This window comes from Paraburkholderia fungorum (genome assembly GCF_046026025.1).
GTDB lineage: Bacteria > Pseudomonadota > Gammaproteobacteria > Burkholderiales > Burkholderiaceae > Paraburkholderia > Paraburkholderia fungorum_E.
The window spans coordinates 1-176,879 of sequence record NZ_JAQQFL010000015.1 but is presented as its reverse complement, the minus strand read 5'-3'; the positions used below and the strand labels follow the sequence as shown (position 1 = coordinate 176,879).

General features: G+C 61.8%; 160 protein-coding genes, 1 tRNA gene and 4 pseudogenes. 81 read left to right on the top strand and 84 right to left on the bottom strand.

All coding sequences use genetic code 11. The features are described from left to right. Positions 1-79: 79 nt before the first annotated feature. The 3 genes from PQR67_RS18530 to PQR67_RS18520 all read right to left on the bottom strand — a co-directional run bounded on the left by PQR67_RS18530 (position 80) and on the right by PQR67_RS18520 (position 3,109). Complete coding sequence (locus PQR67_RS18530; protein WP_408462151.1) at positions 80-2,362, bottom strand: LPS-assembly protein LptD; 2,283 nt, start codon at positions 2,360-2,362, stop codon at positions 80-82. A 164-nt stretch (positions 2,363-2,526) separates the two neighbouring features. Then, a complete protein-coding gene (locus PQR67_RS18525; RefSeq protein ID WP_408462149.1) occupies positions 2,527-2,925 on the bottom strand; it encodes a hypothetical protein in 399 nt (132 codons plus the stop codon). After that, a complete protein-coding gene (locus PQR67_RS18520; RefSeq protein ID WP_408462146.1) occupies positions 2,918-3,109 on the bottom strand; it encodes a hypothetical protein in 192 nt (63 codons plus the stop codon). Before PQR67_RS18520 ends, PQR67_RS18525 begins: the two co-directional genes overlap by 8 nt. A 337-nt stretch (positions 3,110-3,446) precedes the next feature. Here PQR67_RS18520 and bamA point away from each other — a divergent pair, with 337 nt between their 5' ends. Together bamA and PQR67_RS18510 are read left to right on the top strand one after the other, a co-directional pair. Next, on the top strand, positions 3,447-5,756 hold the full coding sequence (gene bamA / locus PQR67_RS18515; RefSeq protein WP_408462144.1) for an outer membrane protein assembly factor BamA: 2,310 nt from the start codon (positions 3,447-3,449) through the stop codon (positions 5,754-5,756). 331 nt (positions 5,757-6,087) lie between these two features. Further along, complete coding sequence (locus tag PQR67_RS18510) at positions 6,088-6,855, top strand: winged helix-turn-helix domain-containing protein (RefSeq protein ID WP_408462142.1); 768 nt, start codon at positions 6,088-6,090, stop codon at positions 6,853-6,855. Here the strand turns inward: PQR67_RS18510 and PQR67_RS18505 are convergent. Beyond that, positions 6,829-7,167, bottom strand: a complete 339-nt coding sequence (locus PQR67_RS18505) for a hypothetical protein (RefSeq protein ID WP_408462139.1) — start codon at positions 7,165-7,167, stop codon at positions 6,829-6,831. The genes PQR67_RS18510 and PQR67_RS18505 overlap by 27 nt on opposite strands. A gap of 143 nt (positions 7,168-7,310) precedes the next feature. After that, positions 7,311-7,682, bottom strand: a complete 372-nt coding sequence (locus tag PQR67_RS18500; RefSeq protein ID WP_408462136.1) for a DUF2866 domain-containing protein — start codon at positions 7,680-7,682, stop codon at positions 7,311-7,313. 259 nt (positions 7,683-7,941) lie between these two features. Here PQR67_RS18500 and PQR67_RS18495 point away from each other — a divergent pair, with 259 nt between their 5' ends. Then, the gene (locus PQR67_RS18495) at positions 7,942-9,612 is read left to right on the top strand and encodes an ATP-binding protein (RefSeq protein WP_408462133.1); all 1,671 of its coding nucleotides are present in this window, start codon (positions 7,942-7,944) and stop codon (positions 9,610-9,612) included. A gap of 4 nt (positions 9,613-9,616) precedes the next feature. Beyond that, positions 9,617-10,330, top strand: coding sequence for a response regulator (locus PQR67_RS18490; RefSeq protein ID WP_408462130.1), 714 nt, complete (start codon positions 9,617-9,619; stop codon positions 10,328-10,330). A 55-nt stretch (positions 10,331-10,385) separates the two neighbouring features. Here PQR67_RS18490 and PQR67_RS18485 read toward each other — a convergent pair whose 3' ends face one another. Further along, entirely contained in the window at positions 10,386-11,336 is a 951-nt protein-coding gene (locus PQR67_RS18485) for a LysR substrate-binding domain-containing protein (protein ID WP_408462127.1), read from the bottom strand. Positions 11,337-11,460: 124 nt separating this feature from the next. Between PQR67_RS18485 and PQR67_RS18480 the strand changes: the two genes are divergently transcribed. The 6 genes and pseudogenes from PQR67_RS18480 to PQR67_RS18455 all read left to right on the top strand — a co-directional run bounded on the left by PQR67_RS18480 (position 11,461) and on the right by PQR67_RS18455 (position 16,284). Next, positions 11,461-12,543 carry a tartrate dehydrogenase gene (locus PQR67_RS18480; RefSeq protein WP_408462124.1) on the top strand — a complete coding sequence of 361 codons (1,083 nt, stop codon included), beginning with the start codon at positions 11,461-11,463 and terminating at the stop codon, positions 12,541-12,543. A gap of 41 nt (positions 12,544-12,584) precedes the next feature. Next, the gene (locus tag PQR67_RS18475) at positions 12,585-13,586 is read left to right on the top strand and encodes a M14 family metallopeptidase (RefSeq protein WP_408462121.1); all 1,002 of its coding nucleotides are present in this window, start codon (positions 12,585-12,587) and stop codon (positions 13,584-13,586) included. A 34-nt stretch (positions 13,587-13,620) separates the two neighbouring features. Next, positions 13,621-13,965 (top strand): cupin domain-containing protein, encoded by a 345-nt coding sequence (locus PQR67_RS18470; RefSeq protein ID WP_408462118.1) that lies wholly within the window; start codon positions 13,621-13,623, stop codon positions 13,963-13,965. Positions 13,966-14,234: 269 nt separating this feature from the next. Then, a pseudogene (locus PQR67_RS18465) lies at positions 14,235-14,354 on the top strand (porin); the annotation flags it as partial. A gap of 100 nt (positions 14,355-14,454) precedes the next feature. Further along, complete coding sequence (locus PQR67_RS18460; RefSeq protein WP_408462115.1) at positions 14,455-15,813, top strand: MFS transporter; 1,359 nt, start codon at positions 14,455-14,457, stop codon at positions 15,811-15,813. A 141-nt stretch (positions 15,814-15,954) separates the two neighbouring features. Next, positions 15,955-16,284 carry a hypothetical protein gene (locus PQR67_RS18455; RefSeq protein WP_408462112.1) on the top strand — a complete coding sequence of 110 codons (330 nt, stop codon included), beginning with the start codon at positions 15,955-15,957 and terminating at the stop codon, positions 16,282-16,284. Positions 16,285-16,349: 65 nt separating this feature from the next. Here the strand turns inward: PQR67_RS18455 and PQR67_RS18450 are convergent, their stop codons facing one another. The 5 genes from PQR67_RS18450 to PQR67_RS18430 form a co-directional block, all read right to left on the bottom strand. Beyond that, positions 16,350-18,314 carry a beta-galactosidase gene (locus PQR67_RS18450; protein WP_408462109.1) on the bottom strand — a complete coding sequence of 655 codons (1,965 nt, stop codon included), beginning with the start codon at positions 18,312-18,314 and terminating at the stop codon, positions 16,350-16,352. A gap of 42 nt (positions 18,315-18,356) precedes the next feature. Beyond that, complete coding sequence (locus tag PQR67_RS18445) at positions 18,357-19,208, bottom strand: carbohydrate ABC transporter permease (protein WP_408462106.1); 852 nt, start codon at positions 19,206-19,208, stop codon at positions 18,357-18,359. Between the two features lie 19 nt (positions 19,209-19,227). Continuing rightward, on the bottom strand, positions 19,228-20,133 hold the full coding sequence (locus PQR67_RS18440; RefSeq protein ID WP_408462103.1) for a carbohydrate ABC transporter permease: 906 nt from the start codon (positions 20,131-20,133) through the stop codon (positions 19,228-19,230). A gap of 65 nt (positions 20,134-20,198) precedes the next feature. Then, the gene (locus PQR67_RS18435) at positions 20,199-21,452 is read right to left on the bottom strand and encodes an ABC transporter substrate-binding protein (RefSeq protein WP_408462100.1); all 1,254 of its coding nucleotides are present in this window, start codon (positions 21,450-21,452) and stop codon (positions 20,199-20,201) included. Positions 21,453-21,538: 86 nt separating this feature from the next. Beyond that, positions 21,539-22,678, bottom strand: coding sequence for an ABC transporter ATP-binding protein (locus tag PQR67_RS18430; protein WP_408462097.1), 1,140 nt, complete (start codon positions 22,676-22,678; stop codon positions 21,539-21,541). Positions 22,679-22,883: 205 nt separating this feature from the next. Here PQR67_RS18430 and PQR67_RS18425 point away from each other — a divergent pair, with 205 nt between their 5' ends. The 13 genes and pseudogenes from PQR67_RS18425 (at position 22,884) to PQR67_RS18365 (ending at position 38,263) form a co-directional block, all read left to right on the top strand. Beyond that, positions 22,884-23,900, top strand: coding sequence for a LacI family DNA-binding transcriptional regulator (locus PQR67_RS18425; RefSeq protein ID WP_408462094.1), 1,017 nt, complete (start codon positions 22,884-22,886; stop codon positions 23,898-23,900). A gap of 184 nt (positions 23,901-24,084) precedes the next feature. After that, a complete protein-coding gene (locus PQR67_RS18420) occupies positions 24,085-26,505 on the top strand; it encodes a penicillin acylase family protein (RefSeq protein WP_408462091.1) in 2,421 nt (806 codons plus the stop codon). A 238-nt stretch (positions 26,506-26,743) separates the two neighbouring features. Continuing rightward, complete coding sequence (locus PQR67_RS18415) at positions 26,744-28,216, top strand: NAD-dependent succinate-semialdehyde dehydrogenase (RefSeq protein WP_408462088.1); 1,473 nt, start codon at positions 26,744-26,746, stop codon at positions 28,214-28,216. Positions 28,217-28,595: 379 nt separating this feature from the next. Further along, positions 28,596-29,945 carry an MFS transporter gene (locus tag PQR67_RS18410; protein ID WP_408462085.1) on the top strand — a complete coding sequence of 450 codons (1,350 nt, stop codon included), beginning with the start codon at positions 28,596-28,598 and terminating at the stop codon, positions 29,943-29,945. A gap of 54 nt (positions 29,946-29,999) precedes the next feature. Then, on the top strand, positions 30,000-31,217 hold the full coding sequence (locus tag PQR67_RS18405) for an acyl-CoA dehydrogenase family protein (protein ID WP_408462082.1): 1,218 nt from the start codon (positions 30,000-30,002) through the stop codon (positions 31,215-31,217). A gap of 8 nt (positions 31,218-31,225) precedes the next feature. After that, a complete protein-coding gene (gene hpaC, locus PQR67_RS18400; protein ID WP_408462079.1) occupies positions 31,226-31,798 on the top strand; it encodes a 4-hydroxyphenylacetate 3-monooxygenase, reductase component in 573 nt (190 codons plus the stop codon). A 2-nt stretch (positions 31,799-31,800) separates the two neighbouring features. Continuing rightward, positions 31,801-32,517, top strand: a complete 717-nt coding sequence (locus tag PQR67_RS18395) for an EthD family reductase (RefSeq protein ID WP_408462076.1) — start codon at positions 31,801-31,803, stop codon at positions 32,515-32,517. Between the two features lie 29 nt (positions 32,518-32,546). After that, positions 32,547-33,488, top strand: a complete 942-nt coding sequence (locus tag PQR67_RS18390) for a LysR family transcriptional regulator (RefSeq protein ID WP_408462073.1) — start codon at positions 32,547-32,549, stop codon at positions 33,486-33,488. Continuing rightward, positions 33,485-34,384 carry a LysR family transcriptional regulator gene (locus tag PQR67_RS18385; protein WP_408462070.1) on the top strand — a complete coding sequence of 300 codons (900 nt, stop codon included), beginning with the start codon at positions 33,485-33,487 and terminating at the stop codon, positions 34,382-34,384. Before PQR67_RS18390 ends, PQR67_RS18385 begins: the two co-directional genes overlap by 4 nt. 239 nt (positions 34,385-34,623) lie before the next feature. Continuing rightward, a pseudogene (locus tag PQR67_RS18380) lies at positions 34,624-35,945 on the top strand (MFS transporter). Between the two features lie 40 nt (positions 35,946-35,985). After that, complete coding sequence (locus tag PQR67_RS18375; RefSeq protein WP_408462067.1) at positions 35,986-37,026, top strand: amidohydrolase family protein; 1,041 nt, start codon at positions 35,986-35,988, stop codon at positions 37,024-37,026. Next, entirely contained in the window at positions 37,023-37,703 is a 681-nt protein-coding gene (locus tag PQR67_RS18370; protein WP_408462064.1) for an RraA family protein, read from the top strand. Before PQR67_RS18375 ends, PQR67_RS18370 begins: the two co-directional genes overlap by 4 nt. A 161-nt stretch (positions 37,704-37,864) precedes the next feature. Further along, a complete protein-coding gene (locus PQR67_RS18365; RefSeq protein WP_408462178.1) occupies positions 37,865-38,263 on the top strand; it encodes a hypothetical protein in 399 nt (132 codons plus the stop codon). A 45-nt stretch (positions 38,264-38,308) separates the two neighbouring features. On the opposite strand, the gene PQR67_RS18360 is transcribed toward PQR67_RS18365, so the two are convergent. The 3 genes from PQR67_RS18360 to PQR67_RS18350 form a co-directional block, all read right to left on the bottom strand. Continuing rightward, positions 38,309-39,913: a hypothetical protein gene (locus tag PQR67_RS18360; RefSeq protein WP_408462061.1), complete on the bottom strand. Its 1,605-nt coding sequence runs from the start codon at positions 39,911-39,913 to the stop codon at positions 38,309-38,311. Between the two features lie 291 nt (positions 39,914-40,204). Further along, on the bottom strand, positions 40,205-41,059 hold the full coding sequence (locus PQR67_RS18355) for an AraC family transcriptional regulator (protein ID WP_408462058.1): 855 nt from the start codon (positions 41,057-41,059) through the stop codon (positions 40,205-40,207). Between the two features lie 29 nt (positions 41,060-41,088). Beyond that, complete coding sequence (locus PQR67_RS18350; RefSeq protein ID WP_408462055.1) at positions 41,089-41,802, bottom strand: alanyl-tRNA editing protein; 714 nt, start codon at positions 41,800-41,802, stop codon at positions 41,089-41,091. Positions 41,803-42,121: 319 nt separating this feature from the next. Here PQR67_RS18350 and PQR67_RS18345 point away from each other — a divergent pair, with 319 nt between their 5' ends. Next, entirely contained in the window at positions 42,122-42,688 is a 567-nt protein-coding gene (locus PQR67_RS18345) for a chromate transporter (protein ID WP_408462052.1), read from the top strand. A 2-nt stretch (positions 42,689-42,690) separates the two neighbouring features. Further along, the gene (locus PQR67_RS18340) at positions 42,691-43,263 is read left to right on the top strand and encodes a chromate transporter (protein WP_408462049.1); all 573 of its coding nucleotides are present in this window, start codon (positions 42,691-42,693) and stop codon (positions 43,261-43,263) included. Positions 43,264-43,283: 20 nt separating this feature from the next. Here PQR67_RS18340 and PQR67_RS18335 read toward each other — a convergent pair whose 3' ends face one another. From PQR67_RS18335 to PQR67_RS18320, 4 genes are all read right to left on the bottom strand, one after another. Then, positions 43,284-44,291 carry an ABC transporter substrate-binding protein gene (locus PQR67_RS18335; protein ID WP_408462046.1) on the bottom strand — a complete coding sequence of 336 codons (1,008 nt, stop codon included), beginning with the start codon at positions 44,289-44,291 and terminating at the stop codon, positions 43,284-43,286. 123 nt (positions 44,292-44,414) lie between these two features. Beyond that, positions 44,415-45,224, bottom strand: coding sequence for a BPSS1780 family membrane protein (locus tag PQR67_RS18330; RefSeq protein WP_408462043.1), 810 nt, complete (start codon positions 45,222-45,224; stop codon positions 44,415-44,417). A 67-nt stretch (positions 45,225-45,291) separates the two neighbouring features. Then, entirely contained in the window at positions 45,292-46,482 is a 1,191-nt protein-coding gene (locus tag PQR67_RS18325; RefSeq protein WP_408462040.1) for a DUF1700 domain-containing protein, read from the bottom strand. Then, complete coding sequence (locus tag PQR67_RS18320; RefSeq protein WP_408462037.1) at positions 46,479-46,820, bottom strand: PadR family transcriptional regulator; 342 nt, start codon at positions 46,818-46,820, stop codon at positions 46,479-46,481. The genes PQR67_RS18325 and PQR67_RS18320 overlap by 4 nt, the downstream gene beginning before the upstream one ends. Before the next feature lie 297 nt (positions 46,821-47,117). On the opposite strand from PQR67_RS18320, the gene PQR67_RS18315 reads away from it, so the two are divergent. The 4 genes from PQR67_RS18315 (at position 47,118) to PQR67_RS18300 (ending at position 51,008) form a co-directional block, all read left to right on the top strand. Then, the gene (locus tag PQR67_RS18315) at positions 47,118-48,470 is read left to right on the top strand and encodes an MFS transporter (protein ID WP_408462034.1); all 1,353 of its coding nucleotides are present in this window, start codon (positions 47,118-47,120) and stop codon (positions 48,468-48,470) included. A 33-nt stretch (positions 48,471-48,503) separates the two neighbouring features. Further along, entirely contained in the window at positions 48,504-49,163 is a 660-nt protein-coding gene (locus tag PQR67_RS18310; protein ID WP_408462032.1) for an RraA family protein, read from the top strand. 92 nt (positions 49,164-49,255) lie between these two features. Further along, on the top strand, positions 49,256-50,059 hold the full coding sequence (locus PQR67_RS18305; protein ID WP_408462029.1) for a class II aldolase/adducin family protein: 804 nt from the start codon (positions 49,256-49,258) through the stop codon (positions 50,057-50,059). Positions 50,060-50,081: 22 nt separating this feature from the next. After that, a complete protein-coding gene (locus PQR67_RS18300) occupies positions 50,082-51,008 on the top strand; it encodes a 2-hydroxyacid dehydrogenase (protein ID WP_408462026.1) in 927 nt (308 codons plus the stop codon). 60 nt (positions 51,009-51,068) lie between these two features. Here the strand turns inward: PQR67_RS18300 and PQR67_RS18295 are convergent, their stop codons facing one another. Further along, positions 51,069-52,022, bottom strand: a complete 954-nt coding sequence (locus PQR67_RS18295) for a LysR family transcriptional regulator (protein ID WP_408462023.1) — start codon at positions 52,020-52,022, stop codon at positions 51,069-51,071. A 141-nt stretch (positions 52,023-52,163) separates the two neighbouring features. Between PQR67_RS18295 and PQR67_RS18290 the strand changes: the two genes are divergently transcribed. The 3 genes and pseudogenes from PQR67_RS18290 to PQR67_RS18280 all read left to right on the top strand — a co-directional run bounded on the left by PQR67_RS18290 (position 52,164) and on the right by PQR67_RS18280 (position 55,753). Beyond that, positions 52,164-53,396: a Zn-dependent hydrolase gene (locus tag PQR67_RS18290; protein ID WP_408462020.1), complete on the top strand. Its 1,233-nt coding sequence runs from the start codon at positions 52,164-52,166 to the stop codon at positions 53,394-53,396. Continuing rightward, on the top strand, positions 53,393-54,298 hold the full coding sequence (locus PQR67_RS18285) for an HpcH/HpaI aldolase/citrate lyase family protein (protein ID WP_408462017.1): 906 nt from the start codon (positions 53,393-53,395) through the stop codon (positions 54,296-54,298). The genes PQR67_RS18290 and PQR67_RS18285 overlap by 4 nt, the downstream gene beginning before the upstream one ends. A 144-nt stretch (positions 54,299-54,442) precedes the next feature. Next, positions 54,443-55,753, top strand: a pseudogene (locus PQR67_RS18280) (MFS transporter). Between the two features lie 77 nt (positions 55,754-55,830). Here PQR67_RS18280 and PQR67_RS18275 read toward each other — a convergent pair. From PQR67_RS18275 to PQR67_RS18240, 8 genes are all read right to left on the bottom strand, one after another. Next, positions 55,831-56,526, bottom strand: a complete 696-nt coding sequence (locus PQR67_RS18275; RefSeq protein ID WP_408462014.1) for an SDR family NAD(P)-dependent oxidoreductase — start codon at positions 56,524-56,526, stop codon at positions 55,831-55,833. A gap of 45 nt (positions 56,527-56,571) precedes the next feature. Beyond that, positions 56,572-57,339, bottom strand: a complete 768-nt coding sequence (locus PQR67_RS18270) for a DeoR/GlpR family DNA-binding transcription regulator (RefSeq protein WP_408462011.1) — start codon at positions 57,337-57,339, stop codon at positions 56,572-56,574. Positions 57,340-57,489: 150 nt separating this feature from the next. Beyond that, on the bottom strand, positions 57,490-58,677 hold the full coding sequence (locus PQR67_RS18265; RefSeq protein ID WP_408462008.1) for a sialidase family protein: 1,188 nt from the start codon (positions 58,675-58,677) through the stop codon (positions 57,490-57,492). A gap of 25 nt (positions 58,678-58,702) precedes the next feature. Then, positions 58,703-60,127: a sodium:solute symporter family protein gene (locus PQR67_RS18260; protein WP_408462005.1), complete on the bottom strand. Its 1,425-nt coding sequence runs from the start codon at positions 60,125-60,127 to the stop codon at positions 58,703-58,705. Between the two features lie 136 nt (positions 60,128-60,263). Then, complete coding sequence (pdxA, locus tag PQR67_RS18255) at positions 60,264-62,627, bottom strand: 4-hydroxythreonine-4-phosphate dehydrogenase PdxA (RefSeq protein ID WP_408462002.1); 2,364 nt, start codon at positions 62,625-62,627, stop codon at positions 60,264-60,266. Beyond that, the gene (locus tag PQR67_RS18250; RefSeq protein WP_408461999.1) at positions 62,624-63,793 is read right to left on the bottom strand and encodes an iron-containing alcohol dehydrogenase; all 1,170 of its coding nucleotides are present in this window, start codon (positions 63,791-63,793) and stop codon (positions 62,624-62,626) included. The genes pdxA and PQR67_RS18250 overlap by 4 nt, the downstream gene beginning before the upstream one ends. A gap of 52 nt (positions 63,794-63,845) precedes the next feature. Next, entirely contained in the window at positions 63,846-64,736 is an 891-nt protein-coding gene (gene dapA, locus PQR67_RS18245) for a 4-hydroxy-tetrahydrodipicolinate synthase (RefSeq protein WP_408461996.1), read from the bottom strand. Positions 64,737-64,813: 77 nt separating this feature from the next. Next, a complete protein-coding gene (locus PQR67_RS18240; protein ID WP_408461993.1) occupies positions 64,814-65,977 on the bottom strand; it encodes a porin in 1,164 nt (387 codons plus the stop codon). A gap of 338 nt (positions 65,978-66,315) precedes the next feature. On the opposite strand from PQR67_RS18240, the gene PQR67_RS18235 reads away from it, so the two are divergent. Next, the gene (locus PQR67_RS18235; RefSeq protein WP_408461990.1) at positions 66,316-66,609 is read left to right on the top strand and encodes a DUF1330 domain-containing protein; all 294 of its coding nucleotides are present in this window, start codon (positions 66,316-66,318) and stop codon (positions 66,607-66,609) included. A gap of 9 nt (positions 66,610-66,618) precedes the next feature. Here the strand turns inward: PQR67_RS18235 and PQR67_RS18230 are convergent, their stop codons facing one another. Next, on the bottom strand, positions 66,619-67,032 hold the full coding sequence (locus PQR67_RS18230) for a DUF302 domain-containing protein (protein WP_408461987.1): 414 nt from the start codon (positions 67,030-67,032) through the stop codon (positions 66,619-66,621). A 103-nt stretch (positions 67,033-67,135) separates the two neighbouring features. Here PQR67_RS18230 and PQR67_RS18225 point away from each other — a divergent pair, with 103 nt between their 5' ends. Continuing rightward, positions 67,136-67,849 (top strand): phosphonate utilization associated transcriptional regulator, encoded by a 714-nt coding sequence (locus tag PQR67_RS18225; RefSeq protein WP_408461984.1) that lies wholly within the window; start codon positions 67,136-67,138, stop codon positions 67,847-67,849. Positions 67,850-67,908: 59 nt separating this feature from the next. Here the strand turns inward: PQR67_RS18225 and PQR67_RS18220 are convergent, their stop codons facing one another. The 5 genes from PQR67_RS18220 to PQR67_RS18200 form a co-directional block, all read right to left on the bottom strand. Then, a complete protein-coding gene (locus PQR67_RS18220) occupies positions 67,909-69,297 on the bottom strand; it encodes an FAD-dependent oxidoreductase (RefSeq protein WP_408461981.1) in 1,389 nt (462 codons plus the stop codon). 106 nt (positions 69,298-69,403) lie between these two features. Continuing rightward, positions 69,404-70,534: a 2-aminoethylphosphonate--pyruvate transaminase gene (locus tag PQR67_RS18215; protein WP_408461979.1), complete on the bottom strand. Its 1,131-nt coding sequence runs from the start codon at positions 70,532-70,534 to the stop codon at positions 69,404-69,406. A gap of 34 nt (positions 70,535-70,568) precedes the next feature. After that, positions 70,569-72,296 carry a putative 2-aminoethylphosphonate ABC transporter permease subunit gene (locus PQR67_RS18210; protein WP_408461976.1) on the bottom strand — a complete coding sequence of 576 codons (1,728 nt, stop codon included), beginning with the start codon at positions 72,294-72,296 and terminating at the stop codon, positions 70,569-70,571. Then, positions 72,293-73,384, bottom strand: coding sequence for a putative 2-aminoethylphosphonate ABC transporter ATP-binding protein (locus tag PQR67_RS18205; protein ID WP_408461974.1), 1,092 nt, complete (start codon positions 73,382-73,384; stop codon positions 72,293-72,295). The genes PQR67_RS18210 and PQR67_RS18205 overlap by 4 nt, the downstream gene beginning before the upstream one ends. Positions 73,385-73,503: 119 nt before the next feature. Then, positions 73,504-74,559 carry a putative 2-aminoethylphosphonate ABC transporter substrate-binding protein gene (locus PQR67_RS18200; protein ID WP_408461971.1) on the bottom strand — a complete coding sequence of 352 codons (1,056 nt, stop codon included), beginning with the start codon at positions 74,557-74,559 and terminating at the stop codon, positions 73,504-73,506. A gap of 251 nt (positions 74,560-74,810) precedes the next feature. Here PQR67_RS18200 and phnA point away from each other — a divergent pair, with 251 nt between their 5' ends. The 4 genes from phnA to PQR67_RS18180 all read left to right on the top strand — a co-directional run bounded on the left by phnA (position 74,811) and on the right by PQR67_RS18180 (position 78,914). After that, complete coding sequence (gene phnA / locus PQR67_RS18195; RefSeq protein ID WP_408461968.1) at positions 74,811-76,046, top strand: phosphonoacetate hydrolase; 1,236 nt, start codon at positions 74,811-74,813, stop codon at positions 76,044-76,046. A gap of 13 nt (positions 76,047-76,059) precedes the next feature. Beyond that, a complete protein-coding gene (phnY, locus tag PQR67_RS18190) occupies positions 76,060-77,514 on the top strand; it encodes a phosphonoacetaldehyde dehydrogenase (RefSeq protein ID WP_408461965.1) in 1,455 nt (484 codons plus the stop codon). 190 nt (positions 77,515-77,704) lie between these two features. Further along, complete coding sequence (locus PQR67_RS18185) at positions 77,705-78,022, top strand: hypothetical protein (RefSeq protein ID WP_408461963.1); 318 nt, start codon at positions 77,705-77,707, stop codon at positions 78,020-78,022. Between the two features lie 52 nt (positions 78,023-78,074). Continuing rightward, the gene (locus PQR67_RS18180; RefSeq protein ID WP_408461960.1) at positions 78,075-78,914 is read left to right on the top strand and encodes a DUF6566 family protein; all 840 of its coding nucleotides are present in this window, start codon (positions 78,075-78,077) and stop codon (positions 78,912-78,914) included. Positions 78,915-78,968: 54 nt separating this feature from the next. Here the strand turns inward: PQR67_RS18180 and PQR67_RS18175 are convergent, their stop codons facing one another. The 8 genes from PQR67_RS18175 to PQR67_RS18140 form a co-directional block, all read right to left on the bottom strand. Further along, positions 78,969-79,841: a transporter substrate-binding domain-containing protein gene (locus tag PQR67_RS18175; RefSeq protein ID WP_408461958.1), complete on the bottom strand. Its 873-nt coding sequence runs from the start codon at positions 79,839-79,841 to the stop codon at positions 78,969-78,971. A 166-nt stretch (positions 79,842-80,007) separates the two neighbouring features. Continuing rightward, the gene (locus PQR67_RS18170) at positions 80,008-80,217 is read right to left on the bottom strand and encodes a hypothetical protein (protein ID WP_408461956.1); all 210 of its coding nucleotides are present in this window, start codon (positions 80,215-80,217) and stop codon (positions 80,008-80,010) included. 31 nt (positions 80,218-80,248) lie between these two features. Beyond that, positions 80,249-80,494, bottom strand: coding sequence for a hypothetical protein (locus tag PQR67_RS18165; protein WP_408461953.1), 246 nt, complete (start codon positions 80,492-80,494; stop codon positions 80,249-80,251). 134 nt (positions 80,495-80,628) lie between these two features. After that, positions 80,629-81,261, bottom strand: a complete 633-nt coding sequence (locus PQR67_RS18160; RefSeq protein ID WP_408461950.1) for a response regulator — start codon at positions 81,259-81,261, stop codon at positions 80,629-80,631. Then, positions 81,258-82,898: a response regulator gene (locus PQR67_RS18155; protein WP_408461948.1), complete on the bottom strand. Its 1,641-nt coding sequence runs from the start codon at positions 82,896-82,898 to the stop codon at positions 81,258-81,260. Before PQR67_RS18155 ends, PQR67_RS18160 begins: the two co-directional genes overlap by 4 nt. Next, a complete protein-coding gene (locus PQR67_RS18150; protein WP_408461945.1) occupies positions 82,895-85,060 on the bottom strand; it encodes an ATP-binding protein in 2,166 nt (721 codons plus the stop codon). The genes PQR67_RS18155 and PQR67_RS18150 overlap by 4 nt, the downstream gene beginning before the upstream one ends. 212 nt (positions 85,061-85,272) lie before the next feature. Continuing rightward, positions 85,273-85,614 carry a hypothetical protein gene (locus PQR67_RS18145; protein ID WP_408461942.1) on the bottom strand — a complete coding sequence of 114 codons (342 nt, stop codon included), beginning with the start codon at positions 85,612-85,614 and terminating at the stop codon, positions 85,273-85,275. Between the two features lie 200 nt (positions 85,615-85,814). Continuing rightward, entirely contained in the window at positions 85,815-86,666 is an 852-nt protein-coding gene (locus tag PQR67_RS18140) for a transporter substrate-binding domain-containing protein (protein ID WP_408461939.1), read from the bottom strand. A 502-nt stretch (positions 86,667-87,168) separates the two neighbouring features. Here PQR67_RS18140 and bamE point away from each other — a divergent pair. Together bamE and PQR67_RS18130 are read left to right on the top strand one after the other, a co-directional pair. Next, positions 87,169-87,549 (top strand): outer membrane protein assembly factor BamE domain-containing protein, encoded by a 381-nt coding sequence (bamE, locus tag PQR67_RS18135; protein WP_408461936.1) that lies wholly within the window; start codon positions 87,169-87,171, stop codon positions 87,547-87,549. A gap of 326 nt (positions 87,550-87,875) precedes the next feature. Further along, positions 87,876-89,600, top strand: coding sequence for a methyl-accepting chemotaxis protein (locus tag PQR67_RS18130; protein WP_408461933.1), 1,725 nt, complete (start codon positions 87,876-87,878; stop codon positions 89,598-89,600). Between the two features lie 19 nt (positions 89,601-89,619). On the opposite strand, the gene PQR67_RS18125 is transcribed toward PQR67_RS18130, so the two are convergent. From PQR67_RS18125 to PQR67_RS18115, 3 genes are read right to left on the bottom strand one after another with little or no spacing between them, the layout of a single operon-like run. Then, positions 89,620-91,089 carry an efflux transporter outer membrane subunit gene (locus PQR67_RS18125; RefSeq protein ID WP_408462175.1) on the bottom strand — a complete coding sequence of 490 codons (1,470 nt, stop codon included), beginning with the start codon at positions 91,087-91,089 and terminating at the stop codon, positions 89,620-89,622. Between the two features lie 17 nt (positions 91,090-91,106). Then, positions 91,107-92,747 carry an MDR family MFS transporter gene (locus PQR67_RS18120; protein WP_408462172.1) on the bottom strand — a complete coding sequence of 547 codons (1,641 nt, stop codon included), beginning with the start codon at positions 92,745-92,747 and terminating at the stop codon, positions 91,107-91,109. Then, positions 92,725-93,867, bottom strand: coding sequence for an HlyD family secretion protein (locus PQR67_RS18115; RefSeq protein WP_408461930.1), 1,143 nt, complete (start codon positions 93,865-93,867; stop codon positions 92,725-92,727). Before PQR67_RS18115 ends, PQR67_RS18120 begins: the two co-directional genes overlap by 23 nt. A 160-nt stretch (positions 93,868-94,027) precedes the next feature. Between PQR67_RS18115 and PQR67_RS18110 the strand changes: the two genes are divergently transcribed. Further along, positions 94,028-94,789 carry a CerR family C-terminal domain-containing protein gene (locus PQR67_RS18110; protein ID WP_408462169.1) on the top strand — a complete coding sequence of 254 codons (762 nt, stop codon included), beginning with the start codon at positions 94,028-94,030 and terminating at the stop codon, positions 94,787-94,789. 229 nt (positions 94,790-95,018) lie between these two features. Continuing rightward, a complete protein-coding gene (locus tag PQR67_RS18105) occupies positions 95,019-95,609 on the top strand; it encodes a TetR/AcrR family transcriptional regulator (RefSeq protein ID WP_408461927.1) in 591 nt (196 codons plus the stop codon). Positions 95,610-95,681: 72 nt separating this feature from the next. On the opposite strand, the pseudogene PQR67_RS18100 reads toward PQR67_RS18105, so the two are convergent. Next, positions 95,682-95,834 (bottom strand): annotated as a pseudogene (locus PQR67_RS18100) (DL-methionine transporter permease subunit); the annotation flags it as partial. 161 nt (positions 95,835-95,995) lie between these two features. Here PQR67_RS18100 and PQR67_RS18095 point away from each other — a divergent pair. The 3 genes from PQR67_RS18095 (at position 95,996) to PQR67_RS18085 (ending at position 98,118) form a co-directional block, all read left to right on the top strand. Beyond that, complete coding sequence (locus PQR67_RS18095; RefSeq protein WP_408461924.1) at positions 95,996-96,706, top strand: SDR family NAD(P)-dependent oxidoreductase; 711 nt, start codon at positions 95,996-95,998, stop codon at positions 96,704-96,706. A 72-nt stretch (positions 96,707-96,778) separates the two neighbouring features. After that, positions 96,779-97,015 (top strand): tautomerase family protein, encoded by a 237-nt coding sequence (locus PQR67_RS18090; protein ID WP_408461921.1) that lies wholly within the window; start codon positions 96,779-96,781, stop codon positions 97,013-97,015. 191 nt (positions 97,016-97,206) lie between these two features. After that, a complete protein-coding gene (locus PQR67_RS18085; RefSeq protein ID WP_408461918.1) occupies positions 97,207-98,118 on the top strand; it encodes a LysR family transcriptional regulator in 912 nt (303 codons plus the stop codon). A 93-nt stretch (positions 98,119-98,211) separates the two neighbouring features. On the opposite strand, the gene PQR67_RS18080 is transcribed toward PQR67_RS18085, so the two are convergent. Both PQR67_RS18080 and PQR67_RS18075 read right to left on the bottom strand, forming a co-directional pair. Then, positions 98,212-99,468, bottom strand: a complete 1,257-nt coding sequence (locus PQR67_RS18080) for an MFS transporter (RefSeq protein WP_408461916.1) — start codon at positions 99,466-99,468, stop codon at positions 98,212-98,214. 119 nt (positions 99,469-99,587) lie between these two features. Next, on the bottom strand, positions 99,588-100,514 hold the full coding sequence (locus PQR67_RS18075) for a LysR family transcriptional regulator (RefSeq protein WP_408461913.1): 927 nt from the start codon (positions 100,512-100,514) through the stop codon (positions 99,588-99,590). Between the two features lie 171 nt (positions 100,515-100,685). Between PQR67_RS18075 and mug the strand changes: the two genes are divergently transcribed. Further along, positions 100,686-101,264 (top strand): G/U mismatch-specific DNA glycosylase, encoded by a 579-nt coding sequence (gene mug / locus PQR67_RS18070; protein WP_408462166.1) that lies wholly within the window; start codon positions 100,686-100,688, stop codon positions 101,262-101,264. 41 nt (positions 101,265-101,305) lie between these two features. Here mug and PQR67_RS18065 read toward each other — a convergent pair whose 3' ends face one another. Further along, entirely contained in the window at positions 101,306-102,580 is a 1,275-nt protein-coding gene (locus PQR67_RS18065) for an MFS transporter (RefSeq protein ID WP_408461911.1), read from the bottom strand. A gap of 95 nt (positions 102,581-102,675) precedes the next feature. On the opposite strand from PQR67_RS18065, the gene PQR67_RS18060 reads away from it, so the two are divergent. Next, positions 102,676-103,605 (top strand): LysR family transcriptional regulator, encoded by a 930-nt coding sequence (locus PQR67_RS18060; RefSeq protein ID WP_408461909.1) that lies wholly within the window; start codon positions 102,676-102,678, stop codon positions 103,603-103,605. Here PQR67_RS18060 and PQR67_RS18055 read toward each other — a convergent pair. Then, positions 103,594-103,992 carry a carboxymuconolactone decarboxylase family protein gene (locus tag PQR67_RS18055; protein ID WP_408461907.1) on the bottom strand — a complete coding sequence of 133 codons (399 nt, stop codon included), beginning with the start codon at positions 103,990-103,992 and terminating at the stop codon, positions 103,594-103,596. The two genes, PQR67_RS18060 and PQR67_RS18055, sit on opposite strands and share 12 nt — an antisense overlap. A 127-nt stretch (positions 103,993-104,119) precedes the next feature. Here PQR67_RS18055 and PQR67_RS18050 point away from each other — a divergent pair, with 127 nt between their 5' ends. Next, positions 104,120-105,052 carry a LysR family transcriptional regulator gene (locus tag PQR67_RS18050; protein WP_408461906.1) on the top strand — a complete coding sequence of 311 codons (933 nt, stop codon included), beginning with the start codon at positions 104,120-104,122 and terminating at the stop codon, positions 105,050-105,052. 12 nt (positions 105,053-105,064) lie between these two features. Here PQR67_RS18050 and PQR67_RS18045 read toward each other — a convergent pair whose 3' ends face one another. Further along, on the bottom strand, positions 105,065-105,385 hold the full coding sequence (locus PQR67_RS18045; protein ID WP_408461904.1) for an H-NS histone family protein: 321 nt from the start codon (positions 105,383-105,385) through the stop codon (positions 105,065-105,067). Positions 105,386-105,601: 216 nt separating this feature from the next. Here PQR67_RS18045 and PQR67_RS18040 point away from each other — a divergent pair, with 216 nt between their 5' ends. Further along, a complete protein-coding gene (locus PQR67_RS18040; RefSeq protein WP_408461901.1) occupies positions 105,602-106,228 on the top strand; it encodes a TetR/AcrR family transcriptional regulator in 627 nt (208 codons plus the stop codon). Between the two features lie 99 nt (positions 106,229-106,327). Here PQR67_RS18040 and PQR67_RS18035 read toward each other — a convergent pair whose 3' ends face one another. Then, on the bottom strand, positions 106,328-107,572 hold the full coding sequence (locus tag PQR67_RS18035) for a DUF1479 domain-containing protein (RefSeq protein ID WP_408461899.1): 1,245 nt from the start codon (positions 107,570-107,572) through the stop codon (positions 106,328-106,330). Between the two features lie 93 nt (positions 107,573-107,665). On the opposite strand from PQR67_RS18035, the gene PQR67_RS18030 reads away from it, so the two are divergent. After that, positions 107,666-108,634, top strand: coding sequence for a helix-turn-helix domain-containing protein (locus tag PQR67_RS18030; RefSeq protein ID WP_408461896.1), 969 nt, complete (start codon positions 107,666-107,668; stop codon positions 108,632-108,634). 153 nt (positions 108,635-108,787) lie between these two features. Here the strand turns inward: PQR67_RS18030 and PQR67_RS18025 are convergent, their stop codons facing one another. Genes PQR67_RS18025 through PQR67_RS18000 form a run of 6 tightly spaced genes read right to left on the bottom strand, consistent with a single transcriptional unit; the run spans position 108,788 to position 113,722 of the window. Further along, on the bottom strand, positions 108,788-109,516 hold the full coding sequence (locus tag PQR67_RS18025) for an amino acid ABC transporter ATP-binding protein (protein ID WP_408461893.1): 729 nt from the start codon (positions 109,514-109,516) through the stop codon (positions 108,788-108,790). Then, positions 109,509-110,252, bottom strand: a complete 744-nt coding sequence (locus tag PQR67_RS18020; protein WP_408461890.1) for an amino acid ABC transporter permease — start codon at positions 110,250-110,252, stop codon at positions 109,509-109,511. Before PQR67_RS18020 ends, PQR67_RS18025 begins: the two co-directional genes overlap by 8 nt. After that, a complete protein-coding gene (locus tag PQR67_RS18015) occupies positions 110,249-110,953 on the bottom strand; it encodes an amino acid ABC transporter permease (RefSeq protein ID WP_408461887.1) in 705 nt (234 codons plus the stop codon). Before PQR67_RS18015 ends, PQR67_RS18020 begins: the two co-directional genes overlap by 4 nt. 27 nt (positions 110,954-110,980) lie before the next feature. Continuing rightward, positions 110,981-111,796: an ABC transporter substrate-binding protein gene (locus tag PQR67_RS18010; protein WP_408461884.1), complete on the bottom strand. Its 816-nt coding sequence runs from the start codon at positions 111,794-111,796 to the stop codon at positions 110,981-110,983. 37 nt (positions 111,797-111,833) lie between these two features. Beyond that, the gene (locus PQR67_RS18005; protein WP_408462163.1) at positions 111,834-113,036 is read right to left on the bottom strand and encodes an aminotransferase class I/II-fold pyridoxal phosphate-dependent enzyme; all 1,203 of its coding nucleotides are present in this window, start codon (positions 113,034-113,036) and stop codon (positions 111,834-111,836) included. Between the two features lie 8 nt (positions 113,037-113,044). Beyond that, entirely contained in the window at positions 113,045-113,722 is a 678-nt protein-coding gene (locus tag PQR67_RS18000; RefSeq protein WP_408461881.1) for an RraA family protein, read from the bottom strand. A 117-nt stretch (positions 113,723-113,839) separates the two neighbouring features. Between PQR67_RS18000 and PQR67_RS17995 the strand changes: the two genes are divergently transcribed. Beyond that, positions 113,840-114,787, top strand: coding sequence for a LysR family transcriptional regulator (locus PQR67_RS17995; RefSeq protein ID WP_408461878.1), 948 nt, complete (start codon positions 113,840-113,842; stop codon positions 114,785-114,787). Between the two features lie 66 nt (positions 114,788-114,853). On the opposite strand, the gene PQR67_RS17990 is transcribed toward PQR67_RS17995, so the two are convergent. The 6 genes from PQR67_RS17990 to PQR67_RS17965 form a co-directional block, all read right to left on the bottom strand. Next, a complete protein-coding gene (locus tag PQR67_RS17990) occupies positions 114,854-116,686 on the bottom strand; it encodes an amino acid ABC transporter permease/ATP-binding protein (protein ID WP_408461876.1) in 1,833 nt (610 codons plus the stop codon). A 40-nt stretch (positions 116,687-116,726) separates the two neighbouring features. Beyond that, entirely contained in the window at positions 116,727-118,049 is a 1,323-nt protein-coding gene (locus tag PQR67_RS17985) for an LLM class flavin-dependent oxidoreductase (RefSeq protein WP_408461873.1), read from the bottom strand. Between the two features lie 55 nt (positions 118,050-118,104). Continuing rightward, positions 118,105-119,046 carry an ABC transporter substrate-binding protein gene (locus tag PQR67_RS17980; protein WP_408462160.1) on the bottom strand — a complete coding sequence of 314 codons (942 nt, stop codon included), beginning with the start codon at positions 119,044-119,046 and terminating at the stop codon, positions 118,105-118,107. 44 nt (positions 119,047-119,090) lie between these two features. Further along, complete coding sequence (locus PQR67_RS17975) at positions 119,091-119,642, bottom strand: GNAT family N-acetyltransferase (protein ID WP_408461870.1); 552 nt, start codon at positions 119,640-119,642, stop codon at positions 119,091-119,093. Positions 119,643-119,828: 186 nt separating this feature from the next. Further along, positions 119,829-120,854: a succinylglutamate desuccinylase/aspartoacylase family protein gene (locus PQR67_RS17970; protein ID WP_408461868.1), complete on the bottom strand. Its 1,026-nt coding sequence runs from the start codon at positions 120,852-120,854 to the stop codon at positions 119,829-119,831. Positions 120,855-121,030: 176 nt separating this feature from the next. Beyond that, the gene (locus PQR67_RS17965) at positions 121,031-122,113 is read right to left on the bottom strand and encodes a TauD/TfdA family dioxygenase (protein ID WP_408461865.1); all 1,083 of its coding nucleotides are present in this window, start codon (positions 122,111-122,113) and stop codon (positions 121,031-121,033) included. A 318-nt stretch (positions 122,114-122,431) separates the two neighbouring features. Here PQR67_RS17965 and PQR67_RS17960 point away from each other — a divergent pair, with 318 nt between their 5' ends. From PQR67_RS17960 to PQR67_RS17935, 6 genes are read left to right on the top strand one after another with little or no spacing between them, the layout of a single operon-like run. Then, positions 122,432-123,841 (top strand): MFS transporter, encoded by a 1,410-nt coding sequence (locus tag PQR67_RS17960; protein WP_408461862.1) that lies wholly within the window; start codon positions 122,432-122,434, stop codon positions 123,839-123,841. Further along, positions 123,838-125,043 carry an ATP-grasp domain-containing protein gene (locus PQR67_RS17955; protein WP_408461860.1) on the top strand — a complete coding sequence of 402 codons (1,206 nt, stop codon included), beginning with the start codon at positions 123,838-123,840 and terminating at the stop codon, positions 125,041-125,043. Before PQR67_RS17960 ends, PQR67_RS17955 begins: the two co-directional genes overlap by 4 nt. Then, entirely contained in the window at positions 125,040-126,305 is a 1,266-nt protein-coding gene (locus tag PQR67_RS17950) for an ATP-grasp domain-containing protein (RefSeq protein WP_408461857.1), read from the top strand. Before PQR67_RS17955 ends, PQR67_RS17950 begins: the two co-directional genes overlap by 4 nt. Positions 126,306-126,362: 57 nt before the next feature. After that, entirely contained in the window at positions 126,363-127,391 is a 1,029-nt protein-coding gene (locus tag PQR67_RS17945; protein WP_408461854.1) for an ABC transporter substrate-binding protein, read from the top strand. Beyond that, a complete protein-coding gene (locus PQR67_RS17940; protein ID WP_408461851.1) occupies positions 127,388-128,248 on the top strand; it encodes an ABC transporter permease subunit in 861 nt (286 codons plus the stop codon). The genes PQR67_RS17945 and PQR67_RS17940 overlap by 4 nt, the downstream gene beginning before the upstream one ends. Further along, on the top strand, positions 128,221-129,048 hold the full coding sequence (locus PQR67_RS17935) for an ABC transporter ATP-binding protein (RefSeq protein WP_408461849.1): 828 nt from the start codon (positions 128,221-128,223) through the stop codon (positions 129,046-129,048). Before PQR67_RS17940 ends, PQR67_RS17935 begins: the two co-directional genes overlap by 28 nt. A 54-nt stretch (positions 129,049-129,102) precedes the next feature. On the opposite strand, the gene PQR67_RS17930 is transcribed toward PQR67_RS17935, so the two are convergent. Beyond that, positions 129,103-129,993: a LysR family transcriptional regulator gene (locus PQR67_RS17930; protein ID WP_408461846.1), complete on the bottom strand. Its 891-nt coding sequence runs from the start codon at positions 129,991-129,993 to the stop codon at positions 129,103-129,105. A 95-nt stretch (positions 129,994-130,088) separates the two neighbouring features. Between PQR67_RS17930 and PQR67_RS17925 the strand changes: the two genes are divergently transcribed. After that, the gene (locus PQR67_RS17925; protein ID WP_408461843.1) at positions 130,089-131,042 is read left to right on the top strand and encodes a hypothetical protein; all 954 of its coding nucleotides are present in this window, start codon (positions 130,089-130,091) and stop codon (positions 131,040-131,042) included. A 29-nt stretch (positions 131,043-131,071) separates the two neighbouring features. Beyond that, positions 131,072-132,748, top strand: a complete 1,677-nt coding sequence (locus PQR67_RS17920; protein ID WP_408461841.1) for a M14 family metallopeptidase — start codon at positions 131,072-131,074, stop codon at positions 132,746-132,748. Between the two features lie 133 nt (positions 132,749-132,881). Here PQR67_RS17920 and PQR67_RS17915 read toward each other — a convergent pair whose 3' ends face one another. The 4 genes from PQR67_RS17915 to metC are packed head-to-tail and all read right to left on the bottom strand — an operon-like array spanning position 132,882 to position 136,345. Continuing rightward, positions 132,882-133,652 (bottom strand): amino acid ABC transporter ATP-binding protein, encoded by a 771-nt coding sequence (locus PQR67_RS17915; RefSeq protein WP_408461839.1) that lies wholly within the window; start codon positions 133,650-133,652, stop codon positions 132,882-132,884. Beyond that, positions 133,649-134,299: an amino acid ABC transporter permease gene (locus tag PQR67_RS17910; RefSeq protein ID WP_408461836.1), complete on the bottom strand. Its 651-nt coding sequence runs from the start codon at positions 134,297-134,299 to the stop codon at positions 133,649-133,651. The genes PQR67_RS17915 and PQR67_RS17910 overlap by 4 nt, the downstream gene beginning before the upstream one ends. A 2-nt stretch (positions 134,300-134,301) precedes the next feature. Next, positions 134,302-135,141, bottom strand: a complete 840-nt coding sequence (locus PQR67_RS17905; RefSeq protein WP_408461833.1) for a transporter substrate-binding domain-containing protein — start codon at positions 135,139-135,141, stop codon at positions 134,302-134,304. 40 nt (positions 135,142-135,181) lie between these two features. Then, entirely contained in the window at positions 135,182-136,345 is a 1,164-nt protein-coding gene (gene metC, locus PQR67_RS17900) for a cystathionine beta-lyase (RefSeq protein ID WP_408462157.1), read from the bottom strand. A gap of 101 nt (positions 136,346-136,446) precedes the next feature. On the opposite strand from metC, the gene PQR67_RS17895 reads away from it, so the two are divergent. Beyond that, the gene (locus PQR67_RS17895) at positions 136,447-137,439 is read left to right on the top strand and encodes a LysR substrate-binding domain-containing protein (RefSeq protein ID WP_408461830.1); all 993 of its coding nucleotides are present in this window, start codon (positions 136,447-136,449) and stop codon (positions 137,437-137,439) included. Positions 137,440-137,482: 43 nt separating this feature from the next. Here the strand turns inward: PQR67_RS17895 and PQR67_RS17890 are convergent, their stop codons facing one another. Then, positions 137,483-138,673, bottom strand: a complete 1,191-nt coding sequence (locus PQR67_RS17890) for an NAD(P)/FAD-dependent oxidoreductase (RefSeq protein WP_408461827.1) — start codon at positions 138,671-138,673, stop codon at positions 137,483-137,485. A gap of 249 nt (positions 138,674-138,922) precedes the next feature. Further along, positions 138,923-140,140 (bottom strand): alpha/beta hydrolase family protein, encoded by a 1,218-nt coding sequence (locus PQR67_RS17885; RefSeq protein ID WP_408461824.1) that lies wholly within the window; start codon positions 140,138-140,140, stop codon positions 138,923-138,925. Between the two features lie 340 nt (positions 140,141-140,480). Here PQR67_RS17885 and PQR67_RS17880 point away from each other — a divergent pair, with 340 nt between their 5' ends. After that, the gene (locus PQR67_RS17880; protein ID WP_408461821.1) at positions 140,481-141,131 is read left to right on the top strand and encodes a helix-turn-helix domain-containing protein; all 651 of its coding nucleotides are present in this window, start codon (positions 140,481-140,483) and stop codon (positions 141,129-141,131) included. Between the two features lie 134 nt (positions 141,132-141,265). Here the strand turns inward: PQR67_RS17880 and PQR67_RS17875 are convergent, their stop codons facing one another. After that, entirely contained in the window at positions 141,266-142,495 is a 1,230-nt protein-coding gene (locus PQR67_RS17875; RefSeq protein ID WP_408461818.1) for a serine hydrolase domain-containing protein, read from the bottom strand. Positions 142,496-142,706: 211 nt separating this feature from the next. On the opposite strand from PQR67_RS17875, the gene PQR67_RS17870 reads away from it, so the two are divergent. From PQR67_RS17870 to PQR67_RS17855, 4 genes are all read left to right on the top strand, one after another. Next, entirely contained in the window at positions 142,707-143,624 is a 918-nt protein-coding gene (locus PQR67_RS17870; RefSeq protein WP_408461816.1) for a LysR family transcriptional regulator, read from the top strand. A 79-nt stretch (positions 143,625-143,703) separates the two neighbouring features. After that, positions 143,704-144,381 carry a GntR family transcriptional regulator gene (locus PQR67_RS17865; RefSeq protein ID WP_408461813.1) on the top strand — a complete coding sequence of 226 codons (678 nt, stop codon included), beginning with the start codon at positions 143,704-143,706 and terminating at the stop codon, positions 144,379-144,381. A 53-nt stretch (positions 144,382-144,434) separates the two neighbouring features. Further along, positions 144,435-145,718: a dicarboxylate/amino acid:cation symporter gene (locus PQR67_RS17860; RefSeq protein WP_408461810.1), complete on the top strand. Its 1,284-nt coding sequence runs from the start codon at positions 144,435-144,437 to the stop codon at positions 145,716-145,718. Continuing rightward, on the top strand, positions 145,715-146,731 hold the full coding sequence (locus tag PQR67_RS17855) for a threonine aldolase family protein (RefSeq protein ID WP_408461807.1): 1,017 nt from the start codon (positions 145,715-145,717) through the stop codon (positions 146,729-146,731). The genes PQR67_RS17860 and PQR67_RS17855 overlap by 4 nt, the downstream gene beginning before the upstream one ends. A 16-nt stretch (positions 146,732-146,747) precedes the next feature. On the opposite strand, the gene PQR67_RS17850 is transcribed toward PQR67_RS17855, so the two are convergent. Continuing rightward, complete coding sequence (locus PQR67_RS17850) at positions 146,748-147,671, bottom strand: class I SAM-dependent methyltransferase (RefSeq protein WP_408461804.1); 924 nt, start codon at positions 147,669-147,671, stop codon at positions 146,748-146,750. A gap of 363 nt (positions 147,672-148,034) precedes the next feature. Here PQR67_RS17850 and PQR67_RS17845 point away from each other — a divergent pair, with 363 nt between their 5' ends. The 5 genes from PQR67_RS17845 (at position 148,035) to PQR67_RS17825 (ending at position 153,266) form a co-directional block, all read left to right on the top strand. Beyond that, a complete protein-coding gene (locus tag PQR67_RS17845; RefSeq protein ID WP_408461801.1) occupies positions 148,035-149,594 on the top strand; it encodes a methyltransferase regulatory domain-containing protein in 1,560 nt (519 codons plus the stop codon). A 161-nt stretch (positions 149,595-149,755) separates the two neighbouring features. After that, positions 149,756-150,820, top strand: coding sequence for a selenide, water dikinase SelD (gene selD / locus PQR67_RS17840; RefSeq protein WP_408461798.1), 1,065 nt, complete (start codon positions 149,756-149,758; stop codon positions 150,818-150,820). 156 nt (positions 150,821-150,976) lie between these two features. Next, positions 150,977-152,044 (top strand): tRNA 2-selenouridine(34) synthase MnmH, encoded by a 1,068-nt coding sequence (mnmH, locus tag PQR67_RS17835; RefSeq protein ID WP_408461796.1) that lies wholly within the window; start codon positions 150,977-150,979, stop codon positions 152,042-152,044. Positions 152,045-152,072: 28 nt separating this feature from the next. Beyond that, positions 152,073-153,128: a permease gene (locus PQR67_RS17830; RefSeq protein ID WP_408461793.1), complete on the top strand. Its 1,056-nt coding sequence runs from the start codon at positions 152,073-152,075 to the stop codon at positions 153,126-153,128. A gap of 3 nt (positions 153,129-153,131) precedes the next feature. Continuing rightward, entirely contained in the window at positions 153,132-153,266 is a 135-nt protein-coding gene (locus tag PQR67_RS17825) for a hypothetical protein (protein ID WP_408461790.1), read from the top strand. A gap of 54 nt (positions 153,267-153,320) precedes the next feature. Here the strand turns inward: PQR67_RS17825 and PQR67_RS17820 are convergent, their stop codons facing one another. After that, a complete protein-coding gene (locus PQR67_RS17820) occupies positions 153,321-154,631 on the bottom strand; it encodes an MFS transporter (RefSeq protein ID WP_408461787.1) in 1,311 nt (436 codons plus the stop codon). Between the two features lie 194 nt (positions 154,632-154,825). Further along, positions 154,826-155,569, bottom strand: a complete 744-nt coding sequence (locus PQR67_RS17815) for a GntR family transcriptional regulator (RefSeq protein ID WP_408462154.1) — start codon at positions 155,567-155,569, stop codon at positions 154,826-154,828. Positions 155,570-155,724: 155 nt separating this feature from the next. Between PQR67_RS17815 and PQR67_RS17810 the strand changes: the two genes are divergently transcribed. Then, positions 155,725-157,023: an MFS transporter gene (locus PQR67_RS17810; RefSeq protein WP_408461785.1), complete on the top strand. Its 1,299-nt coding sequence runs from the start codon at positions 155,725-155,727 to the stop codon at positions 157,021-157,023. 2 nt (positions 157,024-157,025) lie between these two features. Beyond that, positions 157,026-157,925 carry an amidohydrolase family protein gene (locus tag PQR67_RS17805; RefSeq protein WP_408461782.1) on the top strand — a complete coding sequence of 300 codons (900 nt, stop codon included), beginning with the start codon at positions 157,026-157,028 and terminating at the stop codon, positions 157,923-157,925. A 93-nt stretch (positions 157,926-158,018) separates the two neighbouring features. Here the strand turns inward: PQR67_RS17805 and PQR67_RS17800 are convergent, their stop codons facing one another. Continuing rightward, positions 158,019-159,341, bottom strand: coding sequence for an MFS transporter (locus PQR67_RS17800; RefSeq protein ID WP_408461781.1), 1,323 nt, complete (start codon positions 159,339-159,341; stop codon positions 158,019-158,021). Positions 159,342-159,581: 240 nt separating this feature from the next. Between PQR67_RS17800 and PQR67_RS17795 the strand changes: the two genes are divergently transcribed. From PQR67_RS17795 to PQR67_RS17765, 7 genes are all read left to right on the top strand, one after another. Beyond that, complete coding sequence (locus PQR67_RS17795) at positions 159,582-160,325, top strand: IclR family transcriptional regulator (protein ID WP_408461778.1); 744 nt, start codon at positions 159,582-159,584, stop codon at positions 160,323-160,325. Positions 160,326-160,400: 75 nt separating this feature from the next. Next, complete coding sequence (locus PQR67_RS17790; protein ID WP_408461775.1) at positions 160,401-161,453, top strand: cyclase family protein; 1,053 nt, start codon at positions 160,401-160,403, stop codon at positions 161,451-161,453. A gap of 33 nt (positions 161,454-161,486) precedes the next feature. Then, entirely contained in the window at positions 161,487-162,188 is a 702-nt protein-coding gene (locus tag PQR67_RS17785; RefSeq protein WP_408461773.1) for an SDR family oxidoreductase, read from the top strand. A 2-nt stretch (positions 162,189-162,190) separates the two neighbouring features. Further along, positions 162,191-163,150, top strand: coding sequence for a 3-hydroxyacyl-CoA dehydrogenase (locus tag PQR67_RS17780; protein ID WP_408461770.1), 960 nt, complete (start codon positions 162,191-162,193; stop codon positions 163,148-163,150). Positions 163,151-163,216: 66 nt separating this feature from the next. Further along, positions 163,217-164,545 carry a short-chain fatty acid transporter gene (locus tag PQR67_RS17775; RefSeq protein WP_408461767.1) on the top strand — a complete coding sequence of 443 codons (1,329 nt, stop codon included), beginning with the start codon at positions 163,217-163,219 and terminating at the stop codon, positions 164,543-164,545. 49 nt (positions 164,546-164,594) lie between these two features. Beyond that, positions 164,595-164,879 carry a muconolactone Delta-isomerase gene (gene catC / locus PQR67_RS17770; RefSeq protein ID WP_408461764.1) on the top strand — a complete coding sequence of 95 codons (285 nt, stop codon included), beginning with the start codon at positions 164,595-164,597 and terminating at the stop codon, positions 164,877-164,879. 11 nt (positions 164,880-164,890) lie between these two features. Then, entirely contained in the window at positions 164,891-165,187 is a 297-nt protein-coding gene (locus PQR67_RS17765; RefSeq protein WP_408461761.1) for a YciI family protein, read from the top strand. Between the two features lie 78 nt (positions 165,188-165,265). Here PQR67_RS17765 and dhaK read toward each other — a convergent pair whose 3' ends face one another. The 9 genes from dhaK to PQR67_RS17720 all read right to left on the bottom strand — a co-directional run bounded on the left by dhaK (position 165,266) and on the right by PQR67_RS17720 (position 174,922). Next, positions 165,266-166,972 (bottom strand): dihydroxyacetone kinase subunit DhaK, encoded by a 1,707-nt coding sequence (gene dhaK / locus PQR67_RS17760; protein WP_408461758.1) that lies wholly within the window; start codon positions 166,970-166,972, stop codon positions 165,266-165,268. Between the two features lie 289 nt (positions 166,973-167,261). Further along, positions 167,262-167,338: transfer RNA gene (locus PQR67_RS17755), tRNA-Val, on the bottom strand. 112 nt (positions 167,339-167,450) lie between these two features. Next, a complete protein-coding gene (locus tag PQR67_RS17750; protein ID WP_408461755.1) occupies positions 167,451-168,941 on the bottom strand; it encodes a M81 family metallopeptidase in 1,491 nt (496 codons plus the stop codon). Next, positions 168,938-170,218: a Zn-dependent hydrolase gene (locus tag PQR67_RS17745; protein WP_408461752.1), complete on the bottom strand. Its 1,281-nt coding sequence runs from the start codon at positions 170,216-170,218 to the stop codon at positions 168,938-168,940. The genes PQR67_RS17750 and PQR67_RS17745 overlap by 4 nt, the downstream gene beginning before the upstream one ends. 33 nt (positions 170,219-170,251) lie before the next feature. Beyond that, a complete protein-coding gene (locus PQR67_RS17740) occupies positions 170,252-170,953 on the bottom strand; it encodes an ABC transporter ATP-binding protein (protein WP_408461750.1) in 702 nt (233 codons plus the stop codon). Continuing rightward, positions 170,950-171,717, bottom strand: coding sequence for an ABC transporter ATP-binding protein (locus PQR67_RS17735; RefSeq protein WP_408461748.1), 768 nt, complete (start codon positions 171,715-171,717; stop codon positions 170,950-170,952). The genes PQR67_RS17740 and PQR67_RS17735 overlap by 4 nt, the downstream gene beginning before the upstream one ends. Continuing rightward, positions 171,714-172,784 carry a branched-chain amino acid ABC transporter permease gene (locus PQR67_RS17730; protein ID WP_408461746.1) on the bottom strand — a complete coding sequence of 357 codons (1,071 nt, stop codon included), beginning with the start codon at positions 172,782-172,784 and terminating at the stop codon, positions 171,714-171,716. The genes PQR67_RS17735 and PQR67_RS17730 overlap by 4 nt, the downstream gene beginning before the upstream one ends. Next, complete coding sequence (locus PQR67_RS17725) at positions 172,781-173,641, bottom strand: branched-chain amino acid ABC transporter permease (RefSeq protein WP_408240199.1); 861 nt, start codon at positions 173,639-173,641, stop codon at positions 172,781-172,783. The genes PQR67_RS17730 and PQR67_RS17725 overlap by 4 nt, the downstream gene beginning before the upstream one ends. A 72-nt stretch (positions 173,642-173,713) precedes the next feature. Further along, positions 173,714-174,922 (bottom strand): ABC transporter substrate-binding protein, encoded by a 1,209-nt coding sequence (locus PQR67_RS17720; RefSeq protein WP_408461741.1) that lies wholly within the window; start codon positions 174,920-174,922, stop codon positions 173,714-173,716. A 275-nt stretch (positions 174,923-175,197) separates the two neighbouring features. On the opposite strand from PQR67_RS17720, the gene PQR67_RS17715 reads away from it, so the two are divergent. Together PQR67_RS17715 and PQR67_RS17710 are read left to right on the top strand one after the other, a co-directional pair. Next, positions 175,198-176,043: a FadR/GntR family transcriptional regulator gene (locus tag PQR67_RS17715; protein ID WP_408461739.1), complete on the top strand. Its 846-nt coding sequence runs from the start codon at positions 175,198-175,200 to the stop codon at positions 176,041-176,043. 304 nt (positions 176,044-176,347) lie between these two features. Beyond that, on the top strand, positions 176,348-176,812 hold the full coding sequence (locus tag PQR67_RS17710) for a hypothetical protein (RefSeq protein WP_408461736.1): 465 nt from the start codon (positions 176,348-176,350) through the stop codon (positions 176,810-176,812). The last annotated feature ends 67 nt before the right edge of the window (positions 176,813-176,879 follow it).

Here is a 176,879-nt window from a genome sequence, read left to right as displayed (position 1 = left end):
CCGCCCCCGCCACGCGGGGCCGCCGCCCCCCCCCCGCGGGGGGGGGGGCCCCCCCCCCCCCCCCCCCCCCCCACGCCCGTTACGGATAGTCGCTAAAACGGGAAGTCGGCTCGCTTTCCGTCGTCGCCGGGGTATAACCCGGTACATTCGCGCGGAACTGATTGAGCAAGCCGTTATCAACCTGCGAAAAACCCTTGAGCTGGAGTTGCATCAGCACACGCGTGCCGGTGCTGGGCTCCGTGGTCGAGGTGGCGTTGGTGTACTTCTCGAACGCCACGCCGAGCGACCAGCAGTCCGCATCGTACTGAAGCCCCAGCAAGCCTGCGATCAGCCGATGCGCGCTCATGTCGTAATTGACCCGCGCCACACTGACCACATTGTGCATGAGCGGCCATTGCTTGGAGACGATGAACTGATTGACCGGCTGATAGTCGAGCGTGCTGTTGGCGCGCGTATAGCGATACGCGACATTCAACACCTGCCGCGCAGCAGGCGACCAGCCAAAACCAAGCTCCGCATTCGAGAGATAGTGATTGGCCTGGCTGTACTCCACGGCCTGTTCCGCTGAAAAACCCTGGCCCAGTTTGTACGACGCGCCGCCAATCACACTCGTGCGCGCAACGGTGCCAATCGGATCGCCGGGGTTGAGGGTCACCTGTGGCGTGCGAAAGTCGTACTGCTCCGCAAGAACAAAACGGGCCCGCTCATCACCGCTCGCAGGATCGATGAAGCGCGTTGTGAGCGCCGCCGTGAGGCGGTTGGCATCGGACACCCGGTCGTTGCCCACAAAGCTGTTGGGCATGAACAGTTCCGCCAGCCCGAAATCGGCCGTCGCCGTATCGAACAACGGCGCGAACGACTGATTGCGATAAGGCGTGTACACATAGAACAGCCGCGGTTCGAGCGTCTGGATGTACGACTGCCCGAAGAGCCGCACGTTGCGTTCGAAGCGCATGCCCGAATCGAGACTGAAGGTCGGCACGTTGATGTCGAATGTTTTCGGCTGACCGGCAGGCGCATCCGATCCTATCGTCGTCAGGTCATACGCGGCGAAATGCCATGCGAGCTTCGGCGTGATGAACCAGCCAGGGCGTTCAATCGGATAGCTGACGTAAGGGTTGAAAACGAAGCGGCTGCCTTGCGTCGCATCCGCCGTCGAAATCGTGAAGCGTGTCGCATCCGTTTCGGCACCGAAGTCGAAACCCCCTACGTTATAGCGCGCGTACTTGACATTGACTTGCGGTTCGCGGTTATAGGTCGAGTCGCTCGTGAAAGCCTGCCAGCGTTGCTCGCGGGCCAGCACGCTCCACGGCCCGTTGGAGTAAGTCAAACCCGCTTCCTGCTGATACAGCGTGGTGGAGCCCGTCGGAAACGCGACGCCCGAGGAAAGATCGGTGACCACCGCCGAGTCCGACACCCGGTTGTAGTTGACGTAGGCGCCAAAGCCCGAGCCGAGGTTCCAGTTCTGATTCAGCGCAATCGAATAGCGGTCGGTTTTGGTGATCTCATCGTGCGGCAGCCACGCGAGCGAGATCGACCCCGAATCGTTGGGTTGCAGGTAGCGATAGTCCGCCGTCAACATCTCGCCTCGTTTCGACATGATGCGCGGCGTCAGCGTGAGATCGTAGTTCGGCGCGAGGTTGAAGTAATACGGCAACTCGACGTCGACGCCGTTGGTCGAACTGATCGAGAACGTGGGCGGCAGGAAACCGCTGCGCCGCGCGCCGGACAACGGAAACGATAACCACGGGCTCGCCAGCAGCGGCACGCCCTGGAAAAACAGCACGCCGTTGTGTGCGATCCCTTCGTCGTTGCCGGTATCCATATCGAACTCCGAGGCCTTCAGATACCACGCAGGGTCCGACTCGCATTGGCAGGTGCTGTACGTCCCGTGATGAACAACCGTGCGCTCGTTGTCGAGCAGATCCGCACGCTCAGCGCTACCCCAGCCGCCTGTCAGATGAAACCGGTATTTGGGCACGCTGATGGTGCCTTCATTCGCGTCGACGTAAAAATGCGCGTCCGGACCTTTGAACACATTACCGTCGTCGACCAGTTGCACGTGCCCATACGCATCGACCTTATCGGTGTCGACGTCGTAGTGCAGCGCATCGCCTGCGACGCTCGACGCGTCACGCCGCAATTGCGCGTGTCCTTTCAGCGAGACGTCCGTGCCGGTCGTAGTGGTGATCGAATCGGCGATAGCGGAAGTAGCGGGCTTATCGCCCGCCCGTAAGGGATGTTCCGTCAGTTGCGGATCGAGCCGCAAGCCCCAGACGCCGTCGAGCGGTTCCGGAATCGCGGATACGCCGGCCAGTTGTGCATATCCGGCAAGCGGCACGCATCCAGCCGCACCCAGCATGAACGAAACGAGAGGCCTGAAGCGTAGGCGTCGAAATACACCGCGTAGTATCAAAACAGGTAAGGATCGGAAAGGATGACGGACGCATCAAGGCGAACAGAAGCCCTGACCTGAGGCAGGATGAACCGCGGCTGGTGCGCGTGGTGCGCGTGGCGAGCGCGGCGCTATTGGAGCGTGACGTCGTGAGAGTGAGGACTCGCCGCGCTTGCCGCGTTCGCTGCGCCGCCCAGCGCCTGCAGCAGATGCGGAATCTGCTCCGCGGGCAAGGAAAACGAAAGCCCCGCACTGCCGGATAAGCGGAAACGGATCACCACCATTTCCATGCCGTGCAATCTGCCGACTTCCCAGCCCTGGCAGTGCAGCGCGAAGCCCATCTCCTGATTGTTATGAATCACGCGGTCGGCGTGCTCGATTGCATTGGGGAGCGCCACCAGCAGGTCATTGAGCACCGAACGGTGAAGCGCCGCGGTGGGTTGATTGCCGTGTATCAGCAGATATTGCCCATCTGCGGTGAGCTGCATATCGGTGATCGAATTCAGCATGAAGGTCGACGGATCAGACACGGCGTGCGCCCTCCTGTGAGTTTGCGGCGTAGGTCACGGGCCGCCCCTGCGCGGTACTGGCCGTGTTGCCGGGCACGTCGCGCAGCATGCGCTTCGACGCCATGGCGAGGCGTGCCGAGAAGATCGGCGAAGAGCTGACGCGCAAGACAGCCTCAAGAATCGCTGGTGAAAGAAATTCGATCATGACCCGTTCTCCAAATGGTGCTACGCAGGTAGCAAAAGCCGACCATTTGACGATAGCAGCGCAAGAATCGCGTCAGGTTACGCGCGCCCTACGCTTCCTTTGGATCTGTAACGCATTATTTCCACCCTTGCATGTTAATCCGCGCCAGCCTGAGCAACCGGCGCGATACACACGTTAGCAACCCTAATGGGCGGAAAGTTTTCCGTAACAGATAGCAGGGAAACACGCTCCTATACTTCGCGCTTTCCAGAGCCACGGAACGTCGTTTCGAATGCATCGCTCGCTGTCGAGCGTTCTTGTTTGCGCTTCGCGCGCTGCATCAGGACAGAACCCCAAGATGAATCTTCAAGCATTAACGAGCCGTATCGCGGGTGCGCTCTCGCTCGCCGGCATCACGCTGACAGCCGGGACGGCTCACGCGGCACAACCGTTCATCGTGCAGGACATCCGGATCGAAGGGCTCAAACGCATCGAACCCGGCACCCTGTTTGCCTATCTGCCCATCAAGCAGGGCAGCACGTTTAGCGACGACAAGGCTTCCGAGGCCATTCGTGCGCTCTATGCCACGGGTTTCTTCAACGACGTCAGGATCTCGACCGAAGGCAGTACCGTCGTCGTTCAGGTTCAGGAACGTCCGGCAGTGGGCACGATCGACTTCGCCGGCATTCATGAATTCGACAAGGAGAACCTGACCAAGGCGCTCAATTCGGTCGGGCTTTCGCAAGGCCGCTATTACGACAAGGAACTGGTCGACAAGGCCGAGCAGGAACTGAAGCGCCAGTACCTGACGCGCGGCTACTACGCCGCCGAAGTCACCACCACGATCACGCCGATCGATCGCAACCGGGTGGCCATTCTGTTCTCGGTCGCGGAAGGCCCGAGTGCGAAGATTCGCCAGATCAACTTCATCGGCAATACGGTATTCAGCACGGACATCCTGCGCGACGAAATGGAGATGTCCACGCCGAACTGGTTCTCCTGGTACACGAAAAACGACCTGTACGCGAAAGACAAGCTCACCGGGGACCTGGAGCACATTCGCTCGTACTACCTGAATCGTGGCTACCTGGAGTTCAACATCGAGTCGACTCAGGTCTCGCTTACGCCGGACAAGAAGGAGATGTATCTGACGCTCACGCTGCATGAAGGCGAGCCGTACACGGTTTCGTCGATCAAGCTCGCGGGCAATCTGCTCGATCGCGAGCCGGAGCTGGCGAAACTGGTGAATATCAAACCTGGCGAACGCTTCTCCGCTGAAAAGCTTCAGGCCACCACGAAGGCCATCGTCGACAGACTCGGCGAGTACGGCTATGCGTTCGCCACCGTCAACGCACAGCCGCAGATCGATCAGGAACACCACAAGGTCGACCTGACGCTGCAGGTGGACCCGAGCCGCCGCGTGTACGTGCGTCATATCAACGTGGTCGGCAATACGCGCACCCGTGACGAGGTGATTCGCCGCGAAATGCGCCAGCTCGAAAGTTCGTGGTTCGACTCGAACCGCCTCGCGCTGTCGAAAGACCGCGTCAACCGTCTGGGCTACTTTACCGATGTCGACGTGACGACGGTGCCGGTTGAAGGCACCCCGGACCAGGTCGATATCGACGTCAAGGTGTCTGAAAAGCCGACCGGTGCGATTACGCTCGGCGCGGGTTTTTCGTCAACGGACAAAGTGGTGCTCTCGGCGGGCATATCGCAGGACAACGTATTTGGCTCGGGCACCAGCCTCGCGTTGAACGTGAACACCGCGAGTACCTACCGCACGTTGACGGTGACGCAAACCGATCCCTACTTCACCGTGGACGGCATCAAAAGGATCACCGATGTCTACTACCGCACCACGTACCCTCTCTACAACTTTAGCGACACGAGTTTCCGGATCATCACGGTCGGCGCGGATCTGAAATTCGGCATTCCGTTCTCCGAAGCCGACACCGTCTATTTCGGCGTCGGCCTGGAACAGAACCGGCTGGACATCGATTCCTCCACGCCGCAAAGCTATCAGGATTACGTGGCCGAATTCGGCCACGTGGTCAACAACGTGCCGCTCACCGTGGGCTGGGCGCGTGACGATCGCGACAGTGCATTGGTGCCGAGCCGGGGCTATTTCCTGCAAACCAATGGCGAGGTGGGCACGCCGCTTGGCGGCACCCAGTACTACAAGGGCGACGTGCAGGCGCAGTATTACTATTCGTTCGCGCGCGGCTTCATTCTCGGCCTGAATCTTCAAGGTGGCTACGGCAATGGTTTTGCCGGAAAAGCGTATCCGATCTTCAAGAATTACTACGCGGGGGGTATCGGCTCGGTGCGCGGCTACGAAGCGGGGTCGCTCGGACCGACCGACCAGACGACCGGCGACCCGATCGGCGGCTCGCGCATGGTGGTCGCCAATGTCGAGATGACGGTCCCGCTGCCGGGCACCGGCTGGGACCGGACGCTGCGTGTCTTCACCTTCCTGGATGCGGGCAACGTCTGGGGCAGCGAAGGCAACAGCACAGGCGCCAACGGATTGCGCTACAGCTACGGCGCGGGTCTCGAGTGGATCTCGCCGATCGGCCCACTCAAGCTGTCGCTTGGCTTCCCGGTGGTGAGACACGCCACCGACAAGTACCAGGTATTCCAGTTCCAGATCGGCACATCGTTCTAGTCAGGAACAACGCTCGCGGTTGCTGCATGAGGACCGCGGGCATCTCAACGGCCGGTCAATCGCGCCGGGCATCCAGCCGAGTTGAACCGGTTCGCGGCCCGCTTCAACGCGCCGCAGCCTCCCCCGCTCCGTTTTCACAAAGTCTCCTCAATTTCACCATCGTTGCTCCGACATTGATCCCTATGATTCGCTGATCATCAGGGCGATCGCGTACGGCGGTCCGCTTCTGAGTTCGATAGGTCGGTCCGAAGCAGCGGATGGTTGAAATGGCTGAACGTGAACGTCGCGCGGATTTCAAGCGTCGATTCCGGTTGGGAGGTAATGCAGATTGATGACGATCAGCCTTCTCGTAGTCGAACCGGATCAGGCGATCCGGGATCAGTTGCGCTTTCACCTTCATAAGAACGAGATCGCGCTTTCAGTGCTGTACAGCGCCGCTCAGCTTGTCAGCCGGGTGGAACGGGAGTGTCCGTCAGCGATTCTATTGCGCGCCGAAGCGCCCATGACCGAAGCGCGCGAAGCGCTCCGGCAATTGCGCCTCGCGGGCTACGACATGCCTGTCTTCATTCTGAGCAGCTCCGGCGAGATCGTCGACAAGGTGGTCGCTTTCGAATTGGGCGCGGACGACTATATCGTCGACCCGGTCGATCCGCACGAGTTGACCGCGAGGATCAAGCGCGCCGTGCAACGCTGTAATCGCTCGCTTTGCGACGCGCCGGAGATTCGCGAGAAGGTCTCGTTCGGGAGTTACCAGATCGATTTCGCTACGCGGCGCCTGGTGAAGGACGGTTGCGAAATCCCGCTGCGCTCCGGCGAGTTTGCGTTACTCAAACTGTTCGCCAGCAATCCGATGCGTATATTGACGCGCTCGATGGTCAACAGCCAGCTAGGCCGGGCGGAAACTCAGAAGGCGAGTCTCGATGTTGCGGTTTGCCGCTTGCGCAGCGTGATAGAAGCCGATCCGTCCGCCCCCAGGTTCATTCAAACCTTGCGCGGACGAGGCTATATGTTCGTCCCCTCGCCGGAGCCGCTACCCGCGCGTGGGCTGCGAGAAAGTGCGAACCATGCCGCGCTATTTACGGCCCTGCGCCACGGCTAGCTTCATGATGGGCAAGGTCATCGCGGCGTCGATCACGTCGACCAGGTCGATATCGCCGAAATAGTCGGCGTACAGGTCACCGGTCGCCACCAGCAGGCCGCCGAATCCGTAGTGGAAATCCGCAGGAACAATGGGCCTGAACCCCGAGGCATAGTGGACAGGTGGGGAGCACCCGCCCAGATCATCCGTATCGGCCGTGAGTGCGCTGCCGTTGCCGCCGGCGAAAGCGTTGACGCTCTCCAGGTGCAAACCATGGCGGATCGAAAAGCAGCAGATCGATACCACAGCCAGAACGAGTATGAGAATGCGCATAGAGGAAACGCTCAAAGTTGATTCTGGTAATCAGACAGCCATAGGACACCGAAGTTTTTCGGCTAAATTACAATCCCTTTCTGCTGTACCAAGCCGCCTTCGGCAACGCGGCCAACAGTCAGCACCATGCGGCCAGGCCGCGCTCAACCGCGCCGCAGACGCACGCGATTTGCAGGCGTGCCGGGGTCGTCAGTCAGGGTGTGACGCTGACCGTTGCGATGCTCGCGCACGCGCTCCCTGATTTCAGCCACGGTCGCGGCGCCTCGCACGGCGATGCAGGAGTACTCGCCGTTCCGGTTGATCCACTCGACGATCCGGCAGCACTCGCCCCACGGCTGCATGAGCGGCTCGGAAACACGGCAACCGCGGATCTTCACGACGTCTGGAATCCGTGATGCACCAGCACCGCTTGCAGCCTTGCCATGGGCGCCGGCAGCCGCGGCTGTCGCGGCTGCCTTGCGGCCAGGTTGGAATCCTCGCGGCTCGACGCGGTTCACAGATGAGGACACTTGCATGAAATTGCTCCATTGACGGAACTGACCACCGGACATGGCCTCTTTTTCAGGCCACCTTAAAAGTGCCGTACCATCATATTCAGACAACACGCAGATACAACGAAGAAAGGATGGAGAAGTTGTGGAGATTCGCCGCCCACTGCGGATTGACATAGCATTCATCTAGAATTCAGCCATGCAAAGTGAAACCATCCGAATCCGTTCAAGCCGCCCTTTCGGGACCCTTCTCTCGCGCGTGCGGCAGCAGCAGCGGATAAAGATGCGCTTTGGCATCACCTGGAAGATGTTCCTCGCGGTATTGGTCGCATGCCTCGCGATTTCCCTGACGATGGGTTACGCCCTGCGCGTGAGCTTTGAAAACGGTTTCCTCCACTATGTGCGGGAGCGCAACGCCGGGCGCATCAAAGCGGTCATGGCGAAAGTCACGAGCGAATACGCCGCGCACGGCAACTGGAATTTCCTGCGGGACCATCCCGATGTGTGGGTCGCGCTGCTGGACACCGCCGCGCACGACGCCCTGCGCGAAGAACTCGCCACGGCGCAGTTGGGCAAGCTGCCCGGCTGGCGAACCTTTCCGGGAAGCGGCAGCGTGCAGCAACTGCTCGGGCCGCTCTCCGGGCCGTCCGAAGGACCGCATTGGGGCATGCGCCTGCCGTCGGCGCCACCGTCCGGTCCGGACATCGCCATGGAGCGTGATCGTGTATCGGCGAGCGGTGTCGTGAGCGGCGACAGTCGTTTTGACCGGGCGCCACCTTCGGCCGCCTTGCCGCCTTTACCCTCCTTGCCGCCGCCCTCCGCCTCAGCCCAGCATGACGGTATGGCGCGCGACACGCCGCCCGAGGGGCCGCCTGTCACGCTCTACGACGCCAGCCATGAACTGGTGGCAAGCACCGGCCAGCCGCCGCCCCCGGGCAGCACGATGAGACCGGTTGTCTACACCGGCAAGGTCGTGGGCTGGCTCGCCGTGAACGGACCGGACACCCTTTCGGACGCGGCCGACATCGCATTCCAGGCGCAGCAGAAGCGCTCGACCTGGCAGATCGCGGGCGTTGCCGTCGTGCTCGCGGCGCTGGTCGCGCTGATCCTCGCGCGCATCGTTCTCGCGCCCGTCAAGCGCTTGATGAACGCAACCCACCGCCTCGCCGGCGGCGACTATACGACCCGGGTGCCGGCCGGCCGGCGCGACGAGCTTGGCCGGCTGGCGGGCGACTTCAATGTATTGGCCGATTCGCTGCAAAAAGCCGAGCGCTCGCGGCGCGATTTCATCGCGGATATTTCACACGAACTGCGCACGCCGCTCGCGGTGCTGCGCGGCGAACTGGAAGCGATCGAAGACGGTGTGCATGTGTTCAACCGCGATTCGCTCACTTCACTGCAAACCGAAGTGAACATGCTCAACAAGCTCATCGAAGATCTATACGAGCTTTCGTTGAGCGACGTCGGCGCGCTCAGCTATCGCAAGACGCCGACCCATGTCGGGCAGTTGGCGCGAGCGTCGATCGAGGCCATGCGGGAATCGTTCAAGACGAAACGAATCGCACTCGAACTGACCTGCACGCCGGAAATCGCCGACACGACATTCGCGGTCGACCCCGCGCGTTTCGTACAACTGCTGAAAAACCTGCTGCTGAATTCATTGCGTTATACCGATCCGGACGGTCACGTGCACGTGTCGCTTTCGCAGAGCGCCAGCGGTTGGCAACTCGACGTGCAGGACTCGCTGCCCGGCGTGCCCGAGGCCGCGCTCGATCATCTGTTTGACCGCTTCTATCGCGTGGACGAATCGCGCAGCCGTCAGAACGGTGGCGCGGGCCTCGGCCTCTCGCTGTGCCACGCGATTGTGACGGCGCATGGCGGTACGATCGGCGCCCAGGCCTCGCCGCTCGGCGGTGTCTGGATCACGGCCCGTTTTCCGCCGGAAGGAGACTGACAACATGACTGAAGGGCGTCCCGCGCACATCCTGATCGTCGAGGATGAACCCAAGCTCGCCGCCGTGCTGGAAGCGTATTTGCAACTCGACGGTTTCGTGACCACGGTCCTCGACGACGGCCATCAGGTGATGCCGTTCATTCGCTCGACGCCGCCGGCGCTGATGCTGCTCGACCTCATGCTGCCCGGGCGCAACGGCATGGATATCTGCCGCGAGCTACGGCAATTTTCCGCATTGCCGGTGATCATTCTGACCGCGCGTATTGATGAGATCGACCGTCTGCTGGGTCTTGAGATCGGTGCCGACGACTACGTCTGCAAACCGTTCAGTCCACGCGAAGTGGTGGCGCGCGTCAAGGCGATCCTGCGCCGGGCCACGCCTGCCGCTCCGGTTGCGACTGCGGACGGTTCGCATCAAGTGCCTCAGGCGCCTCAGGGTCTCGAAGTCGACGAGCAGTTTCATCTTGCCCTACTCGACGGCAAGGAACTCAAACTCACGCCGCTCGAGTTGCGGCTTCTTGCGCTGCTGATGAAATCGCCGGGGCGCATTTTTTCGCGCGACTACCTGCTGAGCCACCTCTATGCGGATCACCGGGTGGTCACCGACCGCACCATCGACAGCCACATCAAGAACCTGCGCCGCAAGCTGCAGGGCGCACGGCCGGACAGCGAGCCGATCGCGTCCGTGTACGGCGTGGGCTACCGTCTGGAACTCTGACCGATAGAACCGGGGCCTCAATGCAGTCCTCGCCGGGCGCACGCCACGATCGGACTCAACCCGCCTGATCCGCCGCCGTTGTGTCAGGCGGCGGACTCCATTGCGCGAATTCCTCGCTCAGAAAATCGACGCACACCCGCACTTTCGCCGACTGAGCGAGCCGCGCCGGGTACACCGCCCACAGGTTCGCGGGTTGCGTGACCTCGGGAAGAATCTGCTGCAACTGGCCGCTGTCGAGCAACGGCCGCACGTCCCACATCGAACGCAGCACGATCCCACGCCCGGCGAGCGCCCATTGCACCGCCACTTCGCCGTGATTGGTCGACAGCGGTCCCGTGACCTTGATCGACGCCGCTTCGCCGCGCACCGTCAAGCGCCACAGACCAAACGGATGGTCGCGCTCCTTGATCGCGAGGCACGCGTGCGAGGACAGATCGGCGACTTGCCGCGGCGTGCCGTGCCGCGCGAGATAACCGGGCGACGCGCACAGCACGCGGTGATTCGACGCGAGCCGCTTGGCGATCAGATGCGGGGCGATTTCGTCGCCGATGCGGATATCGAGGTCGAAGCCTTCGCCGCCCACGTCGACCAGACGGTCGAACAGATCGAGCCGCACGCTCAGTTGCGGATACCGCTCGGAGAAGCGGGCCAGCGCGGGCGCCACGAAGCGGCGACCAAAGCCGAAGCTGCTGGAAATGCGCAGCTTGCCGCCGGGAATGCGACGCGTGGTGGAGACGTCTTCCACCAGTTGGTCGACGTCGTCGAGAATCTTTTCGGCCCATGTGTAGACGCGTTCACCGGCCTCGGTAATCGCCACGCGCCGGGTGGATCGATGCAATAAACGCGTACCGAGCGTAGTCTCGAGCACATTGATGCGTTTGCTGACGTACGCCGGGGAGACCGACAGCGCCTCCGCCGCCGCGCTGAAACTCGATTTGCGCGCCACCTCGCAAAACACGCGCAAATCGTCAAGATCGGGGGACGGGGCAGCAGGGACGGCATTCATAGGTCGCTGGTTTGTACACGATTCGTGCACAGTGGCTTAACTAAAGCAGTCATTTTAATCGTAAACAGCAGGAATAAAATAACCGCTATCGAAACATCAAACGTCCCAATGGAGGAGCACCAACATGACGAAGACCTATCGGATTGCGGTCATACCCGGCGACGGCATCGGTGTCGAAGTGATGCCGGAAGCCATTCGCGTGCTGGAGACGGTGAAAAAGCGCTTCGGCATCGAACTGGAATACCAGCACGTCGAATGGGCCAGCTGCGATTACTACGCCAAGCACGGCAAGATGATGCCGGACGACTGGAAAGCCCAATTGCAATCCGCCGACGCGATTCTGTTCGGCGCGGTCGGCTGGCCCGATACCGTGCCCGACCATATCTCGCTGTGGGGCTCGCTTCTGAAGTTCCGGCGCGAATTCGATCAGTACATCAACCTGCGCCCTGCGCGCCTCTTCGCCGGCGTGCCTTCGCCACTCGCGGGCCGCAAGGCGGGCGACATCGATTTCTGGATCGTGCGCGAAAACACCGAGGGCGAATATTCGTCGGTGGGCGGCGTGATGTTCGAAGGCACCGAGCGTGAGTTCGTGCTGCAGGAATCCGTGTTCACGCGGCACGGCAGCGAGCGCGTGCTGAAGTTCGCGTTCGATCTCGCGCAACGGCGTGAGCGCAAGAAGATCACTGTGGCGACCAAGAGCAACGGCATCGCGATCAGCATGCCGTGGTGGGACAAATGCGCGGCCGGCATCGCGGCGCAGTATCCGGATGTGGCGTGGGACAAGCAGCATATCGACATTCTCTGCGCGCGCTTCGTGCTGAACCCGGACCGCTTCGACGTGGTGGTCGCCACCAATCTGTTCGGCGACATCCTCTCCGATCTCGGCCCTGCCTGCACGGGCACGATCGGCCTCGCGCCGTCGGCCAATCTGAATCCGGACCGCAGGTTTCCGTCGCTGTTCGAACCGGTGCACGGTTCGGCGCCCGACATCGCCGGCAAGAACATCGCCAATCCGATTGCAATGATCTGGTCGGCCGCGATGATGCTCGACTTCCTCGGCAATCATGAAGGCAAGGAGCGCGAGGCGCATGACGCGATTCTCGCCGCGATCGAAGCGACGCTGATCGAGGGTCCGCATACCGGCGACCTCGGCGGCAAGGCGAACACCACGGAAGTCGGCCAGGCTATCGCGGCTAAACTCGCTTAAGCCTGTCGCCCCCCCCCAACTCTTTGCGAGGACCGTTTCGAATGAGCACGCAAGCCTATCCCATCGAAGTCGAATTCCCCGATATTTCGGTTCACGAACAATCGTCGTCGGGCATTGCCTACGTTCATACGTTCGACTCGGGCGAACCGGGACCGCATGTGATGATCAACGCGCTCACGCACGGCAACGAAGTGTGCGGCGCGATCGTCGTCGACGAACTATTGCGCCGCGCGCTCAGGCCGCGCCGTGGACGCCTCACGCTCGCCTTTGCGAACGTCGCCGCCTATCGGCGCTTCGATCCCGCGAAGCCCGACGCGGCCCGTTTCGTCGATCAGGATTTCAATCGCGTATGGACCGCCACGGTGCTCGACGATACGTCGCGCACGTCGAGCGAATTGGCCCGGGCCCGCGAGATTCGCCCGGTGGTCGACACGGTCGACGCACTGCTCGATCTGCATTCGATGCATGAAAAATGCAAGCCGCTGATCGTGGCGGGACCGCTGCAGAAAGGTATCGACCTCGCGGTGCGTCTCGGCACACCCGCCACCGTGATCTGCGACGAAGGCCATCCCGAAGGCCGCCGCATGCGCGACTATGAAGGCTTCGGCGCGGCGGACAGCGCGAAGCACGCGTTGCTGATCGAATGCGGCCAGCACTGGGAACAAAGCGCGGTTGCCGTGGCGCGCGACACGACCGCACGCTTCCTGCTGCTGGCCGGCGTGATCGACGAAGCCGATCTGCCGGATGGCTGGCTTGCACCGCTGCCGCCCGCCCAGCACATCGTCCGCGTGACGCAGCCGGTGGTGGCGACCAGTATGGATTTTCGTTTCGCGGCGCCCTATACCGGTCTGGAGATCTTTCCGGATGCCGGCGCGGTGATCGGCTGGTCGAACGGCGAAGCGGTGCTCACGCCTTACGACAATTGCATGCTGGTGATGCCGTCGCTGCGGCAATTGCGGCCGGGGGTCACGGTGGTACGGCTCGGCAAGATCGAACGCACCGTGCCGAACGCCGAAGCCAATACCAACACACCTGGCCGGTGAGCCGGCTCAAGCACATTCAGAAGGTAACGTGACGATGAAGGTACAAAGCATCAAGCAAAGCGTGAATCTGCAAAATCTCGAAGACTGGGGTACGGCGGGGCTACCCGGTACAACGCCGCTTCAGGTGTCGGGCGTGCAGCGCGTCATCAAGGGCAGCGAAGCCATCGACACCGGTATTTTCGAGTGCACGCCGGGCACCTACCGCCGCTCGGTCAAACAGGCCGAGGTGATGCATTTTCTCGCGGGGCGCGGGCGTTTCACACCCGACAACGAAGAGACCGTCCATTTCGAAAGCGGCGACACGCTCTTTTTCGAAGCCAACACAGAGGGGCTTTGGGAAGTCGAGGAAACCATGCGAAAGGTTTACGTGATCTTCTGAGCAGCACCTGAAGGACTGTCCCGAGCGCCGCTTCCCGGCGCTCGTCGCCCCACTCCCATCACGCTCCATTCCCCGCGCACCTTGCGTTGCGGTATCCAGCGCTGTTCATGGCTGTCTCCGTTGCCCATTCCCGCTCTCCATCCGCTCCGCCCGATTCGATTCGCATCTGCACCATAGTCGGGTAATCCCGCGTTGCCCCTCCTTGTCAGACTGCTTACAGTGCCGCATGTTCGAATTATGAATCACAGTTCTTTATACGAACAAACGACCACAGCGACACGCGCGCCACGAAAGCCAACGGCATCACGAGTTCGGCGCAGTACCAGCAGGTCAACCTGTCCGGGTACTATGCACTGTCGAAGCGCACCGGCCTCTATGCGCTGCCGGCGTAGGCATCGTGCACCGCTTCTAACCGGCGTACGATCGTAAAAGAAAGGAAGGCTTGCCGTCACGGCAAGCCTTTGCGCATTCCGCAGTCAGGAGACCAACATGAGCCGCAGCACCGCCGTGAACGTTCAAACGTTTATCAACGAGCATCCCTTCTCGCCGTTCCAGTGGCTCATCTTTTTCATGTGTTTCATCATCGTCCTGCTGGACGGTTTTGACACGGCCGCGATCGGTTTCATTGCGCCGTCGCTGATCGCCGAATGGGGCATCACCCGGCCTGCGCTCGCGCCGGTGCTCAGCGCGGCGCTGTTTGGCCTCGCGTGCGGCGCGCTCATCTCAGGGCCGCTGTCGGATCGGCTCGGGCGGCGCTCGATGCTGCTCGGCTCAGTGCTGCTGTTCGGCGTGGCCTGCTTCGCTTCGTCGTTCTCGAACAGCATCGAACACCTGACCCTCTTGCGCTTCGTCACCGGCGTCGGCCTCGGCGCGGCCATGCCGAACGCGGTGACCATGATGGGCGAGTACTGCCCGGATCGCCGCCGTGCGACCGTGATCAATCTGATGTTCTGCGGCTTTCCGCTGGGTGCGGCCTTCGGCGGCTTTCTCGCTGCGTGGATGATTCCGCACTTCGGCTGGCGCAGTGTGCTGCTGCTCGGCGGCGTCGCACCGCTGTTGCTGCTGATCCTGCTGGTGCTGAAGATGCCGGAATCGGTCCGCTACATGGTGGCCAACAGCCAGCCGGTCGAACGGATCCGTGCGGCGCTCGCGCGCATTTCGAGCGCCGCGGCGCAGGCCGGCAGCTTCGTCATGACGGAAACCGCGCCGCAAACCGGCGGCAAAGGCATGAGCGTGGTGCTCTCGCGCTCGTACATCGTCGGCTCGGTGATGCTGTGGATTGCCTATTTCATGGGCCTCGTGATCTTCTACGCGTCGATCAACTGGATGCCGATTCTGCTGAAGGACGCCGGGCTCACGCCGCAACGCGCGACGCTGATTTCCGCGCTGTTCCCGCTCGGCGGCGTGGGCGCCGTGCTGTGCGGCGTGCTGATGGATCGCTTCAACGCGAACCGCATCATCGCGGCCTGCTACGCGCTGACCGCGGTGAGCGTGTACTTTATCGGCCAGGCGGTCGGCAATGTCGGTGCGCTGGTGTTCATCGTGTTCGTGGCCGGGGTATTGATGAATACCGCGCAATCGTCGATGCCGGCGCTGGCCGCCGCGTTTTACCCGACTCAAGGTCGTGGCACGGGCGTGGCGTGGATGCTGGGGATCGGCCGCTTTGGCGGGATCGCGGGTTCGTTCCTCGTGGCTGAACTGACGCGCCGCCACTTCACGTTTGGCGGCATCTTCGCGATGGTCGCGGTGGCGGGTCTGCTTGCGTGCGTGGCCTTGCTGATCAAGCAGGCCGCACGGCCGCATGTGGCGGCGGAGACGGGCGCGAAGGCCGAGTCGTTTGGGCATTGAAGGGGGCGCGTCGGCGCGTGTAAAAAAGCGTTGCGCCCCACTTCCCGATACACTACGCCGTTATTTGATTGCTTCGGTTGCCGCGATGGCGCAATACCATCGCTTTGGCACCGTCGCCCATTTAACGACAGGATTCCGGTAATGAAACGCGTAGTGGTATCGGCCGTGCTCGCACTGTGCCTCGTTCAGCCTGCAGTTGAAGCGGTTGCACAAACCGTCAGCGATCAATGTTTTGCAATCGGCGATATCGCCGGTCAGGTGGCGTCGTGGCGCGCGCACAAGAAGACCAAAGCGCAAGCGCTCGATCAGGCGGCCAAGTACTACACAAATGAGGCCGACCGGCAAGCGGTCTCCGGCATTATCGAGAAGATCTACAGCCCTGGCGCGCCGCGTATGACACCCGATCAGGCCAGCATGGCGTTCACCTCGGACTGTGCAAAACAGCACAAAGCGCAGGCACCCGCACAGTAGTGCCTGCCGCCGACAACACCCTCTTCTCGCTGCCTACTGACTCAAGCCTGTCGAGATGCGACGGGCTACGTATTCTTCCACGCGCAGACGTCGCCGGTTTTCAACCGTGACGACCCCAGCACAAACGTCGCATTAGCCGGTGCGGGCGCCTGCACGTCTTCAGGGCCGAAGTTGAACGCAAAGGTCAGATCGCCACGCCGGCGAAGACGCAAGCCGTCAGGCAGCCGCTGGGTCCCGATGTCCGCATCCTTCGCGGCCTGCTGCACCACCGCGCGATGCAACGCATGCGACAACCACCCCGCCACGTAGCGGACCCTTCCGTGGGTGAGAATTGCCGGCCACGCGTCGTCGAATTGCGCGTCGACGGTCGTCTCGCCATTGGCGCGCACGTGCTCGCGCCAATGCAGCGCGACGCCTTGCGTGTCGCCGATCGAAAGCGCGGGCGTCAACGTCGGGCGCAGCGTTTCGACTTCGAGCACCTGCATCGGCAGAACACGTTGCAACGCGCCGGGCGGCAAGCTCGACGGAATCGCAAAGCCTGGGGTCTTCGAGCCGCTTCTCGGACCGAAGACCCATTGCGCCGAACTCCGCTCGATCTGGCTGACGAGCGCATCGTCTATCACCGCGATACTCGGCACCACCACCAGCCGGTACGGCGAAAGATCGGCCTTGCTCGACACGATATCGACGTCGAGGCCAAGCTCGCGCAACGCCTCGTAGTAGTCGAACGCCAGCGTCTGATAGTCGAAAGTCTTGCCGTGACGCTGAATCTCGAACATCCACTGCGTCTCGTAGTCGAACACGATCGCGGTAGCCGCGCGCGCCGGTGCACCGAGTCCGGACAGCACCGCGGACGAAGCAATTTCACGCGCCGCCTGTTGCACTTCGAGGCCGCCTGGCGACAGTTCGTTATTCGGCAGATTGAGGCCGGAATGCATCTGTTCCTGCGCATACGGACACTGCCGCCAACGGAAATACGACACCAGTTCCGCGCCGTGCGCGAACGCCTCGTAAGCCCACAGCCTGACCATGCCCTTAGCGGGCACCGGATTCCACGGCGCCCAGTTGACCGGTCCGGCCTGTTGCTCCATCACCCAGAAGCGGCCGGCGCCGATCGCACGATAACGGTCATGATCGAACGCGGAGACATCTGGGTGCGCGGTGCGTGCATAACGCGCTTTCTGCTCGTCAGGCAGCGCGATCGACTCAGTGCGCGCAATCGGATAGCTGTCCCATGCGGCCACGTCGATCGTGTTGCCTTCGGCAAAGCGGTAGTGATCGAAAGTCGTGAAGAAGCCCATGAAGTTGTGCAGCAGGTCCGCCTCGGGAGCATGCTCGCGCAACACGTCGATCTGCTCGCGGTGGAAGCTCGCCACCTCGTCGGACATGAAGCGGCGAAAATCGAGCAGATGGATCGGATTGGCGTCCGTGGGCGTGAGTGTAGGCAGCCCGATCGCCTCGATCGAGGGATACTCCATGCTCCAGAACACGTTGCCCCATGCATCGTTCAACGCTTCGACGCGCTCATAGCGACGCTTTAGCCATGTCTGAAAGCGTGTCAACGCAGCACGCGAATAGCTCGGCACGGTCTCGTGGCAGCCGAGTTCGTTATCGGTCTGCCACGCAACGATAGACGGATGCCGGCCGTAGCGCTCCGCCATCGCAGCAACAATGCGCACGCACTCGCGCCGATATATTTCGCTGGAAATATCGTAGTGACGACGCGAGCCGAAATTCCAGCGCACGCCGTCCGCACGCACCGGCAACACGTCCGGGTGCGCGTCGATCAACCACTTCGGCGGCGACGCGGTGGGTGTACCCAGCACCAGTTTCAATCCCGCCGCGGCCAGCGTTTCGACGGCTTCGTCAAGCCATGCCCACTCGAATTCGCCGGCGCGCGGCTCCATCCGGCTCCACGCGAATTCGGCGATCCGCACATGCGTGATGCCGAGCTCGACCATACGTTTTGCGTCGTCGGCCCACATCGAACGCGGCCATTGTTCCGGGTAATAGCAAACACCAAGTTGCATGAGAAAGTCTCTTTAATAGATGACGCCAAACGGGCAATCCGATCAGCCCTTGCTTGCACCAAAAGTCAGGCCGGCGACGAAATGTTTCTGCATCAGGAAGAACATCAACACCGAGGGCAACGCAGCGAGTACCGAGCCGGCGGCAACGAGATTCCATGCCGTCGTCCATTGGCCTTTGAGCGCGGCGACGCCCACCGTAATCGGCGCGGCCTCGTCGCCTTGCGTGAGGCACAGCGCCCAGAAGTAGTCGTTCCAGACAAACGTGAAGACGAGGATGCCGAGTGCGGCGAGCGCGGGGCGGATCAGCGGCAGCACGATGCGGCAATAGATCGTCCATTCGCTGGCCCCTTCCACACGCGCTGCCTCGATCATCTCGAACGGCAACTGCTTGATGAAGTTGCGCAGAAACAGCGTGCAAAAACCGGTCTGAAACGACACATGAAAGATCACCAGTGCCCACACGCTATTGAAGAGCCCCACTTTCAGCGCCATGTCGCGCACCGGGATCATCAGAATCTGGATCGGCACAAAATTGCCGGCCACGAATGCGAACAGCACGGCGGTGTTGCCCGGGAAGCGGTAGGTCGCGAGAGCAAACCCCGCCATTGACGCCAGCACGATCGCGCCGATCACCGACGGCACCGTAATCAGCACGCTATTGGCGAAGTAGTGGAGCATCGGCGTTTGCGTGAGCGCCGTGCCGTAGTTTTCGATCAGCGCGAAATGCTGGGGCCAGCCCCAATAGTCGCCTTGCGACAACTCGTCCGACGAGCGAATCGACGTGACGAGCACCGCCAGCATCGGCAGCAGCCAGATCAGCAACGCGAGCGGCAACGAGGCTTTATATAACGCACGATTGAGCGGTTTCCAGCGTTCGACGGGAAGCGGATACATGACACGTGACTCCTGGAAATCAGTGTTCTTCGCGCAGCATGCGGCGCAGATGGAACACGATGTAGACGAGCATGATGGCGAACAGCACGACGGCAATCGCCGCGGAATAGCCTTCGCGGTAGTACTTGATCGCCTGGTCGTACATGTAATAGGCGAGCACGGTTGAACTATCGAATGGACCACCGCCGCTCATCACCGCGATCAGGTCGAAGCTGCGCAGCGCGCCGATCACCGTGAGCACGACGGCCATGAACGTGGCGGGACGCAGTTGCGGAAGAATCACGTGCCATAGCAGGCGTACGCCTTTCGCACCCTCCATGCGCGCCGCCTCGACCACCTCCGGATTGATGCCGGTCAGCCCGGTGAGATAAAGCACCATGCAGAACGGCGTCTGCGGCCAGAGCGCGGCGAAGATGATGCCGAAGGTGACGGTGTGCGGATCGCCGAGCACTGGAATGCCATGACCCACAATCAGGCGCAGCAAGCCGAAAGCGGGGTCGTAGAACCAGCTGAACACCAAGCCGACCACCACGCCCGAGAGCACGAATGGCGCGAAGAACAGCGACTTCACGACCCGCATGCCACGGATATGCTGGTTCAGATAGAGCGCGAACAGCAGCCCGAGCGGAGGCGCCAACAGAAATAGCGCGAGCCAGATCAGGTTGTTCTGGAGCGCCGTATAGAAGGTGTCCGCATGGAACAGTTCGATGTAGTTGTCGAAGCCCGCGAACGTCTTCGGCGTCATGCCGTCCCAGTTGTAAAAACTGAGCGAGATACTGTTGATGATCGGGTACACCACGCACAGGCAAAACAGCGCGCACCCAGGCAACAGGAACAAAAGCGCCGCGCGATGCTGATGACGGCGCGTCGTAGAGACGTGCCGGTGCCGCGCCGCGGGTAGGCGGCGCGCTGCGGAATGAGACATGATCGGGCCTCGTCGGAGATCGAAAGCGAGCGCCAGCGGTTGCTACTGCGCTGGCGCTCCGTGGCTTACTTCTTGTAGATACGCTTGCGGATCGCTTCAAGGCGGACCAGCAGGGCGTCGAGTTGCGACGGATCGCTGTAGAACTGCTGCATCGCCTTCATGCCTTCGTCGGCCATTTCCTTCTGCATGTCGCGATCGTAGAACTGCGCAATGCCGCCCTTGGTGTTGGCGAGCGTCTGGAAACCGACCTTCGAGATTTCATCTTCCGGTTCCGCCGCCTGACTGTTCGACGGCAACGTCCCCCAACCCTTCGCCAGATCGGCGTTGATCTGCGGCTGTTCCATGAAGGCCAGCAGTCTGCGGGCATCGGCCTTGTTCTTCGCCTTCGCCGGAATCAGCAACACGTTGACCGGACCGTCTTCGGCCATCGGCACGTTCGCGTCGATCACCGGGAAGCGGAAGAAACCGGTCTGCGGTTTGATCGATGCCGGAATGCTCGCCGAGAAGAACGTGCCCATCAGCATCATCGACGCCTTGCCATTCACGAGAAACGGCGCGATCGAATCGAGATCGTAGGAGAGCGCGTTGTCGATGAAGTAGTGATCGTCGATCAGCGTTTTCCACGCGGTATAGACCTTTTTGACGCGCGAATCGGTGTACGGAATTTCACCGGCCATCAACTGCTGGTGAAATGCGTTGCCGTTGATGCGCAAGTCCAGATAATCGAACCACGCGGCAAGCGTCCAGCTATCGCGCGCGGCGACGGCAATCGGTGCAACGCCGCTTGCCTTCAGCTTCTTGCAGGCGTCGAGAAACTCATCCCACGTTTTCGGTTCGCCTTTGATGCCGGCCTTCTCGAACAGATCCCTGCGATAGAAGAAGCCATAGGCGTCGTAACCGAGCGGTGCGGCGTACTGCTTGCCCTTATACGTCGAAGGGTCCTTCACCGACGCGTACTGCTGCGACCAGCCGTTCTTGCTCCAGTCCGACGACAGGTCTTCCAGCAAGCCGCGTTGCGCGTAATACGCCATGCGCTCGCCGTCATGCCACGACACGACATCAGGCGGATCGGTGGCGAGCCAGCCGCCCATCTGCACCTTGTACGCTTCCTCGCTGACGTAGGTCACCTTGAGGTCGACGTCGGGATTGGCTTGTCTGAACTTGTCGAACGCGTCCTGCCAGGTCGAGCGCTGATTGCCGCGCGCCGATACGTTGACGCTCAGCGTGGCCGCGTCGGCCGTGGCGCAACTGAGTGCGCCGGCCACCACAGCGGCCGCGATCGACGCGTGTGCCAGACGGCGAAGGCGAAGAGAAATCATCTTGTGTCTCCTTGACTACCTTGTTGGCTGACAGCAAGCCGCTGTCAGACGATGTACCCGCTCTGTGGCGGAATAGGGTTTTCCGATCAAGCGGCAACGCGCTCGGGTTCGAACGCGCTGCGTCGCAATGCAACACCTTCGGCATCGAACAGATGACACGCGAAAGGTGGCACATGAATGCGGATGCGCTCGCCCGAACCAATCGGCGTATCGCCCGCAGCCTTGGCGATCAGCGTGCCGCCCGCGTGATCCGCGTGAATGTAGCTGTGCTCGCCGAGCCGTTCCGATAGCACCGTGACGCACTGAATGGATTGCTCGTCGCCAACGAGCCGCAGATGTTCCGGGCGCACGCCGAGCGTGACGGGCTGGCCCCGCTCAAGACGCTCACCCTCGACGTGCGCGATCAGCCGCTCGCCGCTTTCCTTAAGCGTGACGGTCACCTTGCCCGCTTCGATCGAATCGACCACTGCGTCGATAAAATTCATGCGCGGCGAACCGATGAAGCCCGCCACAAAGCGCGACTTCGGATGGTGATACAACTCGAGCGGCGCGCCGGTCTGCGCAATACTGCCGAAGCGCTCCGCGTCCGCGCCTGCGTGCAGCAGCACGATTCTGTCGGCCAGCGTCATCGCTTCGACCTGATCGTGGGTCACATAGACCACGCTCGCGTTCGCGAAACGTTGGTGCAGACGGGCGATTTCGACACGCGTCTGGCCGCGCAACGCGGCGTCGAGATTCGACAGCGGTTCGTCGAACAGGAACACGCCCGGTTCGCGCACGATCGCCCGGCCGATCGCAACACGTTGCCGCTGCCCACCCGAGAGCGCTTTCGGATAACGGTCCAGGAATGCGTCCAGTTGCAGAACGTGCGCGGCTTCGCGCACCTTCCGCTCGATGACGTCTTTGGGTTGTTTCGCGAGTTTCAGGCCGAACGCCATGTTGTCGAACACGGTCATGTGCGGAAACAGCGCGTAGCTCTGGAACACCATCGCGACGCCGCGCGCGGCAGCGGGCACGTCATTCACGAGGCGGCCGCCAATGTGCAACTCGCCTTCGCTCAGGTCTTCGAGACCGGCGATCATTCTTAGCAGGGTCGACTTGCCGCAACCCGAAGGCCCCAGAAACACGCAGAACTCGTGCTGCGCGATCTCGAGATTCACGCGCCGGATCACCGGCGGATGGTCACCGTACGACTTCTGCACGTTCGTAAGACGAATCGTAGCCATGCTGCTGCCTCCTGGATTTAACCGCTTAAATTTTTGTGAAAAATAAACGGCCGGCTCTTGTGCAGCAGGCATTTAATCGCTTAAATTCGATCTCGAGGGAAAAAGTCATGGTGGGTGTCTCCGCTGTGTTTTCCAGAAACTTATCAACGTCGCCGGTTGCTTGCAACATTTGAATCGCGCTCCCTGAATATGGGATAAATAGAACATGGTCACCCTTTCCGAAGTAGCAAAGCGTGCACACGTCACCGCCGCTACCGTTTCCAACGTGCTGCGCAACCGCGAGAAGGTCCGCCCGGAGACGGCCGAACGCGTGCTGAAAGCGATCGCCGAGCTCGGCTACCGCCCCAATCTGAACGCGCGCGCGCTGGCGGAGGGCCACTCGTCGACCTTGGCCTTAATGTTGTCGAACATCTCGAACCCGTTCTATCCCGAGTTCGTGTTGGCCGCCGAGCGGGCGGCACGCAAAGCGGGATACTTCCTGATGGTTTGCAATACTGACGATGATGCGGAGGTCGGCCGTGCGTATCTGAACCAGATCGCCGGCACACTCGCGGACGGTGTCCTCGTGATGAACACGGACATCAAGTTCAACGAATTGTGCGCGTCGGCCACGCACAGCGCGCCGATCTTGCTGGCGATGTGGGAACACCCTGAAGCGCCGCCCGCACTGCCCTGCATCGCCGTGGATTTTGCCCATGCGGGCGCGCTGGCCGCGCGGCATCTGCTCGAACTGGGTCATCGCGAGATCGGTCTGCTGATCGGCGACGGGTGCGGCGGCTTGCAGGATGCGCGCTCCAACGGATTTCGCGCGGTGGTGCACGAGGCAGGGATCGAAACAGACGCCGCCGCGATATTGCAGATCCGCGACTCGATCGACGCCGGCTACGCAGCGTGCATGCAGTTGATGGCGAACCGCCCTCACCTCACCGCGATTTTCGCGACCAACGATCTGCTCGCGATCGGCGCGGCCCAGGCGTTGATCACGCTCGGCCGGTCGGTGCCGAACGACGTGTCGGTGATTGGCATTACAGACATTCAACTGGCGCATCAGGTGCATCCTGCGTTGACGACCGTGGCAATCCAGACGGCGACCGTCGCGGAGCTGTCGATCGAGAGTCTGATCCGTTTGATCCAGACGCCTGAACAGCAACCGCCAATGGTGCTCGCGCCGCCGCCACAACTCATCGTGCGGGCATCGACCGGGCCGCGGCGCATGAGTTGACACGGCGTTTTAACCGCGCCCGCAGGCTCAAACCCAACAAATCTGCTTCATTCCGTTTACAGTTTGCGGCAAGCACTTAAAATAAGTCACACGAAACACCGGCGTCTGAATGGATCCCGAGGTTGATGGCGATTCCACGGACCGCCTTCGATGCACACCGCGTCGACAATCAACCGGAGGAGACATGCAGACAGGACGCAAGCTCGCAGCAGCCATCGCGTGGGCCGGATTGACCGCACTCACATGCCATGCCGCCAGCGCCGACGAAGTGCCGGTGCAGACCATCACACTCGCAGGCCTTGCGCACCCCACCGACATTCTCATCGACCACTGGGGCGTGCCGCACATCTTCGCGGCGAATGAAGCCGACGCCTTTTTCGTTCAGGGTTTCAACGCGGCACGCGACCGTCTCTTTCAGATCGATTTATGGCGCCGCCGCGGCCTCGGCGAACTCGCCGAGGTATTCGGTCCCGCGTATGTCGAGCAGGACAAAGCCACGCGACTCTTTCTCTACCGTGGCGACATGAACGCCGAATGGAAACGTTACGGCCCGGACGCCAGGCCCGTGGCCACGCGTTTCGCCGCCGGCGTGAATGCGTACATCGACTGGCTTGCGGCGCATCCGGACCAGATGCCCTATGAGTTTCGCAAAGTCGGCTACTGGCCGGCGAGGTGGTCGGCCGACGACGTCGTGCGCATTCGCAGCCACGGCCTCACGCGTAACCTGACGAGCGAGGTTGCGCGCGCGAAGGTGGCCTGCAATGGCTCGCTCGACGCCGACTCGGTCCGCTTCGGCTTGCAGCCGGCGTGGAAGCCGCAGATGCCCGAAGGGCTCGATCCCTGCTTGCCGGACGACGTGCTGAAAGTCTTCACACTCGCCACGCAGAACGTTCGCGTAACCCGCGAGTCGTTGAAGAGCGCGGACGCCTCGACCACCGTCATTGCCGCCGCCGACAATCCCGAGGAAGCCACCGAAGGCAGCAACAACTGGGTCATCGCGCCGGACAAATCGGCCACCGGCCGCGCGATCATGGCGAACGATCCGCACCGCGCGTACGCGGCACCGAGCCTGCGCTATATCCAGCAGATCAGCACGCCGACGCTCGACATCATCGGCGGTGGCGAGCCCTCGGCGCCTGGCGTGTCGATCGGGCACAACGGCGCGATCGCGTTCGGCCTGACGATCTTCAACATCGATCAGGAGGACCTCTACGTCTATGAATTGAACCCGGCCAATCCGCATGAGTATCGCTACCGGGGTCACTGGGAGCCGATGCATATCGTGCGCGAGACCATCGCCGTGCGCGGCGGCGCACCCGTTGTTGCCGATCTGGCGTTCACCCGGCACGGTCCGGTGATCTACACCGAAGACACGAAGCACCGCGCGTTCGCCGTACGCACGGCATGGCTCGCACCCGGCATGTCGCCGTATTTCGATTCGGTACGCTATATGCGCGCCAAAAATTTCGCGCAGTTCAAGGATGCGCTATCGACGTGGGGCGCGCCAACCGTCAATCAGGTGTATGCGGATACGCAGGGCGACATCGGCTGGGTGCCGAGTGGTCTCGCACCGAAGCGTCCGAACTGGGACGGCCTGATGCCCGTGCCAGGCGACGGCCGTTACGAATGGGCCGGCTTCTGGCCACGCGACGACATGCCTTCGGCCTACAACCCGAAAGCCGGTTATGTCACAACCTCCAACGAGATGAACCTGCCTGCGGACTATCCCAATGCCGAGCGCAAACTCGGCTTCGAATGGACCAACGATTCGCGGCATCAGCGTATCGACGAGGTGCTCAAGGCGCTGCCCAAGGTGTCGATTGAGGACTCCGAGCGCTTGCAGAACGATATTGAATCGATCCCGGCCCGGCGCCTCGTCGCGCTCCTCACGCCGCTCACGAGCGACGACCCGGACACGCGCGCTGCCCTCACCATGCTGAAGGGCTGGGATGCGCAGATGCGGGCCGATTCCGCGCAGGCCGCGCTCGAAGAGGTGTGGCTCAGCCGGCATCTCGGCAGCGCGTTCAAGAACGCGGTCTTGACGAAGGCTGCCGCGGCGTCGTTCGGCGCACCGGATACCGCCGTGATGCTGGATTCCCTCGAACATCCCCAGGCACGTTTTGGCGAGAACGCCGAGGCGAAACGCGACGCCGTGATGCTGGCGAGCCTGCATGACGCCTACCGCGAAATGGTGCAACTGCAAGGCGCGGACGCGAGCCGCTGGCAGTGGGGCAAACTGCAAACCAACCTGAACGCGCATCCGTTTGCCGATCTCGTCGATGCCGGCATGCGCGCCAAGCTGAACGTCGGACCGCTCGGTAAAGGCGGAAGCGCCTACACGCCGAATCAGTCGACCTATCGCGCGAGCGACTTCCGGCAGACCAACGGGCCGTCTTTCCGGGTCATCGTCGACGTCGGCAACTGGGACAACTCGCGCGCCGTGAACCTGCCGGGCGAATCCGGCGATCCGGACAGCCCGCACTATCGCGATCTTGCGCAGATGTGGCTCGACGGCCAGTACTTCCCGTTGCTTTATTCGCGTGCGGCCGTCGAGGCCGCCACCGAAAAACGCATTCATCTCGTGCCGGGCGCGCAGACGAATTGACCCGCGCCACCGTTGCCACAGCAGAAAATGCTGTGGCAGCCTGAAAAAAACGCTTCCCGCACCGTCCATGCACCCATGGGATGATTTCATCGACTGCGGCGTGCGCGTAGCATCAATCTACCCGTCGAACGGGATCGACCCGAATCGCCCCGAATCGACCGTATGTGTGCGCGGCCGCGCCGCCGCATCGACGACCCGCCCTCGCCTCTTGGAGGGGCACCCCGAAGGAGCAGCCCCAATGTCTCTCGCCTTGACTCGCCACGATCTGATTCGCCCGCAAAACCTGATCGACGGCAAGTGGACCGACGCCGCCGAGCGCGCCCGCTTTCCCGTCACCAACCCGGCCACCGGCGCATTGATCGTCGAAGTCGCGAATAGTAACGCCTCGGACGCGCGCGCCGCCACCGACGCCGCGGCCCGTGCTTTCCCCGCATGGCGCGATAAGCTGCCGCGCGAACGCGCCGAGATTCTGCGCCGCTGGCACGCGCTGATCGTCGCCAATACGGACGACCTCGCGAGACTGATGTCGATGGAACAAGGCAAGCCGCTCGCGGAAAGCCGTGGCGAAGTCGCCTACGGTGCGTCGTACGTCGCCTGGTTCGCCGACGAGGCGACGCGCATTTACGGCGATCTGATCCCGCAGCAACAGCGCGGCAAACGCATGAGCGCGGTGAAGGAACCGGTCGGCGTGGTCGCGGCAATCACGCCGTGGAATTTCCCGCTGGCGATGATTGCGCGCAAGATCGCGCCCGCGCTCGCCGCCGGATGCACGGTCGTGGCCAAGCCCGCGGAAGACACGCCGCTCACCGCGCTCGCGCTGGCAGCGCTCGCCCAGGAGGCCGGTTTGCCGGACGGCGTGCTGAACATGCTGTCGGCTTCGCGTGAAGCGGGGATTGCGGCGGTCGCCGATTGGCTCGCCGACGCGCGCGTGCGCAAGATCACGTTCACGGGCTCCACGCCGGTCGGCAAGCATCTTGCCCGCGAATCGGCCGGCACGCTGAAGAAGTTGTCACTGGAATTGGGCGGCAACGCGCCCTTCATCGTGTTCGACGACGCGGATCTCGACGCCGCGGTCACCGGTCTGATGGCCGCCAAATTCCGCAACGGCGGCCAGACCTGCGTGTGCCCGAACCGGGTTTATGTGCAATCCGGCGTGTACGCGCGTTTCGCCGATCTGCTCGCGAAACGTGTCGCCGCGCTGAAGGTTGCGCCCGCAACCGACCCGGATGCGCAGATCGGCCCGATGATCAACGAACGCGCGATCGACAAGATCGCCCGGCACGTAGAAGACGCCGTCAAACACGGCGCAACAGTGCTGACCGGCGGCAAGCGCTTGACCGAACTCGGCCCGAACTACTATGCGCCGACCGTGCTGATCGATACGCAGGACAACATGCTCGTGTGCTGCGAAGAAACCTTTGGGCCGGTCGCGCCGCTGTTCCGCTTCGATGAAGAAGCCGACGTGATTCGCCTCGCGAACGACACGCCGTTCGGCCTCGCTGCGTACTTCTACACGCAGGACGTGCGGCGCATTCACCGCGTCGCGGCTCAGCTCGAAGCGGGCGTGATCGGCATCAACGAGGGTGCCGTGTCGAGCGAAGCCGCACCGTTCGGCGGCGTGAAGGAATCGGGTTATGGCCGCGAAGGTTCGAAGTACGGGCTCGACGATTACATGTCGATCAAGTACATGTGTCAGGGCGGTCTGGATTGATGGGTTTCTGATACCGCTTCACGAGATCGGCCATGCTGGTAAGGCGGAAGTCGATCTCCCCCATCTCCCTCCTCCAGTCGATCAACGTCCCGTAGCAGTCGAATGTCGGCGCATCGAAACCGGTGAGCGGCACACCAATCTCCCTCAGTTGTCCCAAGCAGGGTCCGTGTACGGGTCGTGATTGCCGCCCCAGTACGCCACCTCCCGCGCATCCTCCCTCGTCATGCATCCCATTCATGACGCTCATTTTTGTCCCTAATTTGACCGGGTTTTCTCGCGGCCCTATGGTTCGGCCATGCCTGCCGGATTCGTAGCGCCGCCCCCGTCGATCAGCATAGTTGGGACGCGGAACCCTCAACCTCGTGACCTTGCCCATGCCATGAACGCCGACGCGACCGCCGCTCTCTCTCCTCTGCCCGCTGCTATTCCGACCAGCAAGGTTCGTCGCGCGGTGACGACCGCTGTGCTCGGCCAGATCCTCGAATGGTATGACTTCTTTCTCTATGGAACCGCCGCCGCCCTGGTGTTCGGCAAGCTGTTCTTTCCGGTCGGCAGCGATCCGCTGACGGGCACGATCGCGGCGTTCGGCGGCTTTACCGTGGGCTTCATCGCGCGGCCCATCGGTGGCGTGCTGTGCGGCCATATCGGCGATCGCTACGGTCGCAAGACCGTCATGATGCTGACGCTGCTGGTAATGGGCACCGCCACCGTCTGCATGGGCCTTCTGCCGACCTACCAGCAAATCGGCATCGCGGCGCCCGTCCTGCTCGTGCTGCTGCGCATCCTGCAAGGTCTCGCGGCGGGTGGGGAATGGAGCGGCAGCATCCTGCTGATTCACGAAAACGCGCCGGCCTCGAAACGCGGCGCGCTGGCGGCATGGAGCCCGTGCGGCGCAGCGTTCGGCTTCGTGCTGTCCACCGCTGCATTCCTGTTCGCGCAGACGCTGTCGCCTGCCGATTTCCACAGTTGGGGCTGGCGCGTGCCATTCCTGTGCAGCGCCGTGCTGGTGGCGCTCGGTCTATGGATGCGCCGCTCCGTCGACGAAAGCGCGGAGTTCGCCGAAGTGAAGGCCACGCGCCGCGACAGCCGCATGCCGGTCGTCGAGGTGCTGCGTGAATGTCCGCGCGAAGTGCTGACGGTGTTCGGTCTGCGCTTCGGCGAAGGCGCCGCGTCCTACATTTTCTTCGCGTTCTCGATCGCCTACAGCCAGTTCGTCGGCATCAAATCAAGCTGGGTGCTCGGTGGCCTGACCGTATCGATGCTGCTGATGATCCCCGTTTCGCTGCTGATGGGACGTCTCACCGACAAAATCGGCCGCAAGCCGGTCTATCTCGCCGGCGCGATTGCGATGGTGCTGGTCGCGTATCCGTACTTCACCTTGCTCGGCTCCGGCGTGCTGTGGAAGGTCATCGCGGCACTCGTGCTCGCCAACAGCATCACGCTCGGCATTCTGGAAGGCGCGCAGCCCGCCTTCATCAGCGAACTACTGCCAGTCCATCTGCGCTTCTCGGGCCTCGGTATCGGCCGCGAGATTTCGTCGGTACTCGGCGGCGGACTCTCGCCGATGGTCGCGACTGCCCTGCTCGCCCATTACCGCAGCGCCGCGCCTGTCGCCATCTACCTCGTCGTACTTGGCCTGATTACCGTGCTCGCGACGTGTCTCGCACCTGAAACCTTTCCCAAAGCGTTGCGGCTTCAGGCGCAACGCAAAGAGCAGGACAACGCCTGACGCGCGGCCGACGTCACGTCCTCAACCCCTCATTCATTTCCCTACGCTGTCATCATGCAAAGCCTTCAAAGCAACAGTCTTTCGACGTACGCCTACGAACCTCGCGCGATCGATCACGCGGATCCTTACCCTGAGTACGCAGGTCCCCTTCCGCTCGACGCGCTGATCGTCGAGATCGAGCGCCGCCGCGACGAATTCGATCAGGTGTCGCATGTTCCGCGCGACATGGTTGCAAAGATGAAACGCGCGGGGATTTTCCGCGCGAGCACGCCGCAGCGTTTCGGTGGCGACGCATTGCCGCCGTCGCAATTCCTGCGCATCCTCGAACGCATTGCCATCGCGGACGGCTCGACCGCCTGGGTTGCCGCGTTCGGCTCGGCGAACACGTATCTCGCCTCGCTGCCGATCGAAACGCAGCAGCACATTTACGCCACCGGCCCGGACCAGGTCTTCTCCGGCGGCCTCTATCCGCTGCAACCGGCCACCAGGGTATCCGGCGGTTTCACGGTCAGCGGCCAATGGCACTTTGCCAGCGGCTGCAAAGGTGCGGACTGGATCGGTGTGGGGATCGGTGGCACACCTGCCAATTCGGGCGATGCGGACGCCGGCAAGCCCTTCACCGCCGTATTTCCCGCTCATGAGGTGGAGATTGTCGAGAGCTGGAACGTGGTCGGCATGCAGGGCACCGGCAGCCACGACTTGCGGCTGCACGACAAATTCGTCGACGCGCAATGGACGTTTGTGCGCGGCGGCAAGCCGTTGATCGATGAACCGCTCTACCGCTATCCTGCCGTCGCCTATCAGGCGCAAGTGCACGCCGCCGTCAATGTCGGCCTCGCGCGCGCAGCGCTCGATCAGTTGACCGGCATGTCCGGCTCAACCCGAACCACCACCGGCGCGCCGCGTCTCGCGGACCGCGCCTACTACCGCGCAGGTCTTGCGAAAGCCGAGGCCAACTGGCGCAGCGCCCGCGCGTTTTTCTACGAATCCGCGGAAGCCGCATGGCAAACGATCGTCGCCGGCGACCCCGTCACGCAGGAACAGGCCAACCTGCTGCGTCTGAGCGCGACGCACGCCGCGCAAGTCTGCGCCGAGGTCGTGATGCAGGCTTACCAGATGGCGGGTATCGCAGCGATCTATCGCGAGAACCGGTTGCAGCGTCTGGTGCGGGATTCGATTGTCGTGACCCAGCACGCGTTTCTTGGCGAAGGCACTTACGACGCATCCGGCGCGCTGTTCGCAGGCGTGCCGCCGGTCACGCCTTATCCCTGATCCCCCTGATGCAACCCGCACTCCACCACCGCGAGGCAGACACCGTGACGATCGAAGACACCAGAAAGCGTTTCCGCGACGCCATGGCGTGCCTGCCGGCCGCCGTCAACGTCATCACCACGGACGGCCCAGGCGGCCGCTGCGGCATCACCGCGAGCGCCGTGTGTTCGGTGACCGACGCGCCGCCGACCATGCTCGTCTGTATCAATCAGGCCAGCTACGCGCACGACATCCTTCATCGCAACCGCAACGTGTGCATCAATGTGCTCGCCGCCGAGTACCAGGCGCTCGCGCAGGATTTCGCCGGCATGACAGCGGGTTCGATGGACGAGCGGTTCGAACGTCACGCATGGACGAGCGGACAGACTTCGGTGCCCGTTCTCTCGGATGCGATTGCCAGTCTGGAAGGCGAAATCGTCGACATCAAGACGGTTGGCTCGCACTCCGTGATGTTCGTGCAGATCCGGCACATTGCGCTGCGATCCGACGGTGACGGGCTGATTTATTTCGGGCGGCAGTTTCATCGCCTGGTGCGACCGCCAGCGGCAACCCCATGCGCTCACGCGCATAGCGCGAGGTAAGCGTGGAAGTCTGCTTCTTTCTTCTGGCCCACTGCGACGACACGGGCAAAGCGCGGCGGCCTACCGACACGTCGTGGCTCGAAACGGCATCGCGGGAAATACAGGGGTTGACGCGTTTTGTGATCCATCTGCCCACAGAATCGCCACATGTCGATCCGCAATCGAAGACCCACGCGTCAGGCCCACAGTGCGTGTTGCAATGGTATTTCGACGATCTCGGTCTACTCGAAACAGCGCTTCAAACTACCGGCGCGATGCACGGAATCGTGGATCGCCTAAAAAACGTTACCGAACACGACCTCACGTTCGCACAGCAGGTCATGGCCGTCAGGCCATTCGCCACACCGGATTCTGGCGACGCCAACCCTCGCGCCGAACGATGCACCTACCTCGTCAGCTACGAAGGCGAAGCGGAAGATTTCAACGCATGGCTGACGCACTACCTCATCCACCATCCCCCGTTAATGGCGCAACTGCCCGGGATTCGCGAGCTGGAAATCTACACGCGGCTCGATTTCCGCTCCGGTCTGACGATTGCGCACGCCACCGCCATGCAGCGTAACAAGGTCGTCTTCGACGATTCCGAAGCGCTCGCCGCGGCATTGGCGTCGCCGATCCGCGCCCACATGAAGCAGGATTTCAACGCATTTCCGCCGTACAGCGGGCCCACCCCGCATTTCCCTATGCACAGCATTTACGGTAATCTGAAGCCGACATAAACACCCCTCATTGCCGCGCTCGGAACGTCATGACAAAGTCGCATCCCGGCATTACGGATTTGAACTTGCTGCGCGTGTTTCTGGCCATCTCCGATCTGCGCAGCCTGACCGCCGCGGGCGAGCGACTCAACCTGACGCAACCGGCGGTCAGCCATGCGCTGCGCCGATTGCGTATCCTGTTCGATGACCCGCTGTTCGTTCGAACGCCCACCGGCATGGTGCCGACCGACGCCGCCTTGCGCTTGCACGCGCCGCTCACGCAGGCGTTCGGGATCATCAACGAGGCGGTGCAGCAACTCGCGAAATTCGACCCCGCCACCGCACAACGTGTATTTCACGTTTCCATGTCGGACATGTCGGAGTTCTATTTTCTGCCGCCGCTACTCACCATGCTCGAGCAGAACGCGCGTGGCATCCGCATCGAGATCGCGAACTTCCCGGTGGACTCGGTCAGCGCCGCCATGCGCAGCGGCAAGGTCGATCTGGCACTCGGCTATGTGCCGGGCCTCGATCCGGGCTGCGTGAGCAAAACCCTGTTCGTCGACGAACATGTCTGCGTGGTGCGGGCAGGCCACCCGCTACGCAAGCAGAAACCGACCAAGGAAGACCTCGCGGGCTTGCGCTACGTCTACGCCAGCACCAATGCAACCGGGCACAGGATGGTGGAGCAATGGCTGGAAGAGTTGAATTTGCGCCGCGATATCGTCTTGCGCCTGCCGCATTTTGTGGTGGCGCCCGAGATCGTTCAGCATACCGATCTCGCGGTCATTTTCCCGAGGAGCATTGCGCAACGCTTTAACCGCAACAAGGCGTTTCGCATTCTGCCCTTGCCGTTCTCCCTGCCGCCTATCGAGATTCAGGTCCATTCGCACTCGCAGTTCTCGGCGGACCCGGGCATTGCATGGCTCCTCGATGTGATTTACACCCTATTTCATCGGCCGTCGGCCGACAGCGGGACGACACCTGTATGAATCTTCGGGCTTTACAGTGCTTTGTGATTCTGGCGGAAGAGCTCAATTTCAGCCGCGCAGCCGAGCGGCTGCATATCGCACAGCCGGCGCTGAGCCAGCAGATCCGCTCGCTTGAAGAACGGCTCGGTACACAACTGGTCGATCGGGCACGACGCCCGCTGAGTCTGACCGAGGCCGGCCACTATCTCTGCACGGAAGCGCGTCAGATACTGGGTTCGCTGGAACAGGCGACCCTTGCCACGCAGGAGATCGGTGTCGGCCGGCGCGGCTGGCTCGGCATCGGCTTCACGCGCTCGTCGATGTACAGCATCCTGCCGCCCGCGCTCAAGGCGTTTCACAAGGCATTCCCGCAGGTCGAACTCAAACTCTTCGAGTTGCTTACCGAGGAACAGACCGATGCGTTGCGCGACATGCGTATTCACATCGGCATCGGGCGGCAGCCGTTGGCGGTTGACGGCTGCACCTCCTATCCGCTGCTGCGCGAGCGTGTCATGGTCGCGCTCGAACCGGGCCATCCGCTTGCCGCGCACAAGACCGTGCGGATTGCCGATCTCGCCGATACGCCATTGATTCTGTATCCGAAGCATCAGAACGCGCAGTTCAAACGCTCGGTGCAGACGCTCTATCGCGATGCGGGCGTGACCCCGCTCGTCGCTCACCAGGCCTATGAAATACAGACCGCGATCGCACTCGTGGCAGCCGGTCTCGGCGTGACGTTCATCGGCGAATCGGTGGCGCGGCACGGACGCACCGACGTCGTGTTCCGCCACCTGTCCGGTCCCGGTTCGGCGTACCGATCGACGCTCGCGGCCACGTTTCGCACCGACGACGCGTCGCCCCATCTGCGTGCTTTCCTCACCTGCCTTCCCGCCCCGCTTGCTGATGCCGCACTATAAGCAAAAACCTATACAAGCATAAGCAAGCAATCTTGGACTCGCGCTCCGAGCGTTCTTATCATGAAGTTCCTGCTCCAGCCGCCGCCCGTTCCTGGTCGCATCGACCCATAAAGACACGAGCAGCGGCCTCGGCAGTCCGCCGTCAAACGCGCGGCCAACGGGACACGGCCGGCGTTCGATCCGGCCGGCCATAAGAACGCTGCCACGGCCCAGGCCGTCGCAGCACGGTAGGAGACAGCATGACCTCATTCAACGAAGCCGCGACCATGCGCAAAGTGTACGGGCGATTAATGCCCCTGCTCTTCGCGATGATGTTCTTCAATTACCTGGACCGGATCAACATCGGTTTTGCCGCGCTGGACATGAACAAGCAGTTGGGGTTCAGTCCGGCGGTGTTCGGTTTCGCGGGCAGCATTTTCTTTTTTGGCTACATGCTGCTGGAGGTGCCGAGCAACCTGTTGCTGCATCGGGTCGGCGCGCGCCGCTGGATCGCGCGCATTCTGCTGACGTGGGGCGCGGTCGCGGCCGCCACCGCGTTCGTCTTCAACGATTCGAGTTTCTATGTCCTGCGCTTTCTGCTGGGCGTGATGGAAGAGGGCTTTTGCCGGGCGTGGCGGTCTATCTGACCAAATGGTTTCCGCAGCGTTACCGGGCTCGCGCGGTGGGCGGCTACATCATCGCCGGGTCGTTTTCGGCGGTGCTGGGCGGCCCGATCTCGACGACGTTGATGACCTACGCCAACGGCGTTCTCGGTTTGCAGGGCTGGCAATGGATGTTCATCCTCGAAGGCATCCCGGCAATGGCGCTCGGTCTACTGACGCTGCGCATCATGACCGAACGTCCGGCCGACGCCAGCTGGCTTTCCGACGACGAAAAACACTGGCTCGAATCGACGCTCGCCGCCGAACGCGAGACCGTTGGCGGCAACACGCATTTCCCGCTGCTGCGCGTGGCGAGCGACATCCGCGTATGGAGTCTCGCGTGTCTGTTCGGCTGCGCGCTGGTCGGCATTTACGGCCTGTTCCTGTGGCTGCCGCAGATCGTCAAGAGTCTCGGCCATCTGAGCAACATCGAGGTCGGCTTTCTGTCCGCCGCGCCGCCGCTGCTCGGCGTATTGGGCACCTTCCTGATCAGCCGCAGTTCCGACCGCACCGGCGACCGCAAGAAGCACCTCGCGTTCGTGTACGGCATGAGCGCGCTGGCGATTGCCGGCAGTGCGTACGCGCCGAACCCCGTGATCGCCTACGCGCTGCTGTGCCTCACCGGTTTGTTCATCTATGCGGGCAACCCGCTGTTCTGGAGTCTCGCGTCGTCGTTCAGAACCGGCGCCGCGGGCGCCGCGACGATTGCGCTGATCAACACCATCGCGCAGTTCGGCGGCCTGGTCGGTCCATGGAGCATCGGGCTGGTACGCAATGCGACCGGCAACTTCAAGCTGGCCTTGCTGACCATCGCGGCGTTTCTGGTGGTCGCGACGATCATCGCACTCGTGATGCGCGTCACGCCGGCCGAAGACGAAACCGCCTCGCTCGCGGCAGGCGACCCCGCCCGGCGCGCCTGATGGAAGCATTCACAAGGACACCCAACGGGTTTTTCACATCATGATTATCGATTGCCACGGTCACTACACCACCTCGCCGCCGCAGCACGAGGCCTGGCGCGCGCAGCAGATCGCCGCGCTGAAAGACGGCGGCTCGCCGCCACCGCGCCCCGTGATTACCGACGACGAAATTCGCGAGAGCATCGAAAACGGCCAGATCCGCATCCAGCGCGAACGCGGCACCGACCTCACGATCTTTTCGCCGCGCGCCGCCGGCATGGGACACCACCTCGCCACGGCCGAGGCCAACGCGGTCTGGTCGAGTGAATCCAACAACCTGATTCATCGCGTGGTTGCGCTGTTTCCGCGCAACTTCGTCGGGGTGTGCCAGTTGCCGCAGGCGCCGGGCGTGGCCCCGGCCAATTGCATCGCCGAATTGCGGCGCTGCGTGGAGGAGTTGGGCTTCGTCGGCTGCAATCTGAATCCGGACCCGTCCGGCGGACACTGGTCGGGGCTGCCGCTGACGGATCGCTCGTGGTATCCGCTCTATGAAGCAATGGTGGAGCTCGACGTGCCGGCGATGATTCACGTGTCGTCGTCGTGCAATCCGAATTTTCATGCGACGGGCGCGCATTACATCAACGGCGACACGTCCGCGTTCATGCAGTTGCTGCAGGGCGATCTGTTCGCCGACTTCCCGAGTCTGCGCCTCATCATTCCGCACGGCGGTGGCGCGGTGCCCTATCACTGGGGTCGCTATCGCGGGCTCGCCCAGGACATGAAGCGGCCGCTGCTCAGCGAGTATCTGATGAAGAACGTGTTCTTCGATACTTGCGTGTACCACCAGCCCGGCGCCGAACTGCTCGCGAAAGTCATTCCGGTCGGGAACATTCTGTTCGCCTCGGAAACCATCGGCGCGGTTCAGGGTATCGATCCGGAAACCGGCCACTACTACGACGACACGCGGCGCTACATCGACGCAATCGAATGGCTCAGCGCCGCGGATCGTCAACGTATCTACGAAGACAACGCCCGCACGGTGTACCCGCGGCTGTCCCATCAACTCGAGCAGCAATTGCGCATGCAGGGAGCAACAGTATGAATTCCGCAACCAACCCCATCGGCTGGCGCGAATATGAATCCGCGCCTCAGGCAAACCCGGCAACGCTCGACGCCTTGCGTGAACTGGCGGTTTCGCTGCTCAGCGACAACATGGCGCGCGCGAGCGGCATGGTCGGCTTGCGGCCGTATCATCAACCTCGGCCGATGGCCGGCACCGCGGTCACGGTTCATACCCGCCCCGGCGACAACCTCGCGATCCATCGCGCGTTCGACTTTTGCCGGCCGGGCGATGTGCTGGTGATCGATGGCGCCGGTGAACTGACCCAGGCGCTAATGGGCGAGATCATGGCCAGCTTCGCCGAGAGCCTGGGCGTGCAAGGCCTCGTGATCGACGGCGCGATTCGCGACGTCGGCGCGCTGCGTCAGCGCGATTTCCCCGTGTACGCGCGTGGTGTGACGCATCGGGGACCGTACAAGAACGGCCCGGGTGAGATTAACGTGCCGGTCACGGTCGGCGGAATGGTGGTTCATCCGGGCGATATCATCGTGGGCGATGAAGACGGTTTGCTCGCGATCTCGCCCGCCGACGTGGAAGCGGTGATCGAAGGCGCACGGCGGCAACATGCGAAGGAAACGGCGGCGTTGACGTCGATCGCCAATGGATCTTTCGACCGTTCATGGGTCGTGCCGCAGCGCGACCGGATGATGAACAACTGACTTCACGCGCGGCGCCGGAGCGGGCATGATGCGGATGGTTCGCCGCGTCTCACGAGTCGCGGCCGGATCATCGGCTCAACCCTGCAGGAATCGTGTGCCTGATGGCGCGATTGACGGCACAGCTCACGGCTCAGTTCACGGCGCAACTCACGGCGAAATTCATGGCGGAATATCTGAACGCTGCAACGCTCCTCGAACTCGCGCAACGTGCGGAGCAGCGCACGGCCGCACCCTGCGCGTGTACCAGAACACCGCTGGACGGCTGGCAATCGCAGCCGCTTTCACTCGACGAAACGCAGTTCAAGGAAATCGGCACGCTCGCGCCGGAGAACGATCCGGAACCCACGTTCAGCGAGTATCTGCCGGGCAAAACGAATTACTGGTCGGACGATGCCCCTATCGCGCCGCGCTACTTCCCGTATAACCGTTGTGCGCTCTGGCAGTGCACGTTGTGCAGCCGGCTTTATCTGCGCTACACGGAAGGCGGCGGTTACTTCGTCGATCGCAGGATTCGCGCTGTACAGTCGGCGCTGATCGAGGACGTTGCGCTTCCTGAGTGATGCGTATGGCCGTTCGCCCGGGATTGCGCACGGCGGGGGTTCGGGTCATTGCAATGGCGACTTGAACACCAGGTTATCGATAAGATTGGTGATCGTCCAATCCGCCGGTTGATCGATCTTCCATAGAACGGGGATTGCGGCTTCGAACACCGCCCGCCGGGCAGCAACGGACAGGATTGTCTGAACCAGCGTTTGTAGCGTCTTATTGTCGCCAATCGAAAGCTTGCCCAGAACGATGGGCAAGCCGATGTTCGCGCCACCTGCCGAACCTAGTATGAGCCCAGACTCGCCCGCGGCCCACGTTGCCGCTTTGCCGGACAGATAACCCAGTGCGTCGGCCTTCAATCTGGTCATGCCGCAGCCATACGGCACCAGCAGCGCCTGCCCACCGCCGGCTACATGATTGCTGGCAGCGTACACAGCAAAACTGGGTTCATTCGCGGTGCCCCCCGGATAGTAGGTATTGCCTGACACGGTTTCGAAAACCGTGTCTTCATGTTTAAAAGGAGTGAGGCCGGTCCCCGGTAACCCCAGTGTTATCGTATCGACTTGAGCTGCCTTTTTATTCCCGCTGCTACCGTCGTCATTCTTTGTCGTTACCGTGTCGACAATTGTTTCATTTTCGCCCTCCTGACCAAGAACCGCGGCACCGATAAATCCGGTACCCGCCTTGGTCGACGTCAATGTGAAACTCGTGCCGCTTACGCTTCCAATCGTAATTCCGGCGGGAGCGCTGCTGGCGATCGCATCCTGGAGACCCGCCGCCATGGTGGCAGCGTCAACCGGCGTTGCTTTATTATTTTTGAATGAATAGGTTGTGCCGACCCATACCGGTGTCGTGCTGAAAAGCTCATCGGCGATTGCTTCGAGAAACGCAGTGAGCGCCCCGCTCATTTCCTGGTCGGATACCGTTAAAGACAACGTTGGCTTCTGCAATTTCGTACCAAACCTGTCAACGAAATTCCCGTTGTAGTAGTACGACTCATATTCCACTACGCGCTGTTGCCCTGTTCCGTTGGGAGAAGCCAACGCATCAAGAAATTCCTTGAAGTCGCTCTTACCGGTCAGGCTACTGGTCGTTAATTTGTCCGGTTTCGTTTTATTCAACGCGTCAAGGATAAAGGCATGTGCCTGCACTTCGTCGGCCTGAACGAGGTAGGTCGGCGAATCCTGAAACTCCGGCGAAAGAAGCTTCCCAACCTGCGTCTCAAGCGGCGGGGCCTTAGTAACAAAGTCATCGGTTGTGAGCAGGGACTGATAGACCATTAATTGCGCAACGTTATGCACGACCCTGTTAGTCTTAAGCGCCGCAGGTAGAGACTTGTCCAGATTGGCAAGTTTGTCTTGCGTAGTTTGAACATTGGCCTTTAGCGCATTCAGATGCATTAGAGAAATTGATTTAACCTGATCGATGCTTAGCGCGTGAGTCTTGTCCAATACATTCAGCGCATTTCTCTGCTCGGATCCGGCGGGAATTCCCATTATGCTGAATGAAGGTGCGGTGCAGGTTTTCGCGCCTGCCTCCGTCGGGAGGACTTGCGGAACTTTAGTTAGCGGGTCGATGCTGCAGCCACTGAGAAAGCCTGTGCCAATCAGTATGGCAAGGATCGGCCTGACACCCAATTTTAGCCTGCAGTTTTCGTATATCATGGCATCCCCATAGCTACCGAATTAGCAAGTAAAAATCCGCCAATATCTCGCCTTAAATTACTTTCAAATAATTGACGTTCGAATGACACTCACCGGCAAGGCGGTGATCAGGAATCGGGCATTAAGCGGAAGTCTAAATCTCAATCACTGGACTATCTGATGAATCGAGATTAAACGAGCATAGTTACGGAGATGTTTTTTCATATCAGAGCTTACCCGATGGTGTGCCCGACACCCGGGTTTCTCCTCTTGAGCAACACTTGAAACGCAGCGTGCCGGCAACGCGCGGCCCTAATGCCCGGGCTTCAGCGCCGCATACGTCCCTGGTGTGATCCCATAGGCACGCTTGAAAAGCCGGTTGAGATGGCTCTGATCGTAAAACCCCACGGCCGCGGCAGCCGCTGCCGCGCCATGCCCCGCCGCCAGCATGCGTTTAGCCGCGAGCAGCCGCACCTGGGTCGCATAAGCGTGGGGTGGCAGTCCAAACTCCTTGCAGAAGGCACGCGTGAGGTAATAGCGACTGAGCCCCACCAGTTCAGCGAGTTCGTCGACCGGGATATCGCGCTCATAGTTGGCGGCGACATACTCACGCACTTGCGCCATCTTGCGCGCTTCGCGGCGTACCTCGCCGAGTTCATGCCGTGATTGTCCATAGCGCCCGACCAGCATCCCCATCGCGGCCCACCAGTTCGCCTGCCGCTCCATCATCGGGACCGAGCCGTGTTCGTCGAGGCTCGCATGCGCCTTGGTCAGCAGACCGGCAAGGTGTGCATCCTGATAGAGCCCAGGCGGAATCAGAAGCGGTGTGTCGTCACGCGAGTCGGGAGAAAACACCGCGCCCAGCGCCCCCAGTCCTTCCATGTCGAGATAGATGGCGCGATAGTTCCATTCGCGTCCTTCCCACACCTCGCCGCTGTGATACTCGCCCGGTCCGAACACGAGCACGCTGCCAGGTCCGGCGACGTCGGTGCCGGTGCGCGTATGACATTGACCCGCACCGGTTTGCGTCATGACGATAACGAGTTCGTCGTGCAGATGCCGGTCGAATTTGTGATCGCCGTAGCGGGCGATCGCGAGACAGGCGCCGTCGAGCGCGCCGTCTCGCCAGCACACCACCTCCGGTTCGCCTTTATCCGCTGTGTCCATGGACTGCTCTCCGCTCTCCGGGATGCCTGTTAAACCAATTCTATTCTGACCCGGCGATTGCGGCGGCCCTTGTTCTCGATCTTCACGATCCGGATCGGTCTCGATTGCGCCGTATTGGTGAGGTGCGTGCCGCCGCAAGCCTGCCGGTCCAGGTCGCCGATCTCGACGATCCGCACCGCGCCGTCGGAGGTCGGCGGCGGCGCCACCGAGAGGCTGCGAATCAGGCCCTGCGTCGACTTCGCCTCCGTTTCGCTGACGTAGTAGGTCCGCACGTCCATGGCGCTGCGAATCACCTCGTTGGCGGGTTCCTCCAGCAGGCGCAGCGCGTCGTTATCCGCGTCGGGCAAGTCGAAGTCCATGCGGGCGGTGCCGTCGGCATTGATCTGCGCACCGGTCACGAGCGCACCGGCGAAGCGCTGATAGACGAGCGCGTTGAGAATATGCGTGGCGGTGTGAAGCTGGGCGACGGTGGCACGCCGGGCCGCGTCGACGGCCACGTGCACGTCGCCATCCAGTTCGAGCGGCTCATCGAGCAGATGCCACAGCATGCCGCCTTCCGGCGCGACGCCGGTAATGTGGACCACGCCGTGCGCGTGCGTCAGCGTCGCCGCATCCGACACCTGGCCGCCGCCGCCCGGGTGCAAGGCGGAGCGGCCCAGCACGACTGCGCCGGGCCGGGAGGCGATCACGCTCGTGTCGAATTCGAGTAGGTCCGGCTGCTCATGGCAAAGATAGTGCGCCACCTTGAAGTCCCCGCATGAAATGACTGATGACGTCTAGCATACTCAGTCTCGCGGGAGGCCGTCTTGGTCAAAAATGCCCTGTGCGACCGGGGTAAAACCGAGGTCCAACCCGGATCTAACCGGGGCAATGGGGCCGAACCTTGACCGGCATGAAGTCACCCCAGTCGATCCGCCGCCATCCGCGTGACGATATCGAAGGCCTTCTGGGTCCGGAAAGAAACTAGCCGTTGATATAATTTTTCAAGGCGTACGGGATCGGGCATGCGTTGCCAAAACGTCCATTTTCGCCCGTCAACCGTCAATCTGACTGGAAGATTCGATGTCCCAACAAATTGCTAACACGAGTCGGCCGCCCACCCTCAGCGGGCTTTTCCTTATATTCAGCCGTATCGGACTCACCAGTTTCGGTGGCGGCCTGAGCGGCTGGCTGCTGCGGGAATTCGTCCAGGATCGCGGCTGGATCAGTGAAGAAGACTTTCTGAACGGCCTGGCCATTTCGCAGGCACTGCCGGGCATCAACGTCAAAAACATGGCGATCTGGATCGGCCACCGTCTGCTCGGCTGGCGCGGCGCGCTGCTGGCAGTCACCGGCATCATCGTTCCGCCCGCCATTCTGATTATTATTCTCGGCACGGTTTTCGAGCATCTGCTGCACTTCCCGCTCGCTCACATCCTGCTCGCGGGCGCGGCCGCGGCGGCCACCGGGTTGTCGTTGTCGATGGGCGTGACGACCGCACTCCGGGTGCCACGCAGACTCCTCCCTTTGCTCTTTCTCGCGGGCACCTTCGTCGCGGTCGGCATATTGCGCCTGCCGCTGGTGTGGGTCGTAATCGGCGCGGGCAGCTCGAGCGTGCTGCTTGAATACCTCAAACTCCGCAAAGCCTAGCCATGTCGAATCGCGTTCTTCTACAGCTTGCTGCGGTTTTTGCGCCCTTGTCGTTGGTAACAATAGGCGGCGGGCAGGCCATCATCGCCGATATCCAGCGGCAGGTTGTCGACGTGCATGGATGGATGACACATGCCCAGTTTAGTGTCGATTTCGCGATTTCACGCATGGCGCCGGGCCCTGGCTCGCTGCTGGCCACCTTGATCGGATGGCAAATCGCCGGGTTCTGGGGCGCGGTGGTGGCCACGCTGGCCTTGCTCGCGCCAACCGGCATCCTGATCTACGGCGTGACCCACATCTGGGCACGCTATCAGGGCGCGGCGTGGCAATTGGCGCTCGAGCGCGGGCTGCGCCCCGTGGCCTCCGGCATGATTCTCGCCGCGGGATGGGTTTTGCTGAAGTCGCTCGACGGCGGGCTTCCGGCCAAAGCGATTGCCATCGTTTCTGTCGCGACGTTGCTCAGCACCCGACTCAATCCGCTGCTTCTATTGCTGTGCGGCGCGTTGTTGTTGCTCGGCATGTCGGAGCTCAGCGCCAGCCTGCCGGCCATGCTCCAGGTGCACATGGCAAGCTAGGCTCTGTTTGCATGCCCGCTTCAGACCCGCGCGATGTGCGTCTCGGCGATCGAACGGACGTCGATGCGGCGCGGCAGGATCGCGTCGCGATCCGCGCTATCGGCCACTTTCTGGAGTGCGGCGATATCCGCGTCGGTCACGAAGTGCTGCTTCAATGACGCGCGCTGGGTGATTTGCTTCGCGGCGTCGAGCGGTGAGCGCGTCAATGTCGCGTAGATCTGCGCGTAGGCATCGGGATTCGCAAGCGCCCAATCCCCCGCGCGTTGCAACCGGAGCAGAACGTCGGCAATCGCCACGCGTTTGCGCGCATCCGCAAGCGCGGCGCCCGAAGCAGTGATGAAACCGAGACCGCTATTGATGCCGGACCCGTCGCGCAAAACGCGCGCGCCGCGCTGGATCGCGATGCCGTAGTACGGATCGAAGGTCGCCCACACGTCGATCGATCCGGACGCGAATGCAGCAAACGCATCGACTGGCAGGATGAAGCGAACCTTGACATCGTCTTTCGAGAGTCCGGCCTCGGCGAGCGCGCCATACAACTGGAATTGCGAAATACTGCCGCGCGCCGACGACACGAACACGTCGCGCCCCTTCAGATCCGCCACCTTGCGAATCGGCGAATCGCGTGCAACCAGAATGCCGAGTTGCGCGCCCGAACCCACGCGCGTCGCGACGATCTTCAGGCTCGGATCACCAACCGCCGCGGCAAGCACCGGCAAGTCGCCTGCCGGAGCAAGATCGACGGCGCCCGCGCGTTGCGCCTCGAAAAGCGGCGCCGCGCCCTGGAAGTTGGCCCAGCGAAATGCGTACGGCGTGCCGTCGAGCACCTTCGCCGCTTCGGCCAGCGCCCGCGTACCGCCGGCCTGGTCGCCGAGCACGAGCGTGATCGAGGCCAGATCGGCGGCCTGCACGTTGCGCGCATGAAATGCGCCGGTTGCGGCCAGCGCCGGCACTGCGCTGAGCAGTTTCAGCGCGCGTCGCCGCGTGGAGAAAGACGTGGAAGCAGACGTGGAAACAGAAGCAGCCATAGGCCCTCGCATGCAATATGTCTGCAAGCGTAGCGATCAGGACGTGCCGGGAGAATGATTCAATTCCGATATCCTTATCTCGAACGGGCCGCTATGTTTTTCAGCCCGACGCGAGGCCGGCTCTTATGCTTGCCCAAATATGCCGCGATAAGCGCCGTACCTCGACAGAACGATCAACGCGCTGAGTAGCGGCATCGCCACCAACCCACGCACGAGCATCGCCGCCGGGTTGGGCAGCAAGGCGGTGCCCGCAAGCACCCCCGCGATCACGATTCCGTAAAGGAGCGCGATCCGCCAGTTGCGCACGACAGCACGCAAACTTGCCGCCATCGCGTTCAGCGGCGAAACGTTGTTCAGAACAACCAGCGTCGGCGCAAACCAGACAAGCGAAGCCGCGAGCGCATAGCCGAGAAAATTGAGTAGCGGTTCCAGCGCATTGCCCGAGCCGTTGTGCGCGCCGTAGACGATCGTCAGATCATGCATGCCATTGGGCGTAATAGACGCCTTCATGGATACGTTGAACATCGCGAACGAAATCAACTGGCCCGCACAAGCAGCGGCGGCGCCGCACACCCCGATCGCAATCAACGCATTGCGATGCACGTTGACGGCCTCCACCGTCTCGCGAATCGCCCAAGGGCGCGCATTGCTCGAGCGTTCCTGCATCAGCACCAGACCCGCGGCAAGGATCGGCCCGACGAGCACCGCGAGCACCCGCAACGGCGGCACCCGTTCGAACAGCGTCGCGAAATCGGCGCAACCAGGAATCGCCCCGAGCCATAGCACCGGATTCGCACGAGCGATACGAAACCCTTGCGCGAGCCAGCCTGCCACGCTCCGTAAGCGGACCACGCGGCTGTCCGGGCAGCGCAGCCCGGACGCAGTTTGCGAGCGCGTGGAGACTGCCGTACCGCCTGAATAGTGCAGGTTCATGGCCGCTTCCTTTCTATCGGATGAGCATGGATTGAGGATTGAAACGTCAGCCAATCCGCGCTGCAGTTCAGGCAGAGTGCCCTTCGTCGAGCCGGGTGGTAATCAGATCGAGTTGCCGCTGAACATATCGGACCAGGCCGCGCCATGTAACGCGCGTCAACCACAAGCACAACCACAAGCCGACGATGCCGGCGACCAGCATCGCGAATCCGTAGATCATCGCGCCGATACCCGAGCCGTGCGAACCGACCATGACGGCGCTTTGCGAACCGCCCCGGATCACAACATGGTCGCGATCGATCACGACCGATTCCGACCCGCGGCGGACCACCAGGCCTTTACCGCCGTCATCCGTACCTTGTACGAAGGACAGGTGTTCGCCGTGATTCCTGATGTCCCACGCCATCGATTTCGCACCGGTTCCAATGCGTGCGACCGAAACTTTATCCCCTTCGCCATCCTTAAGATCGAGCGCGATGATATCGGCGGAGGCGATCGACCATGTACCGTCCGGGTCGACCTTGAACAGATCGCGCGCGCCGCCGACGGAATTGATCTTGAGATTGCCGTCGTCATTCTTGATATCGATGGGTCCGGCTAGCGTCACGATGGAAATCCGTCTGGCTGCATCCGGCCGCAGCAGGAAACGGTCGCCGTCCACCCGGAATGCTTTCATGTTGATGGCTGCGAGTCGCGCGTCGGCCTGCGCGGATGCGTGATCCGCATCGCTATCGTCTTGCGACGCGCTGCTGCTGCCGTTGCTGTTCCCGTTGCCGTTTCCGCCACCGCCCGCCTGCTGGTCCATCTTCACGTCACTGCTCTCGAAGCTGAACGGCACCGAATGGAACGGCGGCCACCCGAACAGATGATGACTCCCGAGCGCGACCACCATCACGAACCCGGCAACCGTGAGCGCCCCCGAGACCGCGTAGCAGATCGTCAGTATCAGCAGGTAGAACATGAACGGAATCAGCAGCAGCAATTGCAACAGGCCGAGCCCCGCGATCGACACGATCACCCGCATCAGGTTGCCGAACGAGCGCCGCGTTTCCCACTGGCGGAAGCTCGCCTGCGCCTTCAGTTCGCGTGCGAGCTTGACCGGGTCGCCGAGCGCTGCCACCACCTCCGCCTCGCTGCGGCCCGCTGCGAGCGCGTCGCCGAAGTACTCGCGATAGTCGGCGACGATTTCGTCGACCACGTGCTTCGGCAGACTCTGCAGTTCGTGGCGCAATTGCTGGATGAATGCGTCCTGCGTCATTGCTTTTCCCCTGTTCCTGAGGACGTACCGGACAAGGCCAGCACGCCATTGACTTCATCGACAAAACTGCGCCATTCGCCGCGCATTTCCGCCAGACTGTTGCGGCCTGCCGCCGTCAGCGAGTAGTACTTGCGCGGCGGCCCCGAGCTGGATTCCACGAAATAGGTCGACACCCACGCTTCGGCCTGCAAGCGGCGCATCAGCGGGTAGATCGTGCCCTCGCTGATCTCCATGGTTTCCGAAAGCGTCGAGACGAGCTCGTAGGCGTAGCTGTCGCCACCGGCGAGTACAGCCAACACGCACATGTCGAGCGTTCCCTTCTTGAGCTGCGTTTTCATTCAGTTCCATTACATTAGTGTGCATAGCACGGTACCTTGCTATGCACTGGTGAAGAATGCGCCTGTCCACCAAACGATGAACGAACTCTAGCACCCAGTATTGTTTAATGCAAGGTACCGTTTTATGCACAGGACAGGATGCCTCGCCGGACCGGCCGTCGATCATTCGCGACATTAATACAAAGGATTAGAAAACAGACTTGTACTTATTGTTTTTGGCTTCCGATAAAGGCACCAGGCCATGCGCGCAATGGCTGCGTTCATCCACTGAAACCGCCATGCCTCAAGGAGAAAACCATGACGTCCCAGCGCCCCGCGGACATGCCGCCGTCATCAGACGGCACCCCGGCCAACATGAACAGGATCGCGGTAGCGAGTGTGATCGGCACGACCGTCGAATGGTATGACCTGTTCGTTTTCGCCACCGCCTCGGCACTCGTTTTCAACAAGGTGTTCTTTCCCGGCTTTGTGCCATTAGTCGGCACCTTGCTGGCATTCGGCACGTTCGCCTCCGCCTATCTCGCGCGCATTGTGGGCGCCGCGCTGTTCGGCCATTTCGGCGACCGCCTGGGGCGCAAGGCCATGCTGCTGGTCTCGCTCATCATCATGGGCATCGCGACGTTCTCGATCGGCCTGCTGCCAAACTACGCGTCGATCGGAATCTGGGCGCCCATTCTGCTGCTCACCTTGCGCCTCATCCAGGGGCTCGCGCTCGGCGGCGAGTGGGGCGGCGCCGTGCTGATGGCGGTGGAACACGCCCCTGCCAACAAGCGTGGACTGTATGGGTCGTGGGTGCAGATCGGCGTGCCCGCCGGCACCTTGATCGCCAATCTGGCGTTTCTGGTCAGCAATGCCATGCTGTCAAACGAAGCACTGCTCTCGTGGGGCTGGCGCATTCCGTTCCTGGCGAGCGCACTGCTCGTGGGCGTTGGGCTCTATATCCGGTTGAATACATCGGAAACGCCGTCGTTTCGCAAGGTCAAGGAAGCCGACGCCCAGGTCAAGCTGCCGATCGCCGAGGTGCTCACGCGCTACTGGAAGCAGGTTCTGCTCGGCGGCATTGCGACCATGTCGACGGGCACCTCGTTCAATCTGATCGTCGCCTTCGGGCTCACTTATGGCACGCAGACGCTGGGTTTTTCGCGTAACGCCATGCTCTCCATTGCCTTGATTGCGTGCGCGCTTTGCATCGTGTTGCTGCCGGCCTTCGGCAAGCTTTCCGATATCGTGGGTCGCAAACCGGTGATTATCGGCGGCATCGTCGCGGAGGCCCTGCTTGCTTTTCCGCTGTTCTGGCTACTGGATACGCGCGAGTTTTCGTTCGCCCTGCTCGGCTATCTGCTGATGATGACCGCCTTCGCCGCGAACTACGGCCCCATCGCCACCTTCCTCGCGGAGTTGTTCGGTACCGAGGTTCGCTACTCCGGTCTCTCGGTGAGCTATATGTTGTCAGGGCTGCTCGGCAGTGCGGCCACGCCGATCGTCACCACCGCGCTGTTGTCCGCGACGGGCCGCGGTTCGTCGGTAGCGTGGTACATGATGGGCTCGGCCGCGGTGTCGGTACTCGCGCTCGTGCTGCTCGCGGAAACGCTGCGCCGCGATATCTCGTCCACGGCGCGCGCCAGTGCCGCCACCGCGAGCCTTTCGTGAAGGCCTGATATGAAAACGGAAAACACTTCACTTATGGCCGCCACCGCACAATCATCTTTACTGCGCAGCCTTGAGGCCGTCAGTTTCCCGACCCTCGGACACTTTCTGGAGGACGGCTTCGCGGACCATCGCGTTCGCGCGATGGTCCCCAACGTGAAGGTGATCGGGCGCGCGGTGACGCTCAAGCTGCTGTCGCCCGACGCCATTCCCGTGAACCGCGCGCTGTCGCAACTCAAACCCGGCGACGTGCTGGTGATCGACATGAACGGTGACCACACGCATGCGCCGGTCGGAGCGGTCACGGCATGCGCCGCGCTCAACGCCGGCGCGAGAGGTGTGATCGTCGACGGCATGGTGACCGATCTCATCGAACTCCGCAGCACGGGGTTGCCGGTGTTCGCGCGCGGCACGTCTTTGCTGACGACCAAGAAACGCGACACGGCGTCGAGTCTGTTCAACGAGCCGGTGATGTGCGGCGGGATCGTGGTCCGCCCAGGCGACATCGTGCTGGCCGACGACAACGGCGTACTGTTCGCTCAAGCGCCGGCCCTCGCTGCCGTAATCGATCCGGCGCTCGCGTCCGATCGCGCGGAGCCTGCCATACTGGCTCGGCTCAGTGCCAAAGAACCGATTCACGAGGTTCTGCAATGCTTCATGCCGTCAACTATTCGCGCCGCTAATGATCAGCATTAAAACAATGAAATTGACGGATACTGACCCGCTAACGAACACTACGCGCACTACAGTGACCGCTACAGCACGTGAAAAACAGGGAGACTTCTGAAATGCAATCCACGGCAACACCCGATCGCATCAGCGACAAACCGGCGCCGTTGGGCGCCGAACAGCAGGTACGGGAGGAACTGGCGGCGCTCTACCGGCTGGCCGCTCACTTCCGCATGACCGACATGATCGACACGCACATCACCGCGCGCCTGCCCGGCTCACCGGGCGAGCCGCCGGCGTTTCTGATCAACCGCTATGGCGTGCTGTTTCACGAGATGCGCGCGTCGGACCTCGTGAAGATCGATCATCTCGGCAACGTGATCGACGAACGGGCGCACAGCGAGCCCACACTGTTTCGTGTGAACGCGGCCGGGTTCACGATTCATTCCGCCATTCACGCGGCACGCGACGACCTGCATTTCGTGATCCATACGCATACGGCCGCCGGCACCGCGGTATCGGCCCAGGAACAAGGACTGCTGCCGATCAGTCAGCATGCGTTGAAGTTCTACGGCAAGCTCGCCTATCACGATTACGAAGGCATCGCGCTCGAACTCGGCGAGCGCGAGCGTCTGGTGCGCGACCTCGGTTCCTGCAAGGCGATGATTCTGCGCAATCACGGGCTGCTTGCGGCAGGCGCCACGGCAGCCGAAGCCTTCCATGAAATCTATTTCCTCGAGCGGGCCTGTCAGGCGCAAATCCAGGCGCTGGCTGGCGGCAGCACGCTGCGCATTCCGTCGCGAGAAGTGTGCGAGCTGACCGCGAGCCAGTTCGCCCGCGAAGACTCCGCGGAAATTGCGGAGCTGGCGTGGCGCGCGGCGTTACGGCTGATCGACGACCCGCAATCCGACTACCGCAACTAGACCCGCTTTCCGATTCGATGCAATGACCAAACTCGTTCTGATGAGCCGTGACTTCGACATGTCACACCTGGTGCAGCCGATTCAGCGCGCCGCCCCTGACCTCGACGTCGTGCTGCACGGCGAGCAATCCGCCGGCGATGCGGAAATCGCCGTGTGCTGGAATCCGCCGGCCGGCGCGCTGGCGGCGCTGCCGAAACTGCGGCTCGTGCATAGCATCGCCGCGGGCGTCGACAACATTCTGTCCGATCCCGCGCTACCCGCCGTGCCGCTGTGCCGGGTCGTCGATCCGCAACATGCACGTGGAATGGGCGAATTCGTCACGTGGGGAGTGCTGCACTTTCATCGTCAACTCGACCGCGTGCTCGCCAATCAGCGTCTCGACCGCTGGTTCCGCCACGCTCAACGCGATGCATCCGAATGTGCCGTCGGCATCATGGGACTGGGAGAAATCGGCAGCCGCGTCGCGACGGACCTGCAGCGCTTCGGCTTCGCGGTGCGCGGCTGGGCGCGCCAGCCCCGTGAACTGCCGGGCGTAAGCACCTTCGCCGGTCCCGAGCAATTCAAGTCATTTCTTCAGGGGACCGACATTCTCGTGTGCCTCCTGCCGCTCACGCACGAAACCCGCTGGATTCTCAACGAGACCACCTTCGAACACTTGCGGCCCGGCGCGAAACTGATTCACGTTGGCCGTGGCGAGCATCTGGTCCCCGCGGATCTGATCGCGGCGCTCACGAGCGGACAGATCGGCGGTGCGATCGTCGATGTGTTTCCGACCGAACCGTTACCGCCCGAAGATCACTTATGGCGGGCGCCGAATCTGATCGTGACGCCCCACATGGCGTCGGTCGCAAGCTCGGAGACGATCGGCACGCAAGTGGCGCACAACGCACGCAGGCTGATCCGCGGCGAACCGCTGCTGAATGTGGTCGACGTCACGCGCGGTTATTGAACGAAGTTAATGAACGAGGTTGTTAAGCGCACTTATTGAACGCGACTGCCGGGCGAGGCGCTAAGGTTCGGCGCCCGCCGCCTGGCCGTCGATGAACACATTCAGCGCATCGATAAACGCGGCTTCAGCGGCGCTCAACTTGCGGTCCTGTGACCACAGCATGTAGATATCGAGGTCGGCCACACCGTCGTCGGGCGGCAACCGCTGAAGGCGGCCTTGAGCGATGTCGTCGCGCACCACGTGTTCCGGCAGACAGCCAATGCCGAACCCCGCGAAGATGAATCGCCGCACCTCGGTCATGCTCGACGACGAGCCGACCACGCGCCCCGTGAAGCCCATCTCGTCACGAAAGAACGTGAGCGGCGACATGTGATCGCCCACCTTGTCGCCGGTGAAGGAGACAAACTTCTCGCCGGCCAGGTCGGCGACCCGAATGTCGCTGCGTCCAAACAAAGGATGGTGACGCCCGCAGAAAAGTGCATACCGTTGCCGCAAAAACACACGGCTGTCGACCCGTTTGGGTAATGCGCGCCGCGGTGTCAGTCCGAGCGTCGCGGACTTTTGCTGAAGGCTGTTCACTACGTCGGCGCTGCGCATTTCCTGGCTTTCGAGTTCGATACGCGGATACGTGCGATGAAATTCGGCAAGAAACGTGTCGTAGGCCGGAAAGTCGATACCGCTGACGGTACTCACGCGCACCATGCCGGAGATATCGTGATCGCGATCCACCTCGGCAAGCGACAGGCGCGAGATCGTGCCATACACGTCCTCAGCAATCTGTTTTACTTCGATACCCGCCTGCGTGACCTCGATACGTGGACCGTGACGGTCTACGAGGCGCAGTCCCAACTGCTCCTCCAGACGGCGCAGCGCCTGGCTCACGGCCGGCTGCGTCAGATGCAGCCTGGTCGCCGCGCGGCTCACGCTGCCCTCTTTCGCAATCGCGAGAAAAGTGCGCAGCAGATTCCAGTCAAGGCGGTCGTTCAGGTACGTGTCCGGGCGGTCTTTGCTCACGATGAGCCTCACTGTTTACATCATCCACGAAAATTATACTGAGGATTAGAATTAGAAATTAGACTTATCATTTTTGATTACCGATAAAGGCATCACGACGAACCCGACGCGGCGATTGCGCCGCGGCTTCAGGAGTAGGTGATGCTAAAAATCAACGGTGAGCGGCTCTGGACGAGCCTGATGAACATGGCCGCCGTCGGCGCCACGCCCGCAGGCGGCGTGCGGCGCCTCGCACTGACCCCGCAGGACGCGGCAGGCCGGGCACTTTTTTCGCAGTGGTGCGTCGAGGCCGGGCTCACGTTGTCGGTCGATCAGGTGGGCAATCTCTTCGCGCGCCGCGCCGGCAAACGGAACGACGCAGCGCCCGTCGCGAGCGGGAGTCACCTCGACACCCAGCCCGAGGGCGGCCGCTTCGACGGGGTCTACGGCGTGCTCGCCGCGCTCGAAGTCGTGCGCACCCTGAACGACGCGAACATTGAAACCGACAAGCCCATCGAGATCGTCGTATGGACCAATGAGGAAGGCGCGCGCTTCACGCCGGCCATGCTCGGATCGGCGGCCTTCACCGGCGTCATGCCGCTCGCTCAGGCGTTGAACACGCGCGATGCCGACGGCACCTCGGTCGAAGAGGCGCTGCAAACCACCGGCTATGCCGGCGCGCGCGCCGTGCCCGGTATTGTCTTCGACGCGTACTTCGAGGCGCACATTGAACAGGGTCCCGTTCTCGAGGAAAGCGGCGTGCCGATCGGCGTGGTGACAGGTGGCCAGGCGATTCGCTGGCTCGATGTGCACGTGCGTGGGCAAGCCGCGCACGCGGGCACGACGCCGATGCAGTACCGCCGCGATGCACTGTTCGCAAGCGCGGAAATGGCCGCGGAACTGGAGCGCATCGCAGCGGAGTTTTTCCCGCAAGGTCTCGCCACCATTGGTGAGCTGCACATCCGTAATGCGTCGCGCAACACCATCGCGGCGGACCTGACGTTCACGGTGGACCTGCGTCACCCGGACGACGCGCTGATCGGCAACATGGAAACAGCGCTGCGCGAGCGTTTCGACGTGATTGCAAAGCGCCGCCGCCTGACGCTCGAGATAACACAGCACTGGGTCAGTCCTGCCACGCCGTTCGATCCGCATTGCATTGCCGCGGTCAGCAACGCGGTGGAGGCGCTGGACTATCCGCATCAACGCATCATCAGCGGCGCCGGACACGACGCGATCCACCTCGCCAAACATTGTCCGACGGCGATGATCTTCATTCCCTGCGTCGACGGTCTGAGCCATAACGAAGCCGAAGACGCGTTGCCGGAAGACGTCACGCGAGGTACCGACGTGCTGCTTCACGCGATGCTGACGCGCGCCGGGCAAGCCGCATGAACACCCATCAAGCGGTGCGTGCGCCAGGTGTCAGGCGCACGTGGCTCTTCGTACCCGGCAACAATGCCGTGGCCCGCGCAGCGGCCCTGCAGAGCGGCGCCGACGCCGTCGTCGCCGACCTGGAAGAGATGACCGCGCCACAAGACCGGCCGCAGGCACGCGAGCGCATTGTCACGCTATTGCGCGACGCGGCTGCAGCCGGCACGTTCGGCTCGGTCCGGATCAACACCCTGGAGCACGACGGCCATGCCGATCTCGAAGGCGTCATGCCCGGCCACCCACGGGCAATTTTTCTGCCGCACGCGCAAAGCGCGGCCCAACTGGCCGCGCTCGACGATGCGCTCGCCGCCATCGAGCGCAAGCTGGGCATCCCGGCGGGCTCGACGGAGGTGGTTCCAGTTATCGAATCCGCGCAGGGTCTGGTCAATCTGGGCGCGCTACTTCACGTGGGAGCACGCATAAAGTGCTGCATGCTCGCGGTCGAAGACCTGGCGGCGAATCTCGGCGCGCGCCGCACGCCTGACGGCAACGAACTGCTATACGCACGCAGCCGCTTTCTGATCGAGTGCGTTGCCGCCGGCTGTGTGCCGATCGATCTTCCGTGTACGTATCGCGCGGCGCAGGTGCTCGAGCACGACCTGAAGCTCTCCACGCAACTCGGATTCGCCTCAAAAAGCGTCGTGTTTGCAGAGCACGTGCCGGCGATTCACCGTGCGCTGACGCCATCTTCGGAAGACGTGCGGGCGGCGCACGCGCTCATCGACGCGCACGCGGCACAGCAGGCAAATCCGGCCGCCGCCGATGGATCGGCATGGATCGACTACCCGGAGCGTAATAACGCGCAACGGTTGATCGCCCGCGATGCCCTGCTGCGCGCCTTTGACGACAGCCGCAACGCGTAGACCTGGCGAACGATCCGGCAACCGTCCGGCAACCATTAGCCATCCTGATAGTGAAGATAAAAAATCCGAATTTGGCAGGCGCATTTCGGCGACCGATAAAAACGCTAATCAAACCAACGCTGCCGTCCATCAACAGGATTCCCCATGTCCCATTCTGAACCGACGCATCAGCCCGTGCGCGCCGCCACCGCCGCTTTGATCGGCACGGCCGTCGAGTATTACGACTACTACACCTATGCGACCGCCGCCGCGCTCGTGCTTGGCGAGGTGTTCTTCCCAAGCAGCAATCACTTTCTCAGTACGATGGCCTCGTTCGGCACGTTCTTTGTCGGCTTCGTTGCGCGCCCGTTGAGCGGTGCGGTCTTCGGGCATCTCGGCGACAAGCTCGGCCGCAAGAAGATGCTGCTGCTGACCATGTTCCTGATGGGGATCGCCACGACCGGCATCGGCCTGCTGCCCGGCTATAGCAGCATAGGCATCTGGGCGCCGGTTTTGCTGGTGCTGCTGCGGATTTTGCAAGGTATTGCCGTGGGGGGCGAATGGGGCGGCGCGGTGCTGATGGCGAGCGAGCACGCGCCAGCCGGCCGTAAAACGTTCTTCGCGTCCCTGCCGCAGATGGGTAGCCCGATCGGCCTGATTCTTTCGCTGGTGTCATTCAGGCTCGTCACCTCCCTCGATCACGACAGCTTCGTGGCGTGGGGCTGGCGCCTGCCGTTTCTGGCCAGCTTCGTACTGCTGTTGATCGGCATGGCGATCCGTCTCGGTGTCAAGGAGTCGCCCGAGTTCGAGCAGCTTCGCAAGAATCGCGAGGTGCTGAAGTCGCCCGTCAAGGAAGTGCTGCGTACCGCGTGGTATCCGATCGTGATGGCGGCGATGGCCACGACGATCGGCTCCGCCGGATTCTTCTTCACCAACACGTTCATGATTTCGTATGTCACGGGTTATCTCGGCATGTCGAAATCGTTCATTCTCGATTGCCTGTTTGTCGTCACCCTCATCCAGTTGGCGTCGCAGCCAATTTCGGCACTGCTGGCCCAACGCGTCGGCGAGACCCGCTTTCTGACCTAGGCCGCGCTGGTGTCGATGTTCACGCCCTACCCGATGTTCCTGCTCGTCAAGACGCAAAGCCCCGTCGCGATCGTGGCAGGCATCTCACTTGCGGTGGTAGTGCTGTCCGCCACCTACGCTGTCATTGCCGGTTTCATGACGCCGGCATTTCCAACCCAGGTTCGCTACTCCGGCATTTCGATCGCCTATCAACTGTGCGCGACCATCGCCGGTGGAACGACGCCGTTGATCGGTACGATGCTCGCGCAGCAATACAAGGGCGAGTGGCTGCCGCTGGCGATGTTCTTCACCCTGCTCTCAGCCGTGTCGCTGATTGGTATCGTGGGGCTCGGGCGGTATCGCAAGGGGATACGGGCGGAGGAACCCACGGCAGTGCTTGCCAGTTAGGGCCGGCCGACAGGTGGGGTGACCAGACGCGGTGCGAATCCGGCTGGCAAAGCGCCTGTGATCGAAATCACGCCGGCCTAGAGCGACGCGCCCCCGCACATCACAATCTGCTGTCCGGTAACCGCGCCCGCATCGGCGCCAAGCAGGAAGGCGGTCAGCGCGGCCACTTCCGACGGTTTGACGAAGCGGCCGATCGGCGGCAATTTAGGCGGCGTACCCGCGCGGGCGGGATGGCTGAGTAGCGGCGTATCGGTGGCGCCTGGCGCCACCACATTGACGGTGATGCCGCGCGGCGCAAGTTCGGCGGCCCACGATCGGGCCATGCCGACCAGCGCCGCTTTGGTCGCCGCGTATTGGCTGCGGGTGGGAGCGCCATTCGCCGTCCGGCTGCCGATCAGCACGATCCGGCCGCCCGCTGACAGGTTCGGCAGCAACGCATTGACGAGAAACGCGGCTGCGTCGACATGGATTCGCCACATCGCCGCACCGTCTTCGGCGACCAGTTCGCCGAGCGGCGCCGTGCGCATGAAGCCGGCCGCATGCACGAACGCATCGCACGCGCCGATGGCATCGACCACCGGTTCCAGCGCGGCAAAATCCGTCACGTCGACGGGGACGATCTTCAGGTGTTCGATGTCGTGCTTCGCCGGTGTCCGGCACAAGCCCGTCACGCGCCACCCCTCCGCCAGCAGGCGCTGGACGATCGCCTCGCCGATTCCCGACGACGCCCCCGTCACCACGACATGCCTTTGCCCAACAGATTTCGCTGTCACTCCGTTTCCCCTTGAATTTCGGTTACGGAGGACCGGCACGAACGCTTATCGGGCCGCCACGGTCTCCACCGTCACCTCGCCTCGCTCGTCGAACAAGGCCAGTTCCTGCGGCTCTGCCGCGTCATCGGTAATCAACGTCCAGTCCCGCTCGAGCGGCGTCCAGTGTTGCTGGCTGGCACGGCCGAGCTTGTCGGCGGTAACCAGCACGAACACGCTCGCCGCCTGGCGGATCACGCATTCCTTCAGATATGCCTGCTCGGCCGTCGCCTCACACAGGCCGCGTGTCGCCGTCACGCCGTCGGCACCGAGAAACGCCTTGTCGAAACTCAGGCGGCTCAGCGCAAGCTGCGCCAGCGGCCCCAGCGTACTCATACTCGACGAGCGGATATCGCCGCCGATCAACGTCACCCGCACCGTGCTGGCCGCGAGCGCGCCGACCACCAGCAGGTTGTTCGTCACGACATGAATCGAGCGATACCCGATCAATTGCCGGGCAAGCGCCGCGGTGGTCGTCCCGCCGTCGAGAAACAGCGTGTCGTCTTCCTGGACATGCGCGAGCGCCGCGCGCGCAATCGCATCCTTCTGCTCGCGAAAGCTCTCGCTGCGCTCGTCGAGCGACGCTTCCGGTTCGTGCGCGCTGACCGCGGCCGCGCCGCCATAGGTGCGCAGAATCTGGCGATCTTCAGCGAGCGCGCGCAAATCGCGCCGCACGGTCGCCTCGGACATGCCGAAGTGCTCGCACAGCGTACCGACATCTGTCATCCCGCCCAGCACAGCGTGAAGCATCGCCTCGCGGCGTTTCGCAACTTTCATGATCTTGGATCGGAGGAACCGGTTAAGCGACAGCGCGCCATGAGCGCGCGAAAAAGTGTGCCTAGTGTAGCGAATTTCCATTCGTACGCCGTGTCCCTTGCCGGCCTGCTCAAAACCGGTTTGTCCGTCCCTGCCGCTTCACTTACCGCATTAGCCGCGCACCCAGGCTTCGTCGACGCTCACGTATTTGATCCGTTGCCGGAAGTACGTGAAAGCAATATGCAATGCGCCGTCGGCCGATTGCACGATCGACGGGTACGAATACTCGCGATTGCGCTGCTCGGCCGAGTTGTTCGTCATGCAGTAGCCGTCGCCGATTTCCAGATTGCGCCGGCGCGCCCAGGTATGGCCGCCGTCTTCGGAAACAGCCAGTGACATCGGGCTGCGCGGTGCGCCCCAGAAAGCGCTGCCGTGCGCCGATGCGCCTTGATCGCGCAACGCGCCGCTGTCTTCCGAATCTTCGATATCGTCGTACAGCGAGGCGCGCCGCCCGGTGCTATGCGACGCGTCGCTCTCGTTGAACACCAGCGCGAGATGGCCGTTTTTCAGCCGCACGAACTGGATCGACGAGTTGTTGTTCGGCAGCATGGTCGCTTGCGGCGCGCTCCACGCGCGGCCGTCTTTCGAGCGGCTCGCGTAGATAAAATCCGCCCAGCGGCTGCGAAACAGTGCGAGCAACGAGCCGTCGGCGAGTACCTGCACGTTCATATGCACGCAGCCCACGCTATCGGGCACTTCATGCTCGCGCCACGAGCGTCCTTCGTCTTCGGAGATCAGCACGGCGCTGATGTCGTTGTTGCCGACCCAGCGCTCGCCGGGTTCGGTGCGGCAGAGGAACACCGGGCACAACCATGCGCCATCCGGCAGCACGACGATCGGCTGACGCACGAAGGTGCCCGCGCGATCGAACAACGTTTCGATCGTCCCCCAGGTTACGCCGCCGTCGGACGAGATGCGCCGCCGCACGATCGCCGTGTTCTGATGGCCGGACAACTGCGCGGTATAAGTCAGCCACAAACGGCCATCGGGCGCGGTGAACAGCACGGGGTTCTGCTCGGAGCGCGTCGGGTCGTTCGACAGCTTCTCGGGCTCGGACCAGACGCCGCTACCCGCAGTCAAGCGCGACAGGTAGATCGACACGTCGGGAATCCCTTCCTGCGTGCCGCCGAACCAGACACACAGCAGGTCGCCATTGGGCAGCGCATGCAGATTGGCCGCGTGGTTCTGCACGCACGGGGATGGCAACCAGGCGTCGCGGCGCTGCGCATCGGCATAGGCCACGCGTACATGGCCGTCCCACGCTGCCGGGGTCGGGGCTTCTGTGAGGATGGAAGTCATCCGGGGTTCTCCTGAATACGTCAATTCAATGTGATTCACGATGCTGGAGCCGCTCGCCGCTCGCGCCGACCGGCTTGGAATCCGAGGGAAACAGCAGTTTTTCCAGCACGATAACGACAGCCGGCGTCACCAGCGACACATACATGTTGTCGATACCGAACGGATTGCCGAGCAGATACCACACCGTGGTCGAGATCGTCGCGATGATCAGCGCGGCCATCGCCCCACGGCTGCTGTTGAAGAAAGGCAGATAGATGCCGATCAAGGCCACCACGGAGACCGTCAGCCGCAGCGCGCGCGTGAAGAACGACAGCGCGAGAATCTGCGGCACGAACAGCACGAACAGGAGGGGCACGAGTCCGACCACGAGCGAAATCCAGCGCGTCATGCGCAGTTCGACATCCGGCGCGGGGTTGTAGCGCGGCACATAGAAATCCTTCACCACCAGCGAGGCGATCGCCAGCGCCACCGTGCACACGCTGACGAAAATCGACGCGACGAGCGAGGTCGTCACGACGCCAGCCAGCAGCGGATTCATGTGTTGCAGAAACACCGGCAGCGCATAGAGGCTCTTGATGTGGGGAAACAGAAACTTGGCGGCCACGCCGAGGAAACCCAGCGCGATCGAGATCGGCACGCACAATGCCGCGGCCAGCAGCGAGGCATTGCGCGCCGCCTCGGGTGAACGGGTCGCGGAAATCGCCTGAATGATGAACTGCGTCGAGAAGATCGCGCCTGCCGTGCCGATGATCCACGCGCCGATCGTACCGTTGCTGAGCGAGCCGTTCCATGTGAAGTAATGCTCGGGCATCTGCGCCATCATGGGCTTGATGCCACCGGTCATTTGCCACGCCACGATCACCAGAATCGCAATGCCGATCAGCTTGACCGCGCTATGCACGATGGTCAGATACGCGACGCTCTTCAAGCCGCCCCACGCAAAATACACCGTACTCACGATCGCCGTGATCACCGCGGCGGTCGGCAGATTGATACGCATCACCGTCGAAATCGCCGCCGCGCCGCTCACATAGTTGCCCACGTTCACGAGGAACAGCGCATAGATCATGATCGCCGAGACGACCAGCTTGGCGCGTTTGCCGTACTTCATGGCAATGAAGCCGGAGATCGTGAATTCACCCGAACTGTAGAGACGTTTGGCCATGAAGAGGCCAAAGAACAGAAAGCCGATCGAAGCGGCGATCACCGACCACGACGCCGCGACCCCCGCACTGAACGCTTCCTGCGAGGTGCCGACCGTCGACTTCGCGCCGATGAATTCCGACATCAGCAATACCGCGACGACCACGGCCGGCATCGAGCGCGACGCCACCATGAACTGTTCGGAATTGCGGCTGCGCAGTTTGACGCTGAACCAGCTGGTCAGAAGAATGTAGAGCACGACCATCCCGATGATGATCGCTGTGTCCCAGTAGCTAAAAGTTGCCATGGTGTCTCCAATGTATTTTGACGACGTCTTCGCATCGAAAAATCCGGCCGCCGGGCGTGTCCCCGCCTTCTCGGCGGCCGAGAATCTGTTTTCGCCGCACGAGCGCGGCCTGGTGTTGCCGACTTGCGATCCGCGCTCAGGCTTCCAGTTCGGAGTGCCGCGTCGCGAGATCGAGTGCCTGTTTCAACGCCTCGAGCATGCTGCCTTCGTCGGCGACACCCTTGCCGGCGATGTCGAACGCCGTACCGTGATCGACCGAGGTACGAATCACCGGCAGACCGACGGTCACGTTGACGCCGGCCTCGAGGCCCATCACCTTGACCGGGCCGTGTCCCTGGTCGTGATACATCGCGACCACCACGTCGAAATCGCCGCGGCCGGCGCGGAAAAACAGCGTGTCGGCAGGCAACGGGCCTTCCACATCCCAGCCGCGTGCCTGCAGCACCTGCACGGCCGGAATGATCTTTTCCTCTTCCTCGCCGTAGCCGAACAGCCCGTTCTCGCCCGCATGCGGATTGATCCCGCAGACGCCGATACGCGGGTTGTCGATACCGGCGCGCACGAGCGTTTCATGCGCGCGCTCGATGGTCCGTTGCACGAGACCCGGTTCGATCCGGCGAATCGCATCGAGCAGGCCGATGTGCGTCGTGACGTGAATCACGCGCAGCTTCGGCGCGACGAGCATCATCGACACTTCGTCGATGCCGGTGAGATGCGCGAGCATCTCCGTATGTCCGGGAAAAATGTGGCCGCCGGCGTGCAGTGCTTCCTTGTTCAGCGGCGCCGTGCAGATCGCGTCCAGTTCGCCAGCCGAAGTCAGTTTGACGGTGCGCGCAATGTACTGATACGCCGCATCGCCCGCGATCGCCGAGAGTTTGCCGTACGGCAGATCAGCGGGAATCAGGCCGAGATCGATGCAATCGACCACGCCGCATTCGAAGCCGGCCTCCGCGGGACTGCCGATCGAGCGCACCTCGAGCGCGAGGCCCGCGCATTTGCCCGCATCGCGCAAACGTGCGGTGTCGCCGATCACTAGCGGGCGGCACTGTTCGTAGACGGAGGCATGCGCCAGCGCCTTCATGACGATTTCCGGGCCGACGCCGGCAGCATCGCCCATGGTGATGCCGATAACTGGACGATAGGTCATTGTGGGGAGTCCTTTGAGGGTGGCCTCGTAAGGCCGGGCAATGCGTTGAACGCCGACGAGTTTCCGCCAGGCAAGATGAAGCGTGCCGGGATGGCCGAAGCCGCCCGCCTTGGTGACGACGCACAGGCGGCGCCCGTTGTGATCCGCGTGCAGCAGCGGCACACCGCTTTCGATTTCTTCGACGATCCGCAACTGGCCGATGCCGGCAGCGGACAACAACGCGCGCGCGGTCTCGCCGCCGGTGGCGATGACGCTGCCGGCGAACGGCAATGCCGGGGTGAGCAGCGCTGCAAGACGCTGGCAAAACAACAGGCCGTCGGCGACGCTGCTGCGATCGGACTGACTCAGCGAGACGACAACGTGCCGCCCCTGTTGCAGCGCTGCGCTAACCTTGCGGGTGAGATTCGCATGCGCCTCCGTAAGCGGCTCGGCAAGCAGCGTCCGCGTGTCGACTTCGAACGGGATCAGCGTGCTGCCCGCTTCTGCTTTCAACCGCTCGATCTGGGCATGCGAGACGCTCGACATGCTGCCGACAACGGTCAGTACCGGCTGATTCGGTGCGTGATGTGCGGGTGCCGTGAGCGGTGTGGCAGGCGGTGTGGCAGGCGCCGTTGCGTCGGTCAAATTCAGCGTGCTCATCAGATCGCCCGCCAGCCCTGCTGAACCCACCCAGAATACGCCGCGTAAGGGGGCGGACGCGCGGGCAACCCGCCGCAAGTCGTCGTCCGTTTCGCTGTCGCACACCACAGCCTGAATACCCGCCTCGCGCAGCGTGTCGAGTTGGTTCGTCAACACGGCGGGGTCTGCGCGAACCTCGGTCAACGTCAGTGCAACCGTGCGCACACCGTATTGCTCGAGCATCGCCAGAAGATTGGCCTCGCCGCTGAATCCTTCATTGCGCCACACTTCGGTTTCTTCCACCGCCACGCCGTTCAGCCATTGGCGTGCGTCGCGTGTCGTGCGGCCGGCGGCCGGAAATGCGGGCGCCACGATCGCCATGCCGGCGAGCGGCACCAGTGCCGCCACTTCCGCGGCGAAGTTGCCGCGCAGCGTCGAATCGACTTTCTTGTAGAGCTTCGTCTCCGCGTGGCCGAGTTCGTCCCACACCTCCACATGACGGCGTGCCGCTGACGTCGCATCGAGCCGGCGCGAATCGGCATCGACGGCGAGCACGTCGATCATGTCGGGTTCTTTGCTCGCTGCGCGCATCGCCGACGCTGAGGACGCGTTTGCATCCAGCGTCACGACACTGCGCAAGCCGAGGCGCGCGCCTGTCACGGCGCAGTCGGCCGTGCCCGACAGGTCGTCGCCGATGATCAGGAGCCGCAAGCGGCGTTCGCGTGCGAGGCTCATGGCAGCAGGCGGCGATAGATCGTTTTCATGTCGTCGAGCGACAGCGGCTTCGGGTTGTTGCCGAGCAGCCGTTTGACTTTCGCCGCCGCCACCGCGAGCGCGTCGAGATCGTTTTCGCTGACGCCGAACTTGCGCAGATCCTGCGGAATATCCACGGCCGCCGTCCATTCGTCGATGCGTGCGATCAGCTTGCGCGCGGCGGTCTCTTCATTATCGCCATGCGCGCAGAGCGACAACGCATGCGCGACGTCCGCGAGGCGGCCCGCGCAGGCATCCATATTGAAGGCCATCACATGCGGCAACAGCATCGCGTTCGCCACGCCGTGCGTGATGTTGAACATGCCGCCAAGCGGATACGCGAGCGCGTGCACCGCGGCCGTGCCGGCTGCCGTCAACGCGAGACCGCCGTACATCGAGCCGAGCATCATGGCTTCGCGCGCCTTGATCGATTCGCCATGCTCGTACGCTTCGATGATGTTCGCGCCGATCCGCCTCATCGATTCCATCGCGAACATATCGCTGATCGGATTCGCCTTGGTCGAGATATACGATTCGAGCGAATGCACGAACGCATCCATGCCGGTCGCCGCGGTGATCGCCTTCGGCAATTTCAGCGTCAGGGCGGCATCGAGAATGACAAGCTGCGGCAACAGATGGCGGCTCACGATGCCGACCTTCAGCGCCTCGTCCGGCAACGTGACGATCGCATTGGGCGTCACTTCCGAGCCGGTGCCGGCGGTGGTCGGCACGAGGATCAACGGCACCCCCGGCTTCTTTATCAGATCGATGCCGAGCCATTCGCGCAGCGGCTGTTCATTGGTCAGGCGCACGGCAAACAGTTTGGCTGCGTCGAGCACGCTGCCGCCGCCGATCGACAGGATCGCGTGCGGCGCGAACGGGGCGATCTGTTCGCTGAACACGCTTTCCACATTGCCGATGGTGGGCTCGGGTTCGACATCGCGCACGATCAGCACTTCGACGTCTTTTTCGGCAAGCGCGGCCGTCACGCGATCGATCACACCGAGCGCCTCCATCGCGGGCTGGGTGATCAAGGCGATGCGTTTGACCGGCGTATCGAGCAAGGCAAGTTTGTCCGCTAGCAGATCGAGGCTGTGGGCGCCGTGCACGATGTGCTTGACGGTCTGGAAGTGATAGGTCGTGGTCATGACAGTGTGTCGTTGGCGATAGAGTGGCGTGGCCGATGCGCAGCAAGGTGCTTCAACGTGAGGCGTCGCGGTACACCGCGAGCGCCTGTTCAAGACGGGCGCGCGCGTTGGCATCGAGCGGCTGGGCGGGTGAACGCGCCGGACCCGCCGGCATGCCGAGCATTTCCGCCGCGGTCTTCAGCACCACCGGCATGGTGCCGAGCGCGAAGGCGTCGCGCAGCGCGCGCAGCGATTCCTGGGCCTTGCGTGCGGCCGCGATATCGCCGGCCTGAAAGTGCTTCCAGATCGACGTGACGACACCCGGCACCGCGTTCGTGGTGGCGGCCACCGCGCCGTCGCCGCCCGCGATCAGCGTCCACAGAATCATCGAGTCGGTGCCGGTGAACACCGCGAAGTCGTCGCGGCGCAGATTGATCAGTTGCAACAGACGATCGAAGTCGCCGCCACTGTCCTTGATGCCGCGAATGTTGGGAATCTCAGCGAGGCGGCGTACCGTGTCGACAGTCAACGTGACGCCGGCCTTCGCGGGAATCGTGTAGAGCATCACCGGCAGCGTGGTGGCGTGCGCAATCCGCTCATAGTGCGTGAACAGTTCCTGCTGCGTCGCGCCGTTGAAATACGGCGTGATCACCGATACCGCATCCACGCCCACGTCGAGCATCTTGCTGTTCAGATCGATCACGTCACGCGTGGCATACGCGCCGGTGCCGGCAATCACCGGCACGCGCGAGCGCGCCTGGTCGACCGCGATCTTCGCGATCCGCAGCTTCTCCGCTTCGTTCAAGGCGATGAATTCGCCATTGGTGCCGAGCACGAACAGCGCATGCACGCCGGCCTCGATCAGGCGTTCGATCAGTGTGCGCAAACCCGCTTCATCGACCTCTTCCGACGCCGTCATCGGCGTGATGAGGGCGGGAATGATTCCTTTGAACAAGACTGTCATGCTCGACTCCACTTCTACGAAAGAAGGCTTGAGGTTTTCCTCTGAGCCTTCCTGTTTGATCAAATTGCCCGAACCGTTCAGAACTTGTGACGCAAACCGACCGCCGCAACGAGCTGGTGCGAGGTGCTCGACGCCGTGATCGGCCACAATGCCGCCGTTGCCGCGTGCCCCGTCGAATCGATCCCGCTCGCCGCTTGCCAGCCGGCGGTGAGATACACGTCGGTGCGCTTCGACAGGAAATAATCGGCGCCGGCGTTAACCTGGTTGTAGTGCGCGTCGCCCGCTCCGTGCGTACGGGTGTAGTTGTACGCCACGCCAAGCAGCGTGGCCGGCGTCAGTTGATAGCGGAAATTGGCTTCGAGGTTGTCGAAGGTCGCGGTATCGCCGACAAAACGCGCGATCGGTGCGGCAGCCGCGCCCGAACCCAGATCCTTGAACTTCGAATTCGAATAGATCACCCCGAACGTGGCCGCGCCGAAGGTGTAGGCACCGCCCACTGCCGCGATCTGAAGCGTGCGCGCGGACGCGTAGCCGGAATAGATCGGCGTGTTGTTCGGCGAGATCGCCGCCGCGCCGGCGGTACCGTCGAACAGTCCGGTGTTCGGCGTGGTTGCGTTCACGTACGAGGCCGCGACCACGAACGGGCCGTTCGCGTAGGTCGCGCCGAGCCCCCAGACGCGATTGGTCGAGAAGTCGCCCGCCGTGCCGCCGAAACTGAACAGGCCGCTAAAGCGAAAGCCCGCGTAGTCGTTGCTGGTGAACTTCACGCTATTGCTGATCCGCTCGTTCACGTAGAGGTTGTCCGTATTACCCGGATGCGCGCCAAGACCGCCCGCCCACTGATTCGCCGCCGTGAGCGCGCCGAGAAAATCCGCGGAGGTGTCGTTCTGCCGCCCCGCGGTCACCTTGCCGAAACCGCCGCTCAAACCCACATAAGCGGCACGCCCGAACTCACGGCCGTTCTGACCAAGCGTGCCGGCCGTGCTGCTGAAACCATTCTCAAGGACGAACAGCGCGCTCAGGCCGCCGCCCAGATCTTCCTGACCACGCAGTCCCCACCGGCTGCCAGCCAGCGTGCCGCTCGACATCTGGACGTTCGAGTGGCCTTTCTGGCTGTTCGAATAGACGAGCGAAGTGTCGATCAATCCATACAGGGTAACGCTGCTTTGCGCGTGCGCGCCGGTCGTAGCCGCGCCGAGTACGCCCAATGTGGCCAGAACCTGGAAAGAACGCTTTTTCAATGGTGTCTCCGTGATTTTTCTTGATGGCAGGCCATGGCGCTACGGCCATTTGCAGACGGTCGGGGCCTGCTGACGTGAGCGTTTCGCTCAATATAAACGACCGATTCGGTCAATATAGTGATCGAATCGGTCATTTGCAAGCATTTTTTTCGATTCGATTACAAAAACGATTGAATCGATCAAAACCATGATGGCCTGCAAGAGAAGCGGTACGGAGGGAGGCAAACGGGCTGGCGAGACGCGGCGCTTGCGTGCGAGGTTTCTCGAAGTGACATAATCCCCGCGTCGTTGCTTTGCAACGCGACCACGACTTTCACGCCGCAAACAAGGAGATTCAGATGAGCAAGGGATATTGGGTGACCGCATACCGCGCGATCAAGGACCCGTCGAAGCTGGCCGCATACGCGCAGTTGGCAGCACCCGCAGTGGCCGCCGCCAACGGCAGATTCATCGTGCGCGGCGCGGCCGAGGAAGTGCGTGAGCAAGGCTTGAAGGAACGGACCGTCGTGATCGAGTTTCCGAGCTACGAAGAGGCCGTGGCTGCTTATGAAAGCGACGCCTACAAGAAAGCGCTCGACGCCTTGAGCGACGGCGCCGAGCGCGACCTGCGCATCCTTCGCGGCGCTGAGTGACGCGTACGCTCAGCCGGCCGCGGCGGCCTGCACGAGCGCGCCGATGCCGTCGATAGCTTTCATCAACTCTGCAGGCGCGCCATGCCGCGCCTGCAGATAGCTCGTTGCGTTATACGAGAGCCACACCAGTCCGTCACCGTCCTGCCACACCAGCACCTTGAGCGGCAGATCGAGCGCCGCGCCCGGCACGGCCAGCATCAGCGGCGTCCCTGCCCGCGGATTACCGAACACCAGCAACTGCGACGGCGGCATCGCAAGCCCCGCACGCTGCGCATCCGCCGCGAAATCGATGCGGGCAAACAGGGTGATCTGTTTCGCTTCGATCAGCGAGGCAAGCGCGTCGGCCGCCTGTTCGACCGTGTGTTGCGTGGGTACGGTGACGATGCCGTTGTCGGCGGTAAGAGTGGCCAGTGAAGCGGACATGGATTCCTCCGGTATTGACGATTGTTGACAATAGACAAGCTGCCACGCTATGGTCAAAGAAGCCGACCGTCTGTTGTTCAATCCTTTGTTCTAATCGCCGATCATGACCACGTCAACCACGTCTAGCGCCATCGAACTGCTGCAACGGCATTCCCTTGCGACGCTAGTGCAGGAAATGCTCGAACGCAGCATCGTCTCGGGGGAATTCGCTCCGGGAGAGAAGTTGAACGAAGTCGAAGTCTCCACGCGCTTGAATGTCTCTCGCGGGCCACTGCGCGAGGCGTTCCGTGCGCTGGAACAAGCCGGTTTGCTGAAGACGGAGAAGAACCGCGGGGTCACCGTGCGCGCGCTGTCGCTGCGCGAGGCCGAAGAAATATATGAAGTCCGCGCCATGCTGGACGAATCGGTCGCCCGCGCACTCGCCGACCGGATGACGCCTGAAACGCTCGCAACGCTCAAAGGCATCATCACGTCGATGAAAGCCGCGAAGAAGGACCACGATCTCACGCGCTATACGGCATTGAACGTGCAATTGCACGACGCGATGGTGACGGGTGTCGGCAACCAGCACCTGATCGAAACCTATCGGCATCTCGTTCGTCAGCTTGGATTGCTGCGTCAGGCCGCAATCGAATCGGAGAAAAGCGCACTCGCGACCTCGGTCGCGGAACACGAGAAAATCGTCAACGCGCTAGCCAAGGGCGACGCGCAGAGCGCCGTCACGCTCGTGCGCGAACACGTCGCGCATGGCCTCGCGAGAATGCGGCGCGCTCACGAACACTGGGCAGCGTCCGCCGGCAATACCGGCGGCAACTGAAGCAAAGCCCGACAGTTGCGCGCACGACCCCGCGCTCAGCGCTGCGGGGCCGCCGTCACTTAAGCTTTATCCGACTTCCCCGCGGCATTGGCGAGCTTGCTGAGCAAGCGGTCGACCAGCCACGGCTGCCGGTCTTCGTCTTCCGCTCGTTCCTTGCGCCGAATCGCGTCGCGCACGGTAATCGAACCCACGAAGCGGATCGGTTCGGGCGGGAAATAACCCAACGGTCCGTTCGTCAATGGGCTGCGCGTCCATTCGTTGTCGAGATCGAGCAACAGCGAAGACAGGATCTGGCCGCCCATATAGGTCGGCCCCACGCCGTTGCCGGAATAACCGAATCCATAGAGCACGTTCGGCGCGTCATCGAGTCTGCCGAAAAATGGAAAGCCCGTGACCGAACGATCCGACGGACCGTTCCAGCTCGCCGTCACCGGCACGTCGCGCAAGGCCGGGAAGAAATCGTGCAGGCTGCGCGTCAGATCGGCTTCGTACGGCGAGCGCTGATCGAACACGGGCGCGATCCGGCCGCGCCAGGCAAACGTATTGCCGCCCTTGCCGAGCATCAGCCGGCCGTCCGCGGTGCTGCGATAGTAGTAAACAAAGATGCGTGAGTCGAGCACCGACACGCCATCTTTCAGGCCGATTTGCTGCAGTAATTCCGGGCATTTCTCGGTGACGATCATGTCGCTGGAGACAACCGCAAGCGTGCGCTCGAACTGCCGGAAGCGGCTCGCCATCCACGCGTTGATTGCGAGCACCAGTTTGGGTGCGCTCACGCTGCCGGCCGGTGTACGCACGCTCACGCGCTCGCCGGAAGTGAAATCGAGCATCGGCGTGCGCTCGTAAATACGAATGCCCATTTCGAGCGCGACACGCCGCAATCCGCGCACGAGCTTGCCGGGATGAACCGTTGCCGCAACCGGCGAATACACGCCGCCGAGGTTGCGCGCCGAACCGGAACGGCTCGCCACTTCGGCGGGCGCGAGATGTTGATACGAGTTGATGCCATGCTCGCTCAGTGCGGCGATCACCGGATCGAGCAAACCGATCTGCGCGCGCGAGGTCGCGGTGAAGAGCGTGCCGTCGAGCCGAAGCTCGGCATCGACATTGTGCTCGACGCAGAAGTCGCGAATCTGCCCAACCGCTGCTTCGGATGCTTTCACGAGGCGGATTGCTTCGGCTTCGCCAAACAGACGCCGCAGCGTGAAAAACTTCGTCGACCACGTCAGCAGGCAGCCACCGTTGCGGCCGCTTGCACCCGCGCCGCACAGGTCGCTCTCGATGATCACGATGTCGAGATCGGGTTTCTTCTGCTTCGCCTGGATGGCGGTCCACAAACCGGTGAAACCACCACCGACGATGCAGACATCGGCTGTGGTCGCGCCTTGCAGTGCGGGCGCCAATGAACCGTCGGCGAAGAGTGCTTGTTCAATCCAGAACGGACGCATGAATTGCTCACATTGATACAACGGTTTAACGCCACGCGGCGAAAAGCAGGGCTTCTTTCCGCCCCCTGAGAAAGAAGCCTTCGCACGTGGACAGGGTCAGGCCAACCTAGGCCAGCGCTTGCGCCGATACCCGCTTGATCCCCATCGCCTTCAACGTATCGGCGATCGCGGCAACTGCGCCGGGAATACCTGATTCGCCAAAGTGCCCGATACAGCCGACACGAAATGTTTCCATCTGGGTCAGCTTGCCCGGATACAGGATGTAGCCGCGCTTTTTCACTTCGGTATAGAAGGTCTTGAAGTCGTAGTTGGGATCGTCAGGCGCATGGAACGTGACGATGATCGGCGCCTGAATCGCCGGGTCGAGAAAGGTTCGAAAACCGAGTGCGGCCATGCCTTCGATCAACGCCCGGCAATTGCTCGCATAGCGGGCGCCACGTGCTTCCAGACCGCCCTCTTCCATGTATTGCGCGATCGCCTGATCGAGTGCCGCGACGACGTGAGTGGGCGGCGTGAAGCGCCACTGCGTCGTGCGGTTCATGTAGACCCACTGATCGTACAGATCCATCGCAAGCGACGGGCTGTTGCCCTCGCATTGCTCCAGCGTGCTGCGTCGAATGATCACGAAGCCCATTCCCGGCACGCCTTCAAGACATTTTCCGGAGGCGGCCACGACGGCATCGAATGGCGTTTCGCGCGCGTCGATGTCGATGGCGCCGAATGAACTCATTGCGTCAATGATCAGACGGCGCCCGTGCCGCGCGACAACCACGGCAATCTCATGCAGCGGATTGAGCACCCCGGCGCCGGTTTCGCAATGCACGAGCGCCACGTGCGTGATGCTTGAATCAGCCGCTAGCGCGCGATCGACGTCGGCCGCCTTGACCTGCGTGTCTTCGGAGTAGTCGAGGGTCTGATGACGGCGGCCGAGCGCCCGGCAGATCTTCGCGATGCGTTGGCAATACGCGCCGTTGTTCGGTATCAGCACATGTCCATCGCGTGGCACCAGTGTGCCGATTGCCGCTTCGACCGAGAACGTGCCGCTGCCCTGCAACGGTACGCATTCGTGCGTGTCTTCGCCATGCACGATGCGCAGCGTCTGCTGGCGGATACGGGCAGTGATCTGATTGAAATCGCCGTCCCACGATCCCCAGTCGCGCAGCATCGCCTGACGCGTGCGTTCTGAGGTCGTGAGCGGACCGGGAGTGAGCAGAATGGGCTGGGCGGGCAGGTTCACGGTAGCTCCTTATAGATCTTGATGAAGATGGTTTTCAGCCATGACGCGTCGTGCGCCACGCCTGGGTTCTGCGCAATACGCCATGCGACACACAGGCAAACAGGACGCAGGCGAAGGCGGCCGTCACGAGGACCAGCGTGGCCATTGCCGCGGCCGGTCCAATCTGGCCGGCGTCGTCGAGATTAAGAATCGCGACGGAGGCCGGCTGCGTGTCGGGTGAATAAAGAAACGCGACCGCCGACACCGTCGTCATCCCGTTGACAAACAGATAACGCGCGATCTGCAGGATCGACGGCAGACACACAGGCACGGTGACGCGCAAAAACGTCTTGTAGAAAGGCACTTTCAACGAAGCCGAGACGGCTTCGAATTCGTTGTCGATCTGCCGGAGCGCGGTAACCGCGGTCAATTGGCTCGACGAGTAGTAGTGCACCACCGTAACGATCGCGAGCAGCGCGAGCGTCCCGTAAAGACCGTTCAAAGGATTGGCGGGCGAGTTGAACAGAAAAATGTAGCTGATGCCGAGCACGAGACCTGGCACGCCCATCGGCAGGATCGCGCACAGATTGATGAAACCGCGCAACCAGCGCGGCCCGCGTGTCTTCTCCACCAGATACGCGCCGCCGAACACGATGATCGTGCCGCCGACCGCCACGCATGCAGCCATTTTCAGGCTGTTTTTGTACGAATCGAAAATCCCTGCGCCAATCAGGCCCATCTTGTAGTGCTGCAAGCCGAGGCTCATCTGATACGGCCAGAACTTCACGAACGAAGCGAACACCGATATGCCGACCACCGCCACAAGCAGCATGCAGATCAGTCCGCAGTAGCCGAGCATGGCCATGTCGAAACCACGCGCGGGTTTCGGCTGGTAAGGCGTCGAACGCGCGCCGAGTTGCGATTGCTGTTTGCGGCGAATGAAAAAGTCGACGGCGAACGCAACCAGTGCGGGACAGAGCAGCAGCAGGCTGACTACCGCGCTGCGGTTGAAGTCCTGCAAACCGATGATGAGTTTGTAGATGTCGGTGGAGAGCACCGAATAAGGTCCGCCGATCACGACCGGCACGCCGAAGTCGTTGATGCAGATCGTGAACGACACCATGGTCGCGCTGATCAGCCCATACTTCGCGCCCGGCAGCGTGATCGTGAAGAATTTGCGCGCACGGCGGGTGCCCATCGCATCGGCCGCTTCGTACAAGCGCCCGTCGGACAGCGACAGCGCGGTCACGAGAATCATCAGCACATGCGGAAACGCGGCGTAGACCAGACTGCATACGATGCCCGGCAAGCCATAGATCGAATGACCGTGAAGCAAGGGCTTGAGGATGCCCGAGTTGCCGAACCAGTAAATGAACGACACCGCGGACAGCAGCGTCGGCGCGAGCAGCGGCAGCAGTGCGACCGTGCGAACGGCGTTCTTCATCGGCATGCAGGAGCGCGTCAGTGCGTACGCAAACGTAAATGCCATCGGAATCACGATCGCCGTCACCAGGCAGGCCACCGTGACCGAATGCAGTGTCGACGTCCACACGCCGGAATCCACCAGATAGCCGGTGAAATTGGCGAGTCCGACAAAGTGACCATCCGCGTCGACGAAACATTTGCCGATCACGAGCGCCAGCGGCAACAGCAAGAACATGCCGAGAAACGCGGACATCAGCAGGAGGGCCAACTGCGCGATCCGGTCGTGCCAATGGCTCTTCTGGCGCACCTCGGCGTGAGCTTCGTCGCCGCTGCGGCGCTCGATCAGAACGGCGCTCATTGAAGTCGCTCCTTCGCGGCGGAGAAGACGCATACGTGTTCGCGATTGATCGCCAGATTGAAGCGCGACCCCGGCTGCAGACGGTTACGGTGCATGTCATGAAAGGACAGATCGGCGACGACCTCCTGCTCGCCGAGCCCGTCCACCTTGAAACTGACCCGGCAGAACGCACCGAGGAATTCCAGCTTCTCGACTGAAGCGGGCAGCAGGTTGTCCGCCTCGCTGCCAGGCGCACTGAGGTGAATGTCTTCCGGGCGCACGAACGCCGACACTTTCGACCCCAGCACCGCACGCTCCGATCCGCACCCGTAGCGCAGCGCGATGGCGCCCGCCTTGAGACTGCCGTCAGGCGCGACCTCGGCCGGAATCAGATTGACCTTGCCGATGAAATCCGCAACGAACGGCGACGCCGGCTCGCGATAGATTTCGTGCGGCGTGCCGATCTGCTCGATCACGCCTTGATTCATCACCACGATCCGGTCGGCCATTGAAAGCGCCTCTTCCTGGTCGTGCGTCACCATGATCGTGGTCACGCCGAGGCGCTGCTGCAACTGGCGGATTTCCTGACGCAGCCGCACACGCACACGCGCATCGAGGGCCGAGAGCGGCTCATCGAGCAACAGCAGACCCGGTGACGTGGCCAGTGCGCGCGCCAACGCGATGCGCTGCTGCTGACCGCCCGACAACTGGTTCGGGTGCTTCTTCTGCGCATCCGGCAAGCCGACCAGGGCGAGCAGTTCGTTCACACGATCGGCGATTGCCGCGCGCTTCATCCTGCGATTCACGAGGCCATAGGCCACGTTGTCGAAGATGGTCAGATTCGGAAACAGTGCGTACGACTGAAACACGATGCCGTAATCGCGAAGCTGCGGCGGCAACCGCGAAATATCGCGGCCGTCCTGCATGATCTGGCCGGCGCTCTGTGTTTCCAGCCCGGCAATGATGCGCAGCAAGGTGGTCTTGCCGCATCCCGACGGTCCGAGGAAGCAGAGCATCTCGCCCTTCTTCACGCCAAGATTGATGTCCTCCAGAACCGGCGTGTCGTTGAACCGCTTATAGACCTGCTGCACGCTCAAATACGCTGTCATCTGCTCCTCCGCTTTTCTCTTGCCTGCATGGCGCAGCGCACTGCCGCTGCGTCGTCGCACTGTTGGGGGCCGCGTAGCGCGCGGCCCCGGCGCTCGTCAAGACCCGGCTGAACCGGGCCTTACTTCTGCTCCTTGTTGCCGTAGCGCTTTTGCCAGTCGTCGAGAATTGCGTCGCGGTTTTTTGCGGACCAGGTGAAATCGTTCTTCACGAGCAGTTCTGAATAGTTATCGGGGATGCCCGAGAGTTTCTTCGCGACGCCCGGGTACGCAACGATCGCCCACCATTGCGCGGTGATTTCATTGGCCTCCTTGCTCGCCATGAAGTCCGCGAGTTTCCTCGCCGCCTCCGGCTGTTTGGTCGTTTTCATGATGCCGGTTGCTTCCATGTCCCAGCCGAGCCCCTCTTTCGGGAAGATCAGGTCGATGGGGGCGCCTTGCGCCTGCAACTCATGCCCGCGGAACTCGAACGAGATACCGATCGGAAATTCGCCGGTGCCCGCCAGCGTGCAAGGCTTCGAGCCCGAGTGCACGTATTGCGCGACGTTCTTGTCCAGCGCGTCCATGTACTGCCAGCCCTTGTCTTTGCCAAAGGTTTGCAGCCAGGACGTCACATCCAGATAGCCCGTGCCGGACGACACCGGACTCGGCATCACGATCATGCCTTTGTAGACCGGCTTGGTGAGGTCTTCCCATGAGGTCGGCTTAGGCAGATGACGCTTCTCCGCTTCGACGCGGTTGTAGCAGACCGTCGCGCCCCAAACGTCCATGCCGACCCAGTGCGGCGGCGTGTTCGCGTCGCTGTACTTGCGCGTCAGACTGTCGAAACCCTTCGGCGAGTAAGGCATCAGCATGCCCTGCAGATCGAGCAGCGTCAGGCTCGATGCCGCGAGCCCGAGCACCACGTCGGCACGCGGATTGTTCTTTTCGGCCAGCAGTTTGGCCGTGACCGCGCCGGTCGAATCGCGCACCCAGCGAATTTCGATATCCGGGTTGGCTTTTTCGAAGGCGTCTTTATAGGGCTTCATCGCCTCGTCTTCGAGCGCCGTGTAGACGAGCAACTGTGTTTTCGCCTGCGCGAACTGGACTGCGCCGAACGTGACGGTGGCAGCCACCAGACAGCGCAACGCCAGATTCAGACGACCTCTGCAACTTTTAAACCCCGACTTTTCCTTCATTTCCAGACCCCTTGAGAAAGTGGCGTCGCGGCCAGCGACGAAAACGACCGGTGCTACGGGACCACAACGTGTTGCAACCCTGTGTTGCAACCCTATTAATCAACTCTGCTGACGACTGCGTTCGACTTGTTGAATTTGTTGTCTGTTGTTGACAATCTACAAAGCATCAATTTTAATGTCAAGTATTGCCTCACTTTGCCACACAATGCCACATCGCCATTCCCCGGCTTACCTACCCAAAAGGACATGTCATGAGCGCAACACCGGTTTCCATTGAAGTGAACGGCCGCAGCTACAACTGGATGCGCAGGCCTGTCGTCGTGGTTTGCGTGGACGGCTGCGCCTATGAATATCTGGAACTGGCGGCAGCAGCCGGGGTCGCGCCCTTTATTGGCAAGCTGCTGCGTCCCGGTACGTCGCTCAAGGGCGACTGCGTGGTGCCGAGTTTCACGAACCCGAACAACCTGTCGATCGTGACCGGCGTGCCGCCGGCCGTGCATGGCATTAGCGGCAACTACTTTTTCGATCGCGACAGCGGCACCGAGGTGCTGATGAACGATCCGAAGTACCTGGTCGCCCCGACCGTACTTGCCGGTTTCGCCGAACAGGGTGCGAGCGTTGCGGTGGTCACCGCAAAAGACAAACTGCGCCGCTTGCTCGGCAAAGGTCTGAAGGGGGTCTGCTTCTCAGCGGAGAAAGCCGACGAAGCCACGCTCGAGGAAAACGGCATCGACAACCTGCTCGAACTGGTCGGCAAGCCGGTGCCGAGCGTCTATAGCGCGGATCTGTCCGAGTTCGTGTTCGCGGCCGGCGTGCGCCTGCTCGAAACCCGCGAGATCGACCTGATGTACCTGTCGACCACCGATTACGTGCAGCACAAGTGCGCCCCCGGCACACCCGGCGCCAACGCGTTCTATCAGATGATGGACGGCTATCTGCAGCGGCTCGACGAGTTGGGTGCGATCGTCGCGCTCACCGCCGATCACGGCATGAATGCGAAGCACAACGAAGATGGCGAGCCCAACGTGATCTATCTGCAGGAGCGCTTCGACGAGTGGCTCGGCGAAGACGCTGCCCGCGTGATCCTGCCGATCACGGATCCCTACGTGGTGCATCACGGAGCGCTCGGGTCGTTCGCGACGGTCTATCTGCCTGCCTCAGCCGATCTCGAAACGATGCGCCGCCGGCTCGCCGCCGAGCCCGGTATCGAACTGGTGCTGACCGGCGCTGAAGGCTGCGCGCGCTTCGAACTTCCGCCGGCGCGTATGGGCGACCTCATCGTGATCTCGACGCGCGACGTGGTGCTCGGCACGCGCCGTATCAAGCACGATTTGTCCGGCCTCGACGTGCCGCTGCGCTCGCATGGCGGCCTGTCCGAACAGATCGTGCCGCTGCTGTTCAATCAGCCGGTCGCGAAATCCGTCAGCGAGCGGGCGCGGCTGCGCAATTTCGACATCATCGACATCGCACTCAACCATCTTCAATGACCGGGGACTAGAAATGAATGCTGTTGCTGAATTGAAGACTCAATTGCAGGTACGTCATGAAGCGCTACGCATTGGTGGCGAAAAAATCTTTCGCGACGAAGTGATCGAAGTGCGCAACCCTTACGACGGCAGTCTCGTCGGCACCGTGCCGAAAGCGACGCTTGAAGACGTGCGCCACGCATTCGAATTCGCGCGCGCGTATCGTCCTTCGCTGACCCGCTATGAACGCGCCGCCATCCTGCGTCGTGCAGCCGATGCAGTGCGTGCACGCACCGAAGAAATCGCCGCCGTCATTACGGCGGAGGCCGGCTTGTGCAAAAAGGACTCGATCTACGAAGCCGGCCGCGTGGCGGACGTGCTGGTGTTCGGCGCGGGCGAAGTGCTGAAAGACGACGGTCAGATCTTTTCGTGCGACCTCACGCCCCACGGCAAGAAACGGCGCGTCTATACGCAACGCGATCCGCTGCTGGGCGTGATCTCCGCGATTACGCCGTTCAATCATCCGATGAATCAGGTCGCGCACAAGATCGTACCGTCGATTGCAACGAACAATCGCATCGTTGTGAAGCCGTCGGAGAAGGTGCCGCTGTCATGCTATCTGCTTGCCGACATTCTCTATGAGGCAGGCCTGCCCGTGCAGATGCTCCAGGTGTTGACGGGCGACCCGAGCGTGATTGCCGACGAACTGATCACGAACCCCGCCATCGATCTCATCACGTTTACCGGCGGTGTTTCGATCGGCAAATCGATCGCCTCGCGCATGGGCTACCGGCGCGCCGTGCTCGAACTGGGCGGAAACGACCCGATCATCGTGATGGAAGATGCCGATCTCGACGAGGCCAGCTCGCTCGCCGTATCGGGCTCGTACAAGAATTCAGGCCAGCGTTGCACGGCGATCAAACGCATGCTGGTGCACGAGGCGGTTGCCGACCGCTTCACGGATCTGGTCGTGGAGAAGACACTCGCGTGGAAGTATGGCAATCCGGCGGACGGCTCGGTCGACATGGGCACGGTGATCGATGAGGCTGCCGCGCAATTCTGCGAACGCCAGGTCAACGACGCCTTGTCGCGCGGCGCCCGTCTGCTTGCGGGCAATGTTCGCGAAGGCGCGCTTTACTCGCCGACGGTGGTCGACCGGGTCACGCCCGACATGCCGCTCGTCAAGTACGAAACCTTCGGACCGGTGTCGCCGATCATGCGCTTTGCCAACATCGACGAAGCGATCCGCATGTCGAACTGCACGGACTACGCGTTGTCTTCGTCGGTCTGCACGAACCGCTTCGACTACATCACGCGCTTCATTACCGAACTGGAAGTGGGCAGCGTGAATGTGCGCGAAGTGCCCGGCTACCGGCTCGAACTCACACCGTTCGGCGGCGTGAAAGACTCGGGGCTCGGTTACAAGGAAGGCGTGCAGGAGGCCATGAAGAGCTTTACCAATACGAAGACTTACTCGCTGCCGTGGTGAGTGACGGAAGCGAATGACCGAAGTGAGTACGGAAAGTGATTGTCAGATCTGACCCCTGGCAATCCATAAGGATTTCCTGACCCGAAGTTCAGCATCGACTGTCCGTTTTTTCTCGATGTCCCGACAGCCCCGGAACAATTGTCCGCATAGCATGAATGCGTCATCTATTGTCATTTGCCCGGGTGCTGTCATGTTCCCCTACTTGTCCGAGCGCGAGAATTCCGTCGAGCACATCAACGCGATGTGCCTGAACTTGTTCGACGTGTGGTGCGAAAGCAGAAGCGTCGTGCCATTGAGGCATCTGCTGAGCGGCTGGCCACTGACGAATAGCGACCCCGAGGCCCTCCGGCGTCTCGCCACCGCGCTGCGCGATCTCAGACGACACGATCTGTACGACACCAGGGGTGCCTCGTTTGAGGATATCTGCGAACTGTCGGACTGCGTCGAGGATCTGCTTGCCCTGTCGTCGCTGTCGTCCCTGTCAACGTGGGCGATGGGCACCGCGTAGCGCAAGCGGAGAAGCCTGGCCCGCGCAATGCAACGAGTAGGGGGAGGACAGCGTGCATTTCAACGAAATCACCGACGAAGAATGGCGGCAGTTGGCGCCCATCCTGGCGGATGCTGTCATCGCTCATGGGCAACGCGGCCGGCCCCGCGCGCGGGTTCGGCTGGTGGCCAACGCCGTGCTGTGGATCCTCACCACCGGAGAGCCGTGGTCCCGGTTGCCCGGCACCTTCCCGTCGGTGCCGACCTGCCGGCGAAGCCTCGAGAAATGGCGCTCGTCCGGCGCCCTCGCGCAAATGCACCGGCTCCTCTCGAACGCCGGACGCAGTTTTCGCTGCGGCCCGAACGGGCTGCTGGAACTCCATCACGCCGCGCCACGAATCATTGAGCGTCAACCCAGGGACGAGGGCCTTAGGAAGGTGTTCTGGAAAGACCAGGCATCGTGGCAGACACCGCAGGGCACACGGCGGCCACGTCTTACGATGGATACGTTCACCCAGATTGCACGGCAACTGCCGACTGCTTCGTCTGCCACGCCTGAACACGTCCCAACCCGCGAGCCGGTCGCACGCCCTCGCTGCATCCATCAGGCTGTCTCGCCCTGGATGGGCCTTGCGTCGAATGGCAGATGCGAACTCGATCCGCGCGGCTATGTTGTCTACCTTGCCGCCGATCCGGTAGCCAACGGCCGCTTCCGCGGATGGGCCGAGATCGTGCGGGATGCCCGGCGGATCGCCCGCTCCGGGCTGATTGGCCCGAGCTTCAGGAACACCGAGGCGGCGCAGCAGTATGCATTCGAATGGGCGCGACGCTGGATCGACGACGCACTCGGTAGCAACAGCGACGACGCCGAAGTCGAGAACGATATCTGGCAGCGAAAACTCCGATCCGGGTAAGCGGTGCATCGCGGTCCATTGCGGTCCACTAAATGCACGCCCGTACGACTCGCCTCAGAGCATCCAGTACTCGTCTGGAATTTTGCGGTCCGCTTCGGAGAGATAGGGATTGTCCAGTTGAAAGGTCTTGCGCAACGCAGGTCTTGCGAGCGCCAGCGCATTCTGAATGTAGGGATGCGAATTGAACAGTTTCATGTAAGTACCGTCGCGATACGCCTGCACGAGGCCCTTCTCAATCGTCCGCGCGAGCGCTTCGTGGCCCGTCGCGACGTAGAAAATAAAATCGGACCGGTACTTCAGCATCAGCCGCTTCTCCACCACCAGATCCGGATCGAGGCGCCGGCGAGCCTCCAGCTCGGCGAACGCTTCAACCACGCCTCTCGGGTAGTAGTCGACTCGCCCGCTCTGGGTCATTTCGAACAGCGACTCGTAAGTCGACGTCTGAACGTTCAGGCCTGCTGTCTTCAGGATATCGGTATCGATCCAGCCTAGTCCCTGACAACACGTGAATGCCTTCAGATCCGAAAAACGCTCGACTCTGTCGAAATCCCGTTGCCGGTCTTTTCTTATGATGAATACCCGATAGCCGATCAGTCCGCGATGGATCGGAATGCGCACCACGTTCAGGCCGCGTTCAGACGTAGCCTCCATGCTGGTCCAGTGCAGATTGATCGTATTGCTGCCGTTCGCCAGTTCGGCCAGCGCGCGGCCACGCTCCATGACGATGTCGGTCTGCCGCGCCGTATAGGGAGCATTCGCCGTTTTCATCGCCAGATCGAGGACGGCAAGTGCAAACGCAGCATGCACATCCGCACCGGGACGGATGCGTGGATAAATGATGTTGAAGGGCTCGGCCGGCGCCGCAGGCGTGCCAAGCGTCACGCCTGCGGCGCCCAGTGCAGCCAGTACAAAACGCCTGCGATGCATGAATGGAGCGGCTTCTAAACACGGGATGGTGCGCCCGGATAGGCGCATCCCCGGGCAGGCACACGCCTGAACGGTGTTTCATCGTGCCATGCGTGGCGCATACAGGCAAACCGTGCTTTCCCGCTGACGCAGTAGTTGCAGTAGACGCCTCAGTGAGCCGGAGCGGTCAATGAACCCTGCCGAACATCGCGCTGACACCCTCCGCGGGCGTCAGCCCTACGCTGAAATAGCCTTCCAGCCTCAAGGCGGTCACGTCGTCGAGTATGTAAGGCGGCCGGATGAAGCCGATCAAAAACGCGTGGTCATACCATTCGCTCATCCACACACGCAATTCCGTCTCGCGCGCCGACAATTCCACCGAGTACTCCGCGCTCATTCACGTTTCTCCCTTGTCCGGACCCGTCAGGTCACGCCACGAGCCGCTCGAAGCCCATCCTGCCCAGGTTGTCCACGGGCGGAAATACGTGCCAGGTACCGTCGGCGTGCCGGTAAAAAAACAGCTCGACCGGACCCTCAGGCCGCCTGATTTCAATGCAAACCCGGCAGGTCACACCGTCCTGCGAACCATGCAGCGCGAGCAAACGGGCGGGCATCGCGCCCGCGGTCGCCTGCAATTTTTCGCGCAAGCCGCGCAGTGAACTTTTCGTCGCCATCGCTTCTGTCCCTCGCACTACGCGTTCCTGTACACCAATCGTGAGGTAACGGGACATTTTTTTCCGTCAGCAGCGATGGATTGTGCATTCAGGAAACGCTGGTTCCAGGCTCAGGATTTCCTTAATGGCGCGGCTTACTCCTTGACCAAACCGTGTCTGATTGCATATCGGATCAGTTCGGCGTTGTTGTTGAGGCCGAGCTTCTGCATGAGACGCATCTTGTGAGTGCTGATGGTCTTGGCACTGAGCGAGCACGAATCGGCAATCTCATTGATCGCCTGGCCGGCAGCCAGCATTCGCAACACCTGGAATTCACGGTCGGACAACACCTCGTGTGGCGGCGCATCGCCGGAATGAGTCTCGAAGACCATGGCATCGACCAGCTTCGGATCGATGAAGCGTCCACCGCCGGCCAGCTTGCGAATCGCCGCGAGCAGCACGTCGGGATCGCTGTCCTTCGTAACATAACCGGTTGCGCCGGCTCGCAGCGCGCGCGAAACGACCTGCGCCTCGTTATGAATACTCAGCACGAGTATGGGCAACGCGGGCTGCTCGGCGCGTACACGCCGGATCAGATCGACGCCGCTGATGCCGGGCATCGTCATGTCCAGCAGCACCAGATCGAAGCTCCTCGCGCGCAGCCGCTCGAGCACTTCTGAACCCTGCGCGGCCTCAGCCGCGACGACGATGTCCGTCGTCGTGGCGATAATCTGTTTCAGGCCTCCACGCACAACAGCGTGGTCGTCAGCAATTAGAACGTTGATCATTTTTTATCCCCGCCGGTTAGCGGAATGTGAATGGAAATGGCGGTGCCCATGCCTGGCGCGCTGTCGATTGTCATCACCCCGCCGATCAGGCGGGCACGCTCCTGCATGCCGAGAAGACCGTACGAATAACCGGTACGCGCCACGACCGGGTCGAAACCGCAGCCGTCGTCGCTTACATGGAGGTCGAGCGTTGCCGCGGTGCTGGTCAACGTCACGTCGACGCGCGCCGCATTCGCATGGCGGCCAACGTTGGTGAGCGATGCCTGAACAATGCGAAACACGGCGGTAGCGCAGGCCTCCGGCAACACCGGCTCGCCACCGTTGATATGCAACTGGCACGGAACGCCGTTGCGGCGGACAAAATCTTCGACCAGCCACTCCAGCGCCGACACGACCCCGAAGTTCAGCGCCACCGGCCGCAGATGGTTCGCGACATTGCGGACCATCCAGATCGTTTTCTCGACGAGCTCACGCATATCGTCGGCTTTGCGCATCACATCGGAATCGTGGTCGAGACGCATTTTCAGCAGCGAAACGTCCATCTTCAAGGCGGTCAACAGTTGGCCCAGTTCATCGTGGATTTCCATCGCGATACGCTTGCGCTCTTCCTCGCGAATCGCCTCCATGTACGCGGACAATTCGCGCAACTGATTGCGCGATTCGAACAACTCCTGCTCGATACGCTTGCGCGCCGTGATGTCGCTCAGGCCGACGTAGATCGCCGGCGCATCGTCGAATGTCGCCACGCGCGCGGTCGCCATGGCCCAGAATGCCGAACCGTCCGCTCGCCGCATGTGGACTTCGCTGTTATTGAAGCTGCCTTCATTGCGAAGATGGGACACCAGCCGGTCGCGATCGTCGGCATCCACATAGAGATCGACGATGTTGGTCAGCATGCCCGCGCGCGCATCGAGGCCGAACAGTTCGCGCAGCGGCTCATTCGCGTACAGAATGACGCCTTCGGGCATCGACGTAATGCACAGCGGGACGGGACTGGTTTCGACAATCGTGCGAAAACGCGCTTCGCTTGCCTGCAATTTCGCTTCCGCCCGGCGGCGCTCGTCGACCTGGGCGGAAAGCCTCGCGTTCGACTCCGCCAATTGCCTCGTGCGCTGCTCGACCTGCTGTTCGAGGACATCGCGCGCGAGCGACAATTCGGTCTCTGCCTGCTGGCGCACGGCCACCTCTTTCAGCAGTTGGCGGTTCTGCGAGACAAGCCGCCGGTGCATCACGCGCAGCGCGAGATGCGTCTCGATCCGCGCCATCATTTCATTGACGCGCACGGGCTTCGCCACATAATCGACGCCGCCAGCCGAGAAACCCTCGACCATATCGTCGCCGCCCGTCAACGAGGTCATGAAGATCACCGCGATATCGCGCGTGCGTTCATTCGCCTTGAGCCGCCGGCAGGTCTCGAAGCCATTGATACCCGGCATCTTCACGTCGAGCAGGATCAGGTCCGGTTGCGAAAACAGCGCCCGTTCGAGCGCCTCTTCGCCGTCGAGTGCAACGAGTACCCGAAACCCGCGCTCTGTCAGGCTATCGACAACCACCCCAAAATTCGCGGGCGTATCGTCCGCGATGAGGATCGTCGGCCGCTCGCCGGCATCGATGTCCGTATCGTTGGGATCGCTCATGGCTTGGGCTCGACATTCAAGTATCGTTCGACCAACTGAAGGATGGCTTTCGACTCGTAGCCCCGGGCGAGCGCGCGCAGCGGCGCCGTGAACGCGTGATAACGCGGATCGCGCGCCGCCATTCGCTCGGCCCAGACAATGATTTCTTGCATGTCGCCGAGGCGGGCAAGATGATGCAGTTCTTCCATCTGTTGCTGAGGCACCGCCGCCAGACTTATCTCGGGCATGCTGGCGCGCGCGGACGGTGGCGACGCCGCGTGAACCCACGTCACGCCAAGCAACGTGGCGATCTGGATCAGCAACGCGTCGAGATCGAGCGGTTTGGAAAGGAATGCGTTCACACCTGCGTCCATGCTCACAGCCCGGTTGATTCCGGAGGGACTGGCAGACATGGCAATGATCGGAACCTGTGCAAAGGCCTCCAATCGGCGTAGCTTGCGCGTCAACTCCAGTCCGTTCATTTCGGGCATCACAATGTCCGTGAGAATGAGTGCGGGGAGTTCGTGCTGCGCCTTCTCGAACCCCTCGCGACCGTTTTCCGCTTCGACCATGGCAAAGCCGAGGCGGCTCAGCAGATCCACCGCAATCGCGCGATTGATCTCGACGTCATCGACCACCAGCACCTTCCTGCGCGGCCCCTCATAACCCAGCAACGTATCCGGCCACGGCGCGGCGGGTGGGGCCGTGCGCAGCACCGGCGGCAGGTTCGCCGCCGGCAAGTCGAAGCGGAAGATACTGCCCTGCCCAACACGGCTTTCGACCTCGATCTGGCCGCCCATCGCACCCACAAACTCCCGGCTGATGGCCAGACCGAGGCCGGCCCCGCCGGCCCGCCGCTCGGCCGCGCCCAATTGCTCGAAGGGCTCGAAGATCGCACTCAGTTGATCCGGACCGATGCCGATCCCGGTATCGCGCACTTCGAAACGAACGTGGTTCGACCCGGACCTCGAGATATGCAGGCCGACACAACCAGAATCGGTGAACTTCACGGCGTTTGCAAGCAGGTTGAGCACCACCTGCCGCAAGCGCCGCTCGTCGGCACGCACGCCGGTGGGCGCATCCACGGTGATTTCACAGACGAAGCCAAGACGCTTCTGCTCGGCCTTCACGCTGATGATTTCCCGAATCACATCGACAAACCCCGCCAGACGCACATCGCAGATTTCGACCCGCAGCTTGCCCGCTTCGATTCTCGCGAAATCGAGCGTGTCTTCGATCAGTGTCAGCAGATGTTCGCCGCTTTTACGGATCGCCTCGACGCGTTCGCGCTGCCGCTCACTCAGCATGACATCGCGCGCGAGGATCTGGGCATAGCCAAGAATACCGTTCAGCGGCGTGCGTAGTTCATGACTCATATTCGCCAGGAACTCGCCTTTGGCACGGTTGGCCGCTTCCGCCAGATTGCGGGCTTCGCGCTCAGCCGCCGCGTCCCGCTCGTCGCGATACGCGTAATACAAGCGCGCGCTCATCGTATTGAATGCGGCCGCCACTCGGTCAAGCTCGTCCGGATCACGCGGTTTGCGACGCTGAAGCGTGAATGGTTGCGGCGTCTTACGGAAATCGTAGCCTTCCACCGTGCGCGCAATGGCAGCGACGTGCCGCATCACGAGACGGGACAGAATATAGACGATGAACAGCGAGACGAGGAAGGTGTTAGCGGCCTGCGTGACCAGAATCATCGCGGCGGTTCGGGTCAGCTCGTGGTACAGATCGAGCAGTGTCGCCTCGACGTAGAGCTCGCCGATCTGCCGCTCTTTGCCCTGTACTTTGTAGACAAGCGGAAACGTGCGGGCGACGACCGGGCCGGCCGAGTGCTGACCGGCGCTCATGTAGGCCGACTGCCCTTTGTCCCCCACCTCGCGAATTTCCACGGCACGGATGTCGGCGAGACGCAGAATGCCGTTCAGTTCCAGTTGCAACTGGGCGTGGTCCAATCGCCAGAGCGCCTCCGCGAGACTGTCGCGATTGCTGCGATCGATGTCCGCCAGGCGACTTTCAATCTGCTCGACCCCGCGGTGGTAGTCGCGGTAAAGCTGCAACCCGGTCAACAGCACGGTGACGACACCACTGACGAGCAACACCGTCACGAGCAGCCGCAACACGAGGCTACCCCGGAAGCGGTTAATCAAACTCCACCATGTGTCGAACAGATTGTGCTTCATACATCCCCGCGAGTGCTACGGTTCTAGTTTCGTCTATTCTGCACTCGTTGCCGCAGCGAAATACTGACACGTCGGCCGTCGCGTCGGCAGGGTGGCGATTCGATGTTTGCGCCTGCCTGGCCAGTTGATTGTTAGCCGGTTCGGGGTTTTCCCGGGCCCGACCGGCGCTCACACGGAGTGGAACGCGCCCTGACTCATCTGAAGATGAGCGTTCATTTCCCGTACAGGACCCGCACCACAGGCGGTTCATCGGCTACGGCCTTCTGTAGATAGATCCGGGGATACAGCACAATTTCATCGATACATGAAACCAGCTCGCACAGGATCGGCCAGATGCGACCGCCGAGTGCGTCGGGATCCGATCTGCCCAGTTCGCGCATTCCGTCCGCCAACCGCTTCACGGATGCATGCCCCTTATCCGGCAACGGCCAGCTATGTAACAGGTAGCCGAGCGGGACGACGCTTCTGCTTTCACACCACGTCTCGAACAGGTGCTGACACGCTGTGTTCAGGCGTTCAAACACGTGTTCGTGGTTTTCTGAATGACCGCTCATCACGAGCCCGTTGACAAAGACGACGATAATTCATCCTAGGTAGGCCGGCCGCGCTACGCAGTCAGGAAGCCCGGAAAAATGCACTTCCGGTCTGCTGAATATGCTGTCAGGAAATCCTGAATGCCGGCGCAGGTTGGCCGGCCCGCCCCGGCAAGCCAGTCGTCACCACCGCAAGGATGCCGGACGAACACGCACGCGTATCAGCTCATCCAGTACTTGTCCGGAATCTGGCGATCCCCTTCGGAAAGATACGGATTGTCGAGAAGGAACACCTTGCGATTCGCGAGATCGGCGCGGGACAGCGCGTCCTGAATGTAGGGGTGGGTGTTGAACAGCTTCATATACGAGCCGTCGAGATAAGCTTTTAGCAGCCCGCTATTGATGGTCCGGGCCAGGTTTTCCTGCTCGGCGGCGACATAGAAGATGAAGTCCGACCGGTATTTCAGAAGCAGGCGCTTCTCGACGACCAGGTTCCGCTCGCGGTGCCGCGGTTCGTCCAGTTCCGCGAAAGCCTCAACCACGCCGCGCGGAAAATAATCGAGCCGGCCGCCCTGGATCATGTCGAACACCGTTTCATAGGGAACCGTGTTGATGCTCAGGCGCGCGGCTCTCATGATCTCCGTATCGACCCAGCCAAGCCCCTGGCCACCCGTCAAGGACTTCAGATCGGACAGGCTCTGAATCCGGTCGAAGTCCGCCTGGCGATCTTTTCGTATGACAAATATCCGGTAGCCGATCAGGCCGCGATTGATCGGAATCCGTACCACGGGCAAGCCTCGTTCTGCCGCTGAGTCCGTGCTGGTCCAAAGCAGATTGATGGCATCGCCGCGGCCGGCCAGTTCTGTCAGCGCACGTCCCCGTTCCATCAGGACGTCGGCCTGCCGCGCCACGTATTCGGCACCGGCCGCTTTCATGGCGAGATCGAGCACCGCCAGCGGGAAGACCGCACGTGCCCGGTCTTCGGGCTGGTAATGTGGGTAAACGATTTCAAATCGGTCAGCAGGAGCCGCATGCGCACGAAGCGTCACGCCTGCCGCACTCAGTGCAGCCAATACAAAACGCCTGCGTTGCATAGATAGTTTCGACGCATGAGCGATATGCCCTTACTGCCGCGGATCGCCCAGAATCACACCGTGTCAAAAAACCATCGTGCCACGATTCGTATAAGCATACAAAGGCGTTTTTTCTCTCAAAGCAATTGATCGAGTGATCGGCTGGTCATGGACGGACACTGTTTGTTCTACTGAAAGAACGTGCGCCGACGGGGATGTCCTCGCGATGGCCGGCTCCCACACCGGCACCCTTGCATGCTGCATGAAACACGGAGTGAGTCCCGCTCGCGGACGGCAAGCCTGATACGGTTCCGAGGCTGAGAACAAAAATTGAACCGTCCGGGCAGTTCGTCATGCTAGCATCAGGCCCGGATTGGCAAGGGTAACGCGCCACCCCACTATGCGAAGGGCACACGTCGAGCGTGACGGGCGGGCTTTGCGCGCTCACTCGCTCTGTAATGGGCATCAGATTGAACCAGATATTCGGTGAAGGAGAGATGGTATGAAAGGCTTGCGAACCACGATGACCCTGTCGATCGTATGCGCGTGCTTTCTGGTCGGCTGCGCCTCGACAGTGACCGGGATCAAACCCGAGGATGTATCGGACTTCAGGCCCGGCGTGACGACAAAGCAGCAGGTGCTTGCCAGACTGGGTACGCCATCGTCAGCCTCCACGCTGCCAAATGGATCGACGTTCCTGGTTTATGCGTCCACCGAATCACGGCCGTTCTCGGCGCTATTCATTTCAAACATGAATCCAATGGGCGGTAACAATGCCGCCCCTACCTCTACGATCAGCTTCGAGTTCGGACCGGACGGCGTACTGAATGCCTCGAACACCGTTTCTTCGGGCTTCGCTCCGCAAACGCCTCGACAGCCGTAGACACACTGGTGCGGGGAGTTCACTTCTTCACCTCTCCCCCGCCCTGAAGCACTGAGGATCACACCCGCCAGAGTACGGAGGCGTACTCACGTGATGGGCGAGAAGGCGGACGCCATGACATTGCGCTCGTTCCATCAGATCATTACATCCAATCCCCGGCTTCCTTACATTTACACTCCCTGCCCCATCTTCAAGAAATCCATACGCGGTTTTACTGAAGAAATCGAAGCGCTTTGCCGTATACGCATACGTCGCCAGCGATATCGGCACTCTCCCTTTGGGTTTCACCCAGCCCAACCCCGGCACTACTTTTCAACGAGCGCGAGATGGATAACTTCTTACAAACAATCAGGTTCAAGATCATTCTCGCGTTTGGGGTGTGCGTGATACTCATGGCCGCGATCGGCCTGTTTGGAATACTGAAGCTCTCGACACTCAACGCGAACGTGGCCGACGGATACAACGGCAACACGGTCCCGATTTCCGATTTGTCGGAAGTACGCCAGGCTAGTGCAGATATTCGCCTTCAGTTGAGACGAATCCAGGTGTATCGCGACCAGGGAAAAACGAGCGCGGCGATTGAAAAAATCCGCAGTGACGAGGCGAGCCTCAACAAAGCATGGAACCACTACTATCCAAGCGGCGTTTCCAGTGACAAGGAGCGCGAAATCGCGGACAGGATCAAGAATGCCCTGCAGGAAACGCTCGCGACAGTCGACCAGGCGGTGCTTGCGTTCGGTTCCGGCAACTACGACGCGGCCACCCCGTTCATCGACAAGACAAATGTGGTCGGTGATACCCTGGCAGCGGCGCTAAACGAAGACGCAGCGCTAAATCTGGCTCAGGCCCAGCAGTTTGTTGTCGACAGTGACGCGACGTTCAGGACAACTCTCTGGATCAGCATCGCCTTTCTTTTCGCCGGCATTGTGGTTGCTGTCGGCATGTCGGCTTACCTGCTGCGTGCGATCTCGCAGCCGCTCAACAAGGCCGTCGATCTGGCGAACCACATCGCAGACGGCAAGCTTGAAAATCGCGTCGTCGTCGATTCGCGCGGTGAGTTCGGTCAGCTTCTCGAAGCACTGGGCAAAATGGACGGGCGGCTTGCCGATACGGTTCGCGGCATCAAAACGTCGACCGATTCCGTCACGGTCGCGTCGCGCGAAATCGCCAGCGGCAACCTGGACCTGTCAGCCCGCACCGAGGAACAGGCGGCATCGCTCGAGGAAACCGCGGCCAGCATGACGCAGTTGACGGAAACGGTGAAGCAGAACGCCGACAATGCACGCCAGGCGAACGCTCTCGCAACCAATGCCACGAACATGGCCGATTCAGGCAACGACTCGGTTCAGGTCATGGTCGGCACCATCGGCCAGATCAGCAGCAGTTCAAGCAAGATTTCCGAAATCACCAGCGTGATTGAAGGCATTGCTTTCCAGACCAACATCCTGGCGCTAAACGCAGCCGTCGAAGCCGCTCGCGCGGGCGAACAGGGGCGAGGCTTTGCCGTGGTGGCGAGCGAGGTGCGCAGTCTGGCCCAGCGCTCTGCTGCCGCTGCCAAGGAGATCAAGGAACTGATCAGCTCGTCGGTCACCATGATTCACGACGGCGCGCAGCAGGCAACCGAAGTCAGCGCGACCATGGGGCAGGTCAAGCAGGCCATCAAGCAGGTCTCCGACATCGTCGGTGAGATTGCTGCCGCGTCTGAAGAACAGAGCCGTGGCATCGAGCAGGTGAATCAGGCCGTGGGCCAGATGGACGAAGTGACCCAGCAGAATGCGGCCCTGGTTGAGGAGGCGGCAGCAGCGGCGCAGTCGCTTGAAGAACAGGCGACCCGGCTGAAGGAAGCCGTCTCCGTGTTCAAGCTCGCCGATACGGCGCAATCCACGGCACACATGGCGATTCCGCACAACAAGCCTCGCTTGCCGGCTTCCACGATTGCCGCCGCGCGTCGCGTTGAGCCGACCCGACCGAAGCTTGCTCCAACCATCGCGGCTGACAAATCTCCAGCACTCGTAGCCGATGCGGCGAAAGCGGACTGGGAAACTTTCTGATCCCTCAACGGCAGGCGCACTAACCTTGCTGCGCCTGCCAGCCTAAGCCGAGGCTTTTCTGCAGCGACACAAAGTTCTTGAGCAGTTCGGCCTGTCCCGCAACGACATTCTGCTGCGCGGTGAATTCCTGGCGCTGCGTATCGAGCAGATCGATCAGTGTGGCGACGCCCGCGGAATAGCGCTGCCGCATCAGCGTGGCCGAGTGGCTTGCGGATGCCTCCACCTTCTGCAACGTGACAACATGCTCTCGCTGATGCCCATAGCGCGAGAGCGATGAATTCGCGTCCTGCAGCGCGCCGAGCACGGCCTTCGTATAACGGGCTTCGGCCTCGTCACGCGATGCCTCGGCCGCATGCACGCTGCCCAGCGTGCGCCCGAAATCGAACGCGTCCCATTGCAGATACGGCACGCCGAGCCAACTGAAGTTGTTCTTGCGCAGGAGATGCCCCGGATCGGCCGCGCTGAAGCTGAGACTGCCCAGCAGCGTCACCTTCGGGAAAAAATCCGCAACGTGTTCGCCAATCTGCGCATTGCTCGACGCGAGCCGCCGCTCCGCTGCGCGAATGTCGGGGCGCTGCTGCAACATCACGGAGGGATCGCCGATTGCAACCGTCTCAGGCAACGCCGGCAGCGGCCGTTTGGTGGCGAGCTGGTCGTCCAGCGCGCCGGGCTCACGACCGGTCAACACGGCGAGGCGGTCGAGCGAATCGGTCAGTTGCGCGTCGAGCGGAATCAAGGTCGCGCGCGTGTTCTCGACCTGCGTGGTCAGGCGTTCGACATCGATGTCCGCCGCCGTGCCGCGCTGCCGGCGCTGCTCCGTAAGCGTCAACATTTTCTGTTCGGTCTCGGCCTGATGCCGCGCGAGCTCAAGCCGCGTCTGCTGATCGCGCAGATCGACGTAGGTCTGCGCAACCTCGGCCGCGAGCGACACCTGCGTGTCGGCAAGATCGGCGTCGACCGCTTGCGCATCCGCCGACGCCGCTTCGACGGCGCGCCGCGTGCTGCCAAACAGGTCGATTTCCCACGACGCGTCAAAACCCGCGGTATAGAGCTGCAACGGACCGCGACCCGCCGACGATCCACTGCCGCCCGACGAGTTTCCCGAACTGAGCGAACCCAGATCGGGCTCGCGCATGCGCAGCGCGGCGGCAGCGCCTGACACCTTCGGCAACTCGTTCGCACGTTGCACCTGCAATTGCGAGCGCGATTCCCGCAGCCGCGCCTGCGCAATATGCACATCGGGACTGTGCGCAAAGGCGGCGGCAATCAGATCGTTCAGTTGCGGGTCGTTGAATGCGAGCCACCACTGGTTCGGCGCGGGCGTCGCGGTCATGCCGGCGGCCGGCGAACGCACGAAGGTCGCGCTGCTGCGGGCGTCCTGCGCAACCGGGGGCGCGCCGTGATAATCGGGGCCGACCGTGCAACCCGATAAAGCGGACAGAAGCGCGGCGGCGGCCAGTGCGAAACACGAGGGGCGGATGAACATCATGACGGGATAAGAAGACATTAGTGACCGGCGGACGAAGGCGGCGGCGCATTCCGGCGCGGCGTTTTCAGAAGCAACGCAAGCGGAATACAGAGGATCATCGCGATGCCGAGCAGATAGAAGGTTTCCGAATAGGTCATCACGACGGCCTGCTGCTGGATCTGCACCCCGAGTTGCCCCAGCGCGCGCATCTGCGAATACGCCATGTCACCGGTATGAGCAAACCAGTTCGCCGCACTCCCTGCCAGGCTCTCCTGGCCGATCAGAGAATTGGCGCTGACGGACTCGCGGATCATCGCGGTGTGAAACGTGGTGCGCCGGTCGATCACGGTGCCGATGATTGCGAGGCCGATCGACCCGCCGAGGTTGCGCGCCATGTTGTACAGACCGGCGGCGTCGCCAGAATCTTCGCGCGCCACGGCCGCCATCGACGCCTGATTGAGCGGCATCATGGCGAGCATCTGGGCAGTGCCGCGTATCAGTTGCGACCAGACGAAATCGTGCCCGACGCTCTGCGCCGTCAGGTCGATGTCGATCATGCAGCTGATCGCGTACAACACCAGCCCGGTGATCACCAGCACGCGGAAGTCGACTTTGCCCAGCAGCCGCGGCAGGATCGGCATGATCATGAAAGCGGGCAGCCCGGAAAGCAGCATGATCGCGCCAGACTGTTCCGCGTTGTAGCCTGCAACCACGCCGAGAAACTGCGGCACCAGATACGACACACCATAAAGCGCCGCGCCGACCGCTGACACAATCACAATCACGCTGGCGTAGTTTGGATTGCGCATCAGGCTCAGACGCACGATCGGTTTCTTCGCGGTCAGTTGCGAGGCGACGATCAGGAGCATGCCCAAGACCGACACGCAGGTGAGCGTGACGATCGTCGACGATTCGAACCAGCGCTCGCGTTGACCTTCCTCGAGCACCACCGTTAGCGAACTGAGGCCGATCGCGAGGCCGACGATGCCGAGCCAGTCCGCTTTGAGAAACGCCTCCCAGTGGGGCCGGTCTGACGGCAGACCGACAATCAACAGCGTCATGAGCGCGAGGCAGATCGGCAGATTCATGAAGAAGCACCAGCTCCAGCTGATGTTCTCCGCGAGCCAGCCGCCCACGACCGGCCCAAGCAACGGCCCGAGCAACACGATCAGGCCGAACATGGTCATGCCGACCGGCAACTGCGAAAGCGGCAGGCGCGTGCGGATGATGGTCTGCGCCGTTGGGATCAGCGCGCCGCCCGTGAAGCCCTGGCCGATGCGCCCGGCAATCATCATGGGCAAGGTGTGCGACCAGCCGCACATCATCGAGAATGCGATGAACAGCGCTGAATTGGTCAGCAGGAAATTGCGCAGGCCGAACACGCGCGTGAGCCACGCCGCGAGCGGAATCATCACGATTTCCGACATCAGATAGCCTGTCGAGATCCAGGTGCCCTCGGTACCGGTGGCGCCGATTTCGCCCTGGATCTGCGGCAGCGCGGAGTTCGTGATCGAGATGTCGAGCGTCGCCATCAAGGCGCCGAGCGCACCTGCGGCGACGGCGATCCAGTCGCCGACGCTGGCGCGCTCCTCAGCGTGCGGCGCGGCCGGCGTTGCGGCGGCCGGCGCTCCGGCGGCCGGCGTTCCGGTTCCCGGCTCAGCCACGATGGTTCTCGGCATCGATACGCGCGTCGCGATCGCGCGCGGAACGCGTGTCGACATCCACGTTCACCGACAACCCCGGCAAGAGCACGCTACGCGTCTCCACACCCGTGTCGATACGAATCCGCACGGGCACCCGCTGCACGATCTTCGTGAAGTTGCCGGTGGCATTTTCCGGCGGCAGCAGCGCGAATTGCGAGCCCGTGCCAGGCGAGAAACTGTCGATCACGCCGCGCAGCGTATGACCGGGCAACGCGTCGACGTGCATTTCCACCGGCTGACCGACGCGCATCCGGCCCACCTGCGTTTCCTTGAAATTGGCCAGCAGATAGGTGCTCTGCACCGGCACGACGGTCAGCATCCGCGTGCCGGGTTGCACGTACTGACCGACGCGCACGGTGCGATCGCCGACCTGGCCGCCGAGGACACTGCGCACCACGGTGTTGTCGAGATCGAGTTGCGATTGCTGCGCGCTTGCCTCAGCCGCTTCGAGTTGCGCGCGTGCCTGCGCGAGCTGCGCGGTGGCCGACCCGATCTGCGAGCGCGCGGCGGTGACCGCCGCGGCGTTCGCCGTGAGCGTGGCGTTGGCCTGATCACGGCTGCTGGTCAATTCCGCCAGCCGTTCGCTCGTTTCGGCGCCGGTTGCGACGAGCGGTGCGTAGCGCCGCACTTCGTCGCTCGCATGGTGCGCGTTCACCTGTGCCACCTGCTGCTGCGCCTGGGCCTGGGCGATATTGGACTGCTGCTGCTTGATGTCCGCCTGGGCACGTTCGATGTCGGCCTTGCGCGCGTCGATCGTGGCCCGCGCCTGGTCGAGCGCGACCTGATACTGGCGGGCGTCGAGATGGACAAGCGGGTCGCCGGGTTTCACAACCTGGTTGTCCGCGACGTAAACTTCCGTGACGTAGCCGGCGATCTTGGGCGCAACCGTGACGCTGTCAGCCCGCAGATAGGCGTCGTCGGTGCTTTCGATAAAGCGCCCAACCGTCCACCAGCGGGCGAGCCAGACCGCCGCGACAATCAGCGCGACGACGCCGAGCGCGATCAGCACCGTTCGCCGGCTGGGGCGCCTGGCGGTTGATGCCGGCTGGTCTTCGGCAGGGAGCGGGCGGGAGGGAGAGCCTGCGGTCGTTGACATCTCGGTAGTCCAATTGTTTCCAGTTGGCAAAATTATTCCACTCGATACAATTGTGTCAAGTGATATATTTCGGAAGAAATCTCCCCACAGGATTGGCTTCGGGTGTCACCCGCTGGAACGTCCTCCGGGGCGCAATGGAAAGAAACGCGGAGAGCAATACATGAACACCGCAAAGAAGCTGCGCCGTTCGCCGGAAGGCGGCTATGCGCGCGGCGACGAGACGCGTCAGCGGATCATCGAGGCGGCGATCGAACTGTTTGGCGAATACGGTTTCGATGGCGCCTCGACGCGCGATATCGCAGCCCACGCGGGCGTCAACGCGCCCGCGCTGCAGTATTACTTCGAGAATAAGGAAGGCGTGTATCGCGCGTGTGTCGAAGCGCTCGCCGACGACGCATGGAAGACCTTCGGGCCGGCCATCGCGGATGCACAAGAAGCGTTGCGTGAAAACGCCGGCACTGCGGCGCTGATCGATGCCTACATCCGTATTCAGGGAACCGTGGCGGATGGCGTCTTCGCGAAAAGGAATAATCGCGGCCGGCGGCTTTTCTTCGCCCGCGAGCAGGCCGGCCAGGAACCCAAAAGTGCGACGCAGATTCTGGCCAGCCGAATCCGCCAGCCGCTCTCCAATGCAACCGCAGCACTCGTGGCGCGAATTTCCGGGCGTGCCGCCGACGATCCGGTCACCCTGATCCGCAACTTCAGCCTGCATGGGCAAATGGTGATTTTTCACGTCGCGCAAAGCTCCACGCTGTCGATGCTCGGCTGGAAAAGCATCGATGCAGAGAAGATCGAACTGCTCAAGTCGACCATAAGCGACCAGACGCGAATACTGCTTGAACAATGGAGCCGGGAGCGTGACGAGGGGCATGCCGCCGCCGTGCAGACCACGGGTAAAGGAAAGCCACGCAAGCAGTCGTAAGCCCGTCACGGCTGCACAACGAACACAGAGATGGACGCTCGTCTACCGCGACGCCAAAGGGCTCCGCCCCATCACCCAGCCGGGTTTGGTGCAACGATGAGCCGGTGAACCCTTGTTAGAATGGCAGGTCACGCATGGGCGACACCTGCTTTGGCAATCTGACGGCGTTTCGCGCGGAGGTTGTCCGAACTACGGTTCGTACAGTGGCCCTCACATCTCATAGGAAGACATGGATAATCCTAGCCGTTCGGAGCGATCCCGAAACACCGCCATCAAGGCGGCATTCGTAATCCTGACGAGAGATGGTCCAGGCGGGCTTACCTTCGACGCACTGTCTCGCGAAAGCGGGATCAGCAAAGGTGGGCTACTCCATCAATTCCGTACGAAGGCCGATATCCTCAAGGCGTTACTCGCCTATCAGCAGGATCACTACAGGTCGTTCGCAGATAATTTCCTGGCTGCCAAGGGAGATTCTCTGCGTGAACCCACGCTTTCGTGTCAGATCGCGGTCGTTCGGGAATCGATTAATCAACCGCACTCCGTGGCCAGAGCGATTCTGGCCACACTCGTGGAAGACCCAACGCTGCTCAGCGAAATCCGCGATGAAGACGCGGCGCAGACGCGCAAGATACGCAGCGAGGCCGACGATCCGGACATGGCGCTCTTGCGTCTGGTTGCCGCGCGCGGTTTGGCTTACACCACGCTCCTCGGCCTTTCGCCCATTTCAGACCGGCAACGGGACCGGCTCTTCAAGCTGTTGCTGGATGAAGATCGATGGACGTCCGAGCCTCCTTCCGATTCTGAACAGACCACGGCGTAGACGTTCGCACGTGGCAGATGGCGGCGTTTCATGCAAATTACGTCGCAGATACACAGCCAGCGAACCGAACCCTCAACGCCGGTGAGCCAGCGAACGCACCAGCCGGTCGCCCGTCACCTGCACCGCCTGCACCAACACGATCAACACCGCCACCGTGGCGGCCATGACCTGATTGTTGAAGCGTTGATACCCGTAGCGGATCGCCAGGTCGCCGAGACCGCCACCCAGCAGCGTCACGCCAACAGGACGCATTTGTTCCTCGCAAGCACGACTGTTTGTCCATGGCGGGTATTCGAACTCAGCGGCAATGCGCCTACATTTGAAACCTATCGGAGCCAGTGGCCCGATCAGCATCCGATCCCAGGTATCTCATCAGGAGTTCAATCATGAGCACGTCACAAAAAGTCGTTGTCGTTACCGGTGCATCGCAAGGCATTGGCGCCGAACTGGTCAGCGCATTCCGCAAGCTCGACTACCGCGTTGTCGCAACCGCACGATCGATTCGCCCGACGGACGACCCCAATATCGTGACCGTCGCGGGCGATATTGCCGACCCGGCTACCGCGCGTCGCGTGATTTCCGAAGGCGTCGCCCGCTTTGGCCGCATCGACACGCTGGTCAACAATGCCGGCATCTTCCTCGCCAAGCCCTTCACCAGCTACACCGCGGAAGACTACGCAGCCGCCATCGGCGTGAACGTCTCCGGTTTCTTCTACATCACGCAACTGGCTGTCGCCGAGATGGAAAAGCATGCCAGCGGTCACGTGGTTACGATCACGACCAGTCTGACCGACCAGGCAATCGCGGGTGTCCCGTCCGTGCTGGCCTCGCTCACCAAGGGTGGACTGAACGCAGCCACCAAGTCGCTCGCGATCGAATATGCGAAAAAGGGTATCCGCGCCAACGCCGTCTCGCCGGGTATCATCAAGTCGCCGATGCACGCGGAAGATACCCATGCGGCGCTCGGTGCATTGCATCCGATGGGTCATATGGGCGAGATGAGCGATGTCGTAGGCGCTGTCCTGTATCTGGATGGCGCGTCGTTCGTGACCGGCGAAATCCTGCACGTGGACGGCGGCCAGAGCGCCGGCCACTGATGACTCGTCACTGATCTCCCGGGCGCCGCAGGCCGGCGCCCTTCAAATCAACCGCCGATCACGGAGGGCGACATGCCTATCGTCACGATTCAGGTTACCCGCGAGGGATCCAAACCCGGCAACGATTCCGTCACTGCCGACGAAAAAGCGCGGCTCATTGCAGGCGTCAGTCAGGTGCTGTTAGACGTGCTCAACAAGCCGCTCGAAGCAACCTTTGTTGTCATCGAGGAAGTGAACACCGAGAACTGGGGCTGGGGCGGCTTGCCGGTCGAGCTCTATCGCAAACAGCAAGGCCTCAAACCGGCCTGAACCTCAGGACGTGTCCGGTGGATCATGGCACGTCCTTCTCCGATGACCTTCGCGCTATATCCTGATACTCTGTACGGTCCCCTGTTTCGCACCGAAGGCGATTGCGCCGCCCGTTGCGTTGACTTTGCGGCCGTACCGGGCGCCTTTCTGCCCGATCAAAAAAGCGCGCTACCGAAGGTCGTCGAGAGTCCATGCAGCGTCAATTTGAAGATGTCCTTCTGGGCAGTATCGAACTGTTCTGTCTTGCGGCCGAACTCGAGAGTTTTACGCTTGCCGCGACCGCGGCGAGTGTGACGCCCGCGGCCGTCAGCCGATCAGTCTCGCGCCTGGAAACACGCCTGAATGTGCGCCTGTTTGTGCGGACAACCAGACAGATCCGGCTGACGGATGCTGGAAGGCGGTACTTCGAACAATGCCGCCAGGCGTTGAACCTGCTCACCGACGCCGAACGTGAAGCAACCGGGCAGCAAACCACGCCGAGCGGCGTGTTGCGCATCAGCATGCCGACCCCGTATGGGCACTATCGGGTGCTTCCCCTGCTTGCGGAGTTTCGCGCGCGCTATCCGGGCGTCATGGTCGAAGCACACCTCAGCAACCGCAATATCGACTTTGCGGACGAAGGCTTCGACCTTGCCATTCGCGGACGCGCACCGAGCGATTCCGGTCTGATCGCGCGAAAGATCGAGGATGCGGAACTGGTGGTAGTCGCCTCGCCCGCTTATCTGCGCAGCGCCGCCAAACTGGAAACACCGGATGATCTGATCAATCACGATTGCATCCAGTATGCCCGGCCAAGTACCGGCCGCAATCTCCTGTGGGTGTTCAACCAGGACCGTAAGGAGACCGAGATGATGACGCACGGCGGTTACGGATCGTCGGGCGACGTGCTTTCCGGGGTCACCCTGGCGCGCCATGGGGCGGGCATCTTTCAGACCTATCGCTTCATCGTCGACAAAGACATCGCCGAAGGCACACTCAAGGAATTGCTCGTCCCATATGGCGGTTGTTCGCGCCCGTTCGTGCTGATCTATCCGCACGCGCGGCATCTATCGTCGCGCGTACGGAGCTTTGTCGACTTCCTGATGGAAAAACTGGGCCTGTAGCGGGTCAGTACGAGTCCGAGTGAGAGTGCGAATACGCGCAGGCCACGCGCGCGTTGTGCGTGACCCACTCGTCCGATTCGACACTCGGGCCGGCTAACGCATGCGTGCCCATTGAGCGAGTCCGGCACAGATCACCAGCAGTGCGCCGGTGACGAAAAACACCGAGTGCAGTCCAAACAGGACGCCGATCTGGCCACCGATCACAGGGCCGATGACCTGGCCGCTGAACTGGGCCGATTGCAGATAGCCGAGCATTTGCCCAGTCCTGCTCTCATCGACCGATTGTCTCGCGAGCTTGGCGATAGCAGGCAGCAGGCCGGCGAGCGACATCCCCATCAAGACGCGTAATCCGGCGAGTTGCCACCACTCGGTAACGAACGCTTGCGGCACCATCACCAGACCGGTGACAACCAGACAACCGATGATGACGTTCCAGCTACCGATGCGGTCAGCCAGCGCACCAAGCCGGGCCGCCGTCAGGACGCTGCCCAACGCGGAGCAGGCCATGACCACCCCGGCGATACGCGCGAGATGATCCGCCTGAACATTCAGGCTTCCGATATAAACAGTGATGATCGGCTCGATCGACATATTGGCGAGCAGGACCATCATCGCCGTCACCAGGATCGTTGCGACGACTACGTAATCCGTGCGGCGAGCCGGCACGCCGGTCGTATTGATGCCCCGTCCCCTCGCGTCGGTGGCCGGATGAAAGTCTTCCTTCACGACGAAGACGGTCAGCAGGGCGGCAACGGCGATCATCGCGCCACCGGCGAAAAACGTGCCGCGGATGCCGATCCATCCCGGCAACAATCCCCCGATCAACGGTCCGACCAGGTTGCCCGCGAGTGCGCCAGTCGACAGAATCCCCAGTGCCCAGCCGGCCCGCTCGCGCGGCGCCTGTGTGCCGACCATGACCGTGGAGGCCGACGCGTAACCGCCAACGAGCCCGGCAATCAGACGCAACGCGACCAGTTCATAGACGTTATGGGCCAGGCCGATCAGCGACATCACGATCGCCATGCCCACGGCCGCGCGAATCAGCATCGGCTTGCGGCCGTAGCGATCGGCAAGACGCCCCCAGAGCGGCGCGGTCACAGCGGTGCCGAGAAACGTCGCACCGAACGCAACCCCGGACCACTGGATGACCGCCGACTGGGATTCGACGCCGAGCTGGCGCACGTACAAGGGCAGGAACGGCAACAGCATGCTCAGACTGACGAGCGTCGTGAACGACCCGATCACGCAGACGGCGAGATTGCGTCGCCAGTAAGTCTCGTTGCGCTCGGTGTAACCGCGCAACGCCCCCTGGAAAGGGTTTGATGGGGATTGAGCGACTGCCGGTTCCATAACTTCCTCCCGAAGACGGGCGCGCGCTGCGTACCCTGCCGATAACGGGAATCAGTCTAGATTAAATCGAATCTCGGGAGAATCGCCGTCATAAGGAAGACATTCTTCCGTCGAGAGATTCAATCCACCTCGGTAAACCGTTGAAGCTGCTCGAAATGCTCGCGCAGACGCGGTGCCGCGAAGTCGACGAAAGCACGCACCTTGGGGACCGACAGGCGGCCGTGCGGCGTCAGGAGGTGCACCGGCAGAGGGGAGTGCTCGCTATCGCTCAGCACGATTTTCAGCGACCCGTTCCTGACCTGTTCGGCGATGTGATACGAAAACATCCGGGTCACGCCGTGGCCGGCAACGGTCGAAGCGATCGCCGCCCGGATCGTGTTGACGATAAAACGCGGGGCCAACTGCACGACCTGAGGAATCGTCGAACGGCCGGAAGGCGGAAAGCTCCACGAGTCCAACCCAAAATGCGTCATCGCAACGATTTGATGATGGGCGAGATCGGCCGGTTCGTTGATGGCGGGATGGGTGGCCAGGTATTTCGGTGAAGCCGCGACAACGCGGCGGACTTCGCCGACCGGTATCGCGATCAGCGTCGAGTCCGCCAGATGCGCGATGCGCAGCGCCACGTCGATTCCTTCGTCGATCAGGCTGACTGGACGATCGAGCAGTTGCAGGCGTATCGGGACCGCGGGATGCTGGTCGATGAAGTCGTCGAGTATGGGACGCAGCACATCCTCACCCGCGGCAACCGGTGCGGTTACTGTCAGCAGACCCCGCGGCGCCGAGCGCTCGTCTGCCACCAGCAAATCGGCTTCCTCGAGATCAGTCAGAATGCGTCGGCAGGCCGACGCATAGCGTTCGCCCGCCGTGCTCAGTCTGATCGTCCGTGTGGTCCGGTGCAGCAGGGCCGTTCCGGTGTGCTCCTCGAGGAACGCGATGGCGCGGCTCACCGCGGCCGGGGATCGGCCGAGCCGCCGCCCGGCGCCCGCCAGGCTGCCTTCGTCCAGCGTGGCCACGAACACCTTCATTGCGTCGATTCGATCCATATTTTTAGCGCAGGCTTCTCAATGTCCGTTGCACGTCCAGACCGCTACAAACGCGGTTGTGCAGCGTGAGCGTCGAGTATAAAGGTGCTCCGCCGCGCGCAATCGGAAGACCCGGAAGACGGTATCGTTGAGGTAGCCTGTTGTCCCCACCCGACGGCTCGAATGCACTTCATGAAAAGACTTACACCATCCGTGACTCACTCCGAATCGCTTCAAGGTCTTCCAGATATCCTTGAGCCGGGTTTATCAGTCGTATTTTGTGGCATCAATCCGGGGGTCCGTGCGGCATCGACCGGCCACCACTTCGCCGGCAGAGGCAATCGGTTCTGGCGGGTGATTCATCTGGCGGGTTTTACGCCCGAACAGATGCGTCCTGAAGACGACCGCACATTCCTCCAATATGGCTGTGGCCTGACAACCGCGGTCTCGCGTCCGACCGCACGAGCGGACGAACTATCGCAGTGGGAATTCAAAGCTGCCGCGACGGAATTCGAGCAGAAAATTGAACGGTATCGGCCGCAATGTGTTGCCTTCCTCGGAAAGATGGCGATCTCCGCCATGTCCGGCGAACGCGACATCGACTGGGGCCCGCAACCGGCAGCGTTCGGCGGCGCCCGCGCATGGGTGCTGCCCAATCCCAGCGGACTGAACCGGACATTCAGTCTCGACGCGCTGGTGAGCGCCTACCAGGAACTTCGTCTGGCAATCGCGCCGGTCAAAGTAAGCCCTCGCGATACGTCATATCAGTGAGATTTGCTTTGCTCACCAAACGGAAGATGATCGTCTCCTGATCAACGCGTACGCCGGTCATAGAATCCGCATAGCAGCGCGGCAATCGTGAAGGCCAGTACAACTGAGCAAACACCGCTCCACCCGGCCCATGCCCACGCCGCCCCCGACAGCAAGGCACCCACCGCGCCGCCGATAAAGAAAATTCCCACGAAGAGCGCATTCAACCGGCCGCGCGCCGCCGGGTTGATGAGATTGATCGCGCGCCGTCCGAGCGTTTGATCCGTGATGAGGCCCGCGTCGAGCGTTGCCGCGCCGGCAACCAGCAGCGCGAGCGCGAGACCCGGATGCGTCGTTACCGGGAAGCCGCCCCAGCCCGCCCCCGCCACGCCCATGAGGAGCACGGCTGCGATCATCGACAGATGCGCGATCAGTTGTGTCGTGCGCTGCGCACCGCGATCGCCGAGATAACCCGCGAGCGGCGTGACGATCGCCCCGCTCGCGCCGGCCAACGCAAACGCGGCGATGCCGTGCATGCCGAGCGAGAACGGCGGCTGCGCCAGCAGCAAGGCAATGGCGGTCCAGAACGCGCTGAATGCGCCAAGCCCGAGCGCCGCCAGCGTGGCGCGGCGCTGCAGAACGGGTTCCGTGCGCAGCAGGGTCCACAGGGAACGCAGCAATGCCGGATAACGCGCCGTCGCGAGCGGCCGGTGGATGGGCAACTGGGTATACAGCACCACGGCAAGCAGCGCGTCGGCGCACGCCTCAATGCCGAAAAACGCGCGCCAGCCGAACGATCCGGCGATCACGCTGGCGAGCGGGCGCGACAACAGAATCCCGACCATCAGCCCGCTCATCACGTTGCCGACCGCCCTCCCGCGCCGGTGTTCCGGCGCCATCGAGGCCGCCATCGGCACGAGCATCTGGATCACGCTCGAGGTCGCGCCGGCAAGCGACACCGAGACGAGAAATAGCCAGCCCGACCGCGCGAATGCCGCGACGCCGAGGAACACGGCACAGCACATCAGCGTCCGGAAAATGAGCTTGCGGTTCTCGAACAGATCGCACAACGGCACGAGCAGAAGCAAGCCGGCCGCGTATCCCAACTGCGGCAGCATGGCGATCAGTCCGGCAAGTTCGGGCGGCAGATTCAGCGCGCGGCTGACGGGCCCCGTCAATGGCTGCGCGGCCGAGAGGTTCACGACGATCACGCCGACCGCCGCGGCGAAAAACAAGGTGAGCTGCGCAGTCAGCCCAGCACTCGGCGCCGCTGCAACTGCGGGCGTCGAAGGCAAGGGAGGCAGCGGCCGCGCGGACGTATCGGCGGGTTGATTCATCGTTCCACTCCGGTTGATTTAGCTCCGGCTTATCGTACGGACGGCGATGTTATGCGACAATTGAAATATCTCGATAATGTTTATGCGAGTTTGTTATGAATACGCGTGACTTGCAGGCCTTCGTGGCGGTGGTGGAAAGCGGATCGATGGTGCGGGCGGCGGAGAAGCTATTTCTCACGCAGCCTGGACTCACACGCCGCGTGCAAAACCTGGAGACGATGCTCGGCGCCGAGTTGCTGGACCGGCAGAGCAAACCGCTCAAGCCGACCGCGGCGGGCAACGAGGTGTACGGCCTGGCGCGCACCGTGTTGCGCGCTGTCGACGACCTGATGGCCGTCGGGTCGCCCGACAGCGAATCGACGGGCGAGTTGCGAATCGGCGTCCCGCCGTTTCTATCCGAACTCGCGCTCGCGCGGCCCGTCGACCGTTTGCGCAGCGCCTTTCCCAAGCTGACGCTGCGTGTGACGGCGGGCTGGTCGCCGGGTCTGCTGCAGAACGTCGAGCGCGGCGCCGTGGATGCATCCGTCGTGCTGATGCCCACCGGCATTCCGCTGCCCGAGACAATGACGGCGACGCTGCTCGGCGACAAGCGGGCCGTCGTGGTGGCGCCGCGTTCGTTCGGCTTGACTGGCGAACCGACGACACTCACCGCGCTCTCGCGTCACCCGTGGGTGTTGAACCAGGACGGGTGCGGGATGCGTTCGGCGCTGAGTCGCGCGATGTCGGCGGCCGGCTTGCAGTTCAACGTCGCGGTCGAGGCGTTTGGGTCGGAGTTGCAGCTTTCGCTGGTGGCCCGGGGCATGGGCATCGGGCTCGCGGTGCCGGAAATGCTGGCGCGCAGCACCTACCGCGAGTCACTGCAGCTCATCGAGGTAACGGACTTCAACAACGTGCTGAACGTCTGGCTCGTGCATGGCATGCTGCCCGGTCGTCTGGTGCGGCCTGTCGCGTTGATGCGCGATGCGCTTGTCGAGACAATGGAAAGCGCTTCGGCCGTGCCATCCACGGCGGACTCAGGTCGCTGAACCGGTTTGAATAACCAGCAGATCGCGGCAATGCACAAGCGCATTGCGCACCGACGCGCCACCGGCATAGAACATCAGCTGCAGGATTGACTCAATGACCTGCTCGCGGGTCGCGCCCGCTGCGAGCGCGGCATGGACGTGCGCGCGCAACTGGGTAACCGGATGACCGAGCGTCACGCACGACGCGATGACCACGAGTTCGCGGGTGATCAGGTCGAGCCCCGGGCGTGCCATGACGCCACCCAGCGCCCACTCGATGGACATCTCGACGAAGTCCGGGCACAGCCCTTCCATATCGGCCTTCAGCGCCTGAGCGGAGCCGGAGCCGTGAAGGTGTTCGAGCAGCGCGGCGCCGCGTTCGCGAAGTGTCGGTTGCGATAGCATCATGCATCTCCCTCAGTAGTCTGCGAGTTTCGTACGTGGCCAGTTCCACATCCCTGTCGAGATTGTTGCCGCGTTGAGGTGGCGAAAAAAGACGGCTGCGCTTCGAACATAACCAAAGGACACTTCGCAATTGGACAGACTGGAAAGCATGACGATCTTCGTGCGGGTCGTGGAGCGAGGCAGTTTCGCGGCCGCTGCGGAGGAGTTCCGGCTGACGGGAACCATGGTCGGGCATCACATCCGGGCACTCGAAACGCTGCTGGGCGGCCGGCTGCTGAACCGCACCACGCGCCGGCAAAGTCTCACAGAACTCGGGCAGCACTACTACGAGCGATGCCGGCGCATTCTCGCCGACGTGGCCGACGCCGAGGCGATCGGCGCCGAACTGCAGGGGGAAGCGCGCGGGCGGTTGCGCGTGCTCACGCCCGTTTCGTTCGGTGTCCATGCGCTTGCTCCGGCCTGCGCCGACTACCGTGCGGCGCATCCCGACGTCGCGATCGATCTCGTGGTCAGCGATCGGAGCATCGATTTCGTCGATGAGGGGTTCGACGTGGCGGTGCGTATCGGCGAGCTTGCAAACTCGTCGCTGGTCGCGCGTGCGTTGCGGCCGTACCGATCGGTGGTGTGCGCCGCGCCCGTCTACCTCGAACAGCACGGTGTGCCCATGGCGCCCAACGATCTCGCGCAGCACAGTTGCCTCGGATTCGCGCATCCGGTAGCGGGGCGCAACTGGCGGCTACAAGGACCCGAAGGCGAAGTCGTCGTGCCGGTGTCGCTGAGCCTGACCGCGAACAATGGCGAAGCACTGCGAATGGCCGCGCTCAGCGGACTCGGCATCATCATGCAGCCCGAGATCCTGCTCGACGACGACCTCCGCGCCGGCCGGCTGGTGCCAGTCTTGCCCGACTACGTTCCGCATGCACGGCCGATGCATGTGCTGACGGTCGCGGACCGCAGGCCGCCGCCGAAGATTCGCACGTTCGTGGACTTCATGGTGGAGCGCTTTGGCGGGCGCGCTTCGCTGCCGAGGAAGCGGCGCAGCACGGCTGTTGAGATGGATTGAGCAGCGTGAATATCAACGATCGTGGTCCGATCCGGCCTCGTCGGGCTGCTTGACCAGAAAATCGTTGTAGCTCCGGTTCCGGATCCACGACGGCGCGCGTCCACGGCCGCTCCAGGTCGCACCGGTGACGGGGTCCTGATACTTCATCTCAATCGCTTTGGTGTTGTAGGTGCCTCGCCGGTCGACGCGTAACTGGTTAGGCACAAGGTTGAAGAAGTTCATGACCTGCCGGACGTGTTCAATAGCGGCTTTCTGCTCCTGCTGCCAGGCGATCAATAGCCGCTCATCGAGTTGCGCGAGTTGCTGCTTCAACATCTTTACCCTGCTGCTCATGTTCTCTTTCCGTAGTACATGACCGGGTTGTTGCATCTCGCTCCCGGTCTTAGCGGTTGGCCCCCGCATTGACTTCGCCGGCACGCCCTCGCCCTGTTCCGTAGGACTTTCAGAGGCTTAGCCCGCGCCCACACTCCTGCATATCAAGTGATATATGAAATGCAATCGTAATAATATCCAGTTGAATTTTAAATATCAACTGATATCCTTCCGGCCATGAACACGGCGGCCAAACCCCCGCGGCTGAGCCGCGAAGAAAGTCGATTGCAGACCCGGGCACATTTGCTTGCTGCAGCGAAGTGGCTGTTTGTCGAGCGGGGTTTCGGCGCCACCTCGCTCAGGGATATTGCGGCCGAGGCAGGTTATACGCAGGGTGCGTTCTATTCGAATTTCGCAAGCAAAGAAGAGTTGTTTGTGGAACTGATGCGGGAGCGCTCAAAGGCGCAAATGGCCGACATTGGCCGGACGCTGAGTGACCCTTCCGCATCGGCGGACGGCATTTTGAGCGCGTTGGAGATCTGGGCGCAGACACTTGATGCCGAGCCTGAGTGGTCCGTGCTGGGCGTTGAATTCAAGCTTCAGGGGCGCCGCAACCCCGTTTTTGCAACCGCCTCACAGGCGTTGCTGGACGCCCACCGTGATGGTCTTGCCTATTGCATCGGGCAGATTTTCGCCAAGCTGGAAAGAGTGCCGCCGGAATCACCGATGGTATTGGCCGCGTCCTTCATGGGGCTCTCACAAGGCCTCGCACTGCAACGCTCGATGCTGTCCGAGGTGCCCATTGGACACATGATCATGGTGTTCCTGCGCAGCTTGTTGGCCGCGGCACCGCCTGTGCGCTGATCCGCGGCGTACTTGCCCATCCTTGCATACGCGCTCGAGAATCATTGTCCTCATTCACGGCACCTTCCTCGCGCAACTTCAGCAAGCCTCTCTTTCGCTCTACAGATCAAACCCGAGTTGCGCCTTGCCGAGCGGTGTCAGGTCGTCAGCCGTCGCGCGTCCGATGAAATCCACTTCGAAATGATCGGTCGGGAAATCAGGCGGGCTTTCGCCCTTGAGGAAGCTCGGCAGTTGGCGCTTCAGATAAGCGTCGTTTTTGGCGCACGCGGGCGCCGAGGCGATGTACATCACGTTGCTGTAACCCGCGCCCTTATGCTCATCCTCGACCGCATGGATGACGTCGCTGTGCCAGAAGACGGTGTCGCCCGCTTCCATGTTGGGAATCGACGACAGCGCCTCGAACAATGGCGCATGAAATTCCGGCTTGATCGACAGCGCCCGTCCAGGCATTGCACCGCATAGATCGTCCTCCGCGACATCGTCCTGCAGCGCGCGCAGCAGTATGTACGCCATCGAATTGGCAATGGGTACGAGTTGTAGCGTGCCGTCGCCCGGGCCTTGCGGCGTCAAGGCAGTCCAACCCTGGAAAGTGCGGAACATCGAACATACGGCGGGCGACGCGATCTCCTCTACGTCAGGACGGAAAGCCGCGTCGAACGGATCGTAGTCACGCCAGTTCCCTGCAAATACATGGCGGTACACCTTGCGGAAATTGCTTTCGATCCAGCGCTCCACCGAGCCGCCATCGCAATGCGCCGACAAGCCGAGCGACGCCGAACCCGGTGGCCTGCGACGCAGACGATCGGCATAGGCCGGCACGCGCTCCGGATCGAAGTGCACGCGGCCCTCGCTCTCGTTGCGCCACAACCGGTTCAGAAATACACGTGCCTCGGTCAGCGACGCCGACTGACGCGCCAGCACCTGCGGTTTCGACCAGTACACGCCGTAGATCTGCGGCTTGCTGGAAGCCAGTTGTCCGAAGTATTTGTCTTCGGCGCGATTTTCCAGATGCTGGTCGAGATTATTGCGCTCGACATAGTCGGCGATATCCTCGTCCCAACCCTGCACCAGCGCACGAGGAAAAACCTGACGAATCACGCAGGCACCGCGCGCCTTGACGAGCGTGATCTGGTCGGGGGTGACGCGTTTCCCGGTGATGTCGGAGAACTGAATCTCGGGAATGACATTCTCCCCACGATCGCGTTGCGCGGCGATTCGCTGCGCCTCGGCGCCGATTGATTCTTCGACTTCGGCGAAGACCTCCCGGTAGTTCGGCAACGCCGCGCGCAATTCTCTTTTCGCTTGCCGGATTGCGCCGGGCAAATCTTCGATTCTCAACGCCATGACTGTCTCCCTATCGAATTGACATGGTCGAGCATATGACGTGAAGGCATTCCACGGTGATACTATTCAGGCAATTAATTTGCGTTTTCGGCCATGAAACCAGCCTACGAGCATGTCGAGTTCGGCAAGGACTGTTCGCTCCGGGTTTACCATCGGCGGCTCCCGCGTATTCCGTTCGAATGGCATCGCCATCCCGAGTACGAGCTAACGCTGACGATGAACAGTCATGGCAAGCGCTACATCGGCGACTCTGTCAGCAACTACGAGGCTGACGATCTCGTCCTCGTGCCGCCGGATCTTCCCCACACCTGGGCGTCGAATCGTTCGATCGACTCATCGTCGCCGCAGGTCGCCATAGTTATCTGGTTCGACGGCGACTGGGCGCGGCGCATGGCGGATTGCTGTCCCGAGTACGAACCACTGCGCAAGCTGCTCCGCAGGGCCGCGTGTGGCCTGGCCTTCGAACCGCCTGCAGGCGAATCGGTGCGCGAGCGCCTCGCGCAACTACTCTCGAGCGATGCGCGCAAGCGCCTTGGCACAGCCCTCGATATTATGTGCACGCTCGCCGATGCGCCAGGCCAACCGCTCGCCTCGCCTAGCGCTTTCAATCATCCAGGCGCGGGACCATCCGGTCACGAACCCGAACGGATCAACCGGGTCCTTTCGATGATCGACGCGCACTTTGCCGAACCACTGCGACTGTCAGAGCTCTGCGCGGTCGCCAGCCTGTCTGAACGCACGCTCACGCGTTACTTCGTTCAGCATATCGGCGAGAGCGTCGGCCGATATATCGCCCGGGTTCGAATCGGACACGCGTGCCGAATGCTGACAGACACTTCGCTGCCCGTCGCCGTCATCGCCGCTCGTTCCGGTTTCGCCAACGTCGCCAATTTCAATCGGCAGTTCAGGACCGCGAAGCAAACAACGCCCGTCGAATATCGACGGCTGTTCGCGGCCGCGGGCGCGCCGGATGAGAACACCGCTCGCCTGACCGAGCGCTCCCCCTCGCTTCAAGGGAAGCAGACACTAGCCGGTAAGAGAAGCGACGGAGAGACCGGATAGCGGTACTGCACGCAGCCGCCTGAAAGCCGACGCCACATTTCGCAGACGACGAGATCCGCCAAGGAGAGAACAACCTGGCCCGTCACCGGTGCCTGGGGCTGCGATTGCGTCAGACGCATTGGAAATCGCACGAGACTTCTGCCCCCGCCCCTTTCAATGTGCGTTGATATCCATCACAAAGCGCCTTGCCCGATCGTGCTGCGGATTGTGGAAAAAATCCTGCGGCGCCGCACGCTCCAGAATCTTGCCGTCGTCCATGAAGATGACCCGGTCAGCCACCTCGCGCGCGAAGTTCATTTCGTGCGTCACGCAAACCATGGTCATGCCACTGCGTGCGAGACGCTTCATCACTTGCAGTACCTCGCCGACCATCTCCGGATCGAGCGCGCTAGTGGGTTCGTCGAACAGCATTACCGCAGGGTCCATCATCAACGCACGCGCAATCGCAACGCGCTGCTGCTGCCCGCCTGAAAGCGTGCCCGGAAAAGCATTCGCCTTGTGCCGCAGGCCAACCGTATCGAGCAGTTCCATGGCCTTTTCCCCAGCTTCACGGCGGCGCAACTTTGACAGATGCGACGGCGCAAGCGTCAGATTCGCCATCACGTTCATGTGCGGAAAAAGATTGAACTGCTGGAACACGAAACCGGCTTGCCGACGCACTGAATTCAGATTCGTGCCTTTGGCGTGCACCGAAATGCCGTTCAACATGATGTCGCCGCGATCAATGCTATCGAGCCCGTTGATGGTGCGGATCAGCGTCGACTTGCCCGAGCCCGACGGCCCGCAAATGACGACGACTTCGCCGCGCGCAACGGTTTCGTTGATAGACCACAAAACCTGGTGGTGGCCGAATGACTTGTCGACCTTGTTCAGCTCAATCAATTCGATCTCCTGTCGTAGTCAAGAGTAGGGGTGTCGGCCCGGGCATCACATGCGCCGTGCGCCTGCGATTCAGGCGGACTTCCGTGAAGCGTACGATGCGTGTCAGCGTGAAGCAGATCACGAAATACATGGCGGCCAGCAGCGCATAGGTCTGCAGCGGCTGCGTCAGCAACTGGCTGTTGACCTGGTTAGCCGCGAACGTCAGTTCCTGCACGCCGATCACGTAGCCAAGCGAAGTTTCCTTGATGGTCGAGATGAATTCGCTCAGCATGCTCGGCAGCACGTTGTACAGGGCCTGCGGCACCACCACGTGCCTGAGCGTCGCGAGATAGCCCAGCCCGAGCGCGCGCGCCGCTTCAGTTTGTCCACGCGGAATGGCTTCAATGCCGGAGCGGATCACCTCGGACAGATACGTGGCCTGATAAACGATCAGCGCACAGATCAACGTGAGCACACCCGACACCGTCACGTGCGTGATCGCCGGTAACAGGTAATACGCCCAGAAGATCAGCATCAGCAACGGCATGCCGCGCACGAACTGAACGAGCCCGAAAGCCAGCCAGCGCAGCACGCCAACGGGGCAGGTGCGGCAGATCGCGATAAGTAGGGCGATCGGCAGCGACGTGGCAATACATATGACGGCGATCGCGATCGTCATCGTCACGCCACCCAGCGGTCCTTGCGGATACTGACCGACGAGGAACGTTTGCCAGTATTGAGTGAGAATGTCGATCATCGTCCGGCCCCCGCAACGTTGAAACGGCGCGCGAGCATCGACCCGCAGAACATGATCGCGAACGAGAGCACCAGATAGATAACCGTCGCGACCGCAAAGGCTTCGAAAGTGAGGAACGTATTACTGTCGACCTCCTTCGCCTGGTACGTGAGTTCCGCAATACCAATCGCCATGGCGAGGCTGGTGTTCTTGAAGAGCAGCAACGCCTGATTCACCAGCGAAGGCAACGACACGCGCAACGCCTGCGGCATCAACACCATACGCATGGTCGACAGATAGCTCATGCCGAGGGCCCTGCCTGCCTCCAGTTGGCCGCGCGGGATCGCCCGAAATCCGCTGCGCAGATCTTCGGAGACATAAGCCGCCGCACACAGCACGAGCGCGACGCTCGCAAGCGGGAATTCGCTGCCGTGGGTGGCGAGGTAATCGCGCAACGAGGCCGGGAACAGACTCGGCGCCGCAAAATACCAGAACAGCAGTTGCACGACGAGCGGCACATTGCGGTGATATTCGACGTACGCCGCGACCGCCGCGGCGCCAACGCGCAGACCGCTTTGCCTGATGATGGCGAGCACGATACCCAGCACGATGCTGCCTGCCCACGCTACGGCGAAAAGCTCCAGCGTAACCGCCGTCCCGCTGATGAACCAGTGCAGATAGTCGCCGTGCAAAACGGCTGAGAAATCGAACTGATAGTGCATGGAGCGACTCCTCGCAAGTGCCTGCGTCTAGTCCTGAATCGGTGCAATCTTGAAGTCACGGTGCATCTTGTACTCACCGCCGGCACCGAGCCATTTGTCGAAGATCGCCGCGGCCTGACCGGACTGCTCCAGCGCTTCCAATGCATGATCGACGGCGGCACGCAATGCCGGTTCGTTCTTGCGCACACCGATACCCCACTGCTCCGAGAACACGGGCTGATCGATGATCACGAGCGGCGTCGAGGCATCCGCCTGCCGTTGCATCTTGATCAGCGCCAGCTCGGAGGCTGCCAGCCCGTCGGCCTTGCGTTGCGCTACGGCGAGAAAGCCGCTCGACGGATCCGGGTAGCTGATGATGCTCGCCGCCGGTAGCAGCTTGCGCACGAATGGCTCTGCCGACGAGCCCTTGATCAACGCAATGCGTTTTGTCTCCATCTGCTTGAGCGAGACAAGATTGGCGTCCTTACGGGTCAGTATCTTCGTCGGTCCGGAGAAATAGGCGTCGCTGAAATCGATCTGCTGCGCGCGTTGCTTCGAATAGCCCAGGTTGCCCGCGACCACGTCGACGCGCCCTTGCAGCAGTTCGGGAATACGCGCGTCGACGGCAATCAGTTTGATCTGCAGTTTGACCTTCAAGGCGTCCGCAATGGCCTTGCAGAAATCGACGTCGTAGCCGACGATTTCGCGGCTCTTCGGATCCTGGAAAGAGAACGGCGGCGCGGTGCCCAGCGTCCCGCAGACGAGCGTGCCATGCTGCCTGATATCGGCAAGCGCGTCGGCATTCGCAGCGGCCCCGTGTGCGAGGATCAGACTGCCGATGAGTAGCGTAAAAAGCCGTTTCATGTCGTCAAAGTCTCCAGTGTGATGTCGTTATATGGGGTTATGCGAGCGCTGCGCAGGCGCTCTTTATGCGGTGGCAGGCTTCCACCACGATATCGAGCGAGGTGGCGAACGAAAGGCGGATCGATGGCGAGACACCGTAGGCCGCCCCGTCGAGCACGGCAACGTTCGCATGTTCGAGCAGATACGCCGCAAAGTCGACATCCGAGCTGATGCGCGTTCCGTCCGGCGTTGTCTTACCAATCACGCGGGCGCAGTTGGGAAAGATATAGAACGCACCCGAGGGCCGCACGCAATCGAGCAACTCGACCGTCTCCAGAATCCGCATCGCGGCATCCCGCCGCTCGCGGAACGTCGCCACGCAATGTGCGACGAAATCCTGCGGCCCGTTCAGCGCGGCGCTCGCCGCGGCCTGGCTGATCGACGACACACAACTGACGGTTTGCGACTGCAACGTGACCAGTTGGCGAATCAGCGCCTTGGGCCCTACGCCGTAGCCGACGCGCCAGCCTGTCATCGCATAGGTCTTCGACACGCCGTTGACCGAGAGCGAACGTTCCGCCAGTTCGGGCACCACTTCGAGCGGCGTGAGTGCTTTGCCTTTGCCGTAATGAAAATGCTCGTATATGTCGTCGGTAAGCAGCCACACGTGCTCGTGCGAGAGGATTACTTCGGCGAGTTCGCGCAGTTCGGCTTCGCTGTATGAGGCGCCAGTTGGATTATTCGGCGAGTTCAGCACGATCCAGCGGGTCCGCCGCGTGATTGCACGATCGAGCGCGTCGGCGGTCAGTTTGTAGTCCTGCTCCCGCGAGGTACGCACGATGACGGGTACGCCGTCGTTCAGCGCGACCATGTCAGGATACGACACCCAGTACGGCGCCGGCACGATTACTTCGTCGCCAGCATTGAGCGTTGCCGCGAACGCGTTGTGCAGGACCTGCTTGGCACCGCTGCCGATAAAGACCTGGGCCTTATCGATCGTCATGCCATTTTCGCGCCGGTACTTGCCGACGACGGCTTCGAGCAACTCGGGCGTTCCCGCCGCACCCGTATATTTCGTCTCGCCGCGAGCGATCGCGGCGATGGCCGCGGCCTTGACGTGATCGGGCGTATCGAGATCCGGCTCGCCGATCGTCAAATCGAGGATCGTGTGCCCCTCCCGCCTCATCTGCATGACGCGCTCGCGCGCGGAGCCGCTGGCCGATGGCTGGATGCGCGAAATTCGTTCGGATACCGGCGTAATTACGGTGCTCATCCGTGTACCCCTCGCAGGCTGGCGATACGGGCGTCAACCCATGCGCGATCGACGGAATCGCTCGCGAGCGCCGCGCTGAACGCCCTTTCCTTCTCGACATGGCGAATTGCACGCTCAAGCACGTCGGCCGCATTCTCGGGACGAATCGCCAGCACGCCGTCGATATCCGCGACGATCAGATCGCCGGGGAACACCACCATGCCGTCGATCGTGACGACTGTGTTGATTTCTCCGAGGCCGTCTTTGTACGGCCCGCGATGCGTGACGCCACGCGAGTAGCAGGGAAAACCCGCTTGCCGGAACCCCGCGACATCACGTACCGCCCCGTCGATCACGAAGCCAGCCACGCCTTTGCGCTGCGCCATCTGCATCATCAGCTCACCGACCAGCGCATTGCCGGACGCAGCACCGCCGCCATCCACCACCAGTACGTCCCCGGCCTGCAGCAATTCGAACGCCTTGTGGATCATCAGGTTATCGCCCGGTCGCGGCTTGACCGTCACCGCGTTGCCGACGAGCGGCGCGTCGCCATGCCGTGGGGCAAGATGCATCGTGCCCGTGCCGCGTCCCATGCAATCGCTCAGCGCGGCAACCGGCAGGCCACTGAAGGCTTCCCTTTGACGCGCACTCAATCCTTCCACACGTGGCTCGATGCGCAACCCTGTCTCCGTCATATCTGTCTCCTGGCACTGATCCGTCGATGGAGAAGCAGTCTAGGCCTCGACAAAAATGCTAAAAAGCGATAAATTTTCTTAGCGCATCAAGAATTTTTTTCCTGGTAGACAACCGCTATGTATCCCACCGTCAAACAGCTGGAAGCGTTTTTGTCTGCCGCGCAGTTGGGTAGCTTCAGCGCCGCCTCGGAAAGCCTGCACACCACGCAATCGGCCGTCTCGAAGCGCATTACGGAGCTGGAAACGGCGTTATCCGTTGATCTGTTCGAGCGCACTCAGAAGCGCCCTGCGCTGACCGCGAAGGGTCGCGCCCTGCTGCCGCTTGCCGAGCAGGTGATTGATCTGCTCGCGCGCATCCGCGAAGAAGTGCTGGATCCGGATCCGTTCGCGGGACGCCTGCGCATTGGCGTGACCGAGATTTCAGCGCTGACGTGGCTGCAACGCTTCATCGAACGCGTGCGCGAACTTTATCCACGCCTGACTATCGACCCAGAAGTGAATTCAAGCCGCACGCTGCTCGAACAGTTCGACGACAACGCACTGGATATCGTGGTGATTCCCGACGGCGATCGCTGGCCGGCCAGCTATTGCAGCGTCGTCGTCGGTAAGCTGAAAACCGCGTGGGTCGCGAGTCCTTCGCGATTTGGGCGCAAGCGTCGCATCGATGCGGCCGAATTAGCCAATCACCCGCTGCTGCTGCAAACCAAGTCGTCCGTGACTTCGCATCTTTATGAGGCGTGGCTGGCGGAACACGGTGTCTCAACCCGCTTCGCCACCCGCACGAACAGCCTTCCGGTGCTTGGACAATTGACGATCGCGGGACTCGGCGTCAGCGTGCTGCCAACGGAGTTTTTCCGGGAAGAGATTTCGAAGGGTGCGCTCGTGGTCCTCGAAATCGAGGGTGACTTGCCTGAATCTGAGTATCACGCGATCTACCGGCGCGAACGAGGCGACCCGATGTTGAAGATAGCCGCACTGGTCGAAACCACCTGCGACTTCCATCGAGCCCGCACCCCGGCGTTCCTGGCGGCGGACTTGCCGGCGGGGCCGGAAGGGTCGCCATAAAGGCCAACGTCGCACTCCGCTATCGAGCGCATTCGCACTCCATGGCACCTTGCGAAAATGGAGTCATCAAAGCACGCGCGACAAAAATTCGCGCGTGCGGGAATGCTGGGGCGCATTCAGCACATTCGCCGGCGGACCGGATTCGATCACCCGGCCGCGATCCATAAATACGATCGTGTCGGCCACTTCTCGTGCGAAGCCGATCTCGTGCGTGACGATCACCATCGTGGTGCCGGAGCGTGCAAGCTCCTTGATGACGTCGAGCACTTCGTTCACCAGTTCGGGGTCGAGTGCGGATGTCGGTTCGTCGAACAGCAGCACCTTCGGCTTCAACGCCAATGCGCGGGCAATGGCGACTCGCTGCTGCTGGCCGCCCGACAACTGCCGCGGCCACGCATCCGCCTTATTCGCCAGCCCGACGCGCGCCAGCAAACCACGGGCGAGTTGCTCCGCTTCCTTGCGCGGCAACCGGCCAAGCGCGACCGGCGCCTCAACAATGTTTTGCAACACCGTCAGATGCGGGAAGAGATTGAAGTTCTGAAAGACCATGCCGACATCCACGCGACGCCGCAGCACGTCCCTCTCCTTCAGTTCGTACAGCGTCATGCCTACGCGGCGGTAGCCGATCAGCTCACCGTCGATATCGATAAAACCGTCGTCGACCCGTTCGAGGTGATTGATCGTGCGCAGCAGCGTGGACTTGCCGGAACCGGACTGGCCGATGATCACCGTCACACTGCCGGGGCGCATGGTGAGCGAGATGTTATCGAGCACTTTCAGTGCGCCGAAACTCTTCGACACTTTCTGAATGACGACCTCACCGCCATTGCGCTGATCGACCCACAAACTCGCATCGCTTGCGACCGTCGACGCGGTCGGCGCGGCCGACGCGATCGCAAGCCGAGGATCGCCGGACGCTCCGGTTTCATCCCGGAGCGAACGCCAACGCCGCACGAACCCCGGGAGCGCGTTGACGAAATCGTCGGCTATGGAGGGCGTCGTGCTGCGCGTTACCCCACGTGAGAAATGACGTTCGACGTAGACCTGAATCGCCGAAAGCACAGTCAGAATGATCAGGTACCACACGGTCGCCACCATCAGCAGCGGGATGACCTCCAGATTGCGCCGATAGATGATCTGCACCGTATAGAACAGTTCGGGCATGGCCAGTACATAGACCATTGCGGAACCCTTCGCCAGTGCGATGAGATCGTTGAACGCGGTCGGCACAATGGCCCGCATTGCCTGCGGCAGCACGATGCGCCGCGCCTGGCGAAGCCGCGGCAGTCCCAGCGCGGCGGCCGCTTCGAGCTGTCCGTGATCGACGGAAAGTATGCCACCTCGAATCACTTCCGCCGAAAACGCGGCGTGATTGAGCGTCAGACCGAGAACGGCCGCGCAGAAAGGACTGATGACCTCGATGGTTGGCCAGTTGCCAAACGTGATGCCGGTAAAAGGAATGCCGATGCGGATGGTTTCGTACAGGTAACCGAGATTGTTCAGGATCAGCAGCAGCACGATGAGCGGAATCGAACGGAACAACCACACGAAGACCCATGCGCTGCCGGCCAGAAGCGGGGAACGCGAGACTCTGGCCAGCGCGATAAGCATGCCGAGCGCGAAACCGATCGAAGCACCCAGCCCCGTCAGCAGCAGTGTCCGTCCCAGCCCCGACAGCACCGGTTCAGACAGAAACCATTCGGCGAAAACGCCCCAGCCCCAGCGCGGATTGGCCAGCACGGAGTCGAGCACGAGCGCGATCAGGATCGCCGCTGCGACAGCGCCGGCCGCACGCGCACGGTGCTTCGCAGGCACGACGCGGTATCGCGCTCGATCCCGTCGCAATTCTCCTTGCCCGGCACCCGGCGCCTGTACGGCGACTTCAACGGTTTCGTTCATCGTTCGCACCGCGTCCGTTTCGTGTCTGCTTCGTGTCTGGTTATGCCGGCTCGGTGAGCGTATGGCGGCTTTCCTTGCGCGGTAACCCCAGATGGTCGCGCAGCGTCACGCCCGCGAACGTTGTCTCGTACCGACCGCGCCGCTGCAGCTCGGGGATCACGTAGTGGACAAAATCATCGAGACCCTGGGCCTGCACCGGGAAGCCGAGAATGAAGCCGTCAGCGGCGCCTGCGTCTATCCAGCGAATGAGCTCATCGACCACATGTTCCGGCGTTCCGAGGAAATGCGTCTTCGGCGTAGCGACTTCAAGCGCCACCTCGCGCAAGGTTTGCCCTTTGCTGCGCGCATGGGCCTTGATGCGGTCGGTCGTGGAGCGAAAGCTGTTTCTGCCGATCTCGCCGAGGTCGGGAAATGGGCCATCAAGCGGGTATTGCGTGAAGTCGTGGTGATCGAAAAAGCGGCCCAGATAGGCAAGCGCTTCATCGATATTGAGCAGATCGCGAATCGCCCCGTATTTGGCCTCGGCTTCTTCATGCGTGGTGCCGACAATCGGCCCGATACCGGGGTAGATTTTCACGTCGTCCCGGCTGCGGCCATGCGCTTCGGCGCTGTCCCTGACGCGCTGCGCGAAGACCCGTGTTTCTTCGATCGATACCGAATGGGTGAACACCGCATCGGCGTATTTGCCGGCCAATGCTATGCCCGTATCCGACGAGCCGGCCTGAAATATCACCGGTTGCCCTTGTGGCGAACGCTGGATGTTGAGCGGCCCTGCTACCTGAAAGAACTTGCCTTCATGATTCAGCGTGTGCAGCTTGTCACGATCGAAAAACACGCCATGCTCGCGGTCGCGCACGAAGGCATCATCATCCCAACTGTCCCACAGTCCCTGCGTCACGCTCAGATACTCGTCTGCGATTTCATAGCGCAACGCATGGTCCGGATGCGATCCCCCGTAGTTCTTCGCGGTGCCCTCGAGCGGCGTCGTCACGACGTTCCAGCCGGCGCGGCCGCCACTGATCAGATCGAGCGAGGCGAACTGACGCGCCACGGTGAACGGGTCGCTATACGACGTTGAAACCGTACCCGCCAGACCGATTTTCGACGTAACGGTCGCGAGCGCCGACAGGATCGAAATAGGCTCGAAGCGGTTCAGGAAGTGCGGAATCGATTTCTCATTGATGTAGAGTCCATCCGCGACGAATGCGAACGCAATGCCGTTGGCTTCGGCTTTTTGCACCGTCCTGATCATGAAATCCAGATTGACGCTGGCATCCACGGGGCCGGCGGGGTGCTTCCAGGCATTCATGTGGTTGCCGGCGCCTTGCAGCATGATGCCGAATGGGATGTGCTTCCTGCTCATGATGTCGTTCGCCATACGGAAGAAATGATTGAAACGGGCTATGCGCCGGCGCGCGTCACGAGTTCGGCAAACCCGGCGGATTGGTCGCCGCCTTCCCGATCGCCTCGGATTCCAGATGCCAGCGCGCGAGCACCGCACGATACTGTCCGTTCTGGATGAGGCCGTTCAGCGCGATGGTGAACGCATCGGCAAGACCGCTGCCCTTGCGCGACGTCACTGCAACCTCCGCCGTGCGCGGCCAGCCGCCGCTCAACGTGCCGACCTGGCGCGTCTTGCCTCGCCTCGCGGCATCGTAAGCAAGCATCGCGTTGACGCTGAAGATAGCGTCCGCCCGGCCCGACTGCAGCGCGACGGACTTCACCGCATCGTCGTCGTAGTACTGCACCGAAACCGGCTTGAGTCCATGCGCGACATTCTGCCGGTCCCACTCCAGCAGGATCTTTTCCTGATTGGTCCCGGCGTCGGTAATGATCCGCAGACCCGCGACGTCCTTCGGCTCCGTGATTTGCCTGATCGGACTGTCGCTTCTCACATAGAAGCCGAGTTGATCCTGCCGGTAAGTCGAGAAGTCGAACTTCGTCTTGCGCTGCTCCGTCACCGTGACGTTGGAAATCACCACGTCGACCTTGCCCGAAGCAAGCGCCAGCGGCCAGTCCGGCCAGGCAAGAATCACGAGATCGAGACGTTTGCCCAGACTGTCCGCGACCAGTTGAGCGAGATCCGGGTCGAATCCGACTACCGTCTTCGCATCGCTTGCGTAAGTGCTGATCGGCGGATGAGCAACGACGATGCCCACGGTCAATACATCCTTCCCGATGAAAGCGAAGTTCGACGGTATGGCCTTGATGGCCGCCGGGTCCTGCGTGCCGCGAATCCTGCTCTGTTGCGCCGGGCTCAGATCGAAGCCCGGGGCGGCTGCGAGGGTTGGAGCGATGCCGGCCACGAGGCCCGTCACGCTTGCCAATACAAGCGATGCAAGATGCGCGCGCAGTCTCATTGTCATGATCTCTTTGGGAATTGCGGGTGGGTTTGGCGATGGGTTTAACGGGTGGCGAGGTCGGATTCTTTCGCGCGAAGATCGTCGAGGGTATCGATCCGGCCTGGATCGAGGAGGTCCTTTCCGTAGCGCAAACGAACATGCACCTCGGGCGGCAACGATGTATCGAACAGGCTGGCGTAGCCGGCGTTCGAGTACAACGCCCACGCTTCGGGCTGCCGGAAACCTGTTGTCAGATAAACGCGGCCGTAGCCCTGAGCGAGCGCGCGCTGTTCGAGCTCATCCACGACGCGGCGCGCGAGGCCCTGCCGGCGCACATCGTCGCGCGTCCAGACACGCTTGAGTTCGGCGGTGCGAGCGTCGTAGCGCTTGAACGCACCGCCACCAATCGCTTCGCCGTCCCGCAGCAGCAAAATGAATGCGCCTTCCGGCGGCGCAAATGCCTGTGCGGGGTAGCGCGCCATTTCCTGCGCGGCCGACTCGCCGTTATCCTTGTAAAACGATGCATAGCGCGTAGCGTACTCACGCTGCAAAGCGTTCAGCAAAGGCCCTGCGAGTGGATCAAGCGTCGTGGTATCGACAACACTAAAGCTCATGATGATCAACCGGCTGACCAGCGTGTATTCAGGAGTTCATACGATAGCGCGCGGTCGCCCGACGACTAAACAAGCAATTGGTATATGAATATGGCGTGGCCGTGGCGAACGCTTTTTCGTTATCCGTTCGACTGTTCGTGCAGTTCTTTGCGCTACTGGCGCGCCGCATCTGTCAATAGAACATCGTCACCGCACAAGCGCCGCGGAGAACGACGCGTCATCTTCGGCGAGATGAAACAGACAATCGCCTCTTCGAACCAGCGCGGGCACCCGCTTGCAGACCACTTCTCCATCGCTGTCGAAATGGCGCACCACCGGTTCGCGCCATGGCGCATCGGGGAAATGAATTCGCGCAGCGGGTTGCCCCTGAGTCACGTGCTCACCCAGTTCGACAAGCGGCTCATAGACGCCGCTGTCGTAGGCATAGACATAGTGGCGCGCGCCATCGACCCGTCTGAAACGCGGGCTCGCAGGTGGCGATTCCGGCACGAGCGGCCCATGCAACACGCCAACGTGCGCGAGAAAATGCAGCAACCCTTGTCGCGCCTCGCGAATCAACGCCGGGTTGACGGTTCCCGCACCACCCAGTTCAGTCGTGATGGATACCGCGCCTTGACGACGTGCCGCTGCCGCCGCGTGCACAGGCGTCTCGCGATGAATGAATGCGTTCGGCAAGCCGAATGCATTCAGTAAATCCACCAGCCGCGTTTTCTCGGCTTCGTCGCGCGGCTCGATCGCGAGCATGTTGTTGCCTTGATAGAGCAGTGAGCTCCCGCCGGAATGTAGATCGACCAGGTAGTCGGCACGCGCGAGCAGTTCGTGCTCGATATAGTGCGCAATGATCTGCGTGGGCGTACCGCGCGGGTCGCCGGGAAACGCGCGGTTGAGGTTGCCGTCGTCGATCGGAGAGGTCCGCAGCCCCTGTTCCACCGCGGGCGCATTGGCGGCCGGCAGCACGATGATTTGCCCTGTTACATCGGCCAGGCCGATCTCGCGCGTGAGTTGCGAGGCGAGAATCTGCCCCTCGAACTCGTCACCGTGATTACCTGCCATGACGAGCACGACAGGCCCGCTTCCATTTCGTATCGACACAGCCGGGATAGGCAGCCAGCCGTAGGCGGAACGATGCACTGAGTGCGGAAGACGCAGATAGCCGGTATGCCGCCCCGGCGCGTCGAAGTCGATTTCGCTGACGATCGGATTCAAACGCATATGGCAGGTCCTATGATAGTGCGGGCAATCAGGATCTTACGCGCAAGCCTGGAAATGCCGCCGCCTGACGATTGTCGCTTGTCGCTTGTCGCTCCCGATTCGAAACACGCCCGCGCTTTGCCATACGCTCCCGTGCCGCACACCCGATGCGCGGCACGGTCCGTCACAAACCCGCATCAGGCCGCTGCGGCCACTACTTCACGCCGTGGCGTCACAGCCGATACCGGCGCGACCGACAGGTTCTTCGGATCGAACACCCGATCGTGCACACGCGTGAACGATCGGAAATTCCACAGGCTGCGCGCGACGAACACCCGCTGCACCCAGCGATGCGCGCGACCGTTGTCGTCGTATTGCGGCGTAAAGCGGTCGCGCGAATGCAAGGTGAAACTGTTGTTGATCAGCACCAGCTTCCCCGGCGTCACCTGTACGCCAAACGACACCTGCCGGATCGCCTGATACAGATTGTCCAGTGCCAGCTTGGCCCGCGCATTGGCGGCAAGCACCATGTCAGGATAGAACGCCACCGTCACCCGGGGCGACTCCACCGGTCCGGACAGCACCGCGCTGAGATCGGTGTTATCGCGAGGCGTGGGCGTCGCACCGCGCCAACGATACGGAACACGGATGATGTAGTGCCGCCCGTACAGATACTCGATGTCTTCGTCCGACAGCAAAGCAAGGGCGCGCCTGGCGTCGGCGAGCCGGGTATGCGGGCCACCACTGGGCTCACTTCGTATGCCGAGCAGCAACAGCGCGAATGGCGACGTGTCGCCCTCAGGCATATGCGCCTGTGCCGCATTCTCGATATGGAAATCGAGTTCGACCTCTGAACCCAGGCCGGTATATTCGAGCGCCGTCTCCTTATGCGGTGTGAGGTTGTTCACCAACTCACGTCCTTCATGCGCGATCGAGTACGGCTCACCCGCCAGCGCACCCAGTGCCACGAGCACATTCTCGCTCAACACCCCGCCCTTGAAAGAGTGGCCGGTTTCAGTGAACTGCGGACTGCCATGTACATCCGTATCGATTGGCAGGTTGTCGATCTCGATCGAGCCGTTCGCCGTCGCCGCAGGCAACTTGGTTCGTTCGATCGCCGCCAGCACCCGGTCGGGAAACGCTGCGTACGCGGCGCGCCGTACCGCACTGACATACTCGGCGCCGCCTGTTGGATCGTATGGCAGCAACGACAAGGTGCTGCGGATATGACCGGCTTCAGCCGGCGTCAGGACAATTCGTTCGTCTGCAAAATGGGCCATGGTGTTCTCTCAGATAGTCATCGACATAGGCGACGTTCATGCTTGTCATATTGCACGGCAACAAAATCTCGGTGCACGCATAGCCTAGGAGCCGATCAAAACAAATCAAAACGATAAAAAGTCAAATCTAAACAAAATAATTGCATATATCGGTCCTCTTCTTTTAGCGCGTTTCCGTTGCAGCAGGAAAATCGATTACACGCAGTTTCATGTACGATGCTTTGCCATTTTTTCTTGTTTTAAAATCACGTCTTATCATTTGTCTTGGTCTAACTTCGTCGCTACGCTCTGTCCTCACCACCGAACGACGGAGCCTGCATGACCTCTACAGCAGATCGACATCTGGAGCGCCGACTGCCGCCGCCGGGCTCCGCTGCCGCTCCGGCCGCGGTTTCGCCGCGCATCTTTCCGACTGTCGCCGCTGCAAGCGTCGGTTTTGCAATCGTTCAACTCGACGTAACCGTAGTGAACGTCGCCATTCCGAGTCTGGGAAACTCTTTCGGGTCGTCAGTGCATGGACTGCAATGGGTGGTGGACGCCTATACGTTGTCGTTCGCCGCCCTGTTGCTCACTTCGGGCACGCTCTCCGATCGGCTGGGCAGCAAGCGGCTTTTCAGTTATGGCCTCGGCCTGTTCCTTGTCGCGTCGCTCGGATGCGCGCTTGCGCCCACGCTGTTCGCCCTGGTGGCCGCGCGCGTCGCCCAGGGCGTCGGCGCGGCGCTGATACTGCCCACTTCGCTGTCCTTGATCACCCACGCGTGCGCGGGTCATGCCCCTTCCCGTGTCAAGGCGGTGGCATGGTGGAGTGCGACCGGTGGCCTGATCAGCGCAGCCGGCCCTACGCTCGGCGGCTTTCTTATCGACATTTCCGGCTGGCGCACGATCTTCCTGATCAACGGACCTATCTGCCTGCTGGCGCTCTGGTTGACGCGTCGCTACGTACGCGAATCGGCGCGCGCGGAGCGTCGCCCGCTCGATCTTGCTGGGCAGGTCGTCGCTATCGTGACGCTCGGGGTACTGACTGCGTCGATCATCGGCGGCGGGGCCAGAGGCTGGAGCGACCCGTGGGTGCAAAGCGGCGTTGCGCTGGCGGCGCTGTTCGGTGCGATCTTCGTGGCCATCGAGCGACGCAGCGCCGCCCCCATGCTGCCGCTCGCTTTCTTTCGCATCCCCGGTGTTTCGCGCAATGTCGTGGTCGGGACGCTTTCGAATCTCGCCTTCTATGGCCTGATCTTTGCACTCAGCATCCACTTCCAGCGGGCCCGCGGATATTCCGCGACGCAGGCCGGCATGGCGCTGTTTCCGCTGACGATCATCATGCTGGCCAACATTGGCAGCGCGCGGCTCTCGGTGCGTTTTGGTTTCCGGACCACGATTGCGGCAGGTCTCGCCCTATCGGCTCTCGGCTACTTCTGGCTGGGATGGCTGGTCGATCACGCACCTTACGTATGGCTCATTCCTGGCCTCGCACTGATGGCGATAGGCGGTGGTATTTCCACCCCTGCGTTGACCGCTTCGCTGCTCGGCGAGGTCGAAGCCAGTTCTTCAGGAACTGCGTCGGCCATCTTCAATACCGGCAGGCAGATCGGCGCGGCAATCGGTGTCGCGCTGCTTGGGGCGCTAGTGAGCGGCGCCGTTCATACGATTCCGGCGGGCGTCGCCCATGCTTTCCTGGTCTCGACCGCCGTTCTGGTGCTGTGCCTATCTTTGATCCTTTTCCAGAAATGAGCACACTCACGTTATCCGAATCCGGGGCGCCCGTTAGTCCCGCCGTTAGTCCTACCGCCCAGGCCGTGACGGGTGTCGAAGCGCTGCTGATCGTGGGCACGCTAAGAACGGGCACGAGTCTCGCGCTCGTCGACGCGGCGCTCAAACGGGGACTGACGGTGACGATCATCACCGCTCCGGACGATGTAGCGCGGGATATTTTTCCATCCGAAGTCAGGATCGTGCCTCTCGAGCCGGACGCCCCAACCGTACTGGCCTGGATCGAAACACACTGCACGCTCGATGGGCTTCGAATCACGACGACCAACGAACGGTATGCGAGGCTGGCCGCGCATCTTGCGACAACACTCGATCTGGCCGGCCCCGACGAAGCCCTGGTCTCACGTTACATTGAAAAATCGAACCAGAAGCAACTCTTCAGCGACGCGGGCGTCGACACCCCTCCGGCACAACGCTGGCGCGTGGGCACGTTCAAAGAGCATGTGCGCTTGTCCGGCACGGATCTGCAATTTCCGCTGGTGATCAAACCGGTTGAAGGCCTGTCGAGCTATGGCGTTGCCCTTTGCAGCAATCTGGCCGAACTGGAGCAAACACTGGTGGCCCAAAGCTCGGGCACAAGCGACGCTCAAGCCATCCTGGTCGAGCAATACATCGCGGGTCCGGAGTACTGCGTCGAATTTTTCGACGGCCAGTATGTTGGCGCGATGCTCAAACGCAAAGCCAAAGGCAACCAGTTTATCGAGCGTGGTTATTCGTCGGATCTCGATCTGGATGACAGCGTCCTGGCCACGCTGATCAGCGCGTGCAAGCGTGCCGTGCAGGCCTCCGGGCTTATTTGGGGTCCCGTGCATATCGACTGCATTGTGAGCGGCGGGAAACCACACCTTGTCGAGGTGAACGCCCGTATCGCCGGCAGCTTCATCTGCACGATTGTCAGGGACGCCTATGGTTTTGACATCGTCGGCGCGCTGCTCGACAAGCTTGACGGCAAGCCGGTGCAGGTTCCGGATACGTTCCGGCCACATCGCTACGCGTGCGTCGAGTTCTTCCTGGATGACGACCCGCCGTTGTGGAACTTCACACAAGGCGGCCGTGTTCACAGCGACTGGCTAACCATCAGCTACGGTCCTCAGGTCATTCCCGCGCGTGAACGCCGCGCGTTTCTCTACACGACCAACCATCCCCCCTCGAGGCATTCATGACGCACAACTTCATCGACACCGTGCTGATCGTCGACGGCGCATCGACGGCCGCCTATCTCGCACCGGCCTTCCGGTCGTACGGCATACGCTGCGCTCATGTGATCAGCAGCCCCGATCTGCCCGCGCTGTACAGGAGCCAGTTCGTCTCATCCGACTACGTGCGCGAAGTGACACACGACGGCGATATCGAACGCACGCTTGCACAACTACGCGATCTGAATATCGGTGCGGTGTTGCATGGCCTCGATGCGGCGCTCGAACTCGCCGACACGCTGGCCGAGCGCCTCGGCGTAGCCAATCGCAATCCGCTGGAATCATCCGCGGCGCGCCGCGACAAGGTGTTGATGAATGAACGCGTGCTGCGCGCGGGGCTGAAGGCGCCGGGCCACTTCAGTTCGCAGTCGGCCGACGAAATCGTCGCCTGGGCACGCGCGCTCGGCACGCTGCCGGTGGTCGTCAAACCCTCGCGCAGCGCCGGCGTGACCGGCGTCAAGGTCTGCCGCAGTCTCGGTCAGGTAGAAGCCGCAGCCCGCGACGTCCTCGCCACCCAGTCAATCTACGGCCAACCCAACGAGGAAGTCATCGTGCAGACGTACTCCGAAGGTCAGGAGTACATCGTGGACTCCGTATCGTTCGACGGGCACCACCGCGTGGTCAGCCTTTGGGAGGTACATCGGGAGCGCAGCCACGCACCGCGTCTGGACAAGATGGTGGTCGTCGACCATACGGAGCCTCGCTATCGTGCCGTGCTCGACTATGCACAGAAGGTGCTGGACGCGCTCGACGTGCACTACGGCCCGACACACCTCGAGATCATCGACACGGCCGAAGGTCCGACCATTGTCGAATTGAACGCAAGACTGCACGGCAGCCTCGACCCGCGTCTGACCACGGCGGTCAGCGGCGAGAGTCACGTGTCGGCGGCCGTCGAAACCGTACTCACGCCCGAGCGATTCTTCGACAAACTCAACCGGCAACCGGTTTTCAACGGCTTTTGCGGCCATGTCCTTCTGCTGTCCTCCCGAACCGGGCGACTCCGCAAGGACTTTTCGTGGGATGCGATCCAGGCATTGCCTTCTTTTGTCGGCCTCAAGCAATGGGCGAAAACCGGCGACCCGCTTAGCGTGACGACCGATCTGCGCACCGCGCTCGGTACGGTCGGGCTTTATAGCAAGACATTCGACGCGTTGCTCGACGACTGCAGACAGATTCGCGACATCGAAGAGCAGTTCTTCTCGGATGCCGAAGCCGTTGTTCAGTGATGAACCGCCAACCCGCGTCGCGCATGGACGCGTTTTCATGTAGCAACGAGTAAAACAATGACCGTCAAGAACACCTTGCGCCGAGCGTTCGTGCTCGGCGGACTCAGCGCCAGCGCGCTTGCGCTGACGCCCTTGCAACGCGCAATCGCGGCGGGTGCGGACCTCTCCGGCATTACGCTGACCGTCGGCTCGACCAGCAAGGTCGGCCTGCATCGCGAACTGGTCGCATCCGGCGAGGATCGCCAGACACCCTACACGATCAAGTGGGCCGACTTCGATTCGACAATCGTTCTCCTGGAAGCGCTGCGCACGGCTCGCGTCGATATCGCCCAGGGCGGCGAGACCGGCGTGCTGTTTGCCCTCGGCAACGGCTCGCGCATCAGTATTCTCGCGGCGTGGCAGGAAACGCGCCAGGGCGGCAGCGCGATTCTCGTGAAGAACAACTCGCCGATCCGCACGATCGCCGACCTGCGCAATCGCAAGATTGCACTGCCGTACTACTCGAAACAGCACTATCAGCTTGCCCGCGCACTGGAGCAGGCCGGTATCCCATTCGATCGCAACAACGTGCTGTCGCTGAACACCACTGACGGCCTGTCCGCGCTCGTCAACAATCAGGTGGACGCGTTTGTTGTGTGGGACCCGAATACCGCCATTGCGCAAACGCAGCACGACGCACGCATTCTCGTCGCGCTGAAAAACGTCGTGGAAGTGCCGGGCATTGTCTACGCGCCGACCTCAGCCGTAGAAGATCCGCTTCGCCGGCTCGCGCTGGAAGACATGACACGAAGAATCATTCGCGCCAAGCACCGCGTGCTACAGAACCCCGACAAATGGGCGACCGATATCTCCGAGCTCGCGCACATCCCGCTAGCGGCGGCGCAGCTGCAGGTGAGCCGGACCTACGCACGCTATGAGCCGGCCAATTCGCCACAGAACATCGAAAGCTGGCAAAGAGAAATTGCTTACTTCTACAAGACCGGCCAGATCCGCGAGGACTATCGCATCGCCGACCATATCGCGCCCGGCTTCGGCGAAATCGTCAACGACGAGAATGCAAAGCTCGCCGGGCGGACGCGAACATGACCGGCAACGCGGTGTCCGCCAAGACCTGGAGCGAAACCGGAAACGCACCCGCCGGCCTGCAGCGCATTGTTCCGACCGCGCGACGCCGGCGCCTCGCCCTGCCGCGTCCGATCCGCAAGCTCGCCGGCCTCGTGCTGCTCATTACGCTGTGGATCGTTGCCACCTCGCGCGGCTGGATCGCCTTTCAGTTGCTGCCCGCGCCATGGGACATCTGGCACGCGTTCACCGAACTGCTGATGAAAGGCGAACTCGCCCAGGCGTTGCTGCTCTCACTAAGACGCGTGGCAATCGGCTTCGTGATCGGTTTTAGCGCGGGACTGCTGCTCGCGATTCCGGCAGGCTTGCTGCGCATCGGCGAAGACCTGATCGACGCACCGGTGCAAATGGTGCGGACCATGCCGTGGGCGGGTCTCGTACCGCTCCTGCTGATCTGGTTCGGTATCGACGAAGAACCGAAGATCGCGCTGGTGGCGCTGGCCGTCGTGTTCCCGATCTACTTCAACCTGTTCGCGGGCATTCGCAATGTCGATCAGGGGCTGGTGGAAGCGGCGCAAACGCTCGGCTTTAGCCGCCGCGAACTGATCATGCATGTGGTGCTGCCGGGCGCGTTGCCTACCGCACTGGTCGGGCTGCGCTACGCGCTCGGCTCCGCGTGGCTCGCGCTCGTCTTCGCGGAACAGGTGAACAGCCAGGGTGGCTTGGGCTATCTCGTCACCTTCGCGCGCGAGATCTACCGCACCGACATTATCGTCGTGTGCCTCGTCATCTATGCGCTGCTGGGCCTTGCGGCGGACTTCAGCGTGCGCTTACTGGAAAAAGGACTACTTTCGTGGCGACCGGCGTTTCAAGCCCGCTAAGGGCAACTGCTTCCGGAACTCATCGGGACGGAACGGCTTCGAGCGAAGCCGTCGACAACAACTTCGCGGTGCAGGTGCACGGCTTGTTCAAGCACTTCGGTGACCGGTGCGTGATCGACGGACTCTCGCTCGAGATCCGCAGCGGTGAATTCGTTGCGCTGCTCGGCCCAAGCGGATGCGGGAAAAGTACGCTCCTGCGCGTGCTGGCCGGGCTCGATCATGAGATCGAAGGCGCTGTATGGGTCTCGCCACGGCGCGGCGTCGCCTTTCAGGCGCCTCGTTTGCTGCCGTGGCGGCGCGTGTGGAAAAACATTGTGCTAGGTCTCTCAGGCGATCGCAGCCGCGCCCGCGCGCAGGCGGCGCTCCGCGAAGTCGGCCTGGCGCATCGCGCCGATGCGTGGCCCAAGGACCTTTCAGGCGGTGAGGCGCAGCGTGCGGCGCTGGCACGTGTACTCGCACGCAATCCCGATCTGCTGCTACTCGATGAACCCTTCGCCGCGCTGGATGCACTGACGCGCCTGAACGCGCAAAACCTGGTTGCGCAACTATGGGAGCGGCATCGTCAGGCGATCCTGCTCGTCACGCATGACGTGGGTGAAGCGTTGCTCCTGGCGGACCGGATCCTTGTCATGCAGGAAGGCAGGATCGCGCTGGAACTGCCAATCGACCTTCCACGTCCGCGCGACACCGACAGCGCCGCCTTCATTCGCACGAAGGGCGTGCTGCTCGCGCATCTCGGTGTGGCGCCGAACGGCACACGGCTGGTACCGGACGACGTGCCGGCGAAGGTCGCCGCCTAGCGTGCCATTACGGCGTGTTTGCTGAGCAACGGACAACGAGCCGGCGCGCGGCGTTCAGGCAATGGATGCTTCGACGCCAGGCCTGGCCGCGCTCGTCCGACGCCTTAACACCGTGCGCAGCACGTCGACCTCAGGCATTCCGCTGTCATCCGATGTCACGAGATACGTGGTTACGCGCTTCAGATCGTCGAAAGCGTGCGCACGCAATTCTTTACGGCGGACATGTTCGGCGCAAAGTGTCTTCGGCAATACCGCGAGACCCATCCCTGCCGCCGCGCAACTCAGAATCGCACCGAAGGTGCCGAACGAGGTCGTTTCCTCGATCTCCAGCCCCTGGCTACGCAACCAGTTTTCCGCAATCGCGCGGTAAGGGCAGCCTTCGTGAAACGACAATAGCCTGACCCTGCCGCCCGCGAAAAGCGTCTTGCGCGTGATGTCATACGCGCTCACCAGAACCAGTTCCTCAGCGAACACGGGCTCATAAGTGAGCCCCGCGCGCGGTTTGGTGCGGGCTGTCAGGGCCGCGTCGAGCCGCCCTTCGACCAACGCGTCGAGCAGCGCCGGCTCAGCGCCGACCTGCACCGACACGGCGAGGTCGGCATGCTCCCGTTTGAGCAACGCGAACACGCCGGGCAAGCGTGTCGCTGCCGTGCTCTCCATCGACCCGAGCCTTAACGTACGCGCGACAGGCGTCTGGCAAACCGCGTGCTGCGCTTCTTCTACGAGTCTCAGTATCTGGTCGCTGAACGGCACCAGGCGGCGCCCAGCCTCATTGAGGACGAGGCGCTTGCCGTGCCGGTCGAACACATCGACACCCAGCGACTCCTCGAGTTGCCGGATCCGCGCCGTCACGTTCGATTGTGTGCAGCCTAGCCGTTCCGCCGCGCGCAGCGCACTGCCTTCCTGAAGCACCGCACGAAACGTTTGCAACAGTGGAATATTCATATTCCCCATCCTTGTTAGTCAATCAGATAATATCATTTATCCTTGTCATAAATGCTCGCATACGTCACCCCTACCCCATTACGTGAAGCGACCCAATGCGCACGCTCCTCGCAGCATTAAGCCGCCGCGGCCCCAGCGTACTCGCTGGAGGCATCGCACTCGGACTCGCGGTCCCGCCACTCGCGTATGCCGCGCGGCCGTTGATGCCGGTCACCGTGTTCCTGTTCGTGCTCGGCACCTTGCTGCGCGTCGATCCCGCGAGTGTCGTGAAAGTCGCGCGCCGGCCGGCCGTGTTGCTCGCATTGCCGGTGGCGGCAATGATCGTGATTCCGCTCCTCGTCGGCTACGCGAGCGTCGCGCTGGCACTTCCCCCCACGTGGAGCTTTGCGCTGGTGCTCGCCTTCAGCGCGCCGCCCTCAAGCGGCACGTCGGCGATCGCGCGCATGCTCGGGTTCGACGCCCCCGTCGCGCTGGTGGCTACGCTAGCCGCCATGGTGCTTGCCCCGCTGACGGCTCCGCTGCTCGCGCAGTGGTTCAGCCACGGCCTACCGGTCACGATCAGCGCCAGCAGCCTTGCAATCCGCCTCGCGGCCCTGATTGCCAGTGCGGAAGGCGTTGCAATCGTTGTGCGCAAGCTGGCCGGCAAGCGGCTCGACAACTACACCGGTTCCATCGATGCAGCCGTGCTTGTCGCACTGCTCGTTTTCGCACTGGGCACGATGGCAGGCATGCAACAGCTACTACTCGACGACCCACGCTCCGTGCTCCTCGCAATGGCCCTGGCGTTCGCCGCAAACGTCGGCGTGCAGTGTCTTACGTTTCTTGCGTGTCCCGGCACGGTGCGCACCCGCTTCAACGTCGCCCTGCTTCTCGGCAATCGCAACGTGGGTTTGCTTTGGGCGGCACTGGGCGTGGCGACGACACCGACCATGGCGCTGTTCTTTTCCTGCGCGCAGCTACCTATCTACACCTTGCCTCGTGTGATTCAGTTCCTGTTGCCGCACGTCGAATCGCTGGGACGCCAATGGCGCGCACGTGGACCGCTGTAGCGCGCCCTCACCCTTTCGCCCCTCTCATCATGACCCGACTGCTCTCCGTCAATATTCCCCGCACCTTGACTCAGCTCGTTGAACGCTTCACCGCGCAGCCCGTCACGCGCGTTGAAGCCTGGTTGTTCGAAGCCGAGGCCACTCGCCGCGCGGCCGAGCGCACACTGGCCAAGGCCGGGATACGAGCGCATTTCCACAGCGCCTATAAGCCGCTTCTGCATTTCTTTCTCGAGGACTACGACACCAGTCGTGCGCATGACATCGAGATTCAGACACCCGCGGGCCACGGACCACGCTTCCGGCTGGAAGCTTACCCGCTTGCAGGCCTGCTCGCGCCCGTCAAAGTGAATTTCAGCGAGGGCAGCGATCCGTCGCACCATGTCGTCGTGATCGACGGTGAAGTCAGACGCATCCATACGCCCAACGACGCGAAGCACAGCCCATGCGGCTGGCTGCGGGTGTGGGACGGCGACACGCTTGCCGAAGACGCGCCGTTGAAGACCGAGCACGAATCTGCCTACGAGGCGGTGCTCGACGCGGTCGCGAGACATCCGTGGCCAGACCACACACCGCTATTCGACGAGCTTCGCATCACGATCGCAACGACCGGGATCGAGCGCCCACTGGATGTCGGACTCGAACATGTCAGCACCTTCGAAGGGCTGCATGAAGACGTGTACTACGGCGTGCTCGAGTGGTTCCAGCAACGCGCCGGCGCGCCGACGGGCGATCGCACGCTCCAGCCTGGGCAGATCGTCCCTGAGATCGCGCCCACCGAAGGCGACACCCGTGTCGACGTTACGCTGGTCGAAGCGGTCCGCGACGACCCGCCGGCCGACACGCGCTATGTACTGGACACGGTGGCGCATCCGCTCGCGCCATCCGATGTCGAGGCCGAACTCGCCAGGCTCGCAGGCGTGCGCTTCGGCACAAGCTCTTATCAGGGGCGGCCCGTTGGCGGCGTGTACGTGAGCGGCAGCTTACCGGGCCTCGCCATCACAGCAGGGCAGCATGCGAACGAGAGTTCCGGGATTGTGGGAGCACTGCGCGCCGCCCACGCACTGAACGACATTCCGCACGCACACTACGCGCTGGTACCGCTCGAAAATCCGGACGGTGCGGCGCTTCACCACCGCTTGCGCATCACGCATCCGACGCACATTGCGCACGCAGCCCGCTATACCGCGCAAGGCGACGATCTGGAGGTGCGCACCGCACCGCCATTCGGTGAAAAAGCCGCGCGTCTCGAGGCAATCGAGCGCACGGGCGCACGCCTGCACCTCAGTCTGCATGGCTATCCGGCGCACGAATGGACGCGGCCGCGGGCCGGTTACGTACCCAAGGGCAGCGAGCAGTGGACGATCCCCAAGGGCTTCTTCCTGATCTTGCGCCACCACCCCGGCCGGAACGGACTGCCGTTCCTGAGCGCACTGACGGCGGAGTTGTCGCAGTCGGCCGAACTCGCGGAATTCAACGCAAGACAGGCCGCGCTGTGGAGCGCTCATGTCGGCGAGTTGCCGTTCGCGCCGATCAACGGCATTCCCTGTCTGATCTACGAAGACGAGCGCTCGAATGTGCCCTTCACACTCGTCACTGAATTTCCCGACGAAACGATTTTCGGCGCAGCGTTCCAGTTGGCCCACACAACTCAGACGCGCACGGTGATCGCTGCCGCGAAGCTGTACTGGAGCGGTCTGTTGCAGTGACCCGGAGGACGGACGCAGGCGCCGCCCGCGTCTGTCCGGCTCGAGCGGCGCGGGAGCGAACCAGACGATGGATGCGCTAGCCACCCGGCAGTACGCCGGGACGATGCGTCACAGCGTACTCAAGACTCAAGGCTCAGGTCTCGATCAGATGGAGGAACTGCCTGACGCGCGCACTGCTGCCCTCACCAAAGAAGGCCTGCGGTGTCGTGTCTTCAGCAACCACGCCGCCGTCCATGAAAACCACCCGATCCGCAACATCTCGTGCAAACCGCACTTCGTGCGTGACGATCAGCATGGTCATACCCTGTTTGGCGACGTCGCGCATGACGGTCAGGACATCCTCTCGCAGCGCCGGATCGAGAGCGGAGGTCGGCTCGTCGAAGAATATGACCTCCGGCTCCATCGCAAGCGCCCGCGCGATCGCCACGCGCTGCTTCTGACCACCGGACAGCCGTCCGGGATACTCGTTGGCTTTCGCGGCCAGCCCAACCTGAGTCAGCAGACGCATTGCGCGCTCCGACGCTTGGGCGCGAGGGATGCCCTTCACGCTGACCGGACCTTCCATCACGTTTTCCAGTGCCGTCCTGTGCGGAAAGAGATTGAAGGACTGGAACACCATTGCCGTGCGCTGCCGGATTGCGCGGATTTTCTTCTGTTGCTCGCGCGACGGTTTCGGTGAACCGTTACATTCAACGTCAATACCACACACCGTCACCGTGCCGGCATCCGGCATTTCGAGGAAATTCAGTGAGCGCAGCAGCGTGGTCTTGCCCGATCCCGAGGGCCCCATCACAACGACAACTTCGCCTTTCGATACGCTGAAATCGACGCCGCGCAACACCGGGTTGTCGCCGAAAGTCTTTGAGAGACTTCGGACTTCAATCGTACTGCTATCCGTATTCATACAAAGCGCCTCGACAAGCGATTCTCGAGGACCGTCTGGACTATCGTGAGAATCTGGTTGATGCCCCAGTAGATAAGACCGACCATCAGGAACATTTCCATGTAGCGGAAGGTGGACGCACCCACCTGGTCGGCCACGCGGGTCAGTTCCACCACCGTGATGGTCGAGGCCAGGGACGTGTCTTTGATCAGTGCAATCATGCGGCTGCCAACAGGCGGAATCGCGATACGCAGACCCTGAGGGAGGATGACTCGCGACATGGCTTTCCAGTAACTCATGCCGAGCGACATCGCGGCTTCCCACTGGCCCTTGTCCACCGCGTTGATGCCGGCACGGAAGTTCTCGCTCAGGTACGCCGCCGAAAACAGCGTCAGCGCGAGGAGTGCCGCAGGAACCGGGTCAAGTGTGAGACCGTAACGGGGCAATCCGAAATAGATCAGCAGTATCTGTACGAGCAACGGCGTGCCACGAAAGATGGATACGTATGCGAATGCGAACACGCGCAATACGCCAATGCTCGAGATACGGGCCAGCGCGACGAGCAACCCCAGCGTCGAACCCAGCACGAACGACGATAACCCGAGGAAGAGTGTCATCAGCACCGCGCTCTTCAATAGCGGCAGCGAGCGGATGAAAAGTTCGATCATGACTACTCCTTCTGCGCCTTGGCTTTGGCGATCGTGCCGACCATATCGTAATCGCGCCCAACCCACTTCTTCGCAATGGCCTGAATCGTCCCGTCAGCCATCATGTCGGCGACCGCCTTGTTGACCGCTGCGCGCAGGGCCGGCTGGCCTTTCGCCATAGCCGGCGCCGACAACTGATAGATCAAGGGTTCGCCCACTTCCTTCACGGGCAAGTGGTTGACGTTGGCGTACTTCATGCCGCCGAAGTGAGAAATAATCACCGCGTCGATACGCCCACTGCCGAGATCGTTGAAGACAAGTCCCCCGTTGTCGTATGAGCGGATATCGGAATCCTTAAGGTGTGCCAATGCCCATGTTTCATTGCTGGAGCCCGTGGCCACGCCTACTCGCTTGCCTTTAAGGGTGTCTTGGCCCTTGATATCCGTATTGCCGGCAGATACGAAAATGCGGAAGTCCTCCACGCCGTATGGATCGCCGAAATCAACCTGTTGTTCGCGTGCGGGCGTCGGTGTGAGATCGTTCATCACGAGGTCGTACTTGCCCGTCTTCAACCCTTCCACGAAGTTCTTGAACGAATCGGCGATGAACACGACGTTCGGCACACCAATACGCTTGCCGACTTCCCTGGCAATGGCGACGTCATAGCCGGCAGGCTTATTGTTTTCGTCAAGCATGCTCCATGGCGGACTGCTCTGCGTGTTGGCCACACGCAGCGTACCGTTCGCCTTCGTCTGCGCAAGCAGGTCTGCTGCGCGCACAGTTGCGGGCGAGCTGAATGCCGCGCAAAGCGCGACGAAACTCACTAGCGTGACAGCGCGTCTCCATCCATTGATTGTTTTCATGTCGTACTCACTCATCCAGGTAAGTTGAATGGAAAAAATATTACGTAGCGGCCACGCGGGTTCGTTTGAATGCATCGAGGCCGGCGTTCAGATCTGCAAGTAGCATCGCCGGATCCTCCAGCCCGATCGAAAGACGCACGATGGGTTGATCGGTCAGCGGGAACGCGCGCTCGGCCTGCAACGGGGCCGGATAGTAGGCAGCGAGGCTATGCACGCCCCCCCAGCTCGCCCCAATGGCGAAATGCTGGAGCGCATCGAAGAAGGCGTTGAACGCAGCCTCTGGCGCGGGTTGAAGAATCAATGAGAAGAGACAGCCGCTGCTCGAAAAGTCCCGTTTCCAGATGGCGTGGCCCGGATCGGATTGCAGCGCCGGGAACAGCACCTTGCTCACTTCCGGGTGGCGTTCCAGCTCCCTCGCGATCTGCAGCGTCGCGGCACTCTGGGCGGCGAAACGGACTTTCAGGGTTTCCAGACCGCGCATCACGAGGAAACAGTCGTCGGGACTCGTCTGCTGGCCGAGAATGCTCTGCGTCTCGCGCACGGTCGCGTAGTAACCCGCGTCGTTCATGCTGATACAGCCCACCAGCAGATCTGAATGTCCTCCGAAAAATTTCGTGGCCGCTTCGATGCTGAAGTCCACACCGTGTTCGAGCGGCCTGAAGGCGAGCGGACTTCCCCAGGTGTTGTCCATCATCGTCATTACGCCGTGACGTTTCGCGACTTCGACGATTGCCGGGATGTCGGGCATCTCCATCGTCACCGTGCCCGGCGACTCCAGGCAGATCATGCGGGTATTGGGCTTGATGCGCGTCTCTATCTCGGCCCCGATTGCCGGCGGATACAGTTCGACCTCCACGTTGAAGTGCGCCAGCCAGTTGTGCGCGAACGTCTTTAGCGCGCCGTAGCAGGCGGCGGACACGAGCAGGTGATCGCCGCCCCGCACGAAACCCATGACGGTCGTCATCAGCGCGGACTGACCGGAAGGCGTCACCACGCAATGCGCACCGCCTTCGAGTTCGGCGATGCGATGTTCCAATTGGCGAGCCGTGGGTGTGCCCGTGATGCCATAGCTGTAACCGTCCGGTTGCCGCTCCTTGCGGCGCGTGAATTCGGCGAGAGAATCGAATACGACGGTGGATGCCCGCATGACGGCGGGCGAGAGGCTGCGAAACGGCTGCGGCACTTTCTGGGTAGTACTTGTCATCATGCTCTCGGTGGTTGCCTGGTGGTGAATCGATGAGCACAGTTTACTTTCGTCCTGGATTCCATCAACATCGGAAATAATTAGGTCAATAAGTCCAGGTTATGAGAATTCGCGATATCGAGGTATTCCGGGCGGTCATGAATGCGGGAAGTACGAGCAAAGCGGCGACCCTGCTCGGCATTTCGCAACCGGCGGTGAGCCAGTCCATCAGGCGCCTGGAAACCATGGCGGACTTCGCGCTGTTCGAGCGGGTACGCAGCAGGCTCGTTCCCACCCAGGAAGCCGTCGCCCTGATGCGAGAGGTAGACCAGTATTTCCGCGGATTCGAGGTCATCGAACATCGAATTCGCAGTTTGCGATCCTACGGATTGGGGCGGATGGCGATTGCCTGTCTGCCGGCGCTGGGCACCGGTTTTCTGCCTCGCGTCATCGCGGCGTTCGATGCGCCTTCCAGGAACGTGCAAATATCGTTACAGGTAATGAGCTCGCGCGAAGTGCATGAGAAGGTCTCGGCGGGCCAGGTGGATTTCGGGCTGATGTCAGACGAAATGTCGATGGCGGGCCTTGAACACTCGGAATTCGTGCGTATGCCGGGGGTGGCCGTGATGAACCGGCATCACCCTTTGGCCGCGCGTCCCTTCATCGCAGTCGCGGATTTGCCAGCATTTCCCTTCATCGCGTTGAATCCCGAAGACAGCACCCGGCTTCGCCTGGAAACACAGCTCACGGCGCGCGAAATCCGTCTCAAGCCGGTCGTAGAGACGCCGTATTCACATACGGTATGCGAACTGGCGCTCGCGGGAGTCGGCATAGGCATCGCTCATCCGATCGTGACGCTGGACTTCGCGCAACGCGGCCTCGTCGTGAAGCCGATTGACGTCGAAGCCATGTTCTCCGGCGTACTCGTGTTTCGCCCAGGTACACCACTCACGGAAACCGCGCGGCAGTTCATGCGGCACATGAGAATGCAGCTAGATCGTGACCAGAAAGCGCTCAAACTGGCGTTAAACGCTACGGCGCAAGAGGCAGACGAAGCCACCGCTCGCAAGCGCAGTCGCCGTCCGGCGGGTGGGCGTGTTGCAAGGAGTCGTTAGGTTGGGCGAACACAACATCCTTCCCCGTGCATCCCCATTTCGCTTACTGTTCTGCCGGATAATGGATGCTCGAGATCGGCGAGAAACTCTTGGGATCGCGGTTGATCAAGCGCTCGGGCGAATAGTCGTCGAGCAAGCCGTCTCTGCGTTGATGGACCAGCTCCTCCGCAACCAGCCGCCCAAGCAAGGGGCCGAGTGTCATGCCACTGTGAGTAGCGACAACGTACGCGCGTTGTTGCTTCGTTACGAAGCCCACGGCGGGGAGTCCGTCGGCAGGACGTGAACGTTGACCGACCGACAACCGCTCGATCCGCGCATGATCCGTGTTGCCAAACAGACGACGCAAACGCGTCAGCATCTCCTGCCCAATGAATCCATCCACCGCGGCCTGATAAGCCGGGTCGGCTCGATCGTCCAGGTCAGGGGCTTGCAGTAGCAAGCGCCCACCGCCGTCGGGACGCACGTTCATATCCGGACTGATGAGATTGGCGCGTAGCTGAACGAATTGAGGATCGGTGGAAGCAAGGAAACCGCATGCACGCTTGTCGGGCCGGTTGGCATCGATCATGGCCAACGACACGCCCAGGCTCGAGATAAGTTCGGGCGTCCAACGTCCAGTTGCAAGGACGCAATAGTCGCCCTGCCAGCGCTCGTTAGTCGATAGCTGAAGCGTTACGCCGTCCGGCGTTTCCGCGATATCAGCCACGCCAATTTGCTCGCGCAAAACTGCGCCACCGCTTTGCGCCTCTGACCAGAGGCGCGCCATCAATACCGACGGAGAGACCAATGCTTCCGTTGGAAAATGCCAGATATCCCCGCTACGTGGATCGATGCGTAACTCAGGGACGCGTTGCTGCAAGGCGACGTGCGAGACTTCCTGTACTGGGTAGCCCAAGGATTTCAGTGATTGCACGCGAGCGTTAAGCCGCTCTTGTTGAGCCGGACGAACCGCCCATTCAAAGGTGCCGCACACATCCAGCCAACGGGCTTCAGTGGGGTTGCCGTTTTGCAGCGTTACGTGTTCCGCCATGCCTGCGCAATTAAGCGCGTGGTAACTTTCGGGGTTCTTTCCGTTCGAGTTAATCCACGCGAAGGTCGTGCTGCTTGTACCGGAACCCAGATGCGAGCGCTCGAAGATCGACACTTGCGCACCAAGCAAAGCGAGCGAACGCGCCACCGACAAGCCGATGACACCCGCCCCTATCACGGCAATACGGGGAGATCTTTGGTTCATGGAATTTCCGCAGAGAATAATGAATCAGCAAGGTACGGTGAACTGAACGTGCGGCAGTCCCACCGGTCGCGTGACGAGTGGCAAAGATGTACTCGCCGAATGTGAGCGAACAGCCGTTATTCTTGCTCAATTCGTAGCGAGTGAACAGCGATGATTACTCATGCGACTCCTGTTCGGTTTCCTCTGACTTCCGCGGACTTTCCGGCAACACCGGGCACGCAATACACAGCGTGCCGGCGTCAATTCACTTCAGGCCAACGCCTGCACACGCGATCGCACGGCGCCCTGATCGATGCCCAATTGCGTCGCGAGCCAGTCGCAGATGAATTCCTGCCCCAGAGTCGGATTGTCGACCTGGCAATGCGCGGCCCCTGTCTCGTCCGGGTCGAATAGTTTGAGTTCCGCTTTCACGCCGTGCGCCTTTGCATAATCGTAGGTGTCGGTCGCCGTCCTCAGACCGAGCCAGTCCTCCGTGCCCTGCAACACCAGATAGGGCACGGTGATTTTGTCGATTACGCCCTCGAGGCTGAACCCCTTGGCCTTTTCGACCACGTCTTCCAGCGTGGCGCAGCCGAACACCCATTTCAGGTGTCCCCAGATCAGCTTGTTGGGCGCATCGAGCCACCCCGCGAACAACGAGGACATGTCGAACATGACCGAGTCGGAAACCACCGCGACGATGCGCTTTTCAAACGAAGCCGCACGCGCGGCGTAGACCCCGCCGACGCTCGCGCCATACAAACCGATCTTCTTGGGATCGACGTCGGCGCGCGTCAGCAGGTAGTCGACGCAGGCGCCTACCGGCACCTCGGTATCGGGGCGATTGGCGATCTTCTGCCGGCGTAAGGTGGCGCCCTGCCCCGGCAGATCCACCAGTAGCAAAGACATACCACGCGTCAGTGCGTGCTTCGGCATTTCATGGAGAAGCTCGTCCTTGTACTCGTCAAGGCCGCCGAACGCGATCACGACTGGCGAGCGCACTTCTTTCCCGGCACACGGAATGAAATAGGCGTCGAGATGTGCACCATTTTCGTACGGAATTCTAATGATCTCGCCTGCTGGCGTCAGCCCAGCGAGATAGCGATGCGAGCAACGCTCGACGCTGTTGAATGTATCCAAACGCCTGAGATCGTCGTGCCCGAGATAGAACTCGGACGAACGATAATAATTTGCCGCGCGCAGCCAGTTGCTGCTGGCGGTCCGGAAACAGGCCCGTTCGAACGCATCAACTGCGCGCCGCTCACTGGTTTGCGCCAGTGCCTGCCATTCGCGGTACCAACTCTCGGTGTCGCCGGGAGTCATGCACGAGGCGGCGAAGAAACACTCGCTGATCAGGCTGGCCCCTTCCTGCGCACCACCTAGCGTGCGCGCGAATTGAAAGCTCAGTTCCGGCTCACCTGGCCATTGCACCCAACCTTCCTTCTGATATCGCCCTTGTGAAGTCACCTTTGTATCCACGATTTCCACTCCTAAAATTTACATATATGTAAAAACAGGGTCGTGCACCAACCGTGCCGAGCTCACGCCGGCACGAACAATTGGGCTTCGCCTCGCGATGCTCGAGGTGTGGCGAAGCTGTACATCAAGCGCGACCTGCCAACTGGCACGCGAGTCAACTCAACCCCGCAAACCACTTTAATCAATTTGCGATGGCCCGGCAAACTAAATTTGCCGTTTTTCTTGCAAGCTCATGTTTTAAATGATATTTTTCTGTACATATATGTAAAAATCAGGTTGACACCAAGGTGGCTTCCGTTGCACAGCCGTCGCGCCGCCATCTACCAAAGACACGTTCTCAGGACTATTCATGACGCAGAAATCCCGCACTGAATCCATTCTCTCGGCCCTGCCGGCTCCGTCGAAGAAGAGATCTGCTGCGCGCATTCCCGCCGAAGAACTCGGTCGGCGCCTGAGAGCGCTCAGAAAATCACGGGAACTCTCGCTTACCGACGCGAGCCGTCTGACCGGCGTCCCGGAGGCAACGCTGTCGCGCATCGAGACCAACAAGATGTCGCCCACCTTCGGCATGCTGTACAAGATCGTCGAGGGCCTGGGTTTCAAATGGCAGGACATTCTCACCACCTCGCCTCGAGCGCCTTCGGCAATCAGCATTTCCCGCCTCGACAGCACCGCCACTACCCGTCTCGCCGACATACCGTATGGCTACTCCGTCCTGCATCAGAGAAACGCCAGCGGCATTGTTAGCCTGCTTCTGCGCGTATATGCCACCGACCTCGGCGATGCAGGCGGACTCGCGGGTCATGAAGGAACGGAGTTTTGCTACGTGCTCAAAGGCGTCCTTGAATTGCATGTGAAGGACAAGGAGCCGGTTACGCTTTCCTGCGGAGAAAGCGCCCTGTTCGACAGTTCCACGCCTCACGCGTACGTCACCCCGCTGCCTGACGTGACCGAAGTTCTTCTGGTGCTGACGACTCAGGACGCCACCGTCAAATTCTGACCCTACCCGGTAGATTCACGCTGTTTCGACCCGTGCGCCGTCGAGAAAGATGCGCCGCACCGCAGTGTGCGCGCGTGGTCAACTCAATAGTCGTTCTGGTTCATTGCGGCGATGTTGAAAGAAGAAACCCAGCCCTATTGGGCACCATAGACGGCCTTTCGCACGGCATCCGGGAAGTCTCCCACGGTTCCCGCCACGGCCGTGTTTGTCAGCACGACCACCGAGAGCTTCGCCGACGGGTCCACCCAGAAGTGAGTGCCGTACACGCCTCCCCATTGCCAGGTGCCAGCCGCGGACGGTGAGTGCGCGGCACCAGGGTCTTTCAATACCGCGACGCCCAGGCCCCAGCCAACGCCAGGACCTGCCAGCGGCACCGCAAGGTCGCCAATCGCATTGCTTGTCAGTGCGCGCGCAGTCTCCTTCTGCAACACCGGGGCGCCACCGTTGCGCAATGCTTCAAGCAGGATCAGGTAATCGCTTGCGGTGCCGGTCATGCCCGCGCCGCCGGATGGGAAGGCGTGCTTGTCGAATGCCCGTTCGGGCGCGTACACGATCGCGCTGCCGCCGAACGGCAAGGCGTAGCGCCTCGTCATCCGAACCGGTGGATTGCCGTCAGCGTACGGGGCAGCGACGCGGGAGGCGTCGGCGACTACAAATGCGGTGTCGTGCATTCCTAAAGGACCGGTGACCGTGCGACTGACAATCTCGGGCAGCGCCACACCGCCTGCCTTTTCTATGATCGCACCCAGTACATCAATGGAAAGCGAGTACTGCCATTGAGTGCCGGGTGCAGACAACAAAGGCGCTTTAGCGAGTCGGCGCAGGTTCGCGTCGAGCGATATGCCTGGATTGTCGAGCCCGTCCGATATGTGCAATTGATGGTAAGCGCCATTAGCCGGCTCAAGAAAACCATAATTCAGCCCCGACGTGTGCGTCATCAATTCACGCACGGTTATCACGGGCGACGTGCCGTCCGCCAATTCCGGCCTGAAATAGGGCAGGTAGCGAGTAACCGGATCGTCCAGCGACAACTTGCCGGCGTCCACGAGCGCCAGCGCGGTGACGGACACGATGAGCTTGGTCATCGATGCGAGCCGGAACTGCGTGTCCTCTCGCACAGGAATACCGGCCTCGCGGTTGGCGAGGCCCGCTGCACGTTGGTATGCCGGTTTGCCATTGCGCGCTACGAACACCACGGCGCCGACGATCTGTTGTTGGGCTATCGCCCGGTCTATTACCAGGTCTAGCCTGGCCCGCAGCGCCGGGTCACTATCGATGTCGGCGCTGGCGGCGTCAGGAAGCAAAGTCAGTGGTGAGAAAAGGCCTAGCCGGGCCAGAATGGAGACGAATGCTCTTCTCTTCATGTGAGGTTCTCTGTCTGGAATGGGTAGTGGCGTACGCGACCATCCGCGCACTATTCGCGCCTTTGCGTTGGCTTACTTTCTCGGTGGTGACGGAGGTCCCCCGTTCGAACGCAGTATTACGGGGTTCAGATTTTTATTAAATGAAAACGTGTAGACTTCAGAATTCCAGAATCTGGAATATGTCTGATGGTGAGCTTGCGCGAGAGGAGTAATGCTTAATCGTTTAGATATTCTTTACATCTTCTGTGCGGCGGCGGAAGCCCGGAATTTCAAAGAGGCTGCTGCGCGTATTGGTGTTTCGCCGCAGGCGGTCACGCGTGCGGTCAAGGAGCTTGAAAGCCAACTCGGTGAACTCCTTTTTCATCGGAGTACGCGCGGTAGCCGGGTCACCGAATTCGGAGAGCAACTCGCCGTCCGGGCTCGAACCCGGCTGCAGGGTATAGACGAGATATTTCGCAAACAGGATCGGGCCGCAGACAACGAATTGTCGGGACTGGTCCGCATCGCCGCACCTCAATCTCTCGGACAGCAGTACCTGCTCCCTCTGCTCAGGCCGTTGCAAATTCGGCACCCGGGTCTTCAACTGGAGCTGCGTCTGTCTGACGAACCGGCCGACGTCATCGACGAAAGGATTGACGTTGGCGTTCGCCACGGTTTCATGCGTGACAGCCGCTTTGTCGCCCGTCCGATTTGTCAGGTGCCGTTCTATATCGTCGGGTCGCCCGCACTTCTGGAAACACATGGTGAGCCACGGTCGCTAAGCGAATTGGCACAGTGCCCGACAACGGTCTCGCTCGATACGGGAACCGGAAAACCGTGGCCATGGTTTCTCGCGGAAGGTCAGCATTGGGTGCCACCCCGGCCCACGTTCGCAACGAATGATATTCGTGCCGAGTGCGACGCGATTCTCGCAGGTATGGGATTTGGGCAATTGGCGGGATATCTTGCGATTCCGCATTTGCGTGCCGCCCGACTTGTTCAGATACTGCCCGATATTTCCCCACCTCCTTGGGAAATATACGTCTACCGCCCGCAGAAGGGACCCGTGCCCGCGCGAGTCCGAATGGTATTCGACTGCCTGGTCTCAGGTTTGACCGATCTCGGGAGTCCCGCAGAGGACAACGCCTGAGGGAACGGTTCCGTCACAAAAACTGAAAAAGATCAAAAAACCCTTGCAGGACGGTTTTTGTCATGCTGGTATACCAGTCATGAACCAGACACAAACCAGTGAATCCGACGAGCCGTATGACCGCCTGCGCGCGTTGATCGTCGATGGCTCGCTCCGCCCCGGCGAAGCGCTTTCCGAACGCAGCCTCGCCGAACGGCTTCAGGTCGGCCGCACGCCGATTCGTGAGGCGGTTAAATGGCTCGCGCGCGACGGCCTGCTTGAAATCGTGCCGATGCGCGGTACGTTCGTGCGGGAGATGTCGGTCAGCGACCTGCGCGAAATTCATGAAATGCGGATTGCGCTGGAGGGCATGGCAGCGTTCCTCGCAGCCCGTCATGGCTCATGCGCTTCGCTTGATGACGCGGCCGTCCGATTGCAGGCGCTTGCAGCGGGAGTGGCGGCAGGAGAGACCCTCGACGTCGATGAAGCGCAAAACGTCGGATGGATGTTCCACGATGCCATGTTCGAATGTGCCGACAATCAACGTTTGCGGCAAACCTACCAGAACTTGCGTGCTCAAAGCGGGCTCGCTTTGCGGCGCGTCGAACGCTATAGCGTCGAACGGACAAAAGAGGCGGTGCTCGAACACCTTGAGATCTGCTCGGCCATCCAGGCCGGCGATGGTGAGCAGGCGCGCCGCCTCGTCTATGGGCACCTCGAGCGGGCCATGCAGATTCGCCTGAAGTTCCTTGCGCACCTGGGCGAAGAGCGGGCGTAACCCCTCTCGCACTCACTTAACACCTGCCGTCACGCTGTTCCGGGAGAATCACCATGCAATCGCAGCACGGTCGTCGAAAAATCCCTTTGCCTGTCCAGATGCTCCTCGGGCTTGTGCTGGGGTGCGCTGTCGGGTTTCTGTTTCCGCATTTCGCGGCGATGCTCGAGCCGATCGGAACGGCGTTCGTGCAGGCGATCAAGATGATCGTCGTGCCGCTCGTCTTCACGGCGATTACGCTCGGCATCTATCAGATGGGCAATCAGGCCCGCTCGCTCGGGCGGGTATCGGCGATCAGCCTGGGCTACTTCTTTGTGGCGACGGTGCTCTCGATCTTCATCGGTCTGGCGCTCAACGCGCTGTTTCATCCTGGCCTCGGCGCCAACCTGGCTGCAGCGGCTAAACCCGGCAAGGTGATCGCAGCCAGCGTGGACTGGACGAAGTTCTTTCTCGACATGATTCCGAGCAACATCGTGGTCGCGATGTCCGGCAGCAATCTTCTGCCGGTGCTGTTCTTCGCGGTGCTGCTCGGACTCGCGCTCGCCTCGCTGGGCAGCCGCGCAAAGCCACTGATCGACGTACTCGACGCGCTGATGGGCGCCGTCTTCAAGGTGACTCACTGGATCATTTCACTCTCGCCGATCGCTATCTTCGCGATCATCTCGTGGCTGTTCGCCACCCAGGGGCTGGCGACGCTGCTTTCGCTCGTCAAGCTAGTGGGTGTGATGTACCTCGGCCTTGCGGTGCTTCTGGTGCTTTTCGCTGTCGTCCTGAAGCTGATCGGCGAAAGTCCGCTGCAAGTGAGCCGCCAGATCAGCGAGCCCGTACTGCTTGCGTTTGCGACCCGCTCGTCGGAAGCGAGCCTGCCGTTGCATATGGAAAAGCTCGTCAAAATGGGCGTGCCGAAAGCCGTGGCGTCGGTGGTGCTGCCGCTCGGCTACGCGTTCAATCGCGACGGCTCGATCATGTACTTTGCGCTCGCAGTCGGCTTTCTGGCGGATGCGTACCGGATTCCACTCGACTGGCACACGCTGCTGTCCATCGTGATCGTCACCACGCTCGCGAGCAAGGGCAGTGCAAATGTGCCGTCCGGCGGCCTCGTGGCGGTCGCGATGGTGCTGAGCACGATCGGAGTTCCGGTCGAAGCCCTGGCGATCATCGCCGGCGTCGATGCGTTTCTCGACATGGGTCGCACCGCGATCAACGTTTATAGCAACACCGTGGCCGTCAAGTTAGTGATGAAACTGGCCCACGTCGCGTATGAACAACCCGCCACCGAGCGTACGCCCGAGCCAGGCGCGCCGGAGAGCGGAACCGCCACGCCCAGGGGACTGGCATGATCGATCTGCGCAGCGATACGGTGACGCGCCCCACTGAAGCGATGTGGGACGCCATGCGCAACGCGTCGCTCGGCGACGATACGCTGGAAGGCGACCCGACTGTCCACGCGCTGGAACAGGAAGCAGCCAGCTTGCTGGGTAAGGAGGATGCACTCTTCGTCTGCAGCGGCACGATGGGCAATGCCATTGCCACGCTCGTCCACGCACATCGTGGCGGCGAGGCCGTGCTCGATCAGCAAGCGCATATGGCCAACTCCGAAGGCGGCGGTGTCTCGCGCCTCGCAGGCCTGTTCTGCCGCACGATTCCCTCACATCGAGGGGAAATGGATCTGGACATACTGCGCGATACCGTCCGTGGCGAGTACTCGCGCTACGGAGAGCCGACTGCGATGGTGGCGATTGAGACAAGCCACAATGCCGCCGGGGGATGCGTCCAGGGGCTCGACTATCTGGCGCAGATCGCCGGCATGGCGCATGAGCGAGGCGCCGCGGTCCATCTTGACGGAGCACGTCTATTCAACGCGGCCGTTGCTCTGGGGACCGATGTACGCAACATTGCGCAGCATGGCGATAGCGTCACGTTTTGCCTGTCAAAAGGACTCAGTGCTCCGATGGGTTCAGTATTGCTCGGCTCTCGTGAATTCATCGGGCGCGCGCGAACCTTTCGACGAACCCTTGGTGGCGGATTGAGACAAGCGGGGATTATGGCCGCCGCTGGTTTGGTCGCACTACGTACCATGCCCGCGAGGCTCGCGGAAGATCATCGGCGCACGCTGCTGCTTTGGGAGCGCCTGCAGAATAGCGCGGTAGTGGAGGCTGACCGGCATCCGCCGCAAACCAATATTCTTCGTCTTGGGGTACCGAACGGGCAAGCGGAAGACTATGTGCGGCGGCTCGCAGATCAGAGCATCGCGATCCGTGCGAGCGGCCCGTACGCCGTGCGTCTCGTCGTTCATCGGCACATTGATGACGCGGCAATCGACGCGGTAAGCGATGCGTTCAAAGGGCTCTGAGGCGATAAGGCGATCGTCAGCGAAGAGGCTTTAGTGCGGTAAGGTAAGCGGTGCGCTCGGCCATGACCAATCGGCGACCTTCAACTTGCGGGCGAAGGATCTGTTCGAAGAATAGTCGTTCGTCCACGGTGAACTGCGTCGCGAGAATGTCGCCGAGCCGCGGAGCCCAAGGGTGCGGCGAGCTGCCAAGCAGCACGTCCCAGGAGGTGACCGTGGCGGGACGGACATCAATGTGGAACTCCATATGAATATCCGCGAACCCCGCATCTAAAGCGAAGCGAACCAGATCGCGTTCGCCAAAGTTGGCAATCGGACTCGCAGAAATTTTTTCGTCGGTATCGGGAAACTGAGCGGATTTCCAGCGATGCAGCAGATGGAAGAAGTTGTCCCCGGCTTTCTCCGGCAGACCTTCAACGATTTTCCGCAGCGAGCTTGCCTCGATTGCATCGTCGCGCATAATCGGTTCGGCGATCGATAGGCGGCCACCGGGTCTGAGAATCCGATGAAATTCCCGCAAGGCGGCCATCTTGTCAGGGACATAGGCAAGAACTGCCCGAGTCGCGACCGCATCGACAGCGCCCTCCTCAATGCCATCGAGTGATTCGGCGGAGCATTGAATGAAGACGCACTGATCCTGGATGTTCCGCTGAACCGCGAGTGCTTCAGTGTGACGAAGCAGAGGCGCCGAAATATCCGTCAAAAGCACGCGCAGCGATGGGCCTATGCGCTCGATCGCGCTTAAACCGATCAGCCCATCGCCGGTACCGATGTCGGCGAGTGTCATGCCAGGTGCAAGCCTCGCGCCGTCCAGAACGCGATCAACATGATGTTTGAGTTCGACATGAAGAGCTCGTTCGTGCCCTGGATCATCTCCGTGCCGAATATGTAACAGCCAATCGGACCACACATCGGATTGCGGCTGGGAGTCGGAATTATTCATGTCGAAGGACGAATGTCGATTGGATGACGAGGTGTGTCGAATGACCAAAGACTCGAACGTGATCCCGGATCAGCCGACCAGCAGTTGAGCGGCATCGCCGTCGGCGCATGAATGTAAGGGACGTTACCTTATGAGAACCTGAAGGACTTGCCGTCGGAGCCGGGAAACGCTTGGGAATGTCTGTCGTCGGACGGTGGATAGACAAAGGGGTCCGCGCTATGAGAGGCTTCGCATCACGCCGATCCGACGGCAAGGCGATCCGCACGCGGCGACGTTGACCCTATCGCCCCGGCCTCTGCTGCAAGTGGGTTGGGAAGCCGTCGTTCCAGCACGGCGATCCTTCAAGAAAACGAGAGCCAGAACGTGAGTGAGTGGGAAGCCGGCAGCATTGATGGTATTGCGTACACGTACGGCTATTGCGACGAACTGGATCCACTGCGCCTTGGACTTCCGTTGCTACAGTCGGGAATCGCCCTCCCGGTCCTGCGTACCGCCTGCGAGCTGGGATTCGGCCACGGCGTCAGCGTGAACATCCACGCAGCCGGGTCGACTACAGAATGGTTCGGTACTGACTTCAACCCGTCTCATGCAAGCTTTGCACGGCAACTGACACAGCTCGCAGGATCGCGGGCGAGTTTGTTCGCTGAAAGCTTCTCGGAATTCTGTACGCGAGACGATTTGCCGAAATTTGATTTCATCGGCATGCACGGCATCTGGAGTTGGATTTCCGACGACAACCGTGCGCTCATTGCCGATTTCATACGACGCAAACTCAATGACGGCGGCGTCGTGTACATGAGCTATAACACCCAGCCCGGGTGGGCCACGATGTTGCCGGTGCGCGAATTGATGAACTGTCATTTCCAGGCGAGCGCGCGGTTGAATGCACACGGCGGCGTGCCCGCCGAAACGCAGGTCCAGACGCACATCGCAGCGGCGTTGGACTTCGTAAAGACCGTGGTTGCGACGCAACCCGGCTACGCAGTGGTCAACCCGCTGCTGGCTGAACGTGTAGACGCATTGTGCAAGGAGAACACGCACTACCTCGCACATGAATATTTCAATCGCGACTGGCAGCCCATGACTTTCTCGCAGGTCGCATCATTGCTTACCGCGAGCGGTTTGACTTATGGCTGCTCTGCAGACTATCGCGATCATGTCGACGAGATCAATCTCAACCCAGCTCAACGCGCCCTGCTGGCAGGCATTCCAGATACCGCTTTACGTGAGACCGTACGGGACTTTTGCATCAACCGGTCGATGCGGCGAGACTACTGGGTCAAAGGAAGCCGGACGCTCGATGAAGCGGCGCAGCAGACGGCGCTGCGCGCGCATCGTGTCATGCTGGCGCTGCCGAGAGCTTCGGTCCTGCTGAAGGTACGCGGAGCGCTGGGAGAAGCGACGCTACCGGAAAGCTCATATGGTCCGATCCTCGACGCGCTTGCCGGCCATCACCCCGCACGCCTCGCCGATATCGAAAACAGCGTCCGCGCACGTGGGATTACGTTCCCCCTCATCGTCAAGGCCGTAACATTGCTAGTGGGCGCCGGCGTGTTGCTGAACGTACAGGACGAGGCGCATATCGCGCTCGCCCGTCCGTCATCGGACAGGCTGAACGCCGCTATTTGCGAGCAGGCGCTCCAGCATGGGGACATACAATTTCTGGTCAGTCCAGTGTCCGGATCAGGCGTGTTGATTCCCCGTGTGCCGCAGCTCTTCCTGTTGGCAAGGCAACGTCATTTAACGGAACCGACACGGTGGGCCGAATTCGCCGAAGCTGCCTTGCACACGAGCCCCACGCCGGCTCACGTCACGGAAGGTGTTTCGGTTAGCCCACTAAACACCCGCGACGATCTGATTGTGAAAGCGAATCGCTTTGCTGAAATACATCTACCGATATTGCAAGCGCTGGGAATCGCCTGAGGAAGATCATGACGCAATTCCACAAATTAGCGTCGTTAAATATGAAGCAAGACAGCCGGTCTCAACGGAGCTGGGCACCATTCTGTCGTGTTCGCTGACATGCGCCGCGCGCCGACAACCGCCATAATGCTTTCATTCGAAGCCCAAAATCCGCACCGCATATGACCGACACCGTTCCCACGGCAAACCCTTCGCCCCGCCTGACCAGCCTGTCCCACGGTGGAGGCTGTGGCTGCAAGATCGCCCCCGGCCTGCTCGCCGATCTGCTCAAGCGCAGCGTGCCGCTGCCGTTCTTTCCCGACCTGCTGGTCGGCAACGATACCGCCGACGACGCCGCCGTCTACAGACTCAACGACGAGCAGGCGATCGTCGCCACCACCGACTTCTTCATGCCGATCGTGGACGATCCGTTCGACTTCGGCCGCATAGCCGCGACCAATGCGCTGTCCGACGTCTACGCGATGGGCGGCACGCCGATCATGGCGCTGGCGATCGTTGGCATGCCGATCAATGTGCTGCCGCACGACGTGATCGCGGCGGTGCTCAAGGGCGGCGAGTCCGTCTGTGCGGAAGCCGGCATTCCCCTCGCCGGTGGCCATTCAATCGATTCGGTGGAGCCGATTTATGGCCTGGTCGCGATTGGCGTGGTCGATCCGCGGCGTATCAAACGCAATGCCGGCGCGCGGCCGGGCGACGTGCTGATCCTCGGCAAGCCGCTGGGCGTGGGCGTGCTGTCGGCGGCGCTAAAAAAAGATCGGCTCGATTCAAACGGCTACGCCGCGATGATCGCGGCCACGACGAAACTCAACCGGCCGGGCGCGGCACTGTCCGCGCTGGACGGCGTGCATGCACTCACCGACATCACCGGTTTTGGCTTGTTGGGCCATACGCTGGAATTGGCCCGTGGTTCAAATCTGACCGCCCGCGTGCGCTATGCGGATTTGCCCTGGCTGCCGGACGTGGTCAGCTTCGCGGAAGCCGGCATTTTTACCGGCGCTTCGGGGCGCAACTGGGACGCTTACGGCAAGGACATTGTTTTGCCATCCTCACTTCCGTCGACGGCCCGCACCCTGCTCACCGATCCGCAGACCTCGGGTGGCCTGCTGGTTTCGTGCGCGCCGGAAACAGTCGACGAGGTGCTCGCCCTGTTTCGTGCCGACGGTTTCGACGACGCAAGGGTGATCGGCGAAATGGTCAGTGGAGAAGGCCGGGTCGAAGTGACCTGAGAAGTGATCTGAGAAGCGAGCCGGTTAGTTGACGATGGGCCGATGGGCAAGGTAGGGCATAGGTCGCGGAAGCGGAACTGAGCAGCCCGCCAACCCGCATTCACGACGCATGCGATAATTTCGCTTCTCCCGCCGGTCTGTTTCGTCCGTAACCCCTTGAAAAACCTACTCGTCAGCCTGGATCAAGCCGGTGATTTCGATGAAATCATCGACGTGCGCACGCCTCTCGAATTCGCCGAAGATCACATTCCCGGCGCGCTCAATGCGCCTGTGCTGAGCAACGAAGAGCGTGTTCTGGTCGGTACGACCTACAAGCAGGTCTCGCCGTTCGAAGGCACGCGGATCGGTGCGGCGCTGGTTGCGCGCAATATCGCGCACCACCTGGAAACAACGTTTGCCGACCGGCCGCGCAACTGGCGGCCGCTGATCTACTGCTGGCGCGGCGGAAAACGCTCGGGTTCGGTCACGACGCTCTTCAATATGATCGGCTGGCCGGCGCGTCAACTGGACGGCGGCTATAAAAGCTACCGGCGCGTAACGCTGGAAACCCTCGACACGTTGCCGAAGACGTTTAACTACATCGCGCTCGTCGGCCCGACGGGCAGCGGTAAGACGCGCCTGCTCCAGGCGCTGCATCAGGCGGGCGCGCAAACGCTGGACCTCGAAGCACTGGCGGCGCATCGCGGCTCGCTGCTGGGCGCGTGGGCGGATGTCGCCCAGCCGTCGCAAAAGCGCTTCGACACGCTGCTGGTGTGCGCCCTGCACGGGTTCAATCCCAAACGGCCAGTTTTCGTCGAAGCGGAGAGCAGGCGAATCGGTTCGATTGCGCTGCCGCTCGCCCTCCTCGAAACGTTCCACCAGGGCGCTTGCGTCGACGTGTTGTCGAGCCGCGAAGACCGCGCGGCGTTCCTGCTGCACGACTACGCGCATCTGTTTGACGATCCCGAATCGTTGAAAGCGCAATTGCAGAAGATGATCGGTTTGCATAGCCGCGAACGTGTCACGGGCTGGCAACGACTCGTGGATGAAAATAGCCGGGCGACGCTCGCGCGCGAGTTGATCGAACGGCACTACGATCCGGCGTACGCGCGCAGCAGCCTTCAACATTTCGTCCACCTGCCGCGTGCGCTGCCAATCCATTTTCGGCCCAACGACGCCGATGTCGTTGAGCAGGCCAAAGCACTGCTTGCGCAATTCGATAGCAGCGCGCTCACTGTCATCTGATTAAAAACTAACGTTAAGACCGACCATCATGCAATCAACCCTTCGACAGCCCCGCGTCGCCCTTGGCTGGATCGTGTTTCTGCTGATCGCGGTCGTCGGCCTCTTCTATGTGAAGTGGTTTCCGTACTACAACCGCGCCTTCGTCGCCGCGAGCCAGCATTCCATCGGCAAATCGATCCTGATGGGCACCTCGTCGAGCGCTCCGCCAGCGCCATGGCAAGCGGCCATCGACTACGCGCTGGCCTACGGCAAGGCGATCTGGCAAGCCATGGTGCTCGGCCTGCTGCTGGGCTCGGCGGTGCAGGCGTTGATCCCGCCGCAGTGGGTCGCGCGTGCGCTCGGCCGGACCGACTTCAGCAGCGTGGTGAAGGGTGGCCTGATGTCGCTGCCGGGCATGATGTGCACGTGCTGCGCGGCGCCCGTCGTGGCCGGCTTGCGCGCCCGTCAGGCAGCACCGGGCGCGGCGATCGCGTTCTGGCTGGGTAACACCGCCCTCAATCCAGCCACGCTTGTCTTCATGGGCTTCGTGCTGGGCTGGCAATGGATGGGCTTGCGGCTCGCCTTGGGCCTCGTCATGGTGTTCGGCCTCGGCTATCTGGTGAACCGGATGGTCACGCCGAAAGAAGCCGAAGCATCGCGCGAAGCCATGGCGCAACTCGTCACCACCAACGACCCGGGCACCGCGTTCACGCGCTGGGTGAAGATACTCGGCACCATGACGCTGCGGCTGATTCCCGAATACATCGTGCTGGTGCTGATTCTCGGCGCGGCACGGACATGGCTGTTCCCGCACATCGGGCCCAGCATCGATAACAGCCTGCTGTGGATTGTCGCTTTGTCGATTGCCGGAACGTTGTTCGTGATTCCGACCGCGGGCGAAGTGCCGATCATCCAGGCCATGCTCTCCTTCGGCATGGCCGCAGGGCCGGCCGGCGCGTTGCTGATGACGCTGCCGCTGATCAGCGTGCCGTCGATGGCGATGCTCGGCCGCTCGTTCCCGAGGCGCGTGCTGACGGTAGTGGCGCTGGCAGTGGTGGTTTGCGGAGTGGCCAGCGGCTTGCTGGCTATCGCATTGGGGTTTTAAAGCATGAAACGCATTGCAGCATTCGCGGTGACGAGCTGGTCGGCCGCGGCCCTTCTTTACTTCGGGCAGCATTCGGTATCGCTGATCGTGATAAGCGGGGTTGTCGCGCTCGCCGGCTTCGATCTGTTCCGGCCGTAAGGCAAGTTACATCCGTACGGCCGGATAAACGCTTCAGCGCGGCGCAGGCGCGGCCTACGTCGCGCGAACCGTCGCCGCCTCGAGCATCATCCTGCGGCGCGCGCCAATCAGGGCGGCGAGCGCTGTGCCGATCCCCAACGCGAACAGGCAGGCCGTCGGCACCAGCATCGGCGCGATCTGACTGTGCGCCACCTTGCCGACATAAGGCATCAGGTTCTGCCCGGCAAAGCCGCCCAGATTGCCGATCGCGTTGATCGCCGCCACGCTCGCCGCGGCTCTTGCGCCGGAGAAGAATCGTGGCGGCAAAGACCAGAAACACGGATAGAGCAACGGAATACACGCTCCGCCCAGACACAACGCGGCAAAGCGCATCGACGCGGTCGGCAAAACGAGGCTCGACGCGAAGCAAACCACGCCGACACCGGCCACCACGCTCATCGCCTTCAGCACGACGCGCTCACGTTTGAGCTTGCCGGGCAGCCACAGCAGAAGCAGTGTCGCGAGCGCCCACGGAATCATGTTCAACACACCATTCAGCGACGACGACACGCCATCGCTTTTCAGCAGCGTCGGCATCCAGTAGGTCACGCCGTACAACGATGTCGACATCAGCATGTACGTCAGCGCGAACATCAGAACCTTCGGATCGAGCAACGCCCCCCAAGGCCGGGTCGACCTGGCGTCATCCGACGCTTCCCGCTTGAGCGCGGCGACGACGACATCCTTCTCCTGCTGAGAAAGGAACGGCGCGTCCTGCACCGAATTCGGCAGAAACTTGAGCGCGACGAACGCAATCAGAATGGCGGGAATACCGGTGGCGATAAACACCCACTGCCAACCCGCGAAGCCCCACGTGCCGCCCAATGTCAGCAGAAGCCCACCCACCAGCGAGCCCAGCATGTTGGCAAGCGAACTGCCCAGCGTGAAGAACCCCAGCACTTTGGTGCGATAGCTTTGCGGGAACCACTGCGTGAGGTAATAGATGACGCCGGGATAAAAACCGGCTTCGGCAACGCCCAGTGCGAAACGGAATGAATAGAAGACGGGCAGCGAACGCGCGAATGCCATCAGCACCGTGACCACGCCCCAGGTCATCATGATGCGGGCAAGCCAGGTCCGCGCGCCGAAACGATGCAGCGCCAGCGTGCTGGGCACCTCGAAGATGAGATAGCCGATGAAGAAAAGCGAAGCCCCCAGCCCGTATGACGCTTCCGTCATGCCGAGGGCATGCACCATCTCCAGTTTGGCGAAACCGACGTTCTGGCGGTCGATAAACGAAATCAGAAACATGACGATCAGAAGCGGCATCAGCCGCCACGCCATCTTCCTCATAACCTGCTGCTCAAATCCTGCCTGCGTAGACATGTCCGCTCCGGTTTGCTCGCCGGCCGCCATCGACGCTCGCCCGGCGGCATCCTGGCCGCTACGTCGAGGGAAATTGAGGGAACGGCCAGATTGATGTAGTCATATATATGTTTATATGAACTAGCATCGGACACCATGAGGTGATACCCGAATAGGCATGCGGCGGCTTGCGGTATTCCGGCGGGTTTCTGGCGCTAGCGGATTTCCACCTGGTACTGAAACGTCGCAGCGGCGCCGCGCGTGCTGCGCCATTCGAACGGCGTGCCGGCGAAGTCCGACGCGACACGCTGGACCTGAATCACAGGGCTGCCGGCCGCGACATCGAGAAGCGAGGCGTCGTCGGCTGTAGCTTGTTCTACATTTAAAATTTCCGTGGCGGAGGCCACGATCTGCCGGCAAAGACGCTCGTATAACGGATACAGCAAGTCCTCGAAATCGCCGAGCGGCAAGGTAGCCAAGGGCTCGAAACGCGCACGCGGCAACCAGATTTCTTCCGACAGAACCGCTTGGCCCTCGATCAGGCGCACACGCGACAAGTGGATCGCTTTCTCGGCGGCTTTCATGCCCAAGGTCGCGCGAATTTCTTCGCCAGGTTTCACGATTTCGCGCTTGAGCACGCGCGCGGTCGGCCGCACCGGTTTGCCGTCGCGCGACTTGAAGCGAAAGAAGCGAAACAGCGACGAATCGAAACGGGGCCGGCGGATGAAGGTACCTTTACCCTGGCTGCGTGTGAGCACACCGTCGGCAACCAGCAGATCAATCGCCTTGCGAACCGTTCCGGTGGAAACGTTATAGAACTGCCCCAACTCCGCCTCTGTGGCGATGGCTTCCTCCAGCGCCCATTCGCCTGCAGCAATGCGGCCGACCAGGTCGTCACGCAATTGCTGATAACGGGGCAACCGGCCATCCGGCCTGGTCACAAAAGAAGCGGCTTCCATAGCATTCATATAGTTGTTCAGAGGAGTAACTACTGTACAACATCCCGCGACGGCGACGTGAGCAAGGGTTAATACTCAATGACTTTCGACGGCATTGCGCTCACCATTCATGTAGTCATATATATGACTACATGAATGGCATAACGGAGACGGCTATGTTCACGTGGTACAAGCAGGGCACGTCCCTGGAGCGCAACACCTTTTGGGGCTGCTTTGCAGGTTGGGGACTCGACGCGCTCGACGTGCAGATGTTCACCCTCGCCATTCCCGCGATCATTGCCGCGTATGGCATCGACCATACGCAGGCCGGCGCGATCAGCAGCGTGACGTTGATCTCTTCGGCGCTCGGCGGCTGGATCGCAGGGGCGTTGTCGGACCGCATCGGGCGAGTCCGGACGTTGCAAATGACGATCCTCTGGTTTGCCGGCTTCACGTTCCTCTGCGCCTTCGCGCAAAACTTCCCGCAGCTCCTGGTGCTCAAGGCACTGCAAGGATTCGGATTCGGCGGCGAGTGGGCAGCCGGTGCGGTGTTGATGGCGGAAACCATTCGTACCGAACATCGCGGCAAGGCGATGGGTGCCGTGCAAAGCGCCTGGGCGGTTGGGTGGGGCGCGGCCGTGCTGGTGTATGCCGTAGCATTCTCCTGGTTACCCTCGGACACCGCATGGCGTGTGATGTTTGCCGCTGGCCTGGTGCCAGCCGGTCTGGTTCTATTCGTACGGCGCAACCTGAAAGAGCCGGTGCGCGTTGCGCCGGAAAGCGCCGCGCCAGTGATCTCGGTGCTCGGGCAGATAACCCAGGTCTTCCAGCCGCGTGTGCTCAAGACCACGGTGATCGGCGCGGTGCTGGGCACTGGCGCGCACGGCGGGTACTACGCGATCATGACCTGGCTGCCCACCTTCCTTGCCAAAGAACGGCACCTGTCGGTTCTGAACACCGGTGGCTATCTGGCGGTTGTCATCGTGGCTTTCTGGTGCGGTTGCATGGCGAGCGCCTATCTGCTCGACCGCATTGGCCGCCGGCGCAACATCGCCCTCTTCGCGTTCTGCTGCATCGTGACGGTTCTCGCCTACGTGATGCTGCCGTTGACCAACACGCAAATGCTCCTGCTGGGCTTCCCACTCGGCTTGTTCTCCGCGGGCATTCCCGCAAGCCTCGGCCCGCTTTTCAACGAACTATATCCGGCCGACATGCGCGGCACGGGCGTCGGATTCTGCTACAACTTCGGACGGATCGCCTCAGCGGGATTTCCTGTGCTCGTTGGCTACATGAGTCATTCGATGTCTCTCGGCATGGCAATCGGAATCGACGCGGCGATTGCATACGGCCTCGCGATGATCGCTGTATTGCTGCTTCCCGAGACGCGCGGCAAACGCCTGCGTGGCGTGGTATCCGAATCGGCGTCCGATGCCGTCGACCACGCGCGATTGACCTTGGACCAGCCGCGGAGCTGACCATGAGTCCCCCTGCACTCCTCGCTCAATCCCAGTCCTGCCGTGTGGACACCCACGCGCATGTCTTCCAGCGAGACTTGCCGCTCACGGATAGCCGGCGTTACGCGCCTGATTACGACGCGGCGCTCGACACCTATTTGCAGTTGTTGAACGCGCACGACATCGGGCGCGCGGTTCTGGTACAGCCGAGCTTTCTCGGGACGGACAATCGCTACCTGCTGCAAGCACTGTCCCAAGACAGGCTCCGCTTGAGGGGCGTGGCGGTGGTTGCGCCCGACGTTTCCGAAGGAGAGTTGACCGCGCTGCACGCTCGAGGCGTAACCGGCATACGGCTCAATCTGATCGGGCAGGCATTACCGGATCTGTGCGCAAAGTCGTGGGCACCGTTGCTCGAACGGGTGTCGAAACTCGGTTGGCACATCGAACTACACCGCAATGCGCAGGACCTGGCACCCATGCTCGACAGGTTGCTGGAGACTGGCGTGCCCGTGGTCGTCGATCATTTTGGACGCCCCGACCCGGGGAAAGGAATTCACGATCCCGGCTTCGGGGCTTTGCTTGGGTATGGCAAAACCGGCCGCGTCTGGGTCAAGGTCTCAGGCGCCTACCGATGTGCGGCGCCGGGTTCCGCCTTTGTGCATGAGGCGACGAACCTGCTTCTCGAACACTTCGGCGCTGAGCGGCTGATGTGGGGCAGCGACTGGCCCCATACTCAATACGAACAGGTGATGAACTACGGCCAGTCACTATCGACGCTATTGGAACTCGGCCTGGATGCAGCGACGATAGAGACGATTCTATGCACAACGCCTGCGTCGTTCTACGGATTCGAGCAGGAGTCCGGGAGCCACGCCGCGTCGACAACGACGACGACAACGACGTTGCTTCAACGCGCTTCCTGAGCGAAGCGGCCAGGTCAAAGTCCGCCGTGCCTTATCGGCGACGGCAGACTGCTTCATCACGCGAATGGCAACGCCCGCTCGGCCGAATTGCGATCAACCTTGCGCCAGCGCAGCCGAACGCGCTGCGTCGCGTGCGCCCTCCTGATGCATACGCGTGATCAAGCCCAGCGCACAGAACAGCGTAATCAGCACATGCAAGATCCCCAATGCAACGACCGAGAGAATCGATCCGGTTGCGCCCAGCAGGTACTGCCCGAGAATCGGCGTGGTCCCGGCGAAGACCATGCCGCAAATCTGATAGGAAAGCGAAATACCCGTGTAGCGCACCTGAACCGGAAACGACTTTGCCAGAATGCCGGCCATCGCCGCGTAGTACAGCGAGTGCGGAATCGAGGCGAGCGCCATACCCAGCATCGCAAGTTTCGTCGAACCGGTGGCGATCAGTGAGAACATCACCGGCAGCGCGATGATTTCCGGCACCAGCATGTAAATGACCGCTTTTTTCAAATCCATTTTAGTGGCGAGCACCGCGCCGAACGGTTGCACAATGAGCTGCACGACGATCGCACCGGTAATCACCGTAAGAAACTGCGTACGATCGAAGCCGATGCTCGTGACGGCCCACGAAAGCGCAAACGTCGTCTTGAAGTAAGTCGCCGAGAGGCCGATCACACATGCGCCCACGCCCATTGCCACCAGGCCCTTATGGTTGCGCAGGACCTCGCCGATCGGCAGCTTCGCGACCTTGTTCTTGTCCTTCAATTCCTGCATGGCCGGCGACTCTTCGACGCTCATCCGGATGAACATGCCGACCACCACCAGCAGCGCCGAGAACAGGAACGGAATGCGCCAGCCCCACGTCATGAACTGGTGATCGGGCAGCATCGACGTCAGCAGGAAGGCCACCGTTGCCAGCAGATTGCCCGCGGGCGAGCCTTGTTGCGCAAAAGCGGAATACAGAATTTCCTTGCCCTTCGGCGCATGTTCCGACGACAGCACCACCGCGCCACCCCACTCGCCGCCCATCGCTATACCCTGCATCAGACGGAGCAGAATCAGCAGCGCGGGTGCCAGCAGACCGACCTGGTTGTAGGTGGGTAGCAAGCCCATGCCGGTCGTGCAGCACCCCATCAGCATCAGCGTGATGATCAGCGTTTTCTTGCGGCCAACCTTGTCGCCGAGATGACCGAAGATGATCCCGCCGATCGGCCGCGCCAGAAAGCCTACCCAGAACGTTGCGAATGCCGCGAGCGTGCCGGCCAGCGCGGAGGTAGTCGGAAAGAAGATCTTGCCGAGCACTAGCGCCGCCGCCGTGCTGTACGCGTAGAAGTCATACCATTCGATCGTTGTCCCAACGAATGATGCGATACCCGCCTTGCGGGCATTCCGGTGTTGCGTTTCGAGCGTGAGCGCCATCGTGGTACGTCTCCATTTTGTGTCGCGAATGCACGGGGCGGACTCAACGTCCACTCGCCGTTTGTTCGTATAAAGAACTTAATTTCCTTTATCGAACAAGAAGCGCGACTATAGGTAGCGCTCGCAACAGGCGTCAATTAAGGGATTACCCGTGGCCGCCTCGTGGCGCGACGTCAAATAACTAGGTGTATACCCGCCACCCTATTGTCATCGAGTTATCGAAATGCCGATAATGTTCTCATGGATGTGAAAACTGCAGTACGCGTCTTCGACGTGATAAACCTCTTTGCCGAAGTGCGGCAGCCCATGATCTACAGCGAGATCGCGCGTCGAACCGAGATCCCGCTGTCGAGTTGTCACGCACTTTTGCAAACCATGGTGGCTAAGGGCTACCTCTACGCGCCGGGCGTGAAGGCCGGCTATTACCCCACGCAACGGCTGCTGCACGTGGCTCGCGATATTTGCAGCGAAGACCCGCTGACGCTGCTGTTCCAGCCGCTGCTCAGCTCCCTGCGCGACGCCACCGGCGAGACCGCCGCGCTCGCTACGCTGGCCGGCAACCGCGTCGTCTACCTCGACGTGATGGAGTCGCGCCAGAAGATCCGCTATAGCGACGAGCCCGGCGGCTTCATGTACGTGCATGCAAGCGCGGCAGGCAAAGCGTTGCTCGGCGCTCTGTCCGTGGATGCGCGCCGCAAGCTGCTCGACAGTTGCGAGCCCTTGAGCGCCTCGATCGACGGCACGGTGATCGATCGGAAGACGCTGGAGACGGAAGTAGAGCAAGGCGTGAAAAACGGCTGGCATCGCTCGACGGGCGAAAACGTCGAAGACGTGGCCGGACTGGCGCGCGGCTTCCTGATTCACGGCGAGGCATTCGCCCTTGTGATCGGCGGCCCGAAAGCGCGGCTGTTGAAAAACGAACCGCGCGCGATCGAAGCGCTGCTTGAAATTTACGGCCAGATCCCGCCTGCCCTGCTCGCGTGACGATGCGCTGCACGACTCAATGCCCGCATGTGCGAGCAGTGCGGCGCTTAGGCCAGATCAGTAGAGGAAGGTGAAATGCGTTGGAAGAACAAACCCGAAGGATCCAACTGGGGCGACTTCGGTCCTGACGACCAACTCGGCAGGCCGAATCTGATCGGCGCGGAACAGGTACTCAAGGGCGCGCGTGAAATCCGCGCGGGTTTGAGTTTTTGCCTGTCGTTGCCGCTCGACTTTCCCGGCGACAACAAGCTCAACGTGCGCCGCCATCCGCCTGTGCTGCGCCCAACCTTCAGGGACGGCCTGCCCTACGTCAACTTCCCCCTTGCGCGCAACGAAGCAGGCGCCACCGACGTGGTCAGCGACGACCAGGTGCTGTTGAGCCTTCAGTACTCCACGCAATGGGATTCGCTCGCGCACGTGGGCGCACGCTTCGACGCGGACGGCGACGGCGTACCCGAGAGCGTCTACTACAACGGCTACCGCGCCAATGCGGATATCGTGGGCCCGATCGAGTATCGAGCGGATGAAGGCTTCGCGCCGCATGCCTGCGGTGGCGAACACAGTCACGCCGACGGACTCGGCATCGAAAACCTCGCCGTAAAGGGCATGCAAGGCCGCGGCGTACTGGTCGATCTGGTGGCGCACTATGCGCGCGAGCATCGAACAGTCGGCTACGACGATCTGATGTTCGCGATCGAAGCCGATCGTATCGACATCGAACGCGGCGACATGCTGGTGCTGCGTACCGGCTTCGCCGAGATGGTGCTGGAAATGAATCGCCAGCCCGACGAGGCGGTGCTCAACCGTCACTGCTGCGCACTCGATGGCCGCGACGAACGTCTGCTGCAATGGATCACCGATTCCGGCATCGCCGCGCTCGCCGCGGACAACTACGCGGTGGAACGCTATCCGGCGCGCACACCGGCCACACCGGGCGAGCATCCCTTGTTGCCGCTGCACCACCATTGCCTGTTCAAACTCGGTCTGCCGCTAGGCGAACTCTGGTACTTGCGCGATCTCGCCGCGTGGCTGCGCACGAACGGCCGCTCGCATTTCATGCTGACGGCGCCGCCGCTCCGACTGCCCGGCGCAATGGGTTCGCCGGTCACGCCAATCGCCACCGTCTAAGCGTTTCCTTCCTTATTACCTTCAATCCGAAACATGGCCAAAGAACGAGTTTTGATTACCGGCGGCGCTGCCGGCATCGGTGCGGCATGCGCTGAACGTTGCAAGGCGGATGGTTACGACGTGGTCGTGATCGACCGTGTCGGCGCTGGACTGATCGCCGATCTGTCGGACCCGCAGGCAACGGCGGCGGCGCTTGAGCGCGCGCTCGAAGACGGTCCGATCACACGCCTCGTGAACAACGTCGGCGTCGTCGTGCCGGCCAGTGCGGAAGCGCAATCGCTCGAAGAACTCGAACGCGCCTGGGCGCTCAATGTGCGCTGCTCGCTTCAATGCATGCAGGCGCTGTTGCCCGGCATGAAGGCGGCGGGCTTCGGCCGGATCGTGAACATGTCGTCGCGGGCGGCGCTCGGCAAGGAATTGCGCACGGCCTATTCGGCAACCAAGGCCGCGCTGATCGGCATGACGCGCGTGTGGGCGCTCGAACTCGGCGCCTTCGGCGTGACCGCCAATGCGATCGGCCCCGGTCCGATTCGCACCGAATTGTTCGACCGCGCGAATCCACCTGACGCCCCGCGCACGCGCGCGATCATCGACAGCGTGCCGGTCAGGCGAGTAGGCACGCCGGATGACGTCGCGCATGCCGCGTCGTACCTGCTCGATGCGCGCAGCGGCTTCGTGACCGGCCAGGTGTTGTACGTGTGCGGCGGCATGACCGTCGGCGTCGCGGGAGTCTGAGCATGAACGCACAGGCAATGCGGCGTGCGGGGATTGTCGGCGGCGGAAGCATTGGCATTGCCTTCGCCGTGGTGTTCGCGCGCGCCGGTTGGCGGGTGCGCCTGTTCGATCCGGCTGCCGAACGGCGCGAGCTTGCGTCGGTTGAAATCATGCAACGGCTTACCGAGTTGAGCCGCTTCGGTCTGCTCGACGAAGCCACCGCCGAGGTAGCCGCGCGCGTCGAAATCGTGGCGACGCTGGAAGCGGCCGCAGCCGACGCCGATCTCCTGCAGGAATGTGCGCCGGAGCGTGAAGAGATCAAACGTGAGTTGTTCATCGCACTCGATCGCGTTGCGCCGCCGACCGCGATTCTGGCGAGCGCGTCGTCGTTTCTGGCGGCCTCACGCTTTGTCGACGAAACGCTGCCGGGCCGTGGCCGGTGCCTCGTCGCTCATCCGGGCAATCCGCCATATCTGATCCCGGTCGTCGAAATCGTGCCCGCGCCCTTTACGGACGACGACGCCGTCACACGTGCCATCGCGCTCTTCACCGAGGCCGGCCTTAAGCCGGTGCGCGTGGCAAAAGAAGTAGAAGGGTTCATCTTCAACCGGCTGCAAGGCGCGCTGTTGCGCGAAGCGTATTGCCTCGTGCGCGACGGCGTGGCTTCAGTGGACGACGTCGATACCGTCGTGCGCGAAGGGCTGGGACTGCGCTGGTCGGTGATCGGACCGTTCGAGACCGTCGATCTGAATACGCGCGGCGGGATCGCTTCGCATGCGCAGAAGATGGGACCGTCGTATGCGCGCATGGGCGCGGAACGCGGTCAGAACGATCCGTGGACGCCCGAACTCGTCGCCGATGTCGAGGCGGCGCGCCGCAGCACATTGCCGCTCGATCAGTGGGAAGAACGCGTGGCGTGGCGCGACCGCGCATTGATGCGGCTGACCCGCTTTCGCAAGGACTCCGCACAAAACGATTCGTAAACAGTACACGCCGTACCCGCCGCATGACCCGATAAATATTATTCGACTAACACCAGAGACCGTCACATGCAGAAAATCACCGCCTTCTTCACGGAGCTGATGCGCAAGTATCTGCCCGATCCCTTCGTCTTCGCCATCGGCCTCACCCTGATCACGATGATTCTCGCCGTGATGGTTCAGGGCCAGGCGGTGAGCGCGCTTACCCTGAGTTGGGGTAAGGGCTTCTGGGCGCTGCTCGCGTTCACGACTCAAATGGCGGTGATTCTCGCAGCGGGCTATGTACTCGCCACCGCGCCGCTCACCGAACGCTTTCTCGATCGCCTCGTCGCACGGGTGCACGATCCACGCATGGCGGTGATCGTCGCGACACTGGTTGGCGGGATCGGCAGCTATCTGAACTGGGGCTTCGGTCTGGTGATCGGCGGCATCGTGGCGCGTAAGCTGGCGCTGAGCATCAAGGGTGTGCACTATCCTTTGATCATTGCATCGGCATATAGCGGCTTTACGATGTACGGTCTCGGTCTGTCGGCCAGTATTCCGGTGCTGATCTCCACCAAAGGTCACCCGATGGAAGCGCAGATGGGCGTGATTCCGCTGTCGGAAACGATTTTCTCGCCCGCGATGCTGCTCACGAGCCTTGTCGTCATCATCACGCTGCCGCTTCTGAATGCCTGGCTGCATCCCAAGCCGGGCCAGCCGGTTACGGAGATCGACCGCGTGCTGAACGACGCGCCCAAAGCCGCGGCGCCGGTGCTGGATGTCGACGAAAGCAACACGATTGCCCATCGCCTGAATAACAGCCGCCTGCTGAGCTACCTGATCGGCGCAATCGGCGTGGTCTACGTGGTGCTGTACTTCCACGGCGGCGGTTCGATGGACCTGAACCTGATCAACTTCATCATTCTGTTCCTCGGCATCATTCTGCTCGGCACGCCGATTCGCTATGTCGAGAAGCTGAACGAAGGCATCCGCACGATCAGCGGCATCATTCTGCAGTACCCGTTTTATGCGGGCATTATGGCGATCATGGCGTCGTCGGGTCTGGTCAACACCTTCTCGCACTTCTTCGTCAAGATCGCGACGCCTGCGACGCTGCCGTTCTGGGGTTTGATCAGTTCGTTCTTCATCAACTTCTTCGCGCCGTCGGGCGGCGGTCACTGGGTGATTCAAGGGCCGTTCATGATCGAGGCGGCCAAGTCGATCGGCGCATCGGTGGGACACACGGCGACTGCCGTGATGCTCGGCAACGCGTGGAACGATCTGGTGCAGCCGTTCTGGATTCTGCCGGCGCTCGCGCTGTCGAAGCTGAAACTGAAGGACATCATGGGCTATACGGTCATCATGATGTTCTGGATCGGCATCGTGTACACGGTGGCGGTTCTCGCCTGGGGTTGAAACAGACATCCGGCCGCCACAGAGCGGCCTAATCGATGGAGAGGGTCGAATGTTGTATCTCGTTCATATGCAGGTCCAGATTCCCGCCGACGCCGACACGGCGTTCATCGATCGCCTGAAGGCTGAAGAGAAGGCGTTTTCGCAGAAGCTGCAGCATGAGGGCAAGTGGCGCCATCTGTGGCGCGTGGCCGGTCAGTACGCGAATTACAGCGTGTTCGACGTCGAGTCGAACGACGAGTTGCATACGCTGCTCAGTTCGCTGCCGCTGTTTCCGTACCTGGTTATCAACGTGACGCCGCTCGCGCAGCATCCGTCGGCTATCGCGCCGAACTGAAAGGACCCCGCATGCCCTATATCATCGAAACGTTCGACAAACCCGGCCACGCCGACGTCCGCACGCGCGAGCGCGAGACGCACCTCGCGTTTCTGGAAGAGCACAAGGCACTGCTGCTCGCCTGCGGCGCGAAGCTGAACGAAGACGGAACCGGCGCGGGCGGTGGCGTGTACGTCGTCGATCTGGAAACGCGTGAGGAAGCCGAAAAGTTTATTGCGGCCGATCCGTTTTCTCAGGTCGACTTGTTCGAGCGCGTGACGATCACGCGCTGGCGCAAGGCGTATTTTGATGGCGAGTGCTGTCTTTAAGTTAAGTGTCCAGGCCCGGACTCGCTGTCGGTCGTGCGGGCTTGGACCAAGTTTTTCTACGGCTCTCGAGTTGGCCGCTCAATCGGCCAGCGCCTCGCGAATCGCAGCGAGCCACAACGCCACGGCATGTGCACCGGGGTCCGCGTAACCGAGCGCACGATCGCCGACATAACTCGACCTCCCGAGCCGCGGATGCATCGATGCAGTGTGCGCCGCGCCTTCGGTTGCCGCATCGACCGCGGCTTTCAATGCCGCATCGAGTCCGCCTTCTGAGTTTGCGAGTGCGCCTTGCAGCGCATCGGCGGCAGGTTTCAACGCATCGACCATCGTACGATCGCCAGGATGCGCACCGCCTAACGCCATCAATCCGGCAACGCCCTCGCTGAACGCTGCCGACCACGCCCTCGCCGACGATCCACCCGCCTGTTCGAGTGCGACCGCAGCGCGCAACAACATCACCGCGTAAAGCGGGCCGGAAGTGCCGCCAACCACACGACGGACGGTTGCCGACATGCTGCGCAACACGGCGCCCGGCGTCGCTTCCGAAGGGTAGGCATCGAGTTCGTTGAGAATGCCGCGCGCTCCACGCGACAGGCTGATGCCGAGGTCGCCATCGCCGACGCGTTGGTCCATCTCGGTCAAGATCGGTTCGGCTTCGAGCAGACATGCGCAAACGGCCTCGATCACACGGCGCAACGTTGCTTCGCGCGTAAGCGTCGCGCCGCTGGCACGATCTGGCGTAGCGGGTGCGGGCCGCACGGAAACCTGTGCGACGCGGCCGCTCAACGCGGGCCATGCGGTGGTGTGCGCGGCGGCATCGAGCCAGCTGAGCCGCTCGTCGTCCACGCGCAGCAGTGTCAGCGAGACGCCCGCCATCTCGAGCGCGCTCAGGAACGTACCGGCCCATGCGCGTTCCACATGAATGCCGAGTGTCGCCAGATAACGAAGCGCGGATCCGGCCACGATGCTCAATTCGCTCGAAGGCGTGCCGCCAAGGTTGTTCACCAGCAAAGCCACCCGAGCACCATGTTGCAACGACAAATCGCCGACGATCTTCGCGAGCAGCCTTTCGACGATCGCGTCGGCCGGCACCATCGCGCCGCGTTCAACGCCAGGTTCACCGTGAATGCCGAGACCCCATTCGATTTCGCCATCGGCCAGTTCGAACCCTGGCTTGCCCGCTGCCGGCACCGTGCAAGGCGTGAGCGCGACGCCCATCGTGCCGAGCGACGCGGCCACGTCGCGCGCAATCTGCGCGACCTCGGCCAACGGGCGGCCCGCTGCGGCAGCCGCGCCGGCAATCTTGTGCACCAGCACGGTCCCCGCGAGCCCGCGACGGCCCGCATGATCACCGCTCGCCGCGAGGGCGACATCGTCGGCGACGATGACCATTTCTGTGGGGATACCTTCGGCACGAGCGATCTCGGCAGCGAGGCCGAAGTTGAAACGGTCGCCCGTATAGTTCTTCACGATCAGCAGCACACCCGCGGTGCCCGCTACGGCGCGGATCGCATCGAGCACGGCATCCGTGGAAGGCGACGTGAACACCTCGCCCGCTACCGCGGCGCTCAGCATGCCATGACCCACATAACCGCCATGAGCCGGTTCATGGCCCGAGCCGCCACCCGAGATCAGCGCAACTTCGCCGCGTACGGCAACGGCCTCGGCATCGGCGCGCACGACGATCGTGCCGCCTTGCAACAACGAGAGATTGGGATTGAGCGCCGCGAGCCCGTCGAGCATGTCGGGGACAAGCGCGGAGACGTCGTTGATAAGCTTCTTCATTTCGTCAGCTTCCTTTTAAGCTGCCGGCCCTGTGTCGCGAGCTCACGGCAGTTTATGCAGTTGCGAGACCTGGAGGCTCAACTGTACCGCGCATCGGGAGAATGCGAGGTGAAGCGGCGACCACGAACGCGCAAAAGCGTCAGCGAACGAGGCAGACTGGGGCGAAACAGAAGCGATACGAAAAGGGGAGACTGACAGACAGCCGCACGATAACGATGTGCGCCGATGTGAAGCGAGAAGATGAGCGTAGACGAAAACGGAACCGTTTTCGTCTACGTCACCGATGCGTTGGTAGGCTCGATTGGATTCGAACCAACGACCCCCACCATGTCAAGGTGGTGCTCTAACCAACTGAGCTACGAGCCTTTAGAGGCGCGAATTATAGAGACTCCGGGCGCGCAGCACAAGTCCCGCGCGGCAAGTCTGTGCACGCACGCGTGCTCTTCGGTTCGTCGCGCGATTGGTTGTTGAACCTACTTCAGTTCGCCGACGCCCACCCGGTTTGTGTATCCAGTGGGAAAACCGGGCGCTTCACGTGCGTGAACCTGAACAGCCCATAATCCGAACTTGTCACGCCGCGGCTATCGCACTCCACCAGCGCCGCAGCGATCGGCACAAAAACCGGGCGGCAATACATACGCGATTTAAGCAGCAGGAAACGCGCGCGTCGCGGGTCGATGCCGACGCTCTCGAATACACCGAGGTCCCATGGTTCGTGCGTGCGCTCAGTCACCACGAGCTTGACCGTGCCGGTGTCGAGCACCGCCGCGCGCCCCATGAACGCACGCTGACCTGTGTAGGTCGGGCCACTGATTACGTACTCGCCATCGGTCAGCGCGCGCACTACGCCGGTCACCGCAACCGGCAACCGCGGCGTCACAGCATGGCTTGCGACCTTGTTGCCAATCGTCACCGTGACCGTGCTGCCGACGCCCGCCGCCATCAGCGCCGCGACGGCCTGCGGATCGCACAATGGCCCGCTTACGACTCCTTCGAGCTTCTGCTTGAGCGCCTCCTCCAGCAGATCCATCGTGTCGCACGTGCCACCCGACATGCAGTTGTCGCCGTGATCGAGCAACAGCACCGGTTTGTCCGCGCCTTGCGCGAGCGCTGCGGCCTGCGCCACTGATTCCGCCAGCGGCGCGCTGCGATACACGAAATCCTCACGCTCGTTCCAGATCTGCCGCGCGATGTGCTCCGCCACCGCTTCGGCCTGCTCACGCTCGCCGTTCGCCACCACCACGACGCTGATACACGGCGCCTCGATGTCGGCGAGCGAGAAACCGGACAGAACCGACACCGCGAGCATGCCATCGGCCTCTGCTGCACGCGCGGCATCCACGGCACGTTTCATCGCGCCTTCGGCCGTCGCGCTGCGCAGCGTGTGCGTGAGCAACGGCGGCTGGCGCCATGCGATCACCGGTTTTACCTTGCCGTGGATCAGTTCGAACATCAGACGCGCCGCATGCGCGCCGGTCTCGTACATGTCGACGTGCGGATAGGTTTTGAAGCTGACAATCACGTCGGCGTTATCGATCATCTTCTGCGTGACGTTGCCATGCAGATCCAGTGCAACCGCAATCGGTGCATGGGGCAACGCGGCGCGCACGCGTTCGAGCAGATCGCCTTCACCATCGTTCGAATTCTCGGCGACCATCGCACCGTGCAGGTCGAGCATCACGGCGTCGCACCCTGTTGCGGCTGCCACGATCGCATCGCAGATCGCGTCATAAGCGGCGGCCTCGACCCGGCCGCTCGGATTCGCCGATGCGGAAATGGGCGTCACGATCAGGGCTTGCTCGCGCTCGGCAGCGTCGATGAACGCGGCCATTGCGGTCTGCATGCCCTTGTTTTCGTTGAACGCGTCTTCGCCGTAGCTCGGGCCGTTGCGGCCGAACGCTGCAAGCGGCGTGGCCACCGGCGAGAACGTGTTGGTTTCGTGGTTCATCCTTGCAATCAGGATCTTCATGCTTCAGTGCTCCCCGCCGTTTGTGCAGCGTTCAGCATGGCCTGCAACAGGACGTTGCAGCCCGCTTCCAGGTGATCCGCGCGTGCGTCCTCAATTTCGTTGTGGCTGATGCCGTCCTTGCACGGCACAAAGATCATGGCGGCCGGCGCCACGCGCGCGAGATAGACGGCGTCATGGCCGGCACCGCTGATCACGTCCATCGACGAAAAACCGAGCTCGTCCGCACCTTGCTTAACCGCGCCAACCAGCTCCGCCGCGAACGGCTGAGGCGGGAAATACACCACCTGTTCGACATCGACCGTGATGCCTGCCTTCTCACCCGCGGCCGCGCAAACAGCGCGTAGCGCGGCATCCATCGCTGTGAGCGAGGCGTCGTCGGCGGCCCGCAGGTCGACCGTCAGGGTGACGCGGCCAGGAATCACGTTGCGTGAATTCGGATGCACGTCGAGCCAGCCGACGGTCCCGCGACCATGCGGCGCGTGATCGAGGGCGATGCGATTCACCGCGTGAATCAGATCCGCCGCGACGAGCAGCGCGTCGCGGCGCAATGCCATCGGCGTAGGACCCGCGTGCGCTTCCATGCCGTGCACCGTCACGTCGTACCAGCGTTGACCCAACGCGCCCTGTACGACGCCGATCGTCGTGTCATGCGCCTCCAGCACGGGCCCCTGCTCGATGTGTGCTTCGAAATACGCGCCGACCGCATGAGGCTTGCCGTTGTCGCCCGCATAGCCGATCGACGCTAGCGCGTCGCGTACGGACATGCCCTCGCGATCGCGTTGGTCGAGCGCATGCTCCAACGTGAACGCACCGGCGAACACGCCTGAACCCATCATCACCGGCACGAAACGCGAACCCTCTTCATTGGTCCATACCGCGACCTCCAGCGGTGCACGCGTCCGTATGTTGGCGTCAGCCAGTGTGCGCAATACTTCGAGACCGGCGAGCACACCGTAATTGCCGTCGAACTTGCCACCCGTGGGCTGCGTATCGATGTGGCTGCCGGTCATCACCGGCGGCAGATCGTCATTCAGACCCGGGCGGCGCGCGAAGATATTGCCGATCGCGTCGATCCGCACGCTGCAACCAATCTCCTTCGCCCACGCGACAAAGAGGTCGCGCGCCTTGCGGTCCAGTTCGGTCAACGCGAGCCGGCACACACCGCCTTTATCCGTCGCGCCGATTTGTGCGAGTTGCATGAGACTGTCCCAGAGCCGCGCACCGTCGATACGCAGATCGGCGAGCGTCCCGACGGTTGTTGATTCATGAACTTGCATCAATGCTTCCTCATAGTAAAGACAGCGTGCGCGTCAGACGACGCCGACGCCCAGATAACGGTCCTTGATCGAATCGTCGGCGGCGAACGAATCGTTGCCGCCTTCGTAGACGATCACGCCCTGTTCGATGATGTAGTGGCGATCCGCGAGTTGTGTGCAAACTTCCAGGTTCTGCTCGACCAGCAGGATCGCGACGCCCGCTTCACGAATCAACTTGAGCTGTGCGACGATCTCTTCCACGATCACCGGGGCGAGACCCTCAACCGGTTCGTCGAGCATCAACAGGCGCGGATGATTCATCAACGCGCGGCCGATCGCGAGCATCTGCTGTTCGCCGCCGGAGAGTTGCGCACCACCGTTCGTACGCCGCTCTTTCAGACGCGGGAAAATACGGTAGATGTCGTCGAGTTGCCACGGCGAATCCTTGCGTGCGCCGAGCCGCAGATTTTCTTCGACAGTCAGCAGACGAAAGACACCACGATGTTCGGGTACAAAGCACACGCCGCGGGAGGCGATCCTGTGCGGCGGCTTGCCGTCGATTGCAACGCCGTTGAAGGTCACCGTACCACGCTGCGGCGTGACCACACCGGCAATGGCCTTGAGCGTGGTCGACTTGCCTGCGCCGTTGCGGCCTAGCAGGGTGACCGTCTCCCCGTCGTTGATTTGCAGCGACACCCCTTGCAGGATATGGCTCTTGCCGTAGAAACCGTGGATCTGCTGCACGTCGAGAATCATGCGCGGCCTCCGGTGATCATGTTGCCCAGATAGGCGCTGCGTACGCGCTCGTCGCCGCGAATATCGTCCGGGCGCCCTTCCACCAGCACGCGCCCTTGCTGCATGACGGTGATCGTGTCGGAGATGTCCATCACGATACCCATGTTGTGCTCGATCAGCACGACGGTGTAATCATCGCGCAGGCCGCGAATCAGTTGCTTCATGTCGTCGAGATCGTCGATGCCCATGCCGGAAGTCGGCTCATCCAGAAAGATCGCCTTGGGTCGCGCAGCGAGCGCCATGCCGACTTCGAGCCGCCGTTGCTGACCGTGCGACAACGCGCCCGCAGGCAGCTCGCTAAAGCGCTGCAACGCGAGGCGCTCAAGCACACTGTCAACCGTATCCGCGTGGGTGAGCCCGCCATGCGGCGGCGTCCACGCGTTCAACGCGCGCACCGCGTCGACGCCTTGCGCGGCGAGCCGCAGATTTTCGCGCACGCTCAGATTGGCGAACAGACTCGTCACCTGAAACGAACGCGCGACGCCGCGGCGCACGCGCTTGTGGTCCGGTTCGTGCGTCACGTCATGACCGTCGAAGACGATCTTCCCTTCGGTGATAGGCAAGGTGCCCGTCAACACGTGAAACAGCGTTGTCTTGCCCGCGCCGTTCGGACCGATCACCGAATGCACCGTACGCGGCATGACGCGCAGATTGACTTCGGAGAGCGCCGTGAATTTCCCATACCGCTTCACCACGCCGCTCGCTTGCAGAATCGCTTCGCTCATACGCGCTCCCTGGCTGCGTGGTTGCCGGCGTCGTTGTCAGCATCATCACCGGATGGATTGCGCCGCCATGCTTGCCAGATTCGTTCACCCAGACCCCATAGGCCGCGCTGCATGAAAAGGCTAACGGCGATCAGCACAATGCCGAGCAGCAACAGCCAGCGCGGCCATAGCGTGGAAAGCCAATCGGCGAACAGCACATAGAATGCCGCGCCCAGCACGGACGCGAAAAGATTGCCTGTGCCGCCGATCACCGTCATCACAAGGATCATCTCGCTTGTGTGGTAATCGATGTTGGACAGCGGCGCGATACCGGTCATCAGTGCATGCAACGCGCCAGCGAGGCCCGTCACGGCGCCGGAGATTACGAACGCCATGAGCTTGAAGCGCTTGACGTCGTAGCCGACCGCGGCTGCGCGCGCTTCGTTGTCGCGGATCGCCAGCAGCGTGCGTCCGAATACCGAATGCGAGACACGCATCAGCAACCAGAACACCACGAGGAACAGCACGGCGACGAAACCGTAGTACTGCCACGGTGAGGTCAACGGTACGAGTTCTTTGCCGAACAGCCCCAGCGCCGGGCGTGGGATGTCGAGCAGGCCATTGTCGCCGCCGGTCAGATCGGGTGTGGTGTAGGCGAGGAAGTAGAAGAGTTGCCCGAATGCGAGCGTCAACATGACGAAGTACGTGCCGCGCTGGCGAATCGAAAACCAGCCGACCAGAACGGCGGCCGCCGCGCCGATCACAATCGCGGCGAATAGCGCCACGGGTATCGGCATTGCCGTTCTGGTGAGAACGAGGCCCGCGCAATAGCTGCCAAGTCCAAAGAAGATACCCTGGCCGAAAGAGAGCAAGCCGGTATGGCCGAGTAGCAGATTACAACCGAGTGCGGCGAGCGCGAACACCAGCACTTCCGTCGCAAGCGATCCAGAGCGCAGCGTGAGGGGCAACACGCACACGACCAGCAACGCAAGCAAGAGGAAGCGATAGCGGTGCAACGCGTGCTTCAAGCTGCGTTGACCCGCCCGGGAAGGTGCATCTTGCACGATAGGTTTTGATGGTTCGATCATGCCGCTCTCCCGAGCAGGCCATTCGGCCGTAGCAACAGCACCGCGGCCATCGCGACATAGATCATCAACCGCGCGCCCTCCGGCCACAGCGTACTCATCACACTCTGCACAATGCCGACCAACAGCCCGCCGACCAGCGCACCGAGAAAATTGCCCATGCCGCCGACCACCACCACGACGAACGCGACGCTGAGCGCTTCGATGCCCATGAACGGATCGACGCCACGAATCGGCGCGGCGAGCACACCCGCCAATGCGGCGGTAGCGGCACCCAGCGCAAACACCAGGCTGAAGACGCGTGTCACGTTGATGCCAAGCAGCGACACCATCTCCGTCGATTCGCTGCCGGCCCGCACTGCGCTGCCGAGCCGTGTGCCTTCCAGCACCCACCACAACAATGCGGCCAGCACGGCTGTGAATCCGATCACGAACAGGCGGTACTTCGGATACACGAAACTGCCCCAGATCACCACGCCATTCAACATATCGGGAACCGGCACGTTATCGCCGAGCGGGCCCCAGATCAGGATCGCGCATTCCTGCACGACGAGAGCAAGGCCGACCGTCACGAGAATATGAAACTCGTGCTGTTGCGCGTACACGTGCCGCAAGATCAGCTTCTCGACGACCCACGCAAGCGCGCCGACTACGATCGGCACGACGACAAGCGCGGTCCAGAAGTTCATCGACCACTGCATGGCTTGATAGCAGAAATACGCGCCGAGCAGATAGAACGCGCCGTGCGCGAAATTCACAAACCGCAGCAGGCCGAACACGATCGACAAGCCGACCGCGAGCAGGAAATACAGCATCCCCACTCCGATGCCGTTGACGATCTGCAGGAGATAAACGTTCATGGCGTCCGTCTAAAGGGTGTAGCGATGGGGTTTCGCTAATGAGCGTGCCGCATTGCATACGGCACGGATGCATCAGGCCATCTTGCAGCCAGTCTGTTCGAGCGACAGGAACGACTGGCCGGAACTCACGATATCCGCGTAGTCGTCGGCGTTTTTCATCTTGTTCTTCGCCTTGCCCTTCAACAGATAGTAGTTCTTAAGTACCTGATGGTCACCTTTGCGGACTTCTTCCGGACCGGTCAAGCCGTCATATTTCATACCCTCGAGCGTCGCCGCCACCTTCCTGGGGTCAACCGTACCCGCTTTTACGATGCCGTCGAGCAGGATCTTTGTGCAGATATAGGAACCCGCGAGGCTGTAGTTGGGATTGGCCTTGAACACAGCATTACTACGCTTGACGAGATCACGATTGAGCGGCGAGTCGATGCCGTGCCAATACTGTGCGCCGAAGTAAACGCCTTCGCACAGATCCGCACCAAGCGATTCGAATTGCTCCAGACCAGAGGCCCACGCAAGCAGAATCGTGCAATTGTTCTTCATGCCGAAGCTCACCGCCTGGCGCAAAGTATCGGACGATTGCGACCCGAAGTTGAGAATCAGCAGAACATCAGGCTTCGCAGCAACGGCATTCGTCAGATAACCGCTGAATTCTTTTTCGTTGAGCGAGTGGTAGCTATTGCCCACATGCTCGATACCTTTTTCCTTGAAGATCGCCTTTGCCGCCGATAGCAAACCGTCGCCGAACACGTATTGCGGCGTGATGGTGTACCAGCGCTTTGCTTTGGGCATCATCTGGATCAACGGGCGCACGGTCTGTTCGATCGCACCGTAGGTCGGCACGGACCAGCGGAAAGTCGCGTCGTTGCAGTCCTTGCCCGTGATTTCATCCGCGCCTGCCGTGGTGATGAAAATGCCGCCGGCCTTCTGCACTTCCTTGCCCATCGCTAACGATTCGGAGGACAGAATACCGCCAGCGAAGAAGCGCGCGTTCTTCTGCTGTGCGATTTCCTGCACGCGACGCACGGCTGTCGCGGGCTTGCCTTCGGTATCGAGCACCGTATAGGCAAGCGGCTGGCCGAGTACCTTGCCGTACTGTTCGATAGCGAGCTTCATGCCGAGGTCGGCGTATTTTCCGTTCGCGGCGAACGGGCCCGACATCGGCACCGGGCATGCGAACTGCAAAGCCCCGGTCTGCGCGAACGCACTACGCGCGACCAGTGAGCCCAACGATCCCGGAACGGCCGACAACGCGGCCAGCTTCAACATATTTCGGCGATTCAAAATGACGCTCCTTAGGAAAGAGACACGCACTGACCGACTGCGAAACTGAAAGACTGCGCGAACAACGACGAAAGCTTGCTGGCCACCGGGAAGTTTTCCATCACACCAGCTTTATTCTATTTATCATGATAAATAGGTTGGACTTGATCGTAGGTACAATAAATTCGAGTGTCAATAAGGCAAAATTCCTGGCGGCAGCGACACGGTTTTCCGTGCCATGACGGGCTCGGCGGCCGGTCGAAAGCGCGTGCAGGACAAAACTGGGAGTAACGAAAATGGCCATGGACCGCGCCAAGGCTGGCGCCGCGATTGAGATCAAGCAGCAAAAGCGCGGCGATCTGGTCGCCGAGGAGATCAAGCGGCTCATCACGGAGAAGGACCTGAAGCCAGGCGACCGCCTGCCGCGCGAGGTGGAACTGCAGCAGCTCTTTTCGGTGAGCAAAAGCACGATCCGCGAGGCGCTAAAGTCGCTCGAGGTACAGGGTCTCATCAAGGTGACCACGGGACCGAGCGGCGGCGGCATGGTGGTCGAAGTGCCGCTCGATCGCACGTTACAGCTCTTGCAGAACTACCTGTTCTTCAAGGACGTATCGATCGACGACATTTACACCGTGCGCAAATTGCTGGAGCCGGAGTTGGCTGCGGGTGCCGTGCCGCATCTGACAGAGCAGGATTTCGAGGCGCTCGAAGCGAGCATTGCGTGCTGCGATCGACCGGCTTCGTCGCATGGCGGGCAGGACATCGTCCGGCAACGTCAGGAAGACGTCAATTTTCACGACATCCTCGCGGCGGCGAATCCGAATCCGTTCCTTCGCTTCAGTTGTGAACTGATCAACGAAATGATCCGGCAACTGATCGAATTTCGTAACGATACGCCGCAAGCAGAACACGAGCGTTTCGGCCAGGCCAACGTGAAGATCCACAAAGCAATCACGAAAGCGGCGCGCGAACGCGATGTGGAGAAGGTGCGCGAGTTGATGGTCGTTCACATGACCGAAGCACCACGTTATGTGAAGCGGATGAAAGGCAAGCTGCGCGGCCGGCTGATTCTCGATTCGGAGATTCGCCGGCGTGTCAGGGCGCGTACCGTGGCGTCGACTGATGAGACAGATCAGGAATGATTTCGACGGGGGAATCGAAAGGATTGACCAAAGCAAAATGAAAGCACAGACGTACCGGCTGAGCGACTGCGATTAGCTTGTGCGCAGCTATCCCGCGGCTCGAGGCAATCGAGGCAGTCAAGGCAGTCGAGGCAGTCAAGGCAGTCAAGGCAGTCAAGGCAGTCAAGGCAGTCAAGGCAGTCAAGGCAGTCAAGGCAGTCAAGGCAGTCAAGGCAGTCAATTGTGGTGCAGTGGCCCCGCGAGGGCTCAACTTTTTGCGGCCCGCGCCGTTATTGCATCTGCACAGGCATAACACTGGACCGTCATGGCACAACCTATTCCGTTTTCCCGCAACACTGGCGCTGCACGTGCCCGGCATGACAAAGCCATGCTGCTGCCGATTGCCCGGAAGATCGCCGACGACCTTGCCTTGCGCGTACATCTGGCGCTTGACGCCTTGTGCCGAGGAACCGGCGGCACGAGCGATGCACAAACGCTCACGCAGGTCATGCTGTTGACGGGTTTTCTGGCTGAATCCGGCTTCGGCTCGATGACCGGCGAGCAACTCGGTGCGGCGGAGCGCGCGGTGTCGGCGGTTTTCGATATCGGCCGTGAAACCGGCAAGTGGAAATTGGACAGCGGAGGCTTCGCGCTTTTCGCCGAAATCGCAACGAATTACGATCGGCAACTGCACAGCGCGCCCCTTTGGGCGATCACCGACGCCAGCGAGCGACTCGACCGGTTTACTGCGGGTGTGTCGTATCAGGCGCCAGTGCGAAAACGAGCTTAGTTGAATGTGATGATTTGGCGCTGTCTACTGACGCGTCAGCCACCGCGCGTGGGTACCTGGAGCTGAC

Excerpts from the sequence above, each read along its gene's own strand:
- PQR67_RS18055 (WP_408461907.1), bottom strand. The coding sequence starts at position 103,992 with ATGATGCTATCGCAACCGACACTTCGCGAACGCGGCGCCGCGCTGCTC.
- PQR67_RS17790 (WP_408461775.1), top strand. The coding sequence starts at position 160,401 with ATGCGTTGGAAGAACAAACCCGAAGGATCCAACTGGGGCGACTTCGGT.
- PQR67_RS18330 (WP_408462043.1), bottom strand. The coding sequence starts at position 45,224 with ATGAACCTGCACTATTCAGGCGGTACGGCAGTCTCCACGCGCTCGCAA.
- dapA (WP_408461996.1), bottom strand. The coding sequence starts at position 64,736 with ATGACAGTCTTGTTCAAAGGAATCATTCCCGCCCTCATCACGCCGATG.
- PQR67_RS17950 (WP_408461857.1), top strand. The coding sequence starts at position 125,040 with ATGACGCACAACTTCATCGACACCGTGCTGATCGTCGACGGCGCATCG.
- PQR67_RS17815 (WP_408462154.1), bottom strand. The coding sequence starts at position 155,569 with ATGGAAGCCGCTTCTTTTGTGACCAGGCCGGATGGCCGGTTGCCCCGT.
- PQR67_RS18285 (WP_408462017.1), top strand. The coding sequence starts at position 53,393 with ATGAACACCCATCAAGCGGTGCGTGCGCCAGGTGTCAGGCGCACGTGG.
- PQR67_RS18315 (WP_408462034.1), top strand. The coding sequence starts at position 47,118 with ATGACGTCCCAGCGCCCCGCGGACATGCCGCCGTCATCAGACGGCACC.
- PQR67_RS18475 (WP_408462121.1), top strand. The coding sequence starts at position 12,585 with ATGAGCACGCAAGCCTATCCCATCGAAGTCGAATTCCCCGATATTTCG.
- PQR67_RS17875 (WP_408461818.1), bottom strand. The coding sequence starts at position 142,495 with ATGAAGAGAAGAGCATTCGTCTCCATTCTGGCCCGGCTAGGCCTTTTC.
- PQR67_RS18175 (WP_408461958.1), bottom strand. The coding sequence starts at position 79,841 with ATGCATCGCAGGCGTTTTGTACTGGCTGCACTGGGCGCCGCAGGCGTG.
- PQR67_RS17965 (WP_408461865.1), bottom strand. The coding sequence starts at position 122,113 with ATGGCCCATTTTGCAGACGAACGAATTGTCCTGACGCCGGCTGAAGCC.
- PQR67_RS17865 (WP_408461813.1), top strand. The coding sequence starts at position 143,704 with ATGAACCAGACACAAACCAGTGAATCCGACGAGCCGTATGACCGCCTG.
- PQR67_RS17765 (WP_408461761.1), top strand. The coding sequence starts at position 164,891 with ATGCCCTATATCATCGAAACGTTCGACAAACCCGGCCACGCCGACGTC.
- PQR67_RS18430 (WP_408462097.1), bottom strand. The coding sequence starts at position 22,678 with ATGGCTACGATTCGTCTTACGAACGTGCAGAAGTCGTACGGTGACCAT.
- PQR67_RS18470 (WP_408462118.1), top strand. The coding sequence starts at position 13,621 with ATGAAGGTACAAAGCATCAAGCAAAGCGTGAATCTGCAAAATCTCGAA.
- PQR67_RS17890 (WP_408461827.1), bottom strand. The coding sequence starts at position 138,673 with ATGAACCAAAGATCTCCCCGTATTGCCGTGATAGGGGCGGGTGTCATC.
- PQR67_RS18260 (WP_408462005.1), bottom strand. The coding sequence starts at position 60,127 with ATGGCAACTTTTAGCTACTGGGACACAGCGATCATCATCGGGATGGTC.
- PQR67_RS18200 (WP_408461971.1), bottom strand. The coding sequence starts at position 74,559 with ATGAAGGAAAAGTCGGGGTTTAAAAGTTGCAGAGGTCGTCTGAATCTG.
- dhaK (WP_408461758.1), bottom strand. The coding sequence starts at position 166,972 with ATGAAGAAGCTTATCAACGACGTCTCCGCGCTTGTCCCCGACATGCTC.
- PQR67_RS18035 (WP_408461899.1), bottom strand. The coding sequence starts at position 107,572 with ATGGCGTTGAGAATCGAAGATTTGCCCGGCGCAATCCGGCAAGCGAAA.
- PQR67_RS18305 (WP_408462029.1), top strand. The coding sequence starts at position 49,256 with ATGCAATCCACGGCAACACCCGATCGCATCAGCGACAAACCGGCGCCG.
- PQR67_RS18500 (WP_408462136.1), bottom strand. The coding sequence starts at position 7,682 with ATGCAAGTGTCCTCATCTGTGAACCGCGTCGAGCCGCGAGGATTCCAA.
- PQR67_RS18410 (WP_408462085.1), top strand. The coding sequence starts at position 28,596 with ATGAACGCCGACGCGACCGCCGCTCTCTCTCCTCTGCCCGCTGCTATT.
- PQR67_RS17715 (WP_408461739.1), top strand. The coding sequence starts at position 175,198 with ATGGCCATGGACCGCGCCAAGGCTGGCGCCGCGATTGAGATCAAGCAG.
- PQR67_RS18125 (WP_408462175.1), bottom strand. The coding sequence starts at position 91,089 with ATGATGTTCATCCGCCCCTCGTGTTTCGCACTGGCCGCCGCCGCGCTT.
- PQR67_RS18490 (WP_408462130.1), top strand. The coding sequence starts at position 9,617 with ATGACTGAAGGGCGTCCCGCGCACATCCTGATCGTCGAGGATGAACCC.
- PQR67_RS18425 (WP_408462094.1), top strand. The coding sequence starts at position 22,884 with ATGGTCACCCTTTCCGAAGTAGCAAAGCGTGCACACGTCACCGCCGCT.
- PQR67_RS17805 (WP_408461782.1), top strand. The coding sequence starts at position 157,026 with ATGAGTCCCCCTGCACTCCTCGCTCAATCCCAGTCCTGCCGTGTGGAC.
- PQR67_RS18170 (WP_408461956.1), bottom strand. The coding sequence starts at position 80,217 with ATGAGCGCGGAGTACTCGGTGGAATTGTCGGCGCGCGAGACGGAATTG.
- PQR67_RS18045 (WP_408461904.1), bottom strand. The coding sequence starts at position 105,385 with ATGAGCAGCAGGGTAAAGATGTTGAAGCAGCAACTCGCGCAACTCGAT.
- PQR67_RS18435 (WP_408462100.1), bottom strand. The coding sequence starts at position 21,452 with ATGATTTCTCTTCGCCTTCGCCGTCTGGCACACGCGTCGATCGCGGCC.
- PQR67_RS17880 (WP_408461821.1), top strand. The coding sequence starts at position 140,481 with ATGACGCAGAAATCCCGCACTGAATCCATTCTCTCGGCCCTGCCGGCT.
- pdxA (WP_408462002.1), bottom strand. The coding sequence starts at position 62,627 with ATGAGCCTCGCACGCGAACGCCGCTTGCGGCTCCTGATCATCGGCGAC.
- PQR67_RS18160 (WP_408461950.1), bottom strand. The coding sequence starts at position 81,261 with ATGATCAACGTTCTAATTGCTGACGACCACGCTGTTGTGCGTGGAGGC.
- PQR67_RS18450 (WP_408462109.1), bottom strand. The coding sequence starts at position 18,314 with ATGCAACTTGGTGTTTGCTATTACCCGGAACAATGGCCGCGTTCGATG.
- PQR67_RS17985 (WP_408461873.1), bottom strand. The coding sequence starts at position 118,049 with ATGAGCAGGAAGCACATCCCATTCGGCATCATGCTGCAAGGCGCCGGC.
- mug (WP_408462166.1), top strand. The coding sequence starts at position 100,686 with ATGAAAAGACTTACACCATCCGTGACTCACTCCGAATCGCTTCAAGGT.
- PQR67_RS18130 (WP_408461933.1), top strand. The coding sequence starts at position 87,876 with ATGGATAACTTCTTACAAACAATCAGGTTCAAGATCATTCTCGCGTTT.
- PQR67_RS18115 (WP_408461930.1), bottom strand. The coding sequence starts at position 93,867 with ATGTCAACGACCGCAGGCTCTCCCTCCCGCCCGCTCCCTGCCGAAGAC.
- PQR67_RS17905 (WP_408461833.1), bottom strand. The coding sequence starts at position 135,141 with ATGAAAACAATCAATGGATGGAGACGCGCTGTCACGCTAGTGAGTTTC.
- PQR67_RS18325 (WP_408462040.1), bottom strand. The coding sequence starts at position 46,482 with ATGACGCAGGACGCATTCATCCAGCAATTGCGCCACGAACTGCAGAGT.
- PQR67_RS17825 (WP_408461790.1), top strand. The coding sequence starts at position 153,132 with ATGAAACGCATTGCAGCATTCGCGGTGACGAGCTGGTCGGCCGCGGCC.
- PQR67_RS18300 (WP_408462026.1), top strand. The coding sequence starts at position 50,082 with ATGACCAAACTCGTTCTGATGAGCCGTGACTTCGACATGTCACACCTG.
- PQR67_RS17930 (WP_408461846.1), bottom strand. The coding sequence starts at position 129,993 with ATGAATATTCCACTGTTGCAAACGTTTCGTGCGGTGCTTCAGGAAGGC.
- PQR67_RS18155 (WP_408461948.1), bottom strand. The coding sequence starts at position 82,898 with ATGAGCGATCCCAACGATACGGACATCGATGCCGGCGAGCGGCCGACG.
- PQR67_RS18530 (WP_408462151.1), bottom strand. The coding sequence starts at position 2,362 with ATGCTGGGTGCGGCTGGATGCGTGCCGCTTGCCGGATATGCACAACTG.
- PQR67_RS18455 (WP_408462112.1), top strand. The coding sequence starts at position 15,955 with ATGAAACGCGTAGTGGTATCGGCCGTGCTCGCACTGTGCCTCGTTCAG.
- PQR67_RS17710 (WP_408461736.1), top strand. The coding sequence starts at position 176,348 with ATGGCACAACCTATTCCGTTTTCCCGCAACACTGGCGCTGCACGTGCC.
- PQR67_RS18230 (WP_408461987.1), bottom strand. The coding sequence starts at position 67,032 with ATGTCCGCTTCACTGGCCACTCTTACCGCCGACAACGGCATCGTCACC.
- PQR67_RS17795 (WP_408461778.1), top strand. The coding sequence starts at position 159,582 with ATGGATGTGAAAACTGCAGTACGCGTCTTCGACGTGATAAACCTCTTT.
- PQR67_RS18370 (WP_408462064.1), top strand. The coding sequence starts at position 37,023 with ATGAATTCCGCAACCAACCCCATCGGCTGGCGCGAATATGAATCCGCG.
- PQR67_RS18165 (WP_408461953.1), bottom strand. The coding sequence starts at position 80,494 with ATGGCGACGAAAAGTTCACTGCGCGGCTTGCGCGAAAAATTGCAGGCG.
- PQR67_RS17975 (WP_408461870.1), bottom strand. The coding sequence starts at position 119,642 with ATGAGCTTTAGTGTTGTCGATACCACGACGCTTGATCCACTCGCAGGG.
- PQR67_RS18085 (WP_408461918.1), top strand. The coding sequence starts at position 97,207 with ATGCAGCGTCAATTTGAAGATGTCCTTCTGGGCAGTATCGAACTGTTC.
- PQR67_RS18420 (WP_408462091.1), top strand. The coding sequence starts at position 24,085 with ATGCAGACAGGACGCAAGCTCGCAGCAGCCATCGCGTGGGCCGGATTG.
- PQR67_RS17725 (WP_408240199.1), bottom strand. The coding sequence starts at position 173,641 with ATGAACGTTTATCTCCTGCAGATCGTCAACGGCATCGGAGTGGGGATG.
- PQR67_RS17925 (WP_408461843.1), top strand. The coding sequence starts at position 130,089 with ATGCGCACGCTCCTCGCAGCATTAAGCCGCCGCGGCCCCAGCGTACTC.
- PQR67_RS17870 (WP_408461816.1), top strand. The coding sequence starts at position 142,707 with ATGCTTAATCGTTTAGATATTCTTTACATCTTCTGTGCGGCGGCGGAA.
- PQR67_RS17735 (WP_408461748.1), bottom strand. The coding sequence starts at position 171,717 with ATGAGCGAAGCGATTCTGCAAGCGAGCGGCGTGGTGAAGCGGTATGGG.
- PQR67_RS17780 (WP_408461770.1), top strand. The coding sequence starts at position 162,191 with ATGAACGCACAGGCAATGCGGCGTGCGGGGATTGTCGGCGGCGGAAGC.
- hpaC (WP_408462079.1), top strand. The coding sequence starts at position 31,226 with ATGCAACCCGCACTCCACCACCGCGAGGCAGACACCGTGACGATCGAA.
- PQR67_RS18405 (WP_408462082.1), top strand. The coding sequence starts at position 30,000 with ATGCAAAGCCTTCAAAGCAACAGTCTTTCGACGTACGCCTACGAACCT.
- phnY (WP_408461965.1), top strand. The coding sequence starts at position 76,060 with ATGAATGCTGTTGCTGAATTGAAGACTCAATTGCAGGTACGTCATGAA.
- PQR67_RS17915 (WP_408461839.1), bottom strand. The coding sequence starts at position 133,652 with ATGAATACGGATAGCAGTACGATTGAAGTCCGAAGTCTCTCAAAGACT.
- PQR67_RS18445 (WP_408462106.1), bottom strand. The coding sequence starts at position 19,208 with ATGTATCCGCTTCCCGTCGAACGCTGGAAACCGCTCAATCGTGCGTTA.
- PQR67_RS18075 (WP_408461913.1), bottom strand. The coding sequence starts at position 100,514 with ATGGATCGAATCGACGCAATGAAGGTGTTCGTGGCCACGCTGGACGAA.
- PQR67_RS17745 (WP_408461752.1), bottom strand. The coding sequence starts at position 170,218 with ATGCAAGTTCATGAATCAACAACCGTCGGGACGCTCGCCGATCTGCGT.
- PQR67_RS18150 (WP_408461945.1), bottom strand. The coding sequence starts at position 85,060 with ATGAAGCACAATCTGTTCGACACATGGTGGAGTTTGATTAACCGCTTC.
- PQR67_RS17860 (WP_408461810.1), top strand. The coding sequence starts at position 144,435 with ATGCAATCGCAGCACGGTCGTCGAAAAATCCCTTTGCCTGTCCAGATG.
- PQR67_RS18105 (WP_408461927.1), top strand. The coding sequence starts at position 95,019 with ATGGATAATCCTAGCCGTTCGGAGCGATCCCGAAACACCGCCATCAAG.
- PQR67_RS18520 (WP_408462146.1), bottom strand. The coding sequence starts at position 3,109 with ATGATCGAATTTCTTTCACCAGCGATTCTTGAGGCTGTCTTGCGCGTC.
- PQR67_RS17990 (WP_408461876.1), bottom strand. The coding sequence starts at position 116,686 with ATGAACGAAACCGTTGAAGTCGCCGTACAGGCGCCGGGTGCCGGGCAA.
- PQR67_RS18390 (WP_408462073.1), top strand. The coding sequence starts at position 32,547 with ATGACAAAGTCGCATCCCGGCATTACGGATTTGAACTTGCTGCGCGTG.
- PQR67_RS18505 (WP_408462139.1), bottom strand. The coding sequence starts at position 7,167 with ATGCGCATTCTCATACTCGTTCTGGCTGTGGTATCGATCTGCTGCTTT.
- PQR67_RS18060 (WP_408461909.1), top strand. The coding sequence starts at position 102,676 with ATGAATACGCGTGACTTGCAGGCCTTCGTGGCGGTGGTGGAAAGCGGA.
- PQR67_RS18030 (WP_408461896.1), top strand. The coding sequence starts at position 107,666 with ATGAAACCAGCCTACGAGCATGTCGAGTTCGGCAAGGACTGTTCGCTC.
- PQR67_RS17785 (WP_408461773.1), top strand. The coding sequence starts at position 161,487 with ATGGCCAAAGAACGAGTTTTGATTACCGGCGGCGCTGCCGGCATCGGT.
- PQR67_RS17980 (WP_408462160.1), bottom strand. The coding sequence starts at position 119,046 with ATGAGACTGCGCGCGCATCTTGCATCGCTTGTATTGGCAAGCGTGACG.
- PQR67_RS18355 (WP_408462058.1), bottom strand. The coding sequence starts at position 41,059 with ATGGACACAGCGGATAAAGGCGAACCGGAGGTGGTGTGCTGGCGAGAC.
- phnA (WP_408461968.1), top strand. The coding sequence starts at position 74,811 with ATGAGCGCAACACCGGTTTCCATTGAAGTGAACGGCCGCAGCTACAAC.
- PQR67_RS18225 (WP_408461984.1), top strand. The coding sequence starts at position 67,136 with ATGACCACGTCAACCACGTCTAGCGCCATCGAACTGCTGCAACGGCAT.
- PQR67_RS18235 (WP_408461990.1), top strand. The coding sequence starts at position 66,316 with ATGAGCAAGGGATATTGGGTGACCGCATACCGCGCGATCAAGGACCCG.
- PQR67_RS18320 (WP_408462037.1), bottom strand. The coding sequence starts at position 46,820 with ATGAAAACGCAGCTCAAGAAGGGAACGCTCGACATGTGCGTGTTGGCT.
- PQR67_RS17730 (WP_408461746.1), bottom strand. The coding sequence starts at position 172,784 with ATGATCGAACCATCAAAACCTATCGTGCAAGATGCACCTTCCCGGGCG.
- PQR67_RS18335 (WP_408462046.1), bottom strand. The coding sequence starts at position 44,291 with ATGGCTGCTTCTGTTTCCACGTCTGCTTCCACGTCTTTCTCCACGCGG.
- PQR67_RS18340 (WP_408462049.1), top strand. The coding sequence starts at position 42,691 with ATGTCGAATCGCGTTCTTCTACAGCTTGCTGCGGTTTTTGCGCCCTTG.
- PQR67_RS17895 (WP_408461830.1), top strand. The coding sequence starts at position 136,447 with ATGAGAATTCGCGATATCGAGGTATTCCGGGCGGTCATGAATGCGGGA.
- metC (WP_408462157.1), bottom strand. The coding sequence starts at position 136,345 with ATGACAAGTACTACCCAGAAAGTGCCGCAGCCGTTTCGCAGCCTCTCG.
- PQR67_RS18205 (WP_408461974.1), bottom strand. The coding sequence starts at position 73,384 with ATGACAGCGTATTTGAGCGTGCAGCAGGTCTATAAGCGGTTCAACGAC.
- PQR67_RS18080 (WP_408461916.1), bottom strand. The coding sequence starts at position 99,468 with ATGGAACCGGCAGTCGCTCAATCCCCATCAAACCCTTTCCAGGGGGCG.
- PQR67_RS17850 (WP_408461804.1), bottom strand. The coding sequence starts at position 147,671 with ATGAATAATTCCGACTCCCAGCCGCAATCCGATGTGTGGTCCGATTGG.
- PQR67_RS17740 (WP_408461750.1), bottom strand. The coding sequence starts at position 170,953 with ATGATTCTCGACGTGCAGCAGATCCACGGTTTCTACGGCAAGAGCCAT.
- PQR67_RS18495 (WP_408462133.1), top strand. The coding sequence starts at position 7,942 with ATGCGCTTTGGCATCACCTGGAAGATGTTCCTCGCGGTATTGGTCGCA.
- PQR67_RS17800 (WP_408461781.1), bottom strand. The coding sequence starts at position 159,341 with ATGGCGCTCACGCTCGAAACGCAACACCGGAATGCCCGCAAGGCGGGT.
- PQR67_RS18440 (WP_408462103.1), bottom strand. The coding sequence starts at position 20,133 with ATGTCTCATTCCGCAGCGCGCCGCCTACCCGCGGCGCGGCACCGGCAC.
- PQR67_RS17955 (WP_408461860.1), top strand. The coding sequence starts at position 123,838 with ATGAGCACACTCACGTTATCCGAATCCGGGGCGCCCGTTAGTCCCGCC.
- PQR67_RS18220 (WP_408461981.1), bottom strand. The coding sequence starts at position 69,297 with ATGCGTCCGTTCTGGATTGAACAAGCACTCTTCGCCGACGGTTCATTG.
- PQR67_RS18415 (WP_408462088.1), top strand. The coding sequence starts at position 26,744 with ATGTCTCTCGCCTTGACTCGCCACGATCTGATTCGCCCGCAAAACCTG.
- PQR67_RS18480 (WP_408462124.1), top strand. The coding sequence starts at position 11,461 with ATGACGAAGACCTATCGGATTGCGGTCATACCCGGCGACGGCATCGGT.
- PQR67_RS18365 (WP_408462178.1), top strand. The coding sequence starts at position 37,865 with ATGGCGGAATATCTGAACGCTGCAACGCTCCTCGAACTCGCGCAACGT.
- PQR67_RS18020 (WP_408461890.1), bottom strand. The coding sequence starts at position 110,252 with ATGATCGACATTCTCACTCAATACTGGCAAACGTTCCTCGTCGGTCAG.
- PQR67_RS18000 (WP_408461881.1), bottom strand. The coding sequence starts at position 113,722 with ATGACGGAGACAGGGTTGCGCATCGAGCCACGTGTGGAAGGATTGAGT.
- PQR67_RS17810 (WP_408461785.1), top strand. The coding sequence starts at position 155,725 with ATGTTCACGTGGTACAAGCAGGGCACGTCCCTGGAGCGCAACACCTTT.
- PQR67_RS18460 (WP_408462115.1), top strand. The coding sequence starts at position 14,455 with ATGAGCCGCAGCACCGCCGTGAACGTTCAAACGTTTATCAACGAGCAT.
- PQR67_RS18145 (WP_408461942.1), bottom strand. The coding sequence starts at position 85,614 with ATGAGCGGTCATTCAGAAAACCACGAACACGTGTTTGAACGCCTGAAC.
- PQR67_RS17940 (WP_408461851.1), top strand. The coding sequence starts at position 127,388 with ATGACCGGCAACGCGGTGTCCGCCAAGACCTGGAGCGAAACCGGAAAC.
- PQR67_RS18310 (WP_408462032.1), top strand. The coding sequence starts at position 48,504 with ATGGCCGCCACCGCACAATCATCTTTACTGCGCAGCCTTGAGGCCGTC.
- PQR67_RS18120 (WP_408462172.1), bottom strand. The coding sequence starts at position 92,747 with ATGCCGAGAACCATCGTGGCTGAGCCGGGAACCGGAACGCCGGCCGCC.
- PQR67_RS18065 (WP_408461911.1), bottom strand. The coding sequence starts at position 102,580 with ATGAATCAACCCGCCGATACGTCCGCGCGGCCGCTGCCTCCCTTGCCT.
- PQR67_RS18345 (WP_408462052.1), top strand. The coding sequence starts at position 42,122 with ATGTCCCAACAAATTGCTAACACGAGTCGGCCGCCCACCCTCAGCGGG.
- PQR67_RS18270 (WP_408462011.1), bottom strand. The coding sequence starts at position 57,339 with ATGAAAGTTGCGAAACGCCGCGAGGCGATGCTTCACGCTGTGCTGGGC.
- PQR67_RS17910 (WP_408461836.1), bottom strand. The coding sequence starts at position 134,299 with ATGATCGAACTTTTCATCCGCTCGCTGCCGCTATTGAAGAGCGCGGTG.
- PQR67_RS17960 (WP_408461862.1), top strand. The coding sequence starts at position 122,432 with ATGACCTCTACAGCAGATCGACATCTGGAGCGCCGACTGCCGCCGCCG.
- selD (WP_408461798.1), top strand. The coding sequence starts at position 149,756 with ATGACCGACACCGTTCCCACGGCAAACCCTTCGCCCCGCCTGACCAGC.
- PQR67_RS17750 (WP_408461755.1), bottom strand. The coding sequence starts at position 168,941 with ATGAAGATCCTGATTGCAAGGATGAACCACGAAACCAACACGTTCTCG.
- PQR67_RS18095 (WP_408461924.1), top strand. The coding sequence starts at position 95,996 with ATGAGCACGTCACAAAAAGTCGTTGTCGTTACCGGTGCATCGCAAGGC.
- PQR67_RS18110 (WP_408462169.1), top strand. The coding sequence starts at position 94,028 with ATGAACACCGCAAAGAAGCTGCGCCGTTCGCCGGAAGGCGGCTATGCG.
- bamE (WP_408461936.1), top strand. The coding sequence starts at position 87,169 with ATGAAAGGCTTGCGAACCACGATGACCCTGTCGATCGTATGCGCGTGC.
- PQR67_RS18290 (WP_408462020.1), top strand. The coding sequence starts at position 52,164 with ATGCTAAAAATCAACGGTGAGCGGCTCTGGACGAGCCTGATGAACATG.
- PQR67_RS18360 (WP_408462061.1), bottom strand. The coding sequence starts at position 39,913 with ATGATATACGAAAACTGCAGGCTAAAATTGGGTGTCAGGCCGATCCTT.
- catC (WP_408461764.1), top strand. The coding sequence starts at position 164,595 with ATGTTGTATCTCGTTCATATGCAGGTCCAGATTCCCGCCGACGCCGAC.
- PQR67_RS17775 (WP_408461767.1), top strand. The coding sequence starts at position 163,217 with ATGCAGAAAATCACCGCCTTCTTCACGGAGCTGATGCGCAAGTATCTG.
- PQR67_RS18090 (WP_408461921.1), top strand. The coding sequence starts at position 96,779 with ATGCCTATCGTCACGATTCAGGTTACCCGCGAGGGATCCAAACCCGGC.
- PQR67_RS17820 (WP_408461787.1), bottom strand. The coding sequence starts at position 154,631 with ATGTCTACGCAGGCAGGATTTGAGCAGCAGGTTATGAGGAAGATGGCG.
- PQR67_RS18485 (WP_408462127.1), bottom strand. The coding sequence starts at position 11,336 with ATGAATGCCGTCCCTGCTGCCCCGTCCCCCGATCTTGACGATTTGCGC.
- PQR67_RS18250 (WP_408461999.1), bottom strand. The coding sequence starts at position 63,793 with ATGACCACGACCTATCACTTCCAGACCGTCAAGCACATCGTGCACGGC.
- PQR67_RS18040 (WP_408461901.1), top strand. The coding sequence starts at position 105,602 with ATGAACACGGCGGCCAAACCCCCGCGGCTGAGCCGCGAAGAAAGTCGA.
- PQR67_RS18265 (WP_408462008.1), bottom strand. The coding sequence starts at position 58,677 with ATGACTTCCATCCTCACAGAAGCCCCGACCCCGGCAGCGTGGGACGGC.
- PQR67_RS17920 (WP_408461841.1), top strand. The coding sequence starts at position 131,072 with ATGACCCGACTGCTCTCCGTCAATATTCCCCGCACCTTGACTCAGCTC.
- PQR67_RS18210 (WP_408461976.1), bottom strand. The coding sequence starts at position 72,296 with ATGAGCGCCGTTCTGATCGAGCGCCGCAGCGGCGACGAAGCTCACGCC.
- PQR67_RS17970 (WP_408461868.1), bottom strand. The coding sequence starts at position 120,854 with ATGCGTTTGAATCCGATCGTCAGCGAAATCGACTTCGACGCGCCGGGG.
- PQR67_RS17855 (WP_408461807.1), top strand. The coding sequence starts at position 145,715 with ATGATCGATCTGCGCAGCGATACGGTGACGCGCCCCACTGAAGCGATG.
- PQR67_RS18010 (WP_408461884.1), bottom strand. The coding sequence starts at position 111,796 with ATGAAACGGCTTTTTACGCTACTCATCGGCAGTCTGATCCTCGCACAC.
- PQR67_RS18385 (WP_408462070.1), top strand. The coding sequence starts at position 33,485 with ATGAATCTTCGGGCTTTACAGTGCTTTGTGATTCTGGCGGAAGAGCTC.
- PQR67_RS18375 (WP_408462067.1), top strand. The coding sequence starts at position 35,986 with ATGATTATCGATTGCCACGGTCACTACACCACCTCGCCGCCGCAGCAC.
- PQR67_RS17945 (WP_408461854.1), top strand. The coding sequence starts at position 126,363 with ATGACCGTCAAGAACACCTTGCGCCGAGCGTTCGTGCTCGGCGGACTC.
- PQR67_RS17830 (WP_408461793.1), top strand. The coding sequence starts at position 152,073 with ATGCAATCAACCCTTCGACAGCCCCGCGTCGCCCTTGGCTGGATCGTG.
- bamA (WP_408462144.1), top strand. The coding sequence starts at position 3,447 with ATGAATCTTCAAGCATTAACGAGCCGTATCGCGGGTGCGCTCTCGCTC.
- PQR67_RS17995 (WP_408461878.1), top strand. The coding sequence starts at position 113,840 with ATGTATCCCACCGTCAAACAGCTGGAAGCGTTTTTGTCTGCCGCGCAG.
- PQR67_RS18510 (WP_408462142.1), top strand. The coding sequence starts at position 6,088 with ATGACGATCAGCCTTCTCGTAGTCGAACCGGATCAGGCGATCCGGGAT.
- PQR67_RS18015 (WP_408461887.1), bottom strand. The coding sequence starts at position 110,953 with ATGCACTATCAGTTCGATTTCTCAGCCGTTTTGCACGGCGACTATCTG.
- PQR67_RS18185 (WP_408461963.1), top strand. The coding sequence starts at position 77,705 with ATGTTCCCCTACTTGTCCGAGCGCGAGAATTCCGTCGAGCACATCAAC.